At 46.2% G+C, this 230686-nt stretch carries 207 protein-coding genes, 1 tRNA gene, 4 pseudogenes and 1 other annotated feature (2 of these 213 cut by a window edge); of the genes and pseudogenes, 117 read left to right on the top strand and 95 right to left on the bottom strand.

What is annotated here, in order from left to right; translation table 11 throughout:
- The 4 genes in view from CEQ32_RS09880 to CEQ32_RS09865 are tightly spaced (at most 55 nt apart) and all read right to left on the bottom strand, a layout consistent with a single transcriptional unit that may run on beyond the window.
- Positions 1-283: the 5' portion of a lytic transglycosylase domain-containing protein gene (locus tag CEQ32_RS09880; protein ID WP_000848909.1), read on the bottom strand. It extends 266 nt beyond the left edge of the window; only the first 283 of its 549 coding nucleotides appear in the window; its start codon is at positions 281-283; its stop codon lies off the left edge, out of view.
- Positions 270-878 (bottom strand): DUF6475 domain-containing protein, encoded by a 609-nt coding sequence (locus tag CEQ32_RS09875; RefSeq protein WP_001918295.1) that lies wholly within the window; start codon positions 876-878, stop codon positions 270-272. The genes CEQ32_RS09880 and CEQ32_RS09875 overlap by 14 nt, the downstream gene beginning before the upstream one ends.
- 40 nt (positions 879-918) lie before the next feature.
- Positions 919-1788 (bottom strand): hypothetical protein, encoded by an 870-nt coding sequence (locus tag CEQ32_RS09870; protein WP_040132807.1) that lies wholly within the window; start codon positions 1786-1788, stop codon positions 919-921.
- 55 nt (positions 1789-1843) lie between these two features.
- Positions 1844-2095 (bottom strand): helix-turn-helix domain-containing protein, encoded by a 252-nt coding sequence (locus CEQ32_RS09865; protein WP_024015942.1) that lies wholly within the window; start codon positions 2093-2095, stop codon positions 1844-1846.
- 117 nt (positions 2096-2212) lie between these two features.
- On the opposite strand from CEQ32_RS09865, the gene CEQ32_RS09860 reads away from it, so the two are divergent.
- The 10 genes from CEQ32_RS09860 (at position 2213) to deoD (ending at position 13082) form a co-directional block, all read left to right on the top strand.
- Positions 2213-2860 carry a LexA family protein gene (locus CEQ32_RS09860; protein ID WP_000854920.1) on the top strand — a complete coding sequence of 216 codons (648 nt, stop codon included), beginning with the start codon at positions 2213-2215 and terminating at the stop codon, positions 2858-2860.
- Positions 2861-3116: 256 nt separating this feature from the next.
- A complete protein-coding gene (gene prfC / locus CEQ32_RS09855; protein WP_088585945.1) occupies positions 3117-4703 on the top strand; it encodes a peptide chain release factor 3 in 1587 nt (528 codons plus the stop codon).
- Between the two features lie 71 nt (positions 4704-4774).
- Entirely contained in the window at positions 4775-4954 is a 180-nt protein-coding gene (locus tag CEQ32_RS09850) for a hypothetical protein (protein ID WP_041412565.1), read from the top strand.
- A gap of 10 nt (positions 4955-4964) precedes the next feature.
- Positions 4965-5729: a TatD family hydrolase gene (locus CEQ32_RS09845; RefSeq protein WP_041412946.1), complete on the top strand. Its 765-nt coding sequence runs from the start codon at positions 4965-4967 to the stop codon at positions 5727-5729.
- Positions 5730-5905: 176 nt separating this feature from the next.
- Positions 5906-7165, top strand: a complete 1260-nt coding sequence (locus CEQ32_RS09840) for a NupC/NupG family nucleoside CNT transporter (RefSeq protein ID WP_088585944.1) — start codon at positions 5906-5908, stop codon at positions 7163-7165.
- Positions 7166-7515: 350 nt separating this feature from the next.
- The gene (locus CEQ32_RS09835) at positions 7516-8355 is read left to right on the top strand and encodes an outer membrane protein OmpK (protein ID WP_011716151.1); all 840 of its coding nucleotides are present in this window, start codon (positions 7516-7518) and stop codon (positions 8353-8355) included.
- 414 nt (positions 8356-8769) lie between these two features.
- Positions 8770-9540: a deoxyribose-phosphate aldolase gene (gene deoC / locus CEQ32_RS09830; protein WP_011625501.1), complete on the top strand. Its 771-nt coding sequence runs from the start codon at positions 8770-8772 to the stop codon at positions 9538-9540.
- Positions 9541-9724: 184 nt separating this feature from the next.
- Positions 9725-11056 (top strand): thymidine phosphorylase, encoded by a 1332-nt coding sequence (gene deoA, locus CEQ32_RS09825; protein WP_037430282.1) that lies wholly within the window; start codon positions 9725-9727, stop codon positions 11054-11056.
- 9 nt (positions 11057-11065) lie between these two features.
- Positions 11066-12280, top strand: a complete 1215-nt coding sequence (locus tag CEQ32_RS09820) for a phosphopentomutase (protein WP_011716154.1) — start codon at positions 11066-11068, stop codon at positions 12278-12280.
- Positions 12281-12371: 91 nt separating this feature from the next.
- Positions 12372-13082, top strand: a complete 711-nt coding sequence (gene deoD / locus CEQ32_RS09815) for a purine-nucleoside phosphorylase (RefSeq protein ID WP_011071449.1) — start codon at positions 12372-12374, stop codon at positions 13080-13082.
- A gap of 168 nt (positions 13083-13250) precedes the next feature.
- Here deoD and CEQ32_RS09810 read toward each other — a convergent pair whose 3' ends face one another.
- Entirely contained in the window at positions 13251-14426 is a 1176-nt protein-coding gene (locus CEQ32_RS09810) for an AhpA/YtjB family protein (protein WP_086024079.1), read from the bottom strand.
- 79 nt (positions 14427-14505) lie between these two features.
- On the opposite strand from CEQ32_RS09810, the gene serB reads away from it, so the two are divergent.
- Positions 14506-15498, top strand: a complete 993-nt coding sequence (serB, locus tag CEQ32_RS09805) for a phosphoserine phosphatase SerB (RefSeq protein WP_088585942.1) — start codon at positions 14506-14508, stop codon at positions 15496-15498.
- A gap of 105 nt (positions 15499-15603) precedes the next feature.
- Positions 15604-16590 carry an alpha/beta fold hydrolase gene (locus CEQ32_RS09800; RefSeq protein WP_181159901.1) on the top strand — a complete coding sequence of 329 codons (987 nt, stop codon included), beginning with the start codon at positions 15604-15606 and terminating at the stop codon, positions 16588-16590.
- 1 nt (position 16591) lies between these two features.
- On the opposite strand, the gene CEQ32_RS09795 is transcribed toward CEQ32_RS09800, so the two are convergent.
- A complete protein-coding gene (locus CEQ32_RS09795) occupies positions 16592-18970 on the bottom strand; it encodes a PilZ domain-containing protein (RefSeq protein WP_088585940.1) in 2379 nt (792 codons plus the stop codon).
- Between the two features lie 102 nt (positions 18971-19072).
- Between CEQ32_RS09795 and radA the strand changes: the two genes are divergently transcribed.
- Positions 19073-20437, top strand: coding sequence for a DNA repair protein RadA (gene radA, locus CEQ32_RS09790; RefSeq protein ID WP_037430274.1), 1365 nt, complete (start codon positions 19073-19075; stop codon positions 20435-20437).
- A gap of 80 nt (positions 20438-20517) precedes the next feature.
- On the opposite strand, the gene CEQ32_RS09785 is transcribed toward radA, so the two are convergent.
- Positions 20518-20910 carry a PilZ domain-containing protein gene (locus tag CEQ32_RS09785; RefSeq protein WP_088585939.1) on the bottom strand — a complete coding sequence of 131 codons (393 nt, stop codon included), beginning with the start codon at positions 20908-20910 and terminating at the stop codon, positions 20518-20520.
- A 179-nt stretch (positions 20911-21089) separates the two neighbouring features.
- On the opposite strand from CEQ32_RS09785, the gene torR reads away from it, so the two are divergent.
- A complete protein-coding gene (torR, locus tag CEQ32_RS09780; RefSeq protein ID WP_037430273.1) occupies positions 21090-21800 on the top strand; it encodes a two-component system response regulator TorR in 711 nt (236 codons plus the stop codon).
- 28 nt (positions 21801-21828) lie between these two features.
- On the opposite strand, the gene torT is transcribed toward torR, so the two are convergent.
- Positions 21829-22896 carry a TMAO reductase system periplasmic protein TorT gene (gene torT / locus CEQ32_RS09775; RefSeq protein WP_088585938.1) on the bottom strand — a complete coding sequence of 356 codons (1068 nt, stop codon included), beginning with the start codon at positions 22894-22896 and terminating at the stop codon, positions 21829-21831.
- Between the two features lie 56 nt (positions 22897-22952).
- Between torT and torS the strand changes: the two genes are divergently transcribed.
- Positions 22953-26027: a TMAO reductase system sensor histidine kinase/response regulator TorS gene (gene torS, locus CEQ32_RS09770; RefSeq protein WP_088585937.1), complete on the top strand. Its 3075-nt coding sequence runs from the start codon at positions 22953-22955 to the stop codon at positions 26025-26027.
- 212 nt (positions 26028-26239) lie between these two features.
- Here the strand turns inward: torS and torD are convergent, their stop codons facing one another.
- The 4 genes from torD to torE all read right to left on the bottom strand — a co-directional run bounded on the left by torD (position 26240) and on the right by torE (position 30817).
- Complete coding sequence (torD, locus tag CEQ32_RS09765) at positions 26240-26869, bottom strand: molecular chaperone TorD (protein ID WP_088585936.1); 630 nt, start codon at positions 26867-26869, stop codon at positions 26240-26242.
- 67 nt (positions 26870-26936) lie between these two features.
- Positions 26937-29426 (bottom strand): trimethylamine-N-oxide reductase TorA, encoded by a 2490-nt coding sequence (torA, locus tag CEQ32_RS09760; RefSeq protein WP_088585935.1) that lies wholly within the window; start codon positions 29424-29426, stop codon positions 26937-26939.
- Between the two features lie 15 nt (positions 29427-29441).
- On the bottom strand, positions 29442-30620 hold the full coding sequence (torC, locus tag CEQ32_RS09755) for a pentaheme c-type cytochrome TorC (RefSeq protein WP_088585934.1): 1179 nt from the start codon (positions 30618-30620) through the stop codon (positions 29442-29444).
- Positions 30621-30646: 26 nt separating this feature from the next.
- On the bottom strand, positions 30647-30817 hold the full coding sequence (torE, locus tag CEQ32_RS09750; RefSeq protein ID WP_011071462.1) for a trimethylamine N-oxide reductase system protein TorE: 171 nt from the start codon (positions 30815-30817) through the stop codon (positions 30647-30649).
- Positions 30818-31334: 517 nt separating this feature from the next.
- On the opposite strand from torE, the gene CEQ32_RS09745 reads away from it, so the two are divergent.
- Positions 31335-32687: an NCS2 family permease gene (locus CEQ32_RS09745; RefSeq protein ID WP_037415303.1), complete on the top strand. Its 1353-nt coding sequence runs from the start codon at positions 31335-31337 to the stop codon at positions 32685-32687.
- 299 nt (positions 32688-32986) lie between these two features.
- Here CEQ32_RS09745 and CEQ32_RS09740 read toward each other — a convergent pair whose 3' ends face one another.
- From CEQ32_RS09740 to CEQ32_RS09730, 3 genes are all read right to left on the bottom strand, one after another.
- A complete protein-coding gene (locus CEQ32_RS09740; protein ID WP_055647269.1) occupies positions 32987-33418 on the bottom strand; it encodes a CBS domain-containing protein in 432 nt (143 codons plus the stop codon).
- A 99-nt stretch (positions 33419-33517) separates the two neighbouring features.
- Complete coding sequence (locus tag CEQ32_RS09735; protein ID WP_122040755.1) at positions 33518-35419, bottom strand: GNAT family N-acyltransferase; 1902 nt, start codon at positions 35417-35419, stop codon at positions 33518-33520.
- Positions 35420-35421: 2 nt separating this feature from the next.
- Positions 35422-36516 carry a UDP-2,3-diacylglucosamine diphosphatase gene (locus CEQ32_RS09730; RefSeq protein WP_088585933.1) on the bottom strand — a complete coding sequence of 365 codons (1095 nt, stop codon included), beginning with the start codon at positions 36514-36516 and terminating at the stop codon, positions 35422-35424.
- Positions 36517-36838: 322 nt separating this feature from the next.
- Between CEQ32_RS09730 and CEQ32_RS09725 the strand changes: the two genes are divergently transcribed.
- From CEQ32_RS09725 to CEQ32_RS09695, 7 genes are all read left to right on the top strand, one after another.
- Positions 36839-37432 (top strand): tyrosine-type recombinase/integrase, encoded by a 594-nt coding sequence (locus tag CEQ32_RS09725; RefSeq protein WP_012588474.1) that lies wholly within the window; start codon positions 36839-36841, stop codon positions 37430-37432.
- Positions 37433-37596: 164 nt separating this feature from the next.
- On the top strand, positions 37597-38700 hold the full coding sequence (locus tag CEQ32_RS09720; RefSeq protein ID WP_088585932.1) for a helix-turn-helix domain-containing protein: 1104 nt from the start codon (positions 37597-37599) through the stop codon (positions 38698-38700).
- Positions 38681-39175, top strand: a complete 495-nt coding sequence (locus CEQ32_RS09715) for a PIN domain-containing protein (RefSeq protein ID WP_088585931.1) — start codon at positions 38681-38683, stop codon at positions 39173-39175. Before CEQ32_RS09720 ends, CEQ32_RS09715 begins: the two co-directional genes overlap by 20 nt.
- A gap of 55 nt (positions 39176-39230) precedes the next feature.
- A complete protein-coding gene (locus CEQ32_RS09710; RefSeq protein WP_029627959.1) occupies positions 39231-40790 on the top strand; it encodes a type I restriction-modification system subunit M in 1560 nt (519 codons plus the stop codon).
- On the top strand, positions 40787-42058 hold the full coding sequence (locus CEQ32_RS09705) for a restriction endonuclease subunit S (protein WP_113605643.1): 1272 nt from the start codon (positions 40787-40789) through the stop codon (positions 42056-42058). Before CEQ32_RS09710 ends, CEQ32_RS09705 begins: the two co-directional genes overlap by 4 nt.
- An 88-nt stretch (positions 42059-42146) precedes the next feature.
- The gene (locus tag CEQ32_RS09700) at positions 42147-43148 is read left to right on the top strand and encodes a Fic family protein (RefSeq protein ID WP_054104205.1); all 1002 of its coding nucleotides are present in this window, start codon (positions 42147-42149) and stop codon (positions 43146-43148) included.
- A 63-nt stretch (positions 43149-43211) separates the two neighbouring features.
- Positions 43212-46325 carry an HsdR family type I site-specific deoxyribonuclease gene (locus CEQ32_RS09695; protein ID WP_088585930.1) on the top strand — a complete coding sequence of 1038 codons (3114 nt, stop codon included), beginning with the start codon at positions 43212-43214 and terminating at the stop codon, positions 46323-46325.
- Positions 46326-46826: 501 nt separating this feature from the next.
- Here CEQ32_RS09695 and CEQ32_RS09690 read toward each other — a convergent pair.
- The gene (locus CEQ32_RS09690; protein ID WP_088585929.1) at positions 46827-48185 is read right to left on the bottom strand and encodes a YjiH family protein; all 1359 of its coding nucleotides are present in this window, start codon (positions 48183-48185) and stop codon (positions 46827-46829) included.
- A 701-nt stretch (positions 48186-48886) separates the two neighbouring features.
- Between CEQ32_RS09690 and CEQ32_RS09685 the strand changes: the two genes are divergently transcribed.
- Entirely contained in the window at positions 48887-49606 is a 720-nt protein-coding gene (locus CEQ32_RS09685; RefSeq protein WP_069454456.1) for a DUF998 domain-containing protein, read from the top strand.
- Between the two features lie 15 nt (positions 49607-49621).
- Here the strand turns inward: CEQ32_RS09685 and CEQ32_RS09680 are convergent, their stop codons facing one another.
- Both CEQ32_RS09680 and ubiU read right to left on the bottom strand, forming a co-directional pair.
- Positions 49622-50494, bottom strand: coding sequence for a U32 family peptidase (locus tag CEQ32_RS09680; protein ID WP_088586973.1), 873 nt, complete (start codon positions 50492-50494; stop codon positions 49622-49624).
- A 31-nt stretch (positions 50495-50525) separates the two neighbouring features.
- Positions 50526-51527, bottom strand: coding sequence for a ubiquinone anaerobic biosynthesis protein UbiU (gene ubiU, locus CEQ32_RS09675; RefSeq protein WP_088585928.1), 1002 nt, complete (start codon positions 51525-51527; stop codon positions 50526-50528).
- A gap of 138 nt (positions 51528-51665) precedes the next feature.
- On the opposite strand from ubiU, the gene ubiT reads away from it, so the two are divergent.
- The gene (ubiT, locus tag CEQ32_RS09670) at positions 51666-52202 is read left to right on the top strand and encodes a ubiquinone anaerobic biosynthesis accessory factor UbiT (RefSeq protein WP_055647294.1); all 537 of its coding nucleotides are present in this window, start codon (positions 51666-51668) and stop codon (positions 52200-52202) included.
- A gap of 86 nt (positions 52203-52288) precedes the next feature.
- Here the strand turns inward: ubiT and CEQ32_RS09665 are convergent, their stop codons facing one another.
- Together CEQ32_RS09665 and yegQ are read right to left on the bottom strand one after the other, a co-directional pair.
- Positions 52289-52540: a YfhL family 4Fe-4S dicluster ferredoxin gene (locus CEQ32_RS09665; protein WP_011621854.1), complete on the bottom strand. Its 252-nt coding sequence runs from the start codon at positions 52538-52540 to the stop codon at positions 52289-52291.
- A gap of 3 nt (positions 52541-52543) precedes the next feature.
- On the bottom strand, positions 52544-53917 hold the full coding sequence (gene yegQ, locus CEQ32_RS09660) for a tRNA 5-hydroxyuridine modification protein YegQ (protein ID WP_055647295.1): 1374 nt from the start codon (positions 53915-53917) through the stop codon (positions 52544-52546).
- A 365-nt stretch (positions 53918-54282) separates the two neighbouring features.
- Here yegQ and CEQ32_RS09655 point away from each other — a divergent pair, with 365 nt between their 5' ends.
- Positions 54283-55122: an HDOD domain-containing protein gene (locus CEQ32_RS09655; RefSeq protein WP_037415376.1), complete on the top strand. Its 840-nt coding sequence runs from the start codon at positions 54283-54285 to the stop codon at positions 55120-55122.
- Positions 55123-55207: 85 nt separating this feature from the next.
- Positions 55208-56737, top strand: a complete 1530-nt coding sequence (locus CEQ32_RS09650) for a putative bifunctional diguanylate cyclase/phosphodiesterase (protein WP_088585927.1) — start codon at positions 55208-55210, stop codon at positions 56735-56737.
- Here CEQ32_RS09650 and CEQ32_RS09645 read toward each other — a convergent pair.
- Together CEQ32_RS09645 and CEQ32_RS09640 are read right to left on the bottom strand one after the other, a co-directional pair.
- Positions 56726-57139: a thioesterase family protein gene (locus tag CEQ32_RS09645; RefSeq protein WP_037415381.1), complete on the bottom strand. Its 414-nt coding sequence runs from the start codon at positions 57137-57139 to the stop codon at positions 56726-56728. The genes CEQ32_RS09650 and CEQ32_RS09645 overlap by 12 nt on opposite strands.
- Before the next feature lie 173 nt (positions 57140-57312).
- Positions 57313-58569: an adenylosuccinate synthase gene (locus CEQ32_RS09640; RefSeq protein WP_037415384.1), complete on the bottom strand. Its 1257-nt coding sequence runs from the start codon at positions 58567-58569 to the stop codon at positions 57313-57315.
- Between the two features lie 135 nt (positions 58570-58704).
- On the opposite strand from CEQ32_RS09640, the gene CEQ32_RS09635 reads away from it, so the two are divergent.
- Entirely contained in the window at positions 58705-59610 is a 906-nt protein-coding gene (locus CEQ32_RS09635; protein ID WP_088585926.1) for a LysR family transcriptional regulator, read from the top strand.
- Positions 59611-59619: 9 nt separating this feature from the next.
- Here the strand turns inward: CEQ32_RS09635 and CEQ32_RS09630 are convergent, their stop codons facing one another.
- Entirely contained in the window at positions 59620-60441 is an 822-nt protein-coding gene (locus CEQ32_RS09630; protein WP_088585925.1) for a substrate-binding periplasmic protein, read from the bottom strand.
- A 530-nt stretch (positions 60442-60971) separates the two neighbouring features.
- On the opposite strand from CEQ32_RS09630, the gene CEQ32_RS09625 reads away from it, so the two are divergent.
- Both CEQ32_RS09625 and CEQ32_RS09620 read left to right on the top strand, forming a co-directional pair.
- Positions 60972-61829: a sulfurtransferase gene (locus CEQ32_RS09625; protein ID WP_088585924.1), complete on the top strand. Its 858-nt coding sequence runs from the start codon at positions 60972-60974 to the stop codon at positions 61827-61829.
- Positions 61830-61921: 92 nt separating this feature from the next.
- The gene (locus CEQ32_RS09620) at positions 61922-62434 is read left to right on the top strand and encodes a DUF2937 family protein (RefSeq protein WP_047534608.1); all 513 of its coding nucleotides are present in this window, start codon (positions 61922-61924) and stop codon (positions 62432-62434) included.
- Between the two features lie 42 nt (positions 62435-62476).
- Here CEQ32_RS09620 and CEQ32_RS09615 read toward each other — a convergent pair whose 3' ends face one another.
- Positions 62477-63784: an NAD(P)/FAD-dependent oxidoreductase gene (locus CEQ32_RS09615; RefSeq protein ID WP_088585923.1), complete on the bottom strand. Its 1308-nt coding sequence runs from the start codon at positions 63782-63784 to the stop codon at positions 62477-62479.
- A gap of 233 nt (positions 63785-64017) precedes the next feature.
- Here CEQ32_RS09615 and CEQ32_RS09610 point away from each other — a divergent pair, with 233 nt between their 5' ends.
- The 3 genes from CEQ32_RS09610 (at position 64018) to CEQ32_RS09600 (ending at position 67069) form a co-directional block, all read left to right on the top strand.
- On the top strand, positions 64018-64566 hold the full coding sequence (locus CEQ32_RS09610) for a cupin domain-containing protein (protein ID WP_037415400.1): 549 nt from the start codon (positions 64018-64020) through the stop codon (positions 64564-64566).
- Between the two features lie 384 nt (positions 64567-64950).
- A complete protein-coding gene (locus CEQ32_RS09605) occupies positions 64951-65712 on the top strand; it encodes a gamma-glutamyl-gamma-aminobutyrate hydrolase family protein (protein WP_037415404.1) in 762 nt (253 codons plus the stop codon).
- A 1-nt stretch (position 65713) separates the two neighbouring features.
- Entirely contained in the window at positions 65714-67069 is a 1356-nt protein-coding gene (locus CEQ32_RS09600) for a glutamine synthetase family protein (RefSeq protein ID WP_037415407.1), read from the top strand.
- Between the two features lie 483 nt (positions 67070-67552).
- Here CEQ32_RS09600 and CEQ32_RS22955 read toward each other — a convergent pair whose 3' ends face one another.
- The gene (locus CEQ32_RS22955) at positions 67553-67693 is read right to left on the bottom strand and encodes a hypothetical protein (RefSeq protein ID WP_192959157.1); all 141 of its coding nucleotides are present in this window, start codon (positions 67691-67693) and stop codon (positions 67553-67555) included.
- On the opposite strand from CEQ32_RS22955, the gene CEQ32_RS09595 reads away from it, so the two are divergent.
- From CEQ32_RS09595 to gabT, 7 genes are all read left to right on the top strand, one after another.
- Positions 67692-68792, top strand: a complete 1101-nt coding sequence (locus CEQ32_RS09595) for a polyamine ABC transporter substrate-binding protein (protein WP_037415411.1) — start codon at positions 67692-67694, stop codon at positions 68790-68792. The two genes, CEQ32_RS22955 and CEQ32_RS09595, sit on opposite strands and share 2 nt — an antisense overlap.
- A 160-nt stretch (positions 68793-68952) precedes the next feature.
- The gene (gene potA, locus CEQ32_RS09590; protein WP_037428537.1) at positions 68953-70089 is read left to right on the top strand and encodes a polyamine ABC transporter ATP-binding protein; all 1137 of its coding nucleotides are present in this window, start codon (positions 68953-68955) and stop codon (positions 70087-70089) included.
- Positions 70086-70991 (top strand): ABC transporter permease subunit, encoded by a 906-nt coding sequence (locus tag CEQ32_RS09585; protein WP_037415417.1) that lies wholly within the window; start codon positions 70086-70088, stop codon positions 70989-70991. The genes potA and CEQ32_RS09585 overlap by 4 nt, the downstream gene beginning before the upstream one ends.
- Positions 70988-71803 carry an ABC transporter permease subunit gene (locus CEQ32_RS09580; protein ID WP_037415420.1) on the top strand — a complete coding sequence of 272 codons (816 nt, stop codon included), beginning with the start codon at positions 70988-70990 and terminating at the stop codon, positions 71801-71803. Before CEQ32_RS09585 ends, CEQ32_RS09580 begins: the two co-directional genes overlap by 4 nt.
- Before the next feature lie 311 nt (positions 71804-72114).
- Positions 72115-73401, top strand: coding sequence for an NAD(P)/FAD-dependent oxidoreductase (locus CEQ32_RS09575; RefSeq protein ID WP_055648534.1), 1287 nt, complete (start codon positions 72115-72117; stop codon positions 73399-73401).
- A gap of 57 nt (positions 73402-73458) precedes the next feature.
- Positions 73459-74907 (top strand): NADP-dependent succinate-semialdehyde dehydrogenase, encoded by a 1449-nt coding sequence (gabD, locus tag CEQ32_RS09570; protein ID WP_088585922.1) that lies wholly within the window; start codon positions 73459-73461, stop codon positions 74905-74907.
- Between the two features lie 63 nt (positions 74908-74970).
- The gene (gene gabT / locus CEQ32_RS09565; protein WP_086903105.1) at positions 74971-76248 is read left to right on the top strand and encodes a 4-aminobutyrate--2-oxoglutarate transaminase; all 1278 of its coding nucleotides are present in this window, start codon (positions 74971-74973) and stop codon (positions 76246-76248) included.
- Between the two features lie 52 nt (positions 76249-76300).
- Here the strand turns inward: gabT and CEQ32_RS09560 are convergent, their stop codons facing one another.
- The 3 genes from CEQ32_RS09560 to CEQ32_RS09545 form a co-directional block, all read right to left on the bottom strand.
- Positions 76301-77359 carry an LLM class flavin-dependent oxidoreductase gene (locus CEQ32_RS09560; RefSeq protein WP_224020880.1) on the bottom strand — a complete coding sequence of 353 codons (1059 nt, stop codon included), beginning with the start codon at positions 77357-77359 and terminating at the stop codon, positions 76301-76303.
- A gap of 368 nt (positions 77360-77727) precedes the next feature.
- A complete protein-coding gene (locus CEQ32_RS09555; RefSeq protein ID WP_086903106.1) occupies positions 77728-79278 on the bottom strand; it encodes a peptide MFS transporter in 1551 nt (516 codons plus the stop codon).
- A 457-nt stretch (positions 79279-79735) separates the two neighbouring features.
- Positions 79736-80944 carry an IS4-like element IS10A family transposase gene (locus tag CEQ32_RS09545; RefSeq protein ID WP_001206290.1) on the bottom strand — a complete coding sequence of 403 codons (1209 nt, stop codon included), beginning with the start codon at positions 80942-80944 and terminating at the stop codon, positions 79736-79738.
- A gap of 86 nt (positions 80945-81030) precedes the next feature.
- Between CEQ32_RS09545 and CEQ32_RS09540 the strand changes: the two genes are divergently transcribed.
- Positions 81031-83151: a methyl-accepting chemotaxis protein gene (locus tag CEQ32_RS09540; RefSeq protein WP_088585921.1), complete on the top strand. Its 2121-nt coding sequence runs from the start codon at positions 81031-81033 to the stop codon at positions 83149-83151.
- 234 nt (positions 83152-83385) lie between these two features.
- Here the strand turns inward: CEQ32_RS09540 and CEQ32_RS09535 are convergent.
- From CEQ32_RS09535 to rpsU, 5 genes are all read right to left on the bottom strand, one after another.
- Positions 83386-83462, bottom strand: a tRNA-Ile gene (locus tag CEQ32_RS09535).
- A 305-nt stretch (positions 83463-83767) separates the two neighbouring features.
- Positions 83768-85618 carry an RNA polymerase sigma factor RpoD gene (gene rpoD, locus CEQ32_RS09530; RefSeq protein ID WP_088585920.1) on the bottom strand — a complete coding sequence of 617 codons (1851 nt, stop codon included), beginning with the start codon at positions 85616-85618 and terminating at the stop codon, positions 83768-83770.
- Between the two features lie 135 nt (positions 85619-85753).
- Positions 85754-87478: a DNA primase gene (dnaG, locus tag CEQ32_RS09525; RefSeq protein ID WP_088585919.1), complete on the bottom strand. Its 1725-nt coding sequence runs from the start codon at positions 87476-87478 to the stop codon at positions 85754-85756.
- 83 nt (positions 87479-87561) lie between these two features.
- Complete coding sequence (locus CEQ32_RS09520; protein WP_088585918.1) at positions 87562-88005, bottom strand: GatB/YqeY domain-containing protein; 444 nt, start codon at positions 88003-88005, stop codon at positions 87562-87564.
- Between the two features lie 6 nt (positions 88006-88011).
- On the bottom strand, positions 88012-88227 hold the full coding sequence (rpsU, locus tag CEQ32_RS09515; protein ID WP_006080725.1) for a 30S ribosomal protein S21: 216 nt from the start codon (positions 88225-88227) through the stop codon (positions 88012-88014).
- A gap of 214 nt (positions 88228-88441) precedes the next feature.
- Here rpsU and tsaD point away from each other — a divergent pair, with 214 nt between their 5' ends.
- On the top strand, positions 88442-89458 hold the full coding sequence (tsaD, locus tag CEQ32_RS09510) for a tRNA (adenosine(37)-N6)-threonylcarbamoyltransferase complex transferase subunit TsaD (RefSeq protein WP_088585917.1): 1017 nt from the start codon (positions 88442-88444) through the stop codon (positions 89456-89458).
- Positions 89459-89534: 76 nt separating this feature from the next.
- Here tsaD and plsY read toward each other — a convergent pair whose 3' ends face one another.
- The gene (gene plsY / locus CEQ32_RS09505) at positions 89535-90146 is read right to left on the bottom strand and encodes a glycerol-3-phosphate 1-O-acyltransferase PlsY (protein ID WP_037415454.1); all 612 of its coding nucleotides are present in this window, start codon (positions 90144-90146) and stop codon (positions 89535-89537) included.
- 261 nt (positions 90147-90407) lie between these two features.
- Between plsY and folB the strand changes: the two genes are divergently transcribed.
- From folB to CEQ32_RS09480, 5 genes are all read left to right on the top strand, one after another.
- Complete coding sequence (folB, locus tag CEQ32_RS09500) at positions 90408-90758, top strand: dihydroneopterin aldolase (RefSeq protein WP_088585916.1); 351 nt, start codon at positions 90408-90410, stop codon at positions 90756-90758.
- A gap of 48 nt (positions 90759-90806) precedes the next feature.
- The gene (gene folK, locus CEQ32_RS09495) at positions 90807-91310 is read left to right on the top strand and encodes a 2-amino-4-hydroxy-6-hydroxymethyldihydropteridine diphosphokinase (RefSeq protein WP_088585915.1); all 504 of its coding nucleotides are present in this window, start codon (positions 90807-90809) and stop codon (positions 91308-91310) included.
- An 18-nt stretch (positions 91311-91328) separates the two neighbouring features.
- Positions 91329-92129, top strand: a complete 801-nt coding sequence (locus CEQ32_RS09490; protein WP_037415463.1) for an undecaprenyl-diphosphate phosphatase — start codon at positions 91329-91331, stop codon at positions 92127-92129.
- A gap of 84 nt (positions 92130-92213) precedes the next feature.
- Positions 92214-93053 carry a putative RNA methyltransferase gene (locus CEQ32_RS09485; RefSeq protein ID WP_088585914.1) on the top strand — a complete coding sequence of 280 codons (840 nt, stop codon included), beginning with the start codon at positions 92214-92216 and terminating at the stop codon, positions 93051-93053.
- Between the two features lie 364 nt (positions 93054-93417).
- Positions 93418-95031, top strand: coding sequence for an IS1634-like element ISShes12 family transposase (locus CEQ32_RS09480; protein ID WP_011715680.1), 1614 nt, complete (start codon positions 93418-93420; stop codon positions 95029-95031).
- Between the two features lie 359 nt (positions 95032-95390).
- Here CEQ32_RS09480 and CEQ32_RS09475 read toward each other — a convergent pair whose 3' ends face one another.
- Together CEQ32_RS09475 and CEQ32_RS09470 are read right to left on the bottom strand one after the other, a co-directional pair.
- On the bottom strand, positions 95391-95657 hold the full coding sequence (locus CEQ32_RS09475) for an Lpp/OprI family alanine-zipper lipoprotein (RefSeq protein ID WP_007650000.1): 267 nt from the start codon (positions 95655-95657) through the stop codon (positions 95391-95393).
- A gap of 235 nt (positions 95658-95892) precedes the next feature.
- Positions 95893-97143, bottom strand: coding sequence for a multifunctional CCA addition/repair protein (locus tag CEQ32_RS09470; protein WP_088585913.1), 1251 nt, complete (start codon positions 97141-97143; stop codon positions 95893-95895).
- A gap of 174 nt (positions 97144-97317) precedes the next feature.
- Here CEQ32_RS09470 and CEQ32_RS09465 point away from each other — a divergent pair, with 174 nt between their 5' ends.
- Together CEQ32_RS09465 and CEQ32_RS09460 are read left to right on the top strand one after the other, a co-directional pair.
- The gene (locus CEQ32_RS09465) at positions 97318-98985 is read left to right on the top strand and encodes an ExeA family protein (protein WP_088586972.1); all 1668 of its coding nucleotides are present in this window, start codon (positions 97318-97320) and stop codon (positions 98983-98985) included.
- Entirely contained in the window at positions 98985-100097 is a 1113-nt protein-coding gene (locus CEQ32_RS09460; protein ID WP_069454475.1) for a general secretion pathway protein GspB, read from the top strand. The genes CEQ32_RS09465 and CEQ32_RS09460 overlap by 1 nt, the downstream gene beginning before the upstream one ends.
- Before the next feature lie 55 nt (positions 100098-100152).
- On the opposite strand, the gene nhaD is transcribed toward CEQ32_RS09460, so the two are convergent.
- Positions 100153-101400: a sodium:proton antiporter NhaD gene (nhaD, locus tag CEQ32_RS09455; RefSeq protein WP_037427613.1), complete on the bottom strand. Its 1248-nt coding sequence runs from the start codon at positions 101398-101400 to the stop codon at positions 100153-100155.
- A 532-nt stretch (positions 101401-101932) separates the two neighbouring features.
- On the opposite strand from nhaD, the gene CEQ32_RS09450 reads away from it, so the two are divergent.
- Complete coding sequence (locus CEQ32_RS09450) at positions 101933-102130, top strand: hypothetical protein (RefSeq protein WP_037427612.1); 198 nt, start codon at positions 101933-101935, stop codon at positions 102128-102130.
- A gap of 87 nt (positions 102131-102217) precedes the next feature.
- On the opposite strand, the gene hemL is transcribed toward CEQ32_RS09450, so the two are convergent.
- The 3 genes from hemL to CEQ32_RS09435 form a co-directional block, all read right to left on the bottom strand.
- The gene (hemL, locus tag CEQ32_RS09445) at positions 102218-103510 is read right to left on the bottom strand and encodes a glutamate-1-semialdehyde 2,1-aminomutase (RefSeq protein WP_037427610.1); all 1293 of its coding nucleotides are present in this window, start codon (positions 103508-103510) and stop codon (positions 102218-102220) included.
- Between the two features lie 26 nt (positions 103511-103536).
- Complete coding sequence (locus CEQ32_RS09440; protein ID WP_037427609.1) at positions 103537-104556, bottom strand: aspartate carbamoyltransferase; 1020 nt, start codon at positions 104554-104556, stop codon at positions 103537-103539.
- 210 nt (positions 104557-104766) lie between these two features.
- The gene (locus CEQ32_RS09435; RefSeq protein ID WP_055646726.1) at positions 104767-106491 is read right to left on the bottom strand and encodes a chloride channel protein; all 1725 of its coding nucleotides are present in this window, start codon (positions 106489-106491) and stop codon (positions 104767-104769) included.
- Between the two features lie 74 nt (positions 106492-106565).
- On the opposite strand from CEQ32_RS09435, the gene CEQ32_RS09430 reads away from it, so the two are divergent.
- Positions 106566-107372, top strand: coding sequence for a DUF6776 family protein (locus CEQ32_RS09430; RefSeq protein ID WP_047537771.1), 807 nt, complete (start codon positions 106566-106568; stop codon positions 107370-107372).
- Entirely contained in the window at positions 107365-107715 is a 351-nt protein-coding gene (gene erpA / locus CEQ32_RS09425) for an iron-sulfur cluster insertion protein ErpA (RefSeq protein ID WP_011071517.1), read from the top strand. Before CEQ32_RS09430 ends, erpA begins: the two co-directional genes overlap by 8 nt.
- Before the next feature lie 104 nt (positions 107716-107819).
- On the opposite strand, the gene CEQ32_RS09420 is transcribed toward erpA, so the two are convergent.
- The 5 genes from CEQ32_RS09420 to CEQ32_RS09400 all read right to left on the bottom strand — a co-directional run bounded on the left by CEQ32_RS09420 (position 107820) and on the right by CEQ32_RS09400 (position 112462).
- On the bottom strand, positions 107820-108275 hold the full coding sequence (locus tag CEQ32_RS09420) for a hypothetical protein (protein ID WP_037415501.1): 456 nt from the start codon (positions 108273-108275) through the stop codon (positions 107820-107822).
- Between the two features lie 19 nt (positions 108276-108294).
- Positions 108295-108675 (bottom strand): DUF2750 domain-containing protein, encoded by a 381-nt coding sequence (locus CEQ32_RS09415; protein WP_037415505.1) that lies wholly within the window; start codon positions 108673-108675, stop codon positions 108295-108297.
- Positions 108676-108831: 156 nt separating this feature from the next.
- Positions 108832-109527, bottom strand: a complete 696-nt coding sequence (gene aqpZ / locus CEQ32_RS09410) for an aquaporin Z (protein ID WP_055646710.1) — start codon at positions 109525-109527, stop codon at positions 108832-108834.
- A gap of 407 nt (positions 109528-109934) precedes the next feature.
- Positions 109935-111044, bottom strand: a complete 1110-nt coding sequence (locus CEQ32_RS09405) for an anhydro-N-acetylmuramic acid kinase (RefSeq protein WP_055646709.1) — start codon at positions 111042-111044, stop codon at positions 109935-109937.
- 20 nt (positions 111045-111064) lie between these two features.
- A complete protein-coding gene (locus tag CEQ32_RS09400) occupies positions 111065-112462 on the bottom strand; it encodes a peptidoglycan DD-metalloendopeptidase family protein (RefSeq protein ID WP_055646708.1) in 1398 nt (465 codons plus the stop codon).
- Between the two features lie 126 nt (positions 112463-112588).
- Here CEQ32_RS09400 and tyrS point away from each other — a divergent pair, with 126 nt between their 5' ends.
- Positions 112589-113785: a tyrosine--tRNA ligase gene (gene tyrS, locus CEQ32_RS09395; RefSeq protein WP_088585912.1), complete on the top strand. Its 1197-nt coding sequence runs from the start codon at positions 112589-112591 to the stop codon at positions 113783-113785.
- A gap of 165 nt (positions 113786-113950) precedes the next feature.
- On the opposite strand, the gene CEQ32_RS09390 is transcribed toward tyrS, so the two are convergent.
- The 8 genes from CEQ32_RS09390 to gltB form a co-directional block, all read right to left on the bottom strand.
- On the bottom strand, positions 113951-114379 hold the full coding sequence (locus tag CEQ32_RS09390) for a hypothetical protein (RefSeq protein ID WP_088585911.1): 429 nt from the start codon (positions 114377-114379) through the stop codon (positions 113951-113953).
- Between the two features lie 123 nt (positions 114380-114502).
- Positions 114503-114994, bottom strand: a complete 492-nt coding sequence (locus CEQ32_RS09385) for a nuclear transport factor 2 family protein (RefSeq protein ID WP_037415527.1) — start codon at positions 114992-114994, stop codon at positions 114503-114505.
- Position 114995: 1 nt separating this feature from the next.
- On the bottom strand, positions 114996-115622 hold the full coding sequence (locus tag CEQ32_RS09380; protein WP_037427599.1) for a trimeric intracellular cation channel family protein: 627 nt from the start codon (positions 115620-115622) through the stop codon (positions 114996-114998).
- Positions 115619-115996, bottom strand: coding sequence for a DUF2721 domain-containing protein (locus tag CEQ32_RS09375; protein WP_088586971.1), 378 nt, complete (start codon positions 115994-115996; stop codon positions 115619-115621). Before CEQ32_RS09375 ends, CEQ32_RS09380 begins: the two co-directional genes overlap by 4 nt.
- Before the next feature lie 55 nt (positions 115997-116051).
- The gene (locus tag CEQ32_RS09370) at positions 116052-117041 is read right to left on the bottom strand and encodes a cobalamin biosynthesis protein (protein WP_088585910.1); all 990 of its coding nucleotides are present in this window, start codon (positions 117039-117041) and stop codon (positions 116052-116054) included.
- Positions 117042-117072: 31 nt separating this feature from the next.
- Positions 117073-117783 (bottom strand): 5'-methylthioadenosine/adenosylhomocysteine nucleosidase, encoded by a 711-nt coding sequence (locus tag CEQ32_RS09365; protein WP_055646706.1) that lies wholly within the window; start codon positions 117781-117783, stop codon positions 117073-117075.
- 247 nt (positions 117784-118030) lie between these two features.
- Positions 118031-119437: an FAD-dependent oxidoreductase gene (locus CEQ32_RS09355; protein ID WP_088585908.1), complete on the bottom strand. Its 1407-nt coding sequence runs from the start codon at positions 119435-119437 to the stop codon at positions 118031-118033.
- 6 nt (positions 119438-119443) lie between these two features.
- Entirely contained in the window at positions 119444-123892 is a 4449-nt protein-coding gene (gltB, locus tag CEQ32_RS09350; protein ID WP_088585907.1) for a glutamate synthase large subunit, read from the bottom strand.
- A gap of 586 nt (positions 123893-124478) precedes the next feature.
- Between gltB and CEQ32_RS09340 the strand changes: the two genes are divergently transcribed.
- From CEQ32_RS09340 to oxyR, 3 genes are all read left to right on the top strand, one after another.
- The gene (locus CEQ32_RS09340) at positions 124479-125408 is read left to right on the top strand and encodes a TIGR01212 family radical SAM protein (protein ID WP_069455411.1); all 930 of its coding nucleotides are present in this window, start codon (positions 124479-124481) and stop codon (positions 125406-125408) included.
- A 185-nt stretch (positions 125409-125593) separates the two neighbouring features.
- Positions 125594-125959: an Hpt domain-containing protein gene (locus tag CEQ32_RS09335; protein WP_037415552.1), complete on the top strand. Its 366-nt coding sequence runs from the start codon at positions 125594-125596 to the stop codon at positions 125957-125959.
- A 229-nt stretch (positions 125960-126188) separates the two neighbouring features.
- Complete coding sequence (gene oxyR / locus CEQ32_RS09330) at positions 126189-127100, top strand: hydrogen peroxide-inducible genes transcriptional activator OxyR (protein ID WP_050991326.1); 912 nt, start codon at positions 126189-126191, stop codon at positions 127098-127100.
- Positions 127101-127129: 29 nt separating this feature from the next.
- On the opposite strand, the gene CEQ32_RS09325 is transcribed toward oxyR, so the two are convergent.
- Complete coding sequence (locus tag CEQ32_RS09325; protein WP_211164521.1) at positions 127130-128137, bottom strand: adenylate/guanylate cyclase domain-containing protein; 1008 nt, start codon at positions 128135-128137, stop codon at positions 127130-127132.
- 183 nt (positions 128138-128320) lie between these two features.
- Positions 128321-128992, bottom strand: coding sequence for a DNA mismatch repair endonuclease MutH (mutH, locus tag CEQ32_RS09320; RefSeq protein ID WP_037427588.1), 672 nt, complete (start codon positions 128990-128992; stop codon positions 128321-128323).
- A gap of 690 nt (positions 128993-129682) precedes the next feature.
- Between mutH and rppH the strand changes: the two genes are divergently transcribed.
- The 10 genes from rppH to CEQ32_RS23080 all read left to right on the top strand — a co-directional run bounded on the left by rppH (position 129683) and on the right by CEQ32_RS23080 (position 138403).
- The gene (gene rppH / locus CEQ32_RS09315) at positions 129683-130207 is read left to right on the top strand and encodes an RNA pyrophosphohydrolase (RefSeq protein WP_037415562.1); all 525 of its coding nucleotides are present in this window, start codon (positions 129683-129685) and stop codon (positions 130205-130207) included.
- 23 nt (positions 130208-130230) lie between these two features.
- Entirely contained in the window at positions 130231-132465 is a 2235-nt protein-coding gene (gene ptsP / locus CEQ32_RS09310) for a phosphoenolpyruvate--protein phosphotransferase (RefSeq protein WP_055646703.1), read from the top strand.
- A gap of 58 nt (positions 132466-132523) precedes the next feature.
- Positions 132524-133324: a sulfite exporter TauE/SafE family protein gene (locus CEQ32_RS09305; protein WP_037415568.1), complete on the top strand. Its 801-nt coding sequence runs from the start codon at positions 132524-132526 to the stop codon at positions 133322-133324.
- Between the two features lie 45 nt (positions 133325-133369).
- Positions 133370-134176 (top strand): prolipoprotein diacylglyceryl transferase, encoded by an 807-nt coding sequence (lgt, locus tag CEQ32_RS09300; protein WP_037415571.1) that lies wholly within the window; start codon positions 133370-133372, stop codon positions 134174-134176.
- A complete protein-coding gene (gene thyA, locus CEQ32_RS09295; protein ID WP_055646702.1) occupies positions 134176-134970 on the top strand; it encodes a thymidylate synthase in 795 nt (264 codons plus the stop codon). Before lgt ends, thyA begins: the two co-directional genes overlap by 1 nt.
- Positions 134971-135087: 117 nt before the next feature.
- Positions 135088-136257 (top strand): Na+/H+ antiporter NhaA, encoded by a 1170-nt coding sequence (nhaA, locus tag CEQ32_RS09290; RefSeq protein WP_055646701.1) that lies wholly within the window; start codon positions 135088-135090, stop codon positions 136255-136257.
- Positions 136258-136259: 2 nt separating this feature from the next.
- Positions 136260-136646 carry a hypothetical protein gene (locus CEQ32_RS09285; protein WP_037415577.1) on the top strand — a complete coding sequence of 129 codons (387 nt, stop codon included), beginning with the start codon at positions 136260-136262 and terminating at the stop codon, positions 136644-136646.
- Positions 136647-136740: 94 nt separating this feature from the next.
- Entirely contained in the window at positions 136741-137649 is a 909-nt protein-coding gene (gene nhaR, locus CEQ32_RS09280; protein WP_037415659.1) for a transcriptional activator NhaR, read from the top strand.
- A gap of 84 nt (positions 137650-137733) precedes the next feature.
- Positions 137734-137982 (top strand): succinate dehydrogenase assembly factor 2, encoded by a 249-nt coding sequence (locus CEQ32_RS09275; protein WP_088586970.1) that lies wholly within the window; start codon positions 137734-137736, stop codon positions 137980-137982.
- A complete protein-coding gene (locus CEQ32_RS23080; RefSeq protein ID WP_082389595.1) occupies positions 137963-138403 on the top strand; it encodes a protein YgfX in 441 nt (146 codons plus the stop codon). The genes CEQ32_RS09275 and CEQ32_RS23080 overlap by 20 nt, the downstream gene beginning before the upstream one ends.
- A gap of 121 nt (positions 138404-138524) precedes the next feature.
- On the opposite strand, the gene nadB is transcribed toward CEQ32_RS23080, so the two are convergent.
- Entirely contained in the window at positions 138525-140138 is a 1614-nt protein-coding gene (gene nadB, locus CEQ32_RS09265) for an L-aspartate oxidase (RefSeq protein ID WP_088585906.1), read from the bottom strand.
- 189 nt (positions 140139-140327) lie between these two features.
- Between nadB and rpoE the strand changes: the two genes are divergently transcribed.
- The 12 genes from rpoE to CEQ32_RS09205 all read left to right on the top strand — a co-directional run bounded on the left by rpoE (position 140328) and on the right by CEQ32_RS09205 (position 150394).
- Positions 140328-140906 carry an RNA polymerase sigma factor RpoE gene (gene rpoE, locus CEQ32_RS09260; protein ID WP_037415584.1) on the top strand — a complete coding sequence of 193 codons (579 nt, stop codon included), beginning with the start codon at positions 140328-140330 and terminating at the stop codon, positions 140904-140906.
- Positions 140907-140947: 41 nt separating this feature from the next.
- Complete coding sequence (locus CEQ32_RS09255) at positions 140948-141559, top strand: sigma-E factor negative regulatory protein (protein WP_055646699.1); 612 nt, start codon at positions 140948-140950, stop codon at positions 141557-141559.
- Positions 141560-141571: 12 nt separating this feature from the next.
- Complete coding sequence (locus CEQ32_RS09250; protein WP_037427579.1) at positions 141572-142504, top strand: MucB/RseB C-terminal domain-containing protein; 933 nt, start codon at positions 141572-141574, stop codon at positions 142502-142504.
- Positions 142505-142515: 11 nt separating this feature from the next.
- Positions 142516-142989 carry a SoxR reducing system RseC family protein gene (locus tag CEQ32_RS09245; protein WP_055646698.1) on the top strand — a complete coding sequence of 158 codons (474 nt, stop codon included), beginning with the start codon at positions 142516-142518 and terminating at the stop codon, positions 142987-142989.
- Between the two features lie 167 nt (positions 142990-143156).
- Entirely contained in the window at positions 143157-144947 is a 1791-nt protein-coding gene (gene lepA, locus CEQ32_RS09240) for a translation elongation factor 4 (protein ID WP_037415595.1), read from the top strand.
- Positions 144948-145126: 179 nt separating this feature from the next.
- A complete protein-coding gene (gene lepB / locus CEQ32_RS09235) occupies positions 145127-146044 on the top strand; it encodes a signal peptidase I (protein WP_088585905.1) in 918 nt (305 codons plus the stop codon).
- 1 nt (position 146045) lies between these two features.
- The gene (rnc, locus tag CEQ32_RS09230) at positions 146046-146726 is read left to right on the top strand and encodes a ribonuclease III (protein WP_088585904.1); all 681 of its coding nucleotides are present in this window, start codon (positions 146046-146048) and stop codon (positions 146724-146726) included.
- Positions 146723-147742 carry a GTPase Era gene (era, locus tag CEQ32_RS09225; protein WP_088585903.1) on the top strand — a complete coding sequence of 340 codons (1020 nt, stop codon included), beginning with the start codon at positions 146723-146725 and terminating at the stop codon, positions 147740-147742. Before rnc ends, era begins: the two co-directional genes overlap by 4 nt.
- 49 nt (positions 147743-147791) lie before the next feature.
- Entirely contained in the window at positions 147792-148493 is a 702-nt protein-coding gene (gene recO / locus CEQ32_RS09220; RefSeq protein ID WP_088585902.1) for a DNA repair protein RecO, read from the top strand.
- An 89-nt stretch (positions 148494-148582) separates the two neighbouring features.
- Positions 148583-149320 (top strand): pyridoxine 5'-phosphate synthase, encoded by a 738-nt coding sequence (pdxJ, locus tag CEQ32_RS09215; RefSeq protein WP_088585901.1) that lies wholly within the window; start codon positions 148583-148585, stop codon positions 149318-149320.
- Complete coding sequence (gene acpS, locus CEQ32_RS09210; protein WP_088585900.1) at positions 149320-149703, top strand: holo-ACP synthase; 384 nt, start codon at positions 149320-149322, stop codon at positions 149701-149703. Before pdxJ ends, acpS begins: the two co-directional genes overlap by 1 nt.
- A gap of 169 nt (positions 149704-149872) precedes the next feature.
- Entirely contained in the window at positions 149873-150394 is a 522-nt protein-coding gene (locus CEQ32_RS09205; RefSeq protein WP_088585899.1) for a DUF962 domain-containing protein, read from the top strand.
- A 46-nt stretch (positions 150395-150440) separates the two neighbouring features.
- Here the strand turns inward: CEQ32_RS09205 and CEQ32_RS09200 are convergent, their stop codons facing one another.
- From CEQ32_RS09200 to CEQ32_RS09190, 3 genes are all read right to left on the bottom strand, one after another.
- Entirely contained in the window at positions 150441-151865 is a 1425-nt protein-coding gene (locus CEQ32_RS09200) for a hypothetical protein (RefSeq protein ID WP_088585898.1), read from the bottom strand.
- 308 nt (positions 151866-152173) lie between these two features.
- Positions 152174-153445, bottom strand: a complete 1272-nt coding sequence (locus CEQ32_RS09195) for an HlyC/CorC family transporter (RefSeq protein ID WP_088585897.1) — start codon at positions 153443-153445, stop codon at positions 152174-152176.
- Positions 153446-153547: 102 nt separating this feature from the next.
- Positions 153548-154336: an inner membrane protein YpjD gene (locus CEQ32_RS09190; protein ID WP_037415626.1), complete on the bottom strand. Its 789-nt coding sequence runs from the start codon at positions 154334-154336 to the stop codon at positions 153548-153550.
- Positions 154337-154670: 334 nt separating this feature from the next.
- Here CEQ32_RS09190 and ffh point away from each other — a divergent pair, with 334 nt between their 5' ends.
- The 12 genes from ffh to CEQ32_RS09130 all read left to right on the top strand — a co-directional run bounded on the left by ffh (position 154671) and on the right by CEQ32_RS09130 (position 165784).
- Positions 154671-156044: a signal recognition particle protein gene (gene ffh, locus CEQ32_RS09185; protein WP_037415628.1), complete on the top strand. Its 1374-nt coding sequence runs from the start codon at positions 154671-154673 to the stop codon at positions 156042-156044.
- A 218-nt stretch (positions 156045-156262) separates the two neighbouring features.
- Complete coding sequence (gene rpsP / locus CEQ32_RS09180) at positions 156263-156511, top strand: 30S ribosomal protein S16 (RefSeq protein WP_011071566.1); 249 nt, start codon at positions 156263-156265, stop codon at positions 156509-156511.
- Positions 156512-156531: 20 nt separating this feature from the next.
- Positions 156532-157062 carry a ribosome maturation factor RimM gene (rimM, locus tag CEQ32_RS09175; protein ID WP_037415631.1) on the top strand — a complete coding sequence of 177 codons (531 nt, stop codon included), beginning with the start codon at positions 156532-156534 and terminating at the stop codon, positions 157060-157062.
- A 15-nt stretch (positions 157063-157077) separates the two neighbouring features.
- Positions 157078-157824, top strand: a complete 747-nt coding sequence (gene trmD, locus CEQ32_RS09170) for a tRNA (guanosine(37)-N1)-methyltransferase TrmD (protein WP_088585896.1) — start codon at positions 157078-157080, stop codon at positions 157822-157824.
- A 34-nt stretch (positions 157825-157858) separates the two neighbouring features.
- Positions 157859-158212, top strand: coding sequence for a 50S ribosomal protein L19 (rplS, locus tag CEQ32_RS09165; RefSeq protein ID WP_006080791.1), 354 nt, complete (start codon positions 157859-157861; stop codon positions 158210-158212).
- Positions 158213-158310: 98 nt separating this feature from the next.
- A complete protein-coding gene (locus tag CEQ32_RS23075) occupies positions 158311-158496 on the top strand; it encodes a hypothetical protein (protein WP_088585895.1) in 186 nt (61 codons plus the stop codon).
- Between the two features lie 115 nt (positions 158497-158611).
- Positions 158612-159703, top strand: coding sequence for a 3-deoxy-7-phosphoheptulonate synthase (locus tag CEQ32_RS09155; RefSeq protein WP_088585894.1), 1092 nt, complete (start codon positions 158612-158614; stop codon positions 159701-159703).
- 63 nt (positions 159704-159766) lie between these two features.
- On the top strand, positions 159767-160906 hold the full coding sequence (gene tyrA, locus CEQ32_RS09150) for a bifunctional chorismate mutase/prephenate dehydrogenase (RefSeq protein WP_088585893.1): 1140 nt from the start codon (positions 159767-159769) through the stop codon (positions 160904-160906).
- A 214-nt stretch (positions 160907-161120) separates the two neighbouring features.
- Positions 161121-162785, top strand: a complete 1665-nt coding sequence (gene hcp, locus CEQ32_RS09145; RefSeq protein WP_088585892.1) for a hydroxylamine reductase — start codon at positions 161121-161123, stop codon at positions 162783-162785.
- A gap of 51 nt (positions 162786-162836) precedes the next feature.
- Positions 162837-163967: a hybrid-cluster NAD(P)-dependent oxidoreductase gene (locus CEQ32_RS09140; protein WP_088585891.1), complete on the top strand. Its 1131-nt coding sequence runs from the start codon at positions 162837-162839 to the stop codon at positions 163965-163967.
- A gap of 131 nt (positions 163968-164098) precedes the next feature.
- Entirely contained in the window at positions 164099-164434 is a 336-nt protein-coding gene (locus CEQ32_RS09135) for a hypothetical protein (protein ID WP_088585890.1), read from the top strand.
- A gap of 45 nt (positions 164435-164479) precedes the next feature.
- A complete protein-coding gene (locus CEQ32_RS09130) occupies positions 164480-165784 on the top strand; it encodes a cation:proton antiporter (RefSeq protein WP_088585889.1) in 1305 nt (434 codons plus the stop codon).
- Between the two features lie 110 nt (positions 165785-165894).
- Here the strand turns inward: CEQ32_RS09130 and CEQ32_RS09125 are convergent, their stop codons facing one another.
- Positions 165895-167895 (bottom strand): chorismate mutase, encoded by a 2001-nt coding sequence (locus tag CEQ32_RS09125; RefSeq protein ID WP_088585888.1) that lies wholly within the window; start codon positions 167893-167895, stop codon positions 165895-165897.
- Between the two features lie 37 nt (positions 167896-167932).
- Positions 167933-168046 (bottom strand) — a sequence feature (Phe leader region).
- 219 nt (positions 168047-168265) lie between these two features.
- Complete coding sequence (gene pepA, locus CEQ32_RS09120) at positions 168266-169774, bottom strand: leucyl aminopeptidase (protein ID WP_047538030.1); 1509 nt, start codon at positions 169772-169774, stop codon at positions 168266-168268.
- A 255-nt stretch (positions 169775-170029) separates the two neighbouring features.
- Between pepA and lptF the strand changes: the two genes are divergently transcribed.
- Entirely contained in the window at positions 170030-171142 is a 1113-nt protein-coding gene (gene lptF / locus CEQ32_RS09115; RefSeq protein ID WP_037415652.1) for an LPS export ABC transporter permease LptF, read from the top strand.
- Complete coding sequence (gene lptG, locus CEQ32_RS09110) at positions 171139-172197, top strand: LPS export ABC transporter permease LptG (protein ID WP_037425424.1); 1059 nt, start codon at positions 171139-171141, stop codon at positions 172195-172197. Before lptF ends, lptG begins: the two co-directional genes overlap by 4 nt.
- A 91-nt stretch (positions 172198-172288) precedes the next feature.
- Here the strand turns inward: lptG and CEQ32_RS09105 are convergent, their stop codons facing one another.
- The 5 genes from CEQ32_RS09105 to CEQ32_RS09085 form a co-directional block, all read right to left on the bottom strand.
- Positions 172289-172798 (bottom strand): RDD family protein, encoded by a 510-nt coding sequence (locus CEQ32_RS09105; protein WP_069454493.1) that lies wholly within the window; start codon positions 172796-172798, stop codon positions 172289-172291.
- A gap of 39 nt (positions 172799-172837) precedes the next feature.
- Complete coding sequence (locus CEQ32_RS09100) at positions 172838-173095, bottom strand: DUF2960 domain-containing protein (protein ID WP_011071581.1); 258 nt, start codon at positions 173093-173095, stop codon at positions 172838-172840.
- Positions 173096-173133: 38 nt separating this feature from the next.
- Positions 173134-173484: a DMT family protein gene (locus CEQ32_RS09095; protein WP_037415674.1), complete on the bottom strand. Its 351-nt coding sequence runs from the start codon at positions 173482-173484 to the stop codon at positions 173134-173136.
- Positions 173484-173978, bottom strand: a complete 495-nt coding sequence (locus tag CEQ32_RS09090) for a GNAT family N-acetyltransferase (RefSeq protein ID WP_088585887.1) — start codon at positions 173976-173978, stop codon at positions 173484-173486. The genes CEQ32_RS09095 and CEQ32_RS09090 overlap by 1 nt, the downstream gene beginning before the upstream one ends.
- Before the next feature lie 160 nt (positions 173979-174138).
- Positions 174139-175632: a carboxypeptidase M32 gene (locus tag CEQ32_RS09085; RefSeq protein WP_088585886.1), complete on the bottom strand. Its 1494-nt coding sequence runs from the start codon at positions 175630-175632 to the stop codon at positions 174139-174141.
- A gap of 292 nt (positions 175633-175924) precedes the next feature.
- On the opposite strand from CEQ32_RS09085, the gene CEQ32_RS09080 reads away from it, so the two are divergent.
- The 4 genes from CEQ32_RS09080 to CEQ32_RS09065 all read left to right on the top strand — a co-directional run bounded on the left by CEQ32_RS09080 (position 175925) and on the right by CEQ32_RS09065 (position 179529).
- Positions 175925-176560: a YqiJ family protein gene (locus tag CEQ32_RS09080; protein WP_088585885.1), complete on the top strand. Its 636-nt coding sequence runs from the start codon at positions 175925-175927 to the stop codon at positions 176558-176560.
- A gap of 33 nt (positions 176561-176593) precedes the next feature.
- Positions 176594-178372 carry a flotillin family protein gene (locus CEQ32_RS09075; RefSeq protein ID WP_088585884.1) on the top strand — a complete coding sequence of 593 codons (1779 nt, stop codon included), beginning with the start codon at positions 176594-176596 and terminating at the stop codon, positions 178370-178372.
- Between the two features lie 160 nt (positions 178373-178532).
- Positions 178533-179093, top strand: a complete 561-nt coding sequence (locus tag CEQ32_RS09070; protein ID WP_037425433.1) for a DJ-1/PfpI family protein — start codon at positions 178533-178535, stop codon at positions 179091-179093.
- Positions 179094-179220: 127 nt separating this feature from the next.
- Positions 179221-179529, top strand: a complete 309-nt coding sequence (locus tag CEQ32_RS09065) for a ribbon-helix-helix domain-containing protein (protein WP_037416089.1) — start codon at positions 179221-179223, stop codon at positions 179527-179529.
- A gap of 109 nt (positions 179530-179638) precedes the next feature.
- Here CEQ32_RS09065 and CEQ32_RS09060 read toward each other — a convergent pair whose 3' ends face one another.
- The 6 genes from CEQ32_RS09060 to CEQ32_RS09035 form a co-directional block, all read right to left on the bottom strand.
- On the bottom strand, positions 179639-180388 hold the full coding sequence (locus CEQ32_RS09060; protein WP_037415702.1) for a transporter substrate-binding domain-containing protein: 750 nt from the start codon (positions 180386-180388) through the stop codon (positions 179639-179641).
- A gap of 118 nt (positions 180389-180506) precedes the next feature.
- A complete protein-coding gene (locus CEQ32_RS09055) occupies positions 180507-181142 on the bottom strand; it encodes a DUF2913 family protein (protein WP_037425436.1) in 636 nt (211 codons plus the stop codon).
- Between the two features lie 134 nt (positions 181143-181276).
- Positions 181277-181921, bottom strand: coding sequence for a peroxiredoxin-like family protein (locus CEQ32_RS09050; RefSeq protein WP_037415710.1), 645 nt, complete (start codon positions 181919-181921; stop codon positions 181277-181279).
- Between the two features lie 337 nt (positions 181922-182258).
- Complete coding sequence (locus tag CEQ32_RS09045; RefSeq protein WP_037415712.1) at positions 182259-183560, bottom strand: DEAD/DEAH box helicase; 1302 nt, start codon at positions 183558-183560, stop codon at positions 182259-182261.
- A 315-nt stretch (positions 183561-183875) separates the two neighbouring features.
- Positions 183876-185444, bottom strand: a complete 1569-nt coding sequence (locus CEQ32_RS09040) for a methyl-accepting chemotaxis protein (RefSeq protein WP_055647342.1) — start codon at positions 185442-185444, stop codon at positions 183876-183878.
- Between the two features lie 624 nt (positions 185445-186068).
- Positions 186069-187886, bottom strand: a complete 1818-nt coding sequence (locus tag CEQ32_RS09035; RefSeq protein ID WP_088585883.1) for an aminopeptidase P family protein — start codon at positions 187884-187886, stop codon at positions 186069-186071.
- A gap of 361 nt (positions 187887-188247) precedes the next feature.
- Here CEQ32_RS09035 and CEQ32_RS09030 point away from each other — a divergent pair, with 361 nt between their 5' ends.
- Positions 188248-189042 carry an ROK family protein gene (locus CEQ32_RS09030; RefSeq protein ID WP_037415724.1) on the top strand — a complete coding sequence of 265 codons (795 nt, stop codon included), beginning with the start codon at positions 188248-188250 and terminating at the stop codon, positions 189040-189042.
- A gap of 59 nt (positions 189043-189101) precedes the next feature.
- Here the strand turns inward: CEQ32_RS09030 and CEQ32_RS09025 are convergent, their stop codons facing one another.
- Positions 189102-189572 (bottom strand): FKBP-type peptidyl-prolyl cis-trans isomerase, encoded by a 471-nt coding sequence (locus CEQ32_RS09025; RefSeq protein WP_037415735.1) that lies wholly within the window; start codon positions 189570-189572, stop codon positions 189102-189104.
- Positions 189573-189793: 221 nt separating this feature from the next.
- Here CEQ32_RS09025 and CEQ32_RS09020 point away from each other — a divergent pair, with 221 nt between their 5' ends.
- Positions 189794-191125 carry a short-chain fatty acid transporter gene (locus CEQ32_RS09020; RefSeq protein WP_088585882.1) on the top strand — a complete coding sequence of 444 codons (1332 nt, stop codon included), beginning with the start codon at positions 189794-189796 and terminating at the stop codon, positions 191123-191125.
- A 221-nt stretch (positions 191126-191346) separates the two neighbouring features.
- Here the strand turns inward: CEQ32_RS09020 and CEQ32_RS09015 are convergent, their stop codons facing one another.
- The 4 genes from CEQ32_RS09015 to CEQ32_RS09000 form a co-directional block, all read right to left on the bottom strand.
- Positions 191347-191697 (bottom strand): DUF1294 domain-containing protein, encoded by a 351-nt coding sequence (locus tag CEQ32_RS09015; protein WP_037415740.1) that lies wholly within the window; start codon positions 191695-191697, stop codon positions 191347-191349.
- 74 nt (positions 191698-191771) lie between these two features.
- Positions 191772-192989: a DUF418 domain-containing protein gene (locus CEQ32_RS09010; RefSeq protein ID WP_181159805.1), complete on the bottom strand. Its 1218-nt coding sequence runs from the start codon at positions 192987-192989 to the stop codon at positions 191772-191774.
- A gap of 135 nt (positions 192990-193124) precedes the next feature.
- Positions 193125-193562, bottom strand: coding sequence for a nucleoside deaminase (locus tag CEQ32_RS09005; protein WP_088585881.1), 438 nt, complete (start codon positions 193560-193562; stop codon positions 193125-193127).
- A 111-nt stretch (positions 193563-193673) separates the two neighbouring features.
- Complete coding sequence (locus CEQ32_RS09000) at positions 193674-194165, bottom strand: hotdog fold domain-containing protein (RefSeq protein WP_037415749.1); 492 nt, start codon at positions 194163-194165, stop codon at positions 193674-193676.
- A gap of 237 nt (positions 194166-194402) precedes the next feature.
- Here CEQ32_RS09000 and CEQ32_RS08995 point away from each other — a divergent pair, with 237 nt between their 5' ends.
- Both CEQ32_RS08995 and CEQ32_RS08990 read left to right on the top strand, forming a co-directional pair.
- Entirely contained in the window at positions 194403-195317 is a 915-nt protein-coding gene (locus tag CEQ32_RS08995; protein ID WP_037415751.1) for a DUF368 domain-containing protein, read from the top strand.
- 204 nt (positions 195318-195521) lie between these two features.
- A complete protein-coding gene (locus tag CEQ32_RS08990) occupies positions 195522-197096 on the top strand; it encodes a hypothetical protein (protein ID WP_088585880.1) in 1575 nt (524 codons plus the stop codon).
- 56 nt (positions 197097-197152) lie between these two features.
- Here CEQ32_RS08990 and CEQ32_RS08985 read toward each other — a convergent pair whose 3' ends face one another.
- From CEQ32_RS08985 to CEQ32_RS08955, 6 genes are all read right to left on the bottom strand, one after another.
- Positions 197153-197833 (bottom strand): transcriptional regulator, encoded by a 681-nt coding sequence (locus CEQ32_RS08985; protein ID WP_037425470.1) that lies wholly within the window; start codon positions 197831-197833, stop codon positions 197153-197155.
- A gap of 41 nt (positions 197834-197874) precedes the next feature.
- Positions 197875-199149 carry a serine dehydratase subunit alpha family protein gene (locus tag CEQ32_RS08980; RefSeq protein ID WP_069454506.1) on the bottom strand — a complete coding sequence of 425 codons (1275 nt, stop codon included), beginning with the start codon at positions 199147-199149 and terminating at the stop codon, positions 197875-197877.
- Between the two features lie 22 nt (positions 199150-199171).
- Positions 199172-199555 (bottom strand): RidA family protein, encoded by a 384-nt coding sequence (locus tag CEQ32_RS08975; protein WP_055647334.1) that lies wholly within the window; start codon positions 199553-199555, stop codon positions 199172-199174.
- 671 nt (positions 199556-200226) lie between these two features.
- On the bottom strand, positions 200227-201846 hold the full coding sequence (locus CEQ32_RS08965; protein WP_055647332.1) for a methyl-accepting chemotaxis protein: 1620 nt from the start codon (positions 201844-201846) through the stop codon (positions 200227-200229).
- A 44-nt stretch (positions 201847-201890) separates the two neighbouring features.
- Positions 201891-202301 carry a phosphate ABC transporter substrate-binding protein gene (locus CEQ32_RS08960; protein WP_037425478.1) on the bottom strand — a complete coding sequence of 137 codons (411 nt, stop codon included), beginning with the start codon at positions 202299-202301 and terminating at the stop codon, positions 201891-201893.
- Between the two features lie 9 nt (positions 202302-202310).
- A complete protein-coding gene (locus tag CEQ32_RS08955; protein WP_088585879.1) occupies positions 202311-203387 on the bottom strand; it encodes a porin in 1077 nt (358 codons plus the stop codon).
- A gap of 459 nt (positions 203388-203846) precedes the next feature.
- Between CEQ32_RS08955 and CEQ32_RS08950 the strand changes: the two genes are divergently transcribed.
- From CEQ32_RS08950 to CEQ32_RS08940, 3 genes are read left to right on the top strand one after another with little or no spacing between them, the layout of a single operon-like run.
- Entirely contained in the window at positions 203847-204986 is a 1140-nt protein-coding gene (locus CEQ32_RS08950) for a transglutaminase domain-containing protein (RefSeq protein ID WP_037425483.1), read from the top strand.
- Positions 204987-205002: 16 nt separating this feature from the next.
- Complete coding sequence (locus tag CEQ32_RS08945) at positions 205003-205320, top strand: mercuric transporter MerT family protein (RefSeq protein WP_047540796.1); 318 nt, start codon at positions 205003-205005, stop codon at positions 205318-205320.
- The gene (locus CEQ32_RS08940) at positions 205317-205649 is read left to right on the top strand and encodes a heavy-metal-associated domain-containing protein (protein WP_051714064.1); all 333 of its coding nucleotides are present in this window, start codon (positions 205317-205319) and stop codon (positions 205647-205649) included. Before CEQ32_RS08945 ends, CEQ32_RS08940 begins: the two co-directional genes overlap by 4 nt.
- A gap of 451 nt (positions 205650-206100) precedes the next feature.
- On the opposite strand, the gene CEQ32_RS08935 is transcribed toward CEQ32_RS08940, so the two are convergent.
- The 5 genes from CEQ32_RS08935 to CEQ32_RS08915 all read right to left on the bottom strand — a co-directional run bounded on the left by CEQ32_RS08935 (position 206101) and on the right by CEQ32_RS08915 (position 211274).
- Positions 206101-206844 carry a cupin gene (locus tag CEQ32_RS08935; RefSeq protein WP_037425485.1) on the bottom strand — a complete coding sequence of 248 codons (744 nt, stop codon included), beginning with the start codon at positions 206842-206844 and terminating at the stop codon, positions 206101-206103.
- Positions 206845-207014: 170 nt separating this feature from the next.
- Entirely contained in the window at positions 207015-208097 is a 1083-nt protein-coding gene (locus CEQ32_RS08930; protein WP_088585878.1) for a hypothetical protein, read from the bottom strand.
- Positions 208098-208206: 109 nt separating this feature from the next.
- On the bottom strand, positions 208207-209340 hold the full coding sequence (locus CEQ32_RS08925) for a membrane protein (RefSeq protein WP_037425559.1): 1134 nt from the start codon (positions 209338-209340) through the stop codon (positions 208207-208209).
- 38 nt (positions 209341-209378) lie between these two features.
- A complete protein-coding gene (locus CEQ32_RS08920; protein ID WP_088585877.1) occupies positions 209379-209750 on the bottom strand; it encodes a cytochrome c3 family protein in 372 nt (123 codons plus the stop codon).
- 3 nt (positions 209751-209753) lie between these two features.
- Positions 209754-211274, bottom strand: a complete 1521-nt coding sequence (locus CEQ32_RS08915) for a flavocytochrome c (RefSeq protein ID WP_088585876.1) — start codon at positions 211272-211274, stop codon at positions 209754-209756.
- A gap of 337 nt (positions 211275-211611) precedes the next feature.
- Here CEQ32_RS08915 and CEQ32_RS08905 point away from each other — a divergent pair, with 337 nt between their 5' ends.
- A complete protein-coding gene (locus CEQ32_RS08905) occupies positions 211612-212394 on the top strand; it encodes a TetR/AcrR family transcriptional regulator (RefSeq protein WP_037425496.1) in 783 nt (260 codons plus the stop codon).
- 94 nt (positions 212395-212488) lie between these two features.
- Here CEQ32_RS08905 and CEQ32_RS08900 read toward each other — a convergent pair whose 3' ends face one another.
- From CEQ32_RS08900 to CEQ32_RS08890, 3 genes are all read right to left on the bottom strand, one after another.
- Positions 212489-213088 carry a response regulator transcription factor gene (locus CEQ32_RS08900; RefSeq protein WP_037425499.1) on the bottom strand — a complete coding sequence of 200 codons (600 nt, stop codon included), beginning with the start codon at positions 213086-213088 and terminating at the stop codon, positions 212489-212491.
- Between the two features lie 10 nt (positions 213089-213098).
- Entirely contained in the window at positions 213099-214868 is a 1770-nt protein-coding gene (locus tag CEQ32_RS08895; protein ID WP_088585874.1) for a PhnD/SsuA/transferrin family substrate-binding protein, read from the bottom strand.
- Between the two features lie 162 nt (positions 214869-215030).
- On the bottom strand, positions 215031-216029 hold the full coding sequence (locus CEQ32_RS08890) for an FAD:protein FMN transferase (RefSeq protein WP_224020850.1): 999 nt from the start codon (positions 216027-216029) through the stop codon (positions 215031-215033).
- A gap of 315 nt (positions 216030-216344) precedes the next feature.
- On the opposite strand from CEQ32_RS08890, the gene CEQ32_RS08885 reads away from it, so the two are divergent.
- From CEQ32_RS08885 to CEQ32_RS08860, 6 genes and pseudogenes are all read left to right on the top strand, one after another.
- On the top strand, positions 216345-217697 hold the full coding sequence (locus CEQ32_RS08885; RefSeq protein WP_088586968.1) for an FMN-binding protein: 1353 nt from the start codon (positions 216345-216347) through the stop codon (positions 217695-217697).
- A gap of 15 nt (positions 217698-217712) precedes the next feature.
- Positions 217713-218138 (top strand): porin, encoded by a 426-nt coding sequence (locus tag CEQ32_RS08880; RefSeq protein WP_226871897.1) that lies wholly within the window; start codon positions 217713-217715, stop codon positions 218136-218138.
- A 49-nt stretch (positions 218139-218187) separates the two neighbouring features.
- Complete coding sequence (locus CEQ32_RS08875; RefSeq protein ID WP_037431746.1) at positions 218188-219801, top strand: IS1634 family transposase; 1614 nt, start codon at positions 218188-218190, stop codon at positions 219799-219801.
- Between the two features lie 12 nt (positions 219802-219813).
- Positions 219814-220167 (top strand): porin, encoded by a 354-nt coding sequence (locus CEQ32_RS08870; RefSeq protein ID WP_226871896.1) that lies wholly within the window; start codon positions 219814-219816, stop codon positions 220165-220167.
- Between the two features lie 113 nt (positions 220168-220280).
- Positions 220281-221891: an IS1634-like element ISSpu7 family transposase gene (locus tag CEQ32_RS08865; RefSeq protein WP_011787758.1), complete on the top strand. Its 1611-nt coding sequence runs from the start codon at positions 220281-220283 to the stop codon at positions 221889-221891.
- 12 nt (positions 221892-221903) lie between these two features.
- A pseudogene (locus tag CEQ32_RS08860) lies at positions 221904-222289 on the top strand (transposase); the annotation flags it as partial.
- 57 nt (positions 222290-222346) lie between these two features.
- Here the strand turns inward: CEQ32_RS08860 and CEQ32_RS08855 are convergent.
- Positions 222347-223270 (bottom strand): IS5-like element ISSpu11 family transposase, encoded by a 924-nt coding sequence (locus CEQ32_RS08855; protein WP_069455281.1) that lies wholly within the window; start codon positions 223268-223270, stop codon positions 222347-222349.
- A gap of 81 nt (positions 223271-223351) precedes the next feature.
- On the opposite strand from CEQ32_RS08855, the pseudogene CEQ32_RS08850 reads away from it, so the two are divergent.
- Positions 223352-224158 (top strand): annotated as a pseudogene (locus CEQ32_RS08850) (IS3 family transposase); the annotation flags it as partial.
- A gap of 86 nt (positions 224159-224244) precedes the next feature.
- Positions 224245-225042 (top strand): hypothetical protein, encoded by a 798-nt coding sequence (locus CEQ32_RS08845; protein ID WP_122040754.1) that lies wholly within the window; start codon positions 224245-224247, stop codon positions 225040-225042.
- An 87-nt stretch (positions 225043-225129) separates the two neighbouring features.
- Here the strand turns inward: CEQ32_RS08845 and CEQ32_RS08840 are convergent.
- Positions 225130-225489: pseudogene (locus CEQ32_RS08840) on the bottom strand (tyrosine-type recombinase/integrase); the annotation flags it as partial.
- 68 nt (positions 225490-225557) lie between these two features.
- Between CEQ32_RS08840 and tnpA the strand changes: the two are divergent.
- The 3 genes from tnpA (at position 225558) to tnpC (ending at position 227787) form a co-directional block, all read left to right on the top strand.
- A complete protein-coding gene (gene tnpA, locus CEQ32_RS08835; protein ID WP_088585869.1) occupies positions 225558-225857 on the top strand; it encodes an IS66 family insertion sequence element accessory protein TnpA in 300 nt (99 codons plus the stop codon).
- Between the two features lie 41 nt (positions 225858-225898).
- Positions 225899-226198 (top strand): IS66 family insertion sequence element accessory protein TnpB, encoded by a 300-nt coding sequence (gene tnpB, locus CEQ32_RS08830; RefSeq protein ID WP_164717892.1) that lies wholly within the window; start codon positions 225899-225901, stop codon positions 226196-226198.
- Positions 226199-226284: 86 nt separating this feature from the next.
- Positions 226285-227787, top strand: coding sequence for an IS66 family transposase (gene tnpC, locus CEQ32_RS08825; protein WP_088585867.1), 1503 nt, complete (start codon positions 226285-226287; stop codon positions 227785-227787).
- A gap of 23 nt (positions 227788-227810) precedes the next feature.
- Here tnpC and CEQ32_RS08820 read toward each other — a convergent pair whose 3' ends face one another.
- Positions 227811-228974, bottom strand: a complete 1164-nt coding sequence (locus tag CEQ32_RS08820) for a flavocytochrome c (protein ID WP_240200021.1) — start codon at positions 228972-228974, stop codon at positions 227811-227813.
- A 246-nt stretch (positions 228975-229220) separates the two neighbouring features.
- Here CEQ32_RS08820 and CEQ32_RS08815 point away from each other — a divergent pair, with 246 nt between their 5' ends.
- Positions 229221-229925, top strand: coding sequence for a LysR family transcriptional regulator (locus CEQ32_RS08815; RefSeq protein ID WP_226871895.1), 705 nt, complete (start codon positions 229221-229223; stop codon positions 229923-229925).
- Between the two features lie 3 nt (positions 229926-229928).
- Here CEQ32_RS08815 and CEQ32_RS08810 read toward each other — a convergent pair.
- Positions 229929-230126: pseudogene (locus tag CEQ32_RS08810) on the bottom strand (hypothetical protein); the annotation flags it as partial.
- A gap of 107 nt (positions 230127-230233) precedes the next feature.
- On the opposite strand from CEQ32_RS08810, the gene CEQ32_RS08805 reads away from it, so the two are divergent.
- Positions 230234-230686 carry the 5' portion of an IS4-like element IS10A family transposase gene (locus CEQ32_RS08805; RefSeq protein ID WP_001206290.1) on the top strand. Its footprint extends 756 nt past the window's final position, so only the first 453 of its 1209 coding nucleotides appear in the window; the start codon lies at positions 230234-230236; its stop codon lies beyond the right edge, outside the window.

The following is a 230686-nucleotide window of genomic DNA, read 5'->3' as shown; positions in this document are numbered from 1 at the left end:
TTTCACTCTCTTGAAGTGCCTGGTTTAACAGTTGCTCCGCTTCTGTCTTAGATTTGGCGTAGGTTGCGTTTGAACCATTGCGAATTGCGTATGGCCATGGACTGGTCATGTTAAGACCTCGATGTGAGGCGGACTCAGCCAAGGCAACGGCGTAGAGCATGACTGGATCAATACCAACACTTTGTGCTGCTTTTTCCCACTGATAGCCCGGAAACGCATAGACTGAAGTGCTTGCGGACATGGCTATCACTAGGGCAACGGTTTTTGCTTTAATCGTTTTCATTTTTGTCCTCTAATTGATTTCCGAGAAGCGCCTGAATGGCTTTCGGGCTTATTCTTTTCAAAGGCACTGCGCTAAAATTGGCGATGCCTCTCGTGTAAACTTGTGCCGCTTTTGACCAGTCACCCACGGCAACAGGCGCTTGCATATCAAATCCTTTTTGCTGGTTCTGATGGTCTGCAATACCCTGTAATAGCCTTGGGTATTCACCCACTTCGTCCCGCAGCAAGTAAGCCTGGTAGCGTGTTAAAAACTCTTTTTGCTTAAAGGGGTATTCCCTATCATCAACTTTGCAGAGTTCAACCCATCCCCCCATGTCTGAAATCACGCGGTGGATAAGTGCATCGTCAAACATCACGGATGTCCAAGCGCCAACCTGACGAACAGCCTTGTCAACTTTGTTCCAAGCAACCATGGCTCTTGAACCCGAGTTGCCATCGATATGCTTGATGACGTCAGCGGGCTTTGGAAAAAATTGCCCAGTATCCGGTGATTGAATATGCCGAGTCAGACCGATTCGCACTTCTTCAATGCTATAAGCACGAAGGGCTTCAAATGCGATGGATAGCAATTGTGGTGATACGCTTTTGCCATACATGGCCCAAGCAGCTCCCCAAACTTCAGCAAACTCGCGTTTATCAACCTCCTGCACTTGAACGAACCTCCCGAATACCTGGTCCGGCCCAGCTTTCAGCAATGCGGCGATTGCTTTCTTCAATATTCAATTGGTGATTGCTGCCCTTTAGGCTCGTCGATGATTGCTGTACTTCATCAATGCGAACGTACTCGTCTTCCCATTGCCGGTTTAAAAGCCAGTTATGTGGCATAGGGGTCTTAGTCCGATCTTGATACTGTAATCGGTTGTCTCGTTGCTCTTTCCAGCGTGTTAGCACTTCCAAGGCGAGTTCATGGTCTTCATTGAGGCCCATGCGTAGCCATTCTTCTTTGGCTTTCGCTTTTTTTTCTTTGCGTATTTGTACATCCCAGAAGTCTTCAAACTGTATGTGGTCAACAGTTTTAACTGTTGGTTTATTGCTTCTCTCAGAGTCATCCGACCGTTGAGAGTCCCTTACCGGGTTGCCATCAGGCATAAACAATGATGAAAATTCTTCTGGTAGCCGAGCTTGAAAAGCGGCAAGAGATTTCAAAAGCGATGCCATACCAATGAAGTCGGCAGGTACATCTTTAAGCAACCGAAAGGCTGCCTTACCTTGGTTTGGGTTTTCGATTGGGTTGTGCTTCAGAAAGCTTCGAATCAAAGTCCAACCAGATCCCTCGCAACGAATCAGGAACTGATCTTGTTCTAACTCACTTAACGTCTTGGCAACCTGTTGCTCATCCCAGTTCAAGTCAGAAGCAACGTAACCAATCGGCAGTCGAAAGCAGCCAAGCAAATTACAATGTGGGCATGTAAGCAAATACAGTCCTAGCAACTTCGCTGAGTCACTCCAGGACAAAACATTTTGCTTTAGCCAAAAGCGGGTATAGACCTTGCCATAATCACGCATGGAGGAACTCGCTTTTGTGTTTACGTAAAATGCTGACCATTATTTGCCCTTAATCCTACTGGTTACTGGCTTTCAGCTCGCTTGGGCATTCGGGATAGATGTCCGGTCTTAACTGAGATCGGGTTACCTGTCCTTGCGTAGCTTGTTCGATGGGTAAAACGAATTCAGCGGGAACACGCCCTGATTTATTCAACCAAAACCAGACGTTTTGCTGTTTTGAGTTGATGGCTCTTGCTAATGCTGATTGCCCGCCGACCAAGTCAATGGCACGGCGGAGATGTTTTTGTGTCGTTTTGAACACTTCCATACCGTCTCCTGTTACAATAATAACTGTTACAAGATTGAATGTTACAGTTTAAACTGTAGATAAGTCAACAGTTAAAATTGTTGAAAGGCTACAGTTTTATTTGTAGAATACGGGCTTATGAAAACTTTATCCGAACGACTAAACCATGCCTTGCAGCTTACTGGGGTGACTCAGTCTGAGTTGGCTCGTCGCATTGGTATCAAACAGCAGTCGATCAGCCAGATTTGCTCTGGTAAATCGGCTAGGTCTCGTTACACCATGCAGATCGCGGAGGCGCTTCGCGTGAATGCTCATTGGCTCGCCACAGGTGATGGCGAGATTGGCTTGGGGGTCGGTAATGTAGAAGTCGGGCCTGATATTAAGGGAAGAATTCCTCTCATTAACTGGGTTCAGGCCGGTGATTGGACTGAAATAGCGGAGGGATTTGCCCATGAAGATGCTGAGGAGTGGCGTGAAGTCACTGGGAAAGCACATGAGGGTTGTTTCGCACTTCGCGTAAAAGGCGACAGTATGGAAAATCCAAGCGGAAAAAAATCCATACCTGAGGGAGCAGTGATCGTTGTTGATCCTGAGTTACCGTACTCTTCAGGTTCATTGGTTGTTGCGCGTTTGGATGATTCGAAAGAAGCAACCTTTAAGCAGTTGGTTATTGATGGTGAACAGAAGTACCTAAAACCTTTGAACCCACAATACCCTGCAATACCGATCAACGGCAACTGCACCATCATTGGTGTAGTACGACAAGCTATCATCGATTTTTGGTAGCGAAGGAATTTGTGGTTTAGCCACAGTTGTTCATGAGCTGAAGAAGCAACGATTGCAAACAGCTACAACTGAGCATTGGCGCACGCTGAGAGTAAATGGTAACCGATTAGATAACCATTGATTGTTTATAAAGTCAAGATCAGCGAAAATAGCGGCCAATTACGATTAACACGACGGATTTGACAAGCGAAGAACTGAAAAGAGAGTACTTCCAAAAGTGTGTACAAATCCGTGTACAAACTAAAAGAATTTATACATGGCAAACCAAGATTTTCTTAATGAAATCAATAAGCGAAGGACCTTTGCTATCATCTCTCACCCCGACGCGGGTAAAACCACCATTACCGAAAAAGTGCTGTTATTCGGAAACGCGCTGCAGAAAGCGGGTACCGTTAAGGGCAAAAAATCGGGTCAGCATGCTAAGTCTGACTGGATGGAAATGGAAAAAGACCGTGGTATTTCGATTACTACGTCTGTCATGCAGTTCCCCTATGGTGGCGCGCTCGTTAACCTACTCGATACTCCCGGCCACGAAGACTTCTCAGAAGATACTTACCGCACCTTGACGGCGGTTGACTCTTGCTTGATGGTTATCGACTCGGCAAAAGGGGTAGAGGATCGTACCATCAAATTGATGGAAGTCACGCGTCTGCGCGATACGCCTATCGTGACCTTTATGAACAAACTCGACCGTGATATTCGCGATCCCATCGAACTGATGGATGAGGTTGAAGATGTTCTTAATATCGCCTGTGCGCCTATTACTTGGCCTATTGGCAGCGGTAAAGAGTTCAAAGGTGTTTACCATATTCTGCGTGATGAAGTGGTACTGTATCAGAGCGGTATGGGACACACGATTCAAGAGCGCCGCGTGATTGAAGGCATCGATAACCCTGAGCTGGATAAGGCGATTGGTAGTTATGCTGCCGATTTACGTGATGAAATGGAGTTGGTTCGCGGTGCATCGAATGAATTTGATCATCAAGCCTTCTTAAAGGGTGAACTTACGCCAGTCTTCTTCGGTACTGCATTGGGTAACTTCGGTGTTGACCATATCCTCGATGGTATTGTGGAGTGGGCGCCAAAGCCGTTGCCTCGTGAAAGCGATGCGCGGATGATCATGCCTGACGAAGAAAAATTCACCGGTTTTGTGTTTAAAATCCAAGCTAACATGGATCCTAAACACCGTGACCGCGTTGCCTTTATGCGCGTTTGCTCGGGTCGCTATGAGCAAGGCATGAAGATGCACCATGTGCGCATTGGCAAAGATGTTAACGTCAGTGATGCCTTGACCTTTATGGCGGGTGACCGAGAACGTGCTGAAGTGGCGTATCCTGGTGATATTATTGGTTTACATAACCATGGGACCATTCGTATTGGTGATACTTTCACCCAAGGTGAAAAGTTCCGCTTTACCGGTGTACCTAACTTCGCACCTGAAATGTTCCGCCGTATTCGTCTGCGTGATCCACTCAAGCAAAAACAATTGCTTAAGGGCCTAGTTCAGTTGTCTGAAGAAGGTGCTGTGCAGGTATTCCGTCCATTAGATTCGAACGATTTGATCGTTGGGGCTGTGGGTGTGCTGCAGTTTGAAGTGGTTGTCGGCCGCTTAAAGAGCGAGTACAACGTTGAAGCGATTTACGAAGGTATTAGCGTTTCAACGGCACGCTGGGTTTATTGTAAAGATGAGCGTAAGCTAGAAGAGTTCCGCCGTAAGTGCAGCCAAAACTTGGCGCTCGATGGTGGCGATAACTTAACTTATATTGCGCCAACTATGGTTAACTTAAATCTTTCGATGGAAAGATACCCTGATATCGAGTTCGCTAAAACGCGCGAACACTAACAGGTAAGTAACCTAGGCTAAAAGGCGGTGATTCACCGCCTTTTTTGTATCTACAATTTGTGGGATGACTCATGATTCATTGGATAACTCGGGCGTGGCGTGCCTATATTCGTTGGTGTGACAAGATGGGGCTGACGCCAGAGAATCGCCGTTGTTGTATGCCTCGATTGGAGGACCCGCCATTAGCCCGCAACAAGCCGAATTGCCAAGAAAAGGCGCCTGCACCCCAAGGAGAAACAAAATCGGAGTAACAGATTGATGATGCTAGATACCCACGCACACCTCGATTTCGCAGAGTTTGATAGTGACCGCGAACAGGTCGTGCAGCGTATGCGACAAGCGGGCATCGATAATCTGATTATTCCGGGAGTTTCCCCGCTGCATTGGGAAAAGCAGTTGGCGATTGCAGAGCAATATCAATGTTATTTTGCCTTAGGTATCCATCCTTGGTTTTGCCCCGAAGATGTTGATAAGGCTATTTCTGCATTAACATTTCAAGTTTCTCAGTTACGAGAATGTCCCCGTTTTGTTGCTATTGGTGAATGCGGATTAGACAAACTTTATGCTGATAATTGGAGTAAACAGTTAGCATTTTTCGATGCGCAGCTAACTCTCGCCAATGAGCTGAACTTGCCCGTTATCGTCCATGCAGTCAAAGCTCATCAAGAGGTATTGTCCCATTTAAAGCGCCACAAACTCCCAAAAGGTGGCGTAATACACGCCTTTTCTGGCAGTCCCGATATAGCTGCTGAATATATTAAGTTGGGTTTTAAGCTAGGTATTGGGGGCTTAGTGATGAATCCCAATGCGAAAAAACTGCTCAAAACCGTCAGCGAATTGCCCCTAGACAGCTTCCTACTTGAGACTGATTCTCCAGCCATGACCCCGCAAAATGTTACAGAAAAACGGAATCAACCCGCTAACGCTGTACTTTTTATAGACAAAATTGCAACTTTGCAAAAAAAATCTAGTGTTCTAATATCAGAACACTTGGTGTCGAATGCAATGCAACTGTTTGACCTTTAGTTGTTTTTGGTTAAACAGGTGTAGGTCGCAATAGCATTTTGCTCTAAGCGGTTGAAATTAAACTCCAAAATTTTGATCAAAACGACGATTTTCGACTTTCTCTCGGGTATAATCTGACTCGGAAATAGGTTGATTAACAACATAATTAAAAAGTGTTAACAATAGGGTGATGGTTAATGAATATATTGATGAGCTTAGTAGGGGTGGTCGTCCTACTTGCGATAGGTTTCCTCCTATCGAATAACAAAAAAGCAATTAACTTGCGTACTGTGGGTGGTGCATTAGCCATCCAGGCCGCCTTCGGTGGTTTTGTACTGTACGTTCCTGTCGGTAAAGATATCCTGAAAGGTGTATCTGACGCCGTATCTAGCGTTATCGGTTATGCACAAAACGGTATCGGCTTCCTGTTCGGTGATTTAGCTAACTTCAAACTTGGCTTTATCTTCGCGGTAAACGTGTTGCCAGTTATCGTGTTCTTCTCTTCTCTGATCGCCGTTCTGTACTACTTAGGCATCATGCAGTGGATCATCCGTATCATCGGTGGTGGTCTGCAAAAAGCATTAGGCACAAGCCGTACTGAATCTATGTCAGCGACTGCTAACATCTTCGTTGGTCAAACTGAAGCGCCGTTAGTGGTTCGTCCATTCATCCCAACTATGACTCAATCAGAACTGTTTGCGATCATGGTGGGTGGTTTAGCTTCTATCGCAGGTTCAGTACTGGCTGGTTACGCACAAATGGGCGTGCCTATTGAGTACTTAGTTGCTGCGTCATTCATGGCGGCACCAGGTGGTCTATTAATGGCTAAACTGATGCACCCAGAGACTGAAGTTGCTAAAAACGACATGGATGAATTACCAGAAGATCCTGATAAGCCAGCTAACGTATTAGACGCTGCTGCTGCGGGTGCTTCATCTGGTATGCACTTAGCGTTAAACGTTGGTGCAATGCTGTTAGCCTTCGTTGGTTTGATCGCAATGATCAACGGCATCATCGGTGGTGTAGGTGGTTGGTTCGGTGTTGAAGGTTTAACACTGGAACTGATCCTTGGCTATGTGTTCATGCCTTTAGCATTCCTTATCGGTGTGCCTTGGAATGAAGCATTAGTTGCTGGTTCTTTCATTGGTCAAAAGATCATTGTTAACGAATTCGTAGCTTACCTGAACTTTGCTCCATACTTAAAAGACATCGCTGATGGCGGTATGGTTGTGGCTGAGACTGGCTTAGCTATGACCGACAGAACCAAAGCGATTGTTTCGTTTGCACTGTGTGGTTTTGCGAACTTGTCTTCTATCGCAATTCTGTTGGGTGGTTTAGGTGCTATGGCTCCTAACCGTCGTCACGATTTAGCTAAAATGGGTATTCGTGCGGTTATCGCAGGCTCGTTAGCTAACTTAATGAGTGCAACAATTGCGGGTCTGTTCTTAGCTATCTAAGCGCAGAAACGTTGGGGAAGAGATTCCCTACTAACTAGGTCCTGACCATGCAGGGCAGGACCTAAGTTAATTCAACCATTTTCCAGTAGTGATTCCTGTAGTGAATAGTTTCTCCGATTGTATAGGCCAGATTACAACTAGACTTTAGCTGTGATGCTGTCTTAACAGTCGTGACGTACGGTTAAGTTAATTAATCGTAAACAACAAGTCGCGACTTTGTTCACAATTAAGAATTTTGTGTTCGTGATTTTACGCCAGATTATTGAGATTTTTTTTAATCGAGGTAGAATGCGAGCGCCACAAAAAGAACGCTACCCTTGACGGTAGCAAACAAAATAATGGGGTTGATGATGAAAAACGTTAAAACTTTAGCTTTAGCTGCTACAGCAGTAGCTGCAATGTCTGGTAACGCATTTGCTGCAGACCGTTCAGACCTTCACGGTTCTGACTACAAGTGGATGCAGTTCAACGCTATGTACTCTATCGGCGAAAAGCCTGATAACCCAGCTTCTGGCGACCAACACAACTACTTAGAAATGGAGTTCGGCGGCCGTTCTGGTATTTTCGATCTGTATGGTTATGTTGACGTATTCAACTTAGCAAACGAGAACACCAAAGACGGTGACAAGAACCCAGGTTCAGGCACCAGCAAACTGTTCATGAAATTTGCTCCACGTGTTTCTATCGATGCATTAACTGGTAAAGATTTATCTTTCGGTCCAGTACAAGAAGTTTACTTCTCTACTCTGTTCAACTGGGACGGTCTGAACGGTGAAGGCGTTAACTCTACTTTCTGGGGTGTTGGTGCTGACGTAAACGTGCCTTGGTTAGGCAAAACAGGTATGAACCTGTACGGTTATTACGACATGAACGCGAAAGAGTGGAACGGTTACCAATTCTCTGCTAACTGGTTCAAGCCTTTCTACTTCTTCGACAACAAGAGCTTCCTGTCATTCCAAGGTTACATCGATTACCAATTCGGTGCTGACGAAGACAAGACTGCTTTCGTACCAAAAACCTCTAACGGTGGTAACATCTTCTTCGGTCTATACTGGCACTCAGATCGTTACGCTCTGGGCTATGGCTTGAAAGGCTTCAAAGACGTTTACCTGTTAGAAGACGGTGCTGGTGCACTGGCTCTAGAATCAACAGGTTGGTCTCACTACCTGTCAGCTACTTACAAGTTCTAATTTCTTGTAAAAGCCGTTGGAGCCGCGATGGCGGCTCCATCTTTTATGTGTCATGAATCTTTATCTAAACCCATTTATAATTTGAGCAGTGCGTTTATATAAAGGTTTGTGTTTTTCTCGCGCTAAAACGGATTTTTCGCGGAAAAGTAGGAACAAGACATTATTCGTATCCTCTCTTCCGGTCTTCAAGGATTCAAGTCGTGATCACTTATAGTTCATTTAAGTGTCAGGATGCGTATGTGTTATGCATAGGCAAGATTGAATACCTAATAAAAATGTAATTTGCCCTACACAAATTACTCGGCATCGCCTGAAGGCCCGGCCATATAAAAATAATCAAAATAATGCCAGCTCTGAGCGTTGCGTATAAGCGACTGATTTCTATTTATTTGTTTTTTATTTTGGAGAGCTATTATGACTGATTTAAAAAAAGCAGCACAACGCGCCATCGAACTTATGGATTTAACCACCTTAAACGATGACGATACCGATCAGAAAGTGATCGACCTGTGTCACAAAGCCGTGACACCAGCGGGTAATACTGCTGCCATCTGTATCTATCCTCGCTTCATTCCTATCGCACGTAAGACCCTCGATGAGCTGGGCGCAGAAGACATTCAAATCGCGACAGTAACCAACTTCCCACACGGTAACGACGATATCGCTATCGCGGTATTAGAAACCCGTGCAGCGGTTGCCTATGGCGCCGATGAAGTGGACGTGGTATTTCCATACCGCGCGCTGATGGAAGGCAATGAAACAGTCGGCTATGAGTTAGTCAAAGCCTGTAAAGAAGCCTGTGGCGAAGTATTGCTGAAAGTCATCATTGAATCGGGTGTATTAGCCGATCCTGCGCTTATTCGCCGCGCCTCTGAACTGTCTATCGATGCCGGGGCTGATTTTATCAAGACGTCTACCGGTAAAGTGCCTGTCAACGCGACCCTTGAAGCGGCTGAAATCATGCTGACTGTGATCAGTGAGAAGAACACCAAAGTAGGCTTTAAGCCTGCTGGCGGCGTACGTGATGCTGCTCAAGCTGCAGAGTTTTTAGGTGTGGCTGAGCGTATTCTTGGTGCGGATTGGGTCTCTCCACGTACCTTTAGATTTGGTGCTTCAAGCTTACTCAATAGCTTGTTACACACGTTAGAATTAGCCGATGCGCCTAAGCCGACTCAAGGCTATTAATCGAACATTGCATCTCGATTAATACCAAAATCGTATATCGAAACTAATTAAGTGTGACCTAAATCTAGTTGGAAACATCAAAACTTCGATAGCATGTAATTGTAATATTGCTACAGTTTTGATGTTTCATTGCAAAGCTAAATAACGGATATGTTGTATTAGTATTTAGCTTGGAGGCAGTATCATGTTTCTAGCTCAAGAAATTATACGTAAGAAACGCAATGGGTTAGCCTTAAGTACCGAAGAGATCCAGTTCTTCGTTAAGGGCATTACCACCAATGCAGTGTCGGAAGGTCAGATCGCCGCATTAGGCATGGCTGTGTATTTTAATGACATGAATATGGATGAAAGAATCGCTTTGACTACGGCAATGCGCGATTCTGGCACTGTACTCAATTGGCAATCACTTGGTCTTAATGGCCCTGTCATCGATAAACACAGTACAGGTGGTGTCGGTGATGTGATTAGTCTTATGCTCGGCCCTATGGCCGCTGCCTGCGGTGGTTATGTGCCGATGATTTCGGGTCGCGGACTCGGACATACAGGCGGTACGCTCGATAAGTTCGACGCTATTCCCGGTTATCAAACCGAACCTTCGAGTGAATTGTTCCGCAAAGTGGTTAAAGACGTTGGTGTGGCGATTATTGGCCAAACTGGTGATCTGGTCCCCGCCGATAAACGTTTCTACTCCATCCGTGACAACACTGCGACCGTCGAATCCATCTCCCTCATTACCGCCTCTATTCTCTCTAAGAAATTAGCTTGTAGTCTCGATGCATTGGCGATGGACGTTAAAGTCGGTAGCGGCGCATTTATGCCAACTTACGAAGCCTCTGAAGAGCTTGCTCGCAGCATTGCGGCGGTAGCCAATGGCGCAGGTACTAAAACGACGGCCTTACTCACCGACATGAACCAAGTATTAGCCTCATGTGCGGGTAATGCGGTTGAAGTGAAAGAAGCCATCGACTTCTTAACCGGTGCTTACCGTAATCCTCGTCTGTACGCTGTGACTATGGGTCTTTGCGCCGAGATGTTACTCCTTGGTGGCTTAGCGACCGATGAAACGGATGCCCGTGCCAAGTTAAACCGTGTACTCGATAATGGCCGTGCTGCCGAGATCTTTGGCAAGATGGTTTCAGGCCTCGGTGGCCCCGTCGATTTTGTCGAAAACTACAGTAAGTACTTACCGCAATCACAAATTATTCGCCCTGTCTTTGCGGATACCCAAGGTTATGCTTACAGCATGGATACCCGCGAACTCGGTTTAGCCGTGGTTACCTTAGGTGGTGGTCGTCGCAAACCTGGTGATGCACTCGACTACAGTGTTGGTTTGACGCAAGTCTGTGCCCTTGGCGATAAAATTGATGCTTCTACGCCGATTGCTGTGATCCACGCGCAATCTGAAGAAGCCTTTGCGCAGGCAGAAGAAGCGGTGAAAAAAGCGATTCATATCGATGAAGTCGCTCCAGAAAAAACACCTGAGATCTATGCTTATATTCGAGCTTCGGATCTTTAAGGAAGAATTATGAAACGTACAGTTATAATGATGTTGGATTCCTTTGGCGTGGGCGCTGCTGGTGACGCCGCCAAGTTTGGGGATCTAGGTTCTGACACATTTGGCCATATCGCTAAAGCGTGTGCCGAAGGTGAAGCCGATATCGGCCGTGAAGGTCCGTTAACGCTGCCAAACTTGGCCCGTTTAGGTTTGGCCCATGCGGCGATGGAAAGCACGGGGGCGTTTGCTCCAGGCTTTGCGGACAATGTTGAGTTGATTGGTGCCTATGGCCATGCTCAGGAATTAAGTTCGGGTAAAGATACCCCGAGCGGTCACTGGGAAATGGCGGGAGTACCCGTATTATTCGAATGGGGCTATTTTAGCGAGCACCAAAACTCATTCCCTAAAGAGCTGACCGATAAGATTTTGGCCCGTGCGGGACTCGATGGCTTTTTAGGTAACTGCCATGCTTCTGGTACTACTATTCTGGAAGAATTAGGCGAAGAGCACATGCGCTCTGGTAAGCCAATTTTTTACACCTCGGCAGATTCTGTATTCCAGATTGCATGCCATGAAGGCACATTTGGCTTAGAAAATTTATATCGTCTTTGCGAAATCGCCCGTGAAGAGTTAGAACCTTATAACATTGGCCGCGTGATTGCGCGTCCATTCGATGGTACTGGCCCAAGCGACTTTGCTCGTACTGGTAACCGTAAGGATTACTCCCTCGAGCCGCCAGCGAAGACAGTGTTAGATAAGTTAAAAGCCGCCGGTGGTGAAGTGGTGAGTGTGGGCAAGATTGCCGACATTTACGCTTACTGTGGCATCACCAAAAAGGTGAAGGCAAACGGTTTAGAAGCGTTATTTGATGCAACGTTAGCCGAAGTGAAATCAGCGGGTGAAAATACTATCGTATTCACTAACTTTGTTGATTTTGACTCCCACTATGGCCACCGCCGTGATGTAGCAGGTTATGCGAAAGGGCTGGAGTATTTCGACTCGCGTTTACCTGAAATGCTGGCGCTGCTGGATGAGGACGATCTGTTAATCCTCACCGCTGACCATGGTTGCGACCCAACATGGCAAGGTACGGACCATACTCGTGAATATGTGCCTGTATTGGCCTATGGCGCAGGACTGAAAGCCGGTTCACTCGGTCGCCGTAACAGTTTCGCTGATATCGGCCAATCTATCGCAAGCTACTTCAAGCTTGAGCCGATGGAATACGGTGAGTCGTTTATCTAAGTAAACGTGCAAGATCTCGATTTGGCGGCCAGCATTGGGCCGCCAGTAAACAAAGACTTAAGTCTTAATAAAATAAACAGGGGTTATTTCGATGGCAACACCACACATTAATGCTGTAGAGGGCGCATTCGCTGAGACGGTTCTGTTTCCAGGCGATCCATTACGTGCAAAATATATCGCTGAAACATTCTTAGAAAATGTTGAGCAAGTGACTGACGTTCGAAACATGCTAGGTTTTACTGGTACTTACAAAGGTAAACGTATTTCTGTTATGGGTTCAGGCATGGGTATTCCTTCATGCTCAATCTATGCAACCGAATTAATTAAAGACTACGGCGTTAAGAACCTGATCCGCGTGGGTACTTGTGGCGCGATCAGCACTGACGTTAAAGTGCGCGATGTGATCATCGGCATGGGTGCTTGTACCGATTCTCAAGTTAACCGCTTACGTTTCAAAGGCCAAGATTTCGCGGCTATCGCGAACTACGAGCTGATGAATGCCGTGATCGAGTCTGCCAAAGTTAAAGGCACTAAGATCCGTGTTGGTAACGTTTTCTCTGCCGACCTGTTCTACACTCCTGATCCACAAATGTTTGACGTGATGGAAAAAATGGGCGTGTTAGGCGTAGAAATGGAAGCCGCTGGTTTATACGGTGTTGCCCATGAATTCGGTGCCCGTGCATTGTGTGTGGTAACGGTATCTGACCATATCCGTACTGGCGAAAAAACCACTTCTGAAGAGCGTCAAACCACGTTCAACGATATGATCGTGATGACATTAGACGCTGCAATTACGCTGTAATGTGTTGCTAATGCAGTCATAAGAAAAGGGTTCGCATTGCGAACCCTTTTTATTACCCTGTCTTCTTTTAGATTAGCCTGCTAAACCGTCCTGCCAAATGTTCGATGGATAAAATCCTGTAATGCGGCGCAGACCAAAGATGCCTCAGTTTGACCTGAGACGCTTCAATTAACCCGTTGAGTCTGTGTCTAAATCGCTCGGTTGAACAGGGACTTTCTCCGTGGAGGATTTCGAGGTATTGGTCTTCACGCGGCGGACAGATTTAACCTTAGGTTTATTCGGGGTGGATACTGAGGTTTGTGGCTCTGTGGCCGACGCAGCAGCTTGCGTCGACTGCGTTTTAGACTGAGGCATAGTGTTGGATGATGATTCATCCTTTGCTCCCATCTCAGGAGCTATCTCTGGTTTTAACTCAGTTTTCAGATCAGACACTTGCTCTGGCGTTTGCTCAGACTCAGTTTTTGTTTCTGTAATGGCTTTGGCCTTCTTCACTTTAGGCTGAATACTGGCTTGATTACTGTTTTCATCCGGCACTTTAGCGTTTTCTGTGATTTTTTCTAAAGGCAAAGTATCTGTAGTTGGTTTATTTTCTTCGGTTTCTTTATTTTCTGTCGGCTTTTGAGCGGCCTCTGTATCACTCGCGATGACTTCATCCAACTGCTCATCCTGATGACCCGCAGGCTTCGATTCCTCAGCCGCTTCAGGGTTTTTTATGGCTTTATTCTTTTTAGGGTTTTTACGCAATTTGGCGCGGGTGCGGCGACGGTCAAAATCGGCGCGCTTAAAAGATAAGGCGCGGGATAGCAACATGCCGATAAGGCCGGCAACAAGCAGCATGATTTGTTGTTGCTCCATATTTAGGTTATGCGCTTCTTTGATTTCATTAAAAAATAGTTTGGTATCGAGCCTAACCTCGACATAACCTAAATTCTTGCCATCCTGAGTCACGGGTTCAACATAGGGCGGATATTTGCTCAGTAGCAGACTCATTTCTTCTGATTCGGGATCTAAGGCATCTTTAGTCAGGCTTTGAGCAAAGGCTAAGCGTATTCCTTGATCGCTAAATATTGCAGCCGACATCACCTTAGGATCTTCAACTAGGGCGCTGGCGAGCCACTGGAGTTGCTCATCATTTTGTAATTGTAGGGCGGGCGCCGCGCTATAGGCCGTTTGCTGCACCAGTAATCTGGCCATCTTTTGCGTTTGGGACTTTAGAAGCAGCTGACCTTGTAGTAGGCTTGTTTGCCACAATTGCACTAAGCCGACCATCAAGGTCAAGGCGATGGCGATTTGGAGCAGTCTACTGATTTTATGGCTTTTCTTTAGCCCTTTAAGATATAACACTTTGACCCTTAATAATGAGAGCGCTTGCCTAATCATAATTGATTCTGCGTGAGCCCGATAGTTGGAGAACACGAGTCCTATGGAAAGCTTGAACCAAAATCCGCTGTTTGTATGGTTAGCAGCTAACCCTTTACCTCGTTTTGAATATCAGGGGCTCAGTTTCGAGGCTTATCAGGAATCGTCTACGCGGCCATCCTTGAGTGTATTTGCTATGCGTCTGATTTACGAAGATTTAAGTCTTGAAGACTCATTAGCGGCTTGGATTGTTTCTCTAGCTAAAAGCCTCAAATTGGCCTCGCTCTCCATCGCACCTATTCGTCGTCAAGTGGCACTGCATTGCGTCGAATTAGCGCTTCCTGTAGAACCCAGTGCCGAATTGTTAGCAACCTGTCCATCTCAGGTCGAGTTACATTTAATTCACGGCCCATTACCTAAACTGAGCGAGCCCGGTTTACTGGTGATGGACATGGATTCTACCGCGATCCAAATTGAATGTATCGATGAACTTGCCGCGATGGCTGGGGTCGGCGAGCAAGTGGCGGCGATCACTGAGCGCGCGATGCAGGGGGAGCTCGATTTTGAGCAGAGTCTGCGCCAAAGGGTTGCCCAGCTTAAGGGCGCCGATGCCAAGATTATTCAAACCTTGTGTGACACTTTGCCATTGATGCCGGGTCTTGAGGCTATGTTGACCGAGCTTAAGTCGCATCATTGGCGCCTCGTTGTGGCTTCAGGAGGCTTCACGCCGTTTGTTGGTCACTTAAAACAGCTGCTGAATTTAGATGCGGCCTTTGCCAATGAATTAGTCATAACGGACGGTAAGCTGGCGGGAGCCGTCACCGGAAAAGTCGTCGATGCCCAGTTTAAGGCCGATGTGGTCAACCGTTGTAGCCAAGAATGGCAAATCCCAGTGGGGCAACGTGTGGCGATAGGTGATGGTGCTAACGATATTCCTATGGTGCAGGCGGCTGACTTTGGTATTGCCTTCCATGCCAAACCCAAACTTGCCGCCGCAGCAGATGCTCGGATCCGTAGTTTGGACCTTAGAGTATTGCCTTATCTATTGCAGTTTTAAATAAGTGTCTCAGTCGATTATGTGGTGACATTAGAGTAATGACTCTTGTTTTTTGAGGCTTAACTGGTAGTTTAGTGTTCATTAATGGACTACCAGTGACTGATTTTGACTTCAACTCCAGATGAGCATTCTGCTCAAACATTTTCACAAACCTCCCTCTATCTTCCTTATCGGGATGGACAGTTACACCTGCGCCAGTTGTTGCCAATTACAGCTGATTTTTCTAAACCGCCGATCCTGATGTTGCATGGCGCTATGTCAAATGGCCGAGTTTTTTACAGCCAGAGCGGTCGTGGTTTGGGATGTTTTCTTGCTAAGGCGGGTTTTGTGGTTTATGTGTTCGATACCGCTGGACGAGGATTAAGTTTACCAAAAATCAGTCGAGATTTTACCTTAGGACAAGGTGAGGTGATCCGTGAGCAATTGCCATTAGTACAGCAGTATATTTTGAATATTCATAATCAGGCCTGTCAGGAACAGGGGAAAATATCCCCCTCACGTGTGCATTGGTGCGCCCATTCCTGGGGCGGAGTGTTGATGGCGAGCGCCTTAGCGCGTTACCCTGAACTGCAGCAAAGTGTGCGTTCACTGCTCACCTTCGGCAGTAAACGCACTATTCGCGTCAAATCTTTCAAAAAATGGTTGATGGTCGATGTGTTTTGGAATCGCCTTGCACCAAGTTTAGCGGTTGGGCAGGGATATCTCGCCGCCGATAAACTGCGTGTCGGTATGGATAACGAGAGTCGGGCATCATTGAATCAAAGTATTGATTGGGTGCGAGGTGAGTGGCGCGATCACGATGACGGTTTTGATTATGCCAAGGCGGCTAAGGCAGCCAACTGGCCCGTCGCTTGGTTTATAGCGGGGCAAAACGATACTGTGCTTGGGCATCCTGAAGATGTCGCCGATATGATCTCTGAGTGTGGCTTTCGCCAAGTGAAATTCACTTTGCTCTCAAAGGCGAACGGCTTTAAACACGACTATGGCCATGCGGATATGCTGACTCATCTGGATGCGATGAGTGACCATTTTCCGCTGATCCGCGATTGGTATTTAGGCTTTGAACTCGCGGTATTAAAAGACGAGGAATAAGTTAGGCCTGTTTATGTAACACTGGGTATCTTAATTCCACTTCTTGGGTGATATCCAGCAATTCACCTACACCGATAATGCGCCAGAGCTGATCTTCAAGTTGTTTTGCCCTGTGATTTGCATGGATATTGATATATTCCAATTCGCGGCGCAGATACCCCATATCCGGTTTTTCGGTGGCACCTCGATAAATTCGTAGCGCCATAAAGCGTCCAGCCAATTTACTTTGGGTGATAAATGCGACTTTAGCTTGAGCATCACCGACTTCAATAGCGGGTATACATTTTAAATGGAATCGGCCGCGAGACTGACGCGTCAGTTGAATAAAGACTTCAATAAAATCCATATCCTGCTGGGGTTTCATTTGGCGGATGGGGTCGAGAATATCCCGTTTAAAAAAGCCATCCTTGAGCAGCGGAGCGAGGTTATATTGCAACGTATCTGAAGAACCCGCGGCAAAAATATCACTAATTTCATCATGTTCAGTACTGACGCCTAAGCAAGCCACTTGTGCTGATTTAGTCGTTTTTTCAACGAAGTAGGGCACAGAATGGAGTTCGCGTAATAGGATATTTTTAAGTCCATCAGCAAGCTCGTTTGCTTCACTATTATTTTCAGTGAGTTGTTCTAGCTTTTCTTTATTGTGGGCGATTAATTTGTTTAAAAACTCGACACCGACATGGGGCGTATGGCCCATGACAGCGGCTAAATGTAACGTGACGCCATTCTTACGGGTTCGAACTAAGCGGTAGGGTAAATTCTCGAGTTGAGTTTTGCCGGCAATGGTTTGCAGTTTAGGTAAACTGATCATTAAGGGTTTATTGGTTACAAACGTCGTGGGATTGTCGAGCGTGAGCTGCATGCCACGACCTGAGATATCTAAGGTGATTCCTGTTGCTTTTAGGCCACCCTGCGAGACATTGACTAAGGTTTTAAAGGCGAAACGCGCTTCCTGCCGCCGTTCACTAAATTGCATTGCAATCGGTTTGATTTGGTGGGTGCTGAGCCGTTGCTGGCCGAAAGCTTTTAGCGCATTGGCATTGCTATCATCCTGCCAAGCTTTATAGGTCGCTCTTTCATCCTCGTTGGTCAGATCGATAAGTTGCAGCATATGGCTGAACTGGGCTAATTGTTGCTCCACCAGCGGGCTGTATTTAGCTTCATCCCCTGGCAAGGTCGCTCGGCGATAGCCTTTAGCATGGTAAATTTTATCTGGAACCAGTTTAAAAATACGCCAGCTTGGTTTGGTTGAAGCAAAACCTAAAAACAATGATACCAAGCCCTTAACTTTTAATTCGGCTAAGGTTGCCGAATAAAAATACAAGCAGCCTTGGGCGTTGTAGGTAAACGTAAAAAATAACCCATAGTCAGGATTTTCGGGATGGCTAAGTAGCGCAGAAAGCCGTGCTGATGTCAGCATTGCTGGTAACTGGCTGATATCGTTCTCATCTTGAAAATAATGCACTATCTGCTGATTATCTCGACTCAGCAGCATATGGCTAATTGATTGGGTTTGTTGATTCAAAAATAACGGTAAATGTGGCAAATGCGGCAGATAATGACGCTCGAATCCAAGGCCGGATGCGGTTACTAATACGTCATTAACATCGAGTTTATAACGGAGTTTATAGCCTCGAATCAAATTGCCCAGCATTTCGCCTAGCGCATCAGTGCCACCAATACGCTTCAATCTTAACCAAATAAATTCACCATTAGTTTGGCTATCAACAATGTGGTAATCGACTCCAAGTTGTAGATCGGGGTAATAATATTCTTCACTTAGCTCGAGAAGCTTTACCTTTAGCGGTTTATCGAGGTCAAAAGGATGATTCGCCGCCAAGCGAACGCGCGCACCACCAATGGATAAATCAACGGTGATCCCCGGCATTTCAGGTCTGCCTGGTTGGGAAACGGCAATGCGGATACTGTAATTCATTCGCTCTTCAGTGCGATTAAAATAACTGCCGAGCACAACGCCTGGCACCATAAAGGGTTCGAGTTCGGCGGTATCGCTTTGTTGTGTCACCTGGCGTAATTTTTGTCGCCGAAGTTGATGGGCGGCGATGACGTATTCATATACGCCTAAAGTGTATTTGTTACGGTATAAGGACATGGCCTCTTGCAGGCTATGTTTAGCTGGCTCGTCGAGAAAATGGCGCTGCTGACCCAGCATGACTTCACTACAGGGCAACTCTGACTTATCCCTAAGGTCAATAATCCGCGTGCAGGGCGAGGCTAAACGATTCAACTCCATTTTTAATAAAAAACGGGTGGAATTGTTTTCATCGACAGTCAGCTGCTGGAAAATCTCCTGGAAGTTAGGTTCCATGAGCAGCGGCTTGAGTTGTTCTATGAGTGCACTATGGTTATCTAAACTCATGTAGTGGTCTTTTCTAATGCTGATTTTATGCGTGCTGTGTTAGTCTAATGTCGGCAGTATTCACAGTTACTTAAATTGATTTTATACAGATTTTAATAAGTTATGGCAAAGAATAAAACCGCGTACGTGTGCAATGAGTGTGGACAGGATTTTCCCCGTTGGCAAGGGCAATGCAGTGCTTGTCACGAGTGGAATACGATAACTGAAGTGCGCTTAGGTGCTGCCTCGCCCGGACGGGGGACTCAGTTTGCCGGTTACGCTGGTGCAGGCAGTAGCGAAGTCAAAACCTTAGACCAAATTGATCTCAATGCTTTGCCACGTATAGTGAGCCACTTTGGTGAACTCGACCGGGTACTTGGAGGCGGCATTGTGCCTGGATCGGCGATTTTGATTGGCGGCCATCCCGGAGCTGGTAAGAGTACTTTGCTGCTTCAGACCCTATGCCATTTAGCCGAGAAAATGCCCGCGCTTTATGTTACTGGGGAAGAATCGCTCCAACAGGTGGCGATGCGGGCCCATCGTCTTGGCTTGCCAACCAATAAACTGAGGATGTTATCCGAAACCAGTGTGGAGTTGATCTGCGAAGTCGCCCTGAAAGAATCACCAAAAGTCATCGTTGTCGACTCTATTCAAGTTATGCATATGAGCGATGTAGCGTCGAGTCCCGGCAGCGTGTCGCAGGTACGTGAATCAGCCTCCTATCTAACCCGTTTCGCCAAGCAAAATGGCATTGCTGTTATTATGGTGGGTCATGTCACCAAAGATGGCAGCCTCGCCGGGCCAAAAGTGCTCGAGCACTGTATCGATTGCTCGGTGATGTTTGAAGGGGATAGCGACAGCCGTTATCGTACTTTGCGCTCCCACAAGAACCGCTTCGGGGCGATCAACGAGCTGGGCGTATTTGCCATGACGGAACGTGGCTTGAAGGAAGTGGCTAACCCATCCGCAATTTTCCTCTCCCGCGGCGAGGAAGAATCCTCGGGCTCCTTGGTCATGGTGGTGTGGGAAGGTACGCGCCCGTTACTGGTTGAACTGCAAGTGCTGGTGGATAATTCTGCCATGTCCAATCCGCGCCGCGTGGCAGTGGGGATGGATGCAAACCGTTTGGCCATGTTGCTTGCGGTGATGCATCGCCACGGTGGCTTGCAAATGTCGGATCAGGACGTGTTTGTGAACGTGGTTGGCGGGGTTAAAGTAACCGAAACCAGTGCCGACTTAACCCTGCTACTGGCTATGGTATCGAGTTTTCGTGGTGATATTTTACCGAGTGATTTAGTGGTGTTTGGTGAAGTGGGCTTATCTGGCGAAATTCGACCTGTGCCAAATGGGCAAGAACGTTTAGTCGAAGCCGCTAAGCATGGTTTTAAACGAGCGATAGTGCCTCGAGCGAACGTGCCGAAAAAACCGCCAGTGGGAATGGAAGTGGTGGGCGTTTCCAAACTATCAGAAGCTCTTGAAGCAATCTAATCTAAAAAACAAACAGCGCCTTAAGCGCTGTTTGTTTTTACTCGGGAGTAAAGCCCGTACCCAATCACTATCCGTGGTGTTTAATCGGCGGAATGATGTTTTTCGACAAAGAGCGCCAATTCACGGTTCAGAATTGAGGCATCGCCTAAGTTAAGCTCAACGATGCGTTTGAGGTGGCTGATGCTGTCGACATCGATAATGTTACATTTAAGCCCAAGTTGGTGATTACGTTGATGCACCAACTCAGTTTCCATTTGCAGCTCAATATCTGAGCCCTGCAGAGTAAAGTTAAGGATGATAGGCTCATCTGAATGGCTAAATCCTGCAGGTTCTTCCACTAAAGCGCCATTTAGGCTGAGATCCAATATTGAGGTTTGCCATTGCTTTTCACCATGGTGTATTGACGCACTTGCGGCAAAGAGGATCCGTGAAAAATGTCGTCTTTCATCAATCACTAATTCTTTATCTTTCATAGTTTGTTAGCGCCCACACCAATCAATATGCCTAAGCATATGTCATATTGAGGAGAGTGTAAAAGCTCGGCAGATTTTTGTGCAATAAAGTAATGTAGATCGCATATTTTACCTTTCCTTCATATGCAAATATGAAAAAGTATGAATAATTCAGTTAAGCAAAATAAGAGAAGTTGAACATGGCCTATAGTGTGCTCGTTGTCGATGATGAAGCGGTTATTCGTGCGCGATTGAAGGGATACTTTGAAAAGGAAGGTTATCGTGTGATTGAGGCTGCCGATGGCGAGCAAATGTGGTACGAGTTTAATCGTCAACATATCGATTTAATTATGTTAGATATTAACCTGCCTGGGGTCGATGGCTTAAGTTTAACCCGCGAGTTACGCAGCCGCTCCCATGTGGGGATTATCTTAGTCTCTGGCCGTGATGAATCGATTGATAAAATCGTTGGCCTGGAGATGGGCGCCGATGATTATGTGACTAAGCCCTTCGAACTGCGGGAACTATTGGTGAGGGTAAAAAATCTGCTTTGGCGGATTTCTTTGGTAAAACAAGCCGAACAGGCGCTGGTGCAGGAATTATCACAGCCCGATGATTTGATAAGTTTTGAAGGCTATCAGCTTGAATTAAATAGTCGTAAGCTGCGGCAAGGGGAGGAGCTTATCAAGCTCACTAAGGCCGAATTTGAGTTATTAACCGCCTTTGCTTTGCATCCGCAGCAGGTACTTTCTCGCGAGCGCTTAATGCAGCAAACCAGTCATCGCAATCATGATGTGAATGACAGAACCATAGATGTTATTATCCGCCGTCTACGTAATAAGCTCAATCCCGAGCTCTTTGTCACTGTCCATGGTGAGGGGTATTTATTTGCCGCTAAGGTGGATGACTGATCTCTAACTTAGATCTTGTGTTAAGCGCTCAAGGGCGCACTTGATACAAGGGATAAAAATCCGCTTCGGCAAGGCTAAAGCCAAGTGCCGACAGGGTATTTTTTGAGGTGGTGCGCTCAACGATAGCTGGACCTATATCGCCAAAAGGCGCGGCGCCTTCGAGCTGTTTTACCGTAACATCAATGGCGAGTTTGCCCTGCAACACGACCAAATCATCATTGCTGTAGACCACTTTTTGCCGCATCAAGCCGCGCAGAATCGCGGGGGATAAGTAACTGCTCACCAGCTTGATATCTTGTGTCAGCTGTTTTTGTTTGAGGGTGCTAACGGCGGCTTCTATCGCCACCGCACTACCTAGAATATAGTTAGGCTGCTGGGCTTTTAGCAGTATCTGTAGTTGATCGCGGTAGAGATTGCGATTGTTATCGGCGTGCTGAATCGCACTGATGCTAACATTGCTACCTTCAAGCGCATGACGAATCCCTTGCTCGACTAAATCGGTGCCGCCGAGGTTTTCAGGGCCGGCTAAGAGGGCCAAGGTGGTCGGCTGGGTTGGCGTATGTGCCTTGGCATCCGCCTTAATAAAATGGCCCGCGCTTAGCCCCATTTGATACCAGTTAACGCCGATATGGGTCTGCACTTGTTCTGAATTGAGTTTATTCACTAGGGCGAGCACGGGTTTGGTTAGCGGCTCGGAAAACTGTTCGAGCAGATTGGGGCTCACTGCGCCGAGTAAAATTGCGTCGTAGTCACCGCTCATGCAGGTGCGTAACTGTTTGAGTTGCTTATCCTGATGGTAGTAGCTGCCCGCTTCGAACAGATCTAAAGATACGCCAAGGAATTTGGCATGTTGGATTAGGCCATAATCGATGCCAATCCAATAAGCGTCCTTCAGGTGAGGGACTAGGACACATAGACGCCAAGCTTGTTGAGCTTTAGTGAGAGGATGATAATCAAGCGCCTGCGCCTGCTGAATTTTGGCATTAAAGGGATGGCGTTGCTCTAATGGCCAAGTTTGGCTGTTGGCATTGGCAGGCGATAAACATAACAGGCCAAAAGTGGTGAGTGTGAGCAAAGCTTGCCAAAATTTTCCCATTGTCTCGTATCATCCACAGTGAACATTTCGAAGGCATTGTAACAGAAGGAACAAGTGTGGCGCCTTTATCTTTATCGCGAAGTAGTTTAACTGGCAGACTCATGCTCGCCTTTGGTGTGCTTGGGGTATTGCTGTTGCTACTGGTTAGCTTAGGTAGCCTGAGTTTGCATTGGCTCAAGCAGGCCGACAGTTATCTGTATGAAGAATCCTTACCCGCCTCTCAAGCCGCGCGCCAATTAGTGCAGGCCTCTAATGCCTTATCCGATGGCGTGACCCAGTTAGGCCAAGTGGAGGATGAGCGGCAGCGGGAATTTATCGGCCGTAAGCTCAGCCTTGAAAGCGCCACAATGTTAAATAGCATCAAAGTGTTACTGACACTGGATGTGAACGAAGATAATCATTTATCCGTATTAGCTGGGCAAATCATCGAGCAATTAACCTTATTGGGTAAGAGTGTGGGTCAGCGCATTACCTTAGGGGATGAGTTGCAGCTTAGGGCCCGTGAGTTATCACTTGCCGCAGCCCATGCCTCTGAGTTATTGCAATCCGAATTGGCGGTAGTCGACTCGGCGATTTTAGCAAAACTCAGCCAAGCCTACCCGGATATGGCGGGGAATAAACGCAGTGGGCAACTGCTTGATGATGTGATTGAACGTGAGCTCGATATCCAAGAACAGCTCAATCGCGCGCTCAAGTTAGTGCATCAAATTGCGCTGCTCAGTCAGTTATTTGAGGCATCTGAATTACAGTCCGAGCTGCAATTGAGTGTTCCCCGTTTATTGGCAACCTTTGCCAGCACTGCATCATCGCACCCCATGGCGCAGAATCATCCAAAACAAGGGACGGCTATCGATCAGGCATCAAGCGCAAACACAGATTCGCCTTCGGTAGAGGTGGGTATCGATTTAATGGCGCTCGCCACAGTTTCTGAGCTGATACGCGATCCCGGCAGGCTCAATGCGCTAAAGGCGGAGCTGGCTGTTCTTCTCCATACCCCCAAAATTATTAAATTACAGCGAGAACTGAGTCAAAGTTTGCAGCGGCAACAGCGGCAGCAGCAGGAGTTAGCTGAAAAACTCTATAGCCTCAATACGCTGGTGGATAGTGCGCTTAATCAACAGCAACAGCGGGCGGAGCTGGCGCGTAGTGATTATTTAATGCAGTTGTCTTACGCCCGCTTGGGGTTGTGGGGCACGGGCATATTAATGTTGGTTATCATAGCCGTAGTGGTCTATCGGGTGATCTATCGCGGCATTGCCTTGAGGTTAAATCAGGCGACCGAAGCTATGTCGCGCTTAAGTTTAGGGGACACCAATGTGAGCCTCGATGCCCACGGCGACGATGAGTTGACCGCCATGGCCAATGCCATCGAGGCATTCAAGCGAAAAACCGCCCACAACCTGAAATTGCAGGCGGATTTACGTCAGGTCGCCGATGAACTGACCGAGCATAAAAAGGCCCTTGAACAAACCGTGGCCACGCGCACACAGGAATTGGCCGAAGCCAACCTGCGCCTTGATGCGGAGGCCAAAGGCCATGCTAAGGCAAGAATCGTTGCCGAGGAGGCGAGTCAGGCTAAATCCCAATTTCTAGCGACCATGAGCCATGAGATTCGCACCCCGCTCAACGGCTTACTCGGGACGCTTACCTTGCTCGGCCATAGTCAGTTACCGCCCGCGCAGCAACAGATGCTCGCGTTGTCGCAATACAGCGGCACTCTGCTGCAAACCGTGCTGAGCGATATTCTCGATTTCTCCCGCCTCGAGCAGGGCAATTTAACCAATGAGCCTAGGCCTACGGATATCAACGCCCTGCTCGATGAAGTACTGGCAATTATGGTAGCGGGCGCCAATTTGGCGGGATTGAGTCTAAGACTTAATCGTCCCCAGTTACCCGCGTGTATTCAGATCGATGGCCCTAAGCTGAGGCAAGTGCTGTTTAACCTGATTGGTAACGGCATTAAATTCACCCCCGAAGGCGGGGTGAGTCTCAATGTCAGCGTGCGGGGCGATAAACTCGCTTTTGTGGTGGCCGATACCGGCGTAGGGATTGCGCCCGAGGTGCGCGAGCAATTATTTATGCCTTACTGCGTATTGCCTAATCAGGGGCGCAGCCGTGGGACAGGCTTAGGGCTTGCCATCTGCAAACAGTTAGTTGAACTGATGGATACCGAGGGGCCGGGCATTTGGGTCAAGAGCGAGCCAGGCAAGGGCAGCGAGTTTGGTTTTGAGCTGAGTTTTTCCCAGTGTGATAAGGCATTCGATACGCAAACTGAGGTGCAAAAACGGGTTAATCCCCTGCGGGTGTTAGTGATCGAAGACAACAAGGTCAATGCCATGGTCGCGCAAGGGTTTTTGGCGCATTTAGGCCACAGTTCCAGTTTGGCCGTCAGTTGTCAGCAGGCGCTGACGCATGTGAGTGGCGATAAGGCATTCGATGCCGTGATGCTCGATATTCAACTGAGTGATGGTTCTGGGCTAGCATTATTACCACAGCTAAAGGCATTACTGACCAATGACATTGTTAATGAGAGTGTTAATGAGAGTGTGAAGTTCGCCGCCTTTACCGCGCAGATGCAGACGGAGGATCTTAGCCTCTATCGGGAGGCGGGGTTTGATACTGTGTTAGCCAAACCCTTGAGTCTACAAACGCTGACTGAATGGCTGGGCGTTGCTTCGTTGCCAGCGTGTGCGCCATCTTCTTCGGGGAGTGAGAGTCCTGCGTTGCCAGCGAGTCCTTCCTTAACCTTCGCATCTTCGGAGTCATTGGCTCAATCGGCTAAAACCTTGTTAGATCTTAACCAGTTACAGCAAGATCTTGAGGTCTTAGGCTTGAAAGCCGTGAGTGATATGTTGGCGCTCTATCGAACCTCCAGTGCCGAGCAAATTGAGCGACTCTCGGCGTTAAGCTCTGTGGCGCATTTCAGCGAGGGCGCAAAACTATTGCACGCGCTTAAGGGCAGCAGTGCCAGCATGGGGCTAAAAGCACTGACCGAGTGTTGTCAGCAGTGGGAGAAAACACACAACACCACAGGGGAAAATGTATTGGATAGCAAAGCCGTCACTGAATTAATCGCTTGCTGGCAGGCGTCGATGACAGCGTTTGAGCAGTGGCTCGCAACACAGGGCTAGCAGCAAAGGATTCGCGACAGGACGCTAACTCTATAAGTGAGTCGTCCTTTCCTGCTCGTATTTCTGCCTAACTAATGCAAATCGAGGAATAAAACAGCGGCTCCCATGGGAGCCGCTTTTCGTTAATTTATTCTAGGACAAGACATGAGTCATCACCTTGAGTCTTAATGCGACTCTGGTTTAACACTACTCGGGTTTTAGGCTTATGGCGATCAATGCATTGCCTGTTCTAACTGCTGTTTATCTTGCTGCACCCAAGCGAGGGTGAGTGTGGCGAGAGCACTGTAAAAGCCATTGCTGTGCTTGCTATCGCACTCAACGACCTTGGCGACAAACTTTGATAACCATGAATCTATACAAGCGTTTAGGAAGCTTAACTGGGCAGCATCTTCACTGTGGCAAGCTAAGTGTCCCATATAGGCGAGGATCACGGCTAAGTGATCGGCAGGTTCAGGGAAGTGACTCTGCACTTGCAGTTTGCTCTGGTGTAAAAACTCGCTCATTTGTTGATGCTGCTGCCCAAATAGCAAGGGTTCTTCCTCGGGGCTCAAGTACAGGCTGGCATAGGGCGAGGCGCTGTGTTTTGTGCCTACGAGGAATAAACCGCAATAATCGGCGGCAAGTTCGAGCAAGGCTTCATCGCTCGTTAAGCCATTCAGTACCTTCTGTATGCTGACGACTGGCGCACTAAACTCGGGCGCATAACCCAGTTGTGTCCAGAATTGCTGCGCTTGCTCACTGGTGAGTTGCTTAAGGCGCTGCTCATCAATTTCACGGGCAAACAGAGAAGACAGCAGCTGATACACTAAGGCTCTGGCATGATTGATATCGACGTTGCTCATCGCATGTTCCTCAAGAATAACAGTGGAATGCGCCTAGTTGACTAGGCGCATCGCCTTGTGGGCTCGGTTAGATTTCGACTTCGATAGGACCATCGAAGGAGCTGACCTTAGGGACTTTGCCTTGGTATTTCTCAAACTCGACCAGACAAGTATAGGCTGAGCAGGCTTGAGCCAACTTAGAGGTGCCAATGTCTAAGGTCAGAGTATTCGGGTCGCCATAGCTACACAGGGCACCGATTTCGGCGCCGCCTTCAACGCTGCCATCTTTACCCACTGGGCCATACCATGCGCCTTCATGAATTCGCACTACACCTTTAGGGAAGCGATCCGATACCACTGCGCCCGCTAACAGTTGGCCACGGTCGTTAAAGACACGCACTATATCGCCATCTTTAATGCCGCGCGCTTTGGCATCCACAGGGCTGATATAGATGGGTTCGCGGCCATTGACTGTGTAGGTTTCGCGGTATTCCTTCGACTCACACATTTGCGAGTGCAGACGTTTATCCGGATGGCAAGATTGTAGCCACACAGGATATTTGTCCGAACCTGGGCCACCATGGCTACGCTCGGCTTTTTCCATCCAAATGGGATGGCCTTGGCAGTCCTCATAACCGAACTGTTCAATCTTACGGCTGAAGATTTCAATCAAGCCCGAAGGCGTGCCTAGTGGATTGATTTCAGGATCGTTTCTAAAGTCGGCGTGGCGTGTCCACAGCTCGCCATCACCAAAGTGCACATAACCTTGCTTCCAGAAGGTGGCAAAGTCAGGCATCTCATACTTACCGGCGTTAGCGGCTTTACACTCGTTATAGAGGGTTTCTATCCACTCCATTTCGCTCATATTGCGGGTGTATTCTTTCTCTTTACCCAGCAGCGCGGCAAAACGAGTAAAGATCTCAAAGTCAGACAAGCTTTCAAACAGCGGCTCGACCATCTTCTGCATCGCCAAAATACCGCGGTTAGCATAGGCGCCGTATACGTCGATATCGTTGCGCTCATAGGTGGTGCAGGCGGGCAGCACTATGTCGGAGAAGCGGCAAGTCGCCGTCCAGTTCACATCGATAGTGACCACGCATTCAAGCTTTTGGAAGGCTTGCTTCATGCGGTTACGGTCTTGATGGTGGTTCCATGGGTTATTACCCGAGAAAATCATCATCTTAATATCGGGATACACTACTTTCGAACCGTTGGCATCAATGGTTTTGCCGGGCTCGAGGATCGCATCAATCCAACGGGCGACGGGAATGGTGCTACTCGCGCCTTTAAAGTCAGTGCTGTCGAACAGGGGTTTTTGGTTCTCGTCTAAGTTACGCGGGAAGGCGCCGGGCGCCGCCGCATTTGTCGCAGGCACACCAATACTGGAGTAGTGGTGACCATAGCTGATGCCGCCGCCGGGCAAACCGATTTGACCTATCATGGTCGCGAGGACTGCGGCCATCCAGTAAGGTTGCTCCCCGTGTTGTTGGCGCTGAATACACCAACCCATCATGATTTGGGTGCGGCCCTTAACTAAGGTTTTCGCCAGATCGCGGATGATGTGTGGCTCAACACCACAGATAGGCGCCGCCCACTCAGGGGTTTTAGCGATACCATCTTTAGTGCCCATCACGTAAGGTACAAACTCTTCAAAGCCTAAGCTGTAACCTTGGATGAATTTTTCATCGTGTAGCTTTTGGGTGATCATCTCATGGGCGATGGCCAGCATCAGCGTCACGTCAGTCTGTGGGTTCACATACAACTGCTCACAGCCAAGGTAAGCCTGGGTTTTGGTGACCACAGGGTCGATACTGATCACGCGGATCTTGCCCTGTTTGACCTTCTCTTTTAACTGCGCGAGGTAAGCGAAAGCCTCATGGGTTTCGGCGTTCCAACCCACTTGCAGGTTTTTGTAAGGATCGTTCGACCAGAGCACGATAGTGTTGCTGTTTTCTAAGATCAGCGGCCAAGAGGTGCCTTGGGCATACACTTCGGTTGAGCCTAATACATAGGGCAGAATGGTTTGGCCTGCACCGGTGGAGTAGTCACCGATTTTCTTCACATAGTTGCCGTGCATCCCCACCGCGCGCTGCATATGGCTGGTGCTGGAATGCAGTTGCCCGGTTGCGCGCCAACCTGTTTGTCCTGCGTGTAAGCCCGATGGACCGTATTGGGTTTGGATTTCATCGAGTGAGTGTTTAAACAGCTTTAATGCTTTATCCCAGGTCACGCGAACGAAGCGGAAATCCCCCCGTTGCTGGGTATTGCTCTTATGGCCTTTCAGTAAAAAGTCTAAGCGAACCATAGGGTAACGCACTCGGGATGGGTTATAGACCATACCGCGGATACCGTTAATCATATCCGTTGGATATTTATCTAAATCGAAGGCTTTGACCTCGGCAATTACACCGTTTTTACGTTTGATTTTAAAGGCGCCGAAGTGCGAGCCCGTGGTCAGCCATTCGTCTTCGTTCAGGCCCGTGCTGGCGAGCGCATTTAAGGGCGCTAACACTGAGCTGCCACCTAAAGCAACGAAAGAGGTTGAGGCTAAGCCTTTTAAAAAGTCTCTTCTGTTCATGGTATTACTCCCGAATTACTGCTCTTTTTTCACGAAGGTTGACGAATGTTCTTGCAGGTATTTTTGCACCAGTGCTTGGGTGTCTTGGTCCATGTTCACGAAGGCCAACATGCCTTGGAACATGCCTGGCCAGGTATTGGCATCGAAATGCGCTTCATCTGGCTGGGTGTGGCACACACTACAGCTTGAGCGGAAGGTATCGCGGGCATAGCCCCAAAGCGGTTGCAGCTCGGTGAGCAGGTAATCTTTATCGGTCCAGATTTGGGCTTCAACCCGTTGCCATTTCAGGCCTGTCATTGGGTCTTCTTTCTCTTCAAAGGTTTGGATAACACCTTCGGTTTCAGCTGCATCTTTACTTAACTGCGCCGACAGAATGTTTACGCCAAAGTCCATGTAGATGACGCGGCCTGCGCCGATTTTCTTACGCCAGCCATCAATAGCAATTTTGATGCGCTTACCTTTAGTTTCGAGCACTTTGACTTTAGTGGCGACGTTTAAGGTACCTGCTTCAACGTCGCCTTTTTCACTAAAGAACAGTGGCTTAGTCAGGGCGCTGTAGTAGGTTTGGTTGGTTTCGACAGAGCTGACGCCAGCGCCCACTTCGGCGATGAGTTCGGGTGCACGGGCCGTGCCCATTTCAGGTAGATGGTGAGCAATGCCTTTGTGGCAATCGATACAGCTTTGGTCAATTTCGGCGGCGCGTTTCATCTGTTTTTGCGCCAGCGGTGACATGCTTTGCCACTTCATCGAGTTGTAGTTGTGGCAGTTTTTACACGCCAGAGAATTGTCGCGATCGAAACGTTTCCATTCGCGGCTCGCCATTTCGAGACGTTTAGCTTCAAATTTTTCTGGGGTGTTGACCGTATTGAATAACCAGCCCCAGACATCGTGGGAAGCTTCCATCTTACGGGCAATCTTACGGCTCCAGTTGTGGGGCACGTGGCAGTCAGGGCAGGTGGCGCGCACGCCTGAGTGATTCGACCAATGCACAGTTTCCTGTAACTCTTGGTAAGGCTTGCTTTCCATACTGTGGCAGCTAATACAGAAGGCTTCGGTGTTGGTGGCTTCCAATGCGGTGTTAAATCCGCCCCAGAAGATGATGCCCATGATAAACGCACTGATGCTGACAGCGCCTAAGGTGAGAGCTTTTGTGGGTTTGTTTAGTGTGCGCCAGAGGTTGATTAACCACTTCATAATAGCGTCCTCAAAGTATCAGTGAATTAGTGGCCGACAACGCCGCCGAAGGCTTGGATCATCCAAATGATGAAACCGTAGAGACTGATCCCCGCGATAGTCAGTGCGGGAAAGAGTATGAAAATGATGAATCCCAGCGCCTTTAACTCATTGCTGCGTGAGGACTTATCCGATGTTTGCATGGTGGGCTTTGTCATTGGGAAGAGCTCCGTTCGAAAGCGATTTTTGATGGGAGCACTATAAAGGGTAGATGTGAATGGACTTGCCTGTTGGGATGAATGGGCTTTGACAATATATGAAAAATTATGAAAATTTTAAAAATCCCATCATTTTTTGTTTTACTGACAGAGCGTTAATCTTATTTCTGTGATCGCTATCGGCAGTTTGATATGCAGTTTAGGTGTTTTTTTAAACACTGATTTTGACTTTTTTGGCTAATTATTTACTGAAGTGCAGGCGAGGTCTTAGCTATCTGGCGGCGTTTACAGTATTATCCGCGGCCAACAAAGGCTGCGTTTGCATGGTTAAAGTGATTTTAACTGGGCAAAGCGTCACTGCTTGCAGATCATGGATTTTTCCCGATGTAGGAGAATGATGTGGATCTCTCACCCAAGTCATTGGATTTGGGGCTCTAATCTGCCGCAGCCGGCGTCGCCAATGGTAAAGCCAATTGGTATCGACCCTATTTTAAGAGATCACAAGGTATAACAAGATATGTCTGAGCAATTGAGTTCAACAGCCGTACCCTCTGGTTCATTTCTGAACCGTTTTTTTTCAATTCAACAACGTGGTAGCACAGTTCGCCAAGAAGTGATTGCAGGGTTAACCACCTTCCTCGCTATGGTGTACTCAGTGATTGTGGTACCCAATATGTTAGGTAAAGCCGGATTCGACCCCGGTGCCGTGTTCGTCGCTACCTGTTTAATTGCCTCCTTTGGCTCGCTGCTGATGGGACTCTGGGCGAATCTGCCCATGGCCATTGGTTGTGCGATTTCACTCACCGCCTTTACCGCCTTCGGCTTGGTGTTAGGTCAGGGCATGAGTATCCCTGTCACCTTAGGCGCCATCTTTTGGATGGGCGTGATTTTTACCATCGTGAGCGTTACGGGTGTGCGTCAATGGGTGCTGGCTAACCTACCCAAGGGGATTGCCCATGGTACAGGTATCGGTATTGGCTTGTTTTTACTCTTAATTGCCACTAACAGTGTGCAGTTGATTGTGGCCAATGACGCGGGTCTGCCCGTGAAGTTAGGCGACATTAACAGCCTGCCCGTTATCGCGACCGTGCTGGGTTTAGCAGCGACGATTGGTTTAGAGCGTCGCGGCGTACCCGGCGGGATTTTACTGGTGATTATCGGCCTATCCCTGTTCGGGTTAGTGTTTGATCCAAGCGTGAAATTCCAAGGTTTATTCGCCGTGCCTGATTTTACCTCTGAGCACTCGCTGATTGGCCAAATGGATATTATGGGCGCCTTAAATCCAGTGGTATTACCGATTGTACTAGCGCTGGTGATGACGGCGATTTTTGATGCCACGGGCACCATCCGCGCGGTAGCGGGTCAAGCTAATCTGCTGGATAAAGACGATAATATCGTCGGCGGTGGCAAGGCATTAACGTCGGATTCTGTCAGCAGCATGTTTGCGGGTATCGTCGGCGGCGCACCTGCGGCCGTGTATATCGAATCGGCAGCGGGTACGGCGGCGGGCGGTAAGACGGGTTTAACCGCGACCATAGTGGGCGGATTATTCCTGCTAATGGTATTCCTTGCTCCGCTCAGCTATTTGGTGCCGGCTTATGCCACTGCGCCTGCGCTGATGTATGTCGGGCTATTGATGCTCAGCAATGTGACTAAGCTGGACTTTAATGACAAGGTCGATGCGATGGCGGGCTTAACCTGTGCTGTGTTCATCATCCTTAGTTGTAACATTGTGACGGGTATTATGCTCGGGTTTGTGACTTTAGTGGTTGGCCGTATTTTTAGTGGTGAAATCCGTCAGCTTAAGTTAGGTGTACTCGCCATTACGCTGGGCCTTGTTGCCTTCTATATGGGCGGCTGGGCAATCTAGTTTTTTATACCAATCACATTAAATATCTAATCAGTTCAGAGCCTCACAGACATCTCAATCCAAGGCGCATTGACGAAGAAATGGTTATTCCCTTTTAAGTCAATGTAACACGGGAGTGAGATGCCTGTGAGACTCCCGAAGGGCGGGGTTGAACGGGCTTTATACTGCGTTTAAGGCTTTCGACAGAGCACCACTATGCCTTCAAGCCTTCGCCTTGTCTAAAGCCCGTTTAACTCCCGCTGAATGAACAGATATTTGATACGATTGGTATTACTCTATAAAGTCGAAAGCGAGTGCCGTTAGCACTCGCTTTCATTCACCTCATTGTGTTCACAATAGGCTCGCAGTAAATCCTTCCAAGTTACTATCCCCACCAGATCGCCGTTTTCCAGTACGGGTAAACAACCAATATTGTGTTCCAGCAAGGTACGGCTGGCGACATCGAGCGACACATGTGGCGCTACGGTCACCGGATTGCGGGTCATTACTTGATGGACGCGTTTTTGTAGGGTTTCGAGATCTTTTGAGGTTTCGGCGCTGCTGCCCAGATTCGGACTGATAGCACGCAACAAGTCGCGCTCCGACAACACGCCTTCGAGTTTATATTCATCCACTACCAGCAGATGGTGGAAGTTTGCCTGCTCGAAAATCTCCTTCGCCACGGTTAAACGATCGTCCATTTCGACTGTGACGACTCGGGTGCGCATAATATCGGCGATAATGATCGGCATGATAAACCCTTACAAGGATGTGTATCCTTAATGCACTGTATTACAGATACTTATAACAGACCGATGTTTATTTAGCCAATACCTTAAACAGGATTATGCTTAATCCTGCTCGTCGGATCCATCTTCAGCCATCAAAGGATTGCGTAAGTCTTCGGGTAAATGAGCACCGATATAACGTTGGTACTTTTTCCCTTTCAGTTTATGGGTATCGACCAGAACCAAACCATCGACACAGTCGCCAAAATCGGCATCGATCCCGAAGGCGAGAAACTTCACCCCATCCTGCTTACACAGCTCGCCATACTGCTTGTACAGGGTTGGCACCGCGGCGCCCATACTCGCCAGCATTTGTTTTAGCTGCTTAAAGTGGCTTTGGTAATCCTCGCCCGAATAGATTTCATCCAACTGCAATTTGCGCTGCTTGGATAGTCCAAAGGGCGACATGGATACCGCGAGCTGCTCTGCTGGCGCAAACTCCTTGGAGTAGAAATGCACTAGCATCTCCCGCGCGCTCCCAGGCAGTTGATTGCTGATGGAAACTGGGCCAAACAGGTAGCGGTATTCTGGGTGTTTAGCGAGGAAGGCGCCAATGCCAAACCAGAGGTAGTCGAGGCTGCGTTTGCCCCAATATTTTGGCTGTACAAAGCTGCGGCCAAGTTCTAAGCCTTGTTTAATAAAGGGCATAAAACCATCGGCATATTGGAACAGGGATTGGCTGTAGAGGGCGTTGTCGCCATAGCGATTTAGCACTTGCTCGCCGCTGGCGAAACGATAGGCGCCGACAATTTCAAACTGTTCTTTATCCCACAGCACCAGATGTTGGTAGTAGGAATCGTATTTATCGATATCGCGGCGCTTGCCCGTGCCTTCGCCGACGGCGCGAAAGGCAATTTCCCGCAGGCGACCAATTTCGCGCATGATGGGGTTACTGTCCTGATGCTGATACAAATAAATCAGCTTGTTATCTTGGGTTTCACCGAGGAGTTCACATTGTTGCAGCGCGGCCTGCAACTCTCGGCGCGACTCCGGGTGGGCGATGGCGCTTTGGGTGATAAACAGCGGGTCTTTATCTTTACCGATGCGATACAGATGATTTTTAAGCAGTTTTATCTTGGTCTTTAGCGGGAAATCCATTGAGCGCACGGCTTCATTCGGAATAAGCTCGCCGATACGAATGGGCATGTTGCGCTTGGCCTGTTTAAACATCTCCTTGACCAGTAGCAATGTAGCTAAGGGTTTGTAAATCATCGAGGCGCCGTAGAAGGTGGCAGAATTTTTGGCATCCAAAAAAATCGGCAGCAGCGGCGCATTACAGGAAATCGCCATCTTTAAAAAGCCCGAGTGCCACTGGGTATCGCGCACGCCGCTCGGACGCAGGCGAGAGACTTCCCCCGACGGGAAAATCAGTACCGCGCCTTCATTGCGCAGATGCTGGTGGATTTTTTCGAGGTGCTGTTTCGGTGTGCCGCCCGTCATATTACGCACTGGCAGCAGGATTGAATGCAAAGGTTCGAGCGCCATCAGGAGCTCGTTCGCCACAACCTTGATATCGGGGCGAATTTCGCTGATGAGTTTAATCAGGGCGAGGGCATCGAGGGAGCCAATCGGATGATTGGCGAAGATCACCACGCGGCCCTCGCAGGGAATATTTTCGACCTCGTTGGCGGGCACGGTAAAGCTAAAATCGAAACTGGCGAGCACTTGCTCGACAAAATCGACCCCTTGCAGATAGGCAAATTGATTGGCTATCTCGTTACATTGTTTTTCATTCAACAGGTAGCGCAGCATGGCCTTAGTCGGCTTGGCTAACCAAGGTTTGTCCTTGAGGGCGGGCAGGTTTTGCTCCACCACATTATCGACGGTAAAGATCATCGAACTGGCTTTTAAGGTAGGCATTAGCATGGCTGCTCCGCTGGCTGCGTCCTGCGTTAATGCGTTGGCGCTTAATGTGTTAGGACTTAATGATTCAGTGTTTGGGGTATGAGGTGTTAATTGGTTCATAATTAGGCAACATCCCTTGGTTGGATTTCTGCTTGTTTGGGGCTGTTTGTGGCCGTTTGTGGAATAGGTTTTGAGGCTTGAGTAGGCATTCGAATGGGCGCTTTGGGCGGCGTTTTCGCCAGCACAATACTGCTCAGAATATCGAGGTTTAAGCTTTGCTCATTCCAGCGGCAGAGCTGTAATTCCCCGTTTAAGGTTTCGATGATCAGGCTACAGTTTTCGACCCAGTCACCATCATTGGCATAGACTATCTGGCGTTTATCCGGCGTACTGTATTGGTTATCTCGAGCGTGAATCGATAGCTCTGGCTGGTGGATATGGCCGCAGATCACGCCGTCCACATCATAGTGCTGCGCATAATTCACTACGGCCTGGCGAAAACGGGCGATAGCCGTCTGCGCCTTGCCAACGCGGGATTTGATATAGCTGGCGAGTGACCAATACGGGTAGCCTAAACGCTCTCGCAGGCGATGGAGATTGCGGTTGAGGAATAGCAACAAGTCGTAGAGATGATCGCCCAAGATGGCGTAGAAGCGGCCAACGCAAACATCGGCATCGAACTGATCGCCATGCAGCATTAATAGTTTGTGGCCGCCAATCCCCTGATGAATATGCTGGCGAGCAATTTTGATATTCAGCAGCGTAAGCTCTGCATAGGGCTTGATTAGCTCATCATGGTTACCCGGCAGATACATCACCTGAGTGCCGTTTTGTGCCAGTTCAATCAGCTTTTGCAATACCTTATTGTGGCTCTCGGGCCAGTGCAGGCGGCGTTTGAGCGCCCATAAATCCACAATATCGCCGACCAGATACAAGTGCTGACAACGCACGGTATTTAATAGGCTTAACAGATAGTCGGCTTTGCAATCCTTACAACCTAGATGGATATCCGATAACCAGAGGGCGTTAACTGTGATGGCTTGGTTATTTGCGGCATTGCTGGCGTTGGCAATATGTGGGGTTGAGAAGGAAGTGGCGTTAACACTGGATGGAGCATTGTCGGAAGAGTTGGAAGGAGTGTTACGGGAAGAATTGCGGGGAGTCTTAAGTGCGTCGATAAGCGTGCGATCAAGTCCCCTGTAATTAGCTCCAGTCATCTCATATTCACCCTATGCGGCTGTTGACTGCCTTAGAGATTAGTGACGGGCTTTGACTGAATGATGAAGCTTAAGTGACATGCAGATGACAACAGGGTGGATTAGGCTGGAGTTAATCCAACAAGATTCCGTTCTGGGTGCATTGACTGTCGATAGATTGAGTTAACTTATTTTTGCCCCATTATCAGTTAGACCAAATACACTACAGTTTTGAGTTTCAAATCTGTCACAATTTCCTAAATTGCATATCTATTCAACTCATTGACCTCAATCTCAAGCTAAAATAAATAAGGACATTTCTAAAGTCATTTAGGGGTCAGTTATGTGGACGAAAAAAGGCCATCGAACTGGGCAGAAAAAGCCCTTTAAGCTCGAGGATATCTGGCGTATCCGCACTAGACTCGAAATCGAAGGTAATATCATGGAGCTAGCGTTACTTAATCTCGCTATTGATTGCAAGTTACGCTCATGTGATTTACTCAGGATGAAAGTAAGGGATATTTCGTCAGGTGGTATTATCCAAAATCGTGTCCTTTATAGCCAAAGTAAAACGGGTAGAGAGGTACAATTTGAAATCACGTCACGCACGGCACAATCGTTAACCCAGTGGTTTATACACAGCCAATTAGCCATTTCAGACTATCTTTTCCCAAGTCCTCGAAAGTCGGGCAGACCAATGAGTTATAGCTGTTATTCAACAATCATTCGTCGTTGGGCATCACAACTTGGCTATGACTCTCACCTGTATGGAACTCACTCTATGCGAAGAACAAAAGCAACGTTGATCTATGCTCGAACAAAGAACATACGAGCCGTGCAGCTACTACTAGGCCATGTCAAGTTGGATAGTACCATTCGCTATCTAGGGGTAGAAATGGAAGATGCATTAAATATATCTGAAGATATAGAGTTTTGACGTTACCCGTAATAAGTCTATATACATCGGTAGGTTGTAAGGTTAGGCATGAGCAAAATGGAGAACCCTGCGCTGCAAAATAGATAGAAAATCTTATTTATAAGGTTTATATTAAACATAATTTTAATGACTTTATAAACCGAGCTATTGCTTGAGAGGATTCCATGTTTGCAGAACGCTTAGAACGAGCCCGTAAGGCTGCCGGGCTATCCATGAATGCATTAGCCAACGAGGTAGGACTGTCCGCTAACGCCATTAAAAAGTATGAACATGGCACGGCTATGCCTTCTTCTTCAAACCTACTAAAACTCGCGAAAGCGCTCGATGTGCGCACTGAGTACTTCTTTCGTCCAACGAAGGTGAAACTAGAGGGCGTAGAGTACCGCAAGCGTGCTAGTACACCAAAGAAAGTTTTAGACCGAATTAATGGCGATGTTTTAGAACAAGCTGAACGTTGGCAAGAGCTTTTAGAGTTGTATCCCGACTCAGTGAAGCCTATCCCTGAGTTTACTTTACCAAATGAGCTTCCAGAACAAATCTTTAGCTTAGAACAAGCGGAAGACTTGGCTATTCAGATGCGCCATGCTTGGGAGCTAGGGCTAAACCCTATTCACGATATGATCGATACCCTCGAAGCTAAAGGGGTGATGATCATTACCACTGATGTGGAAACTGATAAGAAGTTTGACGGTTTAGCGGGCAAGATTGGTAGCACTCCTGTAGTGGTGATCTCTACCGCCCAAAGTGGTGACCGTCAGCGCTTCACCTTGGCCCATGAACTTGGGCACTTAGTCGTGCATGGTCGTTTAGCTGAAGGGATTGATGAGGAGAAGGCTTGTAATGCCTTTGCTGGTGCATTTCTTTTACCTACCCAATCACTTATTGAACACTTGGGTGAAAAGCGCCGTCATATTGAACCGCGTGAATTACTGATGCTAAAGCACGAATACGGTATTAGCATGCTAGCGGCACTGTTTCGAGCTGGCCAATGTGGAATAATTACGCCTGCGACTCAGAAAAACCTATTTATGCTGTTTAGCAAAAATGGCTGGCGAACGGAGGAGCCAGGAAAAGCTTACCCGCATGAGTCGACTTATCTACACAAGCAACTCGTTTATCGTGCGCTAGGTGAGGAGTATATTGGGGAATCAAAAGCCGCAGAGTTACTGGGAATGTCGGTTTCTAGCTTTCGTAAAGAACGAAAGTTGGAGGTGCCGACTCAAGCACAGTTAGCTCAGGAGGCTAGCCGTGCAGCAGCTGCTAATTAGTGATGCCAATATCCTCATTGACATGGAAGAAGGTGGTTTACTGGAAGCAATGTTTCAGTTGCCCTATGACTTTGCAACGCCAGATATTCTTTTTGTTGAAGAACTTGAAGAAGATCATCCCCACCTTCTGGATTTAGGGTTAGCGCTAAAAGAGGTTTCTGCAGAATCAATGATGTATGCCATGCAGCTAACGGGGACCTATACCCAAGCGAGCCGAAACGATTGTTTTGCCCTTGCTTTAGCAAAGCAAGAACAGTGTCCTTTACTGACCGGTGATATGGCACTGAGAAAAGCAGCAGAAAAAGAAGCTGCCATTGTTAAAGGCACAGTTTGGCTAGTAAGCCAACTGGTGGTTCATCAGCAAATCAATACCGAACAAGCGCGAGCAGCCTATAAGCAGATGCAAGCCAATGGCAGGCGTCTACCTTGGCATAACGCAGAACAAGCTTTAGTAGAACTAGAGCAAGTAAATTAATAATTAATAGGTTGCCCTCATAAAGTGCAATTTAGAACGATCAGGAATTCTAATAATGACAAGTTTACAACAACGTGCCGAACTTCAACGCCAAATATGGGCGATTGCCAACGATGTAAGAGGCTCAGTGGATGGTTGGGATTTTAAACAATATGTACTGGGTACGCTGTTCTACCGTTTTATCAGTGAAAACTTTGTCAACTACATCACAGGCGGAGATGAGAGCGTTAATTATGCTGCCATGTCTGACGATGATGAAAACATCAAGTTTGCTAAAGAAGATGCCATTAAAACCAAAGGCTACTTTCTTTACCCTAGCCAGTTGTTTAGCAATGTAGCGGCTAATGCACACAAAAACGAAAATTTAAATACGGATTTGGCAGCAATTTTTGCTGCAATCGAAAACTCAGCCAATGGCTATGATTCAGAAAAAGACATCAAAGGCTTGTTTGCGGATTTTGATACCACCAGTAATCGTCTGGGTAATACGGTAGAGGCAAAAAACAAACGCCTGGCAGCTGTGTTAAAAGGCGTGGCAGGTTTAACCTTCGGTAATTTTGAAGACAACCAAATTGATTTATTCGGTGATGCCTACGAGTTCCTGATTTCAAACTATGCCGCCAATGCGGGTAAATCCGGTGGTGAATTTTTCACCCCTCAGCACGTTTCAAAATTGATCGCGCAGTTGGCCATGCACGGCCAAACCAGTGTCAATAAAATCTATGACCCTGCGGCGGGTTCGGGCTCGTTGCTGTTACAAGCTAAAAAGCACTTTGATGCGCATATCATTGAAGATGGTTTTTTTGGTCAAGAGCTCAACCACACTACCTACAACTTGGCGCGTATGAATATGTTTTTGCACAACATTAACTACGACAAGTTTAATATTCAGTTGGGTGATACCTTAACCGAACCACACTTTTTAGATGATAAACCCTTTGATGCCATTGTCTCTAACCCGCCTTATTCAGTGAAATGGATTGGTAGCGACGACCCAACCCTAATCAACGATGACCGCTTTGCGCCCGCAGGTGTTCTCGCCCCAAAATCAAAAGCAGACTTTGCTTTTGTATTACATGCACTTAGTTACCTATCAAGCAAAGGTCGTGCAGCGATTGTTTGCTTCCCCGGTATTTTTTACCGTGGCGGTGCTGAGCAAAAAATTCGCCAATATCTGGTTGATAACAACTATGTTGAAACAGTGATTTCACTGGCACCTAACCTGTTTTTTGGCACCACCATTGCGGTGAATATTTTAGTGCTTTCTAAACACAAAACCGACACTACCACTCAGTTTATTGATGCTAGCGGACTGTTTAAAAAAGAAACCAATAACAACGTACTGACTGAGCAGCACATTGAAGACATCATGGCAGTGTTTGCCAGCAAAGAGAACGTGGATCATTTTGCTAAATCGGTTGAATTGGAGATCATAGCAGGCAATGGTTACAACCTTTCGGTAAGCAGTTATGTAGAGTCCGAAGATACTCGTGAGTTAGTAGACATAAATAAGCTCAATGCAGAGCTTAAAATTACCGTTGCGAAAATAGACCGACTTCGCAGTGATATTGATGCCATAGTTGCGGAAATTGACGGTGAGGAGGTTGAGGCATGAACGATTTTAGCTATGTAGAGAAACTACTCGATGGTGTTGAAGTGGTTTGGTTTCCGATCAGCGAAGTTACTGAGCGAACTACAAATATAAAGTGGCGTGAAACTTCTGAACGCCATCAGTATATTGATCTAACTTCAGTCAGCGTTGATACAAAAAAAATAATAGAAACAACAGAGGTAAAAGCTAGCAATGCACCCAGCCGTGCTCAAAAGCTTGTAAAAAAAGACGATGTATTATTTGCAACAACTCGTCCGACACAAATGCGCTATTGCTTAATTGATGAGGAATATGATGGAGCAGTTGCGAGCACAGGATATTGTGTATTGCGAGTGAAAAGGGATGTGACTCTACCTAAGTGGATTTTGCATTTGATTTCCTCAAGTGATTTTAAAAAGTACCTTGAAGAGAATCAGAGTGGTTCTGCATATCCAGCTATTTCTGATGCGAAGGTCAAAGACTTTAGTATCCCTATCCCATGCCCTGATAATCCAGAAAAATCGCTGGCAATACAAGCTGAAATAGTGCGTATTCTGGACGCATTTACCGCCATGACCGCCGAGCTGACCGCCGAGCTTAACATGCGTAAAAAACAATACAACTACTACCGCGACCAGTTGTTGGGTTTTGAAGAGGGTGACGTTGAGTGGAAGACGTTAGGTTGGATTGGTGAAGTTCGTATGTGCAAGCGTATAATGAAGAATGAAACTTCTGACATCGGTGACATCCCATTTTTTAAGATAGGAACATTCGGTAAAGAGCCTAATGCCTATATTTCACGAGATACTTTTGAAGAATACAAGAGTAAATATAATTATCCAAGAGTGGGTGAGATACTTATATCAGCTAGTGGAACTATTGGTAGAGCAGTAATTTTTAATGGTGAAGATGCCTATTTTCAAGACAGTAATATTGTTTGGCTTGAAAATGATGAAAGTAAAGTGCTAAACAAATACCTATTTTACTTTTATCAAATAGCAAACTGGAACGTTTCTGACGGCGGTGTAATTAAGCGATTGTACAATGACAATATCAAAAAAACGCTTATTCCAGTGCCATACCCCAATGAACCTGAAAGGTCTTTGGCTGAACAGGCTCGTGTTGTCGCCATCTTAGATAAGTTCGACACCTTAACCACTTCTATCCAAGAAGGTCTGCCCCGCGAAATCGAGCTACGCCAAAAGCAATACGAGTATTATCGTGACCTGTTGTTGAGCTTCCCTGCCAGTCCGGCAGGCGGGCCGAAATCTCATTCAGATGAGGCAGCTTAATGAGTAAAATGCTAACGGAAATAGCAGCGCCAGTTATTCGAGATTGTCGAATAACTGCCAAAGATGGCAAGCATAAGGAGGCTGCTTAATGGCCTATCAACCACCTTTTACCATCACCAGCGATATTTTGAACTTGGTGGCACAAATCAGCCAGCAGGTCGGCGAGTTAAATGCCAGCCAGCTCAATGCCTCGCCGCAACTGCGCAAGCAAAATCGCATTAAAACCATTACCGGCACGCTGGCGATTGAAGGCAATAGCTTAACTGAAGAACAAATTACCGCCATTGTTGAGGGTAAGCCTGTGCTGGGCAGCGTGCGTGAGCTAGCCGAGGTAAAAGGCGCGATTGCCGCTTATGATGCACTGCCTGCATTCACACCCAGCGCCATTGACGATTTACTCACGGCTCACGGTTTAATGCTGTCAGATATTCTTGTGAATGCCGGTGAGTTTCGCAGTAAAGGCGTGGGTATCCATAAAGGTGGTGTGGTGCACCATGTTGCGCCGCCTGCGCATCAGGTATCCGGTTTAATGGCTGATTTAATCCAATGGCTTAAGCAAACAAAAGATCACCCATTGATCGCCAGTTGTGTATTTCATTACGAATTTGAGTTTATTCACCCCTTTGCCGATGGTAACGGTCGTATGGGGCGGTTATGGCAAACGCTGATTTTGTCCAAGTGGCATCCGTTGTTTTTATCTTTGCCGCTAGAAAGTGTGATTAAAGACCATCAGCAAGCCTATTATCACGCCCTTGAGCAGGCCGATAACCAAGCAGACAGTACGCCGTTTATTCATTTTATGTTGTCGGTTATTCAGCAAACACTCGCGCAAAACGCCTCTGTAAGTGCCCCTCTAAGAGAAGGTGAAAACGCCCCTGTAAATACCCTTATCAATGTAACGGGCCTTAAAACGCCTGAGGCTATTTTAGCATTGCTCAGTAACACGCCCGAGCTAACCCGACAACAACTCGCCGATACCTTGAATAAAGACGTTAGAACCATTGGTCGCGCCATTAGCAAACTACAAAAAGAAGGCAGGTTAACTCGGGTAGGTTCAGATAAAACCGGCCATTGGCAAGTCACTGAATAATGCGATGCAGTGGCTGGTTCCATTTTGGAAAACACCACGGCTAACAAAAAAGGATGTAAACGAATGACGACTTATAAAGCGGTGGCAGAATCCAATAACTTTATTGTGTTAGATAAATACACTAAAGAGTGGCAGGTTAACGAAAGCTTTCAAAGCGAAGGTGATTTAGAACGTGAGCTGATTCAGGACCTAAGCAACCAGGGCTATGAGTATTTATCGGCACTAACCACGCCCGATGCCATGCTGGCGAATGTGCGCAAGCAGCTACAAGCCCTTAATAAGGTCGAATTTACCGATGCCGAGTGGGCTCGCTTTTGCGAGCAATACCTGAACACACCAAGCGACAATATTCTTGATAAAACTCGCAAAGTGCACAGTGACTATATTTTCGATTTTGTCTTTGATGATGGCCATATAGAAAACATCTACCTGTTTGATAAGAAGACCATTGCTCGTAACAAAGTGCAGGTCATTAAGCAGTTTGAGCAAACGGGAAGCCATGCCAACCGTTACGATGTGACGATTTTGATCAATGGTTTGCCTTTGGTGCAAATCGAACTGAAAAAGCGTGGTGTGGCGGTCCGTGAGGCGTTTAATCAAATACATCGCTACAGCAAAGAAAGCTTTAATAGCGATCACTCCTTGTACAAGTTCTTGCAGCTTTTTGTGATCTCTAATGGCACCGACACGCGCTATTTTGCCAATACCACCAAGCGCGACAAAAACAGCTTCGATTTTACGATGAACTGGGCGAAGTCAGACAATACGCTGATCAAGGATTTAAAAGACTTTACCGCCACTTTTTTCCAGAAAGAGACCTTGCTTGAAGTGATCTTGCGTTACTCGGTGTTTGACGTCAGCAATACCTTACTTGTAATGCGCCCTTACCAAATTGCGGCTACTGAGCGCATTTTATGGAAGATAAAGAGCGCGTTTAACGCTAAGAACTGGAGCAGCACCGAGAGCGGTGGGTACATTTGGCACACTACGGGTTCAGGCAAAACACTCACCAGCTTTAAAGCGGCACGTTTGGCCACCGATTTAGACTGTATCGATAAAGTCTTCTTTGTGGTGGACCGAAAAGACCTCGACTATCAGACGATGAAAGAGTATCAGCGGTTCTCGCCTGATAGTGTGAACGGTTCAGACAGTACCGCAGGGCTTAAGAGTAACCTAGATAAAGACGATAACAAGATTGTCGTCACCACAATCCAAAAGCTCAACAACTTAATCAAAAGTGAAAGCGATTTAGCTATCTACAACAAGCAGGTTGTCTTTATTTTTGATGAGTGTCATCGAAGCCAGTTTGGTGAAGCGCAGAAAAACCTGAAGAAGAAATTCAAAAAGTACTACCAGTTTGGATTTACCGGTACGCCAATTTTCCCTGAAAATGCCTTGGGTGCTGAAACCACGGGCAGCGTGTTTGGCCAGCAGTTGCACACGTATGTGATCACTGATGCCATTCGTGATGAAAAAGTACTCAAGTTCAAAGTGGACTATAACGATGTTCGTCCGCAATTTAAGAGCATTGAGACTGAGCAGGATGATAAGAAGCTTAGTGCCGCTGAGAATAAGAAAGCCTTCTTACATCCAATGCGCATTGGTGAAATCTCGCAGTATATTCTGAGCCATTTTAATCAGAAAACGCATCGAGCCTATTCTGGCGCTAAAGGGTTTAACGCCATGTTTGCGGTAAGTAGTGTTGATGCAGCGAAAGCGTACTATGAAACCTTCAAAACATTGCAGGCCGAGGCCGAAAATGGACCCACAAGTAAGCCTCTGCGCATTGCAACTATCTTCTCATTTGCAGCCAATGAAGAGCAGGACGCCATTGGTGATATTTTAGATGAGAGTTTTGAAGTCAGTGCCATGAACAGCAGCGCAAAAGAGTTTTTGAGCGCCGCGATTACGGATTACAACGCCCTATTTAAATCTAACTATGGCGTGGACAGTAATGGCTTTCAGAATTATTACCGTGACCTTGCTCAGCGAGTGAAGAATCAAGAAATAGATCTGCTCATAGTGGTCGGTATGTTTTTAACGGGCTTTGATGCGCCTGCGCTTAACACCTTGTTTGTTGATAAGAATTTGCGCTATCACGGCTTGATGCAGGCGTTTTCTCGCACTAACCGCATTTATGATGCGACGAAGACCTTTGGCAATATTGTTACCTTCCGGGACTTGGAACAGGCAACCATTGACGCCATCACCTTGTTTGGTGACAAAAACACCAAAAACGTGGTGTTGGAGAAGAGCTACAAAGAATACATGGAAGGTTTTAACGATATTGCTACTGGCCAAGCGCGTCGAGGTTTTGTTGATATCGTAAAAGAGCTGCAAGAACGCTTTCCAAACCCAGAAAATATTGAAAAAGAACAAGATAAAAAGGAATTTGCCAAGCTATTTGGTGAATACCTCAAAGCAGAAAATATTTTACAAAACTACGATGAGTTTGCTGGATTAAAAGCACTGCAAAGCCTAGATACCAGTGATGAACAAGCGGTTGAAGAGTTCAAGTCAAAGTACTATCTGGACGATGCTGACATCGAGGCAATGCAAACCATCGATATGCCAAGTGAGCGTGCTATTCAAGATTATCGCTCTACCTACAACGATACCCGTGACTGGTTGCGACGCGATAAAGAAGGTCAGGACAAAGATAAATCAACGGTAGACTGGGACGACGTGGTCTTTGAAATTGATTTGCTTAAATCTCAGGAAATAAACCTCGATTATATTCTTGAACTTATTTTTGATCACAATAAGAAGAACAAGAGCAAAGAAGGCTTGATTGAAGAAGTTCGTCGTATGATCCGCGGTAGCCTTGGCAATAGAGCGAAAGAAAGCTTGGTGGTTGATTTTATTAACCAGACAAACCTAGATGAGATCAATGACAAAGCCAGCATTATCGACGCTTTCTTCAAATTCGCCCAGGCGGAGCAGAAGCGCGAAGCCGATGCCATTATTGCCTCTGAAAAGCTCAATATCGATGCTGCCAAACGCTATATTGCGTCATCACTCAAACGTGAGTACGCCTCTGAAAATGGCACTGCACTTAATGAGGCGCTGCCCAAACTTAGCCCATTGAACCCACAGTACCGAACCCAGAAGCAAACGGTTTTTCAGAAAATTGCCGCTTTTGTTGAAAAATTCAAAGGTGTGGGTGGGCAGTTGTAGTGATATGAAGAGCTCTTTTCACGTAGTTAATGCTTGATGAAAAGAGCTCGATATTTTTAAATTAGTGCTGTTTTTTTTCGAGATAGCAGATATGAATATTCAAATTAGTTTAATTATTATGCATTTTCTGGATAGGTCATTGGCCCACAAATGGAGCTAATAAGTAAAGCTACTAAATGATTTCTGTCCCAAAACATGCTGCGTATTTCTTTTTAAAACTTACAAATTACGCGAATGCCATGGCTCACCAAAAGACAGCACTTAAAGAATTAAACGGCCAAACTTTATCTTTCAACAGTAGTATCCAGAAATTCTAAATGACTTCCTGTAAAACTGAGTTATATGGTGGCGAGTGGAGTTTGTACGACTAACCCACACCCAACGAAGTAATCAAAACAGCCTGTTTGTGTATGAGTTCGTTAATGAATGCATTTATAAGTGATACAAAAAAGGGGAGTCAGTTAAATCTGACTCCCCTTGATATTTAAGGTGATGTTGCGCTTAGAACAGCAAATGAGCCACGCCAGCAATGACTGGCAGAGTCACTAAGGTGCGCAGTACGAACACGACAAAAAGCTCAACAAAATTCACTGGGATCTTACTGCCAATCAGCAGTGCGCCCACTTCGCTCATGTAAATCAGCTGGGTTACTGATAAGGCGGCAATCACAAAGCGGGTCATATCCGATTCGATAGAGCTGGCTAAAATCGACGGAATAAACATATCGGCAAAGCCAACAACGATGGTTTTAGAGGCTTCGGTGGCTTCAGGGATATGCAGCAGTTCCAGTAACGGAATAAACGGCATACCTAAGTAATTGAAGATGGACGTATGCTCGGCGATGATCAGCGCCGTGGTACCAATGGCCATTACTACAGGGAGAATGCCAAATATCATATCGATAACGTTTTTAATACCTTCATTTAAGACGGCTTTGATACCACCAGCACTGGCCGCTTTCTCGAGCGCTTTATCAAAGCCCCAAGAGAGTGCGCCGTGTCCTGCGGGGATCATCTCATCATCAGGTTGACGTGGCGTATCGTCGATATAGTTATCTTTTTTCCACGACAGTGGCGGCAGCTTAGGCACAATCACGGCGGCCGCAAAACCCGCTAAACACACGGTCAGGTAGAAGGGCACAAACATATGCTCTAACTTTACCTGTGAGATCACCACTAAGCTGAAGGTAATTGACACCGCCGAGAAGGTGGTACCGATAACTGCGGCTTCCCTTTGGGTGTAAAAACGCGCTTCGTATTGCTTGCTTGTCAACAGGATCCCAACGCTACCATCACCTAACCAAGAGGCCATACAGTCGATGGCGCTGCGACCTGGCAGGTTAAACACGGGGCGCATCACTTTGGTCAGCAGAGTACCAAATAGCTCTAATAGACCGAAGTTTAATAGCAGTGGCAGCAACATACCAGCGAAGATAAACACCGAGAAGAGTACCGGTAACAGGTCGTTCAGCACTAAGGCACCGGTACTTGAAGAGTTAATCGCTTCGGGGCCAATGCCAAAGTAGGTCAGCACGATAAAGACAGCGCCAACGACACGGGTGGTAAGCCACAGCGGGCTGATGTTGAGTAAACCATTGAGGAAGTGATTGTTCAGCACAAACTTAGGTTTGAGTAACTTTGTCAGCAACGAAGCCAAGGCCATGGCGACAACAATCACAGTCACGATTAAGGTTAATACATCGCTTAACACGCTTTGCAGTGCTTTAGAGATGATTGCGATGGGAATCGTTATCGCATCGTTATAGCTGATAGGGGTCATAAACAGCAGCAGACCGATCAGCGAAGGGACGATAAAGGTGAGTATCGTCTTAATGTTGCGGTTTTTATGTTCAGTAGCCAATGGTGTACACCTTAAAGTACGAGTCGCACAAATAAACTTGAATAAATGCTCTCTCAAAACCGCATTCTTTGCTGGGGTGAGGTGCATTTTCATTCAACTCAAAATCGAGAAGGGGGAAGATTACTCGCTTAGCGCCGCCATGTAAAACGATTCGGAAATTTGTTTGAGATAAGCAGCAAAATAGCATAGTTATTTGGGCGGTTTCTAATGAATGATTTTGGCGTGAAATTACGTTTTGATGCAGTTTATTTAATTGAATCAAATGATTATAGAATGGTGTTGCGAATTGTTTATTGAGTTGTTTTGCTCTTGGGGTTATTGGTTTTTTTGTGATATTTTGTTCAAAATTTTCTCAATGGATCTTCACTAAATACACTTTTAGATGCTTTTTTGTCCATGAATCGTATCGGGGCTTCAGTTGTTGCTAACTTAATGTGAGCCAACTAACACTGGTGAGAATGATGGGGTAACCTTTTGGGACGATACAGCGATAATTGAATTTATTGTGATTATTTATTCATTTTTAACTTTGGATTTGCATATATTTTATTGAAAAATGACTAAATTACGAGTGTTTTTGCGATGACTAAAAAATCGCGAATAGTGATGAAATAAAATATTACGCTAAAGAGGATAGGGGCCGCTTTAATTCTTTGTAATTCCATGTAAGTTAGTACTACTTTGGTTTGGCTAAATTATCCATGACTGTTATAAAAATGAATATGGCAACAAGGGGCTCGGCACTTGCCACTAAGTTTGGTTTTCTTGGTATTTTTGGATTGATGCTGGGGATCTGTGTGGCGGTATTCGGATTTGATTATTCTGAAACACGCTCCTTCAATTTTTTAAATCATACACTGAGTGAATTGGGTACCTATGGTCATTCTAGCTTTGCCGTGGTACTCAATGGCGGTTTATTTTTTGGCAGTTTAAGCGTTGTTTTTTATTGTCTTTCCTCCCTACAGACTGTAAGCGGGTTTTGGGGGTATCCTTTCTTTTGCGCTTTAGCACTGACGTTTTTAGCCTTGGCCTGTGTTGGGCTATTTCCGGTCAATGTGTATCACTTGCATATCCTCGCACTTAAATGGTTTTTCTACTTTGGCAGCTTAAGTGCAATTTGTTATCTACTATGGGTGGGATTCGGCTCGCAGCACCGTCAGCGCTTGACGATATTATTAGCGCTGTTGGTATTGCTCAGTATGATGACTTTTCTCTATGTGCCGCTGTTAGCATTGGGCTTAACGGAAGGAGACAGACCTTTCTATCAAGAAATGATACTGCAATTGCCAAGGCCCGATTTATGGTGGCCTGCATTGCTGGAATGGATTGGGCTTGGGAGTCTATTAAGTTGGACGGTGGCGCTGCTATTAACGCCACCATCATGTATCCCCACATTCACCCAGGAGACAACGCTTGAGTGAAGTAGGCTATGTCTTTTATCTGACGAAGGATTTTAGCCCTGCTTCGCCAAACCAGTAACCGTTACAGTGCTCATCGCTAAGAGGAAACTGAGCGTCCGTTGCCTCGCTAGTTAATGCCTCGACCAGCGTATCGGCCTTGGTGATACAGGCTACGCTGCTGGGCGAAACCCGAAACACATCTACGCCAACCTTTATCATTTCATTGATTTCACTGCGTAAATCGACACAGCTGGCCGACTGGGTTTGAATGCCATTTAACCTCAGCAAAGGCTGAGCTTCTTGGGTTTGTGCTAGTAAACCCTTGCTGTATTGGCGGCAAACGGTTTCGCAGCTGTCCTTCGACAAATGTTGATGCCTTGCAGTAAAGCAACGCGCCGAGTGGGCGAGCGGCAAGTAGCCATGGCCGAGTACTTCGACTTCGAATTCGGGCTTTTGCGCGACCACTTGGCTCAGCCAAGCCTTTGACAGTTCTACTGGCATCACAAAGCGCTGCATGCCAAAGCGCTGCAAAATATCTAAACTGGCGCGGTTGTAGTTATTGATGCTGGCGCCACAGACAAAGGGCAGCTTGTGCTCCTTAGCGAGATACACTGCCGCCATGTCGTTGGCCTCAATGCTAAATTCGCCATTATCGACCTGACGTTTAAGCTCTGTGTATTCCGAGGGCGCTTCGATAAGGGCGAGCGTTGACAGCACCACCTCTTTACCCGCAGATTTAAGCATTTTGGCCAGTTCGAGATAGTCGCCAAACTTGAGTTCGCGTCGACGGCTACAAACGGCTTCACCCAAATAAACTAACGGGATCTGACTATTGGCCACCTGCTGGTAAAAGTCGATGACCTGTTGTTTTTCCCAGCAATAGAGCAGTGGGCCGAGGGAAATTTTCATAATCGTTTCTTCTTTGTGGTTATCGCTAGGGCTATTGCCAGTCACGCTCGTAGGCGCCTAAGGTGGTAATTTGGCCTTCGGATACTTTCGCGAGGGCTTGCTCCCAATGGGCCTGAGTCTGGAATTTATCTGGATTATTAAGATAAGTATCAATCGCTTGACGCCAAACCTTGGTTACCTGCTCCACATAGGCAGGGCTGCGCTGACGCCCCTCAATCTTAAGTGACACTATGCCCGCTTTGGCAAGCTCAGGCAGCAAGCTAAGGGTATTTAAACTGGTGGGGGACTCGAGCAGATATTGCGGTTTATCATCGTCTTGGGTGAGATAACGGCCTTTACAGACGACGGGGTAGCCCATTTGTTCATCGAGCCCTGATTTATCAATTAAGACCTCGTTGAGGCGAGTCAGCCTGTCTTGGCCCTGTTCCTGCCAGCGCACGTGTTTCGCTGGCGAGCAAGAGCCACCAGTGTTGGGTGATTGACCGGTAACATAGGAGGATAAGTGGCAGCGGCCTTCGGCCATAATGCACAGACTGCCAAAGGCAAAGACCTCTAAATCGACAGGGCTGACCTTGGCGAGGTCGCGTACTTGTTTCATCGACAGCACTCTGGGTAATACCACCCGCGCGATATTAAAAGCCTCTTTATAAAAACTCAGTGCGCCCAAGTTGGTGGCGCTGGCCTGTACCGATAAATGCAGCGGAATATGCGGATATTGCCTGTGGGCATAGTCGAGCAGCGACAGATCGGCAACGATTAAGGCATCAACGCCAATACTGGCCGCTAAGTCGATGGCTTGATACCAGCGGTGCTCTTCATTTGGCTTAGGAAAGGTATTTAAGGTGAGGAAGATTTTCTTGCCCCGCTGATGGGTGAGCTCGGCGGCTTCCTGTAATTTTGCAGGGGTGAAGTTTAAGCCCGCGAATGAACGTGCATTGGTATCATCCTTTAACCCAAGGTAGACAGCATCGGCTCCGGCCTGCAGCGCCGACTTTAGCGAGGCCAGGTTTCCTGCTGGACACAACAACTCCATAATGGTGCTCCCGATAAAATAACAGGGGCAGAGTGTAGGGAAGATTGAATGGCGGTGAATTGATTTAAAACAGGTTTAAGATCATAAAATCTCGGTAAACTGGGAGATATAGTGTTTTTTATCCTTAGGTAACTGCTTATGTCCGCTGTTTTTTCAGCTAATCTTGCAAAACAACTGCTCGAACTCACCCCAAAACTGATCCGTTTGCCACTCTCTAAAGTGCCCTTTAGCCTCAAGGCTAAGGTGCTAAGCCAACTACTAACACAGCTGCTGGCGTCGCAGGCTGAAGATGGCGAGTTAGATTTTTTGGCAGGTAAGTGGGTTGCGATTCGAGTTGAAGATCTAAATCTGCATTTTGAAGTGAGTTTCGATGGCCGTTGGCAGGTGCGTGAACTGACCGATGCCCAAGTGACATTTAGTGCCAAGTCTGCGGAATTATTGTTGGTTGCGGCGGCGAAAGAAGACCCTGATACGCTGTTTTTCCAGCGTAAACTGAGTATTGAAGGCGATACCGAGTTAGGGCTTGAGGTAAAAAATCTGCTGCTCAGTATCGAATTTGCTAGCTTGCCGACACCCATTCGCTTGAGCGTTGAAAAACTGGCCGATGCCATTGTGCGTTTGCAGCTTGAGGCAAAACCGACGGTGATTTTAGCTAAATCCCCAAGCTTAAGCTGATGCGAACGTGGCTGTAATCAACCGATAAACAAAAGCCCCGCTTAGATTGCGGGGCTTTTTGTTAAGTTTAAACGGCTGACGCTCAATCAAATTTTTTGCGTGAGTATGGCAAATTTGACTAACAGCTCGTCGTGGGACTCGACACGGTTAGGGTCAGGGTCAATACAATCAATCGGACAGACGGAAACACAGGTCGGCTTATCGTAGTGGCCTACGCATTCGGTGCAGCGGTCTGGGTCGATTTCATAGATTTCTTCCCCCATGGTGATAGCCTGATTTGGGCATTCAGGTTCACACATGTCGCAATTGATGCAGCTGTCGTCGATCAGTAATGCCATGCCTTAGCCTGCTTCGTGTGGGTTACGGGTATCCTGACCTTGAGGCAGGTTACGCAGTAAAATGCCGTGGTTCAGATCAACCTCTTTCGGCACGGGCAAGTAAACGGTATGGCCCGAACCTAATCCCGCTTCAACCGCTTCGGCTTTGCGGTTTTCGAGTTGTTCGATGGTGAGGCTGATATTGCCCTGCGGCGTCATTAATTCAACGCTATCGCCGACGGAGAATTTGTTCTTCACTTCGATTTCGGCAAGGCCAGCCAGATTGCGTTTACCGGTTAATTCACCCACAAATTGTTGGGTATCGCTGACCGAGTAGCCATAGTCGTAGTTTTGGTATTCATCATGGACATGGCGACGTAAGAAACCTTCGGTGTAGCCGCGGTGCGCTAAGCCTTCGAGTTGATTCATCAAACTGCGATCGAAGCTCTTGCCTGAGGCAGCATCGTCGATGGCCTGACGGTATAGCTGTGCGGTACGGGCCACATAGTAGAAAGACTTAGTACGGCCTTCGATCTTCAGCGAGTCGATGCCCATTTTGGCCAAACGCTCAACGTGTTGGATTGCGCGCAGGTCCTTAGAGTTCATGATATAAGTGCCATGCTCATCTTCAAACGCTGGCATATATTCACCGGGGCGATTGGCTTCTTGCAGCAGGAATATTTGATCGGTCGCAGGACCCGCGCCTAAGGTCGGCGTCTCGATTTGCACCGTATTAGCTTGTGGCGACAGAGCAATGATATCGCCCGAGTCGGTTTGCTGCGCTTCATGCACATCGTATTTCCAACGGCAGGCGTTAGTGCAAGTGCCTTGGTTTGGATCGCGTTTGTTGATGTAACCCGACAGCAAACAACGGCCTGAGTAGGCCATACACAGGGCGCCGTGGACAAACACTTCTAACTCGATATCGGGGCAACGTTGGCGAATTTCTTCGATTTCATCTAAGGATAATTCACGGGATAAAATCACCCGTTTAATGCCTTGGGTTTGCCAGAATTTGACCGACGCCCAGTTAATGGCATTCGCTTGCACCGATAAATGCACCACCTGCTCAGGGAAAGCCTCACGCACCATCATGATAAGGCCAGGATCTGACATGATCAGCGCATCGGGCTTCATCGCCACTACTGGCTCCATATCTTTGATATAGGTTTTGAGCTTGGCGTTGTGGGGAGCAATGTTACTCACCACATAAAGCTTTTTACCCAGCGCATGGGCTTCTTCGATACCCGTTGCGAGGTTTTCCATCTTAAAGTCGTTATTACGTACCCTTAGGCTGTATCTCGGCTGACCGGCGTACACGGCATCTGCACCATAGGCAAAGGCGTAACGCATGTTTTTCAGCGTCCCAGCGGGAGATAACAACTCTGGTTTAAACATAATGACTCTCGAATTGGTTGGTAGATGGAGGCGCAATGCGCGGGGGCGGCATTTTACACAATCAAAGTAGGCTTATGCAAATTGCTACGTCTAAGATTAGGTATAGTTCGCGTTTTACGAATATACCTACCATTCTTACTCTGACGATCGTGCGAGACCATGAATCCATTTGTGTGTTTCCATTGATTTTCACCTTTAACTTAATCTGAGATATCAAAGCGTAAAATGTTTTGTCGTGAGACTAAATTGATAACAGCGTCATACAAATAATTAACGTCTGATGCTTTTTTCTGCCCATCAAATGATCGTCAACTGATATACTCCAACTATTACCGCTTTATGTTTGCAGATTGATGGGAGCGAAGATGTCTACTGAACATCTACTGTTAGTCGGATTACTTAAAAAATTAAAAGATGATGCCTTAGTATTGCCAACCTTGCCTGAAGTCGCCATGCGGGTGCAAGAAGTGGTGAGCCGCTCAGATGCAAGTCTTAAGCAAGTGGCAGAGGTGATCGGTCAAGATGCGGCCATTTCGGCGCGTATTATTAAAGTGGCCAACAGTGCCTTGTATAGTCGTGGGATTCCCGCCGAGAGTATTAATAGCGCAGTCTCCCGTATTGGCTTAATCCAAATTAAGAGTATTGCGACATCAGTGGCGATGGAGCAGCTATTTATTTCCACCAATGAAATGGTGTGGGAAGTGATGGATGAGGTTTGGCGTACTTCTATCGATGTGACGGCCGCGGCTTGTGCCATATTGCAGATGTACAATAAGCGTCGTCCTAGCCAGTTAAATTTAGACACTTTAACCCTTGCAGGTTTAGTCCATAATATCGGTGCTTTGCCTGTGCTCACTGAGGCGGAGGCCCATCCTGAGTTATTTACCAGTATTGAGCAATTGCGTTCTTTAGTACGTAAAATGCAAGGCCCTTTAGGTCGTGCCGTGTTAAAAAGTTGGGATTTTGCCCCTGAGGTGATGGAAGTAGTTGAGCGATGGGCTGATTTGCCCTATTTACCCGACCATGTTACCTACTTAGATTTTATCCGTGCCGCGGCATTCTACACTGGCGAGTTACGCGCAGGAGCTGATTTTGAGCAGCGGATGGATGTGTTTGTTAGCCGTGGATTACCCGTCTCGGCGAATGACTTAGCAAGTGATGAATTTATGGATAAATTCCATTCAATCAAAGAAAGTTACCAGTAATCCTAGGGCTTAGAAGGAAATTAATCTTGTCCTATGGTGAGGAAATATTGGTCATTAGCTTACGCTGTAAGATTGAGGCCTAGGTATGGTTATTTTGGAGTTTATCAGTTTAGCGTTGGTTATCGTTTTGATCGCCGTGCTGTTTCTTTTACGCACAAGATCCCAAGCATTGCGCCAACAGCAGCAATTCTTAGCACAGTTATGCCCTCAACTTGAAAAGCAAAAGACGGACCGAAGCCCACTTAACATTACAGACGTGCCGCAAGAGTATGCGTCCCTGTATCATTCCTTAAATGAGATGTTAGCCGCGTTACCCGCGGGGATGGGCAAAGATAAGCTGACAGGGTTAAATAATCGTGTTGGGCTTAAACGCGCACTGGCTTCGTTAATGCCTATCACACAAGGTACTTTAGTCCTTATTGATATTTATCGTTTTCGCTATGTGAACGATCTTTTTGGGTTTGTGTTTGGCGATATTTTGCTAAAACAGTTTGCCGAGCGGTTAACTGGCTTAAGCCTAAAACCGAAACTGATTGCCCGCTTAAATGGTGATGAGTTTTTTCTCTATTACGAGCAGAGTTTGTCGCAGGAGTCGTTGCTGCATTTACGTGGGCGCTTGCAGGTACCCTTTAAAATTAAGGATACGCCAGTCAGTGTGCGCCTACAAATTGGCTGTTTGCAATTAGCGCAGCACCATGCAGACGTGAGTAATATGCTCAGAAGACTCGATTTGGCACTCAAAAAAGCCCGTTCAACTCGAATCGAAATTGCCTGTTACAGTGAGAATGATGATATTCGCCAGCTGCGAGAATTAAAGATTATTGATAGCTTGCCTAATGGTTTACAACGCAATCATTTATACATGGTTTACCAACCTAAGCAGGATGTTGCTTCAGGCGGATGCACTCAGGTCGAGGCATTAATCCGCTGGGAACATGAAGAGCTAGGATTGGTTTCTCCTGGGGAATTTATCCCACTTGCCGAATGCGCGGGTATGATCGATCTCGTTAGCCATTGGGCCTTAGAACAAGTGCTCCAGCAGCAGGTAAAATGGCGATTAGCGGGGATTTCTGTTTGTGTTGCGTTGAATTTATCGACTCGCGATCTCGATAGTGAAACCTTACCCCATGAAATCGATGCGCGCCTAAAGCATTACCAGTTACCGCCAGAATGCTTAATGATTGAAATTACTGAGAGTACTTTGATGGCAGATTTAAATAAAGCCGTTGATACCTTAGCGCAAATCCGCAGCCTTGGGGTAAAACTCGCCATCGATGATTTTGGTACTGGTCATTCTTCCCTCGCTTATTTAAAACATTTACCTGCAAACGAAGTGAAGATTGATAAAGCATTTCTTGAGGATCTGAAACCGAACGAACCCTCTGAATATATCCTTGAGGCCAGCATTAATATTGCTAAAAAACTCGGTTATGAAGTAACGGTCGAAGGCGTTGAAACCCAAGAGGTGCTTAATTTCTTAGTCAAGATGGGCGTCGATCGGATTCAAGGCATATGCTACGCCAAGCCAATGCGGGCAGTAGAGCTTGAGATGCACTGGCATCGACTCCGTCCTGCACCCAAAATGCTTTGCGTCAATATGGGGTCACATTCCTAAGCTTAATTGAGTGATTAACTCTGCTGGCATCGGCGCGAGTTGTCGCGCTTGATTCATACAGACCATTTCAATGGTGGCCGTGACCGCAGGTTTTTTGCCGTTGGGTCGCCAAATTTCCTGCTGCCATACAGTGCGGTATTTACTCTCAAAGTAGAACTTAGTGCGGATATCGATGATGTCGGCAAATTCCACGCCTTCGTGGCACAACATATCACTGCGATACACGGCGAAACCTAATTGTTGCTGTTGCCAGAGCTCGCGTAAACGCTCGGCGCCAATCACATGCTCACGGGCACGCTCGAAGTATTTCAAAAAGTTCGGGTGATACACCACACCAGAAAAGTCGGTATCTTCGTAGTAAATTTGCACAGGAAAAGAATAAGTCGGGCTAAATTGCGGCATAAAATCATCGATATAGGATTATTCATTTGAGCGCAGTCTAGCGGTTTATTTTGTGAAACAAAACCCAAGAGAGTCGCTCAGTCCCATTGGAATGGGGGATGAGTATAAAAAGCAAAAGTAAAAAGCCATATTCGCCGAAACGAATATGGCTTTTTTGTAGGGTAATCGATGCGTTAGCGAATGATCATTTGATCGCGCTCAGGTCCAACTGACACCATGCTGACGCGCACGCCCATGAGGGCTTCGATGCGTTCAACATAATGTTGTGCAGCCTTTGGCAGACTTTCGAAGGTACGGCAAGTGGTGATGTCTTCACTCCAGCTTTCCATTTGCTCGTACACTGGGCTTAATGCAGCCGTTTGTGGCCAAATTGGGTTCTCAGTGTGCTCACCGTCGTAGGCAACACAAATCTTGAGATCTTTCATGCCTGTCAGGCAGTCAATCTTGGTCAGGGCGATTTCAGTTGCTGCTTGCAGCTCAACACCATTACGAGTCGCAACGGCATCGAAGTAACCCATATCACGTGGACGACCCGTAGTCGCACCAAACTCGTTGGCGTTTTTACGGAAGTCATCCTGCTCTTCCATCGCGGTAACTAAAGTACCTGTACCGACAGATGAGCTAAAGGCTTTGGCTACGGCAATGATGCGCTCTGGGCGCAGCGCGGGTAAGCCACTGCCTAAACCTGCGAAAGCCGCCGTCACGTTAGAAGAGGTTGTGTACGGATATTCACCGTAAATTAAGTCACGACCTGCGCCTAATTGCGCTTCAAACAGTAAGTTAGCATCTTGTTTTTGCAGCGCTTTTAATGGCTCTGTCACGTTACAGATAAAGGGACGCCATGGCGCGGTGACATCTAATAACCACTGAGTCATTTCGGCGGCAGTTTGGGAGAAGTCACAGCTTGGATAGAGCGCCTTTAACTGTGGTAGCTTCCAATCAAGCATAAATTGAATGCGCTCTTGCAGTACTTCGGGTTGCTTTAACCAACCAACCAGAATGCCTTTTTTCATCACACGATCGCCATAGGCGGGAGCGATACCTTGACGGGTTGAACCGTAGGCCAGATCGCCTAAGCGTTGTTCTTCTAAGGTATCTTCCAGTGCGTGGATCGGTAAGCACAGGGTTGCGCGGTCAGAAATGCATAACTTAACTTCAATGCCAGCCGCTTCGACTTCGGCGATCTCAACACTGAGTTTTTCAGGGCTGATCACCATGCCAGGGCCAAGTACTGCAACGCAGTTTGGATTGAAAATACCGCTAGGTAATTGGTGTAATTTAAAGGTGCCATAGTCGTTTACGACTGTATGGCCTGCGTTGTTACCGCCTTGAAAGCGAACACTCGCAGCAGCATCAGCGGCTAAATAATCTACGATGCGGCCTTTGCCTTCATCACCCCAATTTGCACCCACAACTACGATAGACGGCATAACATCATCTCCACAGGAATTAAGCGGTTATGCTAGACCCCGTCATCGAATAAGAGAAATTAATTATAGTTATCGCATCGATAAGAAAGTCATATATCATGACGCAATTGGGAATGATGGATGGAGATAAAAGCAATGCTCGAACTTCATTGGCTAAAAACCTTTGTGACATTGGCTGAGTGTAAACACTTTGGTAAAGCAGCTGCGGCGCTGCATATGACACAGCCCAATGTCAGCCTACATATCAAACAACTTGAGCAGAACACGCGGGTGAAGTTGATTGAACGCAATCCGTTTAGGTTAACTCAGGCGGGGTTCCGTTTGCTCGAGAGCAGTCAGAAGACCTTGATGGAGTTGCAAGTGTGTCAGGCGGATCTCAATGCCATCAACGATCTTAGCCAAGGTACCTTAACCATAGCGGCTAGCGACATCATTTCTCGCTTGTTGTTAATTCAGCCTTTTCAATTGTTTAAAGCGGAATTCCCCGGGATTGATTTTTCCCTGCTTAATACGACTTCGTTTCAAGCCTCGGAACTGGTCACCAATGCCGAGGCGGATTTAGGTTTTGTTATCGCTCAAAAGGAAAGTCAGCCGCTACATTTTACTGAGTTGCAGCAAATCAAATGGTGCGCACTTGGGAATAATTTAGCGCTATGGCAGCAGAGTCAAGGGCGTGATGATATGCCATTAGCGGAGCAACCTACCTTGATTTTACTTGGGCACGATACCCGTACCCGCGAGCTGCTTGATCCCGCCTTACCTAGCTTAAATTTGCCTCGCTATCGGATTATGGAAGTCGGCAGTGTTGATGCACAAATCGATTGGGCGGAGGCTGGTTTTGGGGTGGCTATTGTGCCTGAGTTTGCCATTTACACTAAGACAAACTTAAAGAGTAAGGTGACACCACTGCCGGATTTTCCAAGTACAAGCCTAGGCTATATTGTGCGCCAAAATCAGATTTTATCTAAAGCTATTAAACAGTTATTGCAGTGGGTCAATCAAGAGATTATCCGCATTCAAGGACAGAGCGTGGGGAGCTAACTTAGATGATTAGTTAGCACTCAACAATTGCAGATATTGGCCATTTTCTTTCAGCATGGATAAGCCTTGATCGAGGGCTTTAGCCAATAACGCAGCTTTAGGGTTTTCCTTCGAGAACGCTAAATAAATCTGACTGCTGTGGTTGTCAAAGGCGGCGATGACTTCATCGCTTACACCCATTTTTTGCAGGTTTTCTTGTGCAACAAGATCAAACATAACAGCCGCATCGATTCGGCCAATCAGCAGCAAATTGATAAGTTGCTGTTGGGTGGCGACCGTGACGATGTTCAATTGACGTTGTTTGACTAATTCAGGAAATTCGTCCCCATATTCATAGCTTTTTATTACTCCAACATTGCTGCCTTTTGGTATTTGCCATTTGTTTTCAGCAAGTAAAGAACGTTGCTTTCGTTGATAAAATGAGGCTTTTGCGACAAATAATGGCATCTCCCCAAAGACGAAACGTTGCTCTGTGCTGGCTTCTCTGGTGACATTAAATACTCCATCGACAGCCCCTTTTTCGGCCATCATCAAGGCTCGGCTGTAGGGCACAACAAGACTATTGACCTCAATGTGAGCTTGTTTAAATGCGGCTTCGATCAGTCGATGAGAAATGCCTTGGCCAAACTGGTTTGCAAATGGGGGCCAACTGTCTTCGGCTGCTAAGGTAACAGTCTGAGATGAGGAGTTTTGTATAACATTTTGACTTTCTTGAGCTTTAGCTTGATGGCTGACTAAGAATAACAATAATAGTGAGGTACTCAGTAAAAAAAACAGTGTCGAAAAACGTTGCTGCTCAATTTTAGCCTTAGTCTCACCGCAAACACGCATTTTATGTCCATATTAGCCTATTCCTAATGGGGTAACTTATAGCATAAGTCTTTATTATGAGGCCAATTATTTTGAGCTGTGCATGGAGAATTGTGAGCCTCACTTTACCTACTGATAACGAGTAAATGGTACCTATTAGACTAGAAGTCGTGAAGGCGAAGATGGCTAGCTGGTGTGCTAGGGTTAAAGATATGATGGTTTATCTGACGCTATCTCGGTTTAGCCTTTCAAAACCTCAAGTTGAGCGTGTTTTTTTATATTGTTATTCAATGTATTGGCTTAGTTTTGATTCAGCGATTATAGGCCGTTAAGTATCAAGGTTATCGAAAAATGCTTGTTGCACCTGTAGAAAATAGCTGGTTTAGTGGAGGTGAATCACCACAAAGCCTAAATCATTTTGAAAGTATTTAGGGGGCGTTTTCAGGTTAAATTGCTGTCAAAATACCCCGAAACTTCAATACGCCATTAATGCAAGATAATAGCAATGGGGTGTTGAATTTGAATCAATAAAACAACAATAAGGACAACCAATGGAATATCCTCTCGTCAGTACTCAATGGCTCGAAGCGCATCTTACCTCGCCTGATTTAGTGTTACTCGACGCCAGTATGGCCGTGGTTTTGGGCAAAGAGCCGATTGTCTATTCAGAGCCTGTATGTATTCCTCGCTCGAGGCGCTTTGATGTGGAAGAGGATTTTTGCGATAAAACGTCTTCTCAAACCCATGCCTTACCAAAATTTGAACAGTTTGTAGAAGGAATTGCCAAGCTTGGTATTAGCCGGAACAGCGTGGTTGTTATCTATGATAATCAAGGTATTTATTCATCTCCGCGCGCTTGGTGGATTTTCAAAGTAATGGGATTTCACCGTGTGTATGTGCTCGATGGTGGCTTACCTCAATGGATGGCTGAAGACAGAGTCACCTCATCTCGCTACCAGGAAGAAGGGATGGATTATGGCGCAAGCGATAGTGAGGAACTGACTGCTGTACTGGAATATCAGCCTGCGAAGGTGATGGATGCTGAGGCTGTGTTAGCCAAGCTTGATGATAGCGATAGTGCGATTATTGATGCACGGGGATCGGCGCGTTTTTTAGGCCAAGTGAGTGAGCCGCGATCTGGAGTCCGCAGCGGGCATATTCCCCATTCGGTCAATCTCCCCTTTGGTGACGTGCTCAATGGTTTCAAAATCAAAGATGTGGCCGAATTGGTTAAGCTGTTTCAAGGGCTTGTTAGCGATAAACCGTTAAGGATTTTTAGCTGTGGCTCGGGTATTACCGCCTGTATTTTAATCTTAGCCTCGGTCGCTTCGGGGCATACTGATGCTGTACTTTACGATGGTTCTTGGGCTGACTGGGGCAGTCGCAACGATTTACCCATCGAGCGTTAAACGATATTAGGTGGAGTGCTGTCCTTCGGAATGCTAACCTTGCCGCAATCAATTGACGGTGATATGTCCTTTGACTTATCAAGGAGTTTGTCATGATAACCAGATTGTTCGATAAATTGATCTTCGGCTTTATCTTAGTGATGGCGCTGCAACTCCCCCAATTAGCCGATCATTATCAGCAGTTTTTGGCTGGGCTCTATACTTCGACCCAATGGCAAGTTGAGGGCTATAAGGCAACGGCTAAGGCGTATCACTTCAGCGATGTTGAAACCATGATCGCCCGCCATTTGCAAAATGAAGAGCCTAGCGTTAGGGCGGATGCCGAGCAAAAGCGCCAGACGTTGGCTCTGCTGCAAACACTTCAACAGGGAATGCTGACTTTTGAGCAGGGCAATCTCTTCGAGAAAACCGCCTATATGTTCAATCCCGCTCGTTTTGAATATTTAGAGCAGACTATTGTTAACTTTAAGCCTGGCATCCCGTTAACCGCCAGTGGTATCGGTTTTGGCGTGTTGGTGGCGTTAATCGTGCATTATCTTGGTTCACTGCCTTTTATTCTGTGGGCAAGGCGGCGTAGGCGGATTAAGTTAACCCGCGCCCTATAGGTCGTTGGATACTTGCGCGTTTATCCAACGACAGGGCAAACCTTAGAATAAGTCCTTAAACCTGTGGTACAGCATACCCGCAGCCAGCATAGGCGAGCGGAATGTGGGGCCGCCAGGGAAGGTCATATGCTTAATCTTGGCGAATACATCAAAATATCCTGCTTGCTGACAAATGGCTTCGGCTAGGAGTTTTGCTGCCATGTGGGTGGCATTTACGCCATGACCTGCATAGGCTTGGGCGTAAAAAATATTACTCGCATCGGGTAGGCGACCAATTTGCGGCATACGGTTGGCGCCAATGCCTATCATGCCGCCCCATTCGTAATCGATGCGGATGCCTTTTAATTGTGGGAATACCTTTTCAAGATTGGGCCTAAGCGCTGCCTCTATATCCTTTGGGTCTTTGCCTGAATAAGTACAAAGTCCACCAAAGAGTAAGCGTCTATCCGCTGATAAGTGGAAGTAATCTAGTGCAATTCGCATATCTGCAAATGCCATGTTTTGCGGGATAATGCTTTGGCATTGCGCTTCTGTGAGTGGTTCGGTTGCTAGTAGATAACTCCCCGCAGGAAGCACCTTACCGCCGATGTAGCTATTCAATTTATGGCCAATATAGGCGTTGCCTGCGAGTACGAGATATTGGCAAGTCACTTCGCCTTTTGCCGTTAATACTCGCGGTTTATTGCCTGAAATAATCTTTTCTGCGGCGCTGTATTCAAATAATTGCGCACCTAATTCACGGGCAACACGAGCCTCGCCCAAGGCCAAGTTAAGTGGATGTAAATGGCCACTTCCCATATCCACTAGGGCACCTTGGTAAAATTCTGAGCCGATAACTTCACTGAGTTGGGATTGGGTCAGCAGCTTTATTTCATGCTGATATCCTAGGCTTTTAAGACTGTCGAATTCGTCTTGAAGCTCAATCATATGTCGAGGCTTCACCGCAAGATCGCAATAGCCCATTTGTAAGTCACAATCGATATCATGGGTCTGTATCCGATTGCTAACGATCTCCACGGCTTCAAAGCCCATTTGCTGGATCGCACTGACACCTTCTTGTCCAATTTCGTTTATAAATTGCGCTGGGTCATGGCCAATACCGCGGATCAGCTCACCACCATTGCGTCCTGAAGCGCCCCAGCCAATTCGTTTGGCCTCAAGCAACACCACACTTAAGCCTCGCTGTCTTAGCTCAATCGCTGTGTTAATGCCGCTAAAGCCGCCACCCACAATACAAACATCTGCCGTTATGCTGCCATCAAGTTGAGGGTGAGCGCAAATTTCTTTAGCAGTATCAAGATAATAAGAGTGAGGGTATTGTTCACTATGCACTGGAGGTTTAGTGGCCATTAGGGCTCCAAAAAATTGTTTTTATTGTAAATTGGGCTTGTCTCAGTATACTCATCACACTTTTGTGATACTGCTTTAAAGTGTTCGTTTTATTTAACACACTTTTTAGCTAGAATACAACGGAAGCGATTAAACTCACGCTTTTAGGGCTAAAATGTGTTTGGGATGGTGTTTATCCTGAACAACCGTTCTTCATCTATCGGGGCGACCGATCCTTTGGGGAGATGTGAAATTTGGATATTGGAGCCAGTCTCAGAACTGTTCGAAAAATGAAAGGCTTATCCCAACGCGAGTTGGCTAAGCGTGCTGGTGTGACTAACAGTACGATTTCAATGATCGAAAAAAACAGTGTTAGCCCATCCGTCAGTTCTTTGAAAAAAGTATTGTCGGGTATCCCTATGTCTTTAGTCGATTTTTTCTCAATTGAAGCTTCAATTGAGTGTGAGCAAAAAGTGGTATATCGCTCCGATGAACTCCTCAACATAGGTACAGGGCCATTAGAATTCAAATTGATTGGTCGTGATTTTCCCAATCGTGCCATGTCGGTGATGAGTGAAACCTATCCACCGGGTTCGGATACGGGCGAGGAAATGCTGAAACACGAAGGTGAAGAAGCTGCCATGGTGATTGAAGGTAAGTTCGAGCTTACCGTTGGCGACGAGGTATATATCTTAGAAGCGGGTGATAGCTATTACTTTAATAGTGAGCTACCCCATCGATTTCGCAATCCCTTCGATGAGCCTTGTCGGCTGATCAGTGCTACAACCCCTGCTAATTTCTAATTGCGTAACGCTGTCCTAGATTGCCTAGGGTAGCGTTCTCTTTGAGAACCCACCAGTTACTCACCATGTTAGTCCGGCTTTGGATTGTAATATATCATTCAAAGTGTAAATAATATTTTTCAAATGAACTTAGGTTTTCAGTCTTTATCTTTGGCTAATTTTCATCCTGACAATACTGCTGGTGGTTGTTTTATCATCAAAGAACAAAGATTGTTAGTTTAAGTTTCTGTATTAAAACTAAAAATTACGCATTAAAATCAAACTGTCATTAACAAGTGTTTAACCTCTTGCCTGAGGTTAAATTTCGGTGTACTGTGTGAAAAAATGAACATTAAAAATTAACTTGTTCATTGTACTCGTGAATAAATGCTTGGAAGGTGAGTTATGTCTACCCTGTTACCCCTTATTGGTGTTATTGCGTGTAACCAACGATTGGGTTCACACCCTTTTAATATTGTTGGCGAAAAATACCTATTAGGTGTGGTAAATGGTGCTAAGGGGTGGCCACTTGTGATCCCATCCTTAGGCGCGGACCAACCTATCGAAGCCATTCTGGCAAGACTTGACGGTATTCTGTTTACGGGGTCGCCCTCTAACGTTGAGCCACACCTTTATGCGGGGGTACCGAGTGAAGCGGGTACTCACCACGATCCTAAGCGTGACGCTACGACACTACCACTTATTCGAGCTGCCATTGCTGCGGGAGTCCCCGTGCTTGGGATCTGTCGCGGTTTTCAGGAAATGAACGTGGCTTTTGGTGGCAGTCTGCACCAGAAGTTACACGAAGTGGGCGGTTTTATTGAACATAGAGAAGATAAAGAGGCCTCGTTAGAGGTGCAATATGGGCCATCCCACAGTATTACTGTGGAGCCTGGGGGGGTCATTTACGAGGCTTGGGGCCGTAACTCTGCAGAGGTTAACTCTGTGCATACTCAAGGCGTGGAGCGCCTTGGGATGGGGTTGCGGCCAGAAGCTTGTGCTCCTGATGGTCTTGTGGAGGCTTTCTCCGTGATAGATGCCACTGAATTTGCCCTCGGTGTGCAATGGCATCCTGAATGGAAAGTAAGTGAAAACCCATTTTACCTCTCAATATTCAATGCCTTTGGCGATGCGTGTCGTCGTAGGGCTACAACTCGAGTGAAATAAAATGAATAAGCTAATCGCTTTTTTAAAAGAACGAAAAATCACAGAAGTCGAATGTGTTATCAGCGATATGACTGGTATCGCCCGTGGCAAAATTGCCCCAGTAGATAAATTTCTCGATGAAAAAGGTATGCGCTTACCCGAAAGCGTGTTGCTGCAAACCGTCACCGGTGACTTTGTCGACGATGATATCTATTACAGTTTGCTCGATGATGCCGATATCGATTTTGTCTGCGTTCCCGATGAAAATGCAGTATTTATGCTGCCTTGGACGATTGAAGCTACGGCGCAGGTGATCCACGATTGCTACGACAGAATGGGCAATCCTATCGAATTATCACCTCGTAACGTCTTGAAAAAAGTGTTGTCTCTTTATGATGAAAAAGGCTGGGAGCCTGTTATTGCACCTGAGATGGAGTTTTACCTGACCAGCCGCAGCGATGATCACGATTTACCCCTCAAGCCGCCTATTGGCCGCTCAGGCAGACCGGAAGCGGGGCGTCAGTCTTTTTCAATTGATGCCGCCAACGAATACGATCCTCTGTTTGAAGATATGTATGACTGGTGCGAAATTCAGGGTTTAGATATTGATACGCTTATCCATGAAGATGGCCCAGCACAGATGGAGATTAACTTCAGTCACGGCAACCCGTTATCACTAGCGGATCAGGTGTTTGTGTTTAAGCGCACTCTACGTGAAGCGGCATTAAAGCATAATGTTTGCGCTACCTTTATGGCAAAACCCGTAACCGATGAGCCGGGTAGTGCTATGCATATTCATCAAAGTGTGATTAACAAAGAAACCGGTAAAAATATATTTACCAACGAAGATGGTACGCAAAGTGCGTTGTTTTTGAGTTATATCGCAGGGCTACAGAAATTTATCCCTGAACTCCTACCTTTGATGGCCCCAAATGCTAACTCGTTCCGTCGATTCTTACCGGGAACCTCTGCGCCCGTTAACTTGGAATGGGGTGTTGAAAATAGGACCTGTGGTTTACGTATTCCGGAATCTTCACCTCAAAATCGTCGTATTGAAAACCGTATACCTGGTGCGGATGCTAACTGCTACTTAGCCATTGCAGCGAGTTTACTCTGTGGTTATATCGGTATGGTCGAGGGACTCAAACCCTCCACACCCGTTCAAGGTAAATCCAATGAAAGCCGGAGCAATAACCCACACTGCTTACCATTAACCTTGGAAGAGGCGTTAGCCGCGATGGAAGAAAGTGATGCCTGTAAGGAATATTTAGGTGAGTCCTTTACCACGGGCTTTGTGGCCGTCAAACAGGCCGAGCTTGAAAATTTCCGCAGAGTGGTGAGTTCGTGGGAGCGAGAATTTTTATTACTCAGTGTATAAAATGTTTTACATAGGTTGCACTGTTTTTGTTCAATATTGTCATGTTGTTAACGGATTCTAACGCCTGACAATGAGAACATTCAAACAGTGATTAAAAATTCTCTGCACCATTTTGGGTTGCTTGCTTAACTTTGGTGCAGAGTGCTTTTAACCTTAAGTGCTTACTTTGGATAAAGGGAAGATTTATCTACTCTTTTGAGTGCTCATTCATTTAGTGTCTCTGTGTGCGGTGCTTGGGTCCTAAGAGTAAATACATAAAGTTGAACCTGTAAGTTTGGTTTTAACTGGCTGTTAGTTAATAACTTTGTAAGATGGTTGCAGCGGTTTCCCTAGGGGCTTGAGGCATTTGCCTTAATATTGCAAGATGTATGGTGTTACGATAACTAGTCTATTTTTATGCTTGTTAATGCAAATATAGATATAGATAAATTTGGCATGAAATCTGATAATCCCATTCATTGCAGCGACCTAGAGATGAAGGCATTATGGTGCTGTAGAGACTGCCGATGCGGTTTTTAAGGTGTAGCATTGGTCGAGAATAACAACAATAACCGAGCAGATGGTCGGTGACACAATTTCAGAATTGTTAAAGGCAATTCTGCTACCCGAGAAAGGAGAAAGCATGAAGCTATTTAATAAGATGACGACTTTGGCGCTAGTAACCGCAGGATCACTTGCCAGCGTAGCTGCTCAAGCTGAAGAAGTTGTGCGTGTATATAATTGGTCTGATTATATTGCAGAAGACACCTTAGAAAACTTCAAAAAGGAAACTGGGATTCGGGTGATTTACGATGTGTTTGATAGCAACGAAGTTGTCGAAGCTAAGTTATTATCTGGTCGCAGCGGCTATGACATCGTTGTCCCATCCAACCATTTCCTCGCTAAACAGATTAAGGCCGGTGCATTCAAGCCACTAGACCGCTCTAAACTCACCAATTTTAAAAACCTCAATGCTGACCTGATGAAGCTGTTAGAGAAGGCCGATCCAGGTAATCAATATGCAGTCCCTTATCTGTGGGGAACGAATGGTATTGGTTACAACATCAATAAAGTGAAAGCGGCTGTGGGTGAAGATGCACCATTAAATTCTATGGAGCTGATCTTTAACCCAAAATATGCTGAAAAAATCTCTAAATGTGGCTTTGCCATGTTAGATTCGGCCGATGATATGGTGCCACAGGCGATGATTTATCTTGGGCTCGATCCTAACAGTACTAAGGCCGAAGATTACGAAAAAGCCGGTGAGTTACTCGAAAAGATTCGTCCCTATGTGACGTATTTCCATTCATCACGTTATATCTCTGATCTCGCCAATGGTGATATTTGCGTGGCTTATGGTTTCTCTGGTGATGTGTTCCAAGCTGCTGCCCGCGCCGATGAAGCGGGTAATGGCAATAAGATTGGTTACTCTATTCCTAAAGAAGGCGCCAACCTGTGGTTTGATATGTTAGCCATCCCAGCAGACGCCACTAACGTGGAAAATGCTCACAAGCTTATCAACTACTTACTTCGCCCTGAGGTGATTGCACCTATCTCTAACTATGTGGCTTACGCAAATCCTAACGATCCTGCGCAGCCCTTAGTCGATGAAGCGATTCGCAATGACCCAGCGATTTATCCACCAAAAGAAGTGTTGGATAAATTGTATATTGGCGAAATTCGTCCATTGAAAATCCAACGTGTATTAACTCGCGTCTGGACCAAAGTGAAATCTGGCCAATAATCGACATGGGGCAAGCACAGCTTGCCCCTTTTGATAAACAAGACAATGGCAGCTCCTTTGGACATTAAGTCTGCAAGATTAAATCTCTATTCATTAATTCATTGTGTAAATCTCAAGTGTTGAATGTGTTATCACATCAATACTCGGGTGGAGAAGTACTATGGCAAGCACCTCGGGCGTCACCAATAAACCCACTACAAAGACGCAAGAAAAAGTCCTGCTTAAGATTGAGCGGGTCAGTAAGCTGTTTGATGATGTGCGTGCAGTTGACGACGTATCATTGACGATCAATAAAGGCGAAATTTTTGCCTTACTTGGAGGCTCAGGCTCGGGTAAGTCTACCTTGTTGCGTATGCTCGCGGGGTTCGAAAGACCGACTTCTGGGCGGATTTTTCTCGATGGTGAAGATATTACCGATCTACCGCCTTATGAACGTCCGATCAATATGATGTTTCAATCCTATGCGCTATTTCCCCATATGACTGTGGCACAAAATATCGCCTTTGGTTTGAAGCAAGACAAGTTACCGAAAGCTGAAATTGAGCAACGCGTACAGGAAATGCTCAAGTTGGTACATATGGAGCAATACGGGAAACGTAAACCGCATCAGCTTTCTGGTGGTCAGCGCCAACGGGTCGCCCTTGCTCGATCTTTGGCAAAACGTCCGAAATTATTATTGCTTGACGAGCCCATGGGTGCACTAGATAAGAAACTGCGTACTCAGATGCAGTTAGAAGTGGTTGAAATCCTCGAACGTGTTGGTGTGACCTGTGTGATGGTGACCCATGATCAGGAAGAGGCCATGACCATGGCGGGCCGGATCTCGATTATGAGTGATGGTTGGATAGCTCAAACTGGCTCTCCTATGGATATCTACGAGAGTCCAAATAGTCGCATGATTGCCGAATTTATCGGTTCAGTGAACCTCTTTGGCGGTGAGATTGAAGTGGATGAAGTCGACCACCTCATCATTAAACCCAATGATTTAGTACAGCCTTTCTATGTGGGTTACGGGGTAACCACCAGTGTTGAAGAAAAACACGTATGGCTCGCTGTGCGCCCTGAGAAAACCATTATCAGCCGTGAACAACCTGAAGGTGAATACAACTGGGCTAAGGGCATAGTGCATGATATTGCCTATTTAGGTGGGATCTCGGTGTACTACATTCGCCTTGAAAATGGTCAGATTGTGCAATGCAGTATGACAAACCGTGAACGTCGCGCCGACCATGCAACCTGGGATGATGAAGTGTTTATCAGTTGGGAGGACACCAGTGGCGTGGTGTTAAGATCATGAAGATAAAGTCCAAACTTAAATGGCTTAAAGGACGCTTCTGGACGATAAGTCTACCTTATACTTGGCTATTGCTGTTCTTCGCCTTGCCCTTTGCCATTGTCCTTAAAATTAGTTTCTCTACGGCGGCGATTTCAATTCCGCCCTATGAGGCGACTTTTCAATATGCAGATGATGTACTAAATATCTTCCTGCATTTGGGTAACTATTTGATGTTGCTAGATGATTCGCTGTATTACACCGCGTATCTCAGCTCATTAAAAATGGCGCTCATTTCAACCATTGGTTGTTTGATCATTGGTTATCCTATGGCCTATGCCATTGCCCGTGCGCCAGCAAGGTTGCAAACTGTGCTGTTGTTATTGGTGATGCTACCTTCTTGGACCTCGTTCTTAATCCGCGTTTATGCCTGGATGGGGATCTTAAGTAACACGGGGATTATCAATAACACATTGATGTGGTTAGGAGTCATTTCTGAGCCATTGCAAATCTTGAACACCAATATCGCCGTCTATATCGGGATTATCTATGCCTATTTGCCCTTTATGATCTTGCCGCTGTATGCGACCTTAGTGAAGTTAGATATGAGCTTGATTGAGGCAGCTTCGGATTTAGGATCAAGTCGGATTAACACTTTCTGGAAAATCACTTTTCCTTTATCCAAAAGTGGGGTGATTGCTGGATCGATGTTGGTATTTATTCCGGCAGTCGGCGAGTTTGTGATCCCTGAACTGCTCGGCGGTCCAGATTCGTTAATGATAGGTAAAGTGTTGTGGCAGGAATTCTTCAATAACCGTGATTGGCCTATGGCCTCATCACTGGCGATTGTGATGCTGGCACTACTGATTATTCCTATTACCTTATTCCATCGCTATCAAGCACGTAGTTTGGAGAAAGACCTATGAAAAAGCTGAGTTTTTCTTCTGTAATGCTGTGGTTTGGGTTGTTCTTTTTATACGCGCCTATGCTGATTCTAGTGATCTATTCTTTTAACGAATCCAAGCTTGTGACAGTGTGGGGCGGTTTTTCACCTAAGTGGTACGGCGAGCTATTTGCCGATCAGCAGATCCTCGATGCCGTATGGACCAGCCTAAGAATTGCGTTTTACAGCTCCACTATGGCGGTGATTATCGGCACTATGGCTGCCTTTGTGATGACGCGGTTTAAGCGTTCATGGGCCAAGCTCACCTTGTCAAATATGATCACAGCGCCCTTGGTTATGCCCGAGGTCATCACGGGTTTGTCATTACTGCTGCTATTTGTGCATTTGGCAGATCTTTTAGGTTGGCCGAAAGAGCGCGGCATGGTGACAGTATGGATTGCCCATTCGACCTTCTGTGCGGCCTATGTGGCTGTGGTGGTGTCTTCAAGATTGCGTGAGTTAGATATGTCAATCGAAGAGGCGGCAATGGATCTTGGTGCAACACCGCTTAAGACCTTCTTCCTGATTACTGTGCCTATGATTTCGCCGGCATTAGTGGCGGGGTGGTTGTTATCCTTTAGTCTGTCACTCGATGACTTAGTGATTGCAAGCTTTGCCTCAGGCCCCGGTGCGACGACCTTACCTATGGTGGTGTTCTCCTCGGTGCGTTTGGGCGTATCGCCTAAGATCAACGCATTGGCAACACTTATCATTCTATGTGTGTCGTTAATTGCCTTCCTGTCGTGGTATATGGCAAGACGCGCCGAAAAACGTGAACGGATGCCGCTTAACTAACGTGTACTAACATGCACAAATGAGGATTCCAGTGCTGAGATTCAAGAGAGAGTGAGCAAGCACTGAGTCGAAATCTCGAGTGAAAAAGGATGGCCTTAATACCAAAGGCCATCCTTCTCTCTTCCCGCCAAGTCTTCTTATCTGTACCTCTACACTCAATTTTCAAATCTGTTTAAGACATAAAGGACACCTTGTTTGAAATATCAAACATTGTGTAAATTATTGTGCTTTTATGGCTAGTGTTTCCCGATTTGAAGGTGTAGGATGTGATAGTTGTTTAAAATAATGAACATAAAAATCAAGGGAACATCATGTCAGCCATACCTCACACTGGATCATATTATGCGGCATCGGCCAACGATAAGGTTGAGCGCGCGCGTTTACAGGAATCGATTGAAGCCGATGTTTGTGTGATTGGTGCGGGGTATACAGGCCTGTCTGCCGCACTGCATTTACTCGAATCGGGTTTTAGTGTGGTGGTGCTCGAAGCGGCGCGAATTGGTTGGGGAGCCTCGGGGCGTAATGGCGGACAAATCGTCAACAGCTATAGCCGTGACATTGATACCATTGAAAAAACCGTTGGCAAAGAACAAGCCAAGCTCTTTGGTCAAATGGCCTTCGAGGGCGGACGCATCATCCGTGAACGTATCGCTAAGTACAACATTGACTGCGATCTCAAAGATGGCGGCGTATTTGCGGCGATGAACGAAAAGCAGATGGGACATTTACGCCATCAAAAGCAGTTATGGGAAAGCCATGGTCATGTTGGCAAGCTTGAGATGCTCGATGCAAACGGCATTCGAACTGTGGTAAATACTGAGCGCTATGTCGGCGGTATGTTGGACAAGAGCGGCGGCCATATTCACCCGCTGAATTTAGCCTTGGGTGAAGCCCGTGCAGTAGAATCCCTCGGCGGCAAGATTTTTGAAGACTCAGCGGTGCTGCGGGTCGATGAAGGCGATAGTCCTGTCGTACACACCGCTAAGGGCAGTGTAAAAGCCAAGTTTGTGGTGGTGGCAGGTAACGCTTACCTCGGTAAACTTATGCCAGAATTACAAGCCAAGTCTATGCCTTGCGGTACACAAGTGATCACCACAGAGCCCTTGGATGAAGAGCTGGCTGCAAGTCTGTTGCCCCAAGACTACTGCGTCGAAGATTGTAACTATCTGCTTGATTATTTTAGGCTGTCTGGCGACAAGCGCCTGATCTACGGTGGTGGTGTAGTGTATGGTGCCCGCGATCCTGCGGATATTGAATCCCTGATTATCCCGAATATGCTCAAAACCTTCCCACAGTTAAAAGGAGTTAAGGTTGATTATGCTTGGACGGGTAACTTTTTATTGACCTTATCGCGTCTACCACAGGTCGGTCGTATTGGTAAAAATATCTATTACTCACAGGGTTGTAGCGGCCATGGCGTTACTTATACCCACTTGGCAGGCAAGTTAATTGCCGAAATGCTCAATGGTCAAGCCAAGCGTTTCGATGCTTTTGCGGCGCTGCCCCATTATCCCTTCCCCGGCGGACACGCCTTACGTGTGCCTTTTAGTGCGTTGGGGGCATGGTATTACAGTCTAAGAGACAAATTAGGTATTTAATTTATTTGAATTTTTTATACGAGGTAAGGCATTACCTCGCAGCGAGAGGAATTTCCAGTGTTGTTAAAAGACCCGAGTCTGCTGCGTCAGCAATGTTATATCAATGGTCAGTGGTGCGATGCGCAGTCAAAAGAAACTGTCGCTATCGCCAATCCGGCGACGGGCGCGGTGATCGCCAGTGTCCCTGTGATGGGGCAAGCCGAAACTCAAGCGGCGATTGCGGCAGCCGAAGCGGCATTGCCAGCATGGAGAGCACTTACCGCAAAAGAGCGTGGTGCCAAGCTGCGTCGCTGGTTTGAATTACTCAATGAAAACAGTGATGACTTAGCGCTAATGATGACCACTGAGCAGGGCAAACCCCTTGCCGAAGCGAAGGGTGAAGTCACCTACGCCGCCTCCTTTATCGAATGGTTCGCCGAAGAGGCGAAACGCGTCTATGGCGATACGATTCCTGGGCATCAGGGCGATAAACGCATCATGGTGATCAAGCAGCCCGTGGGCGTGACTGCGGCCATTACCCCTTGGAACTTTCCTGCGGCGATGATCACCCGTAAAGCCGCGCCAGCACTGGCTGCCGGTTGTACTATGGTGGTGAAACCTGCGCCGCAAACACCTTTTACCGCATTAGCCTTAGCCGTGCTTGCCGAGCGCGCCGGGATCCCCGCTGGGGTATTCAGTGTGATCACCGGTGATGCTATCGGCATTGGTAATGAGATGTGTAGCAACCCAACTGTGCGTAAGTTGTCTTTCACTGGCTCGACCCAAGTGGGTATTAAGTTGATGGAGCAATGCGCGCCGACTCTGAAGAAATTATCTTTAGAATTAGGCGGTAATGCGCCATTTATCGTATTCGACGATGCCAATATCGATGCGGCGGTCGAAGGCGCCATGATCGCTAAGTATCGCAATGCGGGGCAAACCTGTGTCTGCGCTAACCGCATCTATGTCCAAGCGGGTGTGTATGACGAATTTGCTCGCAAGCTCAGCATTGCCGTGGGTAAATTAAAGGTCGGTGAGGGGATTACTGAAGGCGTCACTACAGGACCGCTTATCAATCGCGCGGCGGTCGAAAAAGTCCAGAGTCATCTTGAGGATGCGCTCAGTAAAGGGGCGACAGTAGTCGCGGGCGGTAAGCCCCATAGCTTAGGCGGCAACTTCTTCGAGCCCACGGTACTGACGCATGTCGATAGCAGTATGCGCGTGGCCCGTGAAGAAACCTTTGGCCCACTGGCGCCGCTGTTTAAGTTTACCGATGTGGACGATGTGATTAAGCAAGCCAATGATACCGAGTTTGGGTTAGCGGCTTATTTTTATGGCCGTGATATTTCCTTAGTGTGGAAAGTGGCCGAGGCATTGGAATACGGCATGGTAGGCGTCAACACTGGGTTGATCTCCACCGAAGTCGCGCCGTTTGGCGGAATGAAATCCTCAGGGCTCGGCCGAGAAGGCTCTAAGTACGGCATCGAAGAATATTTAGAAATCAAATATATCTGTATGTCTGTTTAAGTGACTGACGCTTGACAGGCAATGCGACTTCAGCAAGTTGGGAATGCAAGTAAGGAACACAAAATGAGCACAACTAATGATTCATTAATGGCACGTCGCCAAGCCGCTGTAGCTGGTGGAGTGGGTCAAATTCACCCAATTTTTACTGCCCGCGCTGAAAACGCGAGTGTGTGGGATGTTGAAGGTCGAGAGTTTATCGACTTTGCCGGTGGTATTGCTGTGCTCAACACTGGGCATTTACATCCTAAGGTTAAGGCGGCTGTTGCGGCGCAGCTTGAGGACTTCTCCCACACCTGTTTTATGGTGCTGGGTTATGAAAGCTATATTCAAGTCTGTGAAAAACTGAATCAGTTAGTGCCGGGGGATTTTGCCAAGAAGACAGCCTTATTTACCAGCGGCTCAGAAGCGGTTGAAAATGCAGTTAAAGTTGCTCGGGCATACACTAAGCGGGCGGGCGTGATTGCCTTTACCTCGGGTTACCATGGTCGTACTATGGCGGCACTGGCGTTAACGGGAAAGGTTGCGCCTTACAGTAAAGGTATGGGGTTAATGTCGGCTAATGTGTTCCGCGCTGAGTTTCCCTGTGCGCTACACGGCGTGTCCGATGATGATGCGATGGCGTCTATCGAACGCATCTTTAAAAATGATGCGGAGCCAAGTGATATTGCCGCAATTATTCTCGAACCTGTGCAGGGCGAAGGCGGGTTTTATGCCGCTTCGCCAGCCTTTATGCAACGTTTACGTGCACTTTGTGACCGCGAAGGCATTATGCTTATCGCCGATGAAGTGCAAACGGGGGCGGGTCGCACGGGGACCTTCTTCGCGATGGAGCAAATGGGCGTGAGCGCCGATATCACCACCTTTGCGAAATCCATTGCTGGTGGTTTCCCACTCTCAGGTATTACGGGTAAAGCTGAAGTCATGGATGCTATTGGTCCCGGTGGCCTTGGCGGCACCTACGGTGGTAACCCGCTGGCCTGTGTGGCGGCGCTTGCTGTACTTGAGGTGTTTGAAGAGAAAAAGCTGCTTGAGCGTGCCAATGCGATTGGCGAGCGGATTAAGTCGGCGTTAAATACCATGCAAGTCGAACATCCACAAATTGCCGATGTGCGTGGTCTAGGGGCGATGATCGCCATTGAATTAATGGAAGATGGCAAACCTGCACCTCAGTACTGTGCTCAAATCTTAGCCGAAGCAAGAAACCGAGGATTGATTCTCCTCTCCTGCGGCACCTACGGAAACGTGCTGCGGATTTTGGTGCCATTGACAGTGCCAGACGAGCAGCTTGGAGCGGGGCTGGGCATTCTTAAGGCCTGCTTCGATGCCGTGTTAAAAGGTTAACAGAGATAAAAAATCCCGCTTAGGCGGGATTTTTTATGGCGTGGTTTAACGCTTAATTTCCTTTAATTTCCATCAGGATTTGCAGTGCTCGCTCACGTTTGTCCTGATCATACAAATCGTTGGTAAAGATAAACTCATCGACACCTAGTTCTTTCACTATCATCTCTAAGCGGTGCTTGATTGTGGTGGGGCCACCGGTGACGGATAAGCCTAAGAAGTTATCGACATAGGTTTTTTCCTGCTCGCTCCATAGGCCATCCATGCTATGCACGGGGGGCTTTAACCAAAGCGCCTCACCACGGATCAGCGCAAGTACCCGTTGCTTGGAGGTGGTACTCAAGTATTCGGCTTTGGCATCTGTCTCGGCGGCGATAAGCGGCAGGCCAAGCATGACATAGGGCTTATCCGACACCTTAGATGGCTTAAAGTCGCGGCGGTAAATCTCAATCGCATCGTAGAGGAACCTTGGTGCAAAATGCCCTGCAAAGACATAGGGTAAGCCGCGCTGTGCCGCAAGCTGGGCGCTAAACAGGCTAGAGCCAAGTAGCCATATCGGCACATGGGTGCCTTCGCCGGGAATCGCTCTCACGGGATGATGGCCATTGTAGTCGCCGAGTAAGGTTTGTAACTCGCTCACCTCGGCGGGAAATTGCTCCGCGCGGCTCATATCGCGGTTAAGGGCGCGACTGGTGATTTGATCGCTCCCAGGGGCGCGGCCAAGCCCTAAATCGATACGGCCAGGATAAAGACTCTCGAGCGTACCAAACTGCTCGGCAACCACTAGGGGCGCATGGTTGGGCAGCATAATCCCACCCGCGCCGACGCGAATGCGTTTAGTATTCTCGGCAATATAGCCAATTAATACCGATGTCGCGGCGCTGGCGATACCGGGCATATTGTGGTGCTCGGCAAACCAGAAACGATTAAAGCCTAAGTCATCGGCCACCTTAGCGTATTGCAGGCTGGCGCGTAGCGTGTCTCCGATACTGGCGCCATAGCGAACAGGGGCAAGCTCTAACAGTGAAAAGGGAATCTCCGCCAGGGGAGATTTAGCCGCGGGCACAGCCTGCGATGGGATGACAGATGATGTTGAAGTAGATGATGTAGCCATAAATTAAGCGCCTCTTAGCGTGTGTCAGCCCTGTAGCAACGGCTTTATTTGTCTCCCACGGATGAATGTGGTGGGCGCTAAAGCGATTGTTCTGTCAGTGCTGATGGAGTCTTACCCTAGGATATGGTGACGTATCAACGATAAACAAGCTCAAGGCTTTAGCTTAACACTGAGTTAAAATTGGAACCGAACATCTTAGTTTTGCAAACAGGGGTGAAAGCCTTATCCCAAGCCGATGCATGAAAAATCAGCACAGAAAGTTCAGATTGTTTGGTGATGAGCAGTAACCTAAAGGTATAAAAAAACTGCCGCAAGCGGGGCTTGTCGGCAGTTTTTATTGCTCACATATGACTTATGTGAATGAAGGATTATTGCTCGGCTTTCACATCACGTAGTGAGGCCGCCGCGTTATCTTCAATACTGTTATGGGCGTGATGACTTTCGGTCAAACGGCGCATCAGTGGTAATACGGCTAAGGCGATAAAAGTACAAACCACGGCTGCAATACCTAATTTATTGAATAGATTGGTATAGACGGGCAGAGTTTGCAGTGGATCGACTAAGTCCTGTGGCACGCTGGCAAAGTTTGCCACAACGCCGCCCAAGTACTGGGAAATACCCGATGCCACGAAATACGCGCCCATCATAAAGCCGCCCATGCGAGCCGGTACGTAGCGGGCGATCATGGCTAAACCAAGACCACTCACCAGCAGTTCGCCGAGTGAGTAAGAGGCATAACCCCAGATCATTACCCAAGAAGAGGTTTTACCCTCAACGGCAAATTGTCCTGCAAATCCGTAGATAAAGAAGCCAATCGCGACAACCGCAAAACCTAAAGCGAACTTAGCGGCAATCGAAAAGTCTTTATTATTACGACCAGCCCATGAATAACTCCAAGCCAACACTGGGCTTAACACCATGATCCAGATTGGGTTAAGTGCTTGGAACTGTGCAGGAGACCAAGTCCATAAATGGGTACCAAAGACTTGGAAATCCCAATCGACGTTACGCAGCGCAAACAGGGCCAGCGAAGTCGACATTTGTTGATAGAAGATAAAGAAGAAGACGGTTTGCACTGTGAGGATAAGCGCTGCGATAAGGCCTGCACGCTCACTTGGCTCACTGGTACGAATTAAGTGGAAGAAAATCCCTAATACTGCCACACCCGCGGCATACACGAATACTCGGGCAACATCTTCATATTCAAGAATAATGGCCGAAGCAACAACGGAAAGTGCCGCTAATATCAATACGATCACAAGATTCTTTTTGTTGACGGGGCGAGTATCAGGCTCTGAACCATAGTTGGCGAGGCTCTTATACATCAGGGCATAGTTACCTAAGCCGACGATTAGGCCCACACAGCACACGGCAAAAGCGGCATGCCAGCCAAATTCGTTACCATATTGCGCGTTAACATAGTCCTTAATCCAAGGCGTTAACAGCATAGAGAAAGTTGAACCTACGTTTACCGCCATGTAGTAGATGGTAAAGGCGCTATCGATTTTAGAATCGTCACCTTCGTAAATCTTACGGACTAAGTTACCGGCATTGGGTTTAAATAGGCCGTTACCGACCACAATCACCCCAAGAGCGGAGAACATAAACCAAGTGTTTTCGGTCGGCACTGTCATCAGGGCATAGCCGACAGATAAAATCCCCGCACCGAGCAACATAGTGCGTTTGGTGCCGAGAATTTTATCCCCAACCCAACCACCTATGGCTGGCGACACGTAAATCAGCGCCGCACAGGCACTCCAAACTAAGTTTGCACGGGAGTCATCAAAGCCAAGACGCTGTACCATAAAGTACACGATCAGCGCTTGCATGCCGTAATAACCAAAACGTTCCCATAATTCGATAAGTGACACAGTCATAAACGAATGTGTCTTGCTTACCTGATTGGTACCAAGAGTCATAAAGCTTGCTTCCGTTATTGTTGTTTTGTGTTTAAGGCCAAGAGTATAAGGCGATAGCCTGCGCAAACCAATGCCACAACGCCAAAGAATAGACTTTGTTACAAATGAAATGGGTGTTTTTAATCTGGAATTAATTTTTGTAAAAAAGTGTGGCTCGCTAATCTTTGTGGTTTGTGAGTTTGGTCATATTTGCGTTCATCGATTTGGGATAAATATCAAATTGCCACCTATTGGGATAAAGGTCGCAATTGGCCCTAAATCTGTCGGTGAAAAGTTTTACTTATAGTTAACAATTCACTATCTTAAAGACTGGTAATCCCGACGCAGAGTGCTATTTTTTAAATTAGTCAGCAAAAATAAAAATGAACTAGATCAAAATAATTAGGCTCTTGACCTTATATTTGGAGTTTACTCGATGAAGCATTTGTCCATCAGTACTAAGTTCTGAAGGATCCCCTCATAAATCAGCCATAGCATAGCCATATTTGAGCAACTGATTGGCGAATAATACCCAGGCCGCCAGCAATTCTTTCTCCGTGATTTGATAATCAGGCCGCCTGAGTACCTCCAATCCCAAGCGAATCGTTGAGAGTACCGTTCGATGCCCAATGGTATTGGCCTGAAAATGCTTATCCCAGCCCTGTTGCTGTGCGTGTAAACCAACTAGCCACAACAGGCATTGAACCATCAACGCTATCAGTAGGATGATGTCGAATCGCTCTGGACTGTTGGTACGACTTTGGCGTAAGCCAAAGCCGTATGCCGGGCTTTTGAGGTCACGAAAGGTTTCCTCTATTTGCATACGTTTGGCGTACAGGTTTACCAGCTGCTTTGGGCTCCGAGATTCTGGTGGTAAATTGCTGGCTAACACCCAAGGCTCTTTCGCCGATGTTGAGTACGTTTTTGCCGATGGATGGTGGCAATTAGTCCTCGTTGAACGCTGATTTGTACGCCCCTTAGGTTTGCTACGATAAAGCGTGAGATGGCAATTGATAGGGTTAGTTTTGGTCAAGGTCTTACAACCCAGGCTCTTCGCTTGACCGTTGGCCAAGTCATGTGTACTGCGAACTGCACGCCAATTTTCAGCGCCAATATCTGCAAATTGAACTGTACCGCGAATACGGCTTAGCCAAAACCAACCATGCGCCTCAACCTCTTTGTACCAAGGCACTTTGAACCCCGCGTCAGTCACGATGAGAGGGGTAACATGCAAAGGTAAAATCTTGGCTAAGTCCGCTAAAAAACCGTTGTGGGAGGCCTTAGAGCATTGTTCTGATAGGGGATAGGACTTCTCATACAGGGTAATAGAGCGGCCATTGAAGGCTATTGAGGCGCGCAGAGCCATGATGCGTTTATGCTCTCGGATGTCTGACCAATCGACGAGCACAATCGGCATAGGGTTACCAGAACAGATGAGGCTGGCATGCCATTGGTAGACAGCTAACCGTTCTTGATGCAGATGCGTGTTGCCGAGCAAACGATCAATGCGCTTGATGTTGTGCTTGGTTCGGGCCGTGGTTGGTAAATTTCGACCTAACTCAGTCAAGGTCAGTGTCTTACATTCAATCAGTGCCTTAGAGGCCAGCATCAAGCTGTTTAATCGTTTTAGGTGAAGTTCTGGGCAGTATTGGTGTAAAGAATGTTGTAGGATATTGGCTTCGCGCATCTTGTTGTCCAAGTGTAGTTTTTGGCGAAACCATTTGATCATGCAACAAGATGCGCTTCCACCCTAATTTGATGATTTATTTGTAAATCATCAGGGGATTCTTCAGTACTAAGTTGTTGTGGATCACTTCCGCCTTATTTCTCTCAATAGTGGCTATTCTCTCCATCAGTCTATGGTGGACCCTCTCGGATCAAAATGCTGAACTTTCCTATCAGGTTCAAGAAACATTGCAAAAGGAGACTCACGATAAGCTTGAAGCGCGAGCGGGCGAATATGGCGAAATGGTCGCAGGTTTTATCAACGAAGCTTACCGGATCCCTTATTCCTTTTCAGGCATACTTGAAAGCACGTCAGAAGAATTGCCACTCAAGCGTGATCGTTTAGAACTCGCTGTGGCTGCGGTGTTAAAGAAAAATACGCAAATCTCGTCAATGTATGCCCAGCTCGAAGCTAATGGGTATGATGGACTCGACAGTGAATTTTTAAATGTTAATGTCAGCCATAGTGTTGCTTCATCTGGGGCATTGGAGGTGTATTACACTCGCAATGATGATGGTACAGTTGAACATAACCAAGTTGATGATTCATCAGAAAAATATAAAACAACTCTCAACGAATTTGGTATACGAGATGCTGAATGGTTTTTATGTGCAAAGGAGACCTTAATGCCTTGTTTAATGGAACCTTATCTCTACGAAATCACCCCTGGCAATACAGCGTTAATGACGTCGTTAACGGTTCCTGTACTTAAGCATAAACAATTTATTGGTGTGGTTGGGGTGGATCTCAACCTACCAGTATTCCAAGTGTTAATTGATAAACTGTCTAAAAGCCTTTATGACGGCCAAGCTAAAGTGACTTTGCTCAGTACCCGTGGTTTAGTGGTTGCCGCAAGCCACTACAGTAAAAAGGCGCGTCCGTTGGCCGAGTCTATTGACCCCAAATTGGCAATACAAATTGTTGGATTGCATAAAAATGGCGGTTACATGGCAAATGACGATGAAATTATCGTCGCCTATCCGATTAATATTCCCCTTGCCAACGCAGAGTGGTCACTTGCGATTCAAGTCCCTAAATCAATGGCACTCAAGAGTTCGATTCAACTAAATGAAAAAATGGACGAAATGGCAACATCACTTGGCAGCATCTTATTGATTGTTGGCCTAGCGGTTTCCATTTTAGCGGTTGTTACCATCAGCATAGTGATCCGCAGCGTGATTGCACCGCTCAAAGTCATTCAGGGACGCGTTGAAAATTTAGCCAGTGCCGATGGCGATTTAACTCAATCGATTGAAGTCGATTCACACGCAGAACTTATCGCTCTGGGTAAAGGATTTAATTCCTTTATCAATAAACTTAAGGATTTAATCTCCGAGCTTAAAGCGTTGGCAGGGCGGACACAGGAGGAAAGTTTATCCTCTGCAAAAATTGCAGAATTAACCCGCGATAGCGTACATCGTCAATATGGTGAGATTGAGAGTGTTGTTACTGCGGTTAATGAAATGAGTGCTACAGCCCTTGAGGTTGCCAAAGCTTCTGAACAAACCGCTGCCGAAACGGAGGCTATGTCACGCAATGTGCGTCTCAGTGAAGAGAGTCTGACTAAAGCAATGGATTATGTGACTACTATGTCGCAAGAGTCTATGCAGGCTAAAGTCGCCGTCAGTAAAGTGGCTGAAAGTAGCACTAATATTAGCCGAATCCTCGAAGTGATTAGCTCGATTGCCGCGCAAACAAACTTACTCGCCTTAAATGCGGCTATTGAGGCTGCTCGCGCAGGTGAGCAAGGACGGGGTTTTGCGGTGGTGGCCGATGAAGTAAGGGCACTTGCCTCCAAAACCCAAAGCTCCACCGATGATATTAGCGTGCTGATTGATGCGCTCCAAAAAGAGGTTCTTAGTGCATCGGGGATTATTGATAAAGGTGCTGAGCGTGCACAAATGGCCGTTTCGCAAACGGAGCAAGCACTTACCTCCCTTAATTCTATGGTTAGCCAGATTGAGGAGATTTCAGCGCAAGTGACCCATATTGCTGCGGCGGCAGAGGAGCAAAGTGCCGTTACTGAAGAGGTTAATCGAAATATTACTGGCATATCCGACTCAGCCTCTGAACTCGCTCGTCTTGCAGGCGAAGCACAGCAAAGCAGCGTCGTTCTCGCCGAGCTGGTGAAACAACAACATCAGCAATTAGGTAAGTTAAAAACCTAACCAGATGGTCAGCCTCCTGCTATTTAAGGTCTGACAGGTTTTCTAACCTTATCAAGGCGCTAACGTGGTTATCAGTTAGCGCCTTTGTTTTTGCTTTAATTGGGCCATTACCTAAAGGGGAAATCGAAATCGCGTTTGAGTTAGTTATCGGGAATGAGTCGCGTTGGTATGAGTGTCGACAGATTGCAGAAACAAAAAAGCCCATTATTAAATGGGCTTTTTTGTTGAATTTGGTGGTGGCCCCTCACGGACTTGAACCGTGGACCTAACGATTATGAGTCGTGTGCTCTAACCAACTGAGCTAAGGGGCCTACTAAAGGCAATCGTCATCACCTAAAGCGAGTGGCAGTATACTAAGCTTGTTTGCGCTTGTCACCCGTGTTTTTCGATGAAATTCACCGAATCGATTCAATTGGTTATCTGTTAATCAACAGTTGTTTCTGCAAAGGTTTTTTGCCGTGCGATTCATGGTGCAAGGTAATTTAACTCTCTGATTTTGAAAGGGGGTTGAGCTGTATATTGTGCTGGTTTGTTACTCGTTAACTGAATGATGGCGAAAAAAAGCCCCGCAGTGCGGGGCTTAGGCTTAATATTTGACACTTATCTATTCGTCTATCTATTCGTCTAAGAAGGACTTTAAGATTTCTGAGCGTGAAGGGTGACGCAGTTTACGCAGCGCTTTTGCTTCAATTTGACGGATACGTTCACGGGTTACGTCAAATTGTTTGCCCACTTCTTCTAGCGTGTGGTCGGTGTTCATGTCGATACCAAAACGCATGCGCAGTACTTTGGCTTCACGGGCTGTTAGACCTGCTAATACCTCATGGGTAGCGCTCTTCAAGCTTTCGCTGGTGGCACTGTCCAGAGGTAATTCGAGGGTGGTATCCTCGATAAAATCGCCTAAATGTGAATCTTCATCGTCACCGATTGGGGTTTCCATGGAGATCGGTTCTTTAGCGATTTTCAGTACCTTACGGATTTTGTCTTCCGGCATCATCATTCGCTCTGCCAATTCTTCAGGTGAGGGTTCGCGGCCCATTTCCTGTAGCATTTGGCGAGAGATACGGTTCAGCTTGTTGATGGTTTCGATCATGTGTACTGGAATACGGATCGTACGGGCTTGGTCCGCGATTGAGCGGGTGATTGCCTGACGGATCCACCAAGTCGCATAGGTCGAGAACTTGTAACCACGGCGATATTCAAATTTATCAACAGCCTTCATCAGACCGATGTTACCTTCTTGGATTAAGTCCAAGAATTGCAGACCGCGGTTGGTGTATTTCTTAGCGATAGAAATTACCAGACGTAAGTTTGCCTCAACCATTTCTTTCTTCGCACGACGAGCTTTAGCCTCACCGATTGACATGCGGCGGTTAATATCTTTAATCGCGGCAATAACTAAGCCTGTTTCTTCTTCGATGGCGGCCAGTTTGCTACGGCAGCGCTGCACGTCATCCTCAACCATTCTTAAGCCTTCGGCATAAGGTTTGTTTGAGTTTTTTTCTGCATTAAACCAATCGAGGTTGGTTTCGTTACCAGTGAAGAACTTAACAAAGTTTTTCTTTGGCATTTTGGCTTGTTCGACGCAAAGCTTCATCAGGAGACGCTCTTGCACGCGAACACGGTCCATCATCGAACGCATACTTTTCACTAAGCGGTCAAATTGCTTAGGTACTAGACGGAACTCTTTAAAAATCTCACCGATCTCAAACAGTGCTTTGATCGATTCTGGATGTTCACGGCCTTTGGCTTCGATGATTTTGAGCGCGTTTTCGTAGGCGGTTCTTAACTGGCTAAAGCGTTCACGAGCCTCTTCAGGATCGGGACCTTTATTACCATCATCATCGCCGTCGGCATCACCGTCTTCGTCTTCCTCGTCTTCCTCATCATCTTCATCTTCAAGATCTTCTTCTGATAATTCAGAACCGATGTGAGTAGCGGTTGGGCCTAAGTCTTCTTCGTCAGGGTTAACAAATCCAGAGATAATATCAGACAGGCGCAGTTCATCGGCTTCATACTGGTCGTATTGCTCAAGGATCATAGCGATCGCTTGTGGGTATTCGGCTACTGAGCTTTGAACTGTGTTAATGCCTTCTTCGATGCGTTTGGCGATAACGATTTCGCCTTCACGGGTCAGCAGTTCAACGGTACCCATTTCGCGCATGTACATACGCACAGGATCCGTGGTGCGGCCAAGCTCACTTTCTACCGTGGCAAGGGCGGCGGCTGCTTCTTCTGCTGCATCTTCGTCTGTGTTGTCTTCCGACATCATCATGTCATCGGCATCGGGAGCCTCTTCGAATACCCGAATACCCATGTCATTTATCATCTGGATAATATCTTCGATCTGGTCAGAATCGACCATGTCTGCAGGTAAGTGATCGTTCACTTCTGCATAGGTTAAGTAACCTTGCTCTTTACCTTTGGCAAGCAACAGCTTGAGTTGCGACTGCGGAGTATGATCCATAGATATCATCCAAGTTGGGAAACTGTTACAACGACGGACAGTTAGCTCGTGCTAAGTGCCGCGCAAATCGTCAATTATAGCCATGTGCACTTACCTGTGCTAGTCACTGGGATACTGAATGAGGACATTTTTGCCTCAGTTTAGTCCTTTCATGACTGAGATCAGCTTCTGCAGCTGGATCTTTTCTTCCTTAGTATGGGTCTGTTTTAGACTCAATTCCTGATATCGTTGTTCAATATATTGATTGTTCAACCAAACCAGGGTCTGTTTAAACTTTTCGAGCAAGTTTTCTTCCGCCACTTGATGGTCCCATTGGGCTAATTTATGCAGCGTCCCGCTGTGGGGGCTGTCTCTGAATTGCTCAAGTAGTTGTGCGCTGTTTAACTTATGCTCTCGAGTTAACGCCAACAGCAATGGCAGCAAGTCGATGCCTGGCATTTGCAGATGGTTTAATGCTGGTTGCGGAGATAACCCCAGTCCCAGCTCGGGATGCTGTACTAACAAGGCGATGGCAAGTCGCAATGGTGTACCGCGTCCTTTGAGTCCCGTTGATGCTGTGGGCTTAGTTTGTTTGACACTAAAACCCAGTTTTTTCTTCATATCGTCTGAGCTGTTCATACCTAACTTATGAGCTAAGCTCTCAAGTAGGAGGTTTTGCAGCACAGTGTCTTGAATTTTTTCAATTAGGCCAAAGGCTTGTTTGGCTAAATTACCTTTATCGGTACCGTATTTCGTCGTTAATGTATCAAACAAAAATTCGGGCAGGCTGATAGCACTGTCCATCAGTTGCTCGAATGCGTCTTTACCAATCTTGCGAACCATTGAATCTGGATCTTCAGATTGCGATAAAAACATAAAACGTACTTTATCCCCGGGTTTTAACAGGGGCAAGGCAGTTTCTAAGGCGCGCCAGGCGGCCTCATTACCGGCTCTATCGCCGTCGTAGCAGCAAATGACTTCTTTAGCACTACGCAGCAACAATTGAAATTGTTCAGCTGTCGTCGAGGTGCCAAGCGATGCAACCGCATAATCGACACCATATTGGGCTAGGGCAACGACGTCCATATAGCCTTCGACAATCAGTACTTTGTCTGGATCACGATGACGTTGCTTTAGCTCGTATAGGCCGTAGAGCTCATTACCCTTATGAAATATGGGCGTTTCTGGCGAATTCAAGTACTTGGGTGTGCCATCTCCCAATACTCTGCCACCAAATCCAACCACACGACCACGGCGGTCGCGAATGGGAAACATCAGGCGGTCACGGAATCTATCGTATCTTTTACCGCTGTCATTGCTGATCAGCATGCCAGCGGTCAGGAGTTTATCCTGTGCATCTTGACTGTGTCGGTAGCGGCTTAATAAGCCATCCCAACCGTCGGGCGCAAAACCAATCCCAAAATGCTCAACAATATCATCGGATAATCCGCGATAGGCGAGGTAGTCGATGACTTTTTGCTTGTCTTGATGTTGTCTTAACTGGGTTTGAAAAAAGCGACTCGCTTCTTCCATTAATTGGTAGAGATCACGGCTTAGGCCATCGTCTTGGCGTTTACCCGTGCCTTGTTCTCTGGGGACTTCTAAGCCCAGTTGTCCGGCAAGATCTTCAATAGCATCGATAAAATCGAGTCTGTCGTACTCCATCACAAAATCGATGGCGTTGCCGTGGGCTCCGCAGCCAAAGCAATGATAAAACTGTTTATCGCGGCTAACGGTAAACGAAGGTGATTTTTCACTATGAAAAGGACAACAGGCCGAGTAGTTTTTACCCGCCTTTTTCAAGGGCACCTTGCGGTCGATAAGTTCGACGATGTCGGTGCGAGCGATTAGCTCATTGATAAAATCACGAGGTATTGCCATTGAGTGCTTAAAATCTCGCCTTGCGCGAATTTAAACAAACAAGCCGCGCATAGGCACGGCTTGTTCATACATTGAAACGCTAATTATTGCAATTTTGCACGGATCATAGCGCCGATAGCGCCCATGTCTGCACGTCCTTGAACTTTAGGTTTTAATGCTCCCATTACTTTGCCCATATCCGCCATGGAGGATGCGCCTATTTCAGCAATAGCAGCATCGATGAGCGCGGCAATTTCCGCCTCAGAGAGGGGAGTAGGCAGGAAAGCTTCAATAACTTGAATCTCTTCTGCTTCTGCTGCGGCCAACTCGCTACGACCCGCTGCTTCATATTGAGCAATCGAATCGCGACGTTGTTTCACCATTTTGGTTAAGACAGCTATAACTTGCTCATCATTCAGAGTTTCGCGGGTATCCACTTCAATCTGTTTTATGGCTGCAAGTGCCATACGAATAGTGCTCAATCTCGCCTTCTCTTTGGCGATCATGGCCTGCTTCATGTGGTCTTTTAGCTGATCAATTAGGCTCATAAGAGATTAGTATAAACGTACGCGACGTGCGTTTTCGCGAGAAAGCTTTTTAGCTAAACGTTTAACTGCAGCTGCTTTTGCGCGCTTACGAGCAGTAGTTGGCTTCTCGTAGAATTCACGAGCACGCACGTCGGCTAAAATACCAGCTTTTTCACAAGAGCGCTTGAAACGACGCAGAGCTACGTCGAATGGTTCGTTTTCACGTACTTTAATAATTGGCATACGCCATCACCCCTTAGGTGTAGGTTGTCTGGTTCAATGACTTGAACCAAGTGTATTTAAAATGGTGCGGAATTTTATACCGAGACCACTAGGCTTGTAAAGCCCTAATCATTTCAGCTTGGTTTGGGGGGCTGAATAACGTGATTGTCGGCTGGAGTAATTGTCATCATGCAGGTAGAATTAGCGCCCTTTAAACGTTTTGATTTGAGGCACCATGCGGGTTCTAGGTATTGAGACATCCTGTGACGAGACAGGTATTGCCGTTTATGACGATAAGCTGGGTTTACTTTCCCATGCGTTATATAGTCAGGTTAAGTTGCATGCGGATTATGGTGGCGTGGTGCCTGAACTGGCCTCCCGCGACCATGTGCGCAAAATTGTCCCGCTTATCCGCCAAGCGTTGAAAAACGCCAATACCGACATTGCCGACATCGACGGTATCGCTTATACCAAAGGCCCTGGATTAATTGGGGCTTTATTAGTGGGCGCCTGTGTTGGTCGCTCACTTGCCTTTGCGTGGAACAAACCAGCAATCGGTGTACATCATATGGAAGGGCATTTGCTGGCACCTATGCTTGAGGAAGATGCTCCGGAGTTTCCTTTTGTTGCACTGTTGGTGTCTGGCGGCCACTCTATGTTAGTGAAGGTTGATGGTATCGGCCTTTATCAAGTCTTAGGAGAGTCGGTGGATGACGCCGCCGGTGAAGCCTTCGATAAAACGGCCAAGTTAATGGGGCTGGATTATCCTGGGGGGCCACGGCTTGCCAAACTTGCCGCCAAAGGCGAGCCTGCTGGTTATCAATTCCCGCGTCCAATGACAGATAGACCTGGGCTTGATTTTAGTTTCTCTGGCCTTAAAACCTTTACCGCCAATACCATTGCCGCTGAACCTGATGATGAGCAAACCCGCGCCAACATCGCCCGAGCTTTTGAAGAAGCGGTTGTAGATACCTTAGCGATTAAATGTCGCCGCGCCTTAAAACAGACCGGTTATAACGGTTTAGTGATTGCCGGTGGCGTGAGTGCCAACACCCGCTTACGCGAAACCTTGGCTGAGATGATGACCTCTATTGGTGGTCGCGTTTATTATCCTCGTGGTGAATTTTGTACTGATAATGGCGCCATGATTGCCTTTGCTGGATTACAGCGTTTGAAGGCTGGGCAGCAGGAAGACTTAGCAGTAAAAGGTCAACCGCGATGGCCGCTCGATACCTTGCCGCCTGTTACTTGATATTCTGCGAGTTAATCTAAATAAAAACAGTGCATTAAGCACTGTTTTTATTTATGTATGATAATGCTCAAATGGCTTAGGGCGGAGGAGGACGCTTTTTACGTGATACCTTAGATTCTTCCCCTTTGAGAAGTCGCTGAATATTCTCTTTATGGCGAATGATTATCAAGGTCGAGAGCATCGCAACTGGAATGGTAAACCTATCGTCAAGCCACCAAGTATAAAGTGGTGCAAGCAATGCGGTAATAATGGCAGCAAGGGAAGAGTAGCGGCTAATCAAGACTAAGACGACCCAAGATGCCATCAAACAAATGGCCAAGTCATCACCAATTGGTGCCATGGCTCCAAACGCTGTTGCAACACCTTTGCCACCCTTAAAACCAAAAAAGATCGGATAGATATGGCCAAGACAGGCGGCGATGGCGATAAGGCCGAGGGAAATGGCGTCAATTCCCATTAAATAGGCAAGATACGTTGGTAGAGCACCCTTCAGCATGTCGAAAAATAACACCATGGCAGCCGAACTTGCGCCGCCAATGCGCAGCACATTGGTTGCTCCGGGGTTGCCCGATCCCTGCGTTCTTGGGTCGGGAAGGCCTCTTATCCTACACACTAGCACAGCACTTGAGACAGAACCGGCTAAATAGGCGGCCACAATCATCAAAAGTGTCAGTGTTAATTGACTCACATTGGTTTCCTTACACGTCTTAAGGTATTATCGCGCCACAATTTAACGGCCACTTGGCAAGCATTCAGTCATAAGCGATGGCGATTACGCAACTTATCAGGTTGCGATAGTTTCTGAACGAACAAATCCTTTTGGGCGTTATCCTACTTCGGATTGGCCCGAGTAGAAAGTAAATTAGTCGTTCAATTCAACGGTGGATTATACAGACTCTATGGCGTTTAGCTTATCAGACCTCATTGGCATGAGTGAGTAGGAATTAATATGGATAAAGTGCTTATTCGACAATTACGTATTGATACTGTGATTGGCGTCTATGAATGGGAAAAGAAAATTCACCAAAGCTTGTTTTTAGATCTGGATATAGCTTGGGATAATAAGGCCGCAGCGATAACAGACGATTATCAATACGCGCTCTGCTATGAGACGGTATCGAATCGCCTGACTCAGCTCATTACCGAAAAGCCCATTGAGTTGATTGAGACGGTTGCCGAGCGGGTTGCCCAGTGTTTGCTGACCGAGTTTAAGGTGAGTTGGGTAAAAGTGGTGGTGATGAAGCCAGGTGCTGTCCCTTCAGCCGCTTCTGTTGGGGTTGAGATTGAGCGCTCACGTTAATTGAATCTTTAGATTCGGGTTTTCGGTTTGGACGGTTCGGACATTCGTATGGCACGTATATACATTAGTTTAGGTAGTAATATAGAACCCACTCGCTACCTTAAGGCGGGCTTGCTGTCCTTACGGGAATACTTTGGCCCGCTGCAACTCTCCTCAATGTACGAGAGTGAAGCGGTTGGATTTAATGGTACCAACTTTTTAAACATGGTGGTCTGTGCACAAACGAGTCTGAATATTGCTGAGGTAGTTGCGCAGTTTAAGCAAATCGAGCAAAATCACGGCCGGTTGGTGGGGGCCAAAAAGTTTAGTCCAAGAACCTTAGATATTGACCTATTGCTTTACGATGATGTCGCTTGTCAGACCCCAGTGGTACTGCCCCGCGCCGAAATTGTCAGTAATGCTTTTGTGCTTTGGCCTTTAGCGGAAATCGCCCCCAATTTGATTCACCCATTGCAGCTAAAAACCTATGCCGCAATGTGGGATGAATATGATAAAACGTCACAAAAGCTTTGGCCGGTGGCCTTTGAATGGCCTTTTGGACTGACTTTTTAATTGATTGATAGGATTGTCATGGATACATTTCAGGTAATTATTTTAGCGTTAATTCAAGGATTAACAGAGTTCCTCCCCATTTCAAGTTCGGCGCACCTTATCCTACCTGCACAGCTTTTAGGCTGGGAAGATCAAGGGTTATCCTTCGATGTTGCCGTGAATACAGGTTCATTGTTTGCCGTAGTGATTTATTTTAGGCATGAACTTTGGGCTATGTTTAAGGCGTGGATTGCCAGCATGGTTAAAGGTCAGCATTCTGACGATAGCAAACTGGCATGGTGGATTATTCTTGCTACTTTACCTGCGGTATTTTTTGGTTTTATGGCCAAAGACTTTATCGAAACCCATTTACGCAATGCCGGCGTTATTGCTGTGACAACAGTGGTCTTTGGTTTGCTGCTTTGGTGGGCGGATAAGATGTCACGCCGTGATTTGACGGTTTATCAAACGGGGTGGCGCAAGGCATTATTAATTGGTTTTGCTCAGGCGCTGGCGTTAATCCCGGGGACATCTCGCTCAGGTGCGACGATGACCGCCGCGCTGATGTTAGGTCTTAGCCGCGATGCTGCTGCGCGTTTCTCGTTCTTGATGTCTGTACCTGTCAGCTTAGGCGCGGCTATTTTAGTGGGTAAAGATTTGGCTGAAAGCCCGCTTCCCATTGACTATCAAGCGCTTACACTAGGCACTGTGATTTCTTTCGCTGCGGCTTATCTGTGTATACATTATTTCTTGAAAATCATTAGCCGCATGGGTATGACGCCTTTCGTTATTTATCGTCTTGCCCTTGGTGCTGTGTTGTGTGGATTTATCTTCTTATAATGCACTCGCTCTTTTGCCAAAAAATCGGGTCAAGTACCCGATTTTTGTGTTTTTAGGCATGAATTTTCGTATTTGGAGTTGTTTATGAGCCTTCAATATCAATGTCCTACATGTAGTTTGCCACTGATGCAACATCAGGCGTCCCAAGGTTTTTATTGTGCCAATAAGCACCACTTTGATAAGAATGAAGCTGGATATTGGGTGTTCACCAAGCCTGCTCGTCAAAAGCCGACGGGGGATAGTCGTCAACAGGTCAGAGCTAAACGTTTCTTACTCGAGTCGGGGATTTTTACGCCTTTAATCGACAAAATGGGTGAGATGATTGCTGCGCATTTACAGGCTGATGATTGTTTGTTGGACTACGAGTGTGCTGAGGGCTTTTATTTACGTGCGTTATCTTCGTTGCTGTCAAGGCTGACAAATGGGATGAACGTCCACTACAGTGGCGTTTCGGATGCAGAAAATACTATTTTTGCTGCAGCTAAAGCGCAAACGCCAGCATCGCTCTATCTCAGTACATCCAAAACGTTACCCTTTGCAGATAATTGCTTCGATTTTATTACTGTTGTCGATAAGCCGTTGAAGGGAAAAGAATGCGTCCGCGTGCTTAAAGAGCAAGGGCTTATGTTGCAGGTGATCCCAGGTGCTCGGCATTTATGGCAACTCAAGACGCTCATTTATCCAGAACTCATTGAAAAATCAGTCCAAATAAATTTACCTACTGGGTTAATCGTAAAAGAGCAGCAGCGAGTGCAATTTAGTTTATCGATAACAGGTGAACAAGTTTTGGTATTGCTTGATATGACACCTTATGCGTGGCGTGCATCGGATAAAGTCAAACACCTTATTCGGACTCAAGTATTCAATAATCTAGAAATTGACTTTATTTTAGTCTTAGCGCAAAAGTCTTTAATCAGATCTTAACTCGCTAAAATAAATAATCGTATTGGATGTTTTTTAACCTATTCATAAGCTTAGGTATTCTATTACTTGATGCTTCTGTAGAGTGAATAATGCAAGTGCATGATAATAATCGAGCTTTTATGTTGCTTTCATGTTAATCTAGGACTGCATGCCTTGAAGTTTTTATTTATTCAGCCGTCGTTCATTACAGATATAACCTCTTAACTGCTTTTGTCTCGCAAATTGCTTGAGTTTGCGCTGTTGTACTTTCATTAAAATACCCGTTAAGAGATTTAACCGTCATTCCGCACCTAATTTTCGATTTAAAAAACTTGACGGCGATCGGTCATTCTGATCTATTACTCTCTTTTGCAGGTAATTCATCATGGCCGCTCCCGCTATCTCTATCCGTAACCTCGACCACCTTGGTTTGGTCGCTGCACTTTGCCAAGAACTCGGCATTGCTCGCATGATTGATGCGGTGCTACCCAAAACGCCGCCCTACAAAGTCTCACATGGTGAAGCGTTGGTGGCGATGATACTGAACGGTCTTGGCTTTCATAGTTCGACCTTGCACATGTTCCCGCAATTCTTTGCCAACAAGCCTGTAGAACGCCTGATTGGCCCGGGGATCTGTGCCGATGACCTCAATGATGATGTGCTCGGCCGCTGCCTTGATGCCCTCTTTGAGGCCGATGTCAGCACGCTTTATCAGGTGATGGCGGAGCAGGTCGTTGAACGATTGGGGCTCAAAAGTACTGCAGTACACCTCGATATCACCAGCTTCCACGTCGATGGCGCCTATGACCAAGCCGATGGCGAGCAGCTCGGTAAGTTGCAATTGGTACGGGGCTATAGCCGCGACCATCGGCCAGAGCTAAACCAGGTTATCCTGGAGCTTATCTGTGAAAATCAGGCCGGCCTGCCCATCTACATGCAAGCCTTGAGTGGTAATATTAATGATACCAAGGCCTTTGCCCAGACGGTACGGCGCCACTTGAGCAGTCTCAAGGCCGCGCAGGAGAGTCGTTATCTGGTCGGCGATGCGGCGCTGTATTGCGCCGACACCTTGCAACTACTGGCACAACAGCAACAGTTGTTCGTGACTCGTGTGCCTGTCACCCTCAATGAAGCCAAGCGAGCCGTGGCAACCATTGGCACCCAGTCGCTGGTTGCGCTGGGCAATGGCTATCATGGCTGTTGGCAAAGCGCCAATTATGCCGACGTCGCGCAGCGTTGGTTGCTGGTGCGCAGCGAACAGGCCAGCCACCGTGAGCAGCAAACATTAGCCAAAAACCTACTGAAAGACAGCACGCGTGAACTGAAAGCCTTCAACAAATTATGTGCCCAGCGTTTTGCCTGCGAGACCGATGCGCAGGCTGAATTAGCCCGTTTTGCTGTCAGCTTAAATCTGCTGCAACTAGAAGCAGAAGTCGTGAGTGAACCTATCTATGCAGGGCGCGGAAGGCCCCAAAAGGGTGAAATGCCGGTGAACTACCAATTTCACATCAAGGGGTTAGCCGCAAGTAGCTTGGCGCGGGTGGCTGAGGCGCGCAACCAGACAGGGGTGTTCATCCTCGCGACCAATGATCACAGTGAAACGCTCACCATGGCTGAGCTGTTGGCTACCTATAAAGCCCAGCAGAATGTCGAGCGTGGTTTTAGGTTTCTGAAAAGTCCCGAATTTTTAACCTCCTCGTTATATCTTAAAAAACCGGAACGTATCGAAGCGTTGCTGATGGTGATGACCTGTAGCCTGATGATTTATGCGGCGCTGGAGCACCGGATCCGGCAGGGCTTAGTAGAGCAGAACCGGAGTGTGGCGGACATGAAAAAGAAACCCACGCAAAAACCGACTGCGCGGTGGATTTTTTTACGCTTTGGCGGGGTGCACGAGTACCAGTTGGGAGAGGCGCCACCTCAAGTCACAGGACTCACAGTGGACCAGCAGATCATTCTCGACGTGTTAGGCGAACGGTATCGGCAAATTTATTCCTAAATCAGGTGCGGAAAGTCGGATTTAATAAAAATAACGTTTTTAGTGAGAACAGGGGAGAGGATTATGAAAAGTGAAAAATCGATTTTACGATGGATATACCAGTTTAAGAATGATTAATACTGGAAAGTCGTTTTCTTTCGATAAGAGTTTATCTTGATGTCAAGCTGAGAGTTTGGTTTGTGAAGCTAATAAGCATTAGCTAAATTTCAGTTATTCAACACAGCTTGGCTTATTACGGAATTAGCTTGTGAAAGCTGACAATCAACCATAAAAAAAGGCTTGGATCGATGTGCTATTCGCTTTCATCTCTCTCAAGCCTTTGATCTTAACCTGATGAATTACAGGTTAATTACCTATCATTACTTCTTGTAACGAGAAGCAACGTTGTCTAGACGGTCGTTAGCGCGTTTAGCTTCTGCTTGTGCGTCCATAGCTGCTGCTTTAGCATCTTTAACGTCTGCAGACAGTTTGCTTTGCTCTGATTTCAGAGAGCCAACATCAGCTGACAATTGATCAACTTTGTTGCCCAGAGTTGCAACGCTTTCTTCCAGAGCAGTAGTGTTTGCACAACCACCTAGTAGGGCAGTCATTGCTAAACCAGCAATCATCAGTACTTTTTTGTTCATTGTAAAAAATCCCTTAAAATAGGTTGGATTTGAATGTTTCGTCACTTGGTAATCGAAACTGCCTAATTATGACATAGCTATTTTAATTTGCTACGAATATTAATGCGTTTAACCACTATAGACATATAAATTTTTTTTTAAAAGCGTTTTTTCCCGGTTATATCGTCATTTCTCATCGAAAAATGGTGTCCCATTTACTAGAAAGTGTTTATGTGTTTACAAAAAAATTACAATTTTATGGCGTCAGTTTGGCTTGTTGGTGTGGCCAGTTGAGTTTCACTTGCTCGACGTTATCAATCCGCCTCAAATTGAGCGCTTGTTTTATCTGTCCTCCCTGAAATCCTGCTGCGATGATGGCTTTTATATCCACATTATTAGCGGCTAAAAAACACGCATTAAGGTAGTCACTTTGCGGGTAGGCTTGATGCTCGAAGCCTGTGCGTCCTCGCATATCGGCGATACAAGCCAATAAGAGTTGATTTAGTCGTTCTGGTTTACGCCAAAAATCGGCTTTATCGAAGACTTTAACAATTGTCTCGGCTCTTAATTCAAATGCTTGGTGTACGTTTTGGTGCAGATCACTAACCAATAGAGCGAGGTCGCGATACTCGTTAGGGACTCGTAACCGTTCACACAGTTTTTTAATGACGGGTAATCCTTTTTGTCCATGGCCATGGTGTTTAGGCCAGTGTTCTTTGGGGCTTAATGCCTTACCCAGATCGTGCACTAAAGCTGCAAAGCGTACCGCTTTGTCTTGAGTCAGTAATGTTGCCTGTGTTAACACCATCAGAGTATGCAGACCTGTATCTATCTCAGGGTGCCACTTTTCCGGTTGTGGGATACCAAAAAGTGCATCAATTTCGGGGAATAGGATTTTCAATGCACCGCATTGCCGCAGCACTTGGAAAAAAATCTCTGGATTGGGGCCGCCGAGACTTTTATCGACTTCTTGCCAAACGCGCTCAGGCGTAAGCGCCGTTAATTCCTCGGTTTGGCTCATATGCTGCATCAAGGACATGGTTTCTGTAGCAATCTTGAAACCTAAACTATGAAAACGTGCGGCAAAGCGTGCCACTCGTAACACCCTTAAAGGATCTTCTGCAAAGGCTGTTGACACATGCCGCAGTTGCCGTGCCTGTATGTCCGCGACACCATTATAGGGATCATACAAATTGCCTTCTTCATCTTGGGCAATCGCGTTAATGGTGAGATCGCGTCTTAGCAAATCTTGCTCTAGGGTAACATCGGGACTGGCATAACAGCTAAAACCACCATAACCCAAACCCACTTTACGCTCCGTACGCGCTAACGCATATTCTTGCTGGGTTTTAGGGTGTAAAAAGACCGGGAAGTCTTTACCTACTTGGCGATAGCCCAATTGCTGCATTTGCTCAGGAGTAGCGCCGACAACCATATAATCTTTATCTTTTATTGGAAGGTTTAGCAGGCTGTCTCGTACAGCGCCGCCAACTAAGTAAATTTTCACAGGATTATTTTAGCGAGTGTGCCATAGGCATAGCTTATCATGATGATGCCATTGCAAGGCGAACTAGAGTGTAGATATTTATTAGAATGTCACATCCATGTTGCTGATGCTTTGACAATATCCTTTGGACGTTTTAACGTGGGGCGTTATTTTTAGCTTAGGATGATTGGTGGTATGTACAAGGCCTTTTATGGACTCAGTGATAACCCTTTTTCGATTGCACCCAATCCACATTATTTATTCTTGAGTGACAGACACAGAGAAGCCTTAGCCCATTTAACCTACGGGTTGGGTGAGACGGGTGGCTTTGTGTTACTAACGGGAGAGGTCGGCACAGGGAAGACAACAGTATCTCGTTGTTTACTAGGACAATTACCTGACAATACTGATACAGCATTTATTTTAAATCCTTCGCTGACTGAGTTGGAGTTACTCGCCACCCTATGCGATGAGTTGAAGATTAGTTATGGTGAAAATCCAACGCTCAAGCAACTGACTGACCATCTGAGCCGTTTTTTACTCGCCAATCATGAGAAGGGCCGCAATACCGTTCTCATCATCGATGAGGCGCAGCATCTGCGTGCCGAAGTATTAGAGCAATTAAGGTTGCTCACCAATCTCGAGACCGATACGAAAAAACTGCTGCAAGTCATTTTGATTGGCCAACCTGAACTCCAACTGCTACTCAAACGACAAGAACTGCGGCAATTAGCCCAGCGGATCACTGCTCGTTATCATTTATTGCCGCTAAATGAAGATGAAATTGCCCTTTACGTATTGCATCGTTTGCAGGTTGCTGGTCGTTTTGAACCTTTATTTACGCGAAAAGCCATTAAGGTACTGCATAAATACAGTGGTGGTATTCCTCGTCTCATCAACTTATTGTGCGAGCGAGCCCTTATGGCTGGGTATGCTCAATCTAAGGTGCCCATTGATCACCATATGGTGAGACAAGCGGCTGCTGAAGTATTAGGGGAGGAAGAACCGCAGCAGCATAAGTATCTGTGGCCAAGTGCTATCGCCGCCGCATTGGTACTAGCTTTTGGAGTATCCTATTGGTTGTTTACGGATAAACTCGCGGTTGCCAATGTGACGACTGAGCCTGTTATCCACGCCAAACAAACAGTTGTAACTGACAGTTCTGTTCAGCAAAGCCAAACGCCAGTAAATAATACTGAACCAGCACTCACTCAAGTGCAAAATACTGTTGTGGCGGCTGACCCAAGTCTGCGGGTATTACAGGAGGCTATCAAACAAAGTCGAAGTATTGATACCGCCTTTGCAGGTCTTTTTAATGTGTGGGGCAAAGTCCCATTTAAAGGCCTCACTGCCTGTCAGTCTGCACGGGAACAGGGGCTGTCATGTTATCAACAGCAGGGAAATTGGATGTCGATTACGCGGCTAAATTATCCTGCCGTTGTATATTTAGTTGATGATAATCAACAAGATTTTTATGGTGCTGTCATTGCAGTTGATAGTGATCAGCTATTGATGCAATTGGGCGAGCAGCAGCTTTGGGTTGATAGAGCTTGGTTCAATCAACACTTTAGCGGCACCTTTGAAATTCTCTGGCAGGCCCCCAATTTACCTATGCTGGAAATTAGCCAAAAATCGAGCCCTGGGCAATTACAGTGGCTGGAGAATGCGCTTGCCCATGTGGCTAAACGACCTTCACGCCGAGTCAGCCAATTTGATCTTAAGTTGGAGAATGATCTTAAAGCCTTTCAAAGCCAACATGGATTGAAGGCTGACGGTATTGCAGGCAATCAAACGTTAGTGAGACTGAATTTGTACTTAAGTGATCAAGGGCCGCGCCTAACCGATAATGGAGCCCAGAGTTAATGTCCATTTTACTCGACGCGGTAACCCGTAATAAACAACAGCAAGCTTCACCTTTACCCGATGCGGTACTAACGCCGAGGGCAAGTTATCCTGCGCCACGCAAGGCTTCTTTCCCTGCTGCAAAATTGTCGCTGCTTGCCGTTGCGATTACTCTTGGTATCGGTGTGGCATGGGGCGTTGCGCATTGGCAACAGGTCAATTCAATGATGCCCTTGAAGGCTAATGATGATAGTAGAAGTGATCTTCAAACGGGCACAGTGATAACTCAGCATGCTTCAAATACAGGTTCTGATAGCTCTGTCTCAACGAGTCAGGCTAACCGGACCGCATCCTTAAATGACCCAGTAAGTGCAGCCACTACGGTTGCCACACAGGAAGATACTGTTACTCAGGGGAACGCCGCAGGATTTCGATTAGCTGGGAAAGTCGCTTTGCCCAGGGAGCAGGTATTAAATGATGTGCCTTTAAGCGCCCAAGCTTATCCGAGCGTAGATTCGTCACAGGTTGTCGCTACAAATACCTCCTCAAATGCTGATCCTAGTTATGATGACTATCTTGCGACGTCAGCGGCCTTAGATGAAACAACTCGCGCCCAGCCATCATCTGCCGAAAATGGGGAGCTGGCGCAAGAGTTTGCCGATCCTGAACCAATAATGTTGGGGGCGAATGCTAATCGTCAAGGGTTAGCAACACTTGAGGCGCTGCGTCAACAAGTTAATGCTGCGGCGACGGATGTTGGCTTGGATACGGCGCAGAGTCGTCAAGATGATGAATTGGTCGCGACCTTCCAAGATGCACTGAAAGAGGTGGAATATGTCAAAGCGGCTAAAACACCTGTGACAGAGCCTAAGCTTGATCCTATCCCTAAAACGGAAAATGGCGATATTCCTAAATACGGGCAACTGCCTGCGGGATTACAACTACAAGTACCAGAATTTAATATTGTTGCCCATGTTTATTCGACGGATGCGAGTCAGCGTTGGTTAAACGTTGACGGTGCCGAGTTACAGGAAGGCGATATGATTGGTGGTAAGTTAAAGATCATTGCCATTCGTCCGCGGGATGTCGTTTTAGACATTCAAGGAACACAGTTTAGGGTTCCGGCGATGTAAGGCATTCTCTTAAGACAAAAGGCGCCTGTTGGCGCCTTTTGTTTATCGTTTTAAATTAAGCAAAGAAGTTATATGCGAGGAATAAAGTTAAGCCATAGCCAACACAGTAGCATAGGAATAGTGCAGGTACATATTTCAAGTAGCTTACAAAAGTGAGCTCTTTTACTTTGCTCATGGCCACGATACCCGCAGCCGAACCAATCACTAACAATGAACCACCTACGCCCACACTGTAGGTTAAGCCTAACCATTCTGGAGTGTTGAGTACAGGTTCTGCTTTTAATAGGGCAGCAGTGAGTGGCACGTTATCGATAAGAGCTGAACCCATGCCTGTGACAAAGTTTGAGATATTTGGATTAAATAGGGCATAGGCCTCGGTCAGCATATCTAAGGTGCCGATTTCTTTAAGCATGCCAACTAGCAATAAAATCCCTAAGAAGAATAACAAAGTGTCATATTCAACTTGGCGGATATATTCAAGGATCTTGATTTCTTCTTTATCGCTGCGCGTTGTATGACCAATCAGGAACATGATGGACAGACCGGTTAAGAAGGTCAGTACTGGAGGGATGCCAAACAAAATGTTGAGTAACATGGTCATTAAAATCGTGCAGAAGAACACGAGGGCAATCAGTAGATCAACCGTTTGATAACTATGTTTAATTGGGGTTGTTGAGACGATACCTTCAGCTTTTAGCGAAAAGAGCGTTGCCAGTAAAACGACACTCACGGCTGATGGGATGAACAGCATTAACAGTTCGGAGATATGCACGTGACCCGCGAGGAAGATCATCAGCGTGGTGACGTCACCAGTGATCAATGCTACACCACCTGAGTTCACTGCGAAAATAATCAACACCGCCATTCTGCGACGCATTTGTTTATCGAGTTTAAAGGTGGTTAACAAACCCAAAGAAACCAATGTAGCAGTGACGTTATCACAAAAGGCGGACAGAATTAGCGAGAATAATGCGACTTGTATCATCAATAACCGAACAGAAACCTTTTGTGGAAAGAGCTTCTGCACCATGATTTGAATCATACCTTTGGCGTTAAGATAGGCCACAAAGGTCATTGTCGACATTAAAAATAGCCACAAGGTGGCAATTTCAAGCAAGTTTTCATTGAGTTGATGAGCAACTAACTTCTCATGGCTAGGATCTCCAGCAGCCATGAATAGTGCTACCCATGAAATACAGCCAAAGAATAAGGTGGTTTTTGCTTTATTAAGGTGGGTTACTTCTTCAAAAATAATACTGAGCAATGCAAGCAGTGCCAGTATGATCAGAAAGGTATATAGCATAACTGCAATTCCAACTGCTGTTTTAATGTCGTGGCAGGCCAAAGGCGAGCTATTGAGTGGCATTATCAAGGCTTAATTAAGTTTGCCGTGTTAACGCGTGCGGATCAGAACATAATGGCGCGAATAACGCAACTGTTAGCTGTAACTCAGTTTTGCGTTGCTTTGTGATGTGTATCTCAGTTGTTTGGGTGTGTTTTTAGTTTTAAATACTGTCTTGTGGTTTTTTGTTGGTTTTTTATGTTGTTTATTTCGGGTTGGTTATTGAGTGTAAAGTAAGATCTACGATTAAAGTCTAAGCCGTTATTTTATCGATCCTGCAATTAATTTTTCTTTAGAGAGAAAATTCTGATTGAAAATTCAATGGTTCAAATTAGATGCTGGATTTGAGTTTATTACCGACAATTGTACGGAATGTGCTGAGTGAGTCACAGATATGACCACGTCGAAATATTGACCGAACAGAAAGTGAGCGGTATCTTGTGCCTCTTTTATCGTTAGGACACTGGATGTTGTATTTTGAGGATGTTGCAAAATGAACTTTGTACTCCGGAGTCTCTTACTCTTAGGCTCTTTGGTTTGGCTGATCTACAGTGGTAAACAATTACTTGCTTTGGGTATATTCCACAATCCTAGCTTAGTGATTGATCACCTCACGTTAACTCTACAAGCCTTAGTCGCAGCGATTATCTTTAAGTCGGCCTTAGGTTCAAAAAAGTCCGATAGCTATTGATTGGGCTAAGATTTGCACAATATTACTTTCAAAAGCTAAGTAAGAAAAAGGGACGCTAATGCGTCCCTTGATATTTTAAGCGCTCGCTTACATTGCCGCTTTCATGCGAGCTAATACGCGATCAGCCGCTTCAAGCGTGAGGCGCAATTCTTCTTCGCCATGGGCCATCGACAGGAAGCCAGCTTCATAAGCACTCGGTGCTAAGTAAACGCCTTCATCTAACATGCCATGGTAGAAAGTGCGGAAGTGCTCAATATTGCACTTAGTCACTTGGTCGAAGCGAGTGATCTGCTCTTGCTCAGTAAAGAAGAAGCCGAACATACCGCCAACATAGTTGATCGCCATTGGGATGCCGTGCTTATCAGCCGCCGCTTTAAAGCCTTCGGCGATGCGCTTGGTTTTAGCGCTCAGCGCTTCGTACAGACCTTCTTCACACAGCGCTTCCATTTGTGCTAGACCCGCTGACATCGCAATAGGGTTACCTGAAAGCGTGCCTGCTTGGTATACAGGGCCAGTTGGTGCGATAAACTGCATCACATCTTTACGACCACCAAATGCACCTACAGGCATACCGCCACCGATGACTTTACCGAGTGTGGTTAAGTCTGGTGTAACGCCATAGTGACCTTGAGCGCCACTTCTTGATACTCGGAAACCTGTCATCACTTCGTCGATAATCAGCAGCGCACCAAACTCATCACACAGGCTACGCAGACCTTCGAGGAAGCCTGGGATAGGTGGAATGCAGTTCATGTTGCCAGCAACGGGTTCGATAATGATGCAAGAAATTTCAGTTGGATATTGCTCGAACAGCGAACGAACAGAATCCAGATCGTTATACACAGCAGTTAAGGTGTGCTTTGCGAAATCTTCAGGAATACCAGGAGAGCTGGGTTGGCCTAAGGTTAATGCACCGGAACCTGCTTTAACTAATAGACAGTCAGCGTGACCATGGTAGCAACCTTCAAATTTTAAGATCTTGTCACGATTAGTAAAACCGCGCGCTAAGCGAATGGCACTCATGGTTGCTTCAGTACCTGAGCTCACCATACGGACTTGCTCGATAGAAGGCACCATGGCGATCACTTTCTCAGCCATTTGTACTTCAAGCTCGGTCGGCGCGCCAAAAGACAGACCATTATGTACCGCAGCCAATACGGCTTCACGGATCTTCGGATGGTTGTGGCCGAGGATCATCGGGCCCCAAGAGCCGACATAGTCGATATAAGCTTTACCATCGGCATCGTAAATATAAGCGCCATCAGCTTTTTCAATAAACAGGGGTGAGCCACCTACACCGTTAAATGCACGAACCGGAGAGTTAACACCGCCGGGGATGGTTTTTTTAGCCTGTTCAAATAGCGCTTCGGAACGGGTCATGTTAAGTCCTTAAAGTATGTAGCCGATTAGCGATCGGCTTTACGTGAATACCAATTAACAGGACACTCATATTTTTCGAGTTGTGAGTCAACCCCGAGTGTCAATGCAAACAGTGCCATACGAATTAACAGTCCATTGTCCGCCTGTCTGAAGATAGCGAGATTAGGATGGCTGTTTAAATCATTATCTAACTCATTAGCTTGTGCTCGCGAATCCCGTGGCAGTGGGTGCATGATCACAGTGTTAGATTTGCAATGTTGGGTGTAAATACTGCGATTCAAACGGAATTTACCGCGGTATTTGTTTGCTTCTTCCTGAGATGGGAAGCGCTCTTCTTGAATGCGAGTCAGATAAAGAATATCTGCTTTATCTAAGTGGCCTTCAAGCTGGTCTGTTATTTTGATGCTATGGCCAGCATTTTCAATGTCTGAGATCACATAATCAGGCATAGCTAATTCAGCTGGTGAAATCAGTGTGAAGCTGATGTTCTTATACATGCACAGCAGGCGTGACAATGAATGCACGGTGCGGCCAAATTTTAAGTCACCGACCATGGCGATATGCATGCCATCGATACCGCGGCCCGCATGACCTAACTCCTTTTGAATGGTAAACAAATCGAGCAAGGCTTGGGTTGGGTGCTCGTTCGAACCATCACCACCGTTGATCACTGGGACGCGGCTACCTTCGGCAAACTCTTTGACAGAGTAAGAGTCAGGGTGGCGCATCGCAATCACATCGGAGTAGGTCGAGAGTACGCGGGCGGTATCGTACAGGGATTCACCCTTAGATAAGGACGAAGAGGCCATACCAGTGGTTTCACGCACATGGCCGCCGAGTAAGTTAAAGGCACAGCCAAAACTGACGCGGGTACGGGTACTTGGCTCGAAAAACAGGTTACCTAAAATGGCGCCTTCGAGCACTTTTGTGCGCTTCTCACGAAGTGCATAGGGCATCATGCGGTGGGCGACATTAAAAATAGTTTGGATTGAATCAAGATCTAACTGGTTTACGGAGAGGATGTGGGATCCTTCGAACTGGTTCATCAGCCTGTTTTCCAATTGCTAGGGGGCGTTCAAGTGCAGATATTGCGCTCGTAGCCCTAATGTTATGTAGGGTGGCTGAGGCGCGATTGTAACAGATGCACCAAGGCAGCGAAATAGCACCCTTGCCTCTGTAATGTATTTTTACCGTGAAACAACAGGATTTTGTGAATCCAATCCACTCTTGGTTGACTGTTTAGTCTGTGATTTGGCTTAGACTTGGCCTGAGCGAATTTCTTGCTGTAGGTTCGACCAACTAATCACCCCTACCACGTTATCTGGCGTGTCTTGATAGATAAAGACTTCACCGCTGCGCTTGGGTGACAGTATTGAATAGACCTCATCTAAGGTTTTGGTATCACTTAGTCCCTGCATGGGATGACGTGAGAGGGTGATGTTGTCATCAAAGGATTGCATCTCAAGGCTGAGCATTTCTATTAGCCCATCGGCATTACGTACTAACACAGGGCGACCTTCGGCGCGTTTTAACACCTCGAGCAGCAGCTCGTCGTTGTTATTGACGATAACGAAGCGTTTATCCATCAAGGCTCGTACGCCTTTTTTCTGTAGCGCCAGATTCACGGGGGCCACTTTATAGCCTAAGCCCATAATTTCTAACTGTTTGAAGAAGATCGAGTTAGTTTTAAAACCTTGATAGGCAATCAAAAATGCGGGAGCTGTGACAAACATCGCGGGCAGAATAATACTGGCATCGTTGGTCATTTCGAGCAGCGCGACTAATGCAGCGAGCGGCGCACTTAGGCAAACGCCCATCATGGCAGTCATGCCTATCACTGTATAGAGGCCAACGTAAGGCGCAATCGAAGGGAATAACATCGCACTGACTAAGGCTAAGATGGCACCGATTAAGGCGCCGATGCCGTAGAGCGGGCCAATCAATCCGCCCGGGATCCCAAGCCCTATTGCCGCAATGGTGGCGATAATCTTTGCGGCAAGCAGGGCGATTAACAGCAATAAACTGGGATGCTCGCTAATGGCTTCACTGATCGCTAAATCTCCAGTGCCCAGCGCCTGCGGCAAGATTAAGCCAATCAGGGTGGTGATACCTCCCGCCAGCAAGAGCCGATAAATCAGTGGCCAGTTTTGCCCCGTGGCAGTGACTTTAAGGAGCGTGTAATTGAAGAAGGCGGCGGCGCAGCCTAGTGCAATACCGCCAAGGGCTAAAATCGGATAGTGATCCAATGGAATATGGATCACCTGAATACGATCAAACTCGTGCACATTACCAAACACCAGTTGGCTGGAAACCGCGCCGCAAATGGCGGATAGCATAATCGGGAAGAAGTAATGCACTTTGTACTCGCGCACGATCACTTCGAGTACAAAAATCACTGCTGCTAGCGGCGCGTTAAAGGTGGCGGCAATCCCTGCTGCAATGCCGCTGGCGCACATAATTCGCACACTATTGTCGGGAAGATTAAATTTTTCGGCTAGAACACTGGCACTTACGGCGCCAAGGTGAATGGCGGGGCCTTCACGGCCCACCGAAAAATTAGTCCCTAAGGCAAACAAGGCCTGAAAAAATTGCCCTGCGGCAGATTGCAGCGGAATTTTGCCATAGTGCAATTTAACCCTATGTAATACATAGGCAATCCCCATGCGCTTGTAACGTTTGGAGCCGAGTTTGGCGACAATCCAGATCAACAAGGCGCCAAAAAGTGGCAACAATGCTCGCCAGTCGGTGATGTTACCCGTAAAATCCTGCGTCTCGATTTGGGTGTAATGGTTTGCCCACAGGAGCAAGAGTCGAAACAACAGGATCACGCAGGAGGCGAAGATGGCGAATAACAAGGCCAGTAAGCACAGCTGCGCACTGATCTTGGCTTGAGATAAATGATCACGTAGCTCGTTAGTTAAGTACTTTTTAGCTGTGCTGATAGCGTCTTGAATCGCGGCTTTATTTATCGTTAATTGCACTGCATTGGCCTGAGTTGTATTGTATCGAACTCGTTCTTGAGTTGATTGTATTTTATATAAGGGGCTGTTACCTAATGCCAAATTATCATCGTTGGCTAGACCGGCTGCAAGTCATGGATTTAAAGTATCGTCCATCGACCAAGTATTTATTGCTATTAGTTTTTGTAGCATTTTTATTGGGCGCTTGGGTGAGCTTTATTGTATTAAACAGTGATGAAGCTGTCGTGAAGCACATTGGTGGGGGTAAATTACAACGTGTTACCGCTGAACTTGAGTTGCAAACCCAGGAACTCGCTACCCGCAATTTAGAGCTATCTGTCGAACGCGAAGCCAATGCGCAAATGCAAGATATGTTTGCACAGCAGATGAAAAAACAAAAAGAGCTAGAGCACGAATTAGCCTTTTATCGCAGTATTATGTCACCAGATGACAACGCTGAAGGTGTGGCTATCCATGGCCTAGAAATGACGCCTGGGGCCTTGGTTGATGAATATAATTTCAAACTGATTTTGACTCAGCTGCAAAAACGTAAGCAGGCGATTCAAGGCCGCACCGAAATCACGCTTATTGGTGTGCAAGATGGTAAATCTGTTGAGTTAAGTGTGAACAAACTCACGGGTTCTAAGCTTGAATTTGATTTTCGCTATTTTCAGGTCATAGATACCAAAGTTACTGTGCCAGCTGGTTTTAATGTGGTGCAAGTCAAAGTGAAAGTGGTGGTGCCTTCGAGCCGCTGGACTAAAAATTCGCAGACAGAACATGTCTATAGTGTCCCTGAATTATTACAGGGTGAAAAAGAACCGCGGGTAATACTTGAACAAAATAGTCAGGTAACGGATAATTTGCCCCAGAAAACTGATGTAAGAGGTAGTAATGACTGATCAAGCTGACGCAACAATGCCAATTAAATTTACCGATGCGGCAGCCGCTAAGGTAAAAGGCTTGTTGGAAGAAGAGCAAAATCCTGCACTTAAGCTACGCGTGTATGTTACTGGCGGTGGTTGTTCTGGATTTCAGTACGGCTTTACCTTTGATGAAAAGGTCAATGAAGGCGACTTCACTGTTGAGAAACAAGGCGTCCAATTGGTCGTCGATCCCATGAGCTTACAATACCTCGTTGGCGGTGAAGTGGATTACACTTCAGGTCTCGAAGGTTCGCGTTTCTTTGTGAAGAACCCTAATGCCACAACCACCTGTGGCTGTGGTGCAAGTTTCTCTGTATAAGCTTGTGTTACAAATGTAGTTAGCTGATATAGAAAATAAAAAAGCCGTCGACAAGACGGCTTTTTTATTGGTAATGATCTACTGAGCTGCGTTGGTATAGGCCGTTAGTTCATAATATTGAGGTTTAACTTGGGCTTAAACCAAGCTTTAACGTCCTTATCGAATGCGATCCAAACCTGCAATAAAGATAAGACAATCAACACAGTAAAAATCACATAGTCAGGTAGTTTCCCCTGCCACTGGCCAAGGTGCACTGTGGTTGGTCCTGCGACGAGGTTGTCAGGATCGTATAACAGTACTGGCAGCATACTTACTAATGCTAACTGCACTAAGGTATAACCTCTTAGCATAATTAGCCCAGCCTTTTGGCGACCTATAATCCCAAGCACCATCAATAGGGTTAACAGGCAGAAAAGTACCCCTTGTTTGGCGATTAAACCGCTTACCGATGCTGCGACATAAAGTAGCAGCAAAGCAATTAAGCGTTTAGGTAAACGGGCTTTTGCCAAGGGTGGCGTAGCCTGCGTTGCCAAAGAGGATTCTTGCTCGCTCAGCGACATTGTGGTTTGCCCTTGTGGATTAGTGGCTTTGTTTAGTGACTAAACGTTGATCTAATTCATAGGGTGGGATCACCACACCTAAGTCGTCCTGTACAGGGAATACGGCAACGAACAGATCGTCATCTTCCATGCCTGGTACCCATCGTTCATGCCATTCATCATAGGGAATCGCTAAGGTTTGGCAGTCGCTCCAATCATCGACTGCCCAAGATTCAGCCGCTTCTTCGGTTGGCCACATTGGGATACAGTCTTCATCTTCAGTGGTTAGCATTACGCAACCATCTTGATCTTGAAGCGTCCATAACACTTTATGTTGCTTGATTTGTTCAACAAGGTAGTCGTAACGCGCTTCTGGAGTCATGCCAGCGGCTTCTGCAAAGGTTTTAACAGTCTTGCTCATGAAAATATCTCTTATGCGTGAATAGGGCGAAGCCTGTCGTGCCACAAAAGTAAAAACGTGGGCACAGCAAAACTCACCAGTTGCCAAGATGGTAACATTAGAGCGGGGTTTGAAAAAGCACAACAGCGCAGCCAAAGCGCTGTTGGCATAGAGGGATTACTTGGCAGCGTTGAAATAACGGTAGATAACGCCCGCTAAAATGGCACCAATGATCGGAGCTGCCCAAAATAGCCATAATTGTGATGCGGCCCAATCACCAACAAATAGCGCTGGGCCAGTGCTGCGGGCAGGGTTTACTGAGGTGTTAGATACAGGAATACTGATGAGGTGGATTAGGGTTAAGCATAAACCAATAGCGATCGGGGCAAAGCCTTTAGGCGCTCGTTCATCGGTTGAGCCTAAAATGACGAGTAGAAAAAATAAGGTCATTACAATTTCGCAGATCATTACCGATATCATGCTATAGCCGCCTGGAGAATGTTCACCAAAGCCATTAGAAGCAAAACCTGCCGCGAGACTAAAACCTTCTTGCCCAGAGGCGATTGCGTACAACACGCCAGCACCGACAATACCGCCCGCAACTTGGGCAATGATATAAGGCAACAGTTCTGATGCAGGAAAACGTCCGCCAGCCCAGAGTCCAAATGATACCGCCGGGTTGAGGTGGCAACCTGAGATATGACCAATCGCGAAGGCCATAGTGAGAACGGTTAAGCCAAAGGCGAGTGACACTCCGAGTAAGCCTATCCCCACCTCAGGAAAAGCTGCGGCCAGTACTGCGCTGCCACAGCCGCCGAGCACCAGCCACAAAGTGCCCAAAAATTCTGCCGCCATTTTTTGTGACATATTCATTGATTGATTTCCTATTCAGTCGATTTATGTCGGTATGGCTTTTTGACGCCATTGCATAAACCATTGTTTATCTTGCTGGTTAAGTGTAGCTAGATAAATAACCATTCCCTTAATTGAAGTGTTATGTCTGCAGATTGTTCGGATCTCTATAGACCATCACAACCTGAGCTTTGCGTATTTACGGCTTAGTTAACAACCACTTTAGCAAGTTTGTATGACACAACTGTGATCAAGCATAGATGGGTTTTAAGTATTTAGATTAATATCAAAGACAAAGATAACTTTAATGTGAGGGGATATTGGTTGTTGGCAGTGTTTTTGAATTGGCTTTATTAAAAGTGATTTAGTCGATAGAAGAAGAGAATCATCAGGACACAAATACTCGAGAGCATTTGTGTCCATTAATGTTACTTAGCGCTAAAACGTCCACCCAAAACGGCTTCGCGGGAGGCGCCAGTGACGGCGGGCAGGTTGGCGGGCAAACCTAAATGGTGACGCATAGCAAGCCACGCAAAGGCGATGCCTTCGGCCCATTTAGGATCGACTCCGAGTGCTGAGGTGGTATCGATATGATAATTCGGCAGTAACTCTGCTAAACGCTGCATTAGCTCGCCATTGAAAGCGCCACCACCACAGACAAATAATTCCCCTGTTTGGGCGAGTTTAAGGATGTCGCGGGCAATACTGTGACAGGTTAAATCGAGCAGTGTCGATTGAATATCTTCTTCATCTAATTGATTAAACGCCGATAATTGCTGCTCTAACCAGGCCTGATTAAATAGTTCTCGCCCAGTACTCTTTGGATAAGCAAGGGAGAAATAAGGGTGCGACAACAATTGCGCGAGTAGCTGTTGATCGGTTTTACCCGATGCTGCCCAAGTACCATTTTTGTCATAGGGTTCATTCTTTACTTGCTGAATCCAGGCATCAATTAAGGTGTTGCCCGGCCCAGTATCAAAGCCTAAGACTTCATCGCTATTACCCGGCAGATAGGTGATATTGGCAATACCACCAATATTGAGGATGATGCGTTTTTTTCCGACTTGGGCAAAGGTTTGCTGGTGAAATGCGGGCACTAATGGCGCGCCTTGGCCGCCTAAGGCGATGTCTTTGCGGCGAAAATCGGCAATCACATCTATGCCCGTTTCGGTTGCTATGGTGTTGGGATCGCCAATCTGCAGGGTAAAGCCTACCTCAAGGTTTGGCATATGGCGCACAGTTTGGCCATGGCTACCAATGGCTATGATGTCTTCTTTTGCTATCAGGGCTTTGGCGAGCAAGTTATTGACTGCAAGAGCAAATAATTTGCCAACACTGCGGTCTAGGCGGCCAAGGCGGTTAATTTCATCATTGCCTGGCAGACACAGGCGTTGTAATCCTTTGAGCAAATGGCTCGGGATCGCCTCGGTATGCGTTGCAATCAGCTGCGGCTGTTCGCCCGCAAAGTCGACTAGCACAGCATCGACACCATCCATACTGGTGCCTGACATCAGTCCAATATAATAAGCCTTGTTCATTTGATGGAATCCATCCGTCGTTATTGCATCGCCAATTGGGTTTGCTTGTTCTGTGAAATGCTTGCCATCAACTGTTTGCTGATAGTATCGAATTGAGATTTTTCTTTACGGGCGATTGATTCGGCTTTGGGCAAATCCACTGTTCTTGGATTGCGGTGCACCCCATTGACGATAAATTCATAGTGTAGGTGAGCACCCGTGACGCGTCCTGTTTTGCCTAATGTGCCAATAATTTGCCCCTGCTTAACGCTAGCCCCTTTGCTGACATTACGCTTGGTCAAATGTAAATACTTGGTCGTGTAGGTATCGTTGTGCTTAATGAACACATAGTTACCATTAAATTGATTGTAGCCGGATTCGATAACTCGTCCATTGCCTGCCGCTTTAATGGGGGTGCCAATTGCGGCAACATAGTCAACACCACGATGAGCTTTAACTTGTCCTGTCACTGGATGCAGGCGTTTAGGATTAAAGTTTGAACTGACATATTTAAAGTCAACCGGTGAGCGTAAGAATGCCTTACGCATACTTGTGCCATTTTCGGAATAGTAGTTACCGTCGGTGTAGCGCACTGCAGTGTAGCGCTCATCTTGGTTAATAAACTCCGCAGCTAAGATATTGCCATTACGTAAAAACTCGCCTTCGGCATACTCTTGCTCATAGATAATGGCGAAGCTATCGCCCTCGCGTAAATCTAAGGCAAAGTCGATATCCCAACCAAATACGGTTGAGAGTTGCATAATTTGGTTAGCATTTAAGCCCGCATCTACGGCAGCGTTCCAGAAGTTACTCTTAATTTTCGCGCTGGTGAATTGAGTGCGAATTTCAATGTCTTTTTCGGTGATTTTTTCAAAATACCTGTCGTGATCTTTAGTGATCACTAAGGTTGATATCGCATCAACACGGTAGCGCACTTCGGTTAAATCACCATTGACGTCCTTAGAGATCACAATTTCTTCGCCGGGAATGATTTTTAATAGATTCTGCTTGGCGAGCGGTAACTGAGTGATTTCATATACATCTTTGCTGGTGAGTCCTGCTCGCTCAAAAACGGCGGCTAAAGTATCGCCATTCTTAACATTAAAATGCTCAACATCCCTATGGTGGGCGCTCTCTAGGGTTTCGGGGGCTGAATGATTACCCGCAGCTAACGCGTCTACTGAAGACAAGGCTGTGGCTTGATTTGCCTCATCCTGTGTTTGTCCTTCAATGCCTTCTGGACGCTCTGGTGAGCGAAAGGCTAAGGGCACATCGTAACGGGTGTTGACTTGATGATCTGCAATACCTTGAGTTTGTCTTGAAGCTTGGGCTTCTTCAGATGGAAAGAGCAAGGTTATCATTGTGATAACAGAAAGAATGCTGAGGAGAATTTGATGCTTTTTAGGCAACAATTTAAATAACGTTATAACCTTTCCCATTGACGCCGATACCGATAACCTAAGGCTTGAATAATCCCGTTAGTGTACACACTTTCAATTGTGGTGGCTAACAAGTAACATAAGTCTCCTCATTTTATGACTATGGCCTTAGGAGTCCCCGCCGAGATGGCTGATTTAGACCAAGTATTAGCAGAAATTAGACGTGGTACCGACGAGATCCTACTCGAATCGGATCTGCTGGAAAAACTCAAAGAAGGACGTCCACTTCGTATCAAGTTAGGCGCAGATCCTACCGCACCGGACATCCATCTTGGACACACAGTAATTTTAAATAAGTTAAGATTATTCCAAGAGTTAGGTCATGAGGTCATTTTCTTAATTGGTGACTTTACCGGTATGGTGGGTGATCCAAGTGGTAAAAACAGCACTCGTCCACCACTGACTCGTGAGCAAGTGTTAGCCAATGCCGAGACCTATAAAGAGCAGGTCTATAAAATCCTTGATCCTGCAAAAACGCGTATCGAGTTCAACTCGAGCTGGTTAGAGCCATTAGGCGCGGCTGGGATGATTCGTTTAGCCTCGCAGCAAACTGTTGCTCGTATGATGGAACGTGATGACTTTAAGAAGCGTTATGCATCGGGTCAATCAATCGCTATCCACGAATTTATGTATCCGCTACTGCAAGGATATGACTCTGTAGCGCTCAAGGCCGACGTTGAATTAGGGGGGACTGACCAGAAGTTCAACCTATTAATGGGTCGTGAGTTACAGAAAGCCGAAGGCCAAAAACCACAAGCTGTGATTATGATGCCACTGCTTGAAGGTTTAGATGGCGTGAAGAAAATGTCTAAATCGGCGCACAACTACATTGGTGTGAGTGAGCCCGCCAATGAAATGTTCGGCAAGATCATGTCGATTTCTGACGAATTAATGTGGCGTTACTTTGAGCTGCTGTCATTCCGTCCTTTGACCGAGATTGAACAGTTCAAACAAGATATCGCCAACGGTGCTAACCCTCGTGATACCAAGATTGCACTCGCGAAGGAAATCATTGCGCGCTTCCACGACGAAGCCGCCGCTGAAAGTGCCCATCAAGCCTTTATCGACCGTTTTCAAAAGGGTGCTATCCCTGATGATATCCCAGAGGTTGAATTAGCGGCGGGTGAAGGCTTAGCGATTGCTAACTTACTTAAAGATGCCGACTTAGTGGGTTCGACTTCCGATGCGATGCGTATGATCAAGCAAGGCGCGGTGAAGATGGATGGTGAGAAGGTTGACGATAGCCGTATGACCTTAAGCGCTGGCACGGTTGCCGTATTCCAAGTCGGTAAGCGTAAGTTTGCTAAAGTGACTTTGGTTTAACCAATCTGAGTTTAGCTTGAATCGAATATCACGACTCGAGTACAGTGAATAAGTGCTTATTACGGTTAATAAGTACTTACCAAGTAAGAAGAAAGAGCGCCTAACTAAGGGCGCTCTTTTTATATCTGCATTTTATCTGGTGCTGGCTACATGTGAGATGCAGGCTTAAGGTGCCGTACTGGCCTCATGTTCACCAATATTACATCTGTCGGTGCCAAAATGCTGGCCATCACGACACTTCCAAGCTAGTTGAGCTGAATCGACCTGCCAGCGTTGGGCATCTTTTTTGAGTGATAAAATCAACAGCATTTGTGGATGTTGTTTAGATATTTCACTCACTTGATAGGTCAATATTCCATACTTTTTCGGCTGGGTCCGAACTAGGGTGAACTTTTGCCCCGCGTATTGGTTACTTATGGTTTTGGGATCTTCACTCCAAGCTTGATGTTGTGCTTGGGCAACACGCAGTTGTTGATTGAAATGGCTTACAGGTTGCACCGCATAGGAAACAATAATCGGCTGCTGCGCTTGTGCGTTGGGCACGAGTATCAAAGCATTTAGGGCGAGCAGGGCAATCAGTCCAAAAAACTTCATACAAACCTCATTGAAACTAAACGAACGAATTAGGCATTCAGCGCCATGGTTCGGTCGCATGACTCATTGTAGATTTCGACTCATTTTTAGGGCTCAAGTTTCAATCAAAGCGAAATTTTGTGATTATTGCATCGCTAATTGGTCTGACATGGTCTGATAGTCAATCAGATCCACATGCTCTGCGACTCTATGGTTGCGCATATCAAGTTTAAGGCTAGTCACGCCAGGGATAGCGACATCAATGATTTTGCCGGGCTTACCAAATTGCTCCCCTGGCCCCTTAAAGTGATAGTTACCAATCATCACCACTAATGAGCCCGCGTTATACATATGCTCGATATTAAAATCATATTCGAGCACTCCCTCATGGGCGCGCTCGAAAAAGTCGATAATAAAACGACCACCCGTGTATTTACGATTGGCAGTTTTATCGAAGAAAATACTATCGCGGTTATAGAATTTGCCGAGTGTTTTATAGTCGTGTTCAGTGAGCGCGTTCATATATTTGATGGCTAACTGTTGTTCCGCAGGCATTTCCCCTGAGTTTGCATGTACAGACACAGGAAACAGCGCCGGAATAAACATAAGGCAGACTAAAAGACACAATATTCGCAAACTATTCCCTCTTGGTTTTGAGATCAAAGGCGGGTAACGACAAATGCCATTTGATGGCGCATAGGCGGATCATTAATGCACTGGTCATGGCTAAAAACAGTGCCGTTTTTTCGCCCATACCCAAGGCTAAGCTTACGGTATAACCAATACCGCCGATAATAGAGGCCGTGGCATAGATTTCTGTGCGCAATACCATAGGGATTTGTCGGCACAGTAAGTCTCGAATAATGCCTCCTCCTACGCCCGTGATCAAGCCCATCACGACGGCAATCATGCCACTTAGCCCCATATTGAGGGCTTTTTCTGCACCAATCACAGTGAACAGGGCTAAACCTAAGGCATCAGCTACGGGGAGCGTATACTCCGGCATCTTGCGTGGTCGGCGTACTAACAGCAAACAAGCTAGGACAGTGGCGAGTATGACTATGATGTAGTTCGGGTCGCGGATCCAAAACACGGGTGTGGCGCCAATCAGCGCATCACGGATACTGCCACCACCTACAGCTGTGACCGATGCGAGCACTATCACCCCAAAGGGGTCCATGCGATGACGTCCTGCTGCTAAGGCGCCGGAAAGGGCAAATACTGCTGTGCCACATAAATCGAAGAAGTAAATCCAATGGTTCATTTACTCATCTCTTTTATATGGATATTCAGCGCATCCACAGAAATACGAATTTCAATGACAGATAAAATCAGTGAATAAAGTAAGAGTAACAAGCTGGCACCAAAGATGATGGAGCCAGTCTTGTTAAAACCGATATAAATAAAAATCATACAGAGCACACACAGGGCAAAACTCGATACACCAGCTTCCTGCATGCGGCGAATAATCCTGATCCGCTGACTTAAGTTTTTAATCTGATCCTGATGCACGGGTTTGTCGCCGTTACTCAACTGACGGATCAATGCTGCCAGTGCAAAGAATCGGTTGGTGTAAGCTAGTAATAGCAAGGAAATTGCCGGAAATAACAACGCAGGAGTTGTTAATGTGACATGCATGTTTTCGAACAAGATAGTCAGCCTTTAACCTAATGTTAAGATGAGAGGCATCATATCACAGGGTTTGTAGCCAGCGTAAACCCGCCCAAAGGAAGGGAAGAAGCGTGATAAAACTAAACCAAATTGCGCAGGCGCGTGAGGTGAGTTTTACTGCTGGGGTAATACTCTCATGGTGCGGCTGTGGGCCATAGACTATCTTCGCTACATCAATGCGTTGCCCCGAAAACTTCTGCGGTCCGCCTAATTCAATCCGTAAAATATTCGCCACTAAGGACACACTCATCACATAACCCCGTAGGGCGGGATGATTTTTAGAGGTGCGAAACAGTAATGCCAAGGCTTTAGGGCCCCCCTGAATCGCAATAGATAGGCTCCATAACCAGGCAGGAATAGTTAGTAATACAGTTGAGATAATATTCACAGTGCTGCAAAAATGCTGATATTTAGGTTGTATAGGTGGCCAGCTGAGCTCGAGTTGTTTAATCATTCTGACCGCCAGCACCATAGGCGCGCCCGCGATCGCAAAGAAGAAGATAGTCGAAGCCGTGCCGTAAATCGGCGCTGTAGCCAGTTTTTCTATCGTCGCTTTGGTTAAGCCTACTTCCGACAGATTATCCGTATCACGGATAACCCACGGCTGTAATAACTTTTTTGCGCTGGCATTATCCTCGCGGTTTAATGCTTTAGCGATTTCGTCGGCCACTTGGCTAAAGCCCGCATCACTCAAACACAGATACAGCACTAAAAACTCAAAAAACCATGGGAAGGCTGCGAGCTCGAGCAAAAAAGTAATAATCGCCCAGAAGGGGAATACCAGTAACAACATGGCTAAAAAGCCAGCGGTTGCCTGTTGGCTGGGCGCGCGCCCGGGGCGATTGACTTTGGCTGCGAGTTGTTTGGCTAAGTGACTAAACCAAATCAGTGGCTGCATTTCTCTGGGTAATGGCGCTAAACGCGCCAGTAATAAAGCTAAGAAAAGTACCAAGAAGCATTCAAAAAAAGCGCCATCAATTTCGACAAGTTGTTGATAAAAAGAGCTTTTCATCAGGTACTTTCCACAAATATGCTTTTGTTTATTACTGTACTGAGTTTGTATCTAATTGCTCAAGTAGCAACATCACCATCAGCGCTGAATGGTAGCCCGCTTTCACAATATAGGAATCAAAATCGACGGGCGAGTCGTTGTTGGCGTTGTCAGAGAGCGAGCGAATCACCACAAATGGCACGCCAAATTGGTGGCACACTTGAGCAATTGCCGCGCCTTCCATCTCACAGGCCGCCATGGTTGGGAAGTGCTCCAACATGGTCTTGGTACGTACTGGATCGCAAATAAAGCTATCGCCAGTACAGATTAAGCCTTCAATCGCTTTCACTTCGCCTAATTGTGCGATGGCCTTATTGGCGGCTTCGACTAAGTATGGCGCCGGAATAAATGCCGCAGGTTGCTGCGCCATTTGGCCAATTTCGTAACCAAATGCGGTGACATCCACATCGTGGTGGCGCACTTCGGATGAAATCACGATATCGCCAATCGACAGTGAATCGACAAAACCACCCGCAGAACCTGTGTTGATTACCGCATCGGGGGCGTATTTATCAATCAGCAGCGTGGTGGCAATACTAGCGGCGACTTTACCAATACCAGAGCGCGTCACTACAACGTCTTTGCCCGCTAAGGTGCCAGCGATAAATTCAATACCCGCAATCGTTTGCGAAGAGGCGTTTGTCATAGCCGCAATAAGATGGGCAACTTCTGGCTCCATTGCGCCAATAATACCAATTTTCATGGGAGACCCTTTTGATTCAACTGAATGTGTGATGCCACTAAAAGAGTGGGATAACAGAATGGCGGCTAATATACCACAGTTATGCTTTGACGTTATTGTGGGATTGCGATTGCTTGATTGGGATAATGTTAAACGGCGAATGGGTAAAAAAATGCGCACCCTAAGGTGCGCCAAAATTCACAAGCAAATGGTGGACTCGTGGGTACGAGTCCGAGACTCACAGGTACAGCGGTACAACAAAAAACAATTAATCTAAGTAGTTAAGAATACCTTGCGCGGCATCACGTCCTTCGGCAATTGCGGTCACAACCAGATCCGAGCCACGGACCATATCGCCGCCAGCAAATACCTTTGGATTGGTGGTTTGGAATGGGTTATCAGCCTGTTTACTGGCTTTTACTCGGCCCCATTGGTCGAGTTCTATGCCGTAATCGGCAAACCAAGGCGCAGGGCTAGGTTGGAAACCGAAGGCGATAATCACCGCATCGGCGTCGAGTAACTGCTCGCTGCCTTCAATTGCTTCAGCACGTTGACGGCCACTCGCATCGGCTTTACCCATTTGGGTTTCAACGCATTCCACACCCACCACTTTACCGTCCTGGGTTTTAATCGCCACGGGTTGACGATTAAACAGGAAGTTCACTCCCTCTTCACGGGCGTTTTGCACTTCGCGGCGTGAACCTGGCATGTTGGCTTCATCACGGCGATAGGCACAAATCACACTGCTGGCACCTTGGCGCACGGCGGTGCGAACACAGTCCATGGCGGTATCACCACCACCTAAGACCACCACGCGCTTACCGGCAAGGTTAAGGTAAGGCGTATCAGGGCTTGTGCTGCCCATCAGGTGATGGGTATTGCCAATCAAGTAGGGTAGGGCTTGGTACACGCCTTGGGCATCTTCGCCCTCAAGGCCCGCTTTCATGGCGGTGTAGGTTCCCATACCGAGGAAGACAGCATCGTATTCCTCAAGCAGTTGGTTAAAGGCGACATCTTTGCCCACAGTTACGCCCAGTTTGAACTCGATACCCATGCCTTCTAACACAGTGCGGCGAGTTGCCATCACGGCTTTATCCAGCTTAAAGGCGGGAATACCGTAGGTCAGCAGGCCACCAATCTGGGGATATTTATCAAACACCACAGCCTTAACCCCATTACGGGCAAGAATATCGGCGCAGCCTAAGCCAGCTGGACCTGCGCCCACAATCGCCACTTTTTCTTTACGGGGCGTGACCTTGCTCATATCCGGACGCCAGCCTTGGGCGATGGCGGTATCGGTAATGTATTTCTCCACATTACCAATAGTCACGGCGCCAAAGTCGGCGTTTAGGGTACAAGCCCCTTCACAGAGTCTGTCCTGTGGACAGACGCGGCCGCAGATCTCGGGCAGGGTATTGGTCTCATGGACTAAGTCCGCCGCCTCCATGATTCGGCCCTGTTGCGCCAGTTTCAGCCAGTTGGGAATATAGTTGTGCAGCGGGCATTTCCACTCACAATAAGGGTTACCACAATCGAGACAACGGTCCGCTTGTTCACTCACCTGTGCTTGTGCAAAGGGCTGATAAATCTCAATAAACTGAGTCGAACGCTTTGCCGCAGGGTGTTTAGTTGGATCTTTACGACCCACTTCAATAAATTGAAAATCGTTACTCATCTGCTATTACCCCGCTTTTACTGCCAGTTCCGGGCTCGATTGCTCTAATTTGAGCAGATCTGCAACGGCGATATTTTTCGGTTTCACTAATACAAAGCAATCTAACCAGTTGGCAAAGTCGCTTAAGATCATCTTCGCGTGCTCACTGCCAGTCTCGGCCACATGCTCCTCAATCAAGCCTTTTAAATGTTGCTGATGAATAGGCGATTCGAGCTTTTGGGTGTCTACCAGTTCGCTATTGACGCGGCGATTAAAGCGGCCAAATTGGTCGAAAACATAGGCAAAGCCGCCCGTCATCCCCGCGCCGAAGTTGACCCCGGTTTTACCTAGCACGACCACAATACCGCTGGTCATGTATTCGCAGCCGTTATCGCCTAAGCCTTCAACTACGGCGATGGCGCCCGAGTTACGTACCGCAAAGCGTTCACCCGCTTGGCCCGCGGCGAAGAAGCGTCCGCCAGTCGCACCATACAGACAAGTGTTACCGACAATCGCGCTGCGCTCGCTCTGGAATGGGCTACCCAGCGGTGGATAAATCACAATCTTGCCGCCCGACATGCCTTTACCAACGTAGTCGTTGGCATCACCGCAGAGCTTGAGTTCAAGGCCTGGGCTGTTCCATACCCCAAAGCTTTGGCCGGCACTGCCGTTAAAGCTGAGTTTTATCGGTGCCTTAGTGCCTTTAACACCAAGGGTGGTCGCGATATAGCCCGATAGGCGTGCGCCCACTGAGCGGTCAGTGTTGTTGATACTGTAAGCTGCATCGAAACACTCGCCCTTATCGACTGCACTCTGGCACTCGTTGAGCAAATGTTGGTTGAGTAAGCCTAAATCTGCTGGTGGATTGGTTTCCTGCCAGGTGCGCGAGGTGCTGGCCCTGACCTTCGGCTGATACAGGATCGGCGCTAAATCGAGTCCGCGTTGCTTATCGGTTTGGCCTTCTAAGGTATGTAGCCACTCACTGCGGCCGACTAAGTCTTCGAACTTGCTGACCCCTAGGGTTGCCATCCATTCGCGCACTTCCTCGGCGACAAACTCAAAGTAAGTCATCACTCGCTCTGGTAAGCCGTGGTAGTGGTTATCGCGAAGTTTCTTGTCCTGAGTTGCGACACCGGTAGCGCAGTTGTTCAGGTGGCAAATACGCAGGTACTTACAACCTAAGGCAATCATGGGCACAGTCCCGAAGCCAAAGCTCTCGGCGCCGAGTAAGGCTGCTTTGATGACGTCGGTTCCGGTTTTTAGGCCGCCATCGACCTGCAAGCGGATCTTATGGCGTAGGCCATTTTCCACCAGAGATTGATGCACTTCGGCAAGGCCAAGTTCCCATGGGCTGCCGGCGTATTTCACCGAGGTGATAGGGCTCGCGCCCGTGCCACCATCGTAGCCAGAAATAGTGATCATATCGGCGTAGGCTTTTGCCACTCCAGTGGCGATCGTGCCGACACCTGGCTCAGACACTAACTTCACGGAGATCAGTGCCTTGGTATTGATTTGTTTTAAATCGAAAATCAGCTGGGCTAAGTCTTCGATAGAATAAATATCATGGTGTGGCGGTGGTGAAATTAAGGTTACACCGGGGCGCGCGTGGCGCAGCCCTGCAATTTCTACACTCACCTTATGGCCTGGCAGTTGTCCGCCTTCACCGGGTTTTGCACCCTGGGCAACTTTAATCTGCAACACATCGGCATTGACTAGGTAATGGGCGGTTACGCCAAAACGTGCCGAGGCAATTTGTTTAATCGCCGAGTTACGTTCGGTGTTAAAGCGGCGAGCATCCTCACCACCTTCACCCGAGTTAGAGCGGCCACCTAAACGGTTCATGGCAATGGCTAATGCTTCATGGGCCTCGGGGCTTAAGGCACCGATACTCATGGCCGCACTGTCAAAACGTGGGAACAAGTTACTAGCAGCCTCGACCTTATCCAGTTCAATTGCAGCTTGGTCAGCCTTAATGCCAATCAAATCCCTTAGGGTGGCAACTGGTCGGTTATCGACTAATTCGGCAAACTTCTTATAGGTCGCAAAATTTTTGTCGATTAAGGATGCCTGCAATGTGTTGACCACATCAGGGTTGAAGCAGTGGTACTCACCGCCATCCACGTATTTGAGTAAACCACCCTGTGGCAGTGGCACATGGGCGCGGTAAGCGGCTTTATGCAGCAGCGCTTGATCGTTGGCGATATCCTCAAAGCTTGCACCTTCTATACGGCTCACCACACCTTTAAAGCACAGTTCAATCACATCACTGGCGATACCAATGGCTTCAAACTGCTGGCTACAACGGTAGGAGCCGACGGTGCTGATCCCCATCTTAGACATGATCTTACGTAGACCCTTCTCGATGCCGTAACGGAAGTTGAGCATCAAGGCTGTGGTATCGGTTAAATCATGGCGTTTAGCCAGATCTGAGATTGATTCATACACTAAATAGGGATAAATCGCCGTGGCGCCAAAGCCGAGTAGCACTGCAAAGTGGTGCGGATCTCTAGCTGATGCAGTCTCAACGATGATGTTGGTATCGCAGCGCAGGCTCTTACTCACCAGCATTTGTTGCACCGCGCCCACCGCCATGGCTGCTGGAATCACCTGCGCCGATTTATCAATTGCGCGGTCGGATAAAATCAGCAGCGTAGTGCCACTGCGGGCTAAACGCTCGGCTTCCGAGGTGATGCGGCGGATAGCGTGTTCTAAGCCTTCCTTCGGATCGTAGTTTAAATCGACGATATTAGCGCGATAGTAAGTGCTATCTAATCCGAGTAATTGATTGAAATCACTGAATAATAAGATTGGTGAGTTGAACATCACTCGATAGGCATGGCCAGTAGTTTCGTTGAAGAGGTTTTGTTCGCGGCCAATGCAGGTCGCCAGAGACATCACGTGCTTTTCACGCAATGGATCGATAGGCGGGTTAGTGACTTGAGCGAATTTTTGCCTGAAATAGTCATAGAGCGAGCGTGACTTTTTCGACAATACGGCCATTGGCGTATCATCGCCCATGGAGCCAGTCGCTTCTTCGCCTTGTTTTGCCAGTACCCAAATCACTTGTTCAAGCTCTTCGCGGGTGTAACCAAATTGCTTTTGGTATTGCAGTAGTTGCTCAGGACTTAATTCACTGGCGCCATGTTGCTCTGTCGTTAGCTGCTCGGCAGGAATTAAAGTACGACTGTTTTTCGCCATCCATTCTTTGTAGGGGTGGCGACGCTTAAGATCGTTATCGATTTCGAATGACTGATATAACCGGCCATTTAATGTATCTAACACTAACAGCTCGCCTGGGCCGACACGGCCTTTTTCAATCACTTCATCGGCGGCGTAGTCCCAAATGCCGACTTCTGAGGCAAGGGTTAAGATACGATCTTTGGTGATCACATAACGAGATGGGCGCAGACCGTTACGATCGACCGCGCAAGCGGCGTGGCGACCGTTGGTCATTACGATACCTGCAGGACCATCCCATGGCTCCATATGCATGGAGTTAAAGTCATAGAAGGCTTTTAGCTCGTCATCCATCTCAGGGTTACTTTGCCATGCTGGCGGGATCAGCAAACGCATGGCGCGGTATAAGTCCATCCCGCCAGAGAGCAGCATCTCGAGCATATTGTCGAGGGAGGAGGAGTCAGAACCCGTTTCATTCACAAAGGGTGCCGCCTGCTGTAAGTCAGGCAGCAGCGGCGAATTAAATTTATAGGCACGGGCACGGGCCCATTGGCGGTTACCGGTAATCGTATTGATCTCGCCGTTATGGGCAAGATACCTGAAGGGTTGAGCGAGTGGCCATTTAGGTGACGTATTGGTTGAAAAGCGTTGATGGAATAAACAAATAGAGCTCTTCAAACGGATGTCGGCAAGGTCGGGATAGAATGCGGGCAGGTCGGCTGGCATCATCAAGCCTTTGTAGACGATGACTTGACCTGAAAGACTTGCGACATAAAAGTCTTTATCGTCAGTAATTTGTTGCTCTAAACGGCGGCGAGCCATGTAGAGACGTCGCTCAAGGTCTTTCTCACGCCAACCAATGGGGGCGTTAATCAGCACTTGATAGATTTGCGGTAGGCTCGATTTACCAATCTCACCCAATACCTCAGGATTGATAGGGACTTTACGCCAACCAGCGATACTTAATGTTTCACGCTCCAGTTCGCGTTCGAGGATGAATTTAGCTTGGTCGGCTAATTCCTCATCTTGGCTTAAAAACAACATGCCTACAGCGAATTTGCGGCTCAAGTGCCAGTCATTTTCTGCGGCTACGGCCTCAAAGAATTGCAATGGTAGCTGCATCAATAAACCACAGCCGTCCCCAGTTCGACCATCAGAGGCGATACCGCCACGGTGTTTCATGCGATCAAGGCCATGGATAGCTGTGCGCACGATACGATGACTGGCTTCGCCATCCATTTGTGCAATCAAGCCAAACCCACAATTGTCCCGCTCAAAACTGGGATGATATAAGCTCATACAAAAACCTCCCTTGACCTCAACGAAATTACTACTCGGGAGAAATGTAAAGACTTTCTATAGATATGCACCCGAACCACCCAAATTATCCTGAGATTAACTAAAGGTCAAACCAAAATTTTGCATAAAATATGGGTATTAATTCATGTTTCATACACAAAACACAATTGCTTGACGTTAACGTTAACTGATTAAAGTGTCGTATAACATTATGAATAAAAAGAATTTTAAAAAATGAAAAACTTGTAAGTTACCAAAATGTAACATTGGCGCGGATTGTTTTTGATTTAGAAATAGTGATTTTTATTGCAAATACAGTGTTTGTATAAAAATATGAAATAAGTGAATTGTTATTCTTTTTGGTTGTGAGTGCTATCACAGAATGTAAAGGCCCTGTGAGGGGCGGCTCAGGTTTTTAGCTTGGATATGGTGAATATTATGAGAGTTTGATTTACCGCCAAGAAAAGTGTGGTCGCTTTGTTTATCATGAGTTTTTTCGTCTATCTACACATCATTATTTCTTCTTTCTTGTGATTTTATCTTGGTTATTTTTAATGAAACGACATGAAATATGGCAGGTGAGCTAATGGGGCTCGATGCATACGTAAACACATTTGGTGCTGTTTGTAAGGCTAAATACGGTGAGCGATTACGCAAGCTCACCATAGATGCCAAATTCACTTGTCCTAACCGTGATGGCACGCTTGGACGTGGTGGTTGTACCTTTTGCAACGTGGCGTCCTTTAGTTATCAGCAAACGGAAACGCTCAGCATCAGTGAGCAGCTAGAACAAGGGAAAGCCCGTTATAAAGAGGCGAAACCCAAGCTGAATGCGGATAAGTTTATCGCTTATTTTCAGGCTTATACGAGCACTTATGATGAGTATCAAGTGTTGATGGCTAAATACGATGAGGCGGTCAAAGACAGTGAGATTGTGGGCCTGTGTGTTGGCACTCGTCCTGACTGTGTGCCAGATAATGTGTTAGATTTACTAGCAAGTTACCAGCAAAAAGGCGTTGATGTGTGGTTGGAGCTTGGGCTACAAACCGCCAACGACAAGACGCTACACAAGATTAATCGTGGCCATGATTTTGCCTGTTATTGCGATACCGTTTTGCGGGCGAGAAGCCGCGGTTTAAAGGTGTGTACTCACCTTATCTTAGGTTTACCCGGTGAAACTCGTCTCGATTACATGGCGACCCTTCAGGCCGTGCTGACGCAGGGCGTAGATGGTTTAAAGCTTCATCCATTACATGTGGTTGAGGGTAGTACTATGGCAAAAGCTTGGCGCGCAGGGCGCTTACCTTTGCTCAGTATTGAGGAGTATGCGGCTTGTGTCGGCGAACTGGTTCGGCATACACCGAAAGAGGTGATATTTCATCGGGTGACCGCCTATGCGAAAAAACCGATACTGCTGGCACCCGATTGGTGTGGTTATCGTTGGAATGGCTTAGTGGCGATTGTTGAGGATCTTGCGAGTAAGGGTGGACAAGGGGCGGCATTAGCGCGACCATAATGTCCATATTTGCTGAATGGATTCATTTGGTAATTTTTTATCGCTAATAGTATTTGATATAGTTGATTTTTTGTTAATAAAAACATCTTTTGACCACAAATGCTGCTATAAGTTGCGCTGACAATTTTAGTGGGTATCATGTCATAAATTTGTTTTAAGCATTGGACTACTTAAGGGAGGCCTAGATGGCCACAGTTGAATTAGAGACAATTCTAGATCTCAATACGTTAGAACAGTATTGCAGCGCGATTGGTGCCGGTACTTTGCTAAAGAGCGTGGTGTTATTTGAGCAATTAATGCCTGAATATGTTGGGAATCTAGTAAAGGCTAACGAAGCTGCTGACAAGGACACTTTATGTTCTGAGGCCCACAAATTTAAAGGTGCAGCGGGTTCAGTTGGTTTAAAACGTATTCAGCAAATTGCCCAATTACTGCAGCATGGCGAAGAAGCGCGTTGGGAAGTTGAACATGCAACTTGGGTCGCGCAAATTGTTGAATTTGCGAGTGCCGATCTGCAGCAATTAAAGCAATTCTTACAGGCTAAAGCCTAGTTTGGTTTGCGAGGTGCGGCGTAAAGGTTGCACCTCGATAACTTCTTCCTTCTCGTTTTATCCCCTCTTTTGCTTTTCCCTCCTTTATTCTGAGTCGCCTCAAGCGTTTTACCTTGATTGAAAATCGATTTTGCTCACACTATTGAGTAATTTAGCCGCGTTTTAGTTGATAACTTATGGTAGAGTTGATTAAATTTATTAATTCATAACCGTAGTGGCAATCGATAAAATGAAAAATTTACCTAGCCTTAAGAATCTATATTACTTGGTGAATCTTCATCAAGAGCAGAATTTTAATCGCGCCGCTAAGGTGTGTTTTGTCAGCCAATCGACTCTGTCAAGCGGCATTCAGAATCTTGAAGAACAGCTTGGCCACCAGTTAATTGAACGGGATCACAAGTCTTTTATGTTCACCGCTATTGGTGAGGAAGTGGTGCAACGTTCTCGCAAAATCCTCACGGATGTAGATGATTTAGTTGAATTGGTTAAAAACCAAGGTGAGCCTATGACGGGGGATATCCGCTTAGGTTGTATTCCTACCATTGCTCCATTTTTACTCAGCCGCGTTGTCAAACAGTGCCAACACGCTTATCCCGCGATGAGCCTATTACTCAAAGAGGATACAACAGAGCGCTTACTCGATGCGTTGGGTAAAGGGGAGTTAGATATACTCATTCTTGCTCTACCCGTTGATACCAGTGGCTACCACAGCATGAAGGTAGGTATTGATCCCTTTAAGATGGTTATCCACAAAGATTTAGTGGGGGGAATTCATCAGCCGATCGATTATCAGACATTACCTGATGAGAGTATTTTTCTGTTGCAGAGCGAGCATTGTATTACTGGCCATGCCATTACTGCTTGTCAGTTGGGCGACAGTGCTAAAGTCAATCCTTTTGCTGCCACGAGTCTGCATACCTTAGTACAAATGGTAAATAGCAAACTGGGCACAACGTTCTTACCGCAAATGGCGATTGATGCAGGGATCTTGAATGATACCGATCTGGTGGTCATGACTCCGCCAGGTGAAGCGCCATATCGCGATATCGGTTTAGTATGGCGACAAACAACCAGCCGAATTTTAACTTTCCGTACGCTAGGTTTATTGATCCAAAAATTGTTAGCTAACGAAACCGCATAATCACTGAGTATTTTTGCTTTTGGTGAGTTTTATAAAGGGGAAACACCAAACACTTCAATCGAGTGTTGTTTCCCTTTTAATTTAATCGGGCCCAGATTAGTCAAACGATACTCACTGTTAGGATTATCGAGTCGTCCCGCTAAGGCGCCAGAGATCAACATACGCTGTCCTAAGGGATTACATTGATCCTGCAGTCTCGCTAACGTATTTAGTACATCACTAAAGAAGCTAATTTCTTGTTTTTGAACACCAACAACTGCAGCAACGACTTGCCCACAGTGAGCCGCCGCTTTAAATTTAGGCACAAAACCATAGTGTTCTTCAAAGTAACGTCTCTGCCAATTTAATTGCTGGCTAAATTCAAAATAGATATTCATGCAGCGGTCGTGCACAACACCTTCCTCTAAGGGCCAATGGATTAATACGGCATCACCCATATAGCGGTAGATTTCAGCTTCGTTATTACTCACAGTATCTGAAAGTAAGCTAAAACTATCTTGGATTAGGCGACTAAAGCGATAATCGCCAAGGGATTCAGCGTGAGTTGTTGAGGCGACCATATCTAAGTAAAGAAATAAACGCTGTTCGTATCTTGGCTTATGGTATTTACCTAAACCAATATTGAGTAAAATACGTGGCCCAACTAAAAGCCCCATCTGCTCAACAAAGGCTAAGCTCACTCGTACAACGACTAAATAAACAATTAAGGCTTGGAATGAGGGACTATAGAGAATATGCGCCGTAAGCATTTGTCTAAGGGTCGACATGTGATTTTCAATGGCCCACATATTTAGAAATTGGGTCATATAAGCTAAGGTTGTTGCACCCAATAACAGGAACAATCCTTTAAAAATGACTGAGAAGATATAAGGTAGGCGATTGATAGCGCTAAAATCAGCTATCAGATTGGACATCCAGTGTAAGCTGCCAAAAATAATCCCCATATAGACGGCGAGTGTCGCGAGATCAGCCGAACCTACAGCCCATTGCGGCAGTTCTGGTGATTGGGCATATCGAAAAAACACGAATGCAGCCATGGCTATCGCCCAAGCTAATATCGCAAAAAGAAGTTTTTTCGCTTGTCTACGAGTTCTCACAACGGGTTTTGTATCCGAATACGGCCATATATTTCAGGATGCCGTAGTTTATAGAAAATCATCACTAGAGTGCCAGTGATATTTGTGATCTGGATCAATACAACGCTATATAGCTACAAAAATTTAACCAAACACTTTATTTAATATCATTGCTGTAAAGGCGGTCTTGAGATAAAAACCGCGAGGATTGGTCATTTTGAGGCTGCCATCCTCGGCAATACTTTGAGTCAATGCCTTACTATTAGCGGCTTTAGGGCGTAATTGGAGAACTTCACCGTGCCTAGCGGTGAGATTTTCGACTTTACCAAGAGCAATCAGCTCCATGATTTCTTCCCAATCCTGTTGCAGTAATGCTTGCTCTTGTGGATCGGGCTGCCACAGTATTGGTGTGCCAACTCTGCGTTCACCCACAGGGATATGTCGCTCCCCCTCTACTGGTACCCACAGTACTCGTTGTAACTTGTGACACACTAAGCTGTCTTGCCAAGTTAATCCTTCGATATTGGTCAGCGGTGCAACACACACATAGGTGGTTTCTAGTGGTTTGCCCTGATGATCAATGGGGATAGTTTTTAGCTCTACTCCGAGGTGAAGAAAATCTTGTTCGGGTTTCGAACCTGCTATCGCACCTAATTCCATTTCAATGAGTTGTCCCACCCAACCTTTATCGCGTTTCAGATTGACGGGGACATGAATACCGCGATGGGCAGCAATTTGCGCCAAAGATACGCCGGCCATCATATTAGCGCGTTCGAGCAATTCGCTCAGATTTTGAGGGGGAATAATAGGTTTCATAGGCGAATTTTACTGGAAAATAACTGCTTAGCAACCAAGGTCAAAAAATGAACATTAAAATAAGAATAAACGCATTGCTAACTTTTTGTATTTAACAATATGATTTTTATTGTTTTTATCTGATTTTAGGCAAGTGTCAGTTAAAGTGTTCAAAGTTACTCTCGGCTTTCCCTTGCGTTTCTCACATATTTATCCACAGATATTATGGATAACTCACAATGCGTGTGCCTTTAACTGAATAAAATCTTTGAGTCAATGGTAGTAAGTGGCATTTTTAAATAGGGATGTGGGTAATTTTGGGTGTGCTCTGTGTATAACATTTAAGGATTACTCTAATTAAATAATAGGATTTATTTTAGGTTAAAAAGTGAGCGTTTGTGTATTTGGATAGATATCTTGTAAATTATTAAGGTTTATCCTGATGATTTATAGGTTATTTTTTTAATGTGGTATGCGTTGTGATGTATATTCTATTTGTTGTTTTTTGAACGATATACCTAGTTTACCCTAGTTTCAAACAGAGATATCCACAGAAAATGTGGATATCCCCTTAAATTAATTCGATGAGTTGTTGATAAAGTAGTAAGTTGAAACTATTTATCCAAAGATAAGCTGAAAATAGAGGTTTGCTGAGAGACGGGCTTTGTGAAACAATCGCTTTATTAAAATTTATCCTTATTTGGAGTCCATGTGATTGATAGCGACGGCTTTCGCGCAAATGTGGGCATAATAATTTGTAACAGATATGGCCAAGTCATGTGGGCCAGACGGTTTGGACAACACTCATGGCAGTTTCCTCAGGGCGGTGTAGATGATGGTGAATCGGCCGAAGAGGCTATGTACCGTGAATTGTATGAGGAAGTTGGCTTAAAACCCGAGCATGTCACTATATTAACCTCGACGCGCTCTTGGCTAAGATACCGTTTACCTAAACGCTTAGTGAGACAGGACAGTAAGCCTGTGTGTATTGGCCAAAAGCAAAAGTGGTTTCTGTTACAACTAAAAAGCCAAGATAGTGCGATTAATTTAAGTTCTTCAGGCCACCCTGAGTTTGACGATTGGCGCTGGGTAAGTTATTGGTATCCGGTGCGGCAGGTTGTCTCATTTAAGCGTGATGTTTATCGTAAGGTCATGAAAGAATTTGCGGTAACGGCATTGTCATTCCAAACCCAGGAAATACCGAGGAAGCGGGTAAGACAAAAGACAACGGGCTGATTTTCAAAAGAGGATTGAAAACAGTGTTAAATACGCTCAGGGATATTACCCAAGCTGTGGCTTCTGCCCACAGCTTAGAAACCGCATTAGAAGTCCTAGTTTCATCGACCAAGGCTGCGATGGAAACCCAATGTTGCTCGGTCTATATCCTAGAGCAGCAAGAACTCGTTTTATCCGCAACCGATGGTCTCGAAAAGAGTGCTGTCGGTCGAGTGCGCATGCCTTTAACTCAGGGCTTGGTGGGCTTAGCTGCCGAGCGTGAGGAGGCGGTGAATTTAGCCGATGCACGTTTACATCCGCGCTTTAAGCTCTTTCCCGAGGTTGCAGAAGAAGAATACCGTGCCTTTTTAGCTGTCCCTATTATTTATCAAAAAGCGGTTGTGGGTGTGATTGTGGTGCAGCAAGCTAGTGCACGGCAATTTAGTGAAGGCGAAGAAGCCTTTTTAATGACCTTGGCTGCACAGCTTGCGATGGCGATCCGAGGATTAAAACAAAAGGCGCAGGTCAGTTCACTCCATCAACAGATTTTATTCCAAGGGACATCCGCATCCAGTGGGATCGCTATTGCACACGCGTTAGTGCTCGGTGGGGAGATTTCCCTCGAACAGCCCGATGTGCGCTGCGAGGACATTGTCCTTGAATCCAGCCGTTTAGTCGCGGCAATGGGGCGTTGTAAAGAGGCGATTGGTGCGCTATCTCAGCGTTTCGACCGAGAACAGGATGAGGAGGTCGCCTCAATATTCAATGCCTTACAGTTACTACTTGATGATGCCAGCCTCGGTGGTGAATATACCCGTGAAGTACAGCAGGGCTGGGAGGCTGAATCGGCGGTGAGCCGGGTTTCGTTGCGTTATATTCAGCAGTTTTTGGCGATGGAAGATCCTTATCTCAAGGAGCGGGCCAGTGATATCCGCGATTTGGGGCAAAAGGTGCTAAGGCAATTGATTGAGCCTGAGCGATTAGAGCATGAACCTGATAAACCTGTAATTTTAGTGACGAAAGAAGCCGATGCTACAATGTTGGCTGAATTTCCTCGGCAAAAATTAGCCGGGATTGTGACCGAGCTCGGTGGCGTTAACTCCCATGCGGCGATTTTAGCGCGTGCGCTTGGTGTACCTGCGATTACAGGCGTTGAACAGTTGCTTTCCGCTGATATTGATCAAAAGCTGTTAGTCGTCAATGCCAGCCGTGGGCAGCTTATGGTGTCGCCATCGCCTGCTATTGTTAGCGAATATCGCAGCCTTATCTCAGCGCAAAAAGCGTTGCAGCGCCAATACGCACAGGAGTTAGCGCTGCCTTCTGTGATGCTTGATGGCACGCGAATTAGACTCTATCTCAATGCGGGATTACTCAGTGGTGTCGCCTCGGAAATTGCCGAAGGGGCAGATGGTATTGGGTTATATCGCACTGAAATCCCCTTTATGTTGCAGCAGCGTTTTCCGAGTGAATCCGAGCAGGTAAAGGTTTATCAACAGGTACTCTCAGCGGCTTCGGGTCGCCCTGTCGTGATGAGAACCTTAGACGTTGGCGGCGATAAGCCTTTGCCGTATTTCCCGATTAAAGAAGACAATCCTTTCCTCGGTTGGCGTGGTATTCGACTATCACTGGATCACCCTGAGCTGTTTCTTGTGCAGTTAAGGGCCATGTTACAGGCTGGCGCAGAAGGCAAGCAGTTAAGCATTTTGTTACCCATGGTCAGTAATTTAGATGAAATCGATCAAGCGTTAGCCTACCTAGAGCAGGCTTATGTTGAACTCAAAAATGATGTCAACAGCAATATCGAAATGCCGCGTATTGGCATAATGCTCGAAGTGCCTGCAATGCTATATCAGTTAGATGAAGTGGCAAAGAGAGTGGATTTTGTGTCAGTTGGGAGTAACGATTTAACCCAATATTTACTCGCAGTCGATCGCAATAACCCGAGGGTCAGTTCATTATTTGACAGTTATCATCCGGGGATTTTGCGGGCCTTACATCAGGCAAGAATAGATTGTGAATATCATCATCTTGATATCAGTATCTGTGGTGAGTTGGCTGGCGAGCCCATGGGCGCGATCTTGCTTGTGGCGATGGGATACAACCAATTGAGTATGAACCAAGGCAGTTTAGCGCGAATTAACTATCTGCTGCGCCGAGTCTCTGGTGATGATTTAGCACAGTTACTCGCGCAGGCGTTAAGTCTATCTAACGGTTTCCAAGTGCGTGAGCTGGTTAAAGAATATTTTACTCAGCAAGGATTAGCCACAATTCTTAATTAACTAATCGTGCCTTTTGCTTTAAGCTAAGGCTTCACTTAATCACGCTGTAGGTATTCGTGTGGATAGTTTGTTGTTGGTGTTCTTTATTTGCTTGGCGTTAGGTGCGTTTGTCGGTTTTATGGCAGGATTATTAGGTATCGGCGGCGGCTTGATTGTCGTGCCTGCATTGCTTTATATTTTGCCATCGGTCGGTATTAGCTCTACTCAGCTACCCCATATTGCGATTGCCACTTCGCTAGCCGCCATTATTCTTACCTCTATTTCATCGGCACGTGCCCACCATAAGCGCGGTAATGTGCCTTGGGAATTGTTCAAATCAATGTTACCGGGCCTGATTATAGGCGCGCTGGCTTCAGGTTTTATTGCTGAGCGTATTCCTGCTGATGCTTTACAGAAAGGTTTTGCCATCTTTGTGATTTTAATGACAATTCAAATGGCTTATCCCGTAAAAGCCGAATCAAATCGCCAATTACCTAATTCAGTCGTGCTTTTTGTTGTATCGGCTTTGATTGCGGTTTTGGCCGGTTTGACAGGAATAGGTGGCGGTATACTGATAGTGCCATTTTTGACTTTTTATGGTTTACAGATGCGTCAAGCCGTAGGTTTTTCTGCTGCGATGGGCTTTTTAATCTCTCTTTCTGGCAGTTTCGGCTATATTATTGCGGGCATGAATGCCCCTGAATTGCCCTATGGTACCTTAGGCTATATCTATTTACCGGCGTTATTTGGCTTAATCATAACCTCAATTTTAATGGCTCCGGTTGGTGTGAAGGCTGCAAGCACTTGGCCCACCCCAGTCCTTAAAAAAATATTTGCACTTTTACTCCTTTGTGTCGGTCTCAAATTAATTCTGAGCTGATTTTTAGTTTTTAGCCCTCAATTTGAGGCTGTTGATGGATAAGTTATGGCATTGAATTTTCCCAATATCGATCCTGTGATCGTGAAGTTTGGTCCCTTTGATATTTTTGGACAAACCTTTGAACCTGCGCTGCGTTGGTATGGATTTACTTACTTAGTGGGTTTTGTGGCGGCGATGTGGTTACTCAATCGCCAGGCTGATCGTTCCAATGGTTTATGGACGAGAGAGCAGGTTTCCGATTTACTGTTTTATGGCTTCCTAGGGGTGATATTAGGCGGTCGTATTGGCTATGTGCTCTTCTATCATTTTGATTATTTTCTCGCTAGTCCAATGTATTTATTTAAAATTTCAGAAGGCGGCATGTCCTTTCACGGTGGTTTGATTGGGGTGATTACCGCCATGATTTATATCACTTGGAAGCAAAAGCGTACCTTCTTTGCCGTGGCGGATATGGTGGCGCCCGTGGTGCCTATTGGTCTTGGGGCCGGCCGTATCGGTAACTTTATTAATGGTGAGTTATGGGGCCGCGTGACTGATGTGCCTTGGGCTATGGTGTTCCCAAGCGGTGGACCAGAACCACGCCATCCCTCGCAGCTCTATCAATTTGCTCTTGAAGGTGTTGCATTATTCTTGCTCCTTTATTGGTTCAGTAAACGTACTAAGAAAGTCGGCGCAGTATCGGGTATGTTCTTACTAGGCTACGGTATTTTCCGCGTGATTGTCGAAACGGTAAGGCAACCTGATGCACAGTTAGGCCTCTATTGGGGCTTTATGACAATGGGGCAGATCCTCTCAGTGCCGATGATCCTCTTCGGTTTATATTTAATTCTTCGTCCAGAGGGTAAGCAGTAATGCAGCAGTATTTAGACTTGATGAAACACATTTTAGCCGAAGGTGTGGATAAATCAGACCGTACAGGTACAGGCACTCGCTCGGTGTTTGGCTATCAAATGCGTTTCGATTTGAGTAAGGGGTTTCCTTTAGTCACAACGAAAAAGTGCCATATGCGCTCGATTATCCATGAGCTGTTGTGGTTCCTGAAAGGGGAGACCAATATTGCTTATCTGCGTGACAATAAGGTCAGTATTTGGGATGAATGGGCAGATGAAAACGGCGATTTAGGCCCTGTGTACGGCGCGCAGTGGCGCAGTTGGCCGACCCAAGGTGATGAGGCTATCGATCAAATTTCGCAGGTCATTGCGCAAATTAAATCGCAACCCGACTCGCGCCGTTTGATTGTCTCTGCATGGAACGTGGGCGAGCTGGATAAAATGGCACTGGCGCCATGCCATGCGTTTTTCCAGTTTTATGTCGCCGACGGCAAATTATCCTGCCAGTTGTACCAACGCAGTTGTGATGTATTTTTAGGTTTACCATTCAATATCGCCAGCTATGCGTTGCTGACGATGATGGTCGCACAACAATGTGATTTAGCCTTAGGTGACTTTGTTTGGACGGGTGGCGATACACATTTATACTCCAACCATATGGAGCAAACTGCGTTGCAGTTGACCCGTGAGCCAAGATCTTTACCCACCATGACAATTTTGCGTAAACCTGCCTCTATTTTCGATTATCAATTCGAAGACTTCGAACTGACCCACTACGATCCACATCCACATATCAAAGCGCCTGTTGCCGTTTAATGGCGAATTAATCGACCAACACCTCGGAATAGCCGAGGTGTTTTGTCGAAACTAACGATTATACTTGTTCATTTTCTTCGTCTACACTCAATCTATTATGATTTTTGGGAGTGCAAGATGGAAAAAGCGATTAGAAATTTTTTAAGCCAAGAGTCTGCAGGCGGCATCCTTTTATTGATTGCCGTTGCCTTTGCCATGTTGATGGCCAATTCTCCTCTCGCGGGACTCTATCAAGGTTTTCTCGGTACTGAAGTACAGGTGCGTGTCGGTGCACTCGATCTGCATAAGCCATTGTTGCTGTGGATTAACGACGGTCTAATGGCGCTGTTTTTCTTGCTGATTGGTTTAGAAGTTAAGCGCGAGCTACTCGAAGGCGCATTATCGAGTGTGGCACAGGCTTCTCTGCCAACTTTTGCTGCCATTGGTGGCATGTTAGTGCCTGCGGGAATTTATCTTTTATTTAACTATGGTGATCCTATCACTCAAGCGGGTTGGGCAATTCCTGCAGCGACGGATATTGCTTTTGCTTTGGGGATCATGGCGTTGCTAGGTAGCCGCGTACCCGTTGCTTTAAAGGTCTTTCTGCTGGCATTAGCCATTATCGATGATTTAGGCGTTATTGTGATTATCGCCCTCTTCTACAGTACCGATTTATCAACCATTAGTTTAATCATTGCCAGTGTTGCGATTGTTGGTTTAGTTGCTTTAAACCGTAAAGGGGTGACCTCATTAGCACCCTATGGTGTATTAGGGCTTATCCTGTGGGTTGCAGTGCTCAAGTCAGGTGTTCATGCCACATTAGCGGGTGTCATTATTGCCTTCTGTATTCCTCTTCGGGCAAAAGATGGAAGTTCGCCTTCTGAGCATTTAGAGCATAGTTTACACCCATGGAGCACCTTCCTAATTCTGCCTGTATTTGCCTTTGCTAATGCTGGGGTCGCTTTAGGAAACATGAGCTTAGATACGCTTATTTCCCCTGTGCCAGTGGGGATTGCGTTGGGATTAATGTTAGGTAAACCGATAGGGGTGATGCTGTTTAGCTTTGTTGCTGTCAAGCTTAAGTTGGCACAGTTGCCTGATGGTATCGGTTGGAAACAGATCGCACCCGTGGCGGCGATGTGCGGGATTGGTTTTACCATGTCGATGTTTATTGCTTCGTTGGCATTTGAGCAGGCAGACCCTATGTTCGGCGATTTAGCACGCCTTGGCACCTTGATTGGCTCAATTCTCGCAGCCTTGATCGGGTATTTCTGGTTATCAAAAGTGTTACCAAAAAAAGGAGTATAACTATGATAAATATGAAATTAGTGGGAGTTGCTGCATTGTTAGCATTATCTTCAAGTGCCATGGCTTCGCAAATTGATGCCTGCAACAAAGATGTCGCATCACAAACCTGCCAAAGCTATCTTGAGGGGATAGTTGATGGGGCATTAATGTTTAAACCTGAGGCATTAGGCGCGAGGCTTGAAACCAATGGTTACGAGTCTAGAGCATTAAAATACCGTGGCGGTAAACGTTTCCAAGAAGCAAACCGTACTTATTGTGCTAGTCGAATTCCTGATCGTGACAGTTTAGTCTCTGGGGTGACTGAAGCGGTTAGCACTGGTACTGCCGCAGATTTAGAGCAACTTCAAGGAATCGTTGTTAACTTATTGGATTGCCAGCGTTTAAAATAGCGTTATTGACTCATTATTTGTTAAGCTGGGTCATTGCTACCCGATATGCCACAGCATAGATGCTGTGGCATCCCTAATAGGAAGCTCATTGGCGATGCTCCATCTCAATTACAACCATCTTTACTATTTTTGGATGATTAAGAAAAAGGGCTCTGTGGCAAAAGCTGCAGAAGCCCTTTATTTAGCTCCACAAACGATTACTGGGCAAATCCGCGCCTTAGAAGACAGGCTAAACGGTAGCTTATTTAAACGTGTCGGCAGAAATCTAGAAGCGACAGAGCTCGGAGAGCTCGTCTTTCGTTATGCCGATAGAATGTTTTCTCTCAGTTATGAGATGCTCGATTTACTTAACTATCAAAAAGATGACGCTATTCTATTTGAGGTTGGGATTGCTGATGCTTTATCGAAAGCCTTATCAAGTAGAGTGTTGCTCTCGGTTGTTCCTAATGATGGCTCTATGCACCTTGCCTGTTATGAGGCGACCCATGAAAGCTTAATGTCTCGCTTACGCGAGCATAAACTCGATATGATCCTTTCAGACTGTGCGGGCGAGTCACTTAAATATCCCGAAATTCTATCGAAAAAACTGGGTGAGTGTGGTGTGAGTTTCTTTTCTGCTGAAGCTTACAGTGCGGATTTCCCTGCCTGTTTAGAGCAAGGGCCGCTATTGATCCCCGGCCGTAGAACTTCGCTCGGTCAGCAACTATATCGTTGGTTTGATGAGCAAAATCTTAAGGTGAGTATTTTAGGTGAGTTTGATGATGCGGCCATGATGAAGGCTTTTGGTTACCTTAAGCGCGGTATCTTTGTCATGCCGTCGATTTATCCCCAAGAAGTGATTTCCCATGGCATGCATTTACTCGGTGAGACCTTAGATGTGAAAGAAGAGTACCATGTGATGTTTGCCGAACGGATGATCCAGCATCCTGCTGTTAAACGCCTCCTAGAAACGGATTTTAGTGATTTATTTGCCGGATTAGATACTCAAGTTAAGCAGTATTAAACTTGTGTTTCAACAACGCTTGCATCGACACTCCATGGACTGAACTGGTAGACTAAGGCGAATTTTGTTTTGGGAGAGATTAACTTGGAGTTAATGAACATTGCACGGGTCCGTTGGGCATGTCGCCGCGGAATGCTCGAATTAGACGTTTTGTTCCAGCCCTTCGTTGAGAATGTTTATCAGGATTTGTCTGATGAAGATAAAGTCCTGTTTATTCGTTTGCTCGAGTGTGAAGATCCTGAATTATTTGCATGGTTTATGGGTCATGAAGTTTGCCCTGATCCTGAGCTTGCCCGCATGGTAGTGCAAGTCCGTGGCCGAGCTGCGCCATAGTTTTAGTGTAAAAGCCTCCTTTGACCAACGTCTCTCGTTGGTCGTATTTGTTTGTGTCTGTAGCACTTCTTTACTTCTCTGGCCAGAAACGGATACCGCAGTACTACATGGACTGAGGGCTATACTCGCCGTCTTAATATTGGGATTCTTGTGCTCTCAGTTATGGCAACTGAGGAAATGGCATTGCCGTTTTGAGCTTAATGGTCAAGGAGAAGGCTGGCTATCAACGGGGGAGGCGTTTCACGTATTGCCCAGAACTTGGGTAACGCCGTTTATCTGCTTGGTTTATTATCAATCTGCAAATAAGTTGCATCTCTTACCTCTATGGGCGGATATGTTTAGTGATACAGATTATCGCAACTTGTGCAGGCTATTACTTAAAGTTAAAACTCAGGCGGTGAGCCAACACGAACTACTTTAATCTAAATCTGAATCTGAATCTGAACTATGAGTGATGCGACTTTCACACCGTCTAAATAACAAACGGGCTATATCCTTGTTAAGATTTAGCCCGTTAAAAGCGTTTAAGTTAAGCTATCCGCTTATTTTTCAGGTTGCAAAATGGTCGGTAGCGGAGAAGCTGACTTTTCAGGATGGTCAATATTATAGTGCAGCCCTCGACTTTCTTTACGTTCCATCGCGCAGCGAATAATGAGTTCCGCCACTTGCACTAAGTTACGCAGTTCAAGCAGGTTATTGCTGACTCTGAAGTTGCTGTAATACTCTTGGATTTCCTGCTGCAACATCAAGCAGCGGCGCAGTGCACGCTCTAAGCGTTTATCTGAGCGTACGATACCCACATAGTCCCACATAAACAGGCGCAGTTCGTGCCAGTTGTGGGCGATAACGACTTCTTCATCAGAATTAGAAACTTTACTTTCATCCCATGCGGGGATTGGGCCTGGTAAGGGGATTTTATGCAGTTGACTCTCAATATCTTGGGAGGCTGCCCGCGCAAATACCAAGCACTCAAGCAGCGAGTTACTTGCCAAGCGGTTGGCGCCATGCAGGCCTGTATAAGCGACTTCACCAATGGCATAGAGACCATTGAGATCGGTTTGACCATGTAAGTCTGTCATCACCCCACCACAGGTATAGTGGGCTGCCGGGACGACCGGAATAGCGTCCTTTGTAATATCAATACCGAGTTCTAAGCAGCGACTGTAAATCGTCGGGAAATGCTTCATTACAAAGTCAGCATCTTTATGGCTGATATCCAGATACACGCAATCGGCACCGAGACGTTTCATCTCATAGTCAATAGCGCGGGCAACGATGTCACGGGGAGCTAACTCTGCACGTTCATCAAAGTCTGGCATAAAGCGGCTGCCATCAGGGCGACGCAAATAGGCACCTTCACCGCGCAGTGCTTCGGTGAGTAAAAAGTTACGGGCATCAGCGTGGTATAAGCAGGTTGGATGAAATTGATTGAATTCCATGTTGGCAACGCGGCAACCTGCACGCCATGCCATCGCAATACCATCACCACTAGCCACATCGGGATTTGAAGTATATTGGTAAACCTTAGAACTACCGCCAGTGGCTAAAGCGACAAACTTAGCCTTGATGGTTTCAACTTGCTCGGCATTTCGGTTCCACACATAGGCACCTAACACGCGATTACCGGGGCGATTTAATTTGCGGGTGGTGATAAGGTCGATGGCGTTATAGCGCTCTAAAACTTGAATGTTTGGATGGGCGAGGGCACGTTCTTGCAGTGTGGTCTGCACCTCTTTGCCCGTTGCATCCGCAGCATGTAGAATGCGTCTATGGCTATGGCCGCCTTCGCGGGTAAGGTGATAAGGGGCATCTTTAGCATTGTTCCCCGTGGCTTCTTCTTTATCGAAAGCCACGCCACATTCGATTAGCCATTGCATTGCACTCTTGGCGTTTTCGGCGGTAAAAGTCACCACCTCTTTATCGCACAAACCAGCACCAGCCACTAATGTATCGGCTACATGGGATTCGATAGTATCACTTTCATCGAAGACGGAGGCGATACCGCCCTGCGCGTAGTATGTCGACCCTTCCGAGAGAGGGCCTTTTGAAAGCAGAATTATGTTTGCTTTTTCAGCAAGATGCAAAGCTAGTGTCAGACCTGCGGCACCGCTACCTATGACTAATATGTCAGATTGGTGTTCAACTACTTGTTTCATCGGGTATCATGCTATGACTGAGAGTACCATCTATGGTAAACCAACTGACGAATTATGGGTACTTTCCTTTTAACCTTACTTTTTTTGTATAATTCTTAGAACTTTTTCAAAGCACGCGAGTCTACATAAGTGAATATGATTCGAGCGACTGAGAAATCAGCATTTTAGATTTGGGAGAAGTCGGCTCGGATGAGTGGACAAATAAGTGATCAACAATTAGTTGAGCGCGTACAACGGGGAGATAAAAACGCTTTTAACCTGTTAGTGCTTAAATATCAGAGTAAAGTGATTAGCTTGATTTCGCGCTACGTGCGTAACCAAGCCGACGTTGCTGATGTAGCACAGGAAGCGTTTATTAAAGCTTATCGAGCTTTGCCAAACTTTCGTGGTGAAAGTGCGTTTTATACCTGGTTGTACCGCATAGCCGTTAATACGGCTAAGAATTACCTCGTATCACAGGGGCGCAGAGCGCCTGCAAATGATGTCGATGCCGAGGATGCCGAATATTATGAAGGTAGTGATGCGCTAAAGGAGTTTGCCTCCCCAGAGCGACTAATGTTATCGGATGAAATCAAGAAAGTGGTTTTCGAAACATTAGAAACATTGCCGGAAGAATTACGTATGGCGATTTCATTGCGTGAACTCGATGGGATGAGTTACGAAGATATTGCCATCATCATGGATTGCCCTGTTGGAACGGTAAGATCTCGAATTTTCCGAGCCCGTGAGGCAATCGATAAAAAGCTTCAGCCTTTGCTGGAAGCCTAAATTCTTATTTTAAGAAACCCTTAAATTTAGACAGGTGAACAATGGATAAATTAGGTCAAGAATGGGTATCAGCCGCTGTCGATGGAGAGACAGATGTGCAGACGATGGCAGAACTTGCTGCCGATACGCATTCACATAATAAATGGCGTAACTATCATTTGATAGGTGATGCTATGCGGGGTGAATTACCCCAGACTATGGCGTTAGACCTTAGTGCAAGTATTGCTGCTGCAATTGAGCTTGAGCCTGCCATTGTCTCGCCCCAAGCCAAGGCTCCGATAGGCGTTACTGAACAAGTTACAACGGATAAAAACCGCGTAGTGCCACTATTTAAGCAGTTTGGTCAGTATGCAATTGCCGCTACTGTGGCCATGTTTGCCATCGTCGGCGTACAGAACTTTAACCAAACAGCTGATGATGCCGCGTCGCCATCACCTGTGCTTGTTACTCGTCCTCTGATGGGTAGTGCGTCGCCAGTGAGCTTACAGACGGGGCCTGTTCAACAAAATCAGAGCTACACTAATGACCAAATGAACGAGCAACGTCGCCGAATTAATACGTATATACAGGATCATATGTTACAACAACGATTGAATACGGGTGCCGTTGTAGAAGACAATAGCGAGGTTATTCCCGTTCCTGTCAATCAGTAGTAAGGAGTTAGCTTGCGTCTAATCCTGTTGGCTTTGTTAGCCTTGGTATTTCCTGCGGTGGCGCAGGAAGATATGCCTGCCAAAGTCTGGCTTGAGAAAATGAGCCAGGCTTTAAAAGAGAAAGAATTTAAAGCATCGATTATACAACTTCAGGCCGACCATATTCGGCCTTTGGTTTATCTTCACGGTAAGGTGAATAATCAAGAAGTTGCCTTTCTTGAGTACCTCAACGGTCCTCCCAAAAATGCGGTAAGAGTGGGCAATAGAGTCACCTTTATCGAACATGACCAACCTGCGTACAGTATCATCTCTAATCATATTCAGGGCGTGTGGCCTGCGGCTTTCTCATCAAAAATGAGCGATTTAGAAGTGGGTTATCAATTTGTATTAGGTGGCCGCACTCGCATTGCTGGGCGCCCAGGGCAAATGATCCGCTTGTTGCCTAATGATGAATACCGATATGGTTTCCAAATCTGGTTAGATATGGACACCTATTTGCCACTCAGATATGACATGTTGACTCAAGATAAGCAATTGCTTGAACAACTAATGGTGATTGAATTAATTGAATTTAGCGAGCCACCATCGATTCTACAGGAAGCCTACAAGCAAGAATGGCCTGCTGTGATCGATCAAGCTGAACGTCAAGATGGACAAAATTGGCAGTTTTCTTGGCTCCCCGCTGGATTTAGCGTAGTAGTGCGTGATCATCACCGTTTGATTGGTAGCCACGAGGCGGTTGAATATATTGCCTTGACTGACGGCTTAGCCAATATTTCTATTTATGTTGCTCGGGCTGGAGCAACGCCATTGCCTGAAGAGTTAATTACGCGTAATGGCTTATCTTTAGTGTCAGAAAAAGTCGGTAATGCTGAAGTGGTGGCTGTGGGTAAAGTGCCAACTGAGACCTTAGCCCGTATCGCGAAAAGTTTGATGTTAAAATAGAGCGGTTCATCATGATGGAAGAAGTGGCGCGGGTTGTCGCCTGTGATAATCAAGGTTGGCTCACCGTTGAGGTCGAGCTTAAAAGCACCTGCAAGAGTTGCAGTAGCAGTGAGTCCTGCGGGACGTCTGCTGTTGCACAGGCTTTTTCTGCAAAGACACAGCAATTCTCTATTCAGAGTGAACGTGCCTGTGAGGTTGGTGAACTGCTAAAGCTGGGGCTACCAGAGAGTGTTATCTTGAAAGCGGCTGCCTTGGTTTATTTGACGCCACTCTTCGGCTTATTTGCGGGTGCATTATTAGGGCAGTTTTTTGCTAGTTTGTTAGTAATCAATTCGGATCTCTGTGCGATAGGCTTTGCTGCTTTAGGCGCGTTAGCCGCTTGGTTCTTTGGAAAACGTAAGGCAAAACAGCTTGAAGTAGATTCGCAACCTGTGATTTTAGCTTATTTAGGCACAGGGATCAGTTTAGATAAATTATCTTTTTGATTTCATGTTGTTATTGATTTCAATTAGACAATAAACTTTTGCTGAGGGCGGCATTTTTCGACATAAAGACAACTATGAGTGAATCTGATTGGTATTGAATCCGCAATCAGGTACAATTTCCCACCTTTGAACCGTATCCATTTTTCAGTATTAGTCATAGCAGCATAATGAAACACATTAGAAACTTCTCAATTATTGCCCATATCGACCATGGTAAATCGACGCTGTCAGATCGTCTTATTCAGGTTTGTGGCGGTTTAAGCGACCGTGAAATGGATGCACAAGTTCTTGATTCTATGGATTTAGAACGTGAGCGCGGTATTACCATTAAGGCGCAGAGCGTTACGTTGGAATATACAGCCAAAAATGGCGAAACCTACCAACTCAACTTTATTGACACCCCTGGTCACGTCGACTTTTCCTATGAAGTATCTCGTTCATTAGCCGCCTGTGAAGGTGCGCTGCTTGTGGTGGATGCTGGCCAAGGCGTTGAAGCTCAAACGCTGGCAAACTGTTACACTGCGCTGGATATGAATCTGGACGTGGTACCTATCCTGAACAAAATCGACTTACCTCAGGCTGATCCTGAGCGTGTTGCCGCCGAGATTGAAGACATCGTCGGTATTGATGCGATGAACGCGGTGCGTTGTTCTGCAAAAACCGGTGTGGGTATTGATGATGTATTAGAGGTTATCGTCGAGCAAATTCCACCGCCAGAAGGCAATCCAGATGCGCCGTTGCAAGCCCTCATTATTGACTCGTGGTTTGACAGCTACTTAGGCGTTGTTTCTTTAGTGCGTATTAAACATGGCGTGCTCAAGAAGGGTGATAAGTTCAAGGTGATGTCTACAGGGCAAAACCATACCGCAGATCGTGTCGGTATTTTCACGCCAAAACAAACCGATAAAACCGAGCTAAAAACCGGTGAAGTAGGTTTCGTTATCGCAGGTATTAAAGAAATTCACGGTGCGCCAGTGGGTGATACCTTAACACTAGCTAAAAATGGTGCCGATAAGCCATTACCCGGCTTTAAAAAAGTGAAGCCTCAGGTTTATGCTGGTGTGTTCCCGATTTCTACCGATGAATATGAAAACTTCCGTGATGCACTGAACAAACTCAGCCTGAACGATGCCTCATTGTTCTTTGAGCCTGAAAGTTCATCTGCGTTAGGCTTTGGTTTCCGTATTGGTTATTTAGGCCTGCTCCACATGGAAATCATTCAAGAACGTTTAGAGCGCGAATACGATCTTGACCTGATCACGACCGCACCTACGGTAGTCTATGAAGTGCTGATGACCAGTGGTGAGACTATCTATGTTGATAATCCAGCAGATTTGCCTGCAATTAACAACATCGAAGAGATGCGTGAACCGATTGTTGAAGCCAATATTCTGGTACCAAAAGAATACTTAGGTAACGTAATTACGCTGTGTATCGAAAAACGCGGTACTCAAGTGAATATGGTTTACCACGGTAATCAAGTGGCCGTGACTTACCATCTGCCAATGGCGGAAGTGGTGATGGACTTCTTTGATCGCTTAAAATCAACTAGCCGTGGTTATGCGTCATTAGAGTACAACTTTATCCGCTTCGATCCGGCGGACATGGTGCGCTTAGATATTCTGATCAACGGCGACCGCGTGGATGCGCTGGCGATGATTATTCACCGTTCGAATATTCGTCACCGTGGTTTGGCGTTGGTTGAAAAGATGAAAGAGCTTATCCCGCGGCAGATGTTTGATATCGCGATTCAGGCCGCGGTCGGTAGCCAGATTATTGCCCGTTCTACCGTAAAAGCGTTACGCAAAGACGTAACAGCTAAGTGTTATGGTGGTGACGTTTCCCGTAAGAAGAAACTCTTAAATAAACAAAAAGAGGGTAAAAAACGGATGAAACAAGTGGGTAACGTTGAGGTGCCGCAAGAGGCGTTCTTAGCGGTACTTAAGCTAAACGAGTAACACTCGAGATAACACAATTTAGCTATTATTGCGCCGCAGTTTGCGGCGCTTTACTTAGCTTATCGTATGTTTTGTGGTGTTTTTTTATAAATGCGGTAAGTTAACTAAAGTTCGCGAGTCGAAATACAATAGTCGCTGAGTTTAGATCTTTACATTTCAAGGCAGGAGTTCAATACGTAATGGCAGCCTATTTTTCCATTATTTTAGTGCTAGTCACTCTGATTTCAGGGGTGATCTGGTTAGTCGATGTGCTGGTATTTGCGCCTAAACGCCGTGAAAGCTTAGCCTTGGCCAAGGCTTCTCAGGCCAATTTAACTGAGGAAGCCGAATACAATATTATCCGTGAACCCACTGTGGTTGAGACTGCGCACTCCATCTTCCCGGTGATTGCCTTTGTGCTGATCCTGCGCTCGTTTATTTATGAGCCATTTCAAATTCCATCGGGTTCTATGATGCCAACGCTATTAGTGGGCGATTTTATTCTGGTTGAAAAGTTTAGTTATGGCCTAAAAGATCCCGTATGGCGCACTAAACTTATTGAAACGGGCGAGCCCAAACGTGGTGATGTGATCGTCTTTAAGTACCCAGAGAATCCTCAGGTTGATTACATTAAGCGTGTTGTAGGTTTACCGGGCGATAGGATTATCTACCGCAACAAACAGTTGATGATCCAAAAGGCCTGTGGCGCGGAGCAAACCAATTGCCCTGAGCCAGAACTGGTGGCGCGTACCGAAATCAGCCGTGGTGATTACAGCCAAGATGGTGTGCCTTTACTGCGTTATAAAGAGCAACTCGGTGAAGTGGCACACGATATTTTAATTAATCCAAGCCGTCCTGATATGTTGGGTTATTTCAAGCGTGATGGCAATTTACCCGCGGGTGAATTTCTTGTTCCCGAAGGCCATTACTTTGCGATGGGTGATAACCGCGATAACAGTACCGACAGCCGTTTCTGGGGCTTTGTCCCTGAAGAAAATCTTGTCGGTAAAGCGGTGGCTATCTGGATCAGTTTTGAGTTTGACCGTTCAAAAGCCGACTTCCTGCCAACCTGGGTACCAAGCGGTGTGCGCTTTGAACGTGTAGGTGGAATTCACTAGTATGGAACCGATTAAAAATTTGCCGCGTTTGTGTCGTACATTGGGCTATGAGTTCAAGAATATTGACCTTCTAACCCAAGCGTTGACTCATAGAAGTGCGGCAAATAAGCACAATGAGCGTTTAGAATTTTTAGGTGATTCGATTTTATCGATAGTCATTTCGGATGCCTTATATCATCAGTTTCCTAAGGCGACTGAAGGCGATTTAAGCCGGATGCGCGCCACTTTAGTGCGTGGCGATACGCTGACCTTGATTGCTCAAGCCTTTAAACTTGGGGATTATTTATTCCTCGGTCCTGGCGAATTAAAGAGTGGCGGTTTTCGACGCGAGTCGATTCTGGCCGATGCGGTTGAGGCGATTATTGGTGCGATTTACTTAGATTCGGACCTCGAAGTGTGCCGTGAGCTGTTACTTAAATGGTATGCCGAGCGTTTGGCCGAGATTCAACCCGGTGTGAATCAAAAAGACGCTAAAACCTTACTGCAAGAATATTTACAAGGGTTAAAGAAGCCGCTACCCGATTACCAAGTAATCAACATAGAAGGCGATGCCCACGATCAAACATTCACTGTTGAATGTCGTATAGATGACTTGAGCGAAAGCGTGATTGGCGTTGCGAGCTCACGCCGCAAAGCCGAGCAGATTGCCGCGGCTCAAGTATTGGAGTTACTGAAGAAATGACCAAAAAAACAGACTTGCCAGCTGTCGATGCCGCTAACGCGAGCAATGAGCCGAGCTTAGACGAATTACTGGCAAGGATGAATGCAGCGAGCGCAGCAGCGCCGTCTGTTCACTATGATGTGACCTACTGTGGCATGGTGGCTATTATTGGCCGGCCTAACGTGGGGAAATCGACCCTGCTGAACCGTTTGCTTGGGCAAAAGATCAGTATTACCTCGAAAAAGCCGCAAACGACGCGTCATCGCATCATGGGTATCCATACCGATGGTCCGCGCCAAATCGTGTTTATCGACACACCCGGTCTGCATATTGAAGAGCAGCGTGCGATTAACCGTTTAATGAACCGCGCGGCGGCGAGCTCGCTTGCCGATGTGTCTATGGTGATTTTTGTGGTCGATGGCATGACATGGACCGCCGATGATGAGATGGTGTTAAGCAAACTTCGCCGAGGCGGTGAAGAGCGTAAAACCGTTTTAGCCATCAATAAAGTCGATAATATCAAAGACAAAGAAGCCCTTTTCCCTTATTTGGAAGACGTGGCCAAGAAGTATCCCTTCGATGAGATCCTGCCGATTTCAGCCAGTAAGGGCACCAACGTTAAGCGCATTTTAGAGATGGCGGCAGAGTCTCTGCCCGAGAATCCCTTCTTCTTTCCAGAAGATTATGTGACCGACCGTTCGCAGCGTTTTATGGCCTCTGAAATTGTCCGTGAAAAACTGATGCGCTTTTTAGGCGATGAATTGCCCTACGATGCGACGGTTGAAATCGAGCAGTTTAAGATGATGGAAAATGGGGTTTACCAAATTAACGCCCTGATCCTCGTCGAGCGAGAAGGCCAAAAGCGGATGGTGATTGGTAGCAAAGGCGAACGCATCCGTACCATCGCCACACAAGCGCGCCTTGATATGGAAACTTTGTTTGATAACAAAGTGTTCCTCGAGGTGTGGGTGAAGGTCAAATCCGGTTGGGCCGATGATGAACGCGCCCTGCGAAGCTTAGGTTACGGTGACGATTAATTGTTACTGATGATAGGCCTAGCCTGACCATGAACGAGCGCGCAGATTGATGAAACGGGGTTATGTTTTGCATCATCGCCCCTATCGGGAGTCTAGCGCGCTGGTGAATCTCTTGGTCGACGGGATTGGGCGTGTCGATGCCGTCGCGCGTGTCGGGAGCGGTAAACGCTCCATCAAAAGTATCCTCCAGCCCTTTCAGCCGCTGATTTTTGAATTTAGCGGTAAATCAGAACTCAAAAACATCAGCCAAATTGAAGCGGCCGCGCCAGCCGTGCCCTTATCAGGCTATAGCCTGTATGCGGGCATGTATATCAATGAGTTGCTGATGCGAACCCTGTCGGTTCACCATAATGCCGAGGCGTTATTCCTCATCTACCACCAAGCCTTAGTAGGACTTGCGGCGCAGTTTTGTGAGTCGAAGCTGCGGTACCTTGAACTGGCGCTTTTGCGGGAACTCGGGGCTATGCCATCCCTTATCCGCGATACACAAGGTGAGCCTCTGATCCCTGAACATTACTATCAGCTTGTGCCTGAGCTCGGGTTTCAATTTGTGTTAAACAGCCGAGCAAAGCACACCTATCAAGGTGCGATGTTAACCGCACTTAACGATAATGAGCTGTTGCAAGAGCAGTTTTTAGCAGCTAAACGACTGATGCGGTCTATGCTGCAACCATTGCTCGGAAACAAGCCACTGGTGAGTCGGCAGTTGTTTATGCAAGCGACAGCCTCAAAGATGAATGGGAATAATTAGCCCTAGCTCCTGTTTTTTATAGTCTGTCCCAGTACAATAGGGCGCAAATCAGCGTTAATTCTCGCCTTAACAACATAAAGGAGTTCCCGATGAGCCGTATCTTATTGGGTGTTAATATCGACCATATTGCGACCCTGCGTCAGGCTCGCGGCACCAGTTATCCCGATCCTGTCCATGCGGCGGCGGTTGCCGAGCATGCGGGTGCCGACGGTATCACCATTCATTTACGGGAAGACAGACGCCATATTATCGACCGCGATGTGTATCTGCTGGCAAAAACCTTAAAGACGCGGATGAACTTTGAGTGTGCTGTGACTGAGGAAATGCTCAACATCGCCTGCGAAGTCAAACCAACCTACGTTTGTTTAGTCCCTGAAAAGCGTCAAGAAGTGACGACTGAAGGCGGTTTAGATGTGGCTGGTCAATTAGATAAAATCACTGCTGCGGTAAGCCGCTTAGCCGCCAATGGTATTCAAGTGTCACTGTTTATCGATGCCGATAAGACGCAAATCGATGCCGCAGTCGCCTCTGGCGCCCCACTTATCGAAATCCATACCGGTTGCTATGCCGATGCCAAAACGGCTGATGATGAGGCCAAAGAGCTTGCGCGTATCAGCGAAATGGCAAAATACGCTCACGGCAAAGGGTTGGTGGTGAATGCTGGACACGGGCTGCATTATCACAATGTTAAGCCGATTGCGGCAATCCCTGAGCTGTATGAGCTCAACATCGGCCATGCCATTGTCGCGCGTGCGGCCATTGATGGCTTAGCGACAGCGGTTAAAGATATGAAAGCGCTGATGTTAGAAGGTCGTCGAGGCGAATAATGGCAATCGTTGGGCTTGGCACTGACATAGTTGAAATCGAGCGTATCACGGCTCATGTGGCACGTTCCGGCGATAAGCTGGCTAAACGCGTACTGACAGAGGCTGAGTTCGATATCTATCAACAGCATAGCCAACCGAGCCGCTATTTAGCTAAACGCTTTGCCGCCAAAGAAGCCGCCGCTAAAGCTTTGGGGACGGGGATTGGTCGTGGCGTATCTTTTCAGCATATCCACATTGGCAATACGACTGATGGTGCGCCAACGATTGACTTTACTGAAGGGGCGCTGCAACGTTTAGTTTTGCTCAATGGTGTGGTTGGACACATTTCAATCGCAGATGAAAAATCCTACGCTATTGCGACGGTTATCCTAGAATCTCGCTAGTTTCTAACCCATTAGCACAAAGGGAGCCTTAGCTCCCTTTTTTATTGCGTAAAATGCTTGGCAACATTTTTGTTACTTTTTACTGTTCAGTCTGGCATTTTTGGGCTAGGTTAGGTCAAAAGTTTTATCCATAAACTAATTTGCAGGGACACAGCAAAAGGAGCCCAAGATGAAATCCGCCGTAGAGCAGTTATCAACCTATAAAAGTGTGCATTTAAATCCGCGAAATATTCGAACTCATTTTATTGGTATCCCATTAATTATATGGTCGGCTTTTCTATTATTAGCGACAATCCGAATTCCACTTGGCAGCGCGGGTGATGTGAGTTTAGGTGTGATTTTAGGGGCAGGTGTGCTGGTTTATTATTTTCGTTTGCATGCAAAGTTAGCTATTGGCCTAGCTTTATTTATCGCACCCGTCGTATATACCACTGAGTTAATGGCAGATTCTCCCAACGCCTTCTGGTTGGCTATATCGGTATTTATCGTCGGTTGGGTTTTTCAGCTGATTGGCCATCAATACGAGAAGGCAAAGCCTGCCTTTATTGATGATTTAAACCAACTGTTAATTGGCCCGTTTTTCTTAATGGCCGAAGTGTATTTTATCTTGGGGTTAGAAAAGGCGTTAGATGCCGAGATTACACCTATCGCTATCGAAAAGCGCCGAGCACTCGATAGCAAAAAAGTGTAGTTTGGGTTTTATAGCCTTTTGTCTTGGGATCTGCACGGCTAATCATTTACAACTCAATAAGTAAATCAATTAGCTGTGCATTCATATCTTCCGACTCGAATGTTGCGGTGAGTGAGACATTGCCTTTTCGGTAAAATACTTGTTCGAAATTATCTTCCGACTCTTGGTTTTTTGATAAAAAATCAGATTTAGTGATGGGAATGTTGTAGTTTTTCAACGTTTTCATAAATTCGTCGTTGTTTTGGTTTCTCGTTAGTGACTCTGTAAATCGAATTTTACTGACTTTTCTTGCCTCAATATCATTAATGCCGAGGAGAATATTTTCAGTGGCGATGACCCATTGCTCACTGCGTGAGGAGTCAACCTGATTGGGTATTTTTATAATGTTGGCAAGTTGAGAGGGGCTTAGAATAAATTCATCCTCGTTTTTATCTGAGATGATTTGTTTTATTTTATTGTTGTCAAATTCATTAAAATTTATCGAAGTACGCTTGCCGCTGTTTCCTCGTGGAACAAACGAAAATCCAGTTAACATCTCTGCTGTTTCATGTTTATTGTTTAAACTGAAGGTTTCGAAATACAATATTAGCTTATTGTTTTTTCCATCGAGGCGATAATCGTTGCCTTCTTGTTCTATTTCCTCGAGCGACAGTATTTGCGCTAGCTTATCTTTAAATTGTATCTTGCCATCGATAATCCAGTTATCTTGGTCATAATTATCACTAGGCTCAATCATATTACTACCATGATTATTTAGAATGCTCTGGTTTTTATCGATCCTAACAATCTGGCTGTTTTTTGCATAAATCCATAGCGTTCTGCCGTAAACATACGCTGTTGAACCGTCCAGCATAGACAATTTTACGCTCTCTGGCCCCATCAATTGGTTTATAGATGATTCAGGCTCACCATTACTTAAGCCATAAGCACGATTTAATGTAACATTCGCAGCTGGAGCAAGGTGGTTTTTAGCTTGTTTATATATATTTATATAATCATTTTTAGCTAGTGTGGTTAAATGTATTTCTTTATCTTTAGCTATATTCTCGCCTTTGCTATTGTAAGGGGTTGGAGTGGTAGGGGGAATGTCATTCTGGCATGATTTTATATTTGTTGTAGTGGTTATAAATTTTATTTTATCTATGTATTCATTATTTTTTATTTTTTTTACGCTAATTATCCTTAGGGTGATTCTTTCAATTATAATTGCATCGGCACCTTCTGATAATGCATCTTGTTGAATGCTTTTTAACACTTTTTCAAAGTATCTGCTATAAAATGGAGTTGAGTCAGTGTATTTTATTTCTAATAATTCATTTTTATCTATTTCAACGGTGTAATGGTTGTTTTTTGTACTTATGTTTTTATATTCACAGGTAGGATAGTAATCAAGGACTTGCGGGAGATTATTTGAGGCTAAAGTACTGGAAGAATAAAGTAATGAGCATGAGATTGCTAAGTATTTAAACATTTTTTCATCCTTGATTATTTCTACTTAGGATGATTTTTATCAGAGATTTGAGGCAGTAACAAGTTTTTTAATTGTGCCCATTTGGATGTTTTGTTGTCAGTGGGAATGGACGTGGATTATGAGTACACATCTAAAGTGTGTGACATATCTAAATTGTTGCTCCCTGTGAGGATGTTGTTTACCAAAAAGTTAGACGTAATAGCTTAAATGCACCATCGAGATTAATAGGGGAATCTAGACTGGCTCAATTTTAAGCTATTTTCTAAAGATAAAATCAACCACGCATTTAGCGTAGAGAGGTAATCTAGTTACTTTTGAGACTGATAATACTGCGGAATGATACGCACTGTTTTGACCATATTGTCAGCGACTTCAATGACTTCTAGCGGGTAGCCTGCAAGGCGTAGGCTCGTGTTTTCGGAGGGGATGTCCTCCAAATACTCTAAAATCAGGCCATTGAGGGTTTTAGGACCATCGGTTGGAAAATCCCATTTCATCTCTTTGTTCAAGTCTCGGATGGTGATACTAGCATCAATCAAATAACTGCCATCCTGTTGTTGGTTAATCTCTTCACTCGCGGTTGGTAACATTGAAGTGGTGAAGTCACCGACAATTTCTTCGAGGATATCTTCGAGTGTTACCAGTCCTTGGATGTCACCGTATTCATCCACGACGAGGCCAATACGTTCTTTGTTGTGCTGAAAATTGGCTAATTGCACATTGAGTGGTGTGCCTTCAGGAATAAAGTAGAGCTCTTTGACGGCGCGCAGCAATGAGGATTTACTGAACTGTTCTTTTGATTGCAAGCGTAGCGCATCACGCAGATGAATAAAGCCGACGGCATCGTCAATGGTATCGCGGTAAACCAACACTCGAGTATGTGGGCTTTGGATGACTTGGCGATTGATAAACTTAAAGTCATCGTTGACGTTAATCGCATAGATATCCGAGCGCGGCACCATGATGTCTTCAACGGTGACTTTTTCTAAGTCCAGAATAGATAACAGCATTTCTTGGTGGCGCTGGGGGATGAGGGCGCCAGCCTCATGCACGACGGTGCGCAGTTCTTCTTGGCTGAGGGCCTCGTTAGTTTTGACCGAATGTACCCCAATCAGGCGCAACAAGGAGGAGGTGATGATGTTCATGATGCGCACTAATGGCGAGAGAATCACGAGCAACCAGCGCAGTAAGAAACTGGAGGGGAAGGCGATAGGTTCTGGGTGCAACGCCGCCAAGGTTTTGGGGGTCACTTCAGCAAAGACCAGTACTAACAGGGTTAATACACCAGTGGCAATTGCCATCCCCATGTCGCCGTATAAACGCATGCCTATAATGGTGGCGACCTGCGCCGCTAGGATATTGACGAGGTTGTTGCCGATGAGGATCACACCGATAAGCTTATCTGGACGATCGAGAAGTTGCAGTGCACGCTGCGCCCCTTTGTGACCGTTGGAGGCAAGATGTTTTAATCGATAGCGATTGAGCGTCATCATTGCCGTTTCTGAGGCGGAAAAGTAGGCCGAGAAGAGGATAAGCACCAGCAAAGCAACAAGGAGTGCGCTTGTCGATATAGCGTCCAAAAAATACGTTCCAGTTAGGCTGTAAAGATTATGTAAATACCGAGAATAGCGTTGGGTGTCAAGTCAGCTTAGCGAGTAAGCACCTAAGCTGACTTGAAATTATTAACTAAGAATTAATTCTTTGACAATGCGAGCGCCAAAATAAGCTAAGGATAACAAGGTTGCACCAGTTAAAGTGTAAATGACTGCGGTGCGAATTTTACAGCCAACCCAATACTGCTGCCACAGCATAGCGATATACACGAACCAAGCGATAATTGACAAAATCGCCTTATGGCCTTTGCCATCGGCAAACATGTCATCGAGGAAGATAAAGCCTGTGGCTAGGGATAAGCTCAGTAAAATGACCCCAATAATAACAAGATGATAGAGCTGCTTTTCTACCGTCATCAGTGGTGGAATGCTAGGGCTTAACATGAGTTGTTTCTTTTTGAGCTTGTTTTGGATCATCGCCAGTTGAATCGCGTACAGGGCGGCGATCATCAGGGCGCTGTATGCCATGAGAGAGAGCACAACGTGGGCTAAGACCTCAGGATACAATTCAAAGTGAGTAATAAACTTAGGCGGCAATAACCAGAGCAGGGCTACAGAGAGCACGGAACAGGCATAAACCACGGGCACAACCACAATCACTTTTAGCCTAAACATCATCACGGTAAAGGTGAAGGCGATGATCCAGTTCACTAACGAGATCACATTAGTGAGGCTGAAGTTTTGTCCGTCAGGGGTAAATATCGCTTGTGAGAGGGCGGCTGCGTGTAGAATCACCGCAATCGCTGCGATACCTGCAACGGCTTTACGATTAGGGCCTTCAGGATGGAAGAGCCGGCTTGTCACTAATACCAATGCGATGCAATAAAAAAACATGGCTGAGGCAGAAAAAATGACCATGGGTAATTAACCTATTTGTGTTGTTAAAGGTGCCTTATATCCCCAAACTACTTGAAACTCGTATTTTCAGATTGTTTGAGTTTTAACTGGGCATACAGATCAATATTTTGCCTAGAATAGCATGAGCTATCGGCAAATGGGCAGTGACATAAGTTGCAAAATTTAGCAGATTCTTATTGTTAGGTGTAAATAGTCGCCGTCAAGTCGCAAAATAAGTGTGGTAGCAGATTAAATGCCTAAGTTAACGCAACCGGGGCGTAGCAGTAGCATAATACGCACGCATGGTTATAATACTGCCCATTAATCGAGATCCTTAAAGGTATAGAGCAGGACGATGTTTGAGAATCTAACCGACAGACTGTCACGCACGCTGAAAAATATCAGTGGCCGTGGTCGCTTAACCGAAGAAAACGTTAAGGAAACCCTGCGCGAAGTGCGTATGGCGCTGCTGGAGGCCGATGTTGCCCTGCCTGTGGTGCGTGAATTCGTTAACAATGTAAAAGAACGTGCCGTTGGCCAAGAAGTGGCGAAAAGCCTAAGCCCTGGCCAAGCCTTTATTAAGATTGTTCAAAGTGAACTTGAAAAATCCATGGGCGAGGCAAACCAAGCTCTGGATTTAGCCACTCAGCCGCCAGCCGTGGTGATGATGGCGGGGCTTCAAGGTGCGGGTAAAACAACCAGCGTTGCCAAACTGGGTAAGCTGCTGCGTACGCGCCATAAAAAATCGGTATTAGTCGTCAGTGCTGACGTTTATCGTCCAGCGGCGATTAAACAGCTTGAGACCTTAGCGACCGAAGTCGATGTGGAGTTCTTCCCATCGGACGTGAGCCAAAAGCCAATCGATATCGCTAAGGCGGCCATTGCCCACGCTAAACTTAAATTTATCGATGTAGTAATTCTCGACACCGCGGGTCGTCTGCACGTCGATGAAGCCATGATGGATGAGATCAAGGCACTGCACGCGGCGGTTAAGCCGATTGAGACACTGTTTGTGGTCGATGCCATGACGGGTCAAGACGCGGCAAACACGGCCAAAGCCTTTAACGAAGCGCTGCCGCTCACTGGTGTGATTTTAACTAAGGTTGATGGTGATGCACGCGGCGGTGCGGCATTATCGATTCGCCATATCACAGGCAAGCCAATTAAATTTTTGGGTGTGGGTGAAAAGACCGATGCCTTAGAACCTTTCCATCCAGACCGTATCGCCTCACGTATTCTCGGTATGGGCGACGTATTATCGCTTATCGAAGAAGTGGAGCGTGGCGTCGATAAAGAAAAGGCGATGAAGCTGGCTTCCAAAGTGAAGCAGGGCGGTAGTTTCGATCTCGAAGACTTCCGTGAACAGCTGCAGCAAATGAAAAACATGGGCGGTATGATGAGCATGATTGAAAAGCTGCCCGGTGTTGGTCAGTTGCCGCCGGATGCTTTAGCGCAAATCCAAGATGGTAAAATGACCCGCCAAATGGAAGCCATCATTAACTCAATGACGGCGAAAGAGCGTAAAAACCCTGATTTAATCAAGGGCTCACGTAAGCGTCGTATTGCTGCGGGTTCGGGGACTGAGATTCAAGATGTAAACCGTTTATTGAAACAGTTTACCCAAATGCAAAAAATGATGAAAAAAATGTCGGCTAAGGGCGGCATGCAAAAGATGATGCGTGGAATGCGCGGTATGATGCCTGGCGGAATGAAATTTCCTGGGCGCTAATCTCAACGATTTTCATCAAAGTTGATGTCTTATCAGTTGGTTGATTGTATTTGGAATGAGGCGGGCAATTCTATGGCAGGTTTAATAATCGCCAGATTGGGTTGCATTCGTTGAAAAGTCAGGTAAAATCTTCCGGCTTTCTATCTGGGACTCTTCGCGAACACGGGGTTCCAGTTTTTATTTTTGCTTCAAGCAAATCATTAGAGGATTGAAAACGCATGGTTACCATTCGTTTAGCTCGTGGTGGCGCTAAAAAGCGTCCATTTTACAACATCGTTGTTGCTGACAGCCGTAACGCTCGTGACGGTCGTTTCATTGAGCGTGTTGGTTTCTTCAACCCATTGGCCCGTGGCCAAGAAGAAACTTTACGTTTAGACCTAGCTCGCGTTGAGCACTGGGTTGCGAACGGCGCTGCGACAACTGATCGCGTAGCAAAATTGATTAAAGACGCTAAAGCTGCTGCTTAATAGCGTTAAGGTATAGATTGATGAGCAGTAACCAACAGCCAGTCGTACTGGGGAAATTAGGCTCCTGTCATGGCATTAAGGGTTGGCTGAAAATCACCGCCTATACCGATTCTGTTGAAGGTATCTTTGATTATTCGCCTTGGCTTATTAAAGAAAATGGCGAATGGCGTGAAGTAAAAGTTACTCAGTGGCGTTACCAAGGCAAGGCCGTTGTGGCCGAACTTGAAGGTGTCACCACGCGGGAGCGAGCACAAATGCTCACCAATTGCGAAATTGGTATCCTGCCGCAGCAGATGCAATCATTGCCAGAAGACGAGTTCTATTGGCGTGATCTTATCGGTTGTGAAGTGATTAATACTACCGGCTATAACATGGGGATTGTCGATCAAATCGTGGAAACCGGTTCGAACGATGTCCTACTTGTTAAGGCCAACGCTAAAGATAGTTTCGGCAAAGTGGAACGTATGGTTCCCTTTGTCCCAGGGCAATTCATCTTAAAGGTGGATGTCCAAGGTAAACAGATTTTAGTGGATTGGGATCCTGACTTTTAAGTCGAGGTACAACATATGTGGTTAGGGGTAATTACCCTGTTCCCAGACATGTTTCGTGCCGTAACAGACTTTGGGGTTACGGGTCGTGCCGTGAAAAACGGTCTGCTTGAGTTGCACACGTGGAATCCTCGCGATTTCACCCATGATAGACACAGTACTGTGGATGACAGGCCTTACGGCGGTGGTCCTGGTATGTTGATGATGGTGCAACCTTTACGCGATGCCATTCATGCTGCGAAAGCAGCAGCAGGCGAAGAGGCAAAGGTGATTTACTTGTCACCTCAAGGACGCAAGCTGGATCAGCAAGGCGTTACTGAGTTGGCTAAATCATCCCGGTTGATTTTGGTGTGTGGTCGGTACGAAGGTATTGATGAACGCATCATTCAAACGGAAGTGAATGAAGAATGGTCGGTTGGGGATTACGTGCTTTCGGGCGGCGAATTACCCGCAATGACCTTGATAGATGCAGTATCGAGATTGGTTCCTGGCGTGCTAGGAAAACAAGCTTCGGCGGAGCAAGATTCTTTCTCCGACGGTTTACTGGACTGTCCTCATTACACGCGCCCTGAAAGTCTGGATGGACTCGATGTACCTGCAGTACTGCTAAGTGGCAACCACGAACAAATTAGACTCTGGCGTTTGCAGCAAAGCCTTGGTAGGACTTTTCTAAGACGGCCAGAATTATTTGAAAATCTAGCTCTGACTGACGAACAATCGACTCTTTTAGCGCAGTTCGTTGAAGCAATGGACAAGCATGCTTAGTCGTAGCTCAGTTAATTCTAGAACGGAGTAAGTTATGAACAACATCATTAAAATGCTCAACGATGAGCAAATGAAACAAGACGTACCTGCGTTTGGTGCTGGTGATACAGTAGTAGTTCAGGTTCGTGTTAAAGAAGGTGATAAAGAGCGTTTACAGGCTTTCGAAGGCGTTGTAATTGCTAAACGTAACCGTGGCCTGCACTCTGCATTCACAGTACGTAAAATCTCTAATGGCGAAGGTGTTGAGCGTGCATTCCAAACGCACAGCCCTCTGATCGCTAGCATTGAAGTTAAGCGTCGTGGCCGCGTTCGTCGCGCCAAACTGTACTACTTACGTGATCGTTCAGGTAAATCTGCACGTATCCGTGAAAAGCTGGCTACTAAGTAATAGTACCCGCTACAGAAAACAAGACGTAGTGTTCGCACAGAAAACCGCCCTAGTGGCGGTTTTTTGTTGGCTGACGTTTTTCTTTTTAGCCGTATTGAGTGCGTTTCGGGTTAATACGGCTTTCGACAGAGAGCCACTATGCCCTCAAGCCTTTGCCTTGTCTAAAGCGCGTTGAACTCCCGCTGAATGAACAGATATTTAATACGATTGGTATAAATGCCGAATTTGTTAAATTCTTCCTTGATCTTCTGCCAATTAATAGGCATATTGGTCGCCTATTGTAATGGTGTATCATTACAATATTACATGATGGCCTCGGCTATTTAATTCTTCCCCCAGCGGTTTGAGATCCAGACTCCTGATAACCTGGGGATATGACTTCAGTTTTAGGTGGTAAGCATGCAACAGGATACGATCAATAACGTACACATCAGTTCAGAGAAAGTCCTTATTACACCGCAGGAGCTAAAAGCGACTCTGCCACTCTCTGAGCACGCGTATCGTTATATCCTCAATGCACGCAAAACCGTGGCGGATATTGTCCATAAGCGCGATCACCGCGTGCTTATCGTCACAGGACCTTGTTCTATCCATGATATCGATGCCGCCAAGGAATACGCTTTAAAGCTTAAAAAATTACACGATGAACTCAGAGATGAGTTCTACATCTTAATGCGAGTCTACTTTGAGAAGCCACGTACCACAGTGGGTTGGAAGGGCATGATTAACGACCCCGATATGGATGAATCCTTCGATGTTGAGAAAGGTTTAAAGATGGCGCGCGAGCTGATGATTTGGCTTGCAGAGCTTGAGCTACCCGTTGCCACCGAAGCGCTCGATCCTATCAGTCCGCAATATATTTCGGAGCTAGTGACTTGGTCGGCCATTGGTGCTCGTACTACTGAATCGCAAACCCACAGGGAAATGGCGTCGGGTTTGTCTATGCCCGTTGGCTTTAAAAATGGTACAGATGGAAAGCTGGATGTTGCAATTAATGCCCTTAAATCGGCGGCCAGTAGCCACAGATTTATGGGAATTAACCAACAGGGTCAAGTGGCTCTGTTGCAAACGGCGGGAAACCCCGATGGGCATGTGATCCTGCGCGGCGGCGTAACACCAAACTACGATGCGGCCAGTGTAGCCGAATGTGAAGCGCAGCTACATAAGGCCAAACTCAATGCGCGCCTTATTATCGATTGCAGCCACGGTAATTCCTCTAAGGATTACACCAGGCAAGTCCCTGTGTGTGAAGATGTATTTGCCCAGATCTACAACGGCAATAAGTCCATTATTGGCGTAATGCTAGAAAGTCATTTAAACGAAGGTAATCAAAGTTGTGATAAACCATTAAGCGAATTGGCCTACGGAGTTTCTGTGACAGACTCCTGTATTAATTGGGAAAAAACCGAAAGCGTTTTACGTGCGGGTGCATCGAAGTTATCTTCGGTATTGCCAACGCGTTTTGATATGCTCAAAGTGGCCAATGCTTGAGAGCAAATCTTAAGTGCCTAACGTTTAAACACCTTCCTTTTAGGTGGGTAGTGGACCGATAACATGAACGAAAAAACCACAACTGAATTAGAACACCTTCGCGGCCTTATCGACGGCGTCGACCAGCAATTGCTGCATTTACTGCGTAAACGGCTAGATTTAGTCGCGCAGGTGGGCACAGTTAAGCATGCCGCAGGCCTGCCGATTTATGCGCCGCAACGTGAAGCCGCAATGCTGGCAAAACGCCGCGAAGAAGCCAAAACCATGGATATTGCGCCGCAACTGATTGAAGATATTCTGCGCCGCTTGATGCGTGAGTCCTATCTCAATGAGAAGGATGTTGGCTTTAAGCAAGTGAAAAATGACCTAGGTTCAGTTGTGATTGTGGGAGGGAAAGGCCAGCTTGGTGGACTGTTTCAACAGATGCTGTCGCTCTCGGGTTACCAGGTCAAAGTGCTTGATAAAGACGACTGGCAGCAAGCGGAAACCTTATTTGCTGACGCCGGATTGGTATTGGTAACAGTACCTATTGCTATCACCTGCGACCTTATCCGTGCAAAACTAACCCAATTACCACAGGACTGTATTTTAGCCGACTTAACCTCTATCAAGACTGAACCGATGAATGCCATGTTAGCTGCCCACAAGGGACCCGTTGTTGGCTTTCATCCTATGTTTGGCCCAGATGTCGGCAGTTTAGCTAAGCAGGTTGTGGTGGTGTGTCATGGACGCGAAGCGGATAAATACCAATGGTTACTCGAGCAAATTACGATTTGGGGCGCGCGAATTGTCGAAGCCGAGCCTGAACGCCACGATAATGCGATGCAGTTGGTACAGGCGATGCGCCACTTCTCAACCTTTGTGTATGGCTTAAACCTTTGCAAAGAAGAAGCAGATATTGAAACTCTGCTGCAATTTAGCTCGCCCATCTATCGCTTAGAGCTCGCCATGGTAGGGCGCTTGTTTGCCCAAAGCCCAGAGCTTTATGCCGATATTATTTTTGCCCAACAGGACAGCCAGCATGCGATTGGCGATTATTTGGATAACTATCGCGAGGCATTAGAGCTATTAAAGCGGGGCGATAGGGAAGCGTTTATCAACCAGTTCCAAACGGTTGCTAAGTGGTTTGGTGATTTTGCGCCGCAGTTTCAGCGCGAAAGCCGCATGATGCTGCAATCGGTAAGTGATATGAAAACGAACTAATAATGAATGAGTTACCCATAAAAATGCCCATCTTTGATGGGCATTTTTATGGGTTTTGAGTCACTTTTATTGTGTAAATTAGCAACTGCTTAAGGTGATCGTTCTCTAAGATTTGGCATTCAAGGTAAGAAAACACTGTCGCTTATTTTCGGTTTAGGTAGACTAATTTTAAACATGCATAAATAAAGCATGAATTTAAATTAGGAGTCTATCCATGTTCTGTATTCAGTGTGAGCAAACCATTCGTACCCCCGCTGGCAATGGTTGTAGTTATTCCCAAGGTATGTGTGGCAAATTAGCGGCAACCTCCGATCTGCAAGACTTATTAATCTACATGTTGCAGGGTGTTTCCGTTTATGCGGTAAAAGCGCGCGAGTTAGGCATTGTAGATTCTGAAGTCGATACTTTTGTTCCTAAAGCTTTTTTCTCAACCTTAACCAACGTCAACTTCGATGATGAGCGGATCATTGCTTATGTACAGCAAGCTGCAACACACCGTGAAAATCTAAAAACAGCCTATGAAGCCGCTTGTGAAAAGAGAGGGAAAACGGCAGAGCAGATGCCGCTGGTTGCGCAGTTAGTGTTAGGCACAAGCAAGCTTGAAATGCTGTCTCAAGCACCTATCGCGTCGCTTAATAAAGACAAAAACCACATTCATGAAGATATTTTGGGACTTAGATTACTCTGTTTATACGGCCTTAAAGGTGCGGCCGCTTATATGGAGCATGCGCGTGTACTAGGTAAAACCGATGCTGAGATTGCTGCGGATTTCCATCAAATCATGGCGTTTCTCGGTGAACCGAGTGTTGATGCAGATAAATTATTCTCCACTGCGATGGAAATTGGCCAATTAAACTACCGCATTATGGCTTTGCTTGACGCGGGCGAGACCGAAGCCTTTGGTCATCCTGAACCGACAGTCGTCAACACTAAACCGGTAAAAGGCAAAGCAATTCTGGTTTCTGGCCATGATATGAAGGACTTAGAGCTTATCCTCGAGCAAACGGCGGGTAAAGGCATTCATGTTTATACCCATGGCGAAATGCTGCCCGCACTTGCATACCCAGCCTTTAAAAAATATGCCCATTTAGTAGGTAACTACGGCAGTGCATGGCAGAACCAGCAAAAAGAATTCGCTAATTTCCCTGGCGCTGTGGTGATGACATCTAACTGTATTATTGACCCGAATGTGGGCCAATATAGCGATCGTATCTTTACTCGTAGCATTGTAGGCTGGCCTGGTGTGACCCATGTGACTGGCGATGATTTTTCAGTAGTGATTGAAAAGGCGCTAGCGCTCGATGGCTTCCACTACGATGAAATCCCACACAATATCACCATCGGTTTTGCCCGAAATGCCTTAATGGCTGCCGCCCCAACAGTAGTTGAAAATGTGAAAAACGGTTCTATCAAACACTTCTTCTTAGTCGGAGGTTGTGATGGTGATAAGTCGGAGCGGAGTTATTTCACCGATTTAGCGAAATCGGCGCCAAAGGATTCCGTCATCCTGACCTTAGGTTGTGGTAAGTACAAATTCAACAAGTTGGAATTTGGCGATGTCAACGGTATTCCGCGCTTACTCGATATTGGCCAATGTAACGATGCCTATTCGGCAATCCAGCTAGCTATCGCGCTATCACAAATCTTTGAATGCGATATCAATGAATTACCATTGAATCTCGTGCTTTCATGGTTTGAGCAAAAAGCCATTGTCGTGCTGCTGACGCTATTGTCGCTCGGGGTGAAAAATATCCGTACAGGCCCAACGCCACCGGCATTTTTAACTGCAAACTTAGCCAAGATTTTGGAAGAGAAATTTGGCTTGCGTAATACCACCACAGTGGAAGCCGATCTTAAGACCATGCTAAACGTAGCCTAGGTCGATTGATAGCATAGAATCACTGCGGCTTGACGATAAGGCCGCAGTGTTATGGATACAAAGATTATGAATATCAATACCCTACCCGATATCACTTTATCCTCCACGCCTGCGCGTCAAGACAGTTTCAGTCAGTTAGTGTGTGTGGAACGTTGGAACGAAACCGCTGATGTGGTGAGTTTTCGCTTTCAAGCGGGTGAGCCGATGAAGTTTGATTATAAGCCGGGTCAATTTATGACCTTAGTGCTAGACATCAACGGTGAACAGGCTTGCCGCAGTTATACCTTATCTTCGACGCCGTCCCGACCTTACTCGTTAATGTTGACCATTAAGCGGGTTGAGGGAGGACTCGTATCGAATTATCTGATTGATCATCTACAGCCAGGACAAATGGTACGAGTCCTGCCGCCAACAGGGCAGTTCAATCTGTTTGATATTTCAGCCCAAAAATACCTCTTTTTGAGCGCAGGTTGCGGTATAACACCTATGTATTCGATGTCGCGTTATTTGACCGATACCCAAATGAATGCCGACATCGCTTTTGTACATAGCGCGCGAACTCAAGCCGATATTATTTTTAAAACTTCATTAGAGACCATGGCTACGCGCCATCGAGATTTTAAACTGCGTTATATTGTGGAGAATGTCACCACTGATACGGTTTGGCATACTGAGGAAACATTACACGATATCGGCTGTTTAAGTGCCAATAATCTACGAGATTTAGTGCCTGATTTTGCCGAGCGAACCGTATTTTTGTGCGGGCCAGAGCCTTATATGCAGGCCGTGAAAAAGATTCTGACTGATCTTAACTTTGATATGAGTAAGCTGTATCACGAGAGTTTTGCTACCGCAGTGAAAGAAGCGCAAAGCCGAGTCAAGCAAGCTGAAATGCAATCAACAAATCAAGTTAATGCCAGCGCAAGCTTTATGTTATCTATTGGGGATAAAAAGCGGGCCTTAACGGCAGAGCAAACGTTACTTGAGGGGATTGAAGCTGAAGGTTTACCGATTATTGCGGCTTGCCGATCGGGCGTATGCGGCGCGTGTAAATGCCAAGTGCTCGAAGGGGAGACTGAGTCAACTAGTAGTATGACATTGACGCCAGCTGATATCGAAGCCGGATATGTGTTAGCCTGTTCAACTAAGCTTAAGTCGGATGTAACGCTGTCGTTGGGCTAATATTGAGTTGTTTGAGCCATCCTTAACGGAAATATTTTTGTAACGTAGTTGCGATTATATCGCTGAGAACGTAAGGTTAAAGACAAGGGCGGAGTTCACGCCCAGTCCCATCGTCCGGCTGGAGTCTCTCAATGACAACGACAACCACTTATGCCGCAAAAATTGAAGATCGCAGCTTAGGCCATTTACTTTACGCCTTAATGTACGGCTTTCCGTTGTTACTGCTTCCTGTGCTGCTGAGCTTGTTTATTAACTTGTCTCAGCGACACTCTCAAGGCAATGCGGTACTAGCTTCGCACCTGCGTTGGCAACGCCATTCTAATATGATTTTTTTAGGACTCTTAATATTAGGTTATTGCTTGCCGATTACTTGGCTTAGTCTTTCGATTTATCTCTTTGGTATTATTTGGTTTTGTCATCGGATAATTAAAGGCTGGTTAAGTCTATTGGATGGTTTAGAAGTCTAAAACTTGTGCTAGAGTCTTTTCATCTTAACGAGATAAGAGGCTCTAATGTCTAGTTATCAAATTCTGTGTATTCTCTGTGCGTTAGCCTTAGTCACCTCAGTGGCATCTTCACGTTTACATAAGCTGCAAGAAACCGTTGCCATTACCGCATTGGCGTTGGGCATGAGTCTGTTGCTATTGCTGGGTGGTAAAGCACTTGGCGGTAATGTTTATGGTTACTTTGTGGCAGGGCTGGAGAAACTCGACTTTCAAGCCTTATTGCTCAATGGCATGTTAGGTTTCCTGTTGTTTGCTGGGGCATTACAGATCCGCTTAAAAATCTTAAGGCATCAGAAATGGGAAATCCTCATCCTTGCCTTTGTCAGTACCTTGCTCTCGACTTTTATCGTCGGTGGTTTGCTTTACTACATTGCTCCCATGCTGGGATTGCCCTTGGCCTTAAGCCATTGTTTGCTCTTTGGCGCCTTGATTTCACCCACAGATCCGATTGCCGTTTTAGCCATTTTGAAGAAGATGGGCGCGCCCGAAGATATTGCTATTCAGGTGGAAGGGGAGTCGCTCTTTAACGATGGCATTGGGCTGGTGATTTTTGTGGCCATCTCCCATCTGGCCTTTTCAACTGAGCCGCTGACCTTCACGCAAATCTCGTTATTGTTTGTTCAAGAGGCGCTCAGGGGCATCGTTTATGGCGCAGTGCTGGGCGTATTGTTGCACCATTTCTTTCGCTACTGTGAGGAAGAAACCCAATTAATGCTGGTGACTTTACTGATCCCGACGGCGGGTTATGTTATCGCCGAAGTATTAGGGGTGTCGGGACCGCTGGCGATGGTGAGTGCGGGGATGATTATCGGCAACTACAGTGTGCCTAAATATTTTGTGCGCCATGAGCGGGTAAAACTCTATACTTTTTGGTCGTTGATTGAATCCTTCTTCAATGCGCTGCTGTTCCTCCTGCTGGGATTATTACTCCTGCTCGTCACCTTTAAGGCGCCATTATGGTGGTTTATGCTGCTGGCTATCCCGCTGGTATTAACAGCGTGGGCGGTGAGTGTATTTTTGCCGTATATCGGGTTTAGGTTGGTCAAGTCCTACAATCCCTATGCTGAGTCGATCCTTATTTGGGGTGGCTTGAGGGGCGGGCTGGCATTAGCGATGGCGATGAGTTTACCTGAGGGTGTGATTATCGATTCACAAACTGGTGTCGAGCTGCGAGAGCTTGTACTCGTAATGACCTATGCCGTGGTAGTGTTTTCAATCCTAGTGCAGGGATCGAGTATGACGGGGTTAATTCGCCGCAGTAATGCGGTGGCAACAGATACCAATAGCCAGATTGCGCCTGAGCGAACCTAGCCCTGCTGCGTTTAAGCTTGAGGCCTAAAATCCTAAAAGCCTAAAAGCCCTAAACAAGACAGCCACGATATTCGTGGCTGTATGTGCTTTGGTATCGTTATTCGCGCAAATTAGCGATATAACTTCCTGACGACCTCGACCATCAGCGCCAGTGTGTCATGTGCTTTATCTTCTTCGAGGGAGCAATTCAGCACAAGACCATCGGCTTTGAGCTGTTTAATCCCTTGAGTTTGCAGTAGCAGCGCATCTTCGCTGATGGCATAACAAGGATTAATCACTATAGGGAGATGACTGTTGGCCTTGATTTGGATGAGGCTTGCTAAATCCAAAGTGGGTAAGTTGGCATTGTTATAGGTACGAATGCCCGAGTCACATAGGATAAGCTGTTGGTTACCTTGACTTAAAATCGTCTCCGTTGCCGCCATAAACTCCTCATAACTTGCCATATCGTTACGTTCGAGGAATAGCGGAATCGGCAGGGTGCCTGCCTGAGTCAGCAATGCCTGATTAAACATTTGTTTGCCCGTTAAGAACAACATATCCGCTTGGCCTGTCGCCAACGGCATATCCGTCGCCTGTTCGATAGTAATAACACAAAGCAAATCATACTGATGCAGGGTTTGGCGCAGCTTAGGGATGATGGCTTCGACCGAGGCGAGCGAGTGGCATACGTCTAAAATCACCGCTTGGAAACCCGCTTCTTTTAGCTGTTTCACTCTGCGCTCAAAGGCGGATAAGACGGCAGGTGACGACTCTAGCAGCAGGCTTTTGCTCAGAGTCATCTTGGCAATAGCACCAAGATGGCCTGCGCCAATGGTAAAGGGGCCGCAGTGAATTTCACTCGCCTGCGCCTTATAAGCCTTAGTGTAACGATAGGGAGATGACTTAGTGCTTACTTCACTGAATACTTCGGCTTTAGAGGTATTAGGTTCAATCAACAATTGGCTATTGCTGAGTTGTGTCGGTTTTACGGTTTCGCAAGGGTAACACCCCAATACTTTGATAAACCGCGTGATCCTCTCGAGCTGTTTGAGCCCTTGCTGCATGGCTTCGCTGGAAATATTGGCATCGATATCCAGATAGAACATTTCTTCCCACGGCGTGCCAGGAATAGGGCGTGATTCGAGTTTGCTCATATTCAGTTGATGCGCCTTGAGCACCAATAGGGCTTCAACCAACGCACCCGCCTTTTGGCCTGTGGCCATAATCAGGGTAGTTTTTGCGGGCAATTGCTCCGGTACGGCTACGGCTTTTCGTGCTACAACAATAAAGCGGCTTTGGTTAATCTTTTGATTGGCAAGTCCAGACTCAATTGACTCGAGTTGGTACAGCGCGCCACCTTCTGTGCTACCAATCGCAGCGGCGCTATTGTCGGTAGACTGGTTGACCTTCTCCATGGCTTCGGCGCTACTTGAGCAATATTCCAGTCTTAAGCCTTTGTGCTGGCTAAGATAGCGGCTGCACTGACTGATGGGCTGCGGGTGAGCATAAACAGTTTTGATATCGCTCAGTTTGCTGCCCGGTTTGCCCAATAGACAATGGCTTACTTCGATAGTCGTCTCGCCCACGATGGAAAGACTGGTATGTTGCAGTACGTCATACACTTCGTTGATTGAGCCGGACGAAGTATTTTCTATCGGCAAAAAGCCATAGTCGGCGTGACCTGACTCAACGGCTTGGACTATCTCATCGAAACTTTGGCAGCCTAAGTCGAGCATCTCAACCTGACGACGTTGGCAATAGCGAGATGCGGCGAGGTAAGAGTAGGAGCCGCGGGCGCCAAGGTAGGCGATACAGTATTGTTGTTTTTGCGTTTCAGGGTTCGCGCGGCCGTGAAGATAAGCCTGTTGATTCAGTACCGAGTCTTCAATAATGCTTTGATACAGCGAGATAACATAATGCGCATCTAAGCCTTTTTCTCGCCCTGCCGTCACTAATCTTGCCAGCAGTTCTTTTTCCCTTTGGGTGTCGCGAATGGGTCTCACATCCACTTCTTTACTGCGGGCCACTTCAAGACTTAAGCGGCGACGTTCGGCGAGTAACGAGAGAAGCTCATTGTCGAGCTGGGTTATTTGCTCTCGAGTGTGATTTAAAGGCTGTGGTTTTTGCATTCTGACCTCATTTGCCGCCGGATTCTCAAGCGTTTAAGACGAAAAAGCCTCCCAGTGGGAGGCTTTGGATTTTTACTTTCGTTTTTACACAGTAAATCCGCCTCCTAGAGTGGGGGTGTAAAAAAGAAAGTAAAAAAACGCTAAGGTATTTGTTTTCATAGGGACTAAAACTAAAGGGCGAGGGCGTGGCTGTCAATCAAAAAATATTCAATAGCAGTATTCTTTCACATCTAGGTTGTTGTTAACTCTTCTCACGAAATCAAATTGAATGAACAGATAGTTAATCGCATTAGTCTCAGTGGCATTTCGCTTTCTTTGCGGCATAAAAAAGGCGAAGAAATGTTTCTTCGCCCTTTGGTCTTGTTAGGGATTATTCGCCTAATTCGACGCCAGCACGGTTGATCAGGAACTGAGTCAAAATCGGTACTGGGCGGCCGGTTGAACCTTTATTGGCACCGCTGTTCCACGCCGTACCTGCGACATCTAGGTGAGCCCAGTTGTACTTTTTCGCGAAACGCGAGAGGAAACAAGCCGCAGTAATCGCGCCCGCTGGACGACCACCTAAGTTGGTCATATCGGCAAATGGGCTATCGAGCATATCTTGGTACTCATCCCACAGTGGCATGCGCCATGCGCGGTCACCACTTTGCTCACCTGCATTGAGTAGCTCGTGCGCAAGTGGATTGTGTGATGAGAACAGGCCAGAAGCATGTTTACCTAAGGCAATCACGCAGGCGCCAGTGAGTGTTGCTGTGTCGATCACCAGTTCAGGGTCGAAACGCTCAACATAGGTCAACACATCACACAGTACCAAACGGCCTTCGGCGTCGGTGTTCAGTACTTCAACGGTTTGCCCTGACATGGTGGTTAAAATGTCACCTGGGCGGTAAGCGTTGCCCGATGGCATGTTTTCACAGCCTGCGAGAATACCGACGACGTTGATCGGTAGCTTCATCTCACAAATGGCTTTCATGGTGCCGATCACACCAGCAGCGCCACCCATGTCGTATTTCATTTCATCCATGGCTTCGCCCGGTTTTAATGAAATACCGCCTGAATCGAAAGTCAAGCCTTTACCAATCAATACGATAGGTTTTTCCGTGCTGTCGACGGCACCTTTGTATTCCATCACTGTCATAATGGATTCATTGGCGCTGGCGCGGCCTACGGCAAGGTAAGAGTTCATGCCGAGTTTCGCCATTTGCTCTTCACCTACAGTTGATACATGTAGGTTTTCGTGAACTTCGGCCAATTGGCGAGCTTGAGAAGCTAAATAGGCTGGATTGCAGATGTTTGGCGGCATGTTAGCCACATCGCGGCATAAATGCATACCGGCAGAAACGGCCATGCCGTGCTCAATCGCGCGTTCACCTAAGGTCAATTCGCGACGTGTTGGCACATTAAATACTAATTTACGCAGCGGACGACGGGTCTCACCTTTACGGGTTTTGAGCGCATCAAAGCTGTATAAACTGCTATTGGTGGTTTCGACCGCTTGGCGAACTTTCCAATAGGTATCGCGACCTTTAACGTGTAACTCGGTTAAGAAGCATACGGCTTCCATTGAACCTGTTTCATTTAAGGTGTTGATGGTTTTAGTGATGATCTGCTTGTACTGGCGCTCGTCTAGTTCTCGTTCTTTGCCGCAACCGACTAACAGCACTCGTTCACTCAATACATTAGGAACGTGGTGCAGTAATAACATCTGCCCAGGCTTACCTTCTAAATCGCCGCGACGCAGTAGATTACTGATATACCCTTCGCTAATCTTGTCTAATTGCTCGGCGATACCGGATAGACGGCGGGGTTCATAAACACCGACAACGATGCAGGCTGAGCGTTGTTTTTCGGGGCTACCGCTCTTTACGCTAAACTCCATGAGCACTCCTAGATTCTTAAAGACAAATTTTTATATTTATTGGATAATGTCTGCTTGTCCCGAAAAGGGCCTAAGTTATTACTCCAAAGGTGATTTATTCTCGGCACTTGAGTCACGTTTTTGTGAAAAAGCCGTGACATTTAATGTAAGCCAGGAACCCCTGAAGTTGGTCAGAAAACTACCAAAAGTAAACAGTTTACATGAAAGTTAGTCTGTTACCAGCAAAAAGATAAGTTTAGAGACCGGATCCTACCTGTGATTGTATTTAGATACCTTATTCGAGAAGTTTTAAAGGCGCAAATTGCGGTACTTTTTGTACTGTTAACTATTTTTATTAGCCAGCATTTCGTGCGCATATTAGCCGACGCCTCAGACGGTGAATTTCCCGCTTCTCTCATCGCCACCTTGATAGGCCTTAATTTACCCTATCTGGTTGTTCTGGTTTTACCTTTAAGCTTATTCCTTGGGATATTAATGGCCCATGGTCGCATGTATGCCGAGAATGAAATGGTCATTCTGCACGGTGTTGGTGTGAGTGAATGGTATGTTACCCGAGTTACTTTGATTCTCGCCGTTATTAACATGTTGTTTACTGGATATTTATCCCTTTATGTTGCGCCTTGGGCGGAGGAGCAACAAAACCAAGTGCTGGAGAAAGCACAATCTGAAGCAGGCCTTGCCGCGCTCGTGCAAGGGCGTTTTCAGGCCAGCCCCAATGGCCGTGCGGTACTGTTTGTCGAACGCATTGGCAAGGATAATGAGCTTGAAAAAGTATTTGTGGCCCAACTCCCCGATCCAAATGACGAAATTGGCTTGACTAACGTCGTTGTTGCCAAGGGGGGGCGCGTTAATGAAGATCAAAATGGCTCACAGCAGTTACAACTCAATGATGGGGTGCGTTATCAGGGCAGCCCACAACAAAAAGACTACCAAATGATTGAATTTGGTGGCTATAAGATGCAAATCAAAGAACAACAGGTTGATGAACGTCGCCGTAAACTTTCAGCTTTACCGCTGGCAGACTTGATGAAAGTAGAAGGTTCTGAAGCCGTTGCTGAGTTTCATTGGCGTCTAGCAATTCCGTTGGCGATTCCTATTATGACCTTAATTGCAGTACCTTTGGCTCGGGTCAATGTGCGACAAGGCAAGTTCGCCAAAATGCTCCCCGCTGTTCTCTTGTACCTAGGTTATTTTGGTCTGATGGTTGCGGGTCGTAAAGCGCTGCAAGATGGCGTTATTCCTCAGTATTTAGGCATGTGGTGGATCCATTTGTCGGCACTGATAATGGGGATTTTACTGCTCGGTAAAGACAGGCCCCTATTTGCCCGTTTATCAGCGGCAATGGCGCGTAAAAAGGTGGCTGCATGAAGATTTTAGACCTTTATATCGCCCGAGTTTTATTAAGCACCTCGGCGTTATGTTTACTGGTGCTGACAGGTTTGTCGGGCATTATTAAGTGGGTAGACCAACTGCGCTTAGTGGGCCGCGGCACTTACACTATGATGGACGCGGGGATTTATGTGCTATTCCTTGTGCCCCGCGATATTGAAATGTTTTTTCCGATGGCCGTGCTGTTAGGTGCCTTGATCGGTATGGGGATGTTAGCCTCTAATTCGGAGCTTGTCGTCATGCAAGCATCGGGCATGTCGCGTTTGCAGATCACGCTATCGGCGATGAAAACTGCCGTGCCGCTGATGCTGATGGTAATGGCATTGGGTGAGTGGGGCGCCCCAATTGCGGAGCAAAAGGCTAATGAACTTCAGGCCATCAAGCTCTCCGGTGGCAGTTTGATTAAATCTCACCGAGGTATTTGGGCAAAGGATGGTGATTTGTTCGTGAATATTGGTGAAGTTGCGGATATCGATAAGCTCAATAATATCACTTTATATAAGTTTAACAGTGAGTTAAAGCTCACCAATGTCGTGCATGCTAAAAGTGCATTGTTCAGTAAAGACAGCTGGCATCTCTCGGATGTTAAGCGTACCGATTTAAGCTATGACGAAGTGAAACTTGAGCATTTAGATGAAGATATTTGGCGCTCAAGTTTAACGCCTGACAAGCTCAGTGTGGTATCTGTTAAGCCTGAGGCTTTATCGATACGCGGCTTAATGGGATACTTAGAGTATCTTAATAGCAATAGCCAAGACCCAAGTCGTTACGAATTAGCCCTTTGGCGCAAGGTGATGCAGCCTGTTACCGTAGGGGTGATGATGCTGGTGGCGTTATCCTTTGTATTTGGACCGTTGCGGACAGTGACTATGGGGGCGCGGGTGTTACTCGGTGTGGTTGCTGGATTTAGTTTTTATATCAGTAATGAGATATTTGGCCCCATGAGTATTGTTTATGAACTACCTGCGTATGTCGGGGCGATGGCGCCAAGTCTACTATTTACGGGTATTGCCTTTTACTTTATCCGGCGGTGATAAACGCGGGTAATAAAAAAACGACGCCATGGCGTCGTTTTTTATTGGGACAATTTTATAAGCGACTAACAGTGAGATTTAACTGCTAAATTTAAGCGCCATGCCAATTACGCATTTGGTTAGCTTCTTTGGATAACACAACTACTTCAGAACGGGTCATCATATCCTGCAGTGCGAGTTTATCGTCGTTGATAAGCACCCACAGATTACCAATGCCGAGTAATGACCAGACGATGCGTGCATAGGCGGTGATAAGGCTTAGATTTTGGCCGTTTGGGTGCTGGATCTTAAGGCGCCAGGCGCGCATTCCGAGGGTTTGGCCGCCCTTACTCCAAAATAGCGCATAGAAAGTGCCTACACAGAGCGCTAACCAAAGTTGATAAATCCCATGGTAAATCGGTGTGCCATTGAGGGCGTCGGACACATGCTCAAAGCCATTCATGCTAACGAGGCCAGAGGCTGTGAGTCCAAAAAAAATACCAAAGCCAATAGCGCCCGAAAACATATATACGGCTACCGCTAGCAGTAGGTCATAGATCATTGCCCCTAGGCGGCGAAAGAATCCGGCGCGGGGAAAGTTGGCATGTTCAGCATTTAACATCGGCGATCCTAATTCTAAATGGATAAATGACGATAAGGTTTAGGCTTCGGGTTCTTCATCACGTACAAAGTGGATATTGCTAAACCCAAAGCGAGCAAATTCGACTTTGCGATAATCTTTTTCAGCCTTGGCGCCTTTGCGTGAGGTCATGGCAATTTGTTGCTCCATCGCCAGAAACTTGGTTAAGTCTATACCTTCGGCCTCCGCTACGGCCTCGTATAAATCGTGGTGTTTAGCATAACTAAAGGCAATGGTTTTCGTCTCACCTTTGAAGGTGTAAGTCACTTGACGCGCCATGGATATCTCCTGAAATAAGTCCTGAAATGGTTCTGAAATTAATTAAATTCGCTTCTAAAAATAAAATACACCGCACCGAGGATGCACAGACCCGCCCAGAGATAATCGAGTTTCAGTGGTTCCTTCATGTAGAAGTAGGCGAAGGGCACAAACAAGCTTAAGGTAATGACTTCCTGTAGGATTTTTAATTGTCCGACATTCATCACTGTGTAGCCGATACGGTTAGCCGGCACTTGCAGTAGGTATTCAAACAGGGCGATGCCCCAACTGACCAAGGCAGCGATAATCCAAGGCTTTGAGCCTAAGGACTTTAAATGTCCGTACCAAGCAAAGGTCATAAAAATATTGCTAAGACAGAGTAAACCGATAGTCGTCAGGGTTGGATTCATCATTCTTCTCGATGATTAAGTTTATAAATCATGTACATGGCATCATCAGTGTAGCTACTAAGGCATTTCTCTATGGCTTTAGGTTTAAAGCCCATTTTGCGCCAATAGCTATCAGCGCCTTGCACTGCCACTAAGGAGAGGGAGCTCAAGTTAAAGCGATCGGCAAGCTGCTTTAGACGCATTAAGGCTTTAGACCCCGCGCCTAAACCTTGAGCCTTTGCCGATATCGCAATATCGTGCAGATACAAAGTATCGGCCTTAGGTAAATGGGTGATTGGCTCATAAAGTGCGGGAGGCATATTGGTGGTCCAAGGATGAGCAAGACAATAGCCCACCACTGTGTCATTTACCTCAAATACAAAACAGGATTGAGGTGATACGTGCCACTTGCTTTGCAATACATGCAGGGGTTCAGGATCCAGTTGAGAATAACATTCCTCCTGGATCTGTAAAATAGCATCCCAATCCTGTGGGGTGATTGCACGCAGTAACATGGTCGACCTTTTTCCGTCCAAAAGCAGTTTGAATAAATAAGTCCGGGATTATATACCCAAATCGCAGCAAAAGCTTTGAAACTCCGATAGTGATGCGATTGCGCCAAGTCTAAGCGCTAGAGTGTTATTGCCAACGCTTTATGACCTAGCGCTATTGCATTTAGCCCAAATAGCGTTGAGTTAAATGCTTAGCCAGATATTGACTGTTTAACGGCTCGCCCGTGGCTTGAATGATGAGTTCATCCGTTGTCAGTAATGAGCCTTTGGACCAAATATGCTTGCCAAGCCAGTCAAATACTTGGGATAACTGACCGTTATCGATAAGGTTTTCAATAGGGCCTAAACTTCGCTCCATTGCAAAACGGCACTGAGCAGCATACATGGCGCCTAGGGTATAGCTAGGGAAATAGCCAAGTTCACCGACTGCCCAATGGATATCCTGCATACACCCATCGCGATAGTTACCATCGGTATTGATCCCGAGCAGTTGTTGCATCTGGCTTGACCAAAAGTCGGGTAGGTCATCCACACTCAAGCTACCGTCGATAAAGGCTTTTTCGGCTTCAAAGCGTAATAAAATATGGCAAGGATAGGTGACTTCATCGGCATCGACGCGGATAAGCCCTGGATTGACGCGGGTGTAGTGTCTTGCCAAGTCTTGGGCGCTGAAATCGCAGCCGAAGTGCTGTTTAATCAGTGGCTGCAATTGCCGTAAAAACGCGGGATTGGCACCGAGCTGCATTTCACAAAATAAGCTTTGGCTCTCATGGACGCCCATGGAACGAGCCAGTCCTGCGGGTTGACCGCGCCATTGTTTCGGTAAACCCTGTTCATAACGGGCGTGGCCAGTTTCATGCACTATGCCCATGATAGCACTACTAAAATCGGCTTGGTTATAACGCGTCGTGATGCGCACATCACTCGGTACACCGCCGCAGAATGGGTGGCTACTGATATCGAGCCTGCCATGGTTAAAATCAAATCCTAAATACGCCATCACATCGAGGCCAAGGGCTTGCTGCGCCTTGATATCGAAGGGGCCGTTAAGCTTAAGTGTTGGCTCACCGGCTTGTTTTTCGAGTACATTTTGGATGAGCGTGGGGAGCCAAGTTTTTAAATTACCAAAGGTTTGCTCAAGCTTTGCGGTAGCCATGCCAGGCTCAAATTTATCGAGCAGGGCATCATAGGGGGAAATATTTTGCGCTTGGGCGCGGATTAAAGCTTCTTCCCTCGCAAGGGCGATTATCGCCTTAAGATTAGGTTTAAAGCCTTGCCAATCATTGTTTTTACGTTGCTCACGCCAGGCATTTTCACACTGATAGGCCATCTTGGTTTTGGCTTGAACCAGCTCACCAGGCACTAGAGTCGCCTGTTGATACTGATATTGCATTTCCCTTAGGTTGGCGTGTTGTTCTGAGGTAAGCGCTTCTTGCGCGGCAAGAGCGAGATTTTCAGCAAGGTGAGGGGACGTTTTAAGGGTATGGATATGCAATGCGAGTTCGGCCATGGCATCGCCACGCTCACTGCCGCCGCCCAAGGGCATCATTGCTGCCTGATCCCAATCACCTAGCGCACTAAAATGTTCAAAATGTGAAATTTTCTGGAAATGCGCCGTAAGTTTATCGTAACTTTGCGTAGGTTGTTTGGTGTTCATAGCGGTATCCATAGACTCAATCTTAAGGTGCGGTCGTTATCTATTAGCACGAAAAATAACAATAACAGCATGATAATATCATGCAGTCAAAAGCACACTAGACCCCTAAAGGGAGGACGTGAACATTATTGACCATAACGGCTCACGCCATTATGGCGTAATGGGGAGTTATTCAAATCTGCTTTAGGATAAATTTTTGTTTGGAAACTAAGCTTGCCTTGCTATGCTGTCACTCGTAAGTTGATAATTACAGTGAAGTAAATGGACTGCTGTATCGTTCAAGGAGATGACTATGTGGGCGTTTTTAGTTGAACAGCCTAACCTACCTTACACTATTGCCTTCGCCTGTGTGCTTGTCCTTGGTGTTTTTGAAGCCTTATCACTCGTCATAGGATTAAGTATGATGAGCGCCTTAGACCAGTGGGTGCCTGCTGATGTTGAGTATGATGCTGATATTGGTGGTAGCGGACTCACAGGGATTGCTGGCTGGCTTTGTCTCAATCGTTTGCCGCTGCTTATCTGGTTTGTGCTGGCACTAACCAGTTTTGCCATTGCAGGCTATCTCGTTAATTACATTAGCTTAATAGTCTCGGCTACCTTGCTGCCGCAACTATTTACCTTACCTATCGCCGTAGTCGGCAGTGCATTGTCTTGTCGCTATCTTGGCCGAGTGCTGGCTGATTTGCTCCCCAAAAATGAATCTACCGCCATCTCCCTTGATGACTTAAGCGGTTATGTCGGCACTATCACCTTAGGCTGCGCCATTAAAGGCATGCCATCGGAAGCGGTTGTTCGCGATAAACATCAACAAAAACATTATGTATTAGTCGAGCCTGAAACTTCAGGTATCGAGTTTGCTAGTGGTACTCAAGTGGTGCTGCTTAAAAGAGAGGGAAGAGTCTGGTCTGCGACTCGCTTTGATAATTAATTTTCCAAAGCTATTAATGAAGAAGGAAAGCAAATGGATGTGTTAAACGAAGTCACCAGTTCGAGCAATTTTATATTGTTGGTTGCCGCAATGGTATTGATTGGCCTGATTGTGATTGGTCTGATTTTCGCCAAGTTATACAAACGGGCAACGAAGGAAATGGCCTTTGTGCGTACTGGTTTTGGTGGTGAAAAAATCATTAAAGACGGTGGTGCAATCGTCTTGCCCGTGCTGCATGAAACCATCGCCGTAAACATGAATACCCTGCGTATCGAAGTGGAAAAAACTCAAAAAGATGCACTGATCACCAAAGATCGTATGCGGGTTGATGTTAAAGCAGACTTTTATTTGCGGGTGGCACCTAATGCTGATGGCATTTCGATGGCGGCACAAACCTTAGGTACCCGTACCACGCGGGTGGAAGAGCTGAAAAAGCTGATGGAATCTAAGTTTGTCGACGTGTTGCGTGCCGTTGCTGCCGAGATGACTATGACTGAGATGCACGAGCAGCGAGCCGATTTTGTACAACGGGTGCAGAACAACGTTGCGAACGATTTAGAGAAAAACGGTTTAGAACTTGAATCAGTTTCCTTGACGGGATTTGACCAAACCGACTTGCAGTTTTTCAATGAAAACAACGCATTCGACGCAGAAGGTCGCGCGCGTCTAGCTAAAATCATTGAAGAAAAGCGTAAAGAAACCAACGATATTCAGCAGGAAAACCGCATTAAGATTGAGCAGCGTAACTTAGAGGCTGAAAAAGAATCGCTGGAGATTGAAAAGTCGGAAGAAGAAGCACGTCTTATCCAGCAACAGTCACTCGAATTTAAGCGCGCCGAGCAAAAAGCTGAAATTATTAAGCAAAAAGAAAACAAGGCGCGTGAAGAACGTGAAGCCGAAATTGCCAAAGAACGTGCAATCGAAACCGCGGAAATTGAAAAGACCAAAGATATTGAAACCCGCGAGATTGAAAAACGTAAATCTATCGAACAGGCGCGTATTCAACAGCAACGTGATATCGAAGTCGCCGAGCAGGAAAAACACATCGCGGTAGCCGCGAAGTCGGAAGAAGAGTCGGCCGCCCGTGCCCGCGCAGCAGAAGCGGAAAAATTGAAAGTGGAGAAAGAAGAAGCGGTAATTACAGCGCGCCAAATAGCCGAAGCCAATCGTCGCAAAGAAATTGAAGTGATTGATGCCCGTAAGGAAGCGGAGCGCGATGCTGTTGGTGTGACTGTGCAAGCTGAAGCCGAGAAACGTGCCGCGGAAGACAGATCGAGTGCGATTTTGATTGAAGCGCGTGCCAGTGCCGATGCGAAAAAACTGCAAGCCGAGGCGGATGAAAAAGTCTATGCCGTTGAAGCGGCAGGTAAACAAGCTCTGTACGAAGCCGAAAACGTGCTGCGTGATGAGCAGATTGCGCTGCAAAAATCCCTTGCGATCTTAAAAGCCTTGCCAGAAATTGTTGCTCAAGCGGTTAAACCATTGGAAAACATCGAAGGTATTAAAATTCTTCAAGGTTATGGTGTTGCTCATCAATTTGCTACGGGTGGTGATGGTTCCGCCATCAACCAAGGTGGTATCGCTGAACAAGTGACTAGCGCAGCCTTAAACTATCGCGCCAATGCGCCAGTTGTCGATGCCATGCTACGTGAATTAGGCTTAGTCCAAGCGGATTCTGGTACTTTGAACGATCTGCTCAATGGCAATAATGCACTGACGACCGAGGCCTTAAATGTGGTGAAATCGGCCAACACTGGGCTGAATGGTTATAGTCAGCAACAGGCCATGATTGAACCAAAGATAAATAATTAAGAGTGGTCAATCACCAAAGACTAAAGCGCCTACGGGCGCTTTTTTATGCCTGAAACGGCTGTATCGATTTGTAGTATTCCACTATTACCCTAAATTTAATGGTCGGAGTAGAGTGAAATCCGCTGTTGCGTTTTCCCTTATCGAATAAAAGGAGTTTCTCATGGCCAATATTTTGATCATCGCCGGTGATTTTGTTGAAGATTACGAGTTAATGGTGCCGTTCCAAGCCCTGCAAATGGTGGGTCACAATGTAACGGTTGTTTGTCCCGATAAAGTGGCGGGGCAAACCATTAAAACGGCAATTCATGACTTTGAAGGCGACCAAACCTATACCGAAAAACCAGGACACTTATTTGCCTTAAATGGCAATTTTGCCGGTTCGAACGCGCGTGATTTTGATGCGCTGTTGCTTCCAGGTGGTAGGGCGCCAGAGTATTTACGCCTAAACCCTGCGGTGATTGCCTTGGTGGCTGAATTTGCCGCCCAAGATAAACCGATTGCGGCTATTTGCCATGGCGCGCAGTTACTCACGGCGGCCAATGTGGTTCGCGGTAAAAAAGTGTCAGCCTATCCCGCTTGCGCGCCCGAGGTGAAACAAGCTGGCGCCGAATATTGTGATATTGAAGTCACTGCGGCAATTACCGATGGCAAATTAGTTACCGCGCCCGCATGGCCAGCGCATCCTGCATGGTTGGCGCAGTTTAACAAGTTATTGAATTAGCGATACTCATCCTGTGTAATTTATGGCATAACAGTTCGGGTAGAGGCTTAAGTTGAGTATTCTCTGGGAACTTAAGTAAGGCGCAATGGCTGGAGCAAAGCGCAATAGCTGCTTGGGGAGTAATATTGTGTGTGAAATCTATTCCGGTGCCGAACCTGAACTGTTTGAACTCAAAACCCGCTCCATTCGCATCGATGGTGTGGTGACGAGCGTGCGCCTCGAGGCGATTTTTTGGCAGATTATTGAAGAGATTGCCGAAGATGCCGAGCTGAGTGTCGCGGTATTTTTAACCCGTATTTACCGAGAGGTGTTAACTCGCCACGGAGAAGTGGCTAACTTTGCTTCTTTATTGCGGGTCGCCTGCACAACCCATCTTAATCAGGGGCAGCGTTTGGTGTTAAAACCTAAGGTTGCACTAAACGCGAAATCCTCTTGAATATCCATTGCATCTTTGCGATTTGAAAAGACTAAAGTTGCCGCATACTTGCCGCGTTATTGCAGAGCCATTTTCTTGTGAGTACTTGGAAACATGAGCTTTTATCGATTTAGCTTGCGAAGGCTTGGGTATATTTGTTGATAATCTGCTCTACTTTTCCATTGGCTTTTAGCTGCGCTATTGCGTGATTGAGCGCAGGTAGTAGAGCAGCATGCTCTTTCCGTAGCCTTAGCACCAGTACGCCATCAGAATGCACCGCGGCTAATCCAACGGGGATCTTAAGCTTGTTTGACCAATATAAGGCGGGATAGTTACCCGAGATAATGGCCGTGATGCGGTGTTTATCTAATGCCTTAATCAACTCTTGTTCAGAGGTAAAATCGACACGGATAAACTCCTTGTCGTCATGGTACAAATATCCCCTGACGGTACCGATTTGCTTGCCTTTAATTCCAGTGATTTCTTTAAAGGATTCAACATTTTCGGGTCTGGTCACTACGTACTCAGTGATAGGCATGATGGGATCGGATTTCACGAATAAGGGACCAAAATCTTGGTTTTCAAACCAACTGGGGCTAACCACATCAAAATCTAATTGACCCGTTTCAAGGGCGTTGTTCGTCCGTTTGGGCGGCAAGGACAGATTTTCTCCCTCAATATTCGCTAAGGATAAAATCTGCGGAATTAATTCAGAAATTATTCCCGGAGCATCGGGTTGATTGGCAATAAAATACGGATACCAAGAATATGAGCCAGTAATGTTGTACTTGAGTTGTTCTGCATAGGACTGAGGGGCAAACAAAATCAGTAATAAAACGCCTTTAACGAGGCAACGATAGAGAATACTTCCTTTACCCATCGAGTCCTTCACTCCTTGGTTGATCGAGCTTAGTGGTTACTACGCTACATTGTATTCTTTCGTTGTGAAAAAATGGTTATCTGTGGCGCAGTTTACCTATTCAAGCAGTTTTCAGCCGTTAAGCCAACAGTTGGCACAATGCAGGTTGCTGATTGTGAGGATAAATTCGATAGGTCTTATGGTGTTTGATAAGACTCGTTTTCTTATTGCCCTGGCTTATCAACAAACCATGGGAGAGGGCGATTTGAGTCAACTGTTGCTCATCGGCACGGACATATAAGTTGATGGGTTTGATGAGCTGATTATCTTGAATATGCTGGGTAAATTCTTTTACATCAATGACTAAGCTCGATTGGCCATCGCCGTCTAGCTTCAGTTTCGTATTAATTTCTGTATCGGTAAACACTAACCACTCGCGCTCAGTCAACTCGGCAATCATAGCGTTTAACGCCGTACCTAACTCCACGTGCGAGTTTTCAACGCTCTGATATTGATGAACAATTCTTTCCAATAACCGCTTAAGTTCGGCGCCAGCACCTTGGCTGCGAGCCATACGGATCCACGTGGTCAGATCCTCGGCAACCAATTTTGAAAAGCGTTTTTCCTTCAGGGCCTCAACCATCCAGTTGCATAAAAAATGGCTTTCCTGTGCGGGTGTGCGTTGGGCTTTTTTGGCTTGAGCTGAAGTGGTTAAATCGGTAAGCCCCGCCAGTGCGAGTTCGAGTATGGCTTGATTATAGGTTTGAGAATTCATTGTGGCTCCGCCGCGGGCTAAAGGGATTGATCTGATTAAATTGGGGCGATATTTATTGCGGCGGAGCTAGTTTAGCAAAGCAGTCGCTAAATCGATAACGATTCTTAGCGGCTGCTTGGGTGGGATATGGATTATTATGGCGCACCGACGAGGCTAGCCGCCGTCAGAATCAACTTAGGCGCAGGTCTCACCTTGTAGTTGGGATTCACATATTGGAAATGGATTAATCCTTGAGTATCAGCAATATAAATTGCCGGTACTGGCAGGACTAATCTTTTATCGCCTTCGGGCGTTGTCCAAAGTGGATTATCCAGTTTTAAGCGGCTCAGGTAAGTCTCAGTAACTTGCTTGCTGGTATAAAAGGCAAGCCCAAAGGCTTGCGATGCAAGCATTTTTTCATCTGAAAGTAATAAGTATTTCAGCTCATTTTTCGCCGCCGAGGCTTTTAACAGTGCTGGAGTATCGGGTGATATACCCACTAATTGAAAACCCATTTCAATGAGTTTTGGCTCGATCGCTTTTAATTGTCCCATTTGGTTGTTGCAAAACGGGCACCAGCCGCCACGGTAAAAGAAGAAAATCGTTGGTTTTTGTGCCGTTAATTTGGCTAAATCAACATTTTGGCCATTCATGTCTTGCAAAGTGATTGCGGGGATTTGCTCGCCATTGAGTAGTGGGCTAACCGAATATTCATCTTTGGCGATAGGTTGAGCGAGCGTGCTAAAACTGCCGAGCAGTAGGCTTATGGTCAGTAAAAAGCGCTGTAGTGTGGACTGCATTAGAGCATATCTCCTTGTCATTAGTTTTTGTTTCAATTAAATATTCTGCTGTTAACGGTAAACCGTTATTAGCCTGTGTGCTTGGGTGGACTGAGCATGGGTAGTAAACGTAGAAATAAGAACGGCGAGATGCGAAATTTATTGCAGTATTTGTCGTTATTTATTGGGTTTGTTAATCAGTGCTATCACTCGGATATTGCAATAAGAACAAGATGTCCGCAAATCACTCTGAGTCAGATAGGTTTTAAATGGTAATAAAAAAGCGTCCGTTTAAGGACGCTTTAACATTATTATTAGTGTATTAAATTAGCGCGTTAAGATAGTTATCAACACAACATTATTTGAGTTTTTTGCCTTTGCTTGGGGCTTGACCAACTTTCATTTTCACGCGGCGGCCCTGCATGCTTTTTTCGGCGATGATCTGCTCGCTGACGTTGTCGAGTCGCTGTTGTTTTTTGGCAAAACTGCGACGGGTTTGCAGCTGTTTTAACAACAACTCACGGCTACCGACCTCATATCCTGGAACGGTAATGCGGCGAATTTTTTGGCCGATTAGCTTTTCAATATCCGCTAGGGTGCGCTCTTCTTCACGGCTCACAAATGAAATCGCCACGCCACTTTTACCTGCACGACCTGTTCGGCCGATACGGTGAACATAGTCTTCGGCAAGGAAGGGTAAGTCGAAGTTGACCACATACTCAAGGCTGGGAATATCTAAACCGCGGGCGGCCACTTCGGTCGCCACTAGCACACGTACTTTACCGGATACAAATTCGCGCAGCGCACGGCGACGGCTACCTTGGGCTTTTTCACCGTGGACGACTTCAGAGGGAATACCATCTAAATTTAATTCTTTAACCAGAGTATCCGCTGCATCGCGGGTCGCGGTAAACACTAACACTTGTTGCCAGTTTTTCTTACCAATCAACTCCGATAATAGCTCGCGTTTACGACGCTGCTCTACCGGATACACCACTTGGCTAACGGTATCTGCGGTGGTGTTTTGTTTATCGGCGCTGATCACTTGGGGTTTGACCATCATCTCGTTAGCCAGTTTTTTCACTGCGCTGGAGAAGGTGGCTGAAAACAGTAGGTTTTGACGCTTCTTATTGACCGCTTGAAGAATTTTTTGAATGTCGGCACTAAAGCCCATATCCAGCATGCGATCGGCTTCATCGAGCACTAAAAAGTCAACGCTGGACAGACTTAAGTTACAGGCGGTAAGGTGCTCAAGTAAACGGCCAGGGGTCGCGACAATAATATCGGCACCGCGTTTTAACTTTTGCGCTTGAGTCTCAACTTTTACGCCACCGTAGATCGTTAATACGCTGAAATTTAAATACTTGCTGTAGGCTTCAACGTTTTCTGCTACTTGGGCGGCAAGTTCGCGAGTCGGAGTGAGGATTAATACCCGCGTGTTAGATTTTAAGGTTTCACTTGGGTTTTCAACCATTTTTTGTAGTATCGGCAGTGCGAAGGCGGCGGTTTTACCTGTGCCGGTTTGCGCGCTGGCGAGCACATCTTGGCCGCGGCGGATGGCTGGGATCGCTTGCTGCTGAATCGGTGTCATTTTTTGATAACCGCAATCTGAGATAGCGCGTAAAATCTCGGGGCAAAAACTAAAAGATTCAAATCTCATTTTGGATTCCTGTCATTCACTCATTCAATCATTCAAGCGCCTTACCCTATTACAGACACTTTTACAGCAAAGTATTCTGCCATGGGCGAACGTTAACGCACTTGTTTGTGCCTTTCTAACGCTTAGCGGTCAGAAAAATGGCGGGCGCGGAGTATAGCAAAATTTTCGGTTAAAACCTGTACTTTTTAACCCTTTGGCCGTTTATAACGATATTGCTGCTGTTTTGCTGATAATCAGAGGATTAACTTAAGGCGTGGATTGGCTTGGATAAAGGATGCCGCGCTATTGTGTGTCGACAATCGCGCGGCATTACAGCTAGCCAAAGGCGCGGCGTAGGCCAAGTGCTTTTTCAGCGCTGTGTTTTAAATGATTGGCGGCATCACCAATCTGATGCGTTGCCGCGAGGTTTTCACTGCTGCTTTGGGTGATGAAATGAATATTGTTGGTGATTTCATGCACCACTTGGCGCTGCTGATCGGCGGCCACCGCATTTTGCTGTGCAAAGGTGTGGATCTCGCTGACTTCTTGGTAAATGGTGTTGACGTTTTTGGCGGAGGTTTGAATGTCGTTAGCGCATTGCTCTGCATGTTGGCGGCTTTGCTCCATTTCTTTTGCCCACGCATTTAACATGCTGAACATCTTATCGACACTCTGCGAAATACTGTTGGTCGATAACTGAGTGCGGCTCGATAGGGCGCGCACTTCATCGGCCACCACCGCAAAGCCGCGCCCTTGTTCACCCGCTCTCGCGGCTTCAATGGCGGCATTGAGGGCAAGCAGGTTAGTTTGCTCAGCAATAGAATCAATCTCACCCATGGCACTGGCAACTCGTTCAGCTTCTTGATTAAGCAGATTGGCATTATTCGCTGCATCGGCGACGGATTTAGCCAGCTGTTCGACCTTTTGGGTATTAGCCTTCATATTGGCGCTGCTTTTTAGGCAGAGATCATAGGCGGTATTAATGCTGGTTGAGGTTCGTTGAGTGTTTTGAGCAACTTCGGTAATCGTCGAACTCATTTCTTCCATTGCACTTGCCAGTTGCTCGAGCTGGTTTTTCTCTTGATCTAGGCTGGCATAGGTTTGTTCAGTGGTGACCACAAGTTGATCGGCTATCGCATGCAATTGATTAGCTTGATCTTGAGTGCGGCCGAGTACGCCATTCATCTTGGCTTGTAATAAGATCAATTGAAAATCGAGAATCGATGAGGTGTCAGCTCCCGAGTAGATGTAGCGACTAATAGAATCGTATTTTGTTTGCATATCAATCAACTTGGCCGGAATACGAAAGGCTTCATCGTAGAAGATAGCTAAGTTAAGGCCCATTAAAATCGCGCCAGCGATAATCACTCCCCAACCCCAAAGGTAACCCGCAATTAATAATCCTGTCGATGCAACTACAGCAGAGACAACACGTTTTTGCATTAAACTAAGTGGCTTAGTAATGGATTTATTGTCCAATAACCTGCGGTAAATAGCTGTTGCTCTAGTGACATAGGCTGCCTGCGGTTGCAGACGAACCGACTGATAACCAACAATTGTGCCATTCTCAAACACGGGAGAAACAAAGGCATCAACCCAATAAAAATCGCCATTTTTACAGCGATTTTTAACTATGCCACGCCAAGATTGGCCGGATTTTAGTTTTTGCCACATCTCTTTAAAAGCGGCACTAGGCATATCGGGATGACGTACTTTGTTATGCTGATGCCCAATTAATTCTTCGGCACTGTATCCTGATACTTCGGCAAATCGTTGATTAACATAAGTAATAATCCCGCGGGTATCTGTGGTGGATATCAATTCGTCTTGAGGAGTGAGGCGGATCTCTTGTGCGTGATGATGGTTGTTACTGATTTTATTGTGACTAGGGTTACTCTGGCTCATTTCGTGTGTCCATTCTGGGCCGATATTATGATTAGGGTAAATGTAATGCTAAAGCTTGTGCCGACTCTCATGGGGGTCGGCTAATTATGTGATAATGGTATCATTTTTGTGTGGATATTGGAGAGTGGTTTTTAGCATTACCCATAAGAAAAGTAATGCATTTTTATTTTTCTAACTTTTTAAAAATATTAGTTTTTTTATTGCTATTTAAACGAGTGTTTATCCTGTTCATCGGCATATTTAGTGTGATATCTACTTTAGTATTAGCGGTTTTTGTCAGGTTAATAAGGTTGTTTTGAAGCAATAGGGAGAGGGTTTATACAAGCCAACGTCAGTGCATAAAGCGCTTTATATAGTGAATATTCGTCGTCCTTTGTGAGCCTCACAGGCATTGTGCCCACATGGTGCATTGACTTAAAAGGAAGTCGCGTCAATGCACCTTGGATTGAAATACCAGTGATAGTCCGAATTGATTAGATATCTAATGTTGTTGGTATTACATGATGATCTGCGGTTTACTGACGCACAAACCTAAAATGGTGTAGCTTCAATACTCTAAAACAATAAACCCAAGACAGTATGTCTTGGGTTTATCTAGTTACGAGGGGTTTTAACGATGAGTCATTAAATAGCTTTTGTCGCCTGTGTGAGCCACTCTAGTTCAGTGCCAGACATCAAAGGCGACAGGGTATTAAACACTTTCTGATGGTAAGCATTAAACCAGTCGATTTCGCCTTGGGTTAACAGGCGCTTATCGATAAGGCGAGCATCCATGGGGATCAGCGTTAGGGCATCGAATTCATACATTTCACGTTCGGCGCCCTTTAAGGCTTCGCAATGCTGCACTACCACTAGATTTTCGAGGCGAATACCAAAACTGTCGGCGCGGTAATAACCTGGCTCATTTGATAACACCATGCCAGGCATTAAGGCGATAGCATTAAGATTTTTACCGATGCGCTGTGGGCCTTCATGCACACTCAGGAAATGACCGACGCCATGGCCTGTGCCGTGGTCGTAATCAAAGCCATGTTGCCACAGATATTGGCGGGCAAAAGCATCGAGTTGTTGGCCTGTCGTGCCTTTAGGGTAGCGGGCTTGATCTAAGGCAATATGGCCTTTAAGTACCAGTGTCACCATCTTTTTCTGTTCATCATTCACTTCGCCAATGGCGATGGTGCGGGTGACGTCCGTGGTGCCGTCCAGATATTGAGCGCCAGAATCCACTAAGTAGATGCTGTTCATCGTCATCATCGCAGGCGTGCCATTGTTATGGTTATAGTGACACATGGCCGCATTGGCGCCAGCGGCGGAGATGGTGTCGAAGCTTGGCTCGCGATACTTGGGATCTTCGAGGCGGAAACTTTCTAACTTGTCGGCAAGAGTGGCTTCATCGTGCAGACGATTAGCCACGACTTCGGCATCGAGCCATGCAAGAAAACGGCTCACTGCTACACCATCACGGATATGGCTGGCACGCATGCCCGCTAATTCGGCGGCATTTTTTTGGGCTTTAGGCAGAGAGACTGGGTCGATACCAGCAATCAATTTGGCGCCAGCATCGCGGGCAAGATTTTGCGCCCAAGCGTTAGCAGAGTTGGGATCGGCCAGCAGTTTCACGCCCTGCAAACTTGCCAAGGTATCGGCAAGTGAAGCTTCACTGTTAAAGCTCACACCCGCTCCAACGTGTTCCTCAATGCCTTCGGGGAGTTTGCTCAAATCGGTAAACAGCTGCATATCACCATTGGCATGGAGCAGGGCGCAGCCGAGCACGACAGGGAGGCGAGGAACATCATTACCACGGATATTAAGCAGCCAGCAGAAAGAATCCAAAGCGGCTATTAGCGCGACATCGGCGCCGGCTTTTTTGACTAGTGCGCCAATCTCGGTCCGTTTTTGCAGGCTGGTCTTACCCGCACTTTCATTACTAAATAAGGTGATAGCTGCGCTCGACGGTGCAGGTCGATTTTGCCAGTGCTTATCAATCGGATTCTGTTCGACGGCAACCAGCTCGATTTGGGCTTTCGCTAACGTCGCTTTGGCGTTTTCAAACCAGGCTAAGGTGTGTAAACGGGCATCAAATCCGACACGTGAACCTGCGGGTAACGTGTCGCATAACCATTCGATTTGCGGAGTGTCTGTCAGGCTTTCATAGCTAAAGAGGTTTGCATCGACCTGTAAACGCACTTGTACCGTATAACGACCATCGGTAAAAATGGCGGCTTTGTCTTTTAGGACAATGGCCATGCCGGCTGAACCGGTAAAATCCGTCGCCCAATAAAGACGCTCGTTGTGCTCTGGCACATATTCGCCTAAATACTCATCGGCGCGCGGAATAATAAAGGCGTCTAAGTTGGCGTTTGCTAGCTCGCTACGAATGGCGGCAAGACGGTTGGCAATCTTATTTGATTGCAATGGTTGTGACGACGAAGGTAACGACATAGGGGCTCCAAATTGATGGCATGGGCTACAAAGGTAGGCTGCCAAATTATCATGGGTAATGCTGGCGAAAAGGATGCAAATTGACAGCGATTATCGCAAGCTCAGCAACGAAGTTGCAAGGTATGGAATAAAGGATTTTGTATACAATTTTGTTTTTTAGGCAACATTTTGTGATGAAAATGGCTGTGATCTCTCGCTAATAATCAAATTGAATTGTTATCTTAATCACTCTGGAATCATGACTAATTCTTACAAATTAGCTACTTAAGTTTTATTCAATCGCTAATATTGACCCATTATGCTAACATTCGCCATCTCCGCTCGGGGTCAGAGGGGAGCACATGTATCAGTGGAGTTGGCGATGCAAACATTAACAATAGACGTGGGCGGTAGCAAAGCCCTGTTCGAACTTCAACTCAAGGGGCATACAGAACAATATAAAATCCCCACGGGTGAAGGCTTTAAAATAGAAGACTTAAATAATCAAATCGCGGCGTTGGAACGGGATTATGATTTACAGCATTACCATTTAGCGATCGCTGTACCAGGGCTTGTACAACAGAATCGTTTGGTATCTTGTAAATCCTTGCCCGGTTTAAATGGGTTGAGTTTTGATACCTTGAAAACCCAAGGTCAGCTTAAGTTTATCTGTAATGATATCGATGCGGGCATGCAGGCAACCTGTGATGAAAAATATGCCTGTGAGTTGTTAGTCATGTGTGGCACCGGTATCGGTATGTCGATTGCCTTTAACGGCAAAGCGTACACCGGTGCAACTGGCGTCGCAGGAGAGCTGGGACATTGCCGAGTGATGACAGAATCGGGGGAGTTCACTTTAGAGCAGCTTGCCAGTGGTGATTCTATCCGTAGTCGGAAGATTTCTACTGCCGATGATGTATACCGTGCAGGTACTTATCTTGGTATGGGACTCGCATGGGCGGTAAATCTCTTTAATCCTAATCGGATCTGGTTAGCGGGCGGCATGATGAACAGTGCGCCTTACTATAAAGGATGTCTGGACAGTTTAAGACGCATGGCCTTGAGTGCGCCATTAGCCGAAATGAAGATTAATCGTGTCGATGATATGGAAACCTTAGTTTGTCGTGGTTTATCAGTGATCTTGGCAAGGGATTTTTCGGATAAGGCAGATTCGTAAAAAACGGAGATAGAAAAAACAAAGCCCTACAATGCAGGGCTTTGTTTTTAATGCAGAAATTAATTTATCTTTAGCAGCTCTACATCAAAAATCAGTACCGAACCACCGCCAATTTTGCCTGTGCTACGATTGCCGTAGGCAAGCTCACTTGGAATAAAGAAGCGATACTTATCGCCTTCGACCATCAGTTGCACGCCTTCGGTCCAACCTTTAATCACCCGATCCAACGGGAAGGCAATGGGCTCACCACGCTCGACCGAGCTATCAAATACGGTACCGTCGATCAAAGTGCCATGGTAATGCACGGTCACTGTATCGCTCGCCTTGGGATGAACTGTGCCAGAGCCTTGATTTAACACTTGATATTGCAAACCTGAAGCTGTGCTGAGTACACCTTCTTTGGTTTTATTTTGTGCTAAAAATTCATTACCTAAACGGATATTTTCTTGGGCCGCTTTTTGGTTATTCATCGAGGTAAAGAAGTAAAAAATCACCCCAGCAATCACAACAACGGCAAGTAACATTTTCATTTTAAGGAACACCTTAGTCAATTTTGGCTATGTTATCAGTTTTTTAGCGTGAGAGGCTAGCGATGTTCGTGCGCGTAGCCGTGGATGATTCGCGTTACATTTTCTCACGCTTTAAAAGCATCCGAAGGCTTTATCCAGCTTTAGATATCGCTTAACCTGTGGCATTAGACTCTATAAAAACTCAATAAAAACAGATAAGAAGAATAAACAAGGATAGTCCTATGTTAACTAAAGCCGCAAAACCGCTGGTCAAGCTTGTCGACCGTTATTTACCCGATCCCTATATTTTTGTCTTACTCCTCACGCTAGTCGTGATGATTTCGGCCGTGGTGGCCGAGCAAAAAACACCCATGGACGTCATCAGCTACTGGGGCGATGGCTTTTGGGCGCTGCTGAGTTTTTCAATGCAGATGCTGTTAGTGCTGGTGGCGGGATTTATGCTCGCCAGCTCACCACCGATAAAAAAATTGCTCGATGCCATCGCCGGCTTGGCTAAGTCTGCGCCGCAGGCGATTATCTTAGTGACGCTGGTTTCTCTGGCTGCCAGTTGGATTAACTGGGGCTTTGGTTTGGTAGTCGGCGCGTTATTTGCCAAGGCGTTGGCCCGTAAAGTGAGAGTGGATTATCGTTTATTGGTTGCTAGTGCTTACTCTGGTTTTGTGGTTTGGCACGGCGGCTTGGCGGGGTCTATTCCGTTAACCATTGCCACTGCGGGGCATTTCTCAGAATCACAAATTGGCATTATCTCTACCAGTGAGACCATTTTTGCCAGTTTTAACTTGCTGTTAGTGTTGGTTTTATTTGTGGTGATGCCACTGGTAAACCGTTTTATGTTGCCAGAAGAAAAAGACAGCATTTATATCGACCCTAAGGCGCTTGAAGATGTGAGTAGTGAAGAGAGCAACACAGGACATGTGCCAAACGCTATTACTCGTCCCGCAGATACATTAGAAAATAGCCGTTTACTGGGGTGGAGTGTGGGCGGCGCAGGGCTGGTGTATTTAGGCTATTACTTTGCAGTGCAGGGCGGCAGCTTAAACCTTAATTTAGTTAACTTTTTATTTTTGTTCCTTGCCATAGTGTTGCATCAAACGCCACGCAGTTTATTGCTGAGTCTTAACGAAGCGATTAAAGGCGGTGCGGGCATTGTGATTCAGTTCCCCTTCTACGCAGGCATTATGGCGGTGATGATGCAATCGGGTTTAGCCCAAAGTATCTCCGAAGGATTTGTAGCCATTGCCAGCGCTGAAAGCCTGCCATTTTGGAGCTTTATCAGCGCAGGCATTGTGAACATTTTTGTGCCTTCGGGCGGCGGACAATGGGCGGTGCAGGCGCCGATTATGTTGCCAGCGGCTGAAGCGCTGGGCGCCGATGTGGCACGTGTTGCTATGGCGGTGGCTTGGGGTGATGCATGGACCAATCTTATTCAGCCTTTCTGGGCTCTACCTGTGCTGGCCATCGCCGGATTAAAGGCGCGGGATATTATGGGATTCTGTTTAATGCAGTTGATTATCACAGGGGTCATTATCAGTATTGCCCTAAGCTGGTTTTAAGTACTGATATAGCTCAAAATTTCCCCGTTAAAAGAATTAACGGTTAACGGGGCTAATTTTTTCATTGCGACTTCCGTATTGTGTCAATTCCAAATGTGGCCGACATTTTGTTATGTATGAGCCTTGAATTGGCGTCCCTAAGGGCTCTACAACTTGTAGGCACTCTGACATTCGTATCTTCAGGTTGATTGGGGATTTCAGGTTGATTGGATATGCGCGCTTTAAATCAATCTATCCATCACTCCGGTTTGGAGCCCATAACCCAGCAAGGCCAAGTTGGTTACTACCGTTAGCCAAAACAGTTTACGAAAGGCCGTTTTTACTGATTTATGGCGTAGAAGGTGCTGGGCAAACAGTGCACCGGGCCAGCCGCCCATCAGCGACATGAGGTGCAAAGTACTTTCTTTGGTGCGCCATTTACCTCTTTTAGCGGCTGATTTATCAACGGCGTAGGTGATAAAAGTGCATAAACTCAGCGCCAGATATAAACCAGCAATCGCGACTGGCAGCATATGCCACCAAGCCGCGCCAATTAACATGGCGAGAAAGGCCAGTGCTAATAACAATGGCATCGAACTCGCCTTGCTGTGAATCACTCCCGGCTTTGAGGCGCGGGGCGAGCGGGTGTGAGTCGTTTTTTTGTTGTTCATTTGTTCTGGTGCTTGGGACGAATGGATTTAAAGGCGAGGTGGCGCCAGAGTTTTTCGAGCGGCCCTTGCTTAAAGTAGCGTAAATATACACTCGCAAGCAGCAATTGCAGTAGCGAATAACCCAAGGCTATTGCCATATAACTGCCTCTATTGAGGGTTAACAGTAACTCAGGGGCAAAGTGGCGAAAGATAAATACGCCAACGATAGATTGCAGAATATAAAGGCTAAAGGCGAGTTTGCCGACATTTTGCAGTGGCTTTAGCACGGTCGAGCGGTTTTGACAGATATAAACCACTATATGGATATAAATCAGCGCCATCGGAATAGCACTCAGCATGACTAGAATGTCTGAAAACATCACCAGTATGGGGTTTTCGGTTAAGCCTAATAGGGTATCCATGGAGGATAACACTAAGGTGGCTAAAGCGAGTTTGAGTAAGGTGTTACGGTCAAAACCCTGTTCAAAGATGCCCTGTTGATAGAGTGCCATCCCCAGCAACATTAAGCCTGCCGTAAACCACATTAAGGTAAAAGGGATCACGAGCGCCATATAGCCAACTTGAATTAAATGCAGCAGCAGTTGGTTAGGGTAACTTGCTGTCCAAGCGTTATATTGCTCGGCAAAAAGTGCTGATTCGCGGGTAAACAGTTCGTCACTGCCGCTAAGCGCTATTAAGCTGATCATCACTAAGGCAATGAAAATAAAAATATTGGCCTTACGTTTTAACTCGTCGATGCTGGCATCACGGTAACAAAGTGCTAAAAATCCACTGACCCCATAGGTCAGTAAAATATCACCGGGCCAGATAATGATGCCGTGGAGCAGGCCAAAGACAATCAACCATTTCAAGCGTGAGCTTAGCAGCGAATAAGCGGCCAAGCCATTGTTGCTAAATCGCTGAAATTGAATATAAAGCCCAACACCAAAAAGGATAGAAAATAGGCTGATAAAGCGCCCTTCAATAAAGAAATTGCTAACGCTTTGGAGGATTTGGTCTGAAAGTAAGGGGATTTGATGGGGCGCATAGCCATAAAAACTTATCCCCATAAAATAGATATTCATAAAAAATATCCCCAAGACGGCTAAGCCCCGAATCGCATCGAGGTTGGCATTGCGAGTACTTGGGATCGAGAGATCGTGAGTGTGATTCGCCTTTGAGGGATTTGCCCAAGGATCTTTAGCAGCTTGAGTGATAGGTTTGATAGTAGGCATCCTTTCTCTACACGAAATGGGGTAAACCGAGTCGGAGCTCAGCTCCGTTCAATTTTATGGTACAAGGCCTTCACCGAACTGGTGCTTAAGGCATATCACTGCTGGACCATTCGATAAGTGCTACAAACATCGTTGCTATTCACCAATATCTTCGTTCCATAGCTGTGGCTTGGCGGCGATAAAATCGCGCATTAATTGCTTGCACTCGTGATTGTCTACCACTGTCACGTCGACTCCGCGGGACTGTACATAGGCTTCCGGCCCTTGAAAAGTGACATTTTCACCGACCACTACCTTAGGGATGCCGTAGAGTAAAATAGCGCCACTGCACATATCGCAGGGGGAGAGGGTTGAATAGAGCGTGGCTTTTTGATAATCGGCGGCGGTCAATCTGCCAGCGTTTTCGAGGCAATCCATCTCAGCGTGTAATACGGCGCTGCCTTGCTGCACACGTTTATTATGCCCGCGGGCGACAATTTTACCGTCAATCACTAATACTGAGCCAATGGGGATACCGCCTTCGGCTAATCCTTGTTTGGCTTCATCAATGGCGGCCTGTAAAAATTCATCCATGTTGTCCCCCTGTTAGATTGTTTTGCTTAGCATAGCAGTCCGTAAGGTTTGGGCAAGACAACTTAACTTGTTATCTTGCTTGACGATTAACCTTGGCTCGGTGGCGTTAACTTATTTTTGCGGCTTTTCTGAAATCCATAATTTAATATGCCCCTTCACGACCACGACTCCTTGAGTGTCGTAGGCGGTTACGGGCACCAACATATCGCCGGGGGCCCATTGCTCTGGCGTGACTTCAGCCACACACAAAATATCGCTGCCCGCTTTGGCGGTGTAATCCACACTCATGCCCTTAGGGATCCAACGTAGGTGCGCTGGAATCGAGGCTTCGGCCATCACGCCCATTGCCATTTCTAAGCCATTACAAATCGCAATCACGTGCACCGTTTTTATATGGTTATGAACAGCATGACGTTTTTTTATTAAACATGAACAGTAGTTAAGGCGCAATTCAGTGATCAGTGGTTTGATGGTGCCAAAATAAGGCGCCATACGTGACACCATCATTGAGAAGATTTTTTGGCCAAAGGGTAAACCTTGGGTCTTGTGGTAAAGCGCAAGCACCTTGTTCGGTTTGGTACGGGTTTCTTCGTGAGTACTCATGTTTATCCTTCATCGGAGTGCAAACTAAGGGGGATAATCTTTGGCCAATGATGATGTTAGGTCTTAGTGGCGCGGTTATCTTTTTCTGGTCGGATGAGTGTAACATTGAGGTAACAATAATTGCCAGTCGGCTGAATTAAGTAAACTTCATTTCGCTGTTTTTAGGCTAACACCGTATAATCACGACAAATTTGTCATCAATGACACCACATATTGATTTAGCAACAAGGACTTACATTGAAATATTTGCTGACCTATTTTAAGGGCATGGCCATGGGCGCCGCCGATGTGGTGCCAGGGGTTTCGGGCGGCACCATCGCCTTCATTACTGGCATTCTTGATACCTTGCTTGAAAGCGTTAAGCGCATCAATCCATCCCTTTGGGGTGTGATTAAGTCGCAGGGGCTAAAAGGCGCTTTTATACATATCAATGGCGGATTTTTAGTGAGTTTATTGGCGGGGATCCTGACCAGTATTTTTAGCTTCGCTAAGCTGATTTCGTGGTTGCTGGTGGCGCATCCCATTCCGATTTGGTCATTCTTCTTTGGCTTAATCATTATTTCTGTGGTGCATATGCTCAAGCAGGTGAGTGGCTTTACGCTGGCACGCTTAGGTTTATTCGTGCTCGGCGTGTTAGCTGCTTGGGCAATTACTGTGCTTAATCCTGTGTCGGTGGAAGCCAGTTACTTAAATATCTTCTTTGGCGGTGCGATTGCGATTTGTGCCATGGTGTTACCCGGGATTTCGGGCAGTTTTATCTTATTATTGCTTGGCTTATATCCTGTAGTACTCGCAGCGGCGAAAAATATTCAACTGGATATTCTAGCGTGTTTTGCTGTGGGGGCCGTAATGGGGTTACTGACATTTAGCCATTTATTGTCGGCGCTGCTACGTAAATACCATGATGCTACTATCGTGTTTTTAACCGGATTGATGCTTGGTACCTTAGGCAAAATTTGGCCTTGGAAACAAACCTTAACCTGGCAGACCAACTCCCATGGCGAGCAAGTGCCTTTGCTGGAACAAAATATTTCGCCACTTAATTTTGAGCAAGTGACTGGCCAGCCCTCACAACTCTTGTTTGCTATTGTGTGCATGTTAGCGGCGATTGCCTTAGTGTGGGGCTTAGAAAAGGTTGGTAAACGGGATTAGCTAATTCTGTGGATGATGTTGAATAAAAGCAGCGAATATCGCTGCTTTTCTGTTTTAAGGGCGATGGAATATCTCGACTTTAGGGCAATGTCATTTTGCTCGTACTTTAGTTACAATCGCCCAATTATAATGAGTGCTCAGCCATCGATGTTGTGCATCCGTTTAAACTCAGTGAGAGTTTGTCGTTACGATAAGGATATAGTTGTGGAAAAAAAACAGGTTCCCTGGGTTGGTGTGGCGCTAGCAATTTTTGCCTTAGGTCATGTAGTTAACTTGCTCATTGATAAACAAGATTCTGAAATATCACCTGAATTAAAGCAGCAAATTTCTGACACGATCTTAGCTCATCGGCCATCATCCGCCGTGAATAATGTTGTCACTTCCACCCCGAACAACCTTGAGCTGGTTGACGATTCGCCCAAAATCCCGATGCCCGCTCAGTTAGCCCAAGTGAGTCAAATCTACAGTAATCTCAGTGCATTTGCGGCGCTCAAGCAAGATGGCACTGTGGTGGCATGGGGCGAGCCTGACTGTGGCGGCGATATCAATAATGCCGCCGAGCCTCTGGTCAATGTAAAACACCTATATGCGGCAGAGGATAGCTGTGGTTTTGCGGCCTTAACCCATGACGGAAAGCTTATTCCTTGGGGAATGGCGATGAAGCAAGTGCTGACCGGTGTTCGTTCTTTTGTGTTGGGAGAGGTGCTGTATGCGGCCATCAAACAAGATGGCAGTGTAGTGAGTTGGTCTAACTTGGATTCAACGCCTGCCGAACTGATCTCGGGGCAATATGCCGCGCCTGCTATGACCAATATTGACACAGTGTTGATTAACAAAGGTGCCTATGCTGCCTTAAAGCAAGATGGAACTGTAGTCTCTTGGGGGGGCGCCGATTATGGCGGCGATAGTCGTCACGTAGCCTCTGAACTTACCCATGTCGATTTGCTCTATGCTAATGATAATGCCTTTACCGCGAGGACCGCGACAGGGAAATTAGTGTCTTGGGGCGGGCCCAGCGATGAGCAAAAAGGCCGTGAACAATTAGCCAAACTTAGCCAATTAGCACCAGCCGTGAAAGTTGTTAACACCGATCATGGGTTTGCGGCACTGCTGGCGGATGGCAGCGTATATTCGTGGGGTGAGGGCGAATTGACTGAGTATCATGCCGCGTTTCCAGCGCGTTTATCTACCACAAGTCGCGCCAATAAAGTAATTGATATTTATGCAAATCGTGGTGCGTTTGCCGCTCTAACCATTAGTCGTCAACTGTACGTATGGGGCAGTAAATTCAATGGTGCCGATACGTCAGTCATACAGGAAAAGTTGCAAAACATTGATAAGGTTTATCCCTTTGATGAGGGATTTGTCGCGCTACGTCGGGATAATACGGCCGTTGCTTGGGAAGGTTGGGACTTGGGACAGCATCAACCACGTTATCAAGAAATCCCGCAGGTGGACAAGGTGGTGACCTATGAGCGGGAGTTTGCCTTTTTAAAACAGGATGGCACCGTGGTTGATGGTCACTCTGGACCTAAAACTCAAATCACTCAAGCATCGGATATTTTCCCGACAGGCTTTGGGTTTACGGTTAAACGCCAAGATGGTTCCATTGCTGTATGGATGGGTGAAGAGCCTGCGATGACGTTAGATAAGCAAGCCGTTGATTTGAGTCAAATGCGTGAGATTCGAAGCAATTTGTTTGATGCCATTGCGTTAATGGCCGATGGCACGGTACAGGCATGGAATATGATGGGCTTGAGCGGACAAGCCTCGCAATAATGAGCGCAAAATACTAAAACGCAAGGGCTAAGGTTATTAGATCTTAGCCCTTTATTTTAGGCTGAGGCTTTGTCGTTTTCAGCTTGATTGGCTTTGATTTCACGCAAATAGCGGTAAATGGAATGCACTGAAATCCCCAACCGAGTAGCGGCTACTTGGGCGCTGTCTTTGAGTTCAAAAATCCCTAATTCATGGAGTTGATTGACGATTTCGCGACTTTTTTGCGAAGGTGAAATCGCAGCGTTAGCACGAACTTCGTGATTCACACTGTCAATCGCACTATGTAGCGCCTCATCAATATTGCGTGCGAATACTTCGGGTGAATGGGTCTGCTCATTGCTAAACAGTTGTTCTGGCATCATAGAGCGCAGGACTGATTGCAATGGGGCATCCATATCCGTGTTGATACAGAGCAATCCAATCGGTTGATCTTTGCTATTGCGGATAATGGTGGTGGTTGATCTGAGTGTTTTGCCGTTGGCACATTTTGTCAGGTAAGCGTTAGAAATATCTTGTCCCGATTTTAGTTTTTGTATCGCAAGATTGGTAATCGGCGCGCCAACTTCTCGCCCGGTTATATGACCATTGGCAATTTTGACCACCGAAGGATGCTTAGCATCTAAGCTGTGCAGCACTACCTCTGTATGCTGGCCATACATGGCGGCAATCCCATCGACGATATTTTCGATAGACTTGAGTATATCCAGATCGCTTTGGGTTAAGTCATGTAATTTCATCATGTTAGCCTTTATTCAGAAGCCTATCAGTAATAACCGTCTTACTCTGACATGATGTTAATAATGGTGACATCTGTTGATGACATACCATTAAGGACCATTCTGCCAATGTTTTTGATGGTCTTCTCAACATCTTTGGCAATGATGCCTTGCCCAGAAACGTTTTGGCTGTTGAGCGCCATTAAGAAGGAGCGCACCGCCGCACTCGATGAGGTACTGACCTTCATAGCGCAGGAGGCTTTCGCACCATCACAGACCATACCCGAGCTGTCGCTGATAACATTTTGAATCGCAAAGCAGGATTGCTCGAAACTGCCGCCTGCTAAATACACCATCGCCATAGAGGCCGCCGCGCTGGTGACCGTATTGCCACAAAATGCCGATAATGGCGGGTAGTGTGACTTAATATAAATCGCCCCTAAGTGGCTCATAATTAAGGCGCGCGCCAGTTTTTCTTCACTGACTTTATAACACTGAGCCGTGATCACTACCGGAATCGTGGCCGCAATCCCTTGGTTACCACTGCCTAAATTGCTCATGGCGGGCAGGTTAGCGCCGCCCATACGCGCATCTGAAGCCGCCGCAGTTAGCATCACAATTTTATTGAGTAGGTCTTCGCCAATAATCCCCGCGGCAATACCGTTTTTCATGGTGCGGCCGACTTCTAATCCATAGGGTTTGGACATACCTTCATCGGATAATTTGCTATTTAACTCAGAGGCTTTAAGGATAAATTGGATTTCTTCGAAGGGCACTTCTTGGGCAAAACGGTAAATCGATTCAATATTGATATCAACGCCGTCGCAGATTGAGCCTGTAGCCTTGGCTTGGGCGTTATCGGCGGTAAATACTAACTCACCATTTAAGCGCTTCTCGGCTATTAAAGTATGGCCGCCGCAGATTTTCACCATGGCTTCTTGTTCACCCGCGGTTAAGGTCACACAGCAATAGATAAATTCATCGGTCGCGGTACGCTCGACTTTTACTTTACCCGCATCAATAAGGGTTTGTGCTTGCGCCACTTGCTCTGGGGTGACGCTGGCAAGGACTTCTAAGCCCGCATCGGCATTGCCCGCAAGTGCGCCAGCGGCGGCGGCAATTGCAAGACCTATTTTACCTGTTCCAGGCACATAGACGCCCATTGAGTTTTTATACAGATTATCAGAGACCTGCACTGCAATTGCGTCTGGATCACCAGTCAACAATGTGCGTGCAACCGCCGCCGCGTAAGCTGCGGCAATCGGCTCTGTGCAGCCTAAAGCAGGTTTAACAACTTGGTTGATGATGTGAATATACTGCTGCCATTGGGGTTTCATCGGGCTACAACCTTACAGATGCTTAATCGTTAACGTGGGCGATGGCTTCGATTTCCACTTTGACACCCAGTGGGAGATCCTTCACCGCAAAACAGCTGCGCGCTGGGCAGTCGGTTTTAAAATAGGTTTTATAAACGTCGTTAAAAGCGGCAAAATCACTGATTTCGCTTAAGTAACAAGTGGTTTTAAGTACGGTTTCAATGCTGCCGCCGCCAGCTTCGAGCACGTATTTTAGATTCTCAAGGCATTGCACCGATTGCTCGCTGATGCCGCCATCAACCACGCCACCTTTGTCTTTGCATACTGGCAGTTGTCCTGAGGTAAAAATAAGGTTGTTACAGCGAGTGCCGTGGGAATAAGGGCCAATGGCCAGAGGCGCGTGTTCTGCGTGAATAATGCTTTTCATGATTGAATCACCAAAGTCTAAATTTGCAACATTATTTGCATTTTTTGGCGATAGAGCAATCGTTATTGCAAATATTTTTGTATCCATAGAAAGTTTTTGTATTTTTTATTTAGCTATATCAGATTGTTATGTTTTGTGGCTGCTACTGTTGGAAACACTCAACTTGGCTTTGACTCAAATGAATTTGCATTAGATAGCGGTTTTATGACTCGGTAATGCCCTCGTTAGCCTCAACTCTGGTTAATAGGGTTAATAGGATTAATAGGGTTAATAGGGTTAATAGGATTAATAGGATTAATAGGATTAATAGGATTAAGCCCAAATGAATCCGAGCGAAGATTTTGGCTAGATTCTAAAACTGTTGCCAAATTTAGTTGACCACTACAAGGTGAGTTTACGCGGTAATCGTGAGCTTATTGCAAGTCCATTGAACGTAGTTATCATTGCAATAAGCTGTTTGATATACATTTATTTATCTGAGCTTGGGGTATTCAGGCAAACGCTTACTCTTACTTTTTGTCATAAGAGCTGCTCGACATTGAAGTAGAATAACTAGGCGTTATTCCTTGTTTCACGATCTTGCCATAACGAACAACATTTAATCTCGAAACATTCCATATGCCCGAGAAATGAGCACACCCTCAAAATTGTTTGAAGGTGTGTGAATCAAGCTAAAGCTTAAACTGCGAAGTCGCATTCTTCAGTTCATCGGCAAAATCGACTAAGCCTTCTGACACATTTCGCACCTGTGACAAAATCTGTAAGGTTTCGTCAAAGGAAGCATTCATACTAACCACATTATTTACAACGAGAGAGGCGACAGAAGCTTGTTCTTCGGTTGCAGAAGCAATATTCGTGTTCATTCCATTAATACTGACGATTTGCTCTTGGATTGACTTTAAGGCGAGGCCAGTATTTTTAGCATTGGTTTCATTTTCTGAGGATTTGGTTAAGGCGGCATTCATGGTATTGACGGAAGAAACCGCGGCGGTTTTAAGATTTTGTAATACTTGACGGATTTCAGTGGTTGCATCGGCGGTTTTAGAGGCCAGGGCGCGCACCTCATCGGCGACGACCGCGAAACCTCGGCCTTGTTCACCCGCACGTGCGGCCTCAATCGCGGCGTTTAGCGCTAACAGATTGGTTTGTTCTGCAATCGAGGTAATCACATTTAAAATTGAGGTGACATTTTCAGTATCTCTAGCTAACTCATTGATAGAATTTGAAGCAACTTGGATTCCTTTGTTGAGATCTTGGGAGATATCTATGGTTCGTTGCACCACATTCATGCCTTGCATGGCTTCTTTTTCGGCAACTTGGGCGGCACTGGCGGCTTGTCGAGCATTTTGCGATATTTCAATCACGGAATGACGCATATCCTCCATTGAAACTTGCACTGTACTCGCATCTTGACTCTGTTGCTGAGTCGCTTTAGTCGCATCTTCCATCCGCTGTTTTAACGAATGTGAACTCTCTAACAGCGGGTCTGTTACGTTCACTACTTGGAGGATGGAATCGGCAAGTAATCTTAGAAATCGATTGAAGTTGCTGGAAACTTGGCCTAACTCATCAGTGCCAGAAACAGTGAGTTGATGATTTAAATCCCCTTTGCCATCAGCGAGTTCTTCAAGCGAGCGGGCAACGCTATGGGCGGCGGAGCTAATCGAGCGAGCAATTGCAATGGTCACAATAAACATCACGATAAGTAATGCAATACCAGAGGACACCGTTAGCCACAGGCTTTGCTCCGATCTGTCTGCGGCTTCTTTGATCGCTTGTTTAAACTCAATGATTTTACTCTGTTTGTAGGCTTGTACCTCATTGAGAACCGCTTCAAAGGCTTGGGACTTTTCTTGGCTGATTTGGCCAATATTTGCCATATCGATAGTCCCAGCCAGCATGCCTTTAGCTAGCTTTAGCGTCATGTCATTGTAGCGGGTGAGTTTATTAGATAAGCCGTTTAACTGAGTTGCCTGCGAGGGATCAACGCTATCAAGCTGTTGTAGATTCTTACGAACTGACTCGTACATATTTTCCGCGTTGGTCAATAAATCTTCATCTGCAAAGGAAACCGATTGGGTATAAAGTTCATCGAGTCGTTGCACAAAAAATACGTTTTGATTGGCTAACTCTACTCTTTGATAAACTTGTTGCTCCATATAATTAAGCGTTGCGCGATTTTTATTAATTGAAATAACACTAATGCTTAAATTTAATGTGAATATAACGACAGCTAAAATAAAAATTGCGCCAACTTTTTTAAAAATAGAAACGTTGTTAAAAAAATTCATTATCAGCCCCCAAAAGGTGCCGGAGTATACTCCGGCACACCAACTTAAAATTCGGCAACCACTTTGACCGAATCATTGGCCTCACTACTATCAATATAGCCAATAATATTGGGGTTTGAAGAAACAAGTTTAATCATTTCTGCCCCACTAGTGACTTCTTTGGGCGGTGTTCCTTTACCGGTAAATACTTTTTGTGACCAATAGGATTTGAGTTGACTCGATGATTTACCTAAGACTTTTGAGTCAAAGGTTTCCCTTAATGGTACGGCACTGTCCAAATTCACTGGAACAGCGGAGGCACCGTTAGGGAAGGTTTTTGTTTTTCCTAGATAAATGTTTTCTATCGCTTTTTGATCAATAGTATCGCCATTGCTCGGATGAACAATTACCACCACGCCTGCCCAAATGGGCATTGATACTAAGCTAAGTAGGATTGAGCAAAGTAATTTTTTCATGTCTCTCTCCTAAAATACCAAGTCAACGCCGAGGCTGATGGATTGCGAGTCTCCCGCGACCTTCATGCCTGGGCCGCCTTCATCTTTTACATCATCGTATTGAATTTTAAAGGCGGCAGAGGGATGGAAATCCCAACGTATACCCGCAGAAGTGGTGTGATGGACTTCACCACCTTCACCATCATTAAAGTCAGAATACGAGACATAAGGCATAACAGATTTTATGCGGTATCCCAATGTGACGAGATAAGTGTCTAGATTACTGCCATCTAGATCCAATCTATTCAGCTCAGATAAAAATAAGAAGTTGTTATAATCGATATTGACCGATAAGCCGTAAAATTTACCTGTTCTTTGTTTATTGCCATTCCATTCTTGTTGTACACCGCCAATATAACGTTCATTGGTATATTGCATATGGGTTAAGCGAATATCCAACCAGTCACGGTTAAATTGTACTACGATGCCGCCAATATCTTTCCAAACTTCACGGGTGTTCTCTAGGAAGAAGAAATCAGAAAGTAATTTATTGGGGTCACTATCTTCACTGCCGTAATAGACCTGTCCTGACATAGTCCATTCACCCATTAAATAGTTATATAATGCGCTGACACCCGTGTAGTTAAAGACTTGCCATGTGTAGTTATCTGCTGGTGGACGGATCCAAGGATAGGCATATCCCACGTCGAAAAAGTCACTGTAATAATAGAGTGGCAGTCTTTTTTTACCGCCTTGTACCGTCCAGTGTTCATTTAATTCGTAGGATAAATAGGCCCACTCAAAATCGGCTGAAAAGTCATCGGCACCTCGGGAAACCACCTGAGCAGTGGCGGATAATCCTTCAAGTAAATCGGCTGAAAATTGAATACCAAAAAGTGTGTCGGGTTTAAAGCTGATATCTTCATCGTATGCGCCCACGAGTGGATAATCAGCTAGGAAGGTTGGGCCAAGGTCAAACTCTGCAACGCCAGTGCCATCTATTACTCTACCCGCAACCACTGAGGCAAAACCTGAAATATTCACTTCGGCTTGGGCACTGGTGGCAAGTAAGAGAGAACAGAGACTGAATAACAGTTTATGTTTCATAGATAAACCTACTTTGTAAGGTATGTGCATTTTTAAGCCTAGAATGAATGTGGTTTTTTACCATTATTTTTGGAACAATTTTGCAACAATCACGTCTAAGTTTCATTTTCCGGCAGAGCTTCAGGGCTTTTTTACTTTGATTTTGATTTATTTGGTGTTTAGTCATTTTGACCATGCATCAGTTAAGAGGCTGTCGAGCCAAACATGGATAAGTAATGTGTGACAACGTTTTTAAGAGTACTGAATTGACCGACCACTAAACGCAATACCTTTGCGACAAAATGTCCCACTTATCTTAACTGTTCTTGCATTTATGTGCTCTTTAAGGGTTTTTTTTGGTACATCGATCCCATTCCCATCCACGACACTATTGAGGTGCAGATGGGACTTTCTATAATCGCTATCAAGTACTTTAGTGGTCTCTTTTTTTCTAATACTTATCCATATAAGGAATGTCTAATGCAAAGGCGTGATTTTTTGAAAGGTGCAGCGATTTTGTCGGCAGCGGGAACCGTGATGCCAGTGTTGGCGGCGTCGACCCAAGCCAGTTCAATGGTCGATAAAGCCTGCGGCCGTCGCCGTTTTACCTTAACCAATACCTATCAATTAGTCGCGCCAGAAGGCTCATCCGGTGTGGTGAAGTTATGGGTGCCGCTACCCGAAAACACGGCCTTTCAACAGGTTGAAAAACTTAACTTTAGCGGCACTTATCAAGATGCTTATATCAGTGCTAATAACCATTATGGCGCCAAAACCCTGTTTGCGACTTGGCCCGATGCTAAAGGTAAAATGACCTTAACATTAGAATTAGTGATAGAAACCCAAGATTGGGAACCCCTTAAAAGCGGCGAGTTAAGCCATTATCGCGCGCCAGTAAAACCTGAGTATCCTGCTGAAGTGGCCATCTACCTTAAGCCAACCAAGCATATGCCAGTGGACGGTATCGTGAAGCAGACCGCCGATAAGATTGTGGGTAAAGAGACCGAACCACTCAAACAAGCACAACTCATTTATAACTGGGTGAGTGCCAATATGTACCGTGATAACAGTGTGATAGGTTGCGGTAATGGTGATGTGGCAGCGATTCTTGAAAGTGGCAAACTCGGTGGAAAATGTACTGATATCAACTCAGTGTTTGTGGCGCTGATGCGCGCAGTGGGTGTGCCTGCCCGTGAGATGTTTGGTATTCGTTTAGGCCAAGCGATCAAGATGGGGAAATACTCTAAAAAAGCCTTTGGCAGTGCTGATGAAAAAGGGGTTGCCGATGTCACTGGTGGCCAACATTGCCGTGCTATGTTCTACCTTGCTGGTTATGGCTGGTTACCCGCCGATCCTGCGGATGTGACTAAAATGCGCCTCACCGAGAATAAAGAACATAACGACCCTGCTGTGCAAGCGGTGAACGACTACCTATTTGGTAACTGGGAAATGAATTGGGTAGGCTTTAACTATGGCCGTGACTTTGACTTATTCCCAGCCGCAGAGCAGACTCCACTCAACAATTTTGGTTACCCTTACGCTGAAGTGGATGGCGACCCTGTCAATTACTATGAGCCAAAAGTATTTGCCTATGACTACCAGTCAAGCGAACAGCGTTAAACAGCTGTTAGCCACCATGACCGCCGCAGTGATTGCGGCGATCGCCTCCAGCCTTTGTTGTATTGCGCCCTTAATCTATTTAGTGTTTGGCGTCTCTGCCGCGGGGCTGTCGGGGTTATCGAGTTTAGGTTGGTTACAAGTGCCTATGTTGATCCTGTCAACCGGGCTTATCTTGTTTGGGTTTTGGCGTTTGTACTTTGCTAAAAAGCCGCTTTGTACCGGCAAGTTTAGCCGAGGACAAATGTTGCTCATTTACTGGCTTAGCGTGCCGATTGTGTTGGCCTTTCAGCTGTATCCCTTTGTTTTACCTTGGTTGCTTGAGGTGTTTGAATGAAGCCACGATCACGTATCACAGAATTTACCACACGATTAACCACACTATCGACCCTATTAGCCATCACATCATTAGGATTTACGCCCTCCACTTGGGCAGACAATCTGTTGGTCACACTCGATGTTAAAGGCATGACTTGCCCATTATGCGTTACCGTCGTCAATCAAGCCCTGCGCAAAACCGATGGCGTGATTAAGGCCAAAGCCAATTTGAAAACTGAGCAAGCGGTAGTGACAGTCGCTGAGGATTATAACCTCGACAATCTGCTAAAAGCTGTTGATGCCACTGGATACAAAGGCAGCATCAACAAGGTTGAAAAGCAGAGTTGAGAAACTTTTAGCCGTTCGAGTGAGTCGTTAGAGCAGGCTAATCTTGGCTTTCCAGAACGGCTTTTAAGCGCGCAAAGGTTTTCATTGAGTCAGTGGCTAACATCGTTTGATAGGCTGGATTTTGGGCGTGCAACTCATATTGATTCGGCGCTGTTTTTCTAACAACGCGGAGCAAATATTGGTTATCACCCGTATCTTGCTTTATCTGGTGGTGTTGTGGTTTTTTTAAAACGATTCAGATTGCTCTTGCTACAGTTAATATTAAGTCCATTTTGCGTATTTCCTAATAAGTTAAGTCATTTAAGCGGCTTTATATTAAGGCGCACAGCTTGGGTTGACGAGTTTTATTAGGGATTGCAGATGTTAACTATCGTGCTAGCGGGGAATGGCAAGGGGTTAACAGTTGAGTGTTAACCCCTTTTTTTGAAGCGTTTTACTTCGGTTTTTTAAATCATTTTTTGAAGAAGGCTTCGTTGGTGCCGTATGGGCCTAAATCTAAGTCGCGTTTGCGGATGGCATCTACACGGTCGAAGGCTTCTTCGGCCACGCGTAGGTTTTTCACATCTTTACGCCAGTAGTATTTAAATCCATCAAAGTGGGCGTTGTTTGGATACCAGTAAAACACACCTAAACCTTCTTTATTGAGGATTGGGGTGTTGTGAATATGGGCACCAGGAATATAGAAGTACTGACCTTTTGCTAAGGTTTCAAATTTATTGTTTGCCAGTGTTTTACTGGTGCCGTTGACCACGTAGTAACACTCTGGTTGACCATGGAAATGTGGCTCATGGTCGGATTTCAAACCATTGGTGATACCGATAACCATTGGGCTGTCTGAGAGTTCTTTCCAGATATAACCCACTGGTGAGTTTTTAGGATCGCAGTTTTTGGCTTCGAGTACGTTACCGTGGTCATCCAAGGTTTTACAAAAACGTTGGTCTGCAGCAATGCTGTCATTGGGTTTGATGGTGTTAAAGTCGATTTTGCCTGCTTCCCAATCGGCAATGTAGGCTTCGATTTCTGGGTTGCTGCACTGCTCTGGCATGGTGTTTTGCGGCACATAGGGCGTGCTGTCGTACGGCACTGGCGTCATTTGTTGATAGGGCAGTTGCGCATGGTTACATTGTGGGCCTTGAGCCATAACCGCTGTAGACGTTAGTGCGGCTAATCCGAAAAGCATTTTTAATTTCATCATTCCAATCCTATTTTTACATCGCTTAATGGCGATATTGTGTTGGTTATTTTGTTACGTGACTAACAATAAAGTGATTGGTTGATGGTAAAGGTGAATTGGATCACGGCATATTTTGAGTGGCAAACTTATTCGTGACTCTACTCGCGAATAATCTTACCGTCTGAGCCGCTTTACAGCTGCAATTGCATGCTGAGCTGGGCATAGTTGGCCATTCCCTGCTGCGCATAGGGATGGGCTGAGCTGTTGTTATCCTCAATTTGATAGCGGCCCACTTCAATACCTAGGGTGAGTGCTTGGGTTAAATTGGTAAACAGATTCACACCAACGTGGCTGCGATCCGTTTGTTCTCTCTCAGTGCTTGTGTGTCCAAAAAAGAGTGTCGAGCGGGTGTAGTCAGTCCAAAAGTGCCTGTAGGCAAACATGGCTGATGTCGAGGTTTCTAATTCTCCTTCAATAATATCGCGCGCAGCGTCGGTGCCGACATAACGACCTAGGTGGCCGTAGTGCAATTGTAGGCGCAGATCATCTTGGCCAAAGGTAAAGAGTTTGGCAGCAAGGGAGAGCCCGCCAGCCCATTGCGAAGTGCCCGCTGGATCTAAATAACGCACTAAGCCTGAGAGAGACACATTGCCCCACTCGCCGGATTGGTTGTAGCGGGCAATCATATCTGGGATGTAGTCATGGCTGGTATCAATCCAGTCAGGTTTGGCTGCTGTAATGCTGGTTAGCCCATCCGTTTGGGCTTGGGTGCCGTAGGTGTAGGGATTTTCGAGGGCGAATTGCCATTGTTCGGTGCTATAGCGGATAAGTGCTTGTCTTACCATGGCTTGTCCAACTAATGGCCCGCCTAAATCGGCTGTTTCGGCAAAGGTACTGGTATTGACTAAGGTTGACCAGGTTTGCCCGGCGGTGATGCCTTGATAACTGATATAGGCATGCCTAAGCCGTGGACTGTAGGAGTTGGAGATAATCGGATTTCCTTGGCTGGAGCCAACAAAATCGATTTCGGCAAAGGCTTTGGCCTCATCGGTGTTGAGTGTCAAATTAAAGCGGCTTTCTTGGGCGCCAAATTGGGTGCGTTTGCTGTGCTCAACAACTTTGCCTCCACCTGTCCAACTGTCTTGAAAGGCTAGATTTCCTTCAACAAAGCGAGTGTTGGCCTTAATAAAGCCGCCTAATTGCACATCGGCGGCATACAGTGAGGATGAACAGATAAAATAAACAGCAAGTGTAGGTAAATATTGTAGTTTCATCGTTCACTCTATAAGAAAAAAGCATAAAAAAAGCCCTAACGAATAGGGCAAAAAAAGGTATAGCAGTCTAAAACGGCAGGGAGGAGGGACGTCCTAAACTGCGCAAATATTAGAAGTAGTAACCAAAGTTGATGTTGATACGTTTATCCCAATCGTTACCGACTTCTGGTAGGCCAACGTGGTCGTTATTGGCGGTCGAGAAGGTCATGTTTTTACCCATGACAAAGTCAATCATGGTGTAAGTTGGGCCAGCAGAAATCGCCATACCGGTGACGTTTTGCATGCTGTTGTCGTAGCTATCGTCATCAACATCAGGCGTCATTAAACCAAAGTCGTTATAAAACTTAATGCTGCCCCAATCTGTGTTAACCGTTTTGGCAATGTTGATGTTATAGGCTTGGCCTTTTGAGGCGATTTCGTACTGCCAGCTCACCACCGATACGCCAATTTTGTTGTCGTCGATAGCATCTGCAGCATTGTATTCATACTGCATGGCTTGCATTTGTAGGTTCCAGCCGTTGTAGCTGCTGTCTACATGCAGTGCGACGGCATAGCGGTCGCCATTATTACCGGTTTTGCTGTTGTAGATTTGGCCGACCTGTACTGAGCCACCAAAAGTGGTTGCGCCACCTTCGTATTCGGCGGTGTAGGTTTGGCGCACGTTGAGTTGGTTGGTTTCTTCGTTGTTGTATTCAGTGCCATTGATGGTGCCGGTATACAAGTCAGTTGAATAACGCTTGTTTTCGGTTGGGCCGTATTCGGCATTTTTATAAAACGCTAAATCCGTGTGCCAGCCGTTTTTCTCATAGGTCGCTTTTAAGCCGATGTCATGGTCATCTTCAAAGCCTAAATAGTAAGGCAGACCAAACCACCAACTGTTAGAGATAAACTCGCGGTTACCAAAGGGCACTTTGTTGATACCAAATTGCAGTTGCCAGTCTGGATCAATGTTGTAGTAGCCATAACCATACTTGATGTAGTTAGTGCCTGAGGTAAAACGGTATTCCGCCGCTAAACCGAAATCGCCTTTTTTACCATCAAATTTAATCGCGGCCATGTCGAAGTTAAAGTCGCCGCCTTTATCCTTCGATTTTTCATCATAATCGCGATAGCCATAGTTAACGCGCACGGCGCCGCCAACATTGATGCCATCTTCTTGCTCTGCGGCAAAGGCGTTAGTTTGAGATAGTGCGATAGCGGTTGCCACCATGGACAACATAAACCGGGTGGATTTTTTCATCATCATTACCTTTCTTAAGTTTTTGTATTATAAAAATTAAATTACATTTCTTTGAACCAAGTGCGGTGACACTCAGCGCACACTGGAGCCTTTTTCTCATGCTCGCTGTGACAGGCTAAGCAGCTGGCGCCTTCGTTGTAGTGCAGTGATTTGTGTGGATGGGCTTCAGGGATGGCAAGCTTGGACTCATCCACCGCAATACTGGTAATTTCGCCATGACATTCAACGCAGGCCGCATCGGTGGCATTTTGTTTACCCGAACCTTGGTGACACCCTTTACAACCATCTTGGTAGATAAATTCGTGGTTGGTTCTGCCTTGGGTGCTGCCTTTCATCTTGACGAGGTCTCCGGCATTGGCTGCGCCAGTGAACAGAGTTGCAACAACGAGTGTGAGTAGTAATGTTTTCATCATGATTTAGGCCTGCATGTCAGATTTGATGGTTTCAGCAACGATAATTCCCATCGTTAAGCACTCTAGACAAGCTGTTGAACTTAAACGGGTTCCACCGTGAGTTCCGCCTGTCGCTTCGCCGACGGCATAGAGCTTTTTGATGGAGGTCAGTGACTGGCTGTGTATGACTCGCGCACCTAAATCGGTTTTTAAGCCGCCCATGCAGTAGTGCACTTTTGGCCAAATACGCGACACAATAAACGGCGGTTTAAGCTCAACTGCCGTATCCATCATGCGGCCAAATAAAGGGTCGATGCGCTGGGGCACTTGCTTGTTGTACTCGGCAACGGTTTGTTTGAGCTGTGCAACTGGAATATTGAATTGCTTAGCTAATTGCTCAAGGCTATCTACTTTCCAAGCGATTTGGTCACGCACTGCGCGGGTCACTTCTTCTGCACCAACATGATCGTCATGGTTAAAAAACACCACGGGATAGGCGGGTGAGCCATCTGGATGACGGTTTTTCATAATGGCATCGGAGCAGGTTTTTCTATCGGCGCGTTCATTCATAAAACGCTTACCGTCTAACACATTGACTGAAATTCCTTTATGGAAACCAATCGAGAGCAGAGCATTTGACCAGCCAAAGCCGCCTTCATCGGGCGAGCCCCAGTGACCTGTTTGAATAAAGCTCATATGAACCGGAAAAGCACCGTGGGCCATAGCCGTTAGCGTGACTTCGCCAGTTGCGCCGAGTGCATTGGTACAATCTAAGGTTTTATCTAATGCAGGGTCGACCAGTTCACGTAGTACTAAGTTACGTGAGAAACCACCGTGGGCAAGGATAACGGCCTTATTGGCTTTGATGTAGATCGTTTTACCGGTTTTGAGATCCGGAAAGCGATAATTTTGACGCACTTTCAAGCCAACAATCTCTTGGCCATCCATGATGAAGTCTTCAACATAGTGTTGTAAACGGTATTCAACGCCTTCTTTTTTACCTGCTTCGTACAGTTTAGTGGTGATATCGCCACCGACACCGTGCTGAGTGCGGATAGCACGTGCTTTATTGTGGCCACCCACTTGTTGGTTAAAGCCTTCGCGGAATTTGACGCCAGTGTCGATACACAATTGGTAGGCATCGAGGGCGCGATTGGCAATTTGTCGCAGCATGTCGGTATTTTGCATACCGCGGCCAGAAATGATTTGATCCTTCACCAGCTCTTCGGGCGAGTCATCGTTGATCCCTTGAGCTAATTGAATTGGGTTTTTAGGGATAGCTAACCAGCCACCGTTGATCGCAGAGTTGCCCCCGATCACCTGCATTTTTTCTAATACCAGTATCGAGCCTAGACCTTGACGCTTAGCATTTAGTGCGGATGACAGACCCGCAAAACCCGAACCCACGACAATCACATCGCGAGTTTCATCCCATTTAATGTTTGAGGCGCATTCAGTGGCTGATGCTGCACTTGGTAGTGCCGCTGCGATACCACCGACCGCTGCGCCTGCACCTAGCTTTAAAAAACTTCTTCTATCATGCATTTTTTGTTAACCCTCTATGTCAGTTATCAGCAAGATAGAGGTTATGAACCGCGCCTAAGGAGAAGTGAGTCACGACTTTTTTTCAGTGACAATTTTATTCGTGAGTTATCTCGTGAATATCTTTTCTTTGAAGTAGATTGCTTTAATAACGAACGAGATGAAGATAATTTAATCTATGAAAGTATGCTGTTGATAAAATGTAAGTTTGAGGTAACTCACAAAGGTTGGTATTTAAGAGGTTTGGATGTGACCTTTATCCCGATTAACTATTTACTGTCTATAAATATTATTTGTTAGCAACACATAATGTACTTTTTACGTATGTTGGAATAAATGAATGAAATGTCCATCTGATTCACTCTCTATTTTACGTTGTAATCAAATATTGGATGCGGCTGAAAGGCTGATTGAATCACAAGGTATTGTATCATTTAAGTTTTCCCAGCTGGCACATGAGGTTGGATGTTCTACAGGTACTTTATATAAGTTTTTTGAACGTAAAGAAGATGTGTTGGTTTGTTTATTTTTAAGAAGTGCAACATCAAATCACTTACCGATATTTATCCATAAGAATCCAGAGTTAACTGCACAAGAGAAAGTGCTTTTACCGATATTATTTACCTTTGAAACCATTAAGCGCAGTAGTAGCTTTTTTACGCTGCGTTCGGTGTCGGTAAATACCATGGTTTGGAAATTGGCGAGTGATGAAAAAGTTGAACGTTTTAAAAAACGTATTAATGCTTTTTGGAGTTGGTTTACAGACTCATTACATTTAGCGGTTGAGAATGGTGAATTAGTCGCCACTCCATTACAAATAAAAGAATTAGTTCAAGGAATTACCTTTTATCTAACGGGAGCTCTGACACAATTTGAAAGTCAATTGATTGCGCCTGAGTTCTTATCTGATCGCCGTGAAACCTGTTATCGACATTTGGCAAACCTGATGGCGCGATACGATTGGAAAACGCCTTTAACCTTTGCGCTGTTTGATTCGTTAGAGGCCAGAACCATCAAGTTTTTTGACCAACATTATCGTGACCATATGACCTGCGCAGCCTGTAGCGCGCTATCAAATACCGACACCAAGGCATTATCTCCCTGTACTCGTCAGTGTGGTTAGGGCGTCCTGCAATTCGGGTTTTATTCCACTCGCAGTGAGCGAGCTTTGTCTCACTGCGACTAAGAATTAGGCTCATTAAATCATAAGCTTAATTTCAAAATTTATGATTGGCTAGCAACCAAGCAAGTTCGGCGGCGTTACTCACCTGCATTTTTTGCATGACTTTTTGCCTATGCAACTCAATGGTTCGCTGCGCGATATCTAGCTCCGCTGCAATGACTTTGTTCATTTTCCCTGCCAGTATGCCTTCCATCACCTGCGTTTCACGCTGGCTGAGGGTGGCGAGTCGATTGGCAATGTCTGATTGCAAATTTTGTTGATGCCATTTTTGCTCAGTATGTTGTTGGGCTTGGGTTAAAAGCTGAAATAGCTTCTCACCATCAACCGGTTTTTCAAGAAAGTTGAGTGCGCCCTGTTGGATGCAGTCTACGGCCATGGCAATGGTGCCGTGACCGGTGAGCATGATGACGCTGATTACACTTTGCACTTGATTTAAATGGCTTAGCAGTGCCACGCCGTCCATACCTGGCATTTTGATGTCGAGCAAAAGTACGGCGGGTTGCTTGATATCAACGCTTTTTAAAAACGTATCCGCAGCGTTAAAGCCTTTGCAGTTAAGCCCCATCCCTTCAAGCATCCAGCTTAACGAATCCAGTACATCTTGATCATCATCTACAAGGTAAAGTGGTGTCATTTGAGCTCTCTTAAACTGATGGCTGGTTGAGTGGCAGGGTGACTTTTACCGTTAACCCCGGCGCGGCGTGCTGTGCTTCAATTTTGCCTTTGTGTTCCTCAATAATGCGTTTGCAGATAACCATGCCTAGGCCAAGCCCTTGGGGTTTTGATGTTTCAAAGGGAAAGAATAAGCGTTCGAGGGCGTTATCACTCAGGCCGCAACCCGAGTCAGTGATATGAATATAGACGCTTTCGCTTGTGGTACCTGTGTCGATAATCAATGACTTATGGGGGCTGTTTTCCATGGCATCTAGGGCATTGCGTAATAAATTCACCAGCACTTGCTGGAGCAAACTGGCATCGGCAAATACGGGTAAGGTTTGTAAGTTGACTTTAGGGCTGAGTTTGAGCCGCTGAAATTCAGGTTGCATCAAGGTCAAGGTTTCTTCTATCACGGCGCGTAAATCACAGGGCTGGTAATCACTGGTTTGTTGGCAAAATGTGCGTAGACGATGGATTGTGGTTTGGGCTCTATCGACTTGGTTGATGACCTTATTGAGCGCGGTAGCAAGTTCGGTTTGGGTGCTATCTAGCCGATATAAACAGCCTTGGGTGAGATAGCGAATACCGGCCAAGGGTTGTTTAAGCTCGTGGGCAATGCCTGAAGCCATTTCGCCCGTCAGCAGTACCCGTTGGGCGCGATAAAACTGTTGTTGTTGCTCGAGTAAGATTTTTTGGGTGTGCTGATGATGGGCTATTTCGGCAGATAAGGCTTGGGTGCGTTTGACCACTAAACGTTTAACCCTTAAGTGGTGAATATAGCCCAGTAGCAAGGCAAAAATGAAGCTTGCACCCCAAGGTAAGGCATTGTGCAGTAATCGCTGCCAGTTAGTGACAAATGGCCATTGCTCTAATTGTTTTAACAGTTCAAATACCGGGCTATCGTCCACGGGAGCCGACCAATATTGATATCTTCCTTGCACCGCCGCTTGGCTCTCTGGGGGTATTTGCAACAGGCTGGTGACCACTTGGGTAGCAAGTTTATGATCTGTATGGCCTAATTTGGTTAAGGCATAGCCGGGATACAACTGGGTGGATACTTCGCAGGCAAAATCAGGATGCGGTTGCTTAAGGACCACTTTTAATTTATTCGCTGGAATGAGTCCTCGCTCTAGTGCATTTTCCAATACGCAGCTAGGTAATATCGCAACATCAGCCTCACCCGATAACAGCATTTGCAATAGTTTTTGCTGTGGAAAACCAATAAAGCGCAGCTGGGGAATATCGCGGTAGGCATTGATGCCTTTGGTTGCCATCGTCGCTGCAAAAATTTGAAATCCGCCAAAGGCTTGTGGGTCGCTTGATACTAACTTTTCATCTTTAAGTTGTGCCCATTGGCTCAGGTTGTTGTCAATTCGCGTGACGATGGCAGAGCCGATGCTTTGTTCGGGTGAATGCACGCGGTTATGGACTAGGGTGAGTAAGTGACTGGTACCATAGTTTTTTTTAAATGCGACCGTGGTGAGGGCATTGCCAATTAAAAAGTCGATACGTTGCTTAGCGAGTGCTTCATCTAATTGAGTTGGCGTTAATGGCGTGAGTTGTACCGGACGATGCAACTGCTGGCTCAGCCAATCAGCAGTAGGTTGCCAATTGGCCATGACTTCATCGGGTTCATTAAACGCCATTATGCCTATTCGCACCGGATCACTTGTATGGCTATCGGCGGCAATGGCTGGCAGCTTAAAGCCGATAAAAAGGGCCAGGATAAACATTAATCGAGTGAAGAATTGATACATGATTTAATCCAGGCTGGGCGATTTCATTTAGTGGTTAACACAACAAGACGTTACAGCATCGCTGTAAAATAGGCTGCGCGATGCTGAGCTGATGGCCAAAAATAGTGGCCATATTATGCCCATTAGTGATTGCTGATGTATTGAGCCGCTTCACACATTAGCCTAAGGGGTGAGTTTAGCGCGATATTGTTCAAATTGTGGGGTGGCGATTTTAGTGCCTTGTTCATCCAGAAACCATACCGCTTCAATATCGCCAATACGCCTTATTAAGGCTTGCGCTTCAGGCATCGGTAATAAAAACAAACTGGTTGAAATCACATCAGCAAGAATGGGTTTATTCTTCATAATAACCGATACTGAGATACCTTCATTTTTCGGATAGAGTGTCGTTGGATCAATAATGTGATGATACTCTTGACCATTCACAGTGTAATAATTGAGATAATTCCCACTCGATACAATGGTTATATCTTCACCTTGAATGATTTCATGGTAAATATCACCGCTATTAATCTCGATATTATCTTTATGTTCTAGTTGATATTTGCGGATTAATGGATTTTCGATTGCTGTAATAAATTGGCGGCCATCTGGGTGGGTGCCAAAATGGCGAATATTTCCACCAGCATTAATCATAAAGGCAGTAATATTATCGGCTTTTAATTGGTCATACACTTTTTCAACCATCCAACCTTTGGCTATACCGCCTAAATCCAGTTTCATTCCTGGTTTCATTTGAATGGTATTATTGTTTACATCGAGTTTTATCTGTTTTATATCAATGTGTTTTGCCGCGTTGGCTAACTCGATATCACTGGGTAGTTCGCATGTGCCGCCCTGTTGGCAACGTTTTCGATAGCTTCGCCAAACTTCTAACACGGGGGCTAAAGCAACGTTAAATCGGCCTTGGGTAATGCTATGCCATTCAATACTGGTTGCTAATAATTCGGTGAGTTTTGCATCGATATGGTGTAATTTTTCAGGATTGTTATTGATAGTCTGGATATTGGTGTAGCCAGGGTAAGTGCTAAAGTTTGATGCTAAATAATGATATTCCTGCACCACATTAAGTGCATGGCATAATGCTGAGTAGGCTTTGTTTTTGTCTGCCTCATAAATATCAATGGTAATGGAAGTGCCAAAATATTTTAACGTATTCATACTGCCTTTTCCGTGCTCATAATTAAATGTTGCATTGGTATTGCAGTCGAATGGTGAAAAAGTCGCATTTGCCATTGTTGGCGTAAAAAAGAGATAAATTAATACAGTAAAAGATAATAAATATTTCATACATCCCCCATCTTGATGACGATTAAATTAGTAGCATGAATTTCAGTTGATGACAGTAATCAATCAGCAAAGTGTTAGCTAACTCAACTATTTTGAATTGAGGTTGGCATATTGCGGTTATCCGCAATTGTCGAATTCTTTCCGAGGTCTATGCTGGCGGCAAGTTCATTAGTTGAAGAGCGTTATATGATGAAAACTGAATTACATTTTAAAAAAAGTTTGCTGGTTAGTGCGGTTGCATTCGCAACATTTGCCTTAGCAGGTTGTGCTAATACCGCACCGCAGGGGAAATATATTGATGGCGTCCATCATGTCAGTGGTAAGGGTAAAAAGAGCGACATCACCCTTGAAGTTAAGGTTGAGCAGGGGAATATCACTCAGGTAAAAACTCTGTCACATAAAGAAACCGAGTCACTGTACCTTAATTCTGAGCGTTTGCTACCCGAGATTGTGAGCCGTAATGGTCATGAGGGGATTGATGCTATTTCAGGCGCAACCTACTCATCTAATGGTATTTTAAAAGCAATCAATGATTTACCTCGTGTAGATGGCAGTAAGCCTGAATATCAAAGCGTGGGTGCTCGCAGCCAAACAGGGGATGATGATTTTAAACTGAAATGGTCTATCCAACCGCGTTTAGGCTTAGTGAAAGGTGATTACTACTTTGAAGAAGCCCGTTTCCGTCAAGGGCATATGGGTAGCATGTTGGTGGTAGTGGATTCAAATAACCTTCAGGATGTGATCCTGGCCGAGTTTAATGAAAGTGGTCGTCCGAATTACTATACCCGCCTTTACCAAAATGTGCCTAAGCGTATGTCTGAATACAATTTCTCCATGGGCAAAAAGAAAGGCACTGCATGGGTTCAATCCGCATTAACCATGGAAAAGTTAATGATGGAAAAAGACCAACTTACCTTTGAGTTAAATCCTCACTACGATCCTAAGTTAGGCAACCAGCTCAGCGAGCCTAACCGATTAAAATATAAAGGTATTGATATTGTTGCTGGCGCCTCAAACAGTATCCAACAATCGATGATCCCTTTGACCGCGAAGATCCACAATCGCATTCAAGCGGGGGCAAGTGATGCGCTTTTTTATCAGCAAGCCGAAAAATTGCTCGATGAAAAAGGTCGCTGGACAGGCGTTACCGCGATGTTGCGGTTAGTGGTTGATAAAAATAGCCACAAAATTACCCATGCCCATTACGATGAAATCTTTGCTGACGAGAAGAAAGATATCCAAGACGCCTCATTGAAAGCATTTTATCGCCAATCCAAATATGACTCGATTAATTATGTTGAACCCGCGCGTATCGGATTTAACGTGATGATTGATGCCTTATCTTCGCATCTGAAAGAGGGTGGTTCGCTGTTCAATATTAATGATTTACCAGCAGCAGGTGATACCGGTAGTTACGCCCAAACCGGCTTTACTAAGCGTTCAGATGCCTGGGATAACTATCTGCGACTCGCTGATGTGTTGTACAAGCAAATGCGTGCCGATGGCGTGATTAATGAACATGCCTTACCTGCTCAGTAATATTGGATACTTAACATGATGAATAAATCATTTGCTATTTCGATGCTTACCTTGGCTCTATGTGCTACACAGGCCGTGGCCGATGAACATAAGTTTTATGGTCGTATCGATTATTCGGTAACCAATTCCGATAGCGGCAGTGCGACGCATAAAAATAAAAGCGGCACCGTATTAGAAAATAACTTTACGCGCATCGGTATTAAAGGCGCTAGCCAATTAACCGACAGCACCTCACTGTTTTACCAAATTGAGGTTGGCGTAAATGGTGAGAGCCAAGATAGTGGCGATAAACCATTCTCAGCACGCCCAACATTTATTGGTGTGAAGCACAGCTCTTATGGTGCCTTAGCGGTTGGACGGATTGATCCGGTATTTAAAATGGCTAAGGGGATGTCTGATGCCGTCATTCCGCACCTAAATTTTGCAATTTTCAGTGCTTGACAGCGATCGGTCATTCTGATCTATTACTCTCTTTTGCAGGTAATTCATCATGGCCGCTCCCGCTATCTCTATCCGTAACCTCGATCACCTTGGCTTGGTCGCCGCACTCTGCCAAGAACTGGGGATTGCCCGCATGATCGATGCCGTACTCCCCAAAACGCCGCCTTTTAAGGTCTCGCATGGTGAAGCCTTGGTCGCCATGATAGTGAACGGTCTCGGCTTTAACAGCTGCACCCTGCACATGTTCCCGCAATTCTTCGCTAACAAGCCGGTGGAGCGCCTGATTGGCCCCGGGATCTGTGCTGATGACCTCAACGATGATGTGCTCGGTCGCTGTCTCGATGCCCTCTTCGAGGCCGATGTCAGCGCCTTGTATCAGGTGATGGCGGCGCAAGTTGTCGAGCGGCTGGGGCTCAAAAGCACCGCAGTGCACCTCGATATCACCAGCTTCCACGTCGATGGCGCCTATGACTGCAACGATGGGGAACCGCTCGGTAAGCTGCAACTGGTGCGTGGTTATAGTCGCGATCACCGGCCAGAGCTGAACCAGGTGATCCTTGAGCTCATCTGTGAAAATCAGGCCGGGCTACCTGTCTATATGCAGGCCCTGAGCGGCAATAGTAATGACACCAAAGCCTTTGCCCAGACCGTTCGTCGCCATTTGAGCAGCCTCAAGGCTGCGCAGGAGAGTCGTTATCTGGTCGGCGATGCCGCACTGTACTGCGCCGATACTTTGCAACTGCTGGCGCAACAGCAGCAACTGTTTGTCACCCGGGTACCTGTCACGTTGAACGAGGCCAAGCAGGCCGTAGCAACAATCGGCGCGCAACCTCTGACTGCCTTGGGCAATGGCTATCATGGCCGTTGGCAAGGTGCCAATTATGCCGGCGTCGCGCAGCGCTGGTTGCTGGTGCGCAGCGAACAGGCCAGCCATCGCGAGCAGCAGACATTGGCCAAAAACCTGCTCAAAGACAGTACTCGCGAGCTCAAAGCCTTCGCCAAATTGTGTGCCCGACGCTTTGCTTGTGAGGCGGATGCCCAAGCTGAGTTGAGTCGTTTTACCGCCAGCTTGATGCTGCTGCAACTGGATGCCGAGGTGGTGAGTGAACCCGTTTATGCAGGGCGTGGCAGACCCAAGCGTGGCGAAGAGCCAATTGGCCATCAGTTTCAAATCCGTGGGTTGGCGGCAACTAGCCTGGCTTGCGTTGAAGAGGCTCGCAACCAGACCGGTGTGTTCATCCTGGCGACCAATGACCACAGCGATACGCTGACCATGGCCGAACTACTCGCCACCTATAAAGCGCAGCAGAATGTCGAACGAGGCTTTCGTTTTCTCAAGAGCCCGGAGTTTTTAACCTCCTCACTGTACCTGAAAAAACCGGAGCGGATTGAAGCGCTGCTGATGGTGATGACCTGTAGCCTGATGATTTATGCCGCGTTGGAGCACCGTATCCGGCAGGGATTAATGGAGCAAAACCGCAGCGTGGCGGATATGAAAAAGAAACCGACCCAGCAGCCGACGGCCCGTTGGATCTTTTTGCGCTTTGGTGGCATCCATGAATATCGACAGGGAGACGCTCCGCCACAAGTAACGGAGCTAACAGGAGACCAGCAGATCATTTTGGAGGTATTGGGTGAACGCTATCGGCAAATTTATTCCTAAATTAGGTGCGGAATGTCGGCTGATGCAATGGACAATTACTCCTTAAAACATGACCGTTTATTTGCCGGTGATAAGCGTTGGGGGGACTCCTTTGAATACAAATCCGCCCATTGGAATAAGTTGCAATTAGGTGTGAGCTATTTATTGGAGGACAATCATTACACTAATAATGATAACCGCCGTGATAATGGCAATTACCAGTTAGCGGTTACCTATGGTGATAAGTTCTTTAAAACGGGCGATGTGTACGCTGCAGTTGCCTACAGTGATGGTGTGGAAGATATTGAAGCTTACCGTGGCGTTGTCCAATATAAGTGGGATAAGTGGCAGTTTGCGACAATGCTACAACCGTCATTCCGCAGCTAATTCCAGAATTTAAATAGTGTGATCTGGCGATCAGCTTTTCATAAAAACTACGACACCATCTTGACCGCGATCGACAGTTTTGATCTATTACTGCTATTTGACGGTCTCAAAATATGTCTACCCATCCTGTTATTAAACGCTTAGATCACCTTGGTCTCATTGCCGCCTTTTGTCACGAAATTGGCCTGCCACGGATGATAGATGCCGTTATCCCAAAATATTCTGACCACAATGTTTCTCATGGTGACGCGGTATTGGCCATGCTCCTAAATGGACTTGGCTTTCATAGCAGAACACTGCACATGTTCTCGGACTTTTTTAAGACCAAGCCTGTATCTAAGCTACTCGCCAAAGACATTGAAGCACACCACCTGACTGATGATGTACTAGGCCGCACATTAGATGCTCTATACGAAGCCGATGTCTCAGCGCTCTATCAGGTTATTGCTGAGCGTGTTGTTGATAAACTGGGCTTGACGACCGATTCTGTTCATCTTGATATCACTAGCTTCCACGTTGATGGTGAGTATGCACAAGATGAAAACACCAACGTGATTAAGCTTGTAAGAGGTTATAGTCGGGATCATAGGCCAGAGCTTAACCAAGTCGTGCTTGAACTCATCTGTGAAAACCAAGCAGGTATTCCTGTTTACATGCAAGCACTGAGTGGTAACACCAATGATGCCAAGGCATTCGCTGAAGTCACTAAAAGACACATACATTGCCTAAAAGCCGCGCAAAATAGTCGTTACTTTATCGCTGATGCCGCTTTGTACACCGAAGAAAGCATCTCCTCGCTAGATGAGCAAAATCAAAAATTCATTACCCGTGTCCCCATGACCATCAAGCTCGCAAAACAAGCACTACTTGCGCTAGAGCCAGAGCAATTAAGCACTATCGGTCATGGCTACTCAGGATGTTGGATAGACTCGGATTACGGAAAGGTCAATCAACGTTGGTTGCTCGTTCACAGTGAACAGGCCACCAAGCGGGAAGAAATCACTTTCTTCAAGAACTTAGAGAAAAACATAGCAAAAGAAATCAAAGCGTTGGAAAAGCTAAGTAAAAAACCATTCGCTTGTGAAGTTGACGCAGAATTAGCGTTTAACGATTTCAAGAAACAATGTGACTTACTTGGGTTTGAACAAGGCACTCTCATCAAACAGCCGACTTACTCTCATTCGGGCCGCCCAAAGACAGATGAAGCACCGACAGGATACCAATACTTTATCGAAGCCGCCCCCTTCACCGACCTAGAAAAAGTAAAACTGGCTAAGCTCAAAGTAGGCATGTTTATCCTCGCGACGAATGACACCGACAATGAAGCACTCACCATGGCGGCTCTTCTAGCACATTACAAATCGCAACAAAAAGTCGAGCGCGGCTTCCGTTTTCTAAAAAGCCCTGAGTTTTTAACCTCTTCCATCTTCTTGAAAAAGCCTGAGCGCATTGAAGCGTTGCTAATGATAATGACGTTGAGCTTGCTTGTTTACGCTAGTTTAGAACACAAAATCAGAGAACAACTCGCACAAACCGAAGCGTTCTTCCCAAGTATGGTAAAGAACAAGACGACCTCCAGACCGACGGCACGTTGGGTCTTCTTGCAATTCGAAGGCATAGATACGCTAGAGATTAACGGCCAAAGGTTCATCACTGGACTTCAAGATCACCAAACACAACTACTCAAATTACTCGGTAGATTCTATGAGGTAGTTTATTCCTAAATTAGCTGCGGAATGTCGGATAAAAGTAAACGTGCACGATATAGCGCTGCCATTAAGCTTGAAACCGCTCAATTAGTCGTTGATCAAGGTTACACACAAGAAGCGGCGGCGAAAGCCATGAACGTGGGTAAATCGACGGTCAGTAAGTGGGTAACACAGCTTCAAATCGAGCGCCAAGGGCTTGCGCCTAAAGCCTCACCCATGACGCCTGAGCAGATTGAAATCAAGGCACTTAAACGTGAAATTGAGCGCATCAATCTCGAGAAAGAAATTTTAAAAAAGGCTACAGCTCTATTGATGTCGGACTCGCTGAACAATTCTCGATAATCGAGAAACTCAATCAGAGCAACAAATACCCTATTTCAGTGTTATGCCACGTATTCAACGTGAACCGGAGCAGGGCTTTGTTTCCTAAATCGATTCAGCGAGCAAAGCTCCTCATAATCGTTTGAATATTAAACTACACGGTAAGTTTCAGGCATGCCTAGCCCAGTGAGTTTGTTCAACGCCTTTATCATCGCGTAAGTTTCTCCTACCTGACCGTTATAATTTCGCAGGCTCAATCTGCCACCAAGTAGTTGCTTCACTCTGTACATTGCTGTTTCTGAGATTGACCGCCGATGATAACCATACCGTTTTTTCCACTGTTTATTTGAACCATGAAGCTGTTGCCAACTGACCGCTAAGTTACGCGGATGACCTTGTTCCCAGAGCGCGGCACCTTCCCTCGGTGGAATGAGTACTAAAGCCCGTTTTCTACGAACGGCATCGTGACAGGCTCTTGTGTCGTAAGCACCATCACCTGAGATATTGCGGATTTTGCGATGGGTTTGCTTGAGCAAATTCGGCATAACTTCAGCGTCAGTGACACCGGATAAACTCAGTTCCGCTGCAATAATTTCATGGCTATGGGTATCGACAGCGATATGCAGCTTACGCCACACGCGGCGCTTGCCATCTGTGCCATGTTTCTTCACTTTCCACTCACCTTCGCCATAAACCTTCAAGCCTGTCGAGTCGATAGCCAAGTGCTCAATGGTGCCACGCGTCTTGGTTTTAAAAGCAATCTTGACGGTTTTAGCGCGTTTGCTGATGCAAGTGTAATGTGGGCACGAAAGCGGAATATCAGCCAGTTTAAACACCGAGTTGATAAAGCCTTGTAACGCTCGTAGTGGCATCGAGAAAACACGTTTAACCATCAGCGCGGTGGTAATGGCTAAGTCGCTAAATACGCGTGGTCGACCTTTCCTTGGTTGCTCGGCCTTAGCTTTCCACTGGGCGATAGCGTCCTCATCAATCCAGAAGGTAAGTGAGCCACGATTGATCAGGGCTTGATTGTATTGCTTCCAGTTGATTGTTTTATATTGAGGTTTTGACACGATTGATGGGCGAGTTGATGGGCTATGTCGATCAGATCACCAGCTATGGTTTTAGTTCAACTGATTTAGGAAACAAAGCCCCGGAGCAGTTACCGTTATTGGATGAGCCGCGAGCTTTGTGTAACACCAGAGCAGCGGCTTTTAGAATGTGAAATCAAAGCGATACATACTGAAAGCAAACAGTCTGCGGGTGCGAGAAGTATCGCCACAATCGCCTCTGAACGTGGCTTTGCATTAAGTCGTTATCGGGCAACGCGGTTAATGAAAAAGCTCGGATTAGTGAGTTGCCAACAACCCAAACACCGTTATAGAAAGGCTGAAAATGAGCATGTGACTATCCCTAATGCACTCAAACGGCAATTTGCAGTTGTCGAACCGAACACCGTTTGGTGCGGCGATGTGACGTATATTTGGGCGGGTAATCGTTGGTGCTATTTAGCGGTTGTGCTGGATTTATTTTCGAGAAAGGCCATTGGTTGGGCGATGTCATTTTCACCGGATACTGAGTTAACGGTGAAAGCGTTAGAAATGGCATTTGAATCAAGAGGAAAGCCTAAAAACCTGATATTCCACTCAGACCAAGGCTGCCATTATACCAGCCTGAAATACCGTCAACGGTTGTGGAAATATCAAATCAGCCAGAGCATGAGCCGTCGCGGTAACTGCTGGGATAATGCGCCAATGGAGAGATTTTTCAGGAGTTTAAAAACGGAATGGATCCCGACACAAGGCTATAAGAGTTTTAGCGAAGCTAAACAAGATGTGACCGATTACATCATTGGTTATTACTGTGAAGTCAGGCCACATCATTACAATGCAGGATTGAGCCCAAATGAATCAGAGCGACGATTTTGGGCTGATTCTAAAGCTGTGGCCAAATTTAGTTGACCACTACAGTGTAAGGCGACAGATTGAGGTGACCTATGGTCCTAAAAAATAGTCTCTTATCATGTTTATTATTGGGAGTAAGCTTTATGGCTTCAGCAATGCCTACACAAGTCATTATTTCTAATACATTAGACCATGCTACTGGTAGAATTCGTATTATTGATATAAAAACTCTCGCAACTATAAAAGAATATAATATAAATGCGGGTAATGGTCCTGTTATGCAAGTTTATGGTGATAAATTATCCATTTCCAATGGGGTTTTAAATCCTGGAGAGTATATTCTTAATCTTCAGGACTCTTCTGTTGAGTATTACCCTGAGCGCCGAGGCACCGTTTTTTTTACTGAAGACTCATATATGTATTTTTCAGAAAAAAATAATGCAGGAGAAATTGTTTTTGTTAAAAATGACCAAATTATTACTGCGTTAAAAAGAACCGATGCAAGTTTTCGCCCCCCCAATGTTTATCAATATCTCTCTGGTTACGTAAGCTTTTATTTTTCAAATGGTGACTTATACCTTGTCAATGGGAACGATTTATCCTTTAGTAAGTTTTCATTAAAAGGTTATGCAGATGTGATCTATTTAAATGAAGATAAGGGATTAGCTGTTCACGGTAGAACACTCTATTGTTTGCGGCTTTCCGATGGGCAAGTGCTGAAAACTAAAAAATTATCCTTTTCGGGCAATTTTTATTTTGTAAGCAAAAGCGATGATGGCAGATTTATAACACTTCGAACTTTCAGTATGTCTTTGGTTCCTTGGTCAGATACATTTATGCATGAACGCATCGATTTATATGTATTTGACTTGCAAAATGAGACGCTTGAAAAGCTTGCAAGCAGTGTGGCAGGTAATGGAGTGGGCCTTACGGTGAGATAAAATCAAGTAATTGTTTATAGATGATAGTCCTTGAAGCTTACTGTGAGTACCAAAATGTAGAGGGTGAACTGGCACCCTCTTAACCTTTTAGATTTCTAGCTCGACAAAGTCCTTATCGATATCGTCTTGCTCAATACCGATATATCGCAAGGTGGTTTCTTCGGCGCTATGCCTGAGCATCTTCATTACTCGACCAATGTCTTTGGTTTGTTGATACAGCAGATAGCCACGGGTTTTGCGCATCGAGTGGGTGCCTAAGGCGATTTTGAGCTCTTCACCAATCATCGCCAGGGCACGGCAAATATAGCGGCGTGACAAAGGCGCGGGTTTGATGTTTTTCGCTCGTTGATTACGGTAGGACTGGAACAGGTAGATATGGTTAGGATGCTCGTGCGCAATACGCTGTATCCGTTCCAGCGTTTTTGAGTTGAGCTTGATATTGGTAAGCGGTTAATAAACCCCACATACCAATAATACCAATACTTTGACATAGTGCCTTTTTCATCGGAGGCACTATGAACCAAGAGCAAAAGCGCGCCCATTGGGCAACAGTTGTTGAGCAACAAAAACAAAGCACGCTTTCCATCAAGCAATTCTGTGCAGACAGCGGCATCAGTTATCAAACCTTCTACTATTGGTCTAAGCGATTGCGTTCTCCTGACGCAACGCAAACACTTCAGCCTATTATTTTCAATGAATATGAAGAGACGAAGGCTGAGTCGGTGATCATTACTTTTGCCAATGGTATTCGCGCTGAATTACCAACAACACTGAGTACCGCTCAGATCAAACACTGGGTGGATGCCTTGCAATGACTCCCTCCGGCAAGGTCTTTCTGGTCTCCGGTGTCACCGACATGCGAAAGTCTATCGATGGTCTGTCGCTCATTGTCGCCGAACAACTCGACATGGACCCGTTCAGCGAGGCCTGGTTTATATTCTGTAATCGCGGACGCGATAAACTCAAAATCTTGTTTTGGGATACCAACGGGTTTTGGCTTTACTATCGCCGTTTGGAGAACGGTACCTTCAAATGGCCTCGCCCGAATTCCCAGGGCGTGATTGTCATCAGCAAACCGCAACTTCACTGGTTGCTCTCTGGGCTGTCACTCGAGAACAACAAAGCCCATCGGCCTTTAAATGGGCTAGAAGTGTGATGCTAGACACTGATCGTAATTTTGCACTTGAACGATCCTTTTTAACCGTCACACTGGGCACCATACAATGCTGTAGATGATGCCCAGTGACCGACTACCCCGATGATATAGAACAACTCAAGGCCATGCTTCTTGCCAAGGATGCATTGTTGCAGGCCAAAGAGGAGGAAGTCGCCGCCCTCAAAACGCAGGTGCAATTGCTCGTTGAGCAGCTCAACCTCAGCAAATCCAAACGCTTCGCTGCCCAAAGCGAAAAAGTCGCCAAAGGAACGTTCAACGAAGCTGAACAGCAAAACGCGTTGCCTTCCTCACCTAAAGAGCGCAGAAAAACGGGTCGTAAACCGCTGCCTGCTGACCTTGAACGCGAGGTGCAAACCCATACCTTAAATGCGCCGTATTGCGACTGCTGTGATGCGCCTTTACATGAATGCGGTAAGGAAATCAGCGAAACCCTGAAAATCCTACCTCAGCGAGTGAGTGTCATTCGCCATGAGCGCACCAAATATGCTTGTCGCCACTGCGAGCAAACAGCCGAAACCAGCAAAGTGGTCACAGCTCCAAAACCGGCGAGTATGCTCCCTAAAAGCCTTGGCAGTGCCGAGGCCTTCGCCGCCGTGGTCACCGCCAAATACGTCGATGCACTGCCGCTCTACCGTCAGGTAGATATCCTGAACCGCTCGGGTATAGATATTAGTCGCGCCACCTTGGCCAACTGGTGTGTGCAGCTTGGCAGTAAAGTGCAGGTCATTATCGATGCAATGAAAGCGCAGCTCCTAAAAGAATCCCTCATCTGCGCCGATGAAACCACGGTGCAAGTGCTCAGAGAAGAAGACAGACAGGCCCAGTCCAAATCCTATATGTGGGTTTATCGCAGCGGCGAGTTCACCCCCAATCCCGTCGTCATCTACGACTATCACCCCAGCCGAGCAGGCGCTTGTGTGCGCGAATTCCTTGGTGATTACCATGGTTATCTGTTGTCAGATGGTTACAGTGCGTATGACACGGTAGACGGTGTCACTCAAGCCGCGTGCATGGCGCATGTGCGCCGCAAGTTCACCGATGCTCAAAAGGCATCCCCTTCGAAAAAGGCAGGGAAACCCGAAAAGGCCCTGGCCTTTATCGCCAAACTGTATGGGATAGAAAAGCGAGCCAAAACGCTGTCGGCCGAAGCCCGCCAACAGCTGAGGATGCAAGAAAGCCTCCCCATATTGAATGACTTCAAAGCGTGGCTCGATAGCCTGAATGTGCTGCCCAAAGGAGCATTAGGCCAGGCCATCACCTACACCAAGAATCAGTGGCCTAAGCTGCTGACCTACCTGGAAGATGGACATATCAGCATCGACAACAATGTGACAGAGCGGGATATCCGGCCGTTCACGACGGGGCGAAAAAACTGGATGTTCTCAACGTCAGTCGGTGGTGCGAAAGCCAGTGCCAATCTGTATAGCTTGGTCATGACGTGTCGGGCGAATGACATCAACCCCTATTATTACTTCCGGCACCTGTTCACGGAGTTGCCAAAGCGTTCAATCGCCGATGATATGTCGGATCTGATGCCATGGAATGTTGATCTCAGTGGAATTGAGTAGGGCTTCACTGGTTCATTAACCGCTTACATACATTCAGACACCTTATCTCTTGGCCCCATTTCATCACAGAACCGGTCACCATCATTATTTAACATGATTGCTCCGGCACCTCGTGCAGTCCCTGAAATAACCATTTTCCCTGCTGCTGCCGTTGGAAAGGCTTGAATTTCTTTTATATCAACAACCTCTGCACCTGCTTTGGGGGCAAAAGTTAGCGCATCTCCTACGTTACCTGGATTGTTTGTTGCATCGACTCCTTTCAAATCTGGGCGATATTTTGCCACTAGTTCATTATTTCGAGCAAAACCACCTGAAGCAATAATGACTGCTTTAGCTCCAAGTATATGTAGTTTCGAGTGTTTTCCTTGAACAAGGACGCCAGTGACAACCCCTTGTTTATCTTGTACTAACTGGATAACTTTACTATTTGTACGCGTTTCAATCCCGAGTTTCTTTGCTGTTTCTTTTAGGGTGTTAACGATTTCAGGACCTGATTTCGCCCCACCTGTAGGCCTATGTAAACGTTCAGCATTATGCCCCCCAGCACTTGATGCTGACGTTAAATCTGCTCCCATTGCTTGTAGCCAATCAATCCCAGCGCTGCCGTTTTCTGTCAAGATTTTAACGAGATTGGGGTTGTTTATGTTATGTCCACCTTTCATTGTATCTTCGTACCACAGTGCCTTACTGTCAGGATAGTTTTTAAGGGCTTGTGTGATTGTTTCTGCGGCAGACATTCCGCCTGCGGCTAACATGCTATTCCCTCCTATATAGGGTTGCTTTTCAAGAATAACGACATCTGCAACACCATGTTGCCTCGCTGAAATAGCCGCAGCATGTCCTGCTGCACCTGCTCCAATAACAACAACTTGGTGTTGTTCAACTGGAGCTTTTGCAAGGGCTGTATCAATCATTTCTTGAGTAACTTTAGGGAATTGATAGCTATCAAGAATGGGCTTGTCATCAGAAAAGGGGATTTTGAACTCATTCTTAAAAGAGTCGTGACAAGTTTGGCAGACGAATACCGGTTGTTTATGGCCCGAGTGGCAACTAGTACATGACACATCAATAAGGTGGCTATGGTGTGGGGATAGTTTTGTTTTTGATTTAGTAGCTAATTTATCCATAGTACCATGACAACTTTCACAGGACTTATTTTCATAACTTTCTGCATCATCAACTTTTATAGGCTTTGTGTGACATGATTGGCAATTATTGCCATTATCAATATGGAATTCTGATAACGTTTGTCCAAAACTAAATGTTGATATAAAAAAGCAGATATAGCTAACGGTAATAACTTGGTGTTAAACATTACTCTTACCTCTCTAGTGTTTTAATTCACATTCATCATTGCTTCAGGGGTGCATGTTGACAAAGCAAAAAAATTAATTTGTCAGAATAGAAAAATTCACTTAACACAAGGAGATGGCATGAGAGTTATACCTCCGATAAAATCGATTATTTATTTTGAGGCAGCAGCTAGACTGCAAAGTTTTAAACTTGCTGCAATGGAACTGAATGTTACGCCTGGTGCAATTAGCCATCAGATAAGTACGTTAGAAGATTTTATTGGTAAAAAAGTATTTGAAAGAGGTAGCAGGAAAGTTACTCTAACCTATTGTGGTTTAAGGTATTATTCTAGAATATCCATGATTTTGCAAAATATGGAAGAAGCTACGGTTGACCTGGGGATTGAAGGGAGTAAGCCAAAAATCAAAATAGCTATACCTCCTTCATTATTAAAGAATTGGCTTCTACCAAGGTTGGTAGATAACAAGCTAAAAGAGCTTAATCGTAGTGTTGAATTCATTGATACATTAGATTACCTTGAATTTTCTAAGTGTGATTTAGATCTGGCAATACGTTATGGCTACGACTCTTGGGATAATCTCTACTCAGTTTTTTTATTTCATGAAGAAATGATCCCAGTATGCCATCCTAATTATTTTAATTCTGATGTTCTTAGCTTTAATCAGGAGATTGTCGATAAACATACTTTGATTTTTACCAACAACCGTTTAGTTCAATGGGATATTGTCATGCAGTATTTTGGAGTAGAGCGAAAATCGAGCCAGAGTAAACTTATCTTTCAAAACTCTATTCAAGAGGGCGTTCAAAATTCTGTGTCAGGCTAATTTTTAAATTTCCAGCACGCTATCTAAACGTCCTTCAAAATAAATCGCTAACTGAGATAAACAAAGGCTCCAATTGTGGATTGGCATGGTCCATTTATCTGAGGCGTTTAATATGCCTGCGTAAAGTAGCTTCAACAAGCTATTTTCATTAGGAAAAGCACCTTTGGTTTTGGTGAGCTTTCTAAATTGGCGATGCACAGCCCTGAAGAATCCCCTGATGATTTACAAATAAATCATCAAATTAGAGTGGAAGCGCATCTTGTTGCATGATCAAATGGTTTCGCTAAAAACTACACTTGGACAACAAGATGCGCGAAGCCAATATCCTACAACATTCTTTACACCAATACTGCCCAGAACTTCACCTAAAACGATTAAACAGCTTGATGCTGGCCTCTAAGGCACTGATTGAATGTAAGACACTGACCTTGACTGAGTTAGGTCGAAATTTACCAACCACGGCCCGAACCAAGCACAACATCAAGCGCATTGATCGTTTGCTCGGCAACACGCATCTGCATCAAGAACGGTTAGCTGTCTACCAATGGCATGCCAGCCTCATCTGTTCTGGTAACCCTATGCCGATTGTGCTCGTCGATTGGTCAGACATCCGAGAGCATAAACGCATCATGGCTCTGCGCGCCTCAATAGCCTTCAATGGCCGCTCTATTACCCTGTATGAGAAGTCCTATCCCCTATCAGAACAATGCTCTAAGGCCTCCCACAACGGTTTTTTAGCGGACTTAGCCAAGATTTTACCT

It is taken from the genome of Shewanella sp. FDAARGOS_354 (assembly GCF_002209245.2).
GTDB classification, from domain to species: domain Bacteria; phylum Pseudomonadota; class Gammaproteobacteria; order Enterobacterales; family Shewanellaceae; genus Shewanella; species Shewanella xiamenensis.
This window is presented reverse-complemented; position numbering and strand designations above follow the sequence as displayed.

What these genes read in the sequence shown, in the direction of transcription:
- CEQ32_RS09875 (WP_001918295.1), bottom strand. Translation starts at nt 878, where the DNA reads ATGTATGGCAAAAGCGTATCACCACAATTGCTATCCATCGCATTTGAA.
- CEQ32_RS09870 (WP_040132807.1), bottom strand. Translation starts at nt 1,788, where the DNA reads ATGCGTGATTATGGCAAGGTCTATACCCGCTTTTGGCTAAAGCAAAAT.
- CEQ32_RS09865 (WP_024015942.1), bottom strand. Translation starts at nt 2,095, where the DNA reads ATGGAAGTGTTCAAAACGACACAAAAACATCTCCGCCGTGCCATTGAC.
- CEQ32_RS09860 (WP_000854920.1), top strand. Translation starts at nt 2,213, where the DNA reads ATGAAAACTTTATCCGAACGACTAAACCATGCCTTGCAGCTTACTGGG.
- prfC (WP_088585945.1), top strand. Translation starts at nt 3,117, where the DNA reads ATGGCAAACCAAGATTTTCTTAATGAAATCAATAAGCGAAGGACCTTT.
- CEQ32_RS09850 (WP_041412565.1), top strand. Translation starts at nt 4,775, where the DNA reads ATGATTCATTGGATAACTCGGGCGTGGCGTGCCTATATTCGTTGGTGT.
- CEQ32_RS09845 (WP_041412946.1), top strand. Translation starts at nt 4,965, where the DNA reads ATGCTAGATACCCACGCACACCTCGATTTCGCAGAGTTTGATAGTGAC.
- CEQ32_RS09840 (WP_088585944.1), top strand. Translation starts at nt 5,906, where the DNA reads ATGAATATATTGATGAGCTTAGTAGGGGTGGTCGTCCTACTTGCGATA.
- CEQ32_RS09835 (WP_011716151.1), top strand. Translation starts at nt 7,516, where the DNA reads ATGAAAAACGTTAAAACTTTAGCTTTAGCTGCTACAGCAGTAGCTGCA.
- deoC (WP_011625501.1), top strand. Translation starts at nt 8,770, where the DNA reads ATGACTGATTTAAAAAAAGCAGCACAACGCGCCATCGAACTTATGGAT.
- deoA (WP_037430282.1), top strand. Translation starts at nt 9,725, where the DNA reads ATGTTTCTAGCTCAAGAAATTATACGTAAGAAACGCAATGGGTTAGCC.
- CEQ32_RS09820 (WP_011716154.1), top strand. Translation starts at nt 11,066, where the DNA reads ATGAAACGTACAGTTATAATGATGTTGGATTCCTTTGGCGTGGGCGCT.
- deoD (WP_011071449.1), top strand. Translation starts at nt 12,372, where the DNA reads ATGGCAACACCACACATTAATGCTGTAGAGGGCGCATTCGCTGAGACG.
- serB (WP_088585942.1), top strand. Translation starts at nt 14,506, where the DNA reads ATGGAAAGCTTGAACCAAAATCCGCTGTTTGTATGGTTAGCAGCTAAC.
- CEQ32_RS09795 (WP_088585940.1), bottom strand. Translation starts at nt 18,970, where the DNA reads ATGAGTTTAGATAACCATAGTGCACTCATAGAACAACTCAAGCCGCTG.
- radA (WP_037430274.1), top strand. Translation starts at nt 19,073, where the DNA reads ATGGCAAAGAATAAAACCGCGTACGTGTGCAATGAGTGTGGACAGGAT.
- CEQ32_RS09785 (WP_088585939.1), bottom strand. Translation starts at nt 20,910, where the DNA reads ATGAAAGATAAAGAATTAGTGATTGATGAAAGACGACATTTTTCACGG.
- torR (WP_037430273.1), top strand. Translation starts at nt 21,090, where the DNA reads ATGGCCTATAGTGTGCTCGTTGTCGATGATGAAGCGGTTATTCGTGCG.
- torT (WP_088585938.1), bottom strand. Translation starts at nt 22,896, where the DNA reads ATGGGAAAATTTTGGCAAGCTTTGCTCACACTCACCACTTTTGGCCTG.
- torD (WP_088585936.1), bottom strand. Translation starts at nt 26,869, where the DNA reads ATGAGCAACGTCGATATCAATCATGCCAGAGCCTTAGTGTATCAGCTG.
- torA (WP_088585935.1), bottom strand. Translation starts at nt 29,426, where the DNA reads ATGAACAGAAGAGACTTTTTAAAAGGCTTAGCCTCAACCTCTTTCGTT.
- torC (WP_088585934.1), bottom strand. Translation starts at nt 30,620, where the DNA reads ATGAAGTGGTTAATCAACCTCTGGCGCACACTAAACAAACCCACAAAA.
- torE (WP_011071462.1), bottom strand. Translation starts at nt 30,817, where the DNA reads ATGACAAAGCCCACCATGCAAACATCGGATAAGTCCTCACGCAGCAAT.
- CEQ32_RS09745 (WP_037415303.1), top strand. Translation starts at nt 31,335, where the DNA reads ATGTCTGAGCAATTGAGTTCAACAGCCGTACCCTCTGGTTCATTTCTG.
- CEQ32_RS09740 (WP_055647269.1), bottom strand. Translation starts at nt 33,418, where the DNA reads ATGCCGATCATTATCGCCGATATTATGCGCACCCGAGTCGTCACAGTC.
- CEQ32_RS09735 (WP_122040755.1), bottom strand. Translation starts at nt 35,419, where the DNA reads ATGAACCAATTAACACCTCATACCCCAAACACTGAATCATTAAGTCCT.
- CEQ32_RS09730 (WP_088585933.1), bottom strand. Translation starts at nt 36,516, where the DNA reads ATGACTGGAGCTAATTACAGGGGACTTGATCGCACGCTTATCGACGCA.
- CEQ32_RS09725 (WP_012588474.1), top strand. Translation starts at nt 36,839, where the DNA reads ATGTGGACGAAAAAAGGCCATCGAACTGGGCAGAAAAAGCCCTTTAAG.
- CEQ32_RS09720 (WP_088585932.1), top strand. Translation starts at nt 37,597, where the DNA reads ATGTTTGCAGAACGCTTAGAACGAGCCCGTAAGGCTGCCGGGCTATCC.
- CEQ32_RS09710 (WP_029627959.1), top strand. Translation starts at nt 39,231, where the DNA reads ATGACAAGTTTACAACAACGTGCCGAACTTCAACGCCAAATATGGGCG.
- CEQ32_RS09705 (WP_113605643.1), top strand. Translation starts at nt 40,787, where the DNA reads ATGAACGATTTTAGCTATGTAGAGAAACTACTCGATGGTGTTGAAGTG.
- CEQ32_RS09700 (WP_054104205.1), top strand. Translation starts at nt 42,147, where the DNA reads ATGGCCTATCAACCACCTTTTACCATCACCAGCGATATTTTGAACTTG.
- CEQ32_RS09695 (WP_088585930.1), top strand. Translation starts at nt 43,212, where the DNA reads ATGACGACTTATAAAGCGGTGGCAGAATCCAATAACTTTATTGTGTTA.
- CEQ32_RS09685 (WP_069454456.1), top strand. Translation starts at nt 48,887, where the DNA reads ATGACTGTTATAAAAATGAATATGGCAACAAGGGGCTCGGCACTTGCC.
- CEQ32_RS09680 (WP_088586973.1), bottom strand. Translation starts at nt 50,494, where the DNA reads ATGAAAATTTCCCTCGGCCCACTGCTCTATTGCTGGGAAAAACAACAG.
- ubiU (WP_088585928.1), bottom strand. Translation starts at nt 51,527, where the DNA reads ATGGAGTTGTTGTGTCCAGCAGGAAACCTGGCCTCGCTAAAGTCGGCG.
- ubiT (WP_055647294.1), top strand. Translation starts at nt 51,666, where the DNA reads ATGTCCGCTGTTTTTTCAGCTAATCTTGCAAAACAACTGCTCGAACTC.
- CEQ32_RS09665 (WP_011621854.1), bottom strand. Translation starts at nt 52,540, where the DNA reads ATGGCATTACTGATCGACGACAGCTGCATCAATTGCGACATGTGTGAA.
- yegQ (WP_055647295.1), bottom strand. Translation starts at nt 53,917, where the DNA reads ATGTTTAAACCAGAGTTGTTATCTCCCGCTGGGACGCTGAAAAACATG.
- CEQ32_RS09655 (WP_037415376.1), top strand. Translation starts at nt 54,283, where the DNA reads ATGTCTACTGAACATCTACTGTTAGTCGGATTACTTAAAAAATTAAAA.
- CEQ32_RS09650 (WP_088585927.1), top strand. Translation starts at nt 55,208, where the DNA reads ATGGTTATTTTGGAGTTTATCAGTTTAGCGTTGGTTATCGTTTTGATC.
- CEQ32_RS09645 (WP_037415381.1), bottom strand. Translation starts at nt 57,139, where the DNA reads ATGCCGCAATTTAGCCCGACTTATTCTTTTCCTGTGCAAATTTACTAC.
- CEQ32_RS09640 (WP_037415384.1), bottom strand. Translation starts at nt 58,569, where the DNA reads ATGCCGTCTATCGTAGTTGTGGGTGCAAATTGGGGTGATGAAGGCAAA.
- CEQ32_RS09635 (WP_088585926.1), top strand. Translation starts at nt 58,705, where the DNA reads ATGCTCGAACTTCATTGGCTAAAAACCTTTGTGACATTGGCTGAGTGT.
- CEQ32_RS09630 (WP_088585925.1), bottom strand. Translation starts at nt 60,441, where the DNA reads ATGCGTGTTTGCGGTGAGACTAAGGCTAAAATTGAGCAGCAACGTTTT.
- CEQ32_RS09625 (WP_088585924.1), top strand. Translation starts at nt 60,972, where the DNA reads ATGGAATATCCTCTCGTCAGTACTCAATGGCTCGAAGCGCATCTTACC.
- CEQ32_RS09620 (WP_047534608.1), top strand. Translation starts at nt 61,922, where the DNA reads ATGATAACCAGATTGTTCGATAAATTGATCTTCGGCTTTATCTTAGTG.
- CEQ32_RS09615 (WP_088585923.1), bottom strand. Translation starts at nt 63,784, where the DNA reads ATGGCCACTAAACCTCCAGTGCATAGTGAACAATACCCTCACTCTTAT.
- CEQ32_RS09605 (WP_037415404.1), top strand. Translation starts at nt 64,951, where the DNA reads ATGTCTACCCTGTTACCCCTTATTGGTGTTATTGCGTGTAACCAACGA.
- CEQ32_RS09600 (WP_037415407.1), top strand. Translation starts at nt 65,714, where the DNA reads ATGAATAAGCTAATCGCTTTTTTAAAAGAACGAAAAATCACAGAAGTC.
- CEQ32_RS09595 (WP_037415411.1), top strand. Translation starts at nt 67,692, where the DNA reads ATGAAGCTATTTAATAAGATGACGACTTTGGCGCTAGTAACCGCAGGA.
- CEQ32_RS22955 (WP_192959157.1), bottom strand. Translation starts at nt 67,693, where the DNA reads ATGCTTTCTCCTTTCTCGGGTAGCAGAATTGCCTTTAACAATTCTGAA.
- potA (WP_037428537.1), top strand. Translation starts at nt 68,953, where the DNA reads ATGGCAAGCACCTCGGGCGTCACCAATAAACCCACTACAAAGACGCAA.
- CEQ32_RS09585 (WP_037415417.1), top strand. Translation starts at nt 70,086, where the DNA reads ATGAAGATAAAGTCCAAACTTAAATGGCTTAAAGGACGCTTCTGGACG.
- CEQ32_RS09580 (WP_037415420.1), top strand. Translation starts at nt 70,988, where the DNA reads ATGAAAAAGCTGAGTTTTTCTTCTGTAATGCTGTGGTTTGGGTTGTTC.
- CEQ32_RS09575 (WP_055648534.1), top strand. Translation starts at nt 72,115, where the DNA reads ATGTCAGCCATACCTCACACTGGATCATATTATGCGGCATCGGCCAAC.
- gabT (WP_086903105.1), top strand. Translation starts at nt 74,971, where the DNA reads ATGAGCACAACTAATGATTCATTAATGGCACGTCGCCAAGCCGCTGTA.
- CEQ32_RS09560 (WP_224020880.1), bottom strand. Translation starts at nt 77,359, where the DNA reads ATGGCTACATCATCTACTTCAACATCATCTGTCATCCCATCGCAGGCT.
- CEQ32_RS09555 (WP_086903106.1), bottom strand. Translation starts at nt 79,278, where the DNA reads ATGACTCTTGGTACCAATCAGGTAAGCAAGACACATTCGTTTATGACT.
- CEQ32_RS09545 (WP_001206290.1), bottom strand. Translation starts at nt 80,944, where the DNA reads ATGCGCGAAGCCAATATCCTACAACATTCTTTACACCAATACTGCCCA.
- rpoD (WP_088585920.1), bottom strand. Translation starts at nt 85,618, where the DNA reads ATGGATCATACTCCGCAGTCGCAACTCAAGCTGTTGCTTGCCAAAGGT.
- dnaG (WP_088585919.1), bottom strand. Translation starts at nt 87,478, where the DNA reads ATGGCAATACCTCGTGATTTTATCAATGAGCTAATCGCTCGCACCGAC.
- CEQ32_RS09520 (WP_088585918.1), bottom strand. Translation starts at nt 88,005, where the DNA reads ATGAGCCTAATTGATCAGCTAAAAGACCACATGAAGCAGGCCATGATC.
- rpsU (WP_006080725.1), bottom strand. Translation starts at nt 88,227, where the DNA reads ATGCCAATTATTAAAGTACGTGAAAACGAACCATTCGACGTAGCTCTG.
- tsaD (WP_088585917.1), top strand. Translation starts at nt 88,442, where the DNA reads ATGCGGGTTCTAGGTATTGAGACATCCTGTGACGAGACAGGTATTGCC.
- folB (WP_088585916.1), top strand. Translation starts at nt 90,408, where the DNA reads ATGGATAAAGTGCTTATTCGACAATTACGTATTGATACTGTGATTGGC.
- folK (WP_088585915.1), top strand. Translation starts at nt 90,807, where the DNA reads ATGGCACGTATATACATTAGTTTAGGTAGTAATATAGAACCCACTCGC.
- CEQ32_RS09490 (WP_037415463.1), top strand. Translation starts at nt 91,329, where the DNA reads ATGGATACATTTCAGGTAATTATTTTAGCGTTAATTCAAGGATTAACA.
- CEQ32_RS09485 (WP_088585914.1), top strand. Translation starts at nt 92,214, where the DNA reads ATGAGCCTTCAATATCAATGTCCTACATGTAGTTTGCCACTGATGCAA.
- CEQ32_RS09480 (WP_011715680.1), top strand. Translation starts at nt 93,418, where the DNA reads ATGGCCGCTCCCGCTATCTCTATCCGTAACCTCGACCACCTTGGTTTG.
- CEQ32_RS09475 (WP_007650000.1), bottom strand. Translation starts at nt 95,657, where the DNA reads ATGAACAAAAAAGTACTGATGATTGCTGGTTTAGCAATGACTGCCCTA.
- CEQ32_RS09465 (WP_088586972.1), top strand. Translation starts at nt 97,318, where the DNA reads ATGTACAAGGCCTTTTATGGACTCAGTGATAACCCTTTTTCGATTGCA.
- CEQ32_RS09460 (WP_069454475.1), top strand. Translation starts at nt 98,985, where the DNA reads ATGTCCATTTTACTCGACGCGGTAACCCGTAATAAACAACAGCAAGCT.
- nhaD (WP_037427613.1), bottom strand. Translation starts at nt 101,400, where the DNA reads ATGCTATATACCTTTCTGATCATACTGGCACTGCTTGCATTGCTCAGT.
- CEQ32_RS09450 (WP_037427612.1), top strand. Translation starts at nt 101,933, where the DNA reads ATGAACTTTGTACTCCGGAGTCTCTTACTCTTAGGCTCTTTGGTTTGG.
- hemL (WP_037427610.1), bottom strand. Translation starts at nt 103,510, where the DNA reads ATGACCCGTTCCGAAGCGCTATTTGAACAGGCTAAAAAAACCATCCCC.
- CEQ32_RS09440 (WP_037427609.1), bottom strand. Translation starts at nt 104,556, where the DNA reads ATGAACCAGTTCGAAGGATCCCACATCCTCTCCGTAAACCAGTTAGAT.
- CEQ32_RS09430 (WP_047537771.1), top strand. Translation starts at nt 106,566, where the DNA reads ATGCCAAATTATCATCGTTGGCTAGACCGGCTGCAAGTCATGGATTTA.
- erpA (WP_011071517.1), top strand. Translation starts at nt 107,365, where the DNA reads ATGACTGATCAAGCTGACGCAACAATGCCAATTAAATTTACCGATGCG.
- CEQ32_RS09420 (WP_037415501.1), bottom strand. Translation starts at nt 108,275, where the DNA reads ATGTCGCTGAGCGAGCAAGAATCCTCTTTGGCAACGCAGGCTACGCCA.
- CEQ32_RS09415 (WP_037415505.1), bottom strand. Translation starts at nt 108,675, where the DNA reads ATGAGCAAGACTGTTAAAACCTTTGCAGAAGCCGCTGGCATGACTCCA.
- aqpZ (WP_055646710.1), bottom strand. Translation starts at nt 109,527, where the DNA reads ATGAATATGTCACAAAAAATGGCGGCAGAATTTTTGGGCACTTTGTGG.
- CEQ32_RS09405 (WP_055646709.1), bottom strand. Translation starts at nt 111,044, where the DNA reads ATGAACAAGGCTTATTATATTGGACTGATGTCAGGCACCAGTATGGAT.
- CEQ32_RS09400 (WP_055646708.1), bottom strand. Translation starts at nt 112,462, where the DNA reads ATGGGAAAGGTTATAACGTTATTTAAATTGTTGCCTAAAAAGCATCAA.
- tyrS (WP_088585912.1), top strand. Translation starts at nt 112,589, where the DNA reads ATGGCTGATTTAGACCAAGTATTAGCAGAAATTAGACGTGGTACCGAC.
- CEQ32_RS09390 (WP_088585911.1), bottom strand. Translation starts at nt 114,379, where the DNA reads ATGAAGTTTTTTGGACTGATTGCCCTGCTCGCCCTAAATGCTTTGATA.
- CEQ32_RS09380 (WP_037427599.1), bottom strand. Translation starts at nt 115,622, where the DNA reads ATGAACCATTGGATTTACTTCTTCGATTTATGTGGCACAGCAGTATTT.
- CEQ32_RS09375 (WP_088586971.1), bottom strand. Translation starts at nt 115,996, where the DNA reads ATGCATGTCACATTAACAACTCCTGCGTTGTTATTTCCGGCAATTTCC.
- CEQ32_RS09370 (WP_088585910.1), bottom strand. Translation starts at nt 117,041, where the DNA reads ATGAAAAGCTCTTTTTATCAACAACTTGTCGAAATTGATGGCGCTTTT.
- CEQ32_RS09365 (WP_055646706.1), bottom strand. Translation starts at nt 117,783, where the DNA reads ATGAAAATTGGTATTATTGGCGCAATGGAGCCAGAAGTTGCCCATCTT.
- CEQ32_RS09355 (WP_088585908.1), bottom strand. Translation starts at nt 119,437, where the DNA reads ATGAGTAACGATTTTCAATTTATTGAAGTGGGTCGTAAAGATCCAACT.
- gltB (WP_088585907.1), bottom strand. Translation starts at nt 123,892, where the DNA reads ATGAGCTTATATCATCCCAGTTTTGAGCGGGACAATTGTGGGTTTGGC.
- CEQ32_RS09340 (WP_069455411.1), top strand. Translation starts at nt 124,479, where the DNA reads ATGGGGCTCGATGCATACGTAAACACATTTGGTGCTGTTTGTAAGGCT.
- CEQ32_RS09335 (WP_037415552.1), top strand. Translation starts at nt 125,594, where the DNA reads ATGGCCACAGTTGAATTAGAGACAATTCTAGATCTCAATACGTTAGAA.
- oxyR (WP_050991326.1), top strand. Translation starts at nt 126,189, where the DNA reads ATGAAAAATTTACCTAGCCTTAAGAATCTATATTACTTGGTGAATCTT.
- CEQ32_RS09325 (WP_211164521.1), bottom strand. Translation starts at nt 128,137, where the DNA reads ATGGCTGCATTCGTGTTTTTTCGATATGCCCAATCACCAGAACTGCCG.
- mutH (WP_037427588.1), bottom strand. Translation starts at nt 128,992, where the DNA reads ATGAAACCTATTATTCCCCCTCAAAATCTGAGCGAATTGCTCGAACGC.
- lgt (WP_037415571.1), top strand. Translation starts at nt 133,370, where the DNA reads ATGGCATTGAATTTTCCCAATATCGATCCTGTGATCGTGAAGTTTGGT.
- thyA (WP_055646702.1), top strand. Translation starts at nt 134,176, where the DNA reads ATGCAGCAGTATTTAGACTTGATGAAACACATTTTAGCCGAAGGTGTG.
- nhaA (WP_055646701.1), top strand. Translation starts at nt 135,088, where the DNA reads ATGGAAAAAGCGATTAGAAATTTTTTAAGCCAAGAGTCTGCAGGCGGC.
- CEQ32_RS09285 (WP_037415577.1), top strand. Translation starts at nt 136,260, where the DNA reads ATGATAAATATGAAATTAGTGGGAGTTGCTGCATTGTTAGCATTATCT.
- nhaR (WP_037415659.1), top strand. Translation starts at nt 136,741, where the DNA reads ATGCTCCATCTCAATTACAACCATCTTTACTATTTTTGGATGATTAAG.
- nadB (WP_088585906.1), bottom strand. Translation starts at nt 140,138, where the DNA reads ATGAAACAAGTAGTTGAACACCAATCTGACATATTAGTCATAGGTAGC.
- rpoE (WP_037415584.1), top strand. Translation starts at nt 140,328, where the DNA reads ATGAGTGGACAAATAAGTGATCAACAATTAGTTGAGCGCGTACAACGG.
- CEQ32_RS09255 (WP_055646699.1), top strand. Translation starts at nt 140,948, where the DNA reads ATGGATAAATTAGGTCAAGAATGGGTATCAGCCGCTGTCGATGGAGAG.
- CEQ32_RS09245 (WP_055646698.1), top strand. Translation starts at nt 142,516, where the DNA reads ATGATGGAAGAAGTGGCGCGGGTTGTCGCCTGTGATAATCAAGGTTGG.
- lepA (WP_037415595.1), top strand. Translation starts at nt 143,157, where the DNA reads ATGAAACACATTAGAAACTTCTCAATTATTGCCCATATCGACCATGGT.
- lepB (WP_088585905.1), top strand. Translation starts at nt 145,127, where the DNA reads ATGGCAGCCTATTTTTCCATTATTTTAGTGCTAGTCACTCTGATTTCA.
- rnc (WP_088585904.1), top strand. Translation starts at nt 146,046, where the DNA reads ATGGAACCGATTAAAAATTTGCCGCGTTTGTGTCGTACATTGGGCTAT.
- era (WP_088585903.1), top strand. Translation starts at nt 146,723, where the DNA reads ATGACCAAAAAAACAGACTTGCCAGCTGTCGATGCCGCTAACGCGAGC.
- recO (WP_088585902.1), top strand. Translation starts at nt 147,792, where the DNA reads ATGAAACGGGGTTATGTTTTGCATCATCGCCCCTATCGGGAGTCTAGC.
- pdxJ (WP_088585901.1), top strand. Translation starts at nt 148,583, where the DNA reads ATGAGCCGTATCTTATTGGGTGTTAATATCGACCATATTGCGACCCTG.
- acpS (WP_088585900.1), top strand. Translation starts at nt 149,320, where the DNA reads ATGGCAATCGTTGGGCTTGGCACTGACATAGTTGAAATCGAGCGTATC.
- CEQ32_RS09205 (WP_088585899.1), top strand. Translation starts at nt 149,873, where the DNA reads ATGAAATCCGCCGTAGAGCAGTTATCAACCTATAAAAGTGTGCATTTA.
- CEQ32_RS09200 (WP_088585898.1), bottom strand. Translation starts at nt 151,865, where the DNA reads ATGTTTAAATACTTAGCAATCTCATGCTCATTACTTTATTCTTCCAGT.
- CEQ32_RS09190 (WP_037415626.1), bottom strand. Translation starts at nt 154,336, where the DNA reads ATGGTCATTTTTTCTGCCTCAGCCATGTTTTTTTATTGCATCGCATTG.
- ffh (WP_037415628.1), top strand. Translation starts at nt 154,671, where the DNA reads ATGTTTGAGAATCTAACCGACAGACTGTCACGCACGCTGAAAAATATC.
- rpsP (WP_011071566.1), top strand. Translation starts at nt 156,263, where the DNA reads ATGGTTACCATTCGTTTAGCTCGTGGTGGCGCTAAAAAGCGTCCATTT.
- rimM (WP_037415631.1), top strand. Translation starts at nt 156,532, where the DNA reads ATGAGCAGTAACCAACAGCCAGTCGTACTGGGGAAATTAGGCTCCTGT.
- trmD (WP_088585896.1), top strand. Translation starts at nt 157,078, where the DNA reads ATGTGGTTAGGGGTAATTACCCTGTTCCCAGACATGTTTCGTGCCGTA.
- rplS (WP_006080791.1), top strand. Translation starts at nt 157,859, where the DNA reads ATGAACAACATCATTAAAATGCTCAACGATGAGCAAATGAAACAAGAC.
- CEQ32_RS09155 (WP_088585894.1), top strand. Translation starts at nt 158,612, where the DNA reads ATGCAACAGGATACGATCAATAACGTACACATCAGTTCAGAGAAAGTC.
- tyrA (WP_088585893.1), top strand. Translation starts at nt 159,767, where the DNA reads ATGAACGAAAAAACCACAACTGAATTAGAACACCTTCGCGGCCTTATC.
- hcp (WP_088585892.1), top strand. Translation starts at nt 161,121, where the DNA reads ATGTTCTGTATTCAGTGTGAGCAAACCATTCGTACCCCCGCTGGCAAT.
- CEQ32_RS09140 (WP_088585891.1), top strand. Translation starts at nt 162,837, where the DNA reads ATGGATACAAAGATTATGAATATCAATACCCTACCCGATATCACTTTA.
- CEQ32_RS09135 (WP_088585890.1), top strand. Translation starts at nt 164,099, where the DNA reads ATGACAACGACAACCACTTATGCCGCAAAAATTGAAGATCGCAGCTTA.
- CEQ32_RS09130 (WP_088585889.1), top strand. Translation starts at nt 164,480, where the DNA reads ATGTCTAGTTATCAAATTCTGTGTATTCTCTGTGCGTTAGCCTTAGTC.
- CEQ32_RS09125 (WP_088585888.1), bottom strand. Translation starts at nt 167,895, where the DNA reads ATGCAAAAACCACAGCCTTTAAATCACACTCGAGAGCAAATAACCCAG.
- pepA (WP_047538030.1), bottom strand. Translation starts at nt 169,774, where the DNA reads ATGGAGTTTAGCGTAAAGAGCGGTAGCCCCGAAAAACAACGCTCAGCC.
- lptG (WP_037425424.1), top strand. Translation starts at nt 171,139, where the DNA reads ATGAAGATTTTAGACCTTTATATCGCCCGAGTTTTATTAAGCACCTCG.
- CEQ32_RS09105 (WP_069454493.1), bottom strand. Translation starts at nt 172,798, where the DNA reads ATGTTAAATGCTGAACATGCCAACTTTCCCCGCGCCGGATTCTTTCGC.
- CEQ32_RS09100 (WP_011071581.1), bottom strand. Translation starts at nt 173,095, where the DNA reads ATGGCGCGTCAAGTGACTTACACCTTCAAAGGTGAGACGAAAACCATT.
- CEQ32_RS09095 (WP_037415674.1), bottom strand. Translation starts at nt 173,484, where the DNA reads ATGAATCCAACCCTGACGACTATCGGTTTACTCTGTCTTAGCAATATT.
- CEQ32_RS09090 (WP_088585887.1), bottom strand. Translation starts at nt 173,978, where the DNA reads ATGTTACTGCGTGCAATCACCCCACAGGATTGGGATGCTATTTTACAG.
- CEQ32_RS09085 (WP_088585886.1), bottom strand. Translation starts at nt 175,632, where the DNA reads ATGAACACCAAACAACCTACGCAAAGTTACGATAAACTTACGGCGCAT.
- CEQ32_RS09080 (WP_088585885.1), top strand. Translation starts at nt 175,925, where the DNA reads ATGTGGGCGTTTTTAGTTGAACAGCCTAACCTACCTTACACTATTGCC.
- CEQ32_RS09075 (WP_088585884.1), top strand. Translation starts at nt 176,594, where the DNA reads ATGGATGTGTTAAACGAAGTCACCAGTTCGAGCAATTTTATATTGTTG.
- CEQ32_RS09070 (WP_037425433.1), top strand. Translation starts at nt 178,533, where the DNA reads ATGGCCAATATTTTGATCATCGCCGGTGATTTTGTTGAAGATTACGAG.
- CEQ32_RS09060 (WP_037415702.1), bottom strand. Translation starts at nt 180,388, where the DNA reads ATGGGTAAAGGAAGTATTCTCTATCGTTGCCTCGTTAAAGGCGTTTTA.
- CEQ32_RS09055 (WP_037425436.1), bottom strand. Translation starts at nt 181,142, where the DNA reads ATGAATTCTCAAACCTATAATCAAGCCATACTCGAACTCGCACTGGCG.
- CEQ32_RS09050 (WP_037415710.1), bottom strand. Translation starts at nt 181,921, where the DNA reads ATGCAGTCCACACTACAGCGCTTTTTACTGACCATAAGCCTACTGCTC.
- CEQ32_RS09045 (WP_037415712.1), bottom strand. Translation starts at nt 183,560, where the DNA reads ATGAGATTTGAATCTTTTAGTTTTTGCCCCGAGATTTTACGCGCTATC.
- CEQ32_RS09040 (WP_055647342.1), bottom strand. Translation starts at nt 185,444, where the DNA reads ATGAGCCAGAGTAACCCTAGTCACAATAAAATCAGTAACAACCATCAT.
- CEQ32_RS09035 (WP_088585883.1), bottom strand. Translation starts at nt 187,886, where the DNA reads ATGTCGTTACCTTCGTCGTCACAACCATTGCAATCAAATAAGATTGCC.
- CEQ32_RS09030 (WP_037415724.1), top strand. Translation starts at nt 188,248, where the DNA reads ATGCAAACATTAACAATAGACGTGGGCGGTAGCAAAGCCCTGTTCGAA.
- CEQ32_RS09025 (WP_037415735.1), bottom strand. Translation starts at nt 189,572, where the DNA reads ATGAAAATGTTACTTGCCGTTGTTGTGATTGCTGGGGTGATTTTTTAC.
- CEQ32_RS09020 (WP_088585882.1), top strand. Translation starts at nt 189,794, where the DNA reads ATGTTAACTAAAGCCGCAAAACCGCTGGTCAAGCTTGTCGACCGTTAT.
- CEQ32_RS09015 (WP_037415740.1), bottom strand. Translation starts at nt 191,697, where the DNA reads ATGCCATTGTTATTAGCACTGGCCTTTCTCGCCATGTTAATTGGCGCG.
- CEQ32_RS09010 (WP_181159805.1), bottom strand. Translation starts at nt 192,989, where the DNA reads ATGCCTACTATCAAACCTATCACTCAAGCTGCTAAAGATCCTTGGGCA.
- CEQ32_RS09005 (WP_088585881.1), bottom strand. Translation starts at nt 193,562, where the DNA reads ATGGATGAATTTTTACAGGCCGCCATTGATGAAGCCAAACAAGGATTA.
- CEQ32_RS09000 (WP_037415749.1), bottom strand. Translation starts at nt 194,165, where the DNA reads ATGAGTACTCACGAAGAAACCCGTACCAAACCGAACAAGGTGCTTGCG.
- CEQ32_RS08985 (WP_037425470.1), bottom strand. Translation starts at nt 197,833, where the DNA reads ATGAAATTACATGACTTAACCCAAAGCGATCTGGATATACTCAAGTCT.
- CEQ32_RS08980 (WP_069454506.1), bottom strand. Translation starts at nt 199,149, where the DNA reads ATGAAACCCCAATGGCAGCAGTATATTCACATCATCAACCAAGTTGTT.
- CEQ32_RS08975 (WP_055647334.1), bottom strand. Translation starts at nt 199,555, where the DNA reads ATGAAAAGCATTATTCACGCAGAACACGCGCCTCTGGCCATTGGCCCT.
- CEQ32_RS08965 (WP_055647332.1), bottom strand. Translation starts at nt 201,846, where the DNA reads ATGAATTTTTTTAACAACGTTTCTATTTTTAAAAAAGTTGGCGCAATT.
- CEQ32_RS08960 (WP_037425478.1), bottom strand. Translation starts at nt 202,301, where the DNA reads ATGAAAAAATTACTTTGCTCAATCCTACTTAGCTTAGTATCAATGCCC.
- CEQ32_RS08955 (WP_088585879.1), bottom strand. Translation starts at nt 203,387, where the DNA reads ATGAAACATAAACTGTTATTCAGTCTCTGTTCTCTCTTACTTGCCACC.
- CEQ32_RS08950 (WP_037425483.1), top strand. Translation starts at nt 203,847, where the DNA reads ATGCAAAGGCGTGATTTTTTGAAAGGTGCAGCGATTTTGTCGGCAGCG.
- CEQ32_RS08945 (WP_047540796.1), top strand. Translation starts at nt 205,003, where the DNA reads ATGACCGCCGCAGTGATTGCGGCGATCGCCTCCAGCCTTTGTTGTATT.
- CEQ32_RS08940 (WP_051714064.1), top strand. Translation starts at nt 205,317, where the DNA reads ATGAAGCCACGATCACGTATCACAGAATTTACCACACGATTAACCACA.
- CEQ32_RS08935 (WP_037425485.1), bottom strand. Translation starts at nt 206,844, where the DNA reads ATGATGAAATTAAAAATGCTTTTCGGATTAGCCGCACTAACGTCTACA.
- CEQ32_RS08930 (WP_088585878.1), bottom strand. Translation starts at nt 208,097, where the DNA reads ATGAAACTACAATATTTACCTACACTTGCTGTTTATTTTATCTGTTCA.
- CEQ32_RS08925 (WP_037425559.1), bottom strand. Translation starts at nt 209,340, where the DNA reads ATGATGAAAAAATCCACCCGGTTTATGTTGTCCATGGTGGCAACCGCT.
- CEQ32_RS08920 (WP_088585877.1), bottom strand. Translation starts at nt 209,750, where the DNA reads ATGATGAAAACATTACTACTCACACTCGTTGTTGCAACTCTGTTCACT.
- CEQ32_RS08915 (WP_088585876.1), bottom strand. Translation starts at nt 211,274, where the DNA reads ATGCATGATAGAAGAAGTTTTTTAAAGCTAGGTGCAGGCGCAGCGGTC.
- CEQ32_RS08905 (WP_037425496.1), top strand. Translation starts at nt 211,612, where the DNA reads ATGAAATGTCCATCTGATTCACTCTCTATTTTACGTTGTAATCAAATA.
- CEQ32_RS08900 (WP_037425499.1), bottom strand. Translation starts at nt 213,088, where the DNA reads ATGACACCACTTTACCTTGTAGATGATGATCAAGATGTACTGGATTCG.
- CEQ32_RS08895 (WP_088585874.1), bottom strand. Translation starts at nt 214,868, where the DNA reads ATGTATCAATTCTTCACTCGATTAATGTTTATCCTGGCCCTTTTTATC.
- CEQ32_RS08890 (WP_224020850.1), bottom strand. Translation starts at nt 216,029, where the DNA reads ATGAATACGTTAAAATATTTTGGCACTTCCATTACCATTGATATTTAT.
- CEQ32_RS08885 (WP_088586968.1), top strand. Translation starts at nt 216,345, where the DNA reads ATGATGAAAACTGAATTACATTTTAAAAAAAGTTTGCTGGTTAGTGCG.
- CEQ32_RS08880 (WP_226871897.1), top strand. Translation starts at nt 217,713, where the DNA reads ATGATGAATAAATCATTTGCTATTTCGATGCTTACCTTGGCTCTATGT.
- CEQ32_RS08875 (WP_037431746.1), top strand. Translation starts at nt 218,188, where the DNA reads ATGGCCGCTCCCGCTATCTCTATCCGTAACCTCGATCACCTTGGCTTG.
- CEQ32_RS08870 (WP_226871896.1), top strand. Translation starts at nt 219,814, where the DNA reads ATGTCGGCTGATGCAATGGACAATTACTCCTTAAAACATGACCGTTTA.
- CEQ32_RS08865 (WP_011787758.1), top strand. Translation starts at nt 220,281, where the DNA reads ATGTCTACCCATCCTGTTATTAAACGCTTAGATCACCTTGGTCTCATT.
- CEQ32_RS08845 (WP_122040754.1), top strand. Translation starts at nt 224,245, where the DNA reads ATGGCTTCAGCAATGCCTACACAAGTCATTATTTCTAATACATTAGAC.
- tnpA (WP_088585869.1), top strand. Translation starts at nt 225,558, where the DNA reads ATGAACCAAGAGCAAAAGCGCGCCCATTGGGCAACAGTTGTTGAGCAA.
- tnpB (WP_164717892.1), top strand. Translation starts at nt 225,899, where the DNA reads ATGCGAAAGTCTATCGATGGTCTGTCGCTCATTGTCGCCGAACAACTC.
- CEQ32_RS08815 (WP_226871895.1), top strand. Translation starts at nt 229,221, where the DNA reads ATGAGAGTTATACCTCCGATAAAATCGATTATTTATTTTGAGGCAGCA.